This is a genomic window from Aeromonas oralensis (assembly GCF_049665575.1).
GTDB classification, from domain to species: Bacteria; Pseudomonadota; Gammaproteobacteria; order Enterobacterales; family Aeromonadaceae; genus Aeromonas; species Aeromonas hydrophila.
Map to the genome: position 1 here is coordinate 2,924,282 of NZ_CP187186.1, position 229,249 is coordinate 3,153,530.

Consider the following 229,249-nt stretch of genomic DNA (forward strand, 5'->3'; position numbering starts at 1 on the left):
GCACACCACGGGGCACCTGGTGTCAGCTGATGTGATTACTTGAGGCCGAGCACGTCCTGCATGTCATAGAGGCCGGCGCCCTGCCCCTTGAGCCACTTGCCGGCGCGCACCGCACCGTTGGCGAAGGTGAGGCGGCTGGAGGCCTTGTGGCTGATCTCCACCCGCTCGCCGATGTCGGCGAACATGACGGTGTGCTCCCCCACCAGATCGCCGGCGCGAATGGTGGCAAAGCCGATGGTGTTGCGATCCCGCTCGCCGGTGATCCCCTCGCGGCCGTAGACGGCGCACTCTTTCAAGTCACGTCCGAGCGTCTTGGCCACCACCTCGCCCATGGAGAGCGCGGTGCCGGACGGTGCATCCACCTTGTGTCTGTGGTGCCCCTCGATGATCTCGATGTCGGTGTAATCCCCCATCACCTTGGCGGCCTGCTCCAGCAGCTTGAACACCAGGTTGACGCCGACCGAGTAGTTGGAGGCGAAGACGATGCCGATCTCGCCGGCGGCAGCCTTGAGCGCCGCTTTGCCCGCGTCGTCAAAGCCGGTGGTACCGATCACCATCTGCTTGTGGTGGGCCCGGGCGAAGGCCAGGTTGGCCAGGGTCACCTCGGGGCGGGTGAAGTCGATGATGAGATCAAACTCGTCCCGTACCTTGTCCAGGCTGTCGCTGATGATGACGCCGAGCCGACCCAGCCCGTTGAGTTCGCCGGCATCCAGCCCGATCACGGCGGAGCCCGGTCGCTCCAGCGCCGCCCCGACCACCACGCCCTCGGCATGGCTGATCGCCTCCAGCAGCACCTTGCCCATACGACCATTACAGCCCATCACGGCCACACGGATCGGATTGTCCATCTCCACCCTCTCATCTCTATTAAGGAAAGAGACCGTTTTACCAGCCTGCGCCCGCTTTGAAAAGCCCGCCGTGGCCGCCGTCAGTCACCCGAAAATTCAACGACATATCTAATTAAATCCGAATATTTGACGGATTTAATCAATTAAGCAAAATCATCAGACAAAAAGCAGCATCCATCTGGACGGCTATCTTGACCCGGCGGGCATGACTCACTACTGTAGACGCCCCATAGCGGCAGGATGCCCGCCACGCTCACCCCACTGCGGGCTGGCTGAGACAGGGAGGTCATGTTCAACCATCGAGGAACACATGATCCAGACTCAACCCAGCGCCAGAGCCCTGCTGCCTCTGCTGGTCTTTCTTGCTCTCTTTATCGGTACCGGCACCTGGCTGACCCTGCAGGGGGTCGAGTTCGCCTTCTATCAGCTGCCCGCCCCCGTCGCAGCCCTCCCCGCCGTCATGCTGGCGCTGGTGCTGGGCAAGGAGGGGTTCAACAAGAACCTCGAGACCTTCTTCAAGGGGGTCGGTGACAGCAACATCATGGCGATGTGCCTCATCTATCTGCTGGCGGGTGCCTTCGCCACCGTGGCCAAGGCCACCGGCGGGGTGGATGCCACTGTCGCGCTCGGCCTCTCCCTCATCCCCGGCTGGTTCCTGCTGCCGGGGCTGTTCCTCATCTCCGCCTTCATCGCCACCGCCATGGGTACCTCCATGGGCACCATTGGCGCCGTGGCACCGGTGGCGCTAGGCGTGGCCCAGGCCGCCGACATCGATCCTGTGCTGATGGCGGGCACCATCCTCTCCGGCGCCATGTTTGGCGACAACCTCTCCATCATCTCCGACACCACCATTGCGGCCACCCGCAGCCAGGGCTGCGAGATGAAGGACAAGTTTCGCGAGAACTTCAAGATTGCCGCCCCGGCCGCCATCGGGGTGATCCTGCTCTATCTGACCCTGGGGTCGGTCGGGGATGCCCCCGCCACCGAGGCCCATGTCGAGCTGCTCAAGGTGATGCCCTACCTGCTGATCCTGGTGCTGGCCCTCCTTGGCATGAACGTCTTCATGGTGCTGGGGCTCGGCATTCTGGCAGCCGGCGGAGTCGGTCTGCTGGGGGATTACCCCCTCGGCCAGTTCAGCAAGGATATCTATCAGGGCTTCACCGGCATGCAGGAGATCTTCCTGCTCTCCATGCTGATCGGCGGCCTCGGCGCCCTGATGGAGCGCCAGGGGGGACTGGCCTGGATAAGCGCCCGCATCAGCGCCCTTATCGCCCGCTTCACCCGTCAGCACGACGGCGAGCAGAACGAGAAGGCGGCCGAGCTCGGCATCGCCGGAGTGGTGAGCCTCACCAACCTCTGCACCGCCAACAACACGGTGGCCATCATAGTCGCCAGCAAGGTGGCCAAGGAGCTGGCGGATCATCACGGGGTCACCCCGCGCCGCGCCGCTTCCATGCTCGACATCTTCTCCTGCGTGGTGCAGGGGCTCATCCCCTGGGGTGCTCAGGCACTGCTGCTGGGCTCCATCTTCGCCCTCTCGCCGCTGGCGGTGGTAAGCATGAGCTTCTACCCCATGGCGCTGGCACTGGCCGCCCTGGTGGCGGTGTTCGTCAAGCACCAGATGCGCAAAGCCGCCCACGCCTGATAGTGCGGCCGCCTATCCCCGAGGATCCGGCGGCCGAGCCGCGCTGTTCAACCCGGCGCGGCCTTGTTAAGGTGATCGCCTGTCAGCGCGATCCGCTCGTCGCCCCCCGCCCGTTCATCAGAGGAGCCCCCATGCCGGATACCCAGCCTGAAAGACAATCCCTGCGCCAGCTCATCCGCCAGCGCAGAAAGAGCCTGACCCAGGCCGAGCAGCAGCAGGCTGCCCAGCAGCTGGTTGCCCAGTTCAAGCAGCATCCCGAGATCCTGGCGGCCAAACGCATCGCCCTCTATCTGGCCAACGATGGCGAGCTCAACCCCCTGCCCGCCATCCACTGGCTGTGGGCCCAGCAAAAAGAGGTCTACCTGCCGGTGCTGCACCCCTTCACCCCGGGCCACCTGCTCTTCTTGCGCTACACCGCCACCAGCCCCATGACCCGCAACCGTTACGGCATCGCCGAGCCGGAGCTCGACATGCAGCAGGTGGTGCCCCACAGCACCCTCGATCTGATTTGCACCCCGCTGGTGGCGTTCGATGCGGCGGGCAACCGGCTCGGCATGGGCGGTGGCTACTACGATCGCACCCTTGCCTGCTGGCATGAACATCGGCTCGGCCCCAAGCCGCTGGGGCTCGCCCACGACTGCCAGCAGGTGGACGCGGTACCGCAGGAAGAGTGGGACGTACCGCTGCCCCAGATCATCACTCCCAGCCGCTGCTGGCACTTTCCCGGCTAGGACCATCCGCCCCCTCTGCCGCACTCGTCACTCCCTGCTGACGCAGCCATGGCGCAATAAACAGGCAAACGATTTACATTTTGCGAGTTTTTGGCCCGGAACGTGAGCTGGGTGGTCGCTCTGGGGGGGCGGCTTGGATATAATGCGGCCGCTTTTTTCCAAAGGATCGATCATGACTCAAGATGAAATGAAGAAGGCGGCCGGTTGGGCTGCGCTCAAGTATGTGGTTCCCGGCACCATCGTCGGGGTAGGCACCGGCTCTACCGTCAACCACTTCATCGATGCACTGGCGACCATGAAGGACGAGATCAAGGGGGCTGTATCCAGCTCCGTGGCCTCCACCGAACGCCTCAAGGGCTTCGGCATCACAGTGTATGACCTCAACGAGATCGACGCCCTCTCCGTCTACGTGGACGGTGCCGACGAGATCAACGGCACCCGCGACATGATCAAGGGCGGTGGCGCAGCCCTCACCCGCGAGAAGATCGTCGCCGCCGTGGCCGACAAATTCATCTGCATCATCGACAACACCAAGACGGTCGACGTGCTCGGCACCTTCCCGCTGCCGGTGGAAGTGATCCCCATGGCCCGCGAATACGTGGCCCGCGAGATCAGAAAGCTGGGCGGCAACCCGGTCTGGCGTGAGGGGGTGGTCACCGACAACGGCAACCACATCCTGGACGTGAAAGGCATGGCCATCACCGATGCAAAGGGGCTGGAAGTGCAGCTCAATGCCATCGTTGGCACCGTCACCAACGGTCTGTTCGCCCACCGCGGTGCGGACGTGGTGCTGATTGGTACTCCCGATGGGGTCGTCACCCAATAAGGTTGCCTGCCCAGAGGCAGCTCAACGGAGGTGGTCCCCGACCATCGCCCCTCAATGCAAGACGGCGCCCCATGGCGCCGTTTTTATTGGTTGCTCAATGAGTTGCAAACCCTCGTTTACAACTATCGTTGAAAACTTCAAAGAATTTGACTTTCGTCACAAATATTCCCTCTCCCAAACGTTTTTGCTACTTTACGGTTTTCTTCACACACCATATCTGCACTCACTTTTGCAAACATAGAGGGATCGTCATGACCGCCAAGTTTTCACTGGACAAGGATAAAATCAAGGTACTGCTGCTGGAGGGGGTTCACCCCAACACAGTGGAAACCTTTCGTGCCGCAGGTTACACCAGTGTGGAGTATCTGAAGACCTCTCTCTCCGAAGAAGATCTGATCGAGCGCATTCGTGACGTGCATTTCGTGGGGCTGCGCTCGCGCACCCAGATCACCGAGAAGGTGCTGGATGCCGCCAACAAGCTGGTAGCCATCGGCTGCTTCTGTATCGGCACCAATCAGGTCGAGCTCGACGCCGCCCATCTGCGCGGTATCCCGGTGTTCAACGCCCCCTTCTCCAATACCCGCTCGGTGGCCGAACTGGTGCTGGGTGAGATCCTGCTGCTGCTGCGCGGCATCCCGGAGAAGAACGCCAAGTGCCATCGTGGTGTGTGGGAAAAGCTGGCCAACCGCTCGGTGGAAGCCCGTGGCAAGAAGCTCGGCATCATCGGCTACGGCCACATCGGCACCCAGCTCGGCATCATCGCCGAGAGCATCGGCATGAAGGTCTACTACTACGACATCGAGAACAAGCTCTCACTCGGCAACGCCATCCAGGTGCCGAGCATGGTCGAGCTGCTCAACATGTCCGACGTCATCAGTCTGCACGTGCCGGAGACCGCCTCCACCAAGGATCTGATCGGTGCCGAACAGCTGCGCATGATGAAGCCGGGCGCCATCTTCATCAACGCCTCCCGCGGTACCGTGGTGGACATCGATGCCCTGGCAGACGTCATCAAGAGCGGCCACATCTCCGGCGCCGCCATCGACGTCTTCCCCAGCGAACCCAAATCCAATGACGAGGAGTTCCTCACCCCGCTGCGCGGGCTGGACAACGTGATCCTGACCCCTCACATCGGCGGCTCTACCCAGGAAGCCCAGGAGAACATCGGGCTGGAAGTGGCCAACAAGCTGGTCAAATACTCCGACAACGGCTCCACCCTCTCCGCCGTCAACTTCCCCGAGGTCTCCCTGCCCGGCCACAAGGGCTCCAGCCGCCTGCTGCACATTCACCGCAACCAGCCCGGCGTGATGAACCAGATCAACCAGATCTTCGCCGACGAGGGGATCAACATCGCCGGTCAATACCTGCAAACCAGCAGCCATATCGGCTACGTGGTGATCGACGTGGAGACAGAGCACAGCGAGAAGGCGCTGGCCAAGCTCAAGGAGATCAACGGCACCATCCGTGCCCGGATCCTGCACTGATTGGCCTGCAGAGCCGTCCAGCAAAAAGCCCGTCGTGATGACGGGCTTTTTTATGCTGCGATGCTAAGCGCACATCCGCGTCCTTGCTCCTTTGCCCTCTTCTCCTCTCGCCGGATAAGGGTTGGGGATGAGGGGGGAGAAGAGAGCTCTCTCACTCAGCCATTCCCCAAAGGGAGAGATCAATGACGCGAGAGAAAATACGGCCTGACTTACCACCAACCCAGCAGGTTGCGGCCAACCAAAGCGCCCCACACCAGGGCGTTCAGGGCCAGCGCGATAAACACGGCGGCGGAGCCCAGATCCTTGGCGCGACCGGAGAGCTCGTGATGTTCGGAGCCGATGCGATCCACCACCGCCTCGACCGCGGAGTTGAGCACCTCGACGATCACCACCAGCCAGCTGATGCAGATGAGCAGCAGGATTTGATCGAGGGTATCACCGATCCAGAACGCCAGCGGCATCAGCAGCAGGATCAGCATCAGCTCCTGCCGGAAGGCCGCCTCGTTGATCCAGGCTGACTTGAGCCCCTTCATGCTGTAACCGGTTGCATTGATGATGCGGGTGACCCCTGTTGCCCCTGGCTTTGCCACGCTATCTACCTCATTTGGAATCGTTTTGGGGCTCACATCCTATCAGAGCCCCTCGAGGTTTCCATCAGGGGTTTTTTGCTTTATTTTATCCCTTTGCCTCTTCGGCACTCAGTCATTGCTACTGCCCACGCCACCCATTTCGAGAATCGAGTCGTATGTCCATTCACACCGATGAATTGCGCACCCGTCGCCTGGAGTCCCTGATCACTCCCAGCGAACTGGCGCACGCCTTCCCGTTAAGCGACACCGTTGCCCAGAATCTGCTGGATGCCCGCCGTGAAGTGGAAGCGATCCTGGCCGGTGAGGATCAGCGCCTGCTGGTCATCGTCGGTCCCTGCTCCATTCACGATCCGGCCGCCGCCCACGAGTACGCCCTGCGCCTCAATACCCTGCGCGAGCAGTATAAAGAGAGCCTGTGCATCGTGATGCGCACCTACTTCGAGAAGCCGCGCACCATCGTCGGCTGGAAAGGCCTCATCAATGATCCGCGCCTCGATGGCAGCTTCGACGTCAATGAAGGGCTGAAACTGGCCCGCAAGCTGCTGGTGGACATCAACGCCCTCGGCATGCCCACCGCCACCGAGTTCCTCGACATGGTGACCGGCCAGTACATCAGCGACCTCATCACCTGGGGTGCCATCGGTGCGCGCACCACCGAATCCCAGGTGCACCGCGAGATGGCCTCCGCCCTCTCCTGCCCGGTCGGCTTCAAGAACGGCACCGACGGCAACACCCGCATCGCCATCGATGCGGTGCGCGCCGCCCGTCACAGCCACATCTTCTACTCCCCGGACAAGGACGGCAAGATGACCATCTACCGTACCGCCGGCAACCCCTATGGTCATGTGATCCTGCGTGGCGGCCACCGCCCCAACTACGACACCGCCAGCATCGATGAAGCCTGCGAAGCGCTGGCCGACGTCGGCCTGCCTGAGCGGCTGGTGGTGGATTTCAGCCACGGCAACAGCATGAAGGATCACCGTCGCCAGCTGCTGGTGGCGCAGGACATCTGCGATCAACTGCGCCGCGGCCGCACCGGCATCGCCGGCATCATGGCCGAGAGCTTCCTGGTGGAAGGGCGGCAGGATGTGGAGAACGGCTGCGCCGTCACCTTCGGCCAGAGCATCACCGATGCCTGCCTCTCCTGGAGCGACACCGAAACCCTACTGGCCATGCTGGCCGAGGCCGCCCAGGTGCGCCTTGCCAAGCAGCAGGGTTGAGTGCGGATGACGAACGCCGACTGGCGGATAGTGCCCCTCGACGAGACGCTGCTGGCGCAGTGGGCAACCCTGCGCCAGCAGCTGTGGCCGCACCACGGGATGGAGGCCCATCTGCAGGAAGGGGCCGAGCTGCTGGCCGCTGCCCATCTCAACGCCTTTCTGGTGCTGGATGCGCAGAGCCAGGCGATGGCCTTTGCCGATGCTGCCCTGCGCCACGATTACGTGAACGGCTGCGAGAGCAGCCCGGTGGTCTATCTGGAAGGGGTCTATGTGCAGCCGGCTTCACGCCGGCGCGGGTTGGCCCAGGCCTTGATCGCCCGGGTGGCACAGTGGGGCCGCGAGCTGGGTTGTCGCGAGCTGGCCTCCGATGCCGCCATCGACAACCTTGCCTCCCAGCAACTGCACCAGCGACTCGGCTTTGCCGAAACGGAGCGGGTCGTTTTCTTCAAAAAGGCTCTCGGCTGACGCCAGGGCCTTGTTTGTTTCTCACAGGCTCGGCATAAACCAGACCCGGCCGCCCGCCTCGATGCGATCGGTCTTTATCTGAAACACCTGCGCCAGCAGCGCCTCGTCCACCAGCTCGACGCCCCCCTCCCGCACCACCCGTCCCTGTTGCAGACAGAGCAGGCGATCGGCCCAGTCGATGGCCAGGTTGATGTCGTGGAGGGCGAGTACCACCAGCAACCCCTGCCCGGCTAGCTGCTTGAGCAGCCGCAGCAGCGCCAGTTGATGGTGCAGATCCAGCCCCGCCAACGGTTCGTCCAGCAGCAATACGCGCCCGCCCGGGTTGAGGCTCGGCCACACCTGCAGCAGGGTCCGGGCGATCAGCACCCGTTGCTGCTCCCCGCCAGACAGGCGGCTGAAGTCCCGCGCCAGCAAGGCTTCCAGCTCCAGCGCCTGGCACAGCGCCTGAATAGCCTCGTTCTGTCTGCTCGCAGGTTGAGCCTCATCGAGCCCCAGGCTCAGCACCTGGAACACCGGAATATGGAACAGCTGGGGCTGGCGCTGGGGCAGCATGGCGCGCCGCTGCGCCAGCGCCGGCCAACTCAAGTCCGCCAGCGACTCCCCGCCGATGCGTACCTCCCCTTGCCCCGGCAAGAGGCCGGCCAGGGCGCCGAGCAGGGTCGACTTGCCGCTGCCGTTGGGGCCGAGCAGAGCCACAAGCTTGCCCCCCTGCCAGGCAAGGTCGAGGGGGGCGAGCCGGTTGGCGACGGCCAGGGCGCGGGCCGCCAGCAAGGGGGGCTGACCCCCAAGGTGATCAGGTGCTGGCATGGGCATCTTGCCTCAACAACAGATAGATGAAGAGCGGGGCGCCGACCGAGGCGGTGATGACCCCGATGGGCAGCTCCCCCGCCTGCAGGGTGGAGCGGGCGATGAGATCGGCCGCCAGCAGCAGGGCGCCGCCCCCCAGCGCCGAGGCAGGCAGCAGGAAGCGCTGATCGCTGCCGCCACACAGGCGCAGCAGATGGGGCACCACCAGCCCGACAAAACCGATGACGCCACACAGCGCCACCGCCATCCCGGTGAGCAGGCACACCGCCAGCACCAGCCGCACCCGCATCTTGTCCACATCGAGCCCCATCAGGCGGGCCTGGGTCTCTCCCAGCAGCAGTTGCTGCAGCGCCTTGCCCTGCCAGCCGAGCCAGCCGAGGGCGAGCGGGAACAGCAGCCACCACCAGGCCAGTTGCTGGCTGCCGTAAGAGAGGCTCCCCATCATCCAGAACATGAATTCACGCAAGGAGCCATCATCGGCAAAGTACATCAGCCAGGTCATGGCGGCATTGGTGAGGATGCCGATGGCGACCCCGAACAGCAGCAGCCGGGCATGGCCGAGCCGGGCCCGGCGCGCCAGCCGAATGAGCAGCATGGTCACCAGCAGGGCGCCGCCGAAGGCCGCCAGCGACAACCCCCAGCCCGGCAGATAGACACCGAGGGCCTTGGCCACCGCCATCGCCACCATGGCGGCCAATCCCGCCCCGCTCGAGACGCCGAGCAGGCCGGGTTCGGCCACCGGGTTGTGCAGCATCACCTGCAGCACGGCGCCACCGCAGGCGAGCGCCGCCCCTGCCAGCAAGGCCAGCAGGGCGCGCGGCAGGCGCAGCTCCAGCAGGATGCGCTGCTCGAGATCCCCCAGTGGCTGCCAGGGCAGCAAGACGAATTCGCCCCAGGCGAGGGAGCAGAGGAACAGCGCCAGGGTCAGCAGCAGCAGGCCGAGCAACCAGCGCCGCTGCCAGCGCTGCTGGCGGGCGAGCAAAGAGAGATACACAGAGGCTCTCCGAAGGTGAGAAGGAGCCGGCACCAGAGCCTGTCGAGCAGCTGGCGCGAGTCATGAAAAACGCATGATAACAGCGTGTTACTACCCGAGGTCAAGGCTGGTAAGGCTTGGCGAGGGCGGCGATCTCGCCGCTTGCCACCAGCTCCTGCAGGGCCAGGGCCAGCGGTTGCTGCAGCGCCTGATGGGGGGAGTGCTTGCTCATGCCCAGATAGAGCACCACAGGTTGCGGCGGCTGATAGGCTGCCTTGAGCAGACCGGCCTCGTTGTCCTGGCTCAGGGCGTAGTCCACCTGGCAGTCGGTGCCGATCATCAGCGGCAGGTGACCGCGCTGCACCATGCGCAGCAGCTGATCCTCGGTGGGCACCCCGTGCTTGTCGAGCCGGTTGTCTGCATCAAAGGGGGCAAAATAGGCCGAATTGAGCACATAGCCCACCTTCTTGCCCTGCAGGTCGGCGTAGGTGCGCAGGGTCGATACCGCCGCCGCCTTGCCATAGAAGGCCGGCCGGCACTGATAGTAGGCCGGCTGCAGATAATCGATGAAGGCCGCCCGCTCCGCCGTCATCGCCAGCCCGATCATCAGGTCCACCTGGCCGGTCTGCATCTGCTTGAGCGCCCGCCCCCAGGGCACCCGTTTCACATCAAAGCGGATGCCGCTGCGGCGCTGCAACTGCTGCAAAATGTCCATGTCCAGCCCGCCGAAGCGGCCGTCAGGCTGCACTATCCGAAACGGCGGCCAGACATCGGTGGCCACCGTCAGGGTCGGCGCCCCATGCACCAGGCAGGCAAACAGCAGACCAAGCACACCCCAGCTTGTCTTGCCCATCCCGTACAACCCTCTGTGACTTCATCCTTGATGGATTAAAAATACCCTGCCGCCCCACTTATGAAAACCCGTGGTTCGGAGATAAAATGCGATTGATTTTAAAGGAGAACCTAATGAACCCTATCTTTACCAGCATCGGCTTGCTGCTGTGCAGCAACGTCTTCATGACCTTCGCTTGGTATGCCCACCTCAAGAGCATGAATCACAAACCCTGGATCATCGCCGCCCTGGTGAGCTGGGGCATAGCGCTGTTCGAATACCTGTTGCAGGTGCCTGCCAACCGCATCGGTCACACCGTGCTCTCCGTTGGCCAGCTCAAGATCCTGCAGGAGGTGATCACCCTCACCGTGTTCGTCCCCTTCTCCATCTTCTATCTGAAAGAGGATCTGAAATGGGATTACCTGTGGGCCGGCCTCTGCATCCTGGGCGCGGTGTTTTTTGTCTTTCGCGAGAAACTCACCGGCGCCTGACGCTGTACACTCAATGACATTCGATGTAATTGCATCTGCTTGATAGACGAGGCAAAACCAATGGAATTGCGAGACATGCTACAGATCCTGGCCAAGCAGGATGGCTCCGACCTCTATCTGTCGACCGGCGCCCCCCTTGCGCCAAGTTCAACGGCGGCCTGCGTCCGCTCAATGAAACGCCGCTCGAGCCCGGCGAGGTGGCCAGAATAGCCGACGCCATCATGGACGGCGAGCAAAAGCAGCAGTTCGAGCGGGAGCTGGAGATGAACCTCGCCATCTCGCTGCCCCAGATCGGCCGCTTTCGGATCAACATCTTCAAGCAGCGCAACGAAGTGTCGCTGGTGGCGCGCAACATCAAGACCGAGATCCCCCGCTTCGAGGATCTGAAACTGCCCCCCGTGCTGCTCGACACCATCATGGAGAAGCGCGGCCTGGTGCTGTTCGTCGGCGGTACCGGCTCTGGCAAATCCACCTCGCTCGCGGCCCTCATCGACCATCGCAACCGCAACAGCGGCGGCCACATCATCACCATCGAAGATCCGGTGGAGTTCGTGCACCGCCACCGCAAGAGCATCATCAACCAGCGCGAGGTGGGGGTAGATACCCGCAGCTTCCACGCAGCCCTGAAAAACACCCTGCGCCAGGCGCCGGACGTCATCCTCATCGGTGAAATTCGCGACCGCGAGACCATGGAGCATGCGCTGGCCTTCTCCGAGACCGGCCACCTCGCCATCTCCACCCTGCACGCCAACAACGCCAACCAGGCGCTGGACCGCATCATCAACTTCTTCCCGGAAGAGCGCCGGCCCCAGCTGCTCAACGACCTTGGCAACAACCTCAAGGCGTTCGTCTCCCAGCGGCTGGTTAAGACTACTGATGGCGGTCGCCGGGCGGCAGTGGAGATCATGCTGGGCACCCACACCATTCGCGACATGATCAAGCGCGGCGAATTTGGCGGCCTCAAGGAGGTTATGGAGAAATCCAAGGCCCTCGGCATGGTCACCTTCGACAGCGCCCTGTTCGATCTGGTGGTAGAGGGCGTGATCGACGAGGAGGAGGCAGTAAAGAACGCCGACTCGGCCAACAACCTGCGCCTCAAGATCAAGCTGTGGAAGGAGAAGGGCCAGATCGCCAGCAGCAGCGATGCCACCGGCTGGAGCCTCGAGCCCACCAAGGACGAAAAAGACGATCTGTTCTGACCTCGCCCGCCTCTGACAGCACTTGCAAACACCCGCTTCGGCGGGTGTTTGCACAAGAAACGCCCGCATCTGGCCGCCCTTCAAGGCCACCGCCCTCCCCCGCCAGCCCAGCGCCGCCGTGACATCTGGTGAACTATCGCGCCATCTGCGACAGATTTTGTCATCATAAATGACAAAACCATCACTTCACCGAAAAGCCGTGTGAGAAGTGTGAGTGAAAGCACTTTCATACTGGCTTCAAAGGAGGCAGTATCAAGGAGTTCTATCAATAAAGGGGTATTCAATGTTGTTACAACCTGCCAATACAGCACAGTCCAGACAGTTGCTGAACGAGACCATGGCCTTGGTTCTCGCAGGAGGGCGGGGCAGTCGCCTCAAACAGTTGACGGACAACAGGGCGAAACCGGCAGTGCATTTCGGCGGCAAGTTCCGCATCATCGACTTCGTACTCTCCAACTGCATCAACTCCGGCATTCGCCGGGTCGGGGTGGTGACCCAATACAAATCCCACAGCCTGCTGCGCCACCTGCAGTCCGGCTGGTCTTTTCTGCGCTACCAGATGAACGAGTTCATCGACCTGCTGCCCGCCCAGCAACGGGTGGACGAGGTCAACTGGTATCGCGGCACCGCCGATGCGGTCTATCAGAATCTGGACATCATTCGCGATCACGGCCCCAAGTATGTGGTGGTGCTGGCGGGGGATCACATCTACAAGATGGATTACGCCGCCATGCTGCTCGATCACGTCAACATGGGGGCCAGGGTGACGGTGGCCTGCATCGAGGTGCCGCGGGATGAGGCGAGCGCCTTCGGGGTGATGGCGGTGGATGGGGATCGCAAGATCAACGCCTTCGTCGAGAAACCCGCCAACCCGCCCGCCATGCCGGGCAAACCGGACACAGCGCTGGCCTCCATGGGGGTCTACATCTTCGAAGCCGACTACCTCTACCAGTTGCTGGAAGAGGATCTCGCCAACCCGGCCTCCCACCACGATTTCGGCATGGACGTGATCCCGCGGGTGGTGCAAGAGGGCACAGCCTACGCCCACCCGTTCAGCATGTCCTGCGTCGGCTGCTGCCCGCAAAAGCGCCCCTACTGGCGCGACGTGGGCACGGTGGATTCGTTCTGGGAAGCCAACATGGATCTTGCCTCCGTCACCCCGGAGCTCGACATCTACGATCAGGACTGGCCCATCTGGACCAGCCAGAACATGACCCCGCCCGCCAAGTTCGTGCAGGACAGAAACGGCCAGCACGGCATGACCATCAACTCCATGTTTGCCGGCGGCACCATCGTCAGCGGCTCCTTCATCGTGAGCTCGGTGCTGTTTACCAATGTGCGGGTCGACTCCTTCTGCACTCTGGATCAGGCGGTGATCTTCCCCGGGGTCGAGATAGGCCCGGGCTGCCGGCTGCGCCGGGTGGTGATCGACAAGGGCTGCAAGCTGCCGGAAGGGCTGGTGGTGGGGGAAAACGCCTGCGAGGATGCCCGCCGCTTCTACCGCTCCGAACAGGGCATAGTGCTGGTCACCAAGGAGATGCTGGCCAGATTGTGATGCCGAACAGTCATAGCAGAGGGAGTCATAATGGCTCCCTTTTTACATTTGCTTACCGCTCGCCCCTTGCCTGACAGGTTGCCGGGCATGCTACTCTGCGCTCGGCCCTGCCTTCGTCTCACCATGGAATCGCATATGAAAAAACTGGATGTTGCCCGCCTTGCCAGCCTCGCCGACGAGGCCGCCCACTCCCCGCGCCTGCGCATGAACCACAACCTGCATCAGGAGCTGGCCGACCCCATCCAGCGCCTGGCCATCGCCATGGAGCCGGGCACCTATATCCGCCCCCATCGCCACCTGCAGACCTGGGAGCTGCTCACCACGCTGCAAGGCCGCTTCGTGGTGCTCAACTTCGATGACGAAGGCACCGTCACTGCCCGCGCAGTGCTGGGGGAAGAGACCTCGGTGCTGGAGACCCCCGTCGCCAGCTGGCATGCGGTGCTCTCTCTGGATCCCGGCGCCGTCATCTTCGAGGTGAAACACGGCCCCTACGCCCCTTTCCGGGAAGAGGACTTCGCCCCCTGGTCACCGGCGGTGGACGACGTCGCCGGCCAGCAGGCGCTGATGGCCTGGTATCGCCATGCCGAGGTGGGTCAGCGCTGGCCGGGGCGCTGATCTGCCCCCGCCTACCCGAACACGGCGAACACGCGCCAATAAAAAGACCCGCCAGTGGCGGGTCTTTTTGATATCTGAATGCGAGGTATCGGGCGTGAGCTCAGCCCTTTTGCACCAGACCAATCTGGCCCAGCTCGCACCACTCGAACATCACCTCCTGGCTCTTGCCGCAGCAGGAGCCGCCGCATACCTGGGTCTCCCGCTTGGCGACCCGCCCCTTGCGCATCCAGACGCCGAGCATGGCCTCCACCGCATCTTCCGAGGTGTGGAAGTGGCGGGCCAGCTCGCGCCGGCTCACCTTCTGCTGCGCGGCGAGGTACTCACCCAGCTCGCGCAGGATCATAGGGTCACCACCTTGCGGGCGACGATGTCACCGTGGCGACGACCGGCCCACCAGAGCAGCAGCAGGGAGCCGCCGTAGCTCGCCACCCAGAACAGGCTCTGCTCGGGGTGCGCGGCAAAGGTGGCCAGCTGATAGAAGACGGTGGCGCACATGAAAGCCATGTAGTTGCACCAGGCGGCGGTCAGCAGGGCCCACTGGCGGCCTGTCTCCCGCACCAGGGCGCCCATGGCGGCGGCGCAGGGCATGTAGAGCAGCACGAACAACAGGTAGGCGAAGGCACCGGCCGCCCCGTCAAAGTGACTCTGCATGTTGCCGTAGGTGGAGACGTCTACCTCCTGCGCCTCGGCGGCAGCTTTCTGGTCATCCAGGTTGCCCACCGCCAGCCCCATGGGGTCGGTCGGGTCGATGTCGGCCAGATTGGTGGCGACCGCGGCGATCGCCTCCTGGAAGCTGCTTACCAGGGAGAACTCGCTCGCCTCCTCTTCCCCGTCGCCGCTGCCGGCGTAGAGGCTGTTGAGAGTACCGACCACCGCCTCTTTGGCGAAGATGCCGGTGACGATGCCGACCGTGGCCTGCCAGTTGTCATCGCGCACGCCGATGGGGTGCAGCACCGGGGTCACCGCCTGGCTGATTTTGCTCAGCACCGAGCTCTCCTGATCCTGGTGGCCGAAGCTGCCGTCGGTGCCGAGCGAGTTGAGCACGCTCAGCACGGCGACCACCAGCACGATGGTTTTACCGGCGCCGAACACAAAGGATTTGAGCTTCTGCCAGGTCTTGATGCCGACGTTGACCGGGCGCGGCCACTCGTAGTCCGGCATCTCCATCAGCATGGAGTCGCTCTTGCCCGGCAGCAGGGTGCTGCGCAGCAACAGGCCGGTGAGCACCGCCACCAGGATGCCGATGAGGTAGAGACCGAACACCAGGTTCTGGCCAGATTCGGGGAAGAAGGCCACCGCGAACAGGGCGTAGACAGGCAGACGGGCACCGCACGACATGAAGGGGGCCATGGCCGAGGTCATCAGCCGCTCACGCTCGGAGTTGAGGGTACGGGTCGCCATCACCGAGGGCACGGTACAGCCAAAGCCCATCAGCATGGGGACGAACGCCTTGCCCGGCAGGCCGAGGCGGCGCATCAGGGCATCCACCACGAAAGCCGCGCGGGCCAGGTAGCCGGAGCTCTCCAGCACCGCCAGGAACAGGTAGAGGCAGCCGATCACCGGGATAAAGGTGGCAACGGTCTGCAAGCCCACCCCGAAGCCGTCCGCCAGGATGGCCCCCAGCCAGTCCGGCGCATGGATCAACCCCAGCAGGTGGTGCACCCCGTCGACAAACAGGGCGCCGCCCATGATGTCGAAGAAGTCGATGAAGGCGCTGCCCACCTTGATGGCGAACATGAACATCAGGTACATCACCAGCAGGAAGAAGGGGATGCCGAACCAGCGGTTGAGCAGCACCCGATCGAGCCGCTCGCTCTGGGCCGCAGTGAGCTTGCCCTTCTGCTGACACGCCTGGGCGGCCCACTGGTGGATGTGACCGTAGCGGATGTCCGCCAGTTGCAGGTCCACATCCTGCCCGTGGTGAGCGCGGGCCACCACGTTGGCGGCGGCGGCCTGCTGGCCGGGCAGCAGGGTCTCCTGCATCACCGCATCCTCTTCCAGCAGGCGCAAGGCGCGGCCACGGGTGGTGAGGTGGTGTGGGGCGAGCAGGGTCTCAAGCTCCGCCAGATCTTTTTCAAGCTCGCTGCCGTAGTCCAGCAACAGCGCCGGCTGCGGCTGGCCGATGAACTGCTGGATCTGGTGCTTGAAGGCGGCGACCTGCTGGCGGTTGTGGGCCGAGAGGGCCACCACCGGGCAGCCGAGGGTGTTGGCGAGCTTGCTCTCGTCGATGGTGATGCGCCGCTTTTGCAGGATGTCCATCTTGTTGAGCACCACCACCATGGGCAGCCCCAGCTCGCGCAGTTGCAGCGTGAGGTAGAGGGAGCGCTCCAGGTTGGCGGCATCGATGACGTTGAGCAGCAGATCCGGCTGCTGGCCCTCCACGAAGCGGCTGGCGATCTGCTCGTCCAGGCTCCCCTCCTGGTTGGCCAGGCTGTAGATGCCGGGCAGGTCCATCAGTTTGTAGTCGTGGCCCTGGGCAGTGAATTCGCCCATCTTCTTGTCGACGGTGACGCCGCTCCAGTTGCCCACCTGCTGGCGGGCCCCGGTCAGGGCGTTGAACAGGGAGGTCTTGCCGCTATTGGGATTGCCGACGGTTACCAGGGAGTAGTTCATACCGGCTCGACCTCGATTTGCTGGGCAAGGCTTTTTTGCATGGAGAGGCAGATCCCTTGACACTGGATCTGCAGCGGATCCCCGAGCGGGGCCGCGCGCAAATAGATGACTTCAGTCTGGGGCAACAAGCCCATCACCATCAGCTTGCGCCGCAGGGGACGGGTCAATTGATTCATGTTCTTGATGCGAGCACTCTGTCCCGGTGACAACTGCGCGAGTACCATGACTGACTCCTGAAGTTAAACAATAATAATTCTCTTTTACTTGGGGGCATTATAATCCGTGTTTTCAACGCTTATTTGAGTAAAATCAAACTCCGCTTAGCTAACCCACAAATAACTGCCATGAGTCACGACAACAACAGCCGCCTGGTTTACAGCACGGACGGCGGCATCATCAAAGAACAGAGCCAGCCGCAAGCCGCCTCCCCCTTCCCCACCGACGGGGTGGTGCGAATTCGCCGCGAAACCAAGGGGCGCAAGGGCGCCGGGGTCATCACCATCCACGGCGTCCCGGCCGAACAGCAAAAGAGCCTCGCCACCCTGCTCAAGAAAAAGTGCGGCACCGGCGGCGGCCTGAAAGAGGGGGTGATCGAGATCCAGGGGGACAAACGGGATCTGATCAAGGCCGAGCTCGAGAAGGCCGGTTTCAGCGTCAAGCTGGTGGGCGGCTGATCCCCGCGCCGCCCGGCTTGCGTCACTTTCGCTTTTTCCCTAGAATGCCCGCTCCCATCGAGGGGGAGTAGTCTCGCCAGCCGGCCCCAAACCGGTTCGCGACCCTGATCAACATACTTGGTGCCAACTCACCATGGTCAGGGTGATCCACGCCAGCCGCGGATTTGACAAGACCTTTGACGGGCCAGTGCCAATACCGGGGACGGATGGCGCAGGCTTGTCTCAGGTATAACAATTCCGTCCCCCGGTCATTTTTATGGAAGCCTTGTTAACCTCAACCCTCAGCGTGGCCATCGCCGAAATCGGCGACAAGACCCAGCTGCTGGCGCTGTTGCTCATCTGTCGTTTTCGCAAGCCCTGGCCCATCATCGCCGGCATGCTGGCAGCCACCCTGCTCAACCACGCCGGCGCCGCCTGGCTTGGCGAGTTCATCAGCCGCTGGCTCGATCCCAAGGTGATGACCTACCTGGTGGCCGGTGCCTTCATCGCCATGGCCGCCTGGATCCTGGTGCCGGACAAGATGGACGACGAGGAGAGCCCGCTCGACAAATACGGTCCCTTCATGGCCACCTTCGTGCTGTTCTTCATCGCCGAGATCGGCGACAAGACCCAGATCGCCACCGTGCTGCTGGCGGCCAAGTACGACTCGCTGACCCAGGTCATCACCGGCACCACCCTCGGCATGATGCTGGCCAACGTACCGGTGGTGCTGCTTGGCAAGCTGGGTGCCGATCGCCTGCCGCTCAAGGGGATCCGCATCGCCTGCGCCATCCTGTTTGTGGGCCTCGGGGTAAGCACCCTGCTGTTCGCCTGACCCGGCAGGATCAGAAGGTGGCGAGGCAAGGGTGAGCACTTGCCGACGCCACTCCCGCGCCCATGTCGTGTCCTTGCAAGCAAGCCCCGCCCTTTGGCGGGGCTTTTTTGCACCCGCTTGCGGGCTGGTCGCGTCCGCAGACGGGGGCTGCCAATCGGCACCATGGCCGTGGCATAATGCGGCAAACCTGATGGAGCATCCCATGCACTTCACTTCAAGACAGACGCTGCTCGACTGGGTCAGGCGTGAACGCCTCGAGCGGACCAGTCTGCCCGCCGCCCTCGCCCTGTGCGAGCTGCCCCCCGGCCCTGCCCGCTGGCAGTGGCTGTTCGATCGGCTGCTGCTCTGGCTTGGCAGCCTGTGTCTGGGCGCCGGTCTGGTGTTCTTCGTCGCCTTCAACTGGCAGGAGCTGGGCCGCCTCTCGCGCCTCGCGCTGCTGGAGCTGCCGCTGCTCGCCATGCTGCTGTTGCTGTGGCGCAAGCCCCTCGCCGATAGTCAGCGCCAGGCGCTGCTGCTCGCCATCGCCCTCAACATCGGCGCCCTGCTGGCGCTGGTGGGGCAGACCTACCAGACCGGTGCCGATCCCTGGCAGCTGTTCGCCACCTGGGCGCTGATGCTGCTGCCGCTGGCGGCACTCGGTCAGAGCCCGCTGCTGTGGACCTTGAGCTGGCTGCTCGGCCAGCTGGCGCTGGTGCTCTACTGGCGGCTCGGGCTGTTCAACTTCTTCTTCGCCTTCAACGAGGAGGCCCTCGGCTGGTGCCTGACCCTGTTCAACGCCGCACTCTGGGGCATATTGCTGCTGGTGCCCGCCCGCTACCGGCTGATGCCCTCCTGGCTAGCGGGGCTGGCCGCCGGTTTCGGCGTCACCCTGCTCACCCTGCTGGCACTGTTCGATGTCGCCTCCCCCTGGGTCTGGCCGGCCTGGCTCGGCTGGCTGGCGGCCGCCTACCTGCGCTGGCACCACAGATTCATCGCCGGGCTCGCCATGGGTTGCCTGAGCCTCATCGTGGTGCTGCTGACCGCGCTCGGCAAATGGATGGAGCCGGACGTGGACGGCTTCCTGCTGCTCTGCCTCATCGCCATCGGCCTGTCGGTGGCGGCCAGCCGCTGGCTGCAACAACAACGGAGGCCCCATGAGTGATCTGACCCCCTGGCAGCGACTGCAACAGGCACAACTGGTGGAAGGGGATGCCCCCCGGGACGACCAGCCCCACTGGTCGAGCCGCTTTCTGCTCGGCATGGTGGGCTGGATTGCCGCCCTGTTCCTGCTGTTCTTCCTGTTCATGTCGTTCTCCCAGCTCACCCGGGATGCCGACAGCGCCCTGCTGATGGGCGTCGTGCTGATGGTCATCGCCTTTTGCCTCAACCGCTTCGCCACCCGCAGCGATCTGTGGGATCAGTTCGTGCTGGCGCTGGCGCTGGCCGGCGACGCCTGGCTGCTCTACGGCCTGCTCGATCGGCTGGATCTGCACTCGGCTCCGCTCTGGTTCGGCCTCGCCCTGCTGTCGCTGGCCATCGCCGCCCTGTTCGAGCACTGGCTGATCCGGCTGTTTCACAGCTTCGCCGCCGCCATCCTGCTGGCGCTTGCCCTCGCCTGCCTCGGCCTGCAACTGCTGGCCCTGCCGCTGGTGATGACGGCAGTTGCGCTCTGCTGGCTGCAGGCCGAGCGCGATCCACTGCGCCATCAGCTCTATGAATCCCTCACCCTGGGGCTGGCGCTCTCCCTGCTGGTGCTGGGGCGCCTGCACCACCCGCTGTGGGACGGCGGCGCCAGCATGCTCGACGAGCTGGGCCACTCCCGCCTGCCGCTCTGGCTCAACCCGCTGCTCTGCGCCGCCCTGCTGCTGGGGCTCATGATCAGGCTGAAACTGCCGCTGCTGTACGGGCTGCCGCTGGTGCTGATCAGCGCCCTCATCCCCGGCATGGGGGCCGGCGCCCTGGTGCTGGTGCTCGGCTTCTATGCCGGCAGCGTCGGTCTGATGACCCTGGCCGGCCTACTGCTGGTCGGCTTCGGCTCCCTCTATTACTACGATCTGGGGCTGACCCTGATGACCAAATCCTGGCTGCTGCTGGGCTCGGGCGCCCTGCTGCTCGGCGCCCGCCAGCTGCTCAAACGGCTGAGCCTACGGAGCCCCTCATGAGACGACTCGCCCTTCTGCTGACCGGCCTCGCCATCCTGGCGGCCATCAACGTCACCGTCTGGCGTTTTGAGCGCGCCATGAGCAGCGGCGAGGTGGTGCTGCTGCGCCTCGCCCCGGTCGACCCCCGCTCCCTGATGCAGGGGGATTACATGCGCCTCAACTACGAGCTGGCTCGCCAGCTTGGCAACCGGCAGCAGGATGAGGCTCCCGCCGACACCCTGGTGATCCGCCTCGACGAGCAACAGGTCGCCAGCTGGGTGGAAGGGGGCAAGCCGGATCAGCTGGCCCGCGATGAGCGGCGGCTGCAGGTGCGCCGCAGCGACGGCCAGTGGCTCATCGGCCCCGATGCCTATTTCTTTGAAGAGGGCACCGGCGAGCAGTACGAGGCGGCGCGCTACGGCGAATTTCGCCTGCAGGAGAGCGGCAAGGCGCTCTTGGTGGGGCTGCGCGATGAGCAGCTAAAACCGGTGGGAAATACCAGAGCGCGCTGGTAACTACTGGCAATATCAGGCTTTTTTGCCCACACTAGGGCAAGATGGATTGCCCGCGCTATACCAAGGAATACCCATGAGGATAAGGTTTTGCGGTTGCCTGCTGCTGTTGTCATGCCTTGGCACGGCGCAGGCCGAGCTCGGCAAGCTGGAGTACCTGAGCGAGGAGTATCCCCCCTACAACTTCACCGACCAGACCGGTCAGCCCGGCGGACTGGCGGTGGATCTGCTGCAACTGATCTGGCAGCGCACCCAGACCCCCGCCCAGCCCATTCGCATCCTGCCCTGGGCGCGGGGTTACTACCTGCTGACCCAGAAACCCAACGTGGTGCTCTTCTCCACCGCCCGCACCGACACCCGCGACCCCCTGTTCAAGTGGGTGTGCCCCATCGGCTACTCCGAGTACGTGCTGCTGGCCCACAAGCGCCGCCCCCTCACCCTCAGCGCCGTCGAGCAGATCAACGACTACCGCATCAGCGCCGTGCGCGCCGATGCCTCCGAACAATTGCTGCTCAACCGTGGCATGGACGAGAGCCGCATCATCTCCGCCAACCGGCTGAGCCAGGCGCTGAAGATGCTGGTGTCGGGCCGCGCCGATCTGCTGGCCACCGGCAAGCTGGCGGGTTATGACGCCATCAAGGCGCTGCATCTCGATGCCAATGATTTCACAGTCGCCTTCGTGCTGAATGCCGAGGAGCTCTGCTACGCCTTCAGTCGCCAGGTGGATGACGGCGTCATCAAGCAGTTCCAGCGCGCCCTCACCCAGGCGCTCGCCTCTTCGGAATATCAGCGGCTGCAGCTCAAATACCTGTCCGTACCCTGAGCAAGGCCAAGGTTACCTTCCACCGAAAGTACGCCGTGAGTGGCGATTTGACGGGCTTTGATAACACTTGAGAATGACGCTACACCCCACCAGGATGGCCAACATGAAAAAATGGATTGGATTCGCCGCGCTCGCGTTTGTCACCCTCGCCCAGGCCAGCCCGGAGCTTGGCAAGCTGCACTACCTCACCGAAGAGTACAAACCCTACAACTTCTCCAACGAATCCGGCGCCCCCACCGGGCTCGCCGTCGAGCTGCTGCAGCAGGTCTGGCAAAAGACCAACACCCCGCAGCAGCCCATCACCATCATGCCCTGGGCGCGGGGTTACTACCTGCTGACCCAGAAACCCAACGTGGTGCTCTTCTCCACCGCCCGCACCGAGGCGCGGGATCCGCTGTTCAAGTGGGCCTGCCCCATCGGCTATGCCGAAATCGTGCTGATGGGGCTGGCCAAGAGCCCGGTCAACATCGCCAAGCTGGAAGATGCCGAAAAGTACAACATAGGGGCGGTGCGGGCCGACGTGGGGGAGCAGCTGCTGCTCAACAACGGCTTTGACGAGCAGAAGATCATGACCGCCAACCGCCTGCCCCAGGCGCTCAAGATGCTCACCTCGGGCCGGGTCGATCTTATCTCCACCAACAAGACCACCATGCTGGATCTGATCGCCTCCCAGCAGCTGGATCCCGCCCAGTTCAAGGTGTTCTGGATGCTGAGCTCGGAGCAGTTCTGCTTCGCCTTCAGCCACCCGGTGAGCGACGAGCTGGTCAAGGAGTTCCAGAACGGCCTGACCCAGGTGCTGGCCAGCAGCGAGTTCCAGCAGATCCAGGCCAAGTACTTCCCCGCCCGCTGAGGAACGGCATGAAAAAGGGGCCCGCCGGGGCCCCTTTGTTTGCCTGATCCGCCTGCGCAGTCAGCTCGGCCGGCGGCGCTGGCGCTTGACCTCGTACATGCAGGCATCTGCCAGCCTCAGCGCCTCGTCCACCGTGCTGCTGGCCGGATCGATGGCCACCACCCCCACGCTGGCGCCGGGGTAGTGCAGCAGGCCGGCGGGCACCTCGAGCTGCACCAGGCTCGCCTCGAACAACCTGCGCTGAAAGCCCTGCACCGCCGCCTCCCGCGTCTCTTCGCCGCACTGCGGCCCCATCCCCACCGCCACGAACTCGTCGCCCCCCACTCGCGCCAGCAGATCGCTGCCGCGCAGCACGGTTGACAGCGCCCCGGCGACCCGTTGCAGCAACAGGTCGCCGGTGTCGTGACCGTGGGTGTCGTTGATGGCCTTGAAGCCGTCGAGATCGATAAAGCCGAGCAGCAGCGGATACTCGACCCGCTCCGCCAGTGAAAAGAGGCGGTTGAGCTCGTGCATCAGCGCCCGCCGGTTGGGCAGCCCGGTCAGCGGGTCGCTCAGCGCCTGGCGCGACAGCTCGTGGTTGGCCTGCTGCAACTGCTGAAGCAGCTGTTCGCGCTCCACCTGTTCGGCGATAAGCCGGGCAAAGAAGGCGAGCAGGTGATCCGCGCCGGCCGTCAGCGGCTTGTGTTCGGCACTGGCGGCGCACAGGGTGCCATAGAGGGAACCCGAAGGGGTGCGTACCGGGCAACTCAGGTAGGTGCGAATGCCAAGGGCCTGCGCCGCCTGGGAATCCCCCCAGCAGCTCGCGACATCTTCGGTGTAAAAACGCCCCTCTTCGAGGGCCCGTCGGCAGAGGGTATCGTCCCAGGCCACCGAGGCTCCTTCGGGGATCTGCAGGTCGGCGGCGTTGCGGGCAAAGCGGATATGTTGGGTGTCGTGACCGAGGTCGATTTCGGTCAGATAGGTGGACTCGAGCCCGGTGACCGTCTCGAGCATCTCCAGCAGCGGGCGGGTCAGGCTCTCCAGATCCCGCGCCCCGGTCACTTGCAGCGACAACGCCTGCAATATTCTGTCCATGCACACCTCCCTGCTTGCATGTCTATTGCTGAAACGATAGCCAACCCCGAAGGGTCTTCACAAGCTCCGCGCCCCCGCCGTGGCACAATGTTTGCGGTTTTTGCAGCCTTTGTCGTCGAACGACCCTCGATTGCCCGGCAACGCGATCCGTTTGCAACCAACGCGAGGCCGGCCCGATCTGAGCCATGGTGAGCACTCCCTATTGAAGGCAGCGGCACCTGTCGTGCGGCGTTATTGGCTGCGGCGCGAATGCTGTCGAAGGTTGGGCCCATGCTGGCGCCTGGCGCTCATCGCCTTTGTCGGTGGCGCGGTCCCGCTCTGCCTCCCACTCTGTCCGGTGCTCTGCTTATTTTGCTTATCAGCCAGACGCGGCGCTCATCTTTCATCACACCCCGGCCACGGGTCAACCGCCGGTTGCCACTTTGCAGCAAAGGAGAAAAACCATTTAATTCTGATAGTTGCATCACTAATTTCATGGATTTGGATGGCCCCGCCGAGGAGGGTTCCGTAAGATGACCATCGGCCCCTGTTGGCCCCGAATATTCATGGATGGTCAAGGGCGCAAGGTGGCGGCGACAGTCAGGGGCGGCAGCGTCTTTGGCAGATAGCGCGCGGTCTGTGAGTCCACCTCCCTGTTTGGCCGAACGCCCAATAGGGCTCGGCGCTATCCGGTTTATTTGACCCGCATCAGGCGATGGCGGATGTCACCCAGCTCGACCTGGATCACCTGGGAACGGTGCATGGCATCGACCCGCTGCAGCATGTCGGCGCTGTACTGCTTGCGCCGCATCCACTGCATGGGCTCCGCGAAGCTGCCTTCATTGACGATAAAGGTATCCGTGTAGGTGTCGTTCACTATGCTGACCACCCAGATGCGCTGCTGAAACTCCGAGAGTTCGGCAAAGAGCGCGGCGCCACGGGTTGCCAGCCAGCGCCCTGCCCGAGTGATCCTGTTTTTACTGCCAACGAGCCGGTTTGCCATAACTGATAAGGGTTGGATAAAGGACGGTTGGGCATCCTAGCATTCCAGAGGATGGGGCACCAAGCAGCGGGAGGGTCGCCTCTCCCACCACGGGATGAGGCGCAGGGTGCAATAAGCCTGTAGGGTCGATTAGCGCAGCGTAATCGTCCGCGGTAACCATCCCTTCCCCCCTTGCGGGAGCAAGGTAGGGTGCCAATAAGCGAAGCGCATTGCACCGGGGAACGATCCCCTCTCCCCCTGCGGGAGAGGGTTAGAGTGAGGGGGGCTAACGTCATTCCCCGACGGAATGTCGCCCTACGCCTGAATGGTATAGCTACGCCATGCGGGACACGAGGACTTCGTCCTCGACAGGGTTTCTCCCGCAGCTTTGTTTGCCCTCTTTCATCAGAAGCCCCGGCTCATCCGTTTGCCACACGGCCAGCATCGACTTGAATATATTTAAATCTAACAACAACGAGGTTTTATGAAGTATCTATTCACTTTTATCTTTTCATTATTTTTAAATGCAGCACTTGCTGAAGAACCGAGTCAAGAAAATATCACTGCGAAGGTGATTAGCGAGGCAGTTGGTGATTTGGATAAAGATGGTATCGATGAAAAAGTCATTGTTCTGGACACCGGGTTGGACGGTGAAATAGGAACACAAAGAGCACTTCTTATATATAAAAAGAAGCAAGATAAGTGGGCCTTATGGCACTCTTCGCAAGGCCCCCTACTAGATAGTGCCCATGGCGGCATGATGGGGGATCCATTCATGAGCATTGAAATACAACGAGGGGCTATCGTCATTGAGCATTTTGGTGGTAGCCGACAAAAATGGAGTTACATTCATAGATATCGCTTTAATAATAAATCATGGTATCTAATTGGTGCCACAATAAATTATGGAGCGCCATGCGAAGGGTTCTTTGAGTTCGACTTCAATGTAACGACTGGCAAAGCCACTTATAAAACATATCAAGATGGTTGTGAGAATGAAGATATTTCACCAAATTTTAAAACTGAACAGAGAGATATCTTCATCCCCGTTACTAAGCCTATTGAAATGGATGGGTTCTATCCAGGCTCAAACAAACTGGACATAAAAGAAATTGGGAAAGAAATTTATTACTAGCCTCGCACTTAAAACTACAGCGTTAATAACCGTCCCACAATCCGCGTAAAATATAAAATACTGGCATGAAAAATTAGTGACTAGCTACATCCTGTATGATTTGGTATGGAAACAGTGGTGTAATTCACTTCATTCATTATATCCTACGATGCCAATTGTCAGCTATCAAGAACCAATCATCTACTATGAAGAAAAGTTATGATTACATCCGTAATAATTAGAAACTATAAGAACTTCAAAAATATAAACTATATCAGCCTTAGTAATGGAAATAATTTCTCTGCACTCATTGGTGAAAATGGTGTTGGTAAAAGCAGTCTACTGTCAGCGATTAACGACTTTTTAAATAAACATGATATCGATGATATAGATGTAAATTTCGAAACAAGAAATAAAGGTTATGCCGGTAGAGAGCCATACATCACCTTACTTTTTATGATAAAGAAGTCTGAGCTACCAAGAGATTCTCAGCTTAAAAAATGCTTTAGTTTAATTAGTGATATAACAAACCAAATTGAAAGTGAAGATTTCAATTCATCTCAAATTAAATTCGCAACACAATTTTGCGAACATAGAGATATTCTATTTAAACACTTAAATAAAGATGAATATTACTTAATTCCAATTGGGTTAATAAAAAGAGAACCAAAAAGACAATCCGATTTATTCTTGGGGATCTTTGACAGCATTCCCGACTACGAACAGAGAATAAAGGATGAGTCAGGTTATGAAAGCAAAGAAAGTGCTCTTAAAGATGTCTATGAAAAGATAAAGAGCTCTTATGACTATCTTTACATACCATCTGATATTGAAATTAGTGAATATTCTAGATTAGAAAGTAACACGTTACAGTTTTTATTAGGTCAACAACTTGAAAATACTATCAAGGAGATTGTTGACGATGCATTCATAAGAAAAATAAATGAAGACTTGAATGCTTACCTTAATACTTTATCAGAACAACTTAACAAGTATAAGTTTAAACGTCCTTCGAAGCGGCAGAGTCAATTCAATCGAAGCCATTTAAGCCAAAAAATTATAGAAACGTATTTTTCAGACAAGACACTTAGCTATTGTGAGGATGGTGTAAATTTAGTGCCAGTATCCCATTTAAGCTCAGGAGAAAAAAGAAAAGCATTAATTGACGTAATCAAATCATTTCTAAACATGAATATAAACACATTATTTAAAACAACGATCATTGCTATAGACGAGCCTGAGATTTCGTTACATGCATAATTTTGTTTTGAGCAGTTTGAAAAACTGGAAAATATAGCCGAGCAAGGAATACAGACCATTATAACAACTCATTGGTATGGATTTATGCCTGTTGTTTCTAAAGGTTCTGCAACATACATTTCATCCTCTAATGAAACTGCATTATTAGATCTCAAGAGATTTAGAGAAGATATTCGAGCAATTAAAGTCAAAACTAAAGGAAAAATGCCAGACACTATTGAAGTAAAAGGCATCCACGATTTAGTTCAATCTATCTTACTATCTATCACAAATGGGAATAGCTACAAGTGGATAATATGTGAGGGTTCATCGGACAAGATTTATCTTGATAAGTATCTTGAAGAGCATGAAGTAAGAGTTTTAGCCGTTGGTGGTTCCCCACAAGTAAAAAAAATATACGAATATTTAAACCTAGCAATCGATAGTGATTTAAATAGTGTAAAGGGATCAGCTCTTTTTATCGTTGATACAGATGAAAGAACCTCTAACGATAGAGTCAACACCCCAAGGTCTAAAAATATAAACATAAAGCGGCTCATCAATACAAGTCATGAAACAGAATTGATAGATATCAATTCTGACATAACAAATCCACCCACAGAAATTGAAGACTGCCTTGATGCAAATCTTTTCATAGAGACTTTAATACAACAGTCAGTAGAAAGTGACGTGATCTATCATGTAATTCCAGATCTCCTTAAAAACATAGATCAAAGCAAGCCATCAGGTTTAGCATTTGACTATAGACAAACTCAAAGAAATGCAATGAATGAATTTTTTTCAATTCCAGGTAAAAAAGTAGACTTTGCGGTAAATTATATAAAGAGTGTTACTCCATCGAATAAATTACCATGGTTAAAACATGTTTTTAAACTACTAGATTTATAAATCAAAAATACATTCCCACCTATAAAAGAGAACTATATGAACCGCACTTTAATATTAAGCGTTAGCATTATTCTATCTGCATCAATTTTTAGCATTGACAAGATAAATAGCTATATCGACTCCAAGAATATTCTCCCGTTGGTGTCTGGTAAGGTCAGACTGGGAAAGGTTTATAGAGAAAATGTAACCTCCACATATGAAGTCACATTGGATGGTTCTAAAGAACCTATAATTTCTATAAATGCAAAAACTACAGATCTATACAACAGAGTGTATGATGACTTTACACAAACACTTGAACAAGTGAATGAAGATCGTAAAAGGGAGAAAAAGGAAGAACTTTCACATGATAATGCTTCATGGAACAAAAATGCACATATAAAAATCACCACGCAAGTTACTTACCAGTCTGAATTACAACCAAATTTCGTTCTTACAATTGATGAAACAAATATAGAACATATAGCAAATGACAAATCATCTAAGAACATCATAGGTTATATTGAAGATCTGAAAAATTACACATCCAGAATGGAATCAAAATATGAGTTACAAAACTCATTCATAAATTAAATCTTCTAAAAAACCGCAGCCTTGAGCTGCGGTTTTTATTTCTATTTCCCAAACATTTTTCACTCAATATCTCCCCCCTTGCACTGCTCTCCCCCTGCGGCGTAATAAACGGTCGACCAGAAAGATAAAGCCACGGGCGGGCACGGTATTGGTTCCCCCTGCAAACCGCCGAGTCGAGTTCAACGGGTCAGGTGCGCCATCAAGGATGATGGCGCAGCCGCAGTCGGCACAGGGATGTGCCGTCTGCGGCGCTCCGTCCGACCCGTTGGACGAGTCGAGGGAACCCGCGAAGCGGGCGGTTTGCCGGGGGAGAAGACTTTTGGTCTTTCAAAAGTCACTCGCCAAGCCGCGCAGCGGCGGCGAAACCCCTTCGAGGGTAGAGCCCTCGCCTCTTTTAGGCTGAAAGCCAAACCATCGGCTTGCCCGCCAGACAGGCGAGCCAAAGAGGTTAGCCCCCCTCACCCTAACCCTCTCCCGCAAGGGGCGAGGGGCGAGGGGATCAGACTGAAGGATGCCGAGACTTCACGACAGGCCACAAAAAAACCGCAGCCCCAGGGCTGCGGTTTTTTATTAGGTCAACCTGTTGGCATCAGGCACCAACAGGGCCACCGGCCTTAAGCACGGCGCCAGCTGGTCTTGCCGGCGCTGTCTTCCAGCACGATACCCATCTCGGTGAGACGGTTGCGGGCGGCATCGGCGGCAGCCCAGTTCTTGTCGGCACGGGCCTGATTGCGCTCGGCGATCAGGCGCTCGATTTCTGCAACCTCTTCGTCCGCTTCGTCACCCTTCAAGAAAGCCTCGGGGTCTTGCTGCAGGATGCCGAGCACGGCGCCCAGCTCGCGCAGACGGGCGCCCAGCGCGGCGGCAACGGCCATGTCTTCACCCTTCTGGCGGTTGATCTCGCGCACCAGATCGAACAGAGCGGAGTAGGCTTCCGGGGTGTTGAAGTCGTCGTCCATCGCTTCCTTGAAGCGAGCCACCTGCTCGTCACCACCGGCAGCAGCGGCGACCGGCAGATCGCGCAGGGCGGTGTACATGCGCTCCAGCGCGGCGCGGGCTTGCTTGAGGTTATCTTCCGAGTAGTTGAGCTGGCTGCGGTAGTGGCCAGACATCAGGAAGTAACGGACGGTTTCGGCGTCGTAGTGGGCCAGCACATCGCGGATGGTGAAGAAGTTGCCAAGGGATTTGGACATCTTCTCTTTATCCACCATCACCATGCCGCTGTGCATCCAGGTGTTGACGTAGTCGCCACCGTGGGCGCAGCAGGACTGGGCAATCTCGTTCTCGTGGTGCGGGAACTGCAGATCGGAGCCGCCGCCGTGGATGTCGAAGTGGTTGCCAAGGTGCTTGGAATTCATGGCGGAGCACTCGATGTGCCAGCCAGGACGGCCCGGGCCCCAGGGGCTGTCCCAGGTCGGTTCGCCCGGCTTGGACATCTTCCACAGCACGAAGTCGAGCGGGTTGCGCTTGGCATCCACCACGTCAACGCGAGCGCCGGCCTGCAGCTGCTCCAGATCCTGGCCGGAGAGCTTGCCGTAGTCGGCGTAGGAGTCGACGATGAACATCACATCGCCGTTGTCGGCCACGTAGGCGTGCTCTTTATCCAGCAGGGATTGCACCAGCTCGATGATCTCGCCGATGTGCTGGGTGGCGCGCGGCTCGACGTCCGGGCGCACCATGCCGAGGGCATCGAAGTCGGCGTGCATGTCGCCGATCAGGCGCTCGGTCAGATCGTCACAGGTGACGCCGGTCTCGGCGGCGCGCTTGATGATCTTGTCGTCCACGTCGGTGACGTTGCGCACGTAGTTGAGCTGATAGCCGCTGTAGCGCAGGTAACGGGCGACGACGTCGAAGGCGACGAAGGTGCGGCCGTGGCCGATATGACAGTGATCGTAGATAGTGACGCCACACACATACATGCCCACCTTGCCCGGGTGGATAGGTTTGAATTCTTCTTTTTGACGAGTGAGTGTGTTGTATATCTTCAGCATCTTATGACCACTGCCTGTGAGTAAAATGGCCTGCCATTCTACCCGCATCCCGCGTAGAAAACGAGGCAGAAAACGTGCCGGATCAGGTGCACCATCTATGCCGCAGGGCCCTGATGGGCTAGAATTGCCACCACTTTATGCCATACACCTGCGGGCACCTGGTCGCCCGCATCAAATGAAAGGACATATCATGGTCACTCTGCACACCAATCACGGCGACATCACCCTCACCCTGAACGCTGAAAAAGCCCCGGAAACCGTGGCCAACTTCCTGCAATACTGCCGTGACGGCCACTACGACAACACCATCTTCCACCGCGTCATCGACGGCTTCATGATCCAGGGCGGCGGCTATGCCCCTGGCTTCGAAGAGAAAGACACCCGCGCCCCCATCAAGAACGAAGCGGCCAACGGCCTGTCCAACAAGGTCGGCACCATCGCCATGGCCCGTACCATGGAGCCGCACTCTGCCAGCGCCCAGTTCTTCATCAACGTGAACAACAACGACTTCCTCGACTTCAAATCCGCCACCACCCAAGGCTTCGGCTACTGCGTGTTCGGTGAAGTGACCGCCGGCATGGACGTGGTCAACAAGATCAAGGGCGTCAAGACCGGCAACTACGGCCGCATCCACCAGGACGTGCCGACCGAAGACGTCGTGATCACCAAGGTGACCCTTGCCGAGTGATCTCTGCCTTCTGCGAGATGAACTGACTGCGGCCCCGGCCGCAGTTTTTCCATCTGCGAAGGCCGGCCCCATCGACTGGCGCCGTCTCGACTACCTGGCCCACGGCAACCCGCGCCAACGCTCGGCCCATGCCCTGCTCACGGCCGGGGTGCGGGATGCGCTGACAGCGCAGTGCAGCGACCTGGCGCTGGTGAGCACGGTCGCCATCGGGCTCGACCGCCCCGGCAGCGATCTCGACATCGTCTGTCGCCATCCGGACTCGGCCGCGTTTGCCGAGTCGCTGGCCGCCCAAGGCTGGCGGGTTGCACAAAAGGGTGCTGACATCTGGCTCGCCGAGCAGACCGTCACCGGCGCCGATGGCCACCCTTGGCCCCTTGAGCTCTACCTCACCCCGGACCCCCTCGAGCGCCTCAACGGCTGGCGCCACCTCAGCCTGATGGCTGCGCTGCTTGAGCAGTTCGGCGCGGCGTTTTATCACCAAGTGCTGCGCCTGCGTCTTGATGAAGGGCTCAAAGGGGAAGCGGCCATGTGCCACTTGCTGGGCCTTGCCGGCGACCCGTATGCCGCGCTGCTCACTCTGGAGGGCGGCGAGCTTGCCCGATTGACGTGGCAGCCGAGGGCGACGGGCACCCACTTCACTTCCAGCTCTAATACCAATACCAATACCAGTTCCACTTCCAGCCACCTCAACAGGGCCCAGCGCACTTTCTCATGAGCACCCTCTTTATCAGCGACATTCACCTGTGTGCCCAGCGGCCCGACATGACCGCCGCCCTGGTGCGCTTTCTGGCGCACGACGCCCCCGGCGCCGATGCCCTCTATGTGTTGGGCGATCTGTTTGAATTCTGGATTGGCGACGATGATCCCAATCCCCTCCACGGCGAGGTAGCCGACGCCTTTGCGGCCCTGAGCCAGCAGGGGGTGCCGCTCTACTTCATTCACGGCAACCGCGACTTCTTGCTGGGTCAGGCCTTTGCCCAACGCGCCGGCATGACATTGCTGGGGGATCCCTGCGTCATCGAGCTCTATGGCGAGCGGGTGGTGCTGAGCCACGGCGATCTGCTCTGCACCCTGGATGAGGGCTACCAGAAGTTTCGCCGCATCACCCAGCTCAAATGGTTGCGCTGGCTCTTTTTGCGCCTGCCGCTCGCGCGCCGCCAGGCCATCGCCTACAAGATGCGTGGCCAGAGCCAGATGGAGAACGCCCACAAGAGCCAGACCATCATGGACGTGACCCCGGCGGCGGTGGACGAGATGCTGCGCCAGCACGACTGCCGGATGATGATCCACGGCCACACCCACAGACCCGCCATCCACGACTTCAACCTCGACGGCGCGCCAGCCCGGCGCATCGTGCTGGGTGACTGGTTCGAGCAGGGCTCGGTGCTGGTCTGCCGCCCCGGCGAGCAGCGCCTCGAGCAGCGCGCGCTGATCTGAATTGGCTGGCTGGCGGCAATAAAAAAGGCGGGAAGATCCCGCCTTTTGTTTGCCTGCGATTTGCCCGCTATCTATCTGCGCAGTGGCTACACACTAGCTACATCACCGTCATCTGCCCTGCGTAGAGGATGAAGTAGCGCAGCAGCAATATCCCCACCAGGCTCAGGCTGCAGATAAGCGCCAGCCGGGCCGGTTGATGAGCCTTGGCCGGACTGCCCACCAGCCCCAGCAGTTGGGGCAGCAGGATCCCCAGCCCGATGACCCCGAACCAGAACACCTGGGACCAGAAACCGCCGCCGATGGCCGCCCACATGGCCGCTTCCCGCTGGCCGCCACCAAAGTAGAGGCCGGTGAAGAAGCAGAGCAGCAGGAACAGCTCGATGGCGACGATGGGCCGCTCGAAGCGGTGCACGAAGCTCACCCCCTGGCTGTGGCCATCCTCCCGAAACAGGGTGACCGCCAGCAAGATGGTGGAGGCCACCCCCGAGCTGATGCCGGAGACCAGAAACAGCGCCGGCAGGATCGGGTTGTTGAGCATGGGGTAGGTCTTGAGGGCTGAGAGCAGAAAGCCGGTGTAGGCCCCGAGCAGCACGGCCAGCAGCAACAACAGCGGCGCCAGCAGCCGCTCGAAGCGTGCAAGCCAGCCGATGAGGCCGTCAACAAAAGCGAGCTTGTCCACCAGCAGGCGTCGGCGCAGGGCCTCGATCTCGGCTCTGAACACCACCGCCAGCCAGGCGAACAGCACCGCCATGTAGATCTGGAACAGCATGACCCCCATCGACATCACGGAGTCGAACTGGTAGTGGAACATCAGCTTCCAGAAAGTCCAGGGACGGGCCAGGTGGAAGATGAGGATAAGTAGCCCCAGGATCACCGAGACCGGCGCCAGAATGGCGGTCGCCTTGATGATGCCGCTCTCGCTGCCGGCTCCCTGCCGGCGCAGCAGCACCGAGAGGGTGGCCGAGCCTGCCGAGATACCGAGCAGGAACAGGTAGATGGCGATGGGTCCATCCCACACCAGCGAGTCGAAGTGAAACGCATCATGCCACATGGTGCTTCCCTCCCGTCAGCCGGTCTGCGTCATACGGATGAGATGGGATCATGACTTCACCTCCCCTTTCGGCACCCGGTACATCTTGGGCGAGGTACCGAGAAACTGCTTGTAGCGATAGGTGGTCTCCTGCACCAGCCGCTGGCTGATAGGGCTGTTGGGATCGTCCAGATTGCCGAACACCAGCGCCTTGGTCGGGCAGGCTTCGACACAGGCGGGTTGCTTGCCCGCCGCCAGATTGGTCTTGCGGCAGAAGTCGCACTTGTCGGCAACCCGGGTGACCGGGTTGATGAAGCGCACCTGATAGGGGCAGGCAGCCAGGCAATAGCGACAGCCGACGCAGAGGTCGGGGTTGATGTCGACGATGCCATCCTCCGCCCGGATGTGGGAGGCGCCGGTCGGGCAGACGTGCACGCAGGGGGCGTTGTCGCAGTGCTGGCAGGATTTGCGAAAGAAGCGGTACTCCTGCGCCGGATACTCCCCCACCGGGCCGCTGCGCAGGATCTGCAAGCGGGCCACTCCTGCCGGCACCTGGTTCACCTCGCGGCAGGCGTCCATGCAGGCGGTGCAGCCAATGCAGGCCGTCTCGTCGTGGATCATGCCGTAGCGCACGTCCTTGATGGTCATGCTGTTGGCCAGGGCGCGCGGGGCCCCCGTCAGCAGGATCAGGGCGCCGGCGCTCATGCCCACCATGAAGTCGCGGCGGGTCGTGTTCATGAGCCCTCCTTGACGGCGCCGCCCAGATCGGCCTCGTGCTGCTTGCGGTGACAGTCGACGCACAGCTTGATGCGCGACTTCTCGGGGATCCCCACCATGGGCTCCTTGGCCGGGTGCAACTGGTGACAGCTGGTGCAGCTGATCCGGGTAGCGTGCACGTCATGGGCCCACAGGGCCTTGCGCAAATCGTCCGGTTCATGGCAGCTCATGCAGACGCCGTTCTGCTGGCTCAGCGGGAAGGCGTCATTGCCAAAGCGCATCACATCGACCATGCCGCCGCGCTGTTTACGGTGATCGGCCGACGCATTGCCGTGGCAGTTGGTGCAGGTGAGCTGCTCCCCCGTGTTGGGGTTGGTGACCTGACCATGCTTGCCGTGCATTCCCTCCTCCCCGTCGTGGCACTTCTCGCACTTGGCGAAACGGGCCGCGGCCTTCTTGGCGGCAGCTTTCTTCTTTTCCGCCTTGGCCTGCCGTTCGGCCAGGGTGGGTTGCGCTGCCTGATCGGCACTGGATGTGGCACTCGGCGCAGCTGGCGTGGCATCCGCTGCCTGCGCACTGGCCAGCATCAGCTGACCCGCCCCCAGGGCGAGGGAGGCGAGCAGCAGCCACTTGATGATCTTTTTCATAGGAAACTCCGAAACGGTGGCACCCGCCGGGTGCCGTCTGCCCGCCTGGCAACAAAAAGGAGCTGGTGACAGCTCCTTTGACGGTCATGAACACGAGACCACACCCCGCCAGAAGCGGGGTGGCTGCGTCAACGGGAGGGGCAGCGACGTTACTGCTGGCTGGCGTAGTACTCGGCCAGCGCCTTGAGGTCGGCATCGCTCATGGCGATGATGGCCTTGTTCATCTTCTCGTCGTTGCTGCGCTTGCCGGCCTTGAACTCCTGCAGGGAGGTCAGCAGGTAGCCCTTGGGCTGGCCGGCGAGGATGGAGGCCTCGTCTTCGGCCACCGATCCCCCTTCAGAGTGGCACTTCTTGCAGCCGGAGTCGTCGTGCAGTTTCTGCCCCGCCTTGGCCAGCGCCGCATCGAACGGCTGCTTCATCGGCTTGTAGGGCAGCTCGGCATAGTGCGCCGCCAACTCGTCGATCTGCTCGTCGCTAAGGCCCTTAACAATGTCGGTCATGTTCCCCTTCTTGCTGGTGTCACCGGTGACATGATTAACGGTCTTGGCCGGCCGTCCAGGTAGGTGCGCATCTGCTCGGCAAGATTTGATTCTGCCAGTCCTGCAATAGTCGGAATATCGTTCTGAGTGCTGATCCCCTGATTTCCATGACATGAGTTACATGTATCCACCAATGAGTCCAGGCTGGCATGTGCGGTGCCAATAGAACCCAAAAGCAACGACAGTCCCAGTATTTCCAGCTTCACACTGCGTTTCATTTCTTATCCCTCTTCCAGAAAAGGTCTATAAACCCCAGTAAAAACAGACATTTTTATACTCAAGGTTAATTTTCGATCCGTTTTTGAGACTTAGATCAACGCCGTCTAATATATAAACCTTACAATTAAGATGGAAATGATTTATACCGTATTTAGTCCTCTTTTGACCCTTAAGTGGTATCTTTTTGGGAATTTTTTGAGCTGGCTCATATATGGAACAATAAGTCCGATAAAAAAGGATAAAACAATGAAATACTGGAAAGTATTGGTGGCTTCAGCAATGGTGTTCACCCTCTCCTCCTGTGGGGGCGGCGGTGATGGCAACGACAAGACGGATCCACCTCCTCCCCCTCCGGGAACCCCAGATTCGCTGGTGATCTCGGCCTCCACCCCACAACTTGGCGAGAGCGGTCAGCTCTCGGTGCAATTCAAAGTAACCGACAAGCAAGGCAAGGGTTATGAGCTGGGAACCACCCTTCCCTCCTTCACCCTGGCCAAGGTGATCCCCGGTCGCGACGCCAAACGGGAAGACCCTGTCATCTGGAAGAGCTTCATCTACAGCACCAAGAACAACCGGCCCACCGGCGAGAACGGCGGCAAGCTGGAAACCCTTGGCAATGGCCAGTACCGCTACACCTTCTCCTTCAATGCCACCACGGTGCGCGACCCTTATCCGAGCGATTCGCAGGACAACAACGGCTTGATCCGCTGGGATGAGGCAGCGACCCACCGCCTCGGCATCTACTTTGGCGGCAGCAACGGCATTCCTGTCACCGACTACGTGCTGGACTGGGTACCGGCCGGCACGCCGCCGCTGCTGACCCGCGACATCCTGGAGCAGCAGAGCTGCGACAGCTGCCACATGAAGCAGCCTATTCACCACAGCAACCGGGCCGATCCCAAGCTCTGCGTCACCTGCCACAACGAGAGCGTGCCCGGCAGCGGACGAGGCGATCTGACCACCCTGGTGCACAAGCTGCACGGCAACCTGGATGCCACCGCCACCAAGCTGGTGAGCCACTTCCCGCAGGATCCGCGCAACTGCGACACCTGCCACAAGGGCGTCACTCCGACCACCCCGGATGCCAACAACTGGCAGCACGCCCAGGAGAAACCCTGCGGCGCCTGCCACGCGGACTCCACCACGGCGACCGGCTACGTCAGCCACATCAACGGCAAGATCAACAGCGGCACCCTCTGCACCCAGTGCCACGCCGAGACCGCCGGCAACACCAAGTCCCCCAGCAGCGTGCACATGGGCTACCTCGCCAACGAGGCCGCCGGTCGCGACAAGCTGGTGTTCAAGTTTGACGACGTGCGCTACGCCGCGCCCAACATCGAGGTCGAGCTGACCGTGACCGCCAACGGCACGCCGGTCGAGACCATGGATGGGGTGCTCAAGTACATCAAGTACGGCGATCTGGCCAAGGCTCCCTACGTGCTGGTCAACTGGGATCAGGGCAGCGGCTTCGAGCTGGGCTACACCAACCCGCAGACCTTCGTCGCCGGCAACAAGATTGACTTCACCAAGTGCGAAAGCCAGGGCGGCGGCAGTTTCCTGTGCCGCAAAGAGGTGGGTAACGAGGTGACCGGCACCCTGGCGGCCACTATCGCTGAACTGCAGGTGTGCGTGGCCCGCAAGGCGGATCGCAACGGTGCCTTCGCCGCCGGGGATCTGCTCCCCTGCAGCAGCACCGCCAGCGCCCTCTCCTACGTGGCCATCAACCCGGTCAAGGCCTATTTCCGGGTCGAAGGCGGGGTCGACGGCAGCTATGTGCTCAAGGCAGGGGCGGATTTGGCCTCCTGCAACGGCTGTCACAAGGATCTGGCTGTCCACACCGAGGGCAACGCGGGCTCGGCCCACGCCTCCAAGGACTTCGCCCAGTGCACCAGCTGTCACAACGCCACCCGCACCTCCTTCTATGCGGGGGTACCGGGGGATCTGAAGTACCACGTGCACTCCTTCCACGCCTTCGGCTCCCATCGCAGCGGTGATGCCACCTTCCCGGGCAAGCTGAACAACTGCGAGTCCTGCCACACCAAGGGTCAGTACAATCTGCCCAATCAGCAGAATGAACGACCCTCGCTGGTGGCGACCACGGCGGACAACAAGCAGCCCAAGTTCTTCAGTCCGACCCTGGTGGTCTGCGCCAGCTGCCACCTCAAGTCGCCGCTGGGGCTGGTCAAGCCGGACAACCCGGTCGCCGGGGATGAGTGGGCCACCCACATGAAGAACAACGGCGCCATCTTTGGTGCAGAGACGATAGAGGCCGCCACCGGGGTTGAACAGTGCGCGTCCTGCCATGCCGTCGGGCAGGAGCAGGGCGTCGACAAGGTTCACAAGGTGTATGACTTCCGTTGAGACCACCAGGCCGGGGGGATGCCTCCCCCCGGCCCTTTGCCGTTGAAGGACACGATATGAAAAGAATCACCCCGCAGTGGCTCCTGGCGGGTTTGCTGGCACTCGGTTGCCTGCCGGTCTGGGCCAAGAGCGATGCCCAGCCGGCGGCCGATGCCGATCCGCGCCTGCAGGTCGAGGCCACCCTCGACCAGAAATTCGACCAGGGAAAATACTCCCCCAAGGGGGCCGATACCTGCCTCAAGTGCCACGATGCCGACTCGCGCAAGCCCGCCACCGGCATCTTCCACAATGTGCACGGCAACCTTGGCAACCAGAACGGCCCCATGGCCGACAAGCAGTGTGAAGCCTGCCACGGCCCCGCTGGCAACCACCCGCGCAATCCCCGCAAGGGGCAGAAGCGGGAACCCATGATCACCTTCGGCCCCGACTCGCCGGTTCCGGTGGAGAAGCAGAACAGCGTCTGTCTCTCCTGCCACACCGATACCCAGCGGATGGGCTGGCATGCCAGTGCTCACGCGGTGGAGGATGTCTCCTGCACCAGCTGCCACAGCCTGCACCAGGCCAAGGATCCGGTGATGGACAGCAAGCTGCAGGTGGAGACCTGTACCAGCTGCCACGCCCAGCAAAAGGCCGATCTGCACAAGCGCACCAGCCACCCCATTCTCAATGGCGAGCTGCCCTGCTCCAGCTGTCACAACCCGCACCAGTCGCAGAACGAGGCCAGCCTCAAGCAGCCCAGCCTCAACGAGAGCTGCTACGAGTGCCACGCCGAGAAACGGGGCCCCTTCCTGTGGGAACACGAACCGGTGACCGAGGATTGCTCCCTCTGCCACAGCCCGCACGGCTCCATCAACCAGGCGCTGCTCAACAAGCGGGTGCCCCAGCTGTGCCAGGAGTGCCACAGCGTGCCCCATGCCAACGTCTCCATCCCCGAGGGGGATCTCAAGGTGCGTGGCGGCAGTTGCCTGAACTGTCATAACCAGATCCACGGGACCAACCATCCCAACGGTCAATCACTGCGGCGCTGAGGAGAGAAGTCATGAAATACTCAACACTTTGGCTCTCCCTGCTGGCGGTCTGCTCGGCCCAGGCGGCCGAGGAGCCGCTGGCAGTCGGGGATTACGCCCTGCAGCAGAGCAAACCGGCCAAGACCGAACGCTGGAGCTGCAAGTCCTGCGAACGCGATGAGGGCTGGTTTGGCGAGGTGGGGCTGGGTGCAGGCTATGCCAACGACGATGGCGCCACCCGCTTTCGCAACTGGGTTCCCAGCCAGCAGGACAGCGGCATGCTCGGCATCTTCAACGCCGACCTGCAATACCGGGGAGAAGGCTCCCGCTACGGCAGCCTGGCGGTGAAAAACCTCGGCATGGAGCGCTTCAGCCTGGCGACCGAACAGGGCCACTACGACGGTATGCGTGCCCGGCTGGGCTACTCGGAATCCCCCTTCTTCTGGAACAACCACGGCCGCAGCGTCTATCAGCCGGGCGAAAGCCCGCTGACCCAGGGATCGCTGGCGGAGTTCGACAAGGAGGTGGTGCGCAAGAAGCTGACCGCCGGGCTCGCCTATACCCCGAAGAGCCCGTGGCGCCCCTATGCCGATTTTTCTCATGAGAAAAAAGAGGCCACCCTCGCCTACTACCAGTCGAGCGTGCCCGGTATCGGCAACGGGCCAGGCCTCTTGCCCAAGCCCGTCGACGGCAGCTCGACCACCCTGGTCAAGAGCGGCGTCAGCTACCTGGGAGAAGGCTGGCTGGTCGATCTCGCCTACAACGGCTCCCTCTACCGTACCGATGACACGGCGCTCTACTATGGCAGCGTCGCCGATCCTTACGCCAACGAGCGTGCCTACGAGCCGGACAACAACTTCCACCAGCTGAGCCTATCCGGCCAGTACAACTGGGACCGGCAGAGCCTGACCGGCCGCGTGCTCACCAGCCAGGCCACCTCCAACGGCAGCCTGACCGCGTTTCGCAACGCCCCCATCAGCCAGGATGACTTCCACGGCGAGGTAAGCACCCTGCAGGCCGACGCCAAGTGGGTAGGCCGCTTTGGCCGGGATCTCACCCTGCGCGCCGGCGGCGAGTATCGGGACCGCAAGGACAAGTCCGATGAATACGCGGTGGTCGGCAAGCAGCGCGGCAAGAGCGATCGCACCCGCAGCAAGGCGGACCTGGCGGCCGACTACCGGCTCAGCCGCTCGGTCAAGCTCACCACCGGCTATCAGTACAAGGCCGATCAGCGCGAGCAGGCCGACCGGCAGGACACCGACGAGCACACCCTGTTCCTCAAGGGGCGCTACCGCCCGGCCGGGGCGCTGCAACTGGGCGGCAAGCTCGCCTGGAGCACCCGCGACGGCTCGGACTGGCGCCACGACAGCGCCGGTGGCAACGGCAGCCCGACCCTGCGCCAGTTCTATCTGGCGGACAGGGACAGGGTCGAACTCAGGGGGGATCTCGGCTATCAGTTCAGCGAGGGGATGGATGCCCGCCTCGAAGGGTGGTGGGCCAGAGATGATTACAAGGAGCCGGACATAGGGCGCAGCGAGGGCAAGGATTATGGCATCGACCTGACCCTCAACCAGCAGTTCGACGACAACCTGAGCGGCCACCTGTTCAGCAACCTGCAGTGGATCACCTCCAGCCAGAACCACGCCTACACTGGTGCACCGGACTGGGATCCCTACAGCACGGCGGTGCGCGACGAGATCACCACCCTCGGGCTCGGGCTCACCCAGAAGAAGGCGTTTGACCGGGATCTCGAGCTCGGGCTCGATTACAGCTTCGCCTATGGCCGCGGCAAGACCGACGCCAGCAAGGGCTATGACTACCCGGATCTCACCAGCAAGCAGCACCGGCTGGGAGGCTACGCCCTCTATCAGCTGACCAAGCAGCATTCGCTGCGCTGGGATGTGCGCTACGAATACTTCCAGGACGTGGATTACCTCTACACCGGCGAAGAGCGCAACCTCGGCAACCTGAACCAGGACTACAACGGCTACTTCACCGCCGTCTCCTGGCTCTACAAGTTCTAAAGGTACGATTGCGCGCCGGATAAGGGCTGACACCCTGGGTTGTCAGCCCAACAATAAAGAGGGGAGCCCAGGCTCCCCTCTTTCATCATCTCGTCTTGGTTCTCTAAAGTGCACTCGGCACCCTGTCGCCATCCACCTGTCGGGCTCGACACGGCATCAGCCGGTATAGGTCGGCTCCAGCGCATAGTGCTTGAAGCAGGCCTCCAGCTGGCTGCGCGCCTGCGGTGCCACCTCGATGAACTCCAGCCCGTATACCTCGCCCTCTTCCGCCTGACGGGACCACATCACCCTGGCCTTGATCGCCAACGGCGTCTGGTTGCGATACAGATCGATGGAGGGCTTGGGGGTGTAGATCTTGAGCTCCACCTCGGCGAGCTTGTCCAGAGCCAGGGGCTGCACCGTGCGCAGCCGCAGGCCGGTGACGCTGAAATCCTCGGTGATCGACTCGTGGAACCCGCCCCCGGCCAGCACCTTCACCATCATGTGCTGGTACATGCGCGGCGCCCGGCGCAGCTCGTGCTCGGTGCGATCGGCCCCGCTCTCGGCCTCGAAGCGGAACTGCTCCATGATGTCGCGCAGCTGGCTCGACTCCTCATAGAGGGTGCGGCTGATGATCCCGGTGGTCTGCACCTTCTCGGTGTTCTCCGAGAGCGCATGCAGCAGGTCGTGCAGATGGGCATTGAGCGAGGAGAGCTTGCCCATCTGCTCGTCGCTGGTGCCGCGGATCTGATCTGCCGCGCCGACGCTGCGCTCGATCTCCGTCATCAGGCCGTTGATGGACTGGCTCGCCTCGTGTGCCTTGTCCATGGTCAGGTGAGTACGGGCGATGACGCTCTTCACCGAGCTCTCGTTCTCGCCGATGAGCCGGCTCAGGGTCGTGACGATCTCGTTGATCTCCTTGGTGGCCTGACCGGCATTGTTGGCCAGCTTGCGCACCTCGTCGGCCACCACCGCAAAGCCGCGGCCATACTCCCCGGCCCGGGCCGCCTCGATGGCGGCGTTGAGGGCCAGCAGGTTGGTCTGCTCGGTGATGGCGGTGATGGACTGGGTGATCACCTGAATGCGCTGGCTCGCCTCGCTCAGCTGGCGGGTCTTCTGCTCCGCCTGCTGCGCCTCGGTCACGGCGTGGCGCATCTCCTCGATGTTTTCACTCATCACCCGGGTGCTGCGATGGGCGCTCTGATAGGCAAGCTCCGCCTGCTGCCCCACCTGGCTTGCCAGGCCGGAAACCGCCTCGGCCGCACAGGAGAGATCGTTGCTGGCGCGGGTCACTTCCGCCGAGTGGTGCTGCTCCAGGTGAGACGCGTCGGTGATGGTTCTCGAGATATCGGAAATCTGATAGGAAGACTGGGCCAGCTGCCGGGTCCGCAGGTCTATCTGGCGCATGTGGCGGCTGAGCTGCGCCGCCATCAACCGCATGGCCCCGAGCACGCTGTGATTGTCTGCCGAACGGGTCTGGATGGTCACGGTGAGGTTGCCTGCCGCAATCTCGGCGGCCACCCGCGCAGCATAATCCGGCTCGCCGCCCAGGGTGCGCATCAGGTGACGGTACTGAATGAAATAGGCCAGCGCCACGAACAGCAGGGAGACCAGCCCGGCCACCAGCCCCATCAGCAGGGCCAGTTCCTTGGCCTCATCACGGCTGGCAACAGCACTGCTAAGCTGGCTGTCCAGCTGATGATCGATACGCTCAAGCCGCTCGTTGATGCTTATCACCATCTGATCAAAGCCACCCTGGCTGCTCATCATCAGGTTACCCGCCGCCTGGCCCTGGCGACTGTAGGTATCCACCATGGCCATCCCTTTGTCATACAGCCCCTTGATCGTCTCCTGCAACGGCAGCAGTTCGTCGCTCAAGTCCGGCAGGCTGCGCATCAGGGTATTGATGTTCTGCAAGGCGGTGTCACGGAACGTGGCCGCCTCGGCGAGGCCCGCTTCCGTGTTGCCGGTCACCGCCGCATCTGTGATGAATTGCTGAATATTCACCAGGTCATAGCGCGTCTCCTTGAAGATGAGGTGAGCCTGATTGAAGCGCTCGACCTTTTCCTGTGCGCGCAGCTGTGCCTGGCTGCTCCACAAGGAGACGATGGATGCCACGACCAGCGGCACCGCCACCAGGATCCCCCCAGGATCATCATCCGTTTGACCGAATGCCTTCCTCGGGGCGCATGCGACACCGCATGTGCCTCGGTCTGGTCGAAGGCGGTGTCCTGCAAGAGTCCTTGTGCAGTAGCCATGGCATCACCTCATCCTGGTAGCAGAGCGTCATTGGGCCATCGCAGCAAGGCATGAGCTGCAGAGAGCCGATCCGTTTTGTCGACTCAAGCAAAACCCAAGCCAGGAAAAACGACCTGGTTTTCCCCCTCTCCCGCCCCCCAAAGCGAGCAACTTGCCACAAGGTCCGCTCAAGGCGCGCAAAATGCGATGCAAACTGCACAAAAAGGCCCCAGCTACCCCCTCAAACCACCATACCTTACCCTCATCGGTGCTACCACTTTTACCATGCCGGGCTTGGAGGGGCAGCTTTAAGCTTGGTGTGAGTCGCCGCCAACGCCCAATCATATTGACTATCAGCACAGTATCGGCAGGTGCCCAGCCCAGGGGGCAACACCATCCGCTGGCGTACCATGGTGTATTAGGCCTGATTTTTGTATGGAGTAACCTGAGTCAGTTGTCGGCGTCTGTTACACTCACAAATGAAGCCTTATACCTACTAAGGTGTAAAAAGTGGATTGAAGGCTCATGGCACATGCACAATTACTACCTGGCTGGGGAGTAAATACTTATGTTTAACACGAAACTGAAACAAGAGCTGGTTGCAGAGAGAGCAAGAGCCTTGCAGAGCGAGGCGCTGAACCACGCCATGCACGCCCATCTCCCCATGATCGAATTCACTCCCGATGGCCATATCCTCGATGCCAGCCCGCTTTTTCTGAGTACCGTCGGCTACAGCCTCAAGGAGATCGTGGGGCAGCACCATGCCATCTTCTGTCGAAAAGAGGACTCGGACTCCCCCTCCTACCGGGAATTCTGGAGAAATCTGGCCAATGGTCACAACCAGCACGGCACCTTCCAGCGAGTCGGCAAGCACGGCCAGGAAATCTGGCTGGAAGCAACCTACTTCCCGGTCAGCCAGGATGGCAAGGTCATCAAAGTCGTTAAAATCGCCTCCGATGTGACCTTGCAACATGATCAGCTCATGACGCAGAAAGCGATATTCGAAGCGCTGGATCGCTCCCTTGCGGTCATCGAGTTTGAGCCAACTGGCGTCATCATCAACGCCAACCGCAATTTTCTCGACACCATGGGCTATCGACTCGATGAAATAAGAGGTCGTCAGCATCGCATGTTCTGTGATGAGTTGTTTTACCGGGAACACCCAGATTTCTGGCAGGAACTGGCTCAGGGAAGCTTCAAATCGGGGCGCTTTCAGCGCTTTGACAAACAGGGTCATGAAATCTGGCTGGAAGCGACCTACAACGCAGTGCGGGGCAGCCATGGCAAGGTGATCAAGGTCATCAAGTTCGCCTCCGACATCACCTCGCAAATCAAAAAAGATCAGGCCGTGCAAAATGTGGCCAAAGTGGCCAACGAAACCTCCGTCACCACCAAGGCTTCAGCCATCAAGGGTGAGGACATGCTGACCACAGTCGTCTCCACCTCGGACAACATCGTCACCCAGATGGAAAATGCCAGTACGCTGATGAGCAAGCTGCATGCCCAATCTCAAAATATCACCGCCATCGTTTCAACCATCAGCAGCATTGCAGATCAGACCAACCTGCTGGCGCTCAACGCCGCCATCGAAGCCGCGCGAGCCGGTGAACAAGGCAGAGGCTTTGCCGTCGTGGCGGATGAAGTTCGTCAACTGGCGGCAAGAACTTCTCAATCCACTAACGAGATCGCAAGCGTGGTCAGCCAGAATCAGCAGCTCACCCATCAGGTCAGCGAACAGATCCAGTCCGCGGCAGATGGCGCCATCCATGGACAAAGGCAGATCGACGATGTCGCGAAAGTGATGCAAGAGATAAGAAATGGCGCCGAAGAAGTGTCGACCATCATCTCGGAACTCTAGAGAAAGCAACGAGGGTCACCTTAGTAGCTCAACCCTCTAGTAGACGAGAAACAGGCAGCTCATCCCGGTGGTGCACGACCTCACCAACCAAGGATACACCGACTGTAGTGGTCAACTAAATCCGGACACTTGGTCAGGCGGAGCCTCGGCTTTTGCTGGCGGCATCCCGTCATTGTGTTGATGTGGACGCTGTCAGTTGTAGTAATCCATCAGGTATTAGCTGATATCTCGCTTCACCTCCCACAGGTTCATATATCCCGTTGTCGAGAGCTACTCTGACTTCAGGCTCCTGAACAGCCGTTCCATCGGGGCGCTATCCCAACAATGACCACGCCGACTCATGCTCTGGGTCATGTGATAGCGCCACAGTGGTTGCCGAAATGCCCGGCTGCCATATTGGCTGCCTGGTCGGAGTGAAACAGCACGTCTGATGGGCAACCCCGCTGCTGATAGGCCATCTCCAGTGCTTTGATGGCCAGCTCTGCATCAGACTTATCAGACATCACCCAGCCCACGACCCGCCGGGTGTACAGGTCAAGCACCGCTGCCAGGTAATGCCAACGACCACCTGCCCAGACGTAGGTGATATCGCCACACCACATATGATTGGGTTGTGGAACATCAGATTCTCGTGTCAGCAGATTGGGAATGTCCGGTCGTTCAGACCGTACAACCTTTTAACGGTGTGCGCCGGGGTGTTTGGATGCCAGTGCGGCTTCTTTCATCAGGTTACGGACTTTGAATCGGTCAATCTGATACCCCAACACCTGCTTCGGGAAGAGAATATCCCTGGTCGAGCACCAGGGATGCGGTTTCGAGTTTGAATTGGGCAGTAAATGAGCGACCTAATCTCGTCATTGAACACATCAGATCATGGTTGCGACGGTACCACCTAAAAGGCTGTCCGGGATGATTAGGCCACTACACATCGAGTTTACGGACTGTCATTACTTAGGTAACCCGTTTTATATCAGGTCTATGTTTATATTCAAAAAAATAGGGCGATTTAAATCGACTACTTCAGCATTGTTATCAAATGTCATTACATCCCCAGCTTTAATTGGGGCTTGAATGATATCTAAAACATCATTTTTAAACATTTCAGAATCTACTTTAAGCAGTACGTATTCGCCTGATTTAAATTGACTTTTTTTGATTTTTTCTGATAATGGGAATACTGCATCAAGGGCCCCCATACAGGTATCATACTGAAAGGATATAAATACACTTTTGTACGGTTTTTTATCTAAACTAATTTTCTTGATATCATTGCAGTTAGAGTGATTTTTTATTTCATGGCTGCCATCAAAATTATTGTTAATTATGTTAACACCTGCGCCAATTGTTTTGTAATCACCGTCAATATAGATTGAATCAACAGATACCCCATTAGACGAATTGAACGAATAGATGCCTTCAAAGGAAACTGGAGACGTTATCAACTTCATTTTTTGTTTTTCAAAAAAGTCATCTTTTATTGATGCTGTATTTTTGAAAAATTGTATTGATACTGCTTTGTTTTTTTCACCAAAGACAAAACAACCCCCATCACCTTTTATGCCCAACTCGTTACATGAGTTAACGATAACAAATGATGTACCATTATCTAAAGATAAATAATGCTTGTTAAACTCATCAAAATACACATTATCTATATCAGCCTCATCCTTCAAGACAAATAATGCGGGGAGTGAATAATATTTATCCCCTGCTAGAAATACTTTGTTATCTTTTATTTTCGCACCATGCGAGAATGTAGAGAAAGACCAAGTGCTTTTTGAGAAGTTTGAATAGGACGAAAGAGTTTTATCACCTTTATTAAATTTGGTGTAGGCCATACCGCTATAATAATCCTCAAGTAGATTTCGGCCGAAACCTAACCCATCGTTATTACCAAGAAATGAAAGTATAGTTGCACCCACATCAATCAATAAGCCAGGTCTATCAACCTTCTTTTTTTCCAAGTTAGCACCAAGCACAACGAATAAATTCTTTCTACTTCTCGGATCTTTATTCAGAATAGATAGTGCATCATTACTCATAGCCAAATGGTCTGATTGCAATATGATTATTGTATCTTTATATGCCTCAGAAGACTGAATCTTACTGATGAATTCAGCCAACAACTTGTCTGAACATTGAACTGCATTAAGTATGTTCACTGTTCCATCGCCATACGGCTTATCATTAATGCATCTCGATGGAATATGCCCCCATGGATGGTGCGTATCTAGAGTCAACAGCGATAAAACAAACGGCTTCTTATTTTTACTAAGCTCAACAAATGACTCATATGCATAATCAAGAAGATGGTCATCATGAATACCCCAGTCAGAGTAATTAATACTATCAGGTGGGATTGTTTTTTCAAAGTAATCTCGATCAACTGATGTGTAACCATGTTGCTTTATAAACGTTCCTTTTCCAGCGAAATCAGACTTTGCGCCACCAATAAATTTAAGCTCATATCCATTATCCTTTAAAATGTCACCTAAACAATAAGCATCAGGCATAAACTGAGATATTGACCCCATGTTATTCCCTTGCCCACTAGGTAATGATAGTGGCAATCCACACTGGCTATTTACCAAGCCTGCAATAGTCCAACCGCCCCCATCATTATCAATATTAGTAAAATCTATACCTTCATTGATGATAGGAACGAGCTTAGATATGAGCCCTGGAAATTCACTCTCACTTAAATATGTTCTCTCAAGACTTTCAGCGTAAATCAGAACTATATTTTTCTTGTTTTTAATTTTTGACTTATTTACAACATATTCATCGCCAACGTCTTGTTTATCGAACACGCCAGATACATACAGCCTAGCTTGCTCGTAATAATTGTTTACCCATGGAGAAATCAAAAACAATAAAGATGAAAGAGAAAATGATATGAATGGACTAACTTTCATCAACCCTTTCTTACTTTTTTTGATAAAAACCTGAGAAAGTATAAATATGATTGCACAAAAAACAAATCCAGCACCATATGCGATTTCTTTAACATACTCACTGAACCCAGCGCCTTGCACACCAGTATATAAGTGATACATTACTGAAGTATTAAACCCTGCACCAGTAAACATATCGCTTACAACATAAAGCCCACTTAAGGCTATGTACAAAACAGCAACTGAAATAAGCAAACCACGACATCTAGTTGTACTTATGCACAAAATAAAAAAAACTAAAATCGAGACAACGATGATAATCAATTAGCCCACCTTTACAGTAAATCTAAAAAGATATTGTTGCATGTTATTATTAACGCTGAATTTGCATATTCCTATAAATAGTAAAAGCAGCATTAAGCCTATCAAAAACATGTTCAGCTATCGTTTCCTAAAAATTCGTTGCTCAACCATCACACCGATGATCTGAATGTGCTGTCGGTCGGAGTACATGGTGGGGTAATCATCGTTGAGGGGGATAAGTTCAAATACCTCTTGCCCGTTCTCGTCGATGCCACGGGGACGGTACTTTTTGAAAGTTGCCTCGTTGCTGCCGTTCTTGACCACAACGAAATCTCCAGGTTGCGGCGCTTCGTCGGGGTCAACGATGATCAAATCCCCTTCTTTGAACTGCGGCAACATGGAATCGCCACGTAGCCAGAGGCCAAAGCCACAGGACCCAATATCGACACTGGCTGTCACATACTCAACATTGCCATCGAAGGTAGTGGCCTGCTCGCACATCTCACGCCAGTTCCCCGCCTGGACATAGCTGATCACAGGGATCCGCTTACGCTGTGATACCACCGCCGGTTCGACGTTGTGATAACCAAGAATTAGGTGTTCTGCAGGTAGCTGAGGGGAATCCCCGCTCCCAGTTAAAAGCCAGTCAACAGTAACCCCGAGAGCCGCTGCTAACTCATTGAGATAGCGCCCATTAGGTGTGTTCTCACCTCGCTCCCATTGGCTAATGGATACGCGTGATACACCGACTCTTGAGCCAAGAGTTTCTTGGCTATACCCGAGCCTCTTACGTGTCTCTTTGATGCGGTCATTTATTTTCATGTAAGCAATCTTACAATTTGCTTTCGTAGATTTTCTTGTCTTTTTTGTAAATTTTTCCTTTCATCCCGTATTCACCTAACGTTATATTTTATTTCGTAAATAAACCTTACAAAGTGAGCCCGTGTAATGGTCTAATCATCCCGGACACCGTTTTAGGTGGTACAGTCACCACCATTACCAGAAGTGTTCAATGACAAGATTACGCCGCTCATTCACTGCCGAGTTCAAACTGGAAGCCGCATCCCTGGTGCTCGACCAAGGCTATTCAGTCCCCGAAGCCAGCCGTTCACTGGATGTCGGCGAAACCGTGCTGCGTCGATGGGTTCAGCAACTTCAATCAGAACGAAGTGGCGCTACACCTGCTAACCGGGCGCTGACCCCTGAGCAGCAGAAAATTCAGGAGTTGGAAGCCCGCATCAACCGGTTTGAACGCGAAAAGGCCATTCTAAAAAAGGCTACTGCTCTCTTGATGGCGGACGAACTCGAACGTACGCGCTGATAGACCGATTAAGGGAGCAAGCCCCCACCACCCTGGTCTGTTGCGCTTTCGGTATATCAACCGCCTGTTTTTACGACTATCTGGCTCGCAGGCGCACAATTAACCGTGAACGGGTGCAGCAGAGAAGTGAGTTACTGTGTCTGTTCAAAGAGAGCAGAGGCTCAGCTGGCAGCCGGGCCTTGATGTCAATGATGCGGGCACTGGGGCATCAGATTGGCCGGTTCAAGGTGCGTCGTCTGATGAAGGAGGCCGGGCTGGTCTCTAAACAACCGGGAGCTCATCGTTATCAGGTCGCGCGGTCTGAACGACCGGATATTCCCAATCATCTGGCGCGTGAATTTGCTGCCCCGCAACCCAATTAGGTGTGGTGCGGCGACATCACTTACGTATGGGCAGGTGGCCGCTGGCATTACCTGGCGGCGGTGCTCGACCTCCACACCCGACGGGTCGTGGGCTGGGCGATGTCCGGCAGGCCTGATGCTGACTTGGCCGTGAAAGCGCTCGACATGGCGTATCAGCAACGGGGCTGCCCGTCTGGCGTGCTGTTTCACTCCGACCAGGGCAGCCAATACGGCAGCCGGGTATTTCGGCAACGGCTGTGGCGCTATCGCATGACCCAGAGCATGAGTCGGCGTGGCAACTGCTGGGATAACGCGCCGATGGAGCGGCTGTTCAGGAGCCTCAAGACGGAATGGCTTCCGACCACGGGGTACATGAGCCTGCGGGAAGCCAAGCAGGATATCAGCTATTACCTGATGGATTACTACAACTGGCGGCGCCCGCATCAACACAATGATGGGATACCGCCAGCAGAGGCCGAAAATCGGCTTAACTGTGTGTCCGGATTTAGTTGACCACTACATACCAGTGAACTTGGCTTGTCGAGCTGCGGTATCAGATAGCGGTATGGGGGTATCTCCCGATTCAATTGGGGGTACATGACAGACGCTGGGGGTATAAGCCTCCACCTCACAGGCCAGGAATGGCGCGGGATTGCGGGCATGTGGGGGTACTTTTTATCCCAGTGGGAACATGTCCCCCCAAAAGTACCCCCAAACTCGGGGGGGGATGTCATGAGGCCTTATGATACGACGAGATACAACAAAAAACCCGCAAAGCCTTTAGCTATGCGGGTTTATGGTATGTCTTGAGACTGTATGAAACTATAGTTTGGTGCCCGAGGCCGGAATCGAACCGGCACGACGCGAACGTCGAGGGATTTTAAATCCCTTGTGTCTACCGATTTCACCACTCGGGCACCGTAATCGGTATCAAGCTCGCGCCGCGGGCTTGTCAATATGGAGGCACGTTCCGGAGTCGAACCGGACTAAACGGATTTGCAATCCGCTGCATAACCGCTTTGCTAACGCGCCATGCAAAAGAGAGAAACTCTCTATTGTCTGAATTTGGAGCGGGAAACGAGACTCGAACTCGCGACCCCGACCTTGGCAAGGTCGTGCTCTACCAACTGAGCTATTCCCGCATTGGTCTGGCTGACTGCCTGACTACGAGGACGCATTCTAGCGATGTTCCTCGCCCAGTCAACCAAAAATGTTTAATACCCTGATCGTTCGGGTGTTTTTTGCCCTTTTCCTGCATTTTCAACGTTCACGACCGTTTCCCTGCCCCAAGTGCGGGGAAACAGCGCTTAGTACAAACGCTGACTAGAAGCGGGAGTGGTAGGTCAGATCGCCCCAGGCGGCCTTCATGTACTGGAACATGGACCAGAAGGTGAGCACGGTGGCCACATAGAGCAGCACATAGGCCAGCCACACCATCCAGATGTCGTACTGCCAGATGAGGCCGGTGAGCGACACCATCTGGATCATGGTCTTCCATTTGCCAATCCAGCTGACCGCCACCGAGGAGCGCTTGCCAAGCTCGGCCATCCACTCGCGCAGGGCGGAGATGATGATCTCGCGGCCAATCATGGTCATGGCAGGAATGGTCACCCAGATGGTGTTGTAGTGCTCGACGATCACCACCAGCGCCGCCGCCACCATGATCTTGTCGGCCACCGGATCGAGGAAAGCGCCGAAGGCGGTGGACTGGTTCAGCTTGCGGGCAAGGTAGCCGTCAAACCAGTCGGTCGCCGCAGCCAGGATGAAGACGATGGCCGCCGCCAGATAGGACCACTGATAGGGAAGGTAGAACAGGATGACGAAGACGGGGATGAGCAAGATCCGAAAAAACGTCAGCAGATTAGGAATATTTGTCATTATTTTCAGCCACTTCTTGTATGCCGCTACATGGTAGCCCCAAGCCGATCACGGATGCAACCGGACAGGCGCCCGCCTTGGTCTATGAATCCATCAACAACCTCAGGATGCGGGCCATTATGGCATTTACGGCCCCCCTGCGTCACGGCTCTTGTGTGCCGGGATCCCCGAAGTGAATGAACCCAGAGTGAATGATGTGACTCAACTCGCCCCTTGCCGATACCCCAGGCGACAGCCCCTGTTCGCCGTCAGGGCAGACAGGAGGGCGCATGCACCCCGTCTCAGCTACCAATGGCTAGAGCGAGTGCAGGGCGTCATGGATGGACTGGGCCAGCTCCTGGCTGATGCCGGGCACCTTGGCGAGCTCCTCCACCCCGGCTTTTTTCACCTCCTGCAGCCCGCCCAGGTACTTGAGCAGCGCCTGCCGCCGTTTCGGCCCCACCCCCGGAATGTCCTCCAGGGTACTGGTGGTGCGGGCTTTCGCCCGTCTGGCGCGGTGGCCGGTGATGGCAAAACGGTGGGATTCGTCGCGAATGTGCTGAATCAGGTGCAAAGCGGGCATATCTGCCGGCAAATGCAGCTCTTCGTGACTCTCTCCCAGGATCAGGGTCTCCAGCCCCGCCTTGCGGGTCACCCCCTTGGCGATGCCCACCAGCAGCGGATATTTGCCCCCCAGAAACTCCAGCTGACGGGCCAGGATCTCCTCGGCGCGGCGCAGCTGACCGAGACCGCCGTCGATAAACAGCACGTCCGGCACCTTGTCCGGCTCCTGCTGCTTGCCAAAACGCCGCTCCAGCGCCTGCTCCATGGCGGCGTAGTCATCGCCGCCGGTGATGCCGTCAATGTTGAAGCGGCGATATTCCGATGAGAGCGGCCCCTCCCGGTTGAACACCACGCAAGAGGCCACGGTGCGCTCCCCCATGGTGTGGGAGATATCGAAGCACTCCATGCGGCCGATGGGACGCTCCAGCTCCAGCAGCTCCTCCAGCTGGTCGTAGCGAGCGGTGGTGGTGCTCTTGTGGGCGAGGCGCGAGCGCAGCGCGGTCTGGGCGTTGATGGAGGCAAGCTTGATGAAGCGGGCTCGCTCGGCGCGGGTACGGCTCACCACCCGCACCTTGTAGCCGACGGTCTGGCTCAGGGTCTCGGCGATGACGTTCTCGTCTTCGAGCGCCACATCGAGCAGCACCTCGCTCGGGATCTGCCGCCCCCCTGCCCCGACAGATAGAATTGCAGCAGGAAGGATTGCACCACCTCGTCAAGCTGGGTATCGGCCGGCACTTTCGGGAAGTAGCTGCGCGAGCCCAGCACCTTGCCCTGGCGGATGAAGAGCACGTGGATACAGGCGGTCCCCTGCTCGAAGGCCACCCCCACCACGTCGAGCTCGTCCAGCACGTTGCCGCTCACCGACTGCTGTTCGGTGACCCGGCGCAGCGCCTGGATCTGATCCCGGTAGCGGGCCGCCTCCTCGAAGCGCAGATCGCCGCTGGCGGACTCCATCTTGCCCACCAGCTCGCCTATCACCTGCTGGTTCTTGCCCGCCAGAAACAGCTTGGCCAGCTCCACCTGCTGGGCATACTCGGCCTCGCTCACCAGCCCGGCCACGCAGGGGCCGGCACAGCGCTTGAGCTGGTAGAGCAGGCACGGGCGGCTGCGGTTGGCATAGACCGCATCCTCGCACTGGCGCACCGGGAAGATCTTCTGCATCAGGTGCAGGCTCTCGCGCACCGCACCGCCGGAGGGATACGGGCCGAAGTACTCCCCCTTAACCTTGCGGGCACCGCGATGAACGCCGATGCGCGGATGCTGGTGCGCGGTGATGATGATCCAGGGGTAGGACTTGTCGTCGCGCAGCAGCACGTTGTAGCGGGGCTGGTACTGCTTGATGAGGTTGTGCTCGAGGATCAGCGCCTCGGTCTCGGTGTGGGTGACCGTCACCTGCACGTCGGCGATCTGGCGCACCAGGGTGCGGGTCTTGATGCTGTCGACGTTGGCCCGAAAATAGGAGGCGAGCCGTTTTTTCAGATCCTTGGCCTTGCCCACGTAGATGACGGTGCCGCCGCTGTCATACATGCGGTAGACGCCGCTCTGGTGGGTGACGGCACTGAGAAACGCCTTGCTGTCGAAGAGAGGTTCAGACGAGGTCATGCTGGCTCCGGCAACGGGGATCGAGGTGCTGGATCTGGGGGATCACGGCAAACGGAAGATCGAAAGAGAGGCTCATCGGCAACTCGGCTCAACGGATGAAAGCAGAAGACGGCACAGAGCATACTGCGCCAGGCCGGCAAAAAGCAAAAAGGCGGCACAGGCCGCCTTTGATGGCTACACGCCGCCCGTTACAGGGTATCGGCATCCAGCATGCCATAGCGAATGGCCAGATGGGTCAGCTCCACATCGCCATTGATGTTGAGCTTGCTGAACAGCCGGTAGCGGTAGCTGTTGACCGTCTTCGGGCTCAGGTTGAGCTGTTCGGAGATGTCGGTCACCTTCTGCCCCTTGGTGATCATCATCATGATCTGCAGCTCGCGCTCGGAGAGGGACTTGAAGGGGTTCTCGTCGGGCCGAGGCAAACTGGCTCAGGGCCATCTGCTGGGCGATCTCCGGGGAGATGTAACGCTGACCGGAGTGGACCAGGCGAATGGCGTGGATCATCTCGTCCGGCGCGGCTCCCTTGGTGAGATAGCCGGCGGCACCCGCCTGCATCACCTTGGTCGGGAACGGATTTTCTGAATGAATGGTCAGCACTATGATGCGCACATCGGGCCGGATCCGCAGGATCTTGCGGGTCGCCTCCAGGCCGCCGATGCCCGGCATGTTCATGTCCATCAGGATCACGTCGGGATGGTGCTGACGACAGAAAGTGACTGCGGTTTCCCCGCTCTGCGCCTCGCCCACCACCTTGATCCCGCGGACATCTTCCAGAATGCGTCTTATCCCTGTACGCACCAACTCATGATCATCGACCAGGAATACATTAATCACCCAAACACCCCGTTTTTTATCTCGTTATATGCCAGTTAGGGTTAACACGGCGTCTTGCATCATAACCAAACTCACTGATTTGGCAAACCATGGCCGGGAAAAGTTTGAAAGTGCTCATAAATGGTGTTTTTAATCAAATAATTATATAAAAATTAAACACAAAAAACGGCGCCCGCAGGCACCGTTCAGAGTCATTTTTGCTGTTGTTGGCATCAGTTCGCCAGCAGCGCGCACACCTTGTCCAAATCGGCCTGGGTATCTACCCCGACCGGTGGTGCCTCGAGCGCCTGGGCCACGTGGATTTTCTCCCCATACCAGAGCACCCGCAACTGCTCCAGCGCCTCGATCTGTTCGAGCAGGCTCGGCGCCCAGTCCACGTAACGCTGGATGAAGCCGGCGCGATAGGCGTAGATACCGATGTGGCGCTGGTAGTGGTCACCAATCTGCTCGCGATTCGCGGCAAAGCGATCCCGGTCCCACGGAATGGAGGCGCGACTGAAGTAGAGGGCGTAGCCATCCTTGTCAGTCACCACTTTCACTGCGTTCGGGTTGAACGCCTCTTCGGCGTCCTGGATCGGCACCGACAGGGTCGCCATCGGCGCTGTGGCGGCAGCCAGATTGTCTGCCACCTGACGAATGATGGCGGGCGGAATGAGCGGCTCATCCCCCTGCACATTGACGATGATGGTATCGGCGGCAAAGCCGTAGTGACGGCACACCTCGGCCAAACGCTCGGTACCGGACTGGTGATCCTTCGAGGTCATGCACACCTCGAAACCCGCCTGCCCGGCGCAGGCGGCCAGCGCCTGCTGCACCCGCTCGTCATCGGTGGCGACGATCACCCGATCGGCGCCCGACTGCAGGGCCTTTTCCACCACGTGCTGCACCATGGGCTTGCCGTGGATGTCGGCCAGCGGTTTGCCCGGCAGCCGGGTGGAGGCGTAGCGGGCCGGAATGACGACGACGAAGCTCATGACGACAGCTCGTCGCTACTGAGCGGACGGGCGCGGTTCTCCAGCAGCACCGGGATCCCCTCCTCCAGCGGATAGGCCAGCTTGTCGAAGCGGCAGACCAGCTCATGCACGGCCTTGTTGTAGTGCAGCTTGCCCTTGCAGACCGGGCAGGCAATGATGTCGAGCAACTTGATGTCCAAAGCCAAAACGATACTCCTTCAACGATGTCGCGCCGGCGGATTCATCACGCCGGCGATGGATGTCGAGCAACCAGATATTGCATGCGGGGCATGATAAGCCCCTTCTCCCCCACGTTGGCGAGAGAGATTAACCTTGTGCCTTGGTTGCGCCTTGCCCCTTCCCGCTCGCGCCCAGCTTGTGCAGCAGGGTATCGAGCAGGGAGGCGGGCAACTCGGCGCTGACCGGCAGATACCACCAGTTGTCGAGGGCAAAGGCGCGGCACTTGACCGCATCCTTCTCGGTCATCAGCAGCGGCTTGCCGGCAAAGCGACCCACCAGCTCGTCCCGATCGAAGGGGTGGTGATCCCCGTAGGCCACCCGCTGATCCAGCTGGTAACCGAGCCCCTCGAGAGTGGCGAAGAAACGGGGCGGATGACCAATGCCCGCCAGCGCGTCTACCGGACCGGCCAGCGGTGTGGCCAACGGGGCCTCGTCGCGTACCCGACGGGGGGAATCGGCCACCAACCTCATGGGATACTCTCCCCGCCCCGGCTCGCCGCCGTTGCAGATGATGGCGTCCACCCGCTTGAGCCGGGTAACCGGCTCGCGCAGCGGCCCCATGGGCAGCAGGCAGGCGTTGCCGAAACGGCGCGCCCCGTCCACCACCACCAGCTCGATGTCACGGGCCAGCGCATAGTGCTGCAGGCCATCGTCGGTGATGATGATGTCCACCTCGCCGCTCTGCTCCAGCAAACGCACCGCCTCGGCCCGCCTGGGCGCCACCACCACAGGGCAGCCACAGCGCCGGGCAATCAGTACCGGTTCATCCCCCGCCTGCGCCGTGGTGCTGGCGGCATCGAGCCGATACGGGTAATAGGGCGCCTTGCCGCCATAGCCGCGGCTCACCACCCCGGGGCGATAGCCGCGGGCCTGCAACTGCTCCACCAGCCAGACCACTACCGGGGTCTTGCCGTTACCCCCCACCGAGATATTGCCCACGACGATGACCGGCAAAGAGGCACGATAGCCCTTGCGCCAGCCGTGCCGATAGGCGTAGCGGCGGGTGCCGCTGACAACGGCAAACAGCAGGGCAAAGGGGGCCAGCAACCAACGCCAGCCACTCTTTGCATACCAGAGCCGCTCCAGCATCAGGCGTTGCCAGCTGCGGCATGGCCGAACTGGATGGCGCGCAGCTGGGCATAGGTGCCCTGCTGGGCCATCAGGGCCGCGTGGTTGCCGCGCTCGACGATATGGCCTTCATCGATCACCAGGATCTCGTCTGCCTTCTCGATGGTGGAGAGGCGGTGAGCGATCACCAGCGAGGTGCGCGCCTTGCACAGCTCGTCGATGGCCGCCTGGATGTGGCGCTCTGACTCGGTATCCAGCGCCGAGGTGGCCTCGTCCAGCAGCAGCACGGGCGCATCGCGCAGCAGGGCGCGGGCGATGGCGATGCGCTGACGCTGACCGCCGGAGAGCGACGCACCGTTTTCGCCAACCACGGTGTCATACCCGTTGCTCATCTTGCTGACGAACTCGTCGGCGTGGGCGATGCGGGCCGCCTGCTTGATCTCGTCGAGGCTGTATTGCTCTTCCGCGGCGTAGGCGATGTTGCTCGCCACCGTGTCGTTGAACAGGTGCACGTGCTGGGAGACCAGGGCGTACTGCTTGCGCAGCTCGCTCAGGCGGTAATCACGGATATTGACGCCATCCAGCAGGATCTCCCCCTGCTCGATGTCGTAGAAGCGGGTCAGCAGGCTGGCGATGGTGCTCTTGCCAGAGCCTGAGCGCCCCACCAGCGCCACCGATTTGCCCGCCTCCACCTTGAAGCTGACGTTGTGCAGCGCCGGGGTGTCCTTGGTCGGGTAGGTGAAGGTGACGTTGCGAAACTCGATCTCGCCGCGGGCGCGCTCCAGGGTACGGGTACCGGTATCCTGCTCCGGCTCGGTATCGAGCAGGCCGAACAGGCTGTGGCAGGCGGTGATGGCGCGCTGGAACTGGTTGTTGACGTCGGTCAGGCTTTTCAGCGGCTTGAGCAGCATCATCATGGAGGTGATCATGACGGTGAAGGTACCGGCGGTCAGCTCGCTGCGCACACTGTCGATGGTGGCCACATAGAGGAAGGCCGCCAGCGCGATGGAGGCAACCATCTGTACCACAGGGCTGCCGATGGCATCGGCGGCAACCATCTTCATGGTCTGCTGGCGCATGTTGTTGCTGACCTTGAAGAAGCGCTTCTCCTCCACCTTCTGGCCGCCGAACATCAGCACCTCTTTGTGCCCCTTGAGCATCTGCTCGGTGGAGGTGGTGATGTCACCCACCGCCTGCTGGATGTGGCGGCTGATCTGACGGAAACGGCGGCTGATGAGACCGATGATGATGCCCACCACGGGCCCCACCACCAGGAAGATCACCGACAGCTGCCAGGAGTGCCAGAACATCAGGCCGAGCAGACCGATGACCGTCGCCCCTTCCCGCACCAAGGTGACCAGAGTGGTACTGGCGGCCGAGGAGACCTGACTCGCGTCATAGGTCACCTTGGAGAGCAGGTGACCGGTATTTTGGCGGTCGAAGAAGCTCATCGGCATCGCCACCATGTGGTTGAATACCTGCTGCTGCAGGCGCATCACCACGTGGTTGCCGACCCAGGCCATGCAGTAGTTGGAGAGGAAGTTGGCGACGCCACGCAGGGCTACGATACCCAGCACGAAGAAGGGCATCCACTTGAGCACGGTCGGATCGTTGCCGTTGATCCCCTTGTCGATCAGCGGCTTGATGGAATAGACGAAGGTGGTATCCACGGCGGCGTAGCCCAGCATGCCGATGATGCCGCCAATCAGGCCAAGCTTGCGGTCACGGACATAGCCGAGCAGACGCTTGAAGACAGGCCAGCTGTCTTGTGAGGTTTCTTGTTGCATGAATAGCCGTTAATAAGGGAAATGACGGGCTATTCTAGCCAAAGCGCAGGATTACACCAAGCAGTGCCCATCGCCAAGACGGCAAATGACGGCCGTTATCCCAGCCAAAGCGCAGGATTACACCAAACAGTGCCCATCACCAGAGCGGGAAATGACTGTCGTTATGTCGGCCAAAGCGCAGGATTACACCAAGTATCGCCAGCGCATGCCCATCGCCAAGACGGCAAATGACGGTCGTTATGCCAGCCACAGCCGGGTTTACGCTCAGCGCTCAGGCCAGAATGCAGGGCGCCACCAGTCGCCATTGCGACGAAACCAGGGGCCCTGCTTCCGCTCGGCACTGATCCGCAGCCCGTCCGCCGCAGGCTCGACCAGGATCTCCCCGTCCAGCCCGGTGACCCATTGCTGCGCCTCCCGGTAGCGAGCCACCACCTCGGGGCGGGGAAAGCCCCACTGGTTCATGAAGCCGGCGCTGTGCACCACATAGCGGGGAGCCACCGCCGCCACGAAGGGGGCCGTGGAGGAGGTGCGGCTGCCGTGATGGGGGCTTACCAGCAGGGTGCTGGCAAGCCCCTCCCCTTCCAGCGCCAGCAGCCGCTGCTCCGCCTGCCGTTCGATGTCGGCACTGAGCAGGATGCGCCGCTCCCCGTCGCGGATCTGCAGCACACAGCCGTCGTTGTTGTGGCCTGGCCCCGGTTGCTGTGGCCAGAGCACCGCCATCTCGAGCCCCTGCCAGCGCCACTGCTGGCCACGCCGGCACAGGGTCGTGAAGCGGCCGAAGTCGAAGGAAGAGAGCTCGTGGCGCACCGGCAGAGCCTGCAGGATGGCACGCCGGTTGCCGGCGTGATCCCGATCCTTGTGGCTGATGACCAGATAATCCAGCATCCTCACATCGAGCCGGTTGAGCAGCGGCAGGATCACGGCATCCGCCATGTTGTAGCCGCCTGGGTAGCGATCGCCGGTGTCAAAGAGGATGCCGCGCTCGCCCCGGGTGATCAGCACCGCCAGCCCCTGCCCTACGTCCAGTACCCTCAGTTGCCAGTGGGACGGTGCCGGCCAGGCCGCCAGCAGCAGGGCTACGCCCCCCGGCAATAGCAAGGGACGACCACCCGGCACATGCCAGGCGCACCAGAGCAGGGTCAGCAGGGCGGTAAGCGGCAGCATCCAGCCCGGCACCGGCCACCAGAGCTGCCACTGGCTGGCCAAGCTCTCCAGCGCCCACAATACCCACTGCAGGCCGACATCGGCCAGCCAGAACAGCAGGTGGGCCAGCTCCCCCGAGAGCGGCGCCAGCAGCACCCCGATGAGCGCCAGCGGTATGATGCCGATGCAAAAGAGCGGCAATGCCAGCAGATTGAGCAGCAGCGACAGCGGCGCTATCCCCTCGAACAGCGCCAGTTGCAGCGGCAGCAGCCCCAGCAGCAACAAGCCCTGCAGACGAACGAGCCCGGGCTTGGCCTCCAGCAGGCTCGCCACCAGCAGCAGGGCCACTGCCAGGAAGGAGAGCCAGAATCCGGCCGAATAGAGGGCGAAGGGATCCCAGAGCGTGAGTACCACGAAGGCCCACAACCAGACGCGATGGGCCGGCCACTCCCGCCGTCGCCAGCGCAGCAGGCTCCACACCAGCACCATGATGAGGGCCCGTTCGGTGGCCACCGCAAAACCCGCCAGCCAGCTGTAGAGGGCGGCAAACAGCAGGGCGACCAGAATCGCCCCCCGCAGCCCGAACAGTCGCCCCAGCCACCAGCCAAGCACCGCCACCAGCGCGATATGCTGTCCCGAGATGGCGATGATGTGGGTCAGCCCGCTGCCGCGAAACAGGCTCCACTGCTCATCCGTGATGCCGCCCTGCTCGCCGAAGGTGAGCGCCGCCAGCAGCGGGCCCTGGCTCAGATCCTGCCAACTGGCGGCAGCGCGGGCCAGCCAGCGCTCACGCAGCCCCGTCTGCACCGGCTCAATCTGGATCACCCGGCGCAGGTTGCCGGTGACGGTGATCCCCTTGCCGAGCAGCAGGCGCCGCCCATCCATCCCCGCCTCGTTGGCCAGGCCGTGGGCCGGTTTGAGAGAGACCACTAGCGTGAGGCGACTGCCTGCCGTCATGGCGGGCAGCGCCTGGTAGGCATTGATGCGCACCAGCGGCGCCGGAGTGAGCGCCTGCTCGTCGAGCCTGTTCACCCGCAGCACCAGCCGGATAAATTTATCGCCCTCGGGTTCTGCACTTTGCAGCTGTGCGGTTATGATGTGGCTCGTTTTTTTGCCAAGCTGATCCAGCCAGGCAAGTCGGTAGTGCAAACTCCCCTGCATCCAGAGGATGCCGCACAGCAAAAATAACAGCCGCCAGCAGCGGTAACCGGCCAGGGGGAACGCGAGCAGCAGCATCAGGCCACCCCATTCCCATGAAGGCAACCATGGCCAAAGCAGTGAGGAGCTTGCCCCGAGGGCAAACGACAACAGACGCAGATCCATGGTGCAAGTATTTAGCAAGGTTTCAATATGCCCAAACGACTCATACAACGCTGGCTGCCTGATCCGGCGACACTCAAGGAACACAAGCACTTGCGGCTGTTTGGCAAGCTGCTGCTGGATGCCAACCTGTGGCACCTCAATCGGCGCTCGGCAGCCGGAGCCTTCGCGGTGGGGCTGTTCATGGCATGGGTGCCGCTTCCCTGCCAGATGTTGCTGGCGGCCGGTGGCGCCATCGCCTGCCGGGTCAACCTACCGCTCTCGGTGGCCCTGGTCTGGCTCTCCAACCCCTTCACCATGCCGCCGCTGTTCTACGGCGCCTATCTGACCGGCTGCCAGCTGCTGGGGCAACCCTCCCAGCACATCGAGATCGAGTTCACCTGGGCCTGGCTGGTGTCGGTGTTCGAGACCGTAGCCCCGCCGCTGCTGCTGGGTTCGCTGGTGCTCGCCCTGCTCAGCTCCCTCATCGGCTACGCCCTCATTCGTACCTGCTGGCGCATCAGCACCGTGCGTCAGTGGCAGAAACGCAAGGTGGCCCGCACATGCTGAATCGCTGGTTTGCCCGCTTCAAGATTGACCCCGATACCCTGCGCCAGCAGAAGTGGTTCTCCCTGTTTGGCGAGCGTCTGCTCGCACCCGCCCTCTGGCAAGGGGGGCCGCGCGCCCTGAGCGGGGCGGTGGCGGCCGGCATCTTCGCCTGCTGGTTTCCCATCCCCATGCATTCACTCATCGCAGTCGGGCTGGCGCTGGCGTTCAGCCTCAACCTGCCGCTGGCACTGCTGGCGGTCTGGTTCAACAACCCGCTGACCCTGCCCTTCATGTACCTCTACGCCTATCGCACCGGTTGTCTGGTGCTGCACAAGACGCCGGAACCGTTTCACCTCAGCTGGACCCTGCACTGGCTGGAGCACGAGGCGGCTACCCTGGTGCCCCCCTTCCTGCTCGGCAGCCTGCTGCTGGCGGTGCTGACCGCCGCCACCGGCGGCCTCCTCACCTTGCTGCTGTTGCGCCTCGGCAAGCTGGTCCGCCCCCGCTGATCCTGCCCGCCTTGTCAGCCTCTGGCGCGCTGACGAGGCACTCCCTTGCCATCCCCGGATCCTGCCACCACACTCCTTGTAACCCGTTGTTTTTCGTCCCCCATTTGCCACAAGGAGCCCACCATGGCCGAACCGCTCACGCTGGCCCATGCCAATGGTCATCCCCTCGCCCTGCTGCCAGCCATGGCCAATCGCCACGGCCTCATCACCGGTGCCACCGGTACTGGCAAGACCGTCACCCTGCAGGTGCTGGCGGAGGGGTTCTCCCGCCTCGGTGTACCGGTCTTTCTGGCCGACGTGAAGGGGGATCTGAGCGGACTGGGCGCCGCCGGAACTGGCTCGGCCAAGCTGGACGCCAGGCTGGCCCAGCTCGGCATTCCGGCACCCGTCTTTGCCGCCAGTCCCACCCTGTTCTGGGATCTGTTTGCCGAACAGGGCCACCCGGTGCGGGCCACCGTCTCTGACATGGGGCCCCTGCTGCTCGCCCGCCTGCTCGGCCTCAACGATACCCAGAGCGGGGTACTGGAGCTGGTGTTCAAGGTGGCGGACGACGAAGGGCTGCTGCTGCTCGATCTCAAAGACCTGCGCGCCATGGTGCAGTTTGCCGGTGACAACGCCAAATCCCTCACCACCCGTTACGGCAACGTCTCCACCGCCTCCATCGGCGCCATCCTGCGCAACCTGCTCACACTGGAGAGTGCAGGCGGCGATCATTTCTTCGGCGAACCCATGCTGGACATTCAAGATCTGCTGCAGACCGATGAGGCTGGCCACGGCCATATCAATGTGCTGGCCGCCAGCAAGCTGACCCAATCCAGCCGGCTCTATGCATGCTTCCTGCTCTGGCTGCTCTCCGAACTGTTCGAGCAGTTGCCAGAGGTGGGGGATCCGGACAAGCCGGTGCTGGTGTTCTTCTTCGACGAGGCGCACCTGCTGTTCAACGATGCCCCCAAGGCTCTGCTGGAGAAGATCGAACTGGTGGTGCGGCTCATCCGCTCAAAGGGAGTGGGTGTCTACTTCGTGACCCAGAGCCCGGCCGACATCCCCGACAGCGTATTGGGGCAGCTTGGCAACCGGGTGCAGCACGCCCTGCGCGCCTTTACCCCGAGTGATCAGAAAGCGGTGCGGATCGCCGCCAATACCCTGCGGGCCAACCCCGCCTTCGATGCCGCCGGCGTCATCACCGAACTCGGTGTCGGCGAGGCGCTGGTCTCTCTGCTCGACGAGAAGGGACGGCCCAGCATGGTGGAGCGCGCCTTCATCGCCCCGCCCGCCAGCCGCATCGGCCCCTTGAGCGACGCCGAGCGGCAGACGCTCATTCAGGGCTCATTGCTGCACGGCCGCTACGAGACGCCGGAGGATCGCGAGTCGGCTTTCGAGCGGCTCAACGGCGCCAAGGTGACAACCACTGGCGAGAAAGGCAGTGAGCCGTCATCCAGCGGGGAAGGCGGCCTGCTCGATGCCCTCAATGGCATCCTGTTTGGCCGCACCGGCCCCCGTGGCGGCCAGCACGACGGCGTGGTGCAGACCGCCGCCAAGAGCGTGGCCCGCACCATCGGCAGCGAGGTGGGTCGCCAGCTGGTACGCGGCGTCCTCGGCTCCCTGCTGGGGGGTGGTAAGCGCCGTCGTTGACGCAGCCGTAATATACCCAACAAAAAAGCCGACCCTTGGGTCGGCTTTTTGCAGCATGCGTACGGCAGGGATTAACCAGCGCAGTAAACACGTGCCTCGCGCGGGGTGTAAACACCGAAGGTCACTGCGCCCAGCAGGCCATTGAGGAAGGTATGCTGCGCTTCAACACGCACTACCTTATCGGCACCGTTGCAAACGGCAGCGGCATCGATGGTTTTGCTCTGGCCCAGGCCGGAAATGAAGAAGTGGTGGGTTACTTCCTTGGTGGGTTTTACTGCATTACCGGAATGCACGGTAAAACCTTGCTGAGCACAGCCCGCCATCATCATTGCAACGGCTGCAGTCAATACCATTTTTTTCATTTTATTATCCCTGACAACATTATTTTTTCCGGTTATACCGGTGCCACACAAAGAAACATTTCTATTAATTATCAATTACATAAATAAAGAAACACTCCTGAGTGCGCGCACATTATCAAAATCCAGAAAGGGCAACAAGGCTTTATTTGAGACTTTATACTGTCGGTACAGAAATCACAGACTGCAATAAACCCGAGCCGTCCTCGGGGTATATATTCCCAACGTCAAGACGGTCATCAAGGTATCCTGCGGGCTCTGTTGCATTTCTACTCGTACCACTTTCTGCGGATCACCATGGCAGGCCAGAGCAGCATCAACCATCTCACTCTGGCCAATCCCCGCCAGTACGAAATCATGGCTCACTTCTCGGGTTGGCTGACCCGGATTACCTTCGTGTACGAAAAAGGTTTGCTGGGCACACCCAGATAACAGCAAGGCGCCGCACGCCATCCATACTATTTTTTTCATCTCTCTTACTCTGGCGATGGTCATTAGAAAGCCTTAGAAAAGGCTATGTCCCAATTACGTGTTGCATGGGGCGCCCCAGCGCCTCATGCAAGCAACATGAGATATTCACTTCCCGCCCATAGCGCTCCAACATCCTTCGCCAACCCAGATAATTCCTCAGATAGTGGGTCGCGACCCCATGGAACCGTTCCATCCACTCCTTCAATCGCCTGTGGTACCCGTTCACATGTTGGATGTGATATGCACCTACCACTCGCTCTCCCGCACGGTTGTGCACCACTTGGTGGGTCATGCCCTGCGACTTGCTGAAACTGGCATACACCCCAGCGCCATCGCTGCACAGGACGGCATCCGGGGCGATAAGCGGCTCAAGCACCGCCTTAACTGCCCTGGCATTCAGCTGCTCCAACTGGAAGTCAGCCAGGTGACCTGCTCTGTCTTGCACCACCATCACCGGGATGTAATCCGGCCCTGTGCCTCGGGTACAGCCTTTGCCTCCACGATGGCGGGCCGGGCGGGGTAATCCGCGCTGGCCTTTGCAGGATTCTAAGAGGAAGGTCTCATCAACCTCGACGATGCCCTCCTCCCGTACTGCCTGATGGCTAGCCATGGCCTTCAGGAAGCGGTGGCGCCATAAAAAGGCGGTGTTTTTACCGACCCCACAGCGGAGCGCCGCCTGCCGGACGGTCAGACCTTCGATGAGGGCCTGAGCATAGTCTTCCCAGCATTGTGGCTTGCGAAGTCGGGCGAGAGGCGTGTTGGTGAGAACGGAACTGGTGCGCAAACACTGCTTGCAGCGATAACGGCGCAGCCCGCGAGACCAGCCCCAGGGAGCCAACTGTGTGGCCTCGGCCTGACAGTGAGGGCAGCATTGGCATGCGGGCAGTTGAGTGGCCAACGAGGTGATGGGGTGAGGGGTGGTGAGTTCATGTTGCGCGAGACGACGCTGACGCAAAGTGAGTAATGGGAAGAGGGACAGTAGGTGTTGAAAGGCTTGGGTATCCATGGTGGAGGCCCTCAAGGTGATGACCTACTTCAAGATTAGCCTTTCAACACATAACTGGGACAGAGCCTTAGAAAATCCCTTTGGCCTTGACCTTTTTCATGTTGGCCACCTGGTTGGAGAGATCTTCCACCAGCGGTTCGGTGTCCCCCACCGCCGTCATTTGGCGACCAGGGACACTGGCCAGACGCTGGATCAGCCGATGCTGCTCACGAATAAGCCGCGACTGCTCTTCCAGTTGACGAGAGAGCTGTTGAATGCTGCTTTGCAGCGGCGCTAGGTCCTGCTCGCCGGCAGCAGATGGCAGCTTGCCCGCGATCGCCTCGGCCAGCTGTTCATGGTCAAGAGGAGCCGGCATTCCCTGCCGCAACTCATCCCACAGCTCGGTTGGTTGCTGCTCCCCAAGTCGGCTGACGATCTCTTCCACCAGACTGTCCGAAGAGGGCACGGCGGCTTGCTGACCCAAACGCTGAACGATTTCATCCACCAGCCCGCCGGTATCACCCTGGCCAAGCCGGGGGGACAATCTAGCCACTATCTGCTCGATCATGAGATCGGCAGCAGGCTGCGCCGACGCACTCCCCTCTCCCAGGTTGAAGCCACAACTGGCAAAGGCATGACGCAAGGTGGTCATGCTTACCTGCTCGGGACCCAGCGCATTGGCAATGGCCTTGCAGAGGTTGGGCGCCAGCACATACATGAACATGCCGGAGAGATAGATATCCTTGTGGAAACGACTCTTGGAGAAGTCGAACTCCTCGCTGCCATCCTGGATCTTGCGGGCCCGTTGGTACCAGTTCTGCAATACCCCGACCGCGTAACGATCAGACTCCAGCGCACCCGGGTCCATATAGATGGAGAAGGTCATGCGCTTGAGTTGACTACTCATCACCAACCTCGGCCATCACGGCTGCTTCGCGGTACACTTCCTCTTCTTCCGTGGTGTAGAGGCAGATCTCGCGAGCCAGCGCTGACTGGGCATCGTCCAGCAGTTCGACCCTGTCACCCAGAGTCGGGTAAGCGTTCTTGATTGCTTCGTGGATAAGCGACGCCCCGCCCCCGACCAGATAAACACGGTTCGGGTTCTTGGCAAACTTCTTCGCTTCATGCGCTACCTGGGAGCCCAATTCGTCGATCTTGTTCTGCATCTTCTCGAGGATCTTGGGGATCTGGCTCTCGTCGTTCACCACATCGCGCACGAAGCTCATGTCGTGGCGACGCTTGATGAACTCGTTGGCCACCAGATAACTGGAATCGCTGTCCGCCGCCGCCAGGGCCTTGCGCACGGCATCGGTCACCATGGACACACCGATCTCGTTGTTGCCATAAACATCGGAGACGTCATCAAACTCGCCGACGATGATCCCCATGTCGAGGGTGGTGCCACCACAGTCGATCACCAGGGTCTTGGTGAACTCGTTGCAGCCCGAACCGATCAGACGGGAGAGCGCCGCAGGCAGGCTCTCTGGCATCACTTCGACGCTGACAATGTTGAACAGTTCCCCCTTGTTGAGGGAGATGGCCCGCATCAGGTTGCGACGCTTCTTCTCGATCTTCTCTTCATTACGCTGACAATCGTCCGGGTTGTAGAACTCGGTGATGGGCAGGGTCACGGTAATAGCCACATCACAGGGGGTCACCCCGGTCTGCAGCAGGGCATGATGCACGGAGAGCAGGTTCAAATCGTCGTACTGATACTCCACGTGGGTGGTCGCCAGCGACTTGTCGGAAGTGGCGTCATAGGTGTACTTGGTGTTGCCTATCTCGTAGTTGTAGATCTTCTTGTCCTTGCGCAAGGCGGCGCTCTTCCAGTCCTTGCGAAAGGAGTTGGGAGAGATGATGGTCTTGAGCACCTTGTTCTCAATCCAGCTCACCTTGACGTTGGTTGAACCATCATCAATAGCCATTTTCATTACTTCAGACATGAGGAAATACCTGTTGATAGAGCAAAATGGGTCCGATTGCCTTGCCTTTTGGTGTGGCACGGCGATCGGACCAATACATACACGGGATAAAAGGGCGACCAGTTTAATGAGTTTCTAAAATCCGGTGAAGCAAATGATTAAAGCCGGAGGGATCTTCCGCCGGCCAGGCGTGGTGGCCGTTGGGGGTGTGGATGGTGGCATTGGGCAGGGAGGCGAACTGCTCCACCCGCTTGGCGAGCGGCAGATAGTCGTGGCTGGTGGAGATGATGGCCACCGGCTGCCAGATATTGCCAAGCCGGGCGCGCACCGACCAGCCGGGCAGCGCCTCCAGCAGTGCCTTGTAGGTTTTCTTTTTATTGCGCACGAAACGCAGCCGGAAGGTGTGACGCACCTGGGCAAGGTCGGGGCCGGGAAAGAGCTCGCGGCCGAGCCACCAGGCGAGCGGTCGCAGGCCGAACCAGCGCAGCCACTTGAGGCGCTGGGCAAAGCGCTCCTGCTCTTTTGGCGTCTCCAGCAAAAATTCGCTGAAGCCGTTGACCAGCACCAGCCCCTGCACCTTGTGCGGCAGTTGCAGCGCCAGCTCCAGCGCCACCATGGCCCCGAGCGACAACCCTACCACCCAAGCGGGCTCAGGCTGTTCGTCCAGCCAGTTCACCACGTCTGCCGCCAGGGTCGCCACGTCGAACGGCCCCTCCTGCATGCTCTGGCCGTGACCGCGCAGATCCAGCGCCACCACCCGGTAGTGCTCGGAAAAGCGTTCAATCTGCGCCTGCCAGTCGAGGCTGGAGGAACCCAGCCCGTGCAGCAGCAACAACAAGGGGCCCTCCCCCGCGCTGCGCAGGGCAAGACCGTTGGATTTCATCACCTGATTGCGGCGCATCAGTTCATTGCCTCTCGACTCATCCGCTGAACCATCCTGATTTTCTGCCTCTTCTACAATCCGCTCAACCTTCGCTGACCAGGCTCACCGCCTTGATGTAGGCGTAGATCTGCTGGTTCGGGGCAAGCGCCAGCCGTCTGGCGGAGCGGCTGGTGATCCGGGCCAGCAGTATCTGCTGACCCAGCGCCAACTGCAACAGGGTCTGGCCGGGGCGCACTTCGCGTTCGGCCAGCAGTCGGGTAGTGAGACAGTTGGAGAGGCTGGAGTGTTCGATGGGGGCGGTGGCAATCACCACGTCCCGCCCGGCCACCTTGATCTGCAAGGGGCCACCATCGTCCGGCACCTGGGTCATGGTGACCCGCAACAGCTGCTCGCCGAGCAGCAGGGTTGCCATCTGCTCCTCTTCATCGTAGTGAGAGAGGGTCGCCGTCAGCATCACCCCGGCGTCGTCGCGACTGGCAAGCGAAAGGTCGGTACGGGCGAAGATCTCGCTCGGTCGACCTTGCGCCTCCACCCGGCCATCCGCCAGCAGCACCAGCTGATCGCAGAGCAGGCTCACCTCCTCCATGGCGTGGCTGACGAAGATCATCGGGATGCCGCTCTCCTGCTGCAAGCCCTTGAGCACGTGGGCCTGATGGATTCGGCTCCGTCTGTCCAGCGCGGAAAAAGGTTCATCCAGCAGCAGCAAATCCGGTTCGGCCAACAGAGCCCGGGCCAGTGCCACCCGCTGGCGCTGGCCGCCGGAGAGGCCGTGAGCCGGCTGGGGCAGCAGTTCGGCAAAGCCGAGCCGCGTTGCCAGCGTCTCGGGCTGCCAGCGACCTCGCCCCTTGCGAGCAGCCAGTTGCAGGTTGCCGAGCACGCTCAGATGGGGAAAGAGGCGCGAATCCTGAAACACCAACCCGATGCGGCGCGCCTCGGGCAGCAGATCGCTCAGCGCCCAGCCCTGCCAGTTCAGCTTGTCGCCCGGCGCCCTGTCCAGCCCGGCGATGATGCGCAGCAGGCTGCTCTTGCCGCAGCCGGAGGGGCCGAACAGACCGAGGATGCCCCCAAGCTCCAGTGCCAGTTCACAGTCGAGGGTAAAGGCGCCAAACGCCCGCCTCGCCTTGAGTTGCAGCGGTTGCGCCTTGCGGGTGTCGCTCATCCGAACAGCCTCCGTTGCCGGCGCTGCAGCACCCCGTACACCAGTACCAGCATCACCAGCGAGAAGCCCATCAGGCCGCCCGCCAGCAGGTGGGCATTTTGATAATCCATCGCCTCCACGTGATCAAACAGGGCGATGGAGAGCACCTGGGTTTCACCCGGGATATTGCCGCCAATCATCAGCACCACCCCGAACTCCCCCAGGGTGTGGGCAAAACCGAGCGCCGCCGCCATCACGAAGCTGGGCAGCGTCATCGGCAAGATGATGTGAAAGAAGCGCTCCACCGGCCCGAGCCCCAGAGTGGCGGCGGCCTCCAGCTCCTTGTTGCCCATGTTGACGAAGGCGGAGGTGAGCGGCTGCACCACGAAGGGAAGCGAGTAGAGGATGGAGGCGAGCAGCAGGCCAGTAAAGCTGAACGCCAGCGGCGCCCCGAAGGTGTCGCGCCACCAGGCGCCCAATCCGTAGGAGGGGGAGAAGGCCAGCAGCAGATAGAAACCGAGCACAGTTGGCGGCAGCACCAGCGGCAACGCCACCAGAGCTTCTACCAAGGGTCTGAGCCGGTGCTGGCTGCGCGACAGCCACCAGGCTAGCGGCGGCGAGAGCAGCAACAAGATGACGGTGGTGCTGGCGGCCAGTCTCAGGGTGAGCCAGACCGCCAGCAGATCCCCTTCACTCATCGCCTTCCTCCCGGGTAGATGCCGACAACCATGGAGAGTATGACTTCATCGCACAGGCGGGCCGACCCGAAGGCCAGCCCGCCGTTAGCAGATCGGCCATGTCATCACTGCGGCAGCGCATAACCAGCCGCCTTGATCTGTGCCTGACCAGGCCCCTTGAGCCAGGCCACCAGCGCCTCGACTGCGGCCCCTTTCTTCAATACCAGCCCCTGCTGTTCGATGGGCGGATAGAAGTCCGCCGGCACGGCCCAGGCTTCGCCGGTCTTGCCCGCTTCCACCAGGTTGGCCCAGGCGACGAAGCCCAGCTCGGCGTTGCCGGTGTCGACGAACTGCCAGGTCTGGCCGATGTTGGTGCCGGTCAGCAGGCGGTACTGCTTGGGATCGATCTTGAGATGGTCGAGGGTCGCCATGGCGGCGGTGCCGTAGGGTGCGGTTTTCGGGTTGGCGATGGCGAGGTTGCCCTTCCAGCTGCGCAGGGTTGCCTCGTCAGGCGCCGGCCCCCCTTCTGCCACAACCCCAGCTGGCCGATGGCGTAGGTGAAACGCTCGCTGCCCTTGCCTTCCTGCTCCAGCTTCTGCGGGGTTTTCACGTCGGCGGAGAGGAAGAGATCGAACGGGGCGCCGTGGCTGATCTGGGTGTAGAGTACCCCGGTCGCGGCGGAGGAGATGGCCAGGGTGTGGCCGGTCTTGGCGGTGAACTCCTTGCCGATGCGCTCTATGGTGCCCTTGAAGTTGGCGGCCACGGCCACCTTGACCTCGTCGGCCTGCACGGCACCTGCCTGCAGCGCACTGGCGCAGACCCCTGCGATGACAACGGATAACAGCGGTTTCATTCCTTTACCTCCTGAGTGGGGCCGCTTTTATCGGTCCCCGTAGGAGGAGGCGGCCCCGAAAACAGGGGCCGCGGCTCCCGATGAGCCAGCCCCTTGAACAGATCAAGCTTGCCAGCGGGCGGCGGCAGTGTTGTCGCTCTCCTTGGCCTCGACCCAGCGTTGTACCCCTTCGGCGGTCAGCTCTTTTTTCCAGAACGGCGCCTGGGTTTTCAAGAAATCCATGATGAAGTGGCAAGCCTCGAAGGCCGCCTCGCGGTGGGCACTGCTCACCACCACCAGCACGATCTGATCGCCAAGCAGCAGCTCGCCGATGCGGTGGATCAGGGTGCACTCCTGCAGGGGCCAGCGGCTGCGGGCCTCGGCCACTATGTTCGTCAGTGCCTTCTCGGTCATGCCGGGGTAGTGCTCGAGGGCCAGCCCCTTCACCTGCTCCCCCTGATTGAAGTCGCGCACCTTGCCGACAAAGCTGACCACGGCGCCGGTGTCCTGCCGGGCGGCGAGGCGGGCATATTCGTCGGCCAGCGAGAAGTCATCCCGCTGCACCAGAATGCGATCGGTCATGGTCAGCCTCCGGTCGTCACTGGAAGGAGAGGGAAGAAGGCGGCCTCACCACAGTCCCACATCTCAGTGGTGCGATCCACGGTCATTATCTCGTTCATCCTTAACCTCCGGTCACCGGCGGGAAGAAGGCGACCTCATCGCCATCGTTGATAGGCGTATCCAGCGGCACCAGGGTCTGGTTGACCGCCACCAGCAGCTTGCCCGCTTCCAGCGCCAGCGCCCACTTGTCGCCGCGCTCGCTTAAGGTGCTACGCAGTTGCTCGACACTAGCGTAGTCGCACGGCAGGCTCAGCTCGTCGCAGGCCACCAGCTCTCTCACCTGGGCAAAAAAGAGTACCTTGATCATGCTTGTTCTCCTTCAGTCACACCCAGCTGAAAATGGCCGGACTTGCCGCCCTTTTTCTCCACCAGCCGCACCTGTTCGATCACCATGTCCTTTTGCACCGCCTTACACATGTCGTAGATGGTCAGCGCTGCCACCGAGGCGGCGGTCAATGCCTCCATCTCGACCCCGGTCTTGCCAGCCAGCTTGCAGAGGGTGCGAATGTGGACCCTATTTTGCTCCGCCTGGGGTTCTATCTCTACCTCCACCCGGGTAAGGGCCAGTGGATGGCAGAGGGGAATGAGATCCGAGGTCTTCTTGGCCGCCATGATGCCGGCGATGCGGGCGGTGGCGAACACGTCCCCCTTGTGGTGCTGACCTCTCAGGATCAGGGCCAGGGTCGCGGGGGCCATGGTGACAAACGCCTCGGCGCGGGCCTCACGCTCGCTCACCTGCTTGTCGGTCACATCCACCATGTGGGCTTCGCCGCTCTGGTTGAGATGGGTCAGGTGGGGCTGAGTCTGCTTGGGTTCAGTCGGGTTCATCAAAGGCCCTCAAAGATGGGAGACAAAGTTGCACGGCTTGGTGCGGGCATCGAGCTGGTCTTGAACAAGCTTCTCCCAACCCAGCTGGCAAGCGCTAGGGGAGCCTGGCAGACAGCAGATCAGGGTACGATTGGCCAGCCCGGCCAGCGCGCGGCTCTGCATGGCGGAGCCCTTGATTTCGGCAAAGGAGAGCTGGCGGAACAGTTCGCCAAAGCCCTGCACGGTGCGCTCGAACAATACCCCGACCGCCTCCGGCACCCGGTTCTGTTCGTTGAAGCCGGTGCCGCCGTTGATGAGCACTACCTGCACTCCTTCATCGGCGATCCAGTCGCTCACCTGAGCACGAATGCGAAACAGATTGTCGGGGCAGAGCGCCCGATCGGCCAGCACGTGGCCGGCATCAGTCAGGGCAGAAACCAGATAGTCGCCCGCGCTGTCATCGGCGGCGGTACGGCTGTCGGAGACCGTCAGCACGGCGATCTTGAGGGGAATGAATGCGTTGTTTTTCTGTCCCATGGGCAGCTCCTGATGGCAAAGGACCGTGAGCAAAGAGAAGAAAAGTGGCCAGGATCCCGGCTGGCAGCGCTCGATTGCGAGGAGAGGCTCATGTCCGTCAGGACCAAACCTTGACCAGTTGGTCACGCGCTGCGACTCACGGCGGGCCGATTCTACCAAAACTCGCGCCAGAGGGGGGATTAAAAGGGCGCACGGCGGCGCTTTTGCCCTGACCGGGCGGAATATGAACAGGCCGGGCGAACCCGGCCTGCATCAGGTGGGCTTAGAAGCCCTTCACGCCCGTCATGTCGGGCAGCTGGTGAGCAATACCCTTGTGACAGTCGATACAGGTGCTCTCGCCGCTGGCCAGACTGGTGGAGTGCATCTGGGCACCCCGTTTGCCTTGCAGGGAGAAGTCCATGTACTCGAAGTTATGGCAGTTGCGACACTCCCTCGAATCCGTGTCCTTCATCCGCTTCCACTCCCGCTCGGCCATCTCGCGCCGGTGCGACTCGAACTTCTCGCGGGTATCCACCTTGCCGGTCAGCATGCCCCACAGCTCCTTGGACGCCTGCACCTTGCGAATGATCTTGTAGGTCCATTCATGCGGCACGTGGCAGTCCGGGCAGCTGGCGCGCACGCCGGAACGGTTGGCGTAGTGGATGGTGTCGCGGTACTCCACGAACACGTTGTCCTTCATCTCGTGGCAACCGGTACAGAACTTCTCGGTGTTGGAGGCTTCCATGGCGGTGTTGAAACCGCCCCAGAAGATGACCCCGCCGAAGAATCCCATCAACAGCAGCACCCAGAGGGCGGCCTTCGAGGGAGACTTGAAGGTGGTCCACAAACGCTGCACAAAACCGGGTAATTTCATCTATGGGCTCCTCAGTTCAGCGCTTCAACTGGTTTAAACGTATTTTCCACCAGCGGCTTGGCATCCGCTTGCGGCACGTGGCACTGCAGGCAGAAGTAGCGACGCGGCGAGACCTCGCCCAGGGTCATGCCGTCACGGGTCTCGAAGTGAGTCGGGCTGATCTTGGGGGCCTTCATGGCGCTGGCGTTCTTGAAGCTGTGACAGGCCAGGCACTTGTTGACCTTGTTGTCCACTTCATAGTTGCGGGTGTCGTGGGGGATCAGCGGGGGTTGATGCATGTACTGGCGATCGTAGAGGTCACCATCCTTGCGAAAGTTCTTCATGGGGGCCGCATCGGCATCCGTCACCAGATCCGTGCTCCCCCGCTCCGATTTGATGCCCCCCGTGCTGTTGGTGATCTCGGGGACTGCCGCCATCAAGGAACCTGCCATCAGACAGGCCAGCATTGCTCCAATCAGCTTCTTCATTATGTGTTCTCCGACGTTTTCTCTGCCTTGACGGCAAAACCTACAGTGATTTCAAAAACTTGCTCCGCGCAGACATCGATGCAACGGCTGCAGTTGGTACACTCCTGAGCCACAATCAAGGGCCCGTGACCACGCTTGGCACCGTGAACGGGGCCGCGCAGGATGGGACGTTCCGGGCAGACCGCATAACAATCCATGCAGTTGCTGCACCGCTCGCGCCCCTTGGCAGAAATCTTGATGAACCCGACCCGGTTGACCAGGGCATAGAAGGCCCCCACCGGACAAAGGTGACCGCACCAGCCCCGCTCCACCACGAAGAGGTCGAACAGGAACAGGGCCGCCAGCAAGGCCCAACCCGCCCCCATGCCGAACAACAGGCCGCGCAGGGTGAGCGACACCGGATTGACCAGCTCCCACACCAGCACGCCAGCGATGGCCGGTGCCACCAGCACCATGGCCAGCAGCCAGTAGCGGGTGGTGCGGCTGAACTGACCGTTGCCCTTGAGGCCAAGTCGCCCCCTGAGCCAGGCCGCAGCATCGGTGACCAGGTTGACCGGACAGACCCAGGAGCAGAACATTCGCCCCCCGACCAGCCAGTAACCCAGCAGCACGATGACGGCCCCCAGCCAGAGGGTGGGGATGGGCCAATGGCCCGCCGCCACCGACTGCAGCAAGGTCAGCGGATCCGTGAGCGGCACCGTCTCCAGCAGCAGCGAGCTGGAGAGGTTGCCCTTGAGGATCCAGATGCCCGCCAGCGGCCCCAGCAGGAACAGCGTGAGCACACCGAACTGGCAGAGCCGGCGCAGCAGCAGGAAACGGTGGGAACGCCACCATCCCAGCCTGGCCGTGGCTTCGGCTCCCGGATAACGACTCATAGCCCCTCCGGTTTGCGGGTCGGCAGGGTGAGCCTGTCGCCGATGAGCGATTTGCCCGCCTTCGCCTTCTCTTCCCAGCCAAGCCGGTAGTGGTGGCCCAGCTCCCCCTTGGCGAGCTGGCGAGGCACCACCTTGATGGCCGCCTCCTCCAGCACGCAGGCATGCTCGCACTTGCCGCAACCGGTGCAGACATCGCTGTGCACCGTCGGCAGGAACATGGCGTGCTTGCCGGTGCGCTGGTTGTGCTGCAGCTCCAGGGTGATCGCCTTGTCGATGAGCGGGCAGACCCGGTAGCAGACGTCGCAGCGCAGCCCCAGGTAGTTGAGGCAGGTCTCGTGATCGATTAGTACTGCCACTCCCATCCGTGCCTGATCGATGTCGGTCATGCCCTGATCCAGCGCCCCGCTCGGGCAGGCCACCACGCAGGGGATGTCTTCACACATCTCGCACGGGACGGCGCGCGCCTTGAAGTAGGGGGTGCCGGTGGTCACGGGTTCAAACAGCCGGGCGAGCTTGAGAGTGTCGTAGGGACATGCCTCGACGCAGAGCCCGCAGCGCACGCAGGCGCCGAGAAACTCGGCCTCGTCGAGGGCCGCCGGCGGGCGCAGCGCCTGGGCAGGCACGGCCTGCACCTGCTGGCGCGCCATGCCGCCGAGCCCCACGCCAAGCAGGCCGACACCGCAGGCCCCCTTGGCCATGTCGGCCAGAAACTGGCGCCGACTACGACTCATCTCGCACTCCCCCGCCTTATGCCTTGACGACCTTGACGGCGCACTTCTTGTAATCCGTCTCTTTGGAGAGCGGATCGGTGGCGTCCAGGGTCAGCTTGTTGACCAGCTGGCTCGCGTCGAAGAAGGGCATGAACACCAATCCCTTGGGCGGACGGTTGCGGCCGCGGGTCTCGACCCGGGTCTTCACCTCGCCCCGGCGGGAGGAGACGATCACCTCTTCACCACGGCGCACGCCACGGGCCTTGGCATCTTCCGGGTGCATGAACAGCACCGCATCCGGGAAGGCGCGATAGAGCTCGGGGACCCGACGGGTCATGGTGCCGGTGTGCCAATGCTCCAGCACGCGACCGGTGGAGAGCCACATGTCGTACTCTTTGTCCGGTGCCTCGGCGGCCGGCTCATAGGGCAGCGCGAAGATCACCGCCTTGCCATCCGGCTTGCCGTAGAAACGCACCCCTTCGCCCGCTTTCACATAAGGGTCGAACCCTTCGCGATAGCGCCACAGAGTCTCCTTGCCGTCCACCACCGGCCAGCGCAGGCCTCGGGCTTCGTGATACTGATCGAACGGCGCCAGATCGTGGCCATGGCCGCGACCGAAGGTGGCGTACTCTTCGAACAGACCCTTCTGGACATAGAAACCAAAGTGCTCGGCCTCGTCGTTCAGCGCCCCCTTGCTCTGCTCTTTCGGGAACTGGTTGACCTGGCCGTTGGCATAGAGCACGTCGAACAGGGTCTTGCCCTTCACTTCCGGCATCTTGGCGATGAGTTCGGCCGGCCACACCTCTTCCACCTTGAAGCGCTTGGAGAACTCCATCAGCTGCCACAGGTCGGACTTGGCCCCTTCCGGCGGCTTGACCTGCTGGTGCCAGAACTGGGTACGGCGCTCGGCGTTGCCGTAGGCCCCCTCTTTCTCCACCCACATGGCGGTCGGCAGGATGAGGTCGGCCGCCTGGGCGGTTACGGTCGGATAAGGGTCGGACACCACGATGAAGTTGGCCGGGTTGCGATAACCGGGCAGCCCCTCTTCGTTCATGTTCGGGCCGGCTTGCATGTTGTTGTTGCACATCACCCAGTAGGCGTTGAGCTTGCCGTCCTTGAGCATGCGATTTTGCAGCACGGCGTGATAACCCACCTGCTCCGGGATGGTGCCTTCCGGCAGCTTCCAGATCTTCTCGGCGATGGCGCGGTGCTTGGGTTCGGTCACCACCATGTCGGGCCGGCAGACGGTGGGCGAAGGTACCCACTTCACGGGCGGTACCACAGGCGGAAGGCTGGCCGGTCAGGGAGAACGGACCCGAGCCCGGGGTGGAGATCTTGCCGGTCAGCAGGTGGATGTTGTAGCAGAGGTTGTTGGCCCAGACACCGCGGGTATGCTGGTTGAAGCCCATGGTCCAGTAGGAGACCACCTTCTTGCTCGGATCGGCATAGAGCTGGGCCAGCTTCTCGAGCTTGTCCTTCGGCACGCCGGAGAGCTTGGAAACGGACTCCAGATCATAATCCGCCACGAACTTGGCGAAGTCGTCGAAGCTCATCGGGATAGAGTCACCGCTGTCCGGGTTCTTGGCCTTCTGCTGCAGCGGGTTGGTGGGACGCAGGCCGTAGCCGATGTCGGTCACCCCTTTGCGGAACTGGGTGTGCTTGTTGACGAACTCCCAGTTCACCTTGTCGTTCTGGATGATGTAGTTGGCGATGTAGTTGAGGATCGCCAAATCGGTCTGCGGGGTGAACACCATGCCGTTGTCTGCCAGCTCGAAGCTGCGGTGCTCGAAGGTGGAGAGCACGTGCACCTGCACATCCTGATGAGACAGACGGCGATCGGAGATGCGCGACCAGAGGATGGGGTGCATCTCGGCCATGTTGGAGCCCCACAGCACGAAGGCGTCGGCCTGCTCGATGTCGTCGTAGCAGCCCATGGGTTCATCCATGCCGAAGGTACGCATGAAGCCCACGACCGCGGAAGCCATGCAGTGACGGGCATTGGGATCCAGGTTGTTGGTACGCAGACCCGCCTTCATCAGCTTGGCGGCGGCATAGCCTTCCCATACGGTCCACTGGCCGGAGCCGAACATGCCGACGGCGGTCGGTCCCTTCTCTTTCAGGGTGGCCTTGAACTTCTCGGCCATGATGTCGAAGGCCTGATCCCAGCTGATGGGTGCGAAGTTGCCGTTCTTGTCGAACTTGCCGTCCGTCATGCGCAGCATGGGCTGGGTCAGCCTGTCCTGGCCGTACATGATCTTGGACAGGAAGTAACCCTTGATGCAGTTAAGACCGCGGTTGACCGGTGCATCGGGATCGCCTTGGGTCGCCACGACGCGCCCATTCTGGGAACCCACCAGCACGGAACAGCCGGTACCGCAGAAACGGCACGGTGCCTTGTCCCAGGTGATGGCGGTCTTGTCGGTACTGGTGATCAGATTGGCCGCCAGCGTGGGGGCACTGACACCAGCAACGGCAGCGGCTGCCGCCACCGCGTTGGCCTTCATAAAGTCGCGTCGACTCAGCTTCATGGCATATCCTCACATTGCTTATCGCGTAAGTTGTCGAGTGTATCGAACTGGTTTTGGCTCAGGGCGGCGAACTCGTACCCCGGCATCGCTTTATCTTTGCATCCATGGCGGCCATTACGATGAGTCACGCAGGCTCGGCCTCATGGCGTTACTCCTTTCACTGGGCCTCGAGCTCATCAAACTGGTGGTAAATCAGGGCGGCGGACAATACGCCCGGCATCGCATTGATGGCGTCGATGGCCGCCATGATGGGACGCTGACTCGGACCTTCCAGAGTCACCACCAACTTGCCCTCATCACTGACGGCATGGATCTCGGCCCCCTCGAGGGTCGCGATCTCGTCTGCGAGCTGGTGACGCAAGGAGGGCTGGGTCAGCACCACCAGGCTCGATACATGGAACTCTTGTTTCATTGTGACTCCTGCTTCACACAGATCCTGCTTCATCTGGACTCCTCGCCAGCGGGTGCCCCCACCCGGATGCTGCCCACCGGGCAATCCATCACGCAGGCACCGCAACCGGTGCAGGCTGCCGCATCAATGCTGGGGGTCGGCACCCGGCCCAGCACGGGGGAGAAACGAATCGCCCTGGGTTCGCAGCTGTCCTGGCAGCGCTGGCAGAATACCTGGCCATGGGCCAGACAGTTGGCTTCAATATGGGCGATGTATTGCCAGGGGGCCTCCGTGGTCGGGCGAAATATCGGCACTTTGCAAGCGGCGACACATTCCCCGCAAAAAGTGCACTCGCCACGCAGAAAATCCACGCTCGGAAAACCACCATCACCCTTGATCAGGATCTGCTCCGGGCAAGCCGTGAGGCAGTCACCACAGCGGGTGCAATCGGCGGCAAAATCGGGCCAGGCGACGGACCAGGGCAGTTGCACCCGAGGCTCATTCGATGTCAGACGACCCCGAAACAGACTGCGACGCGACAGGTTGACCCTATCCGGCATAACGGCTCCTTGCTGCTGGTAGTGGCGCACGAGTGAGTCCCATGACAGGTATTTTCAATACCTATTATAAGAGTGGGTGTATATTGCGACCCTGACAAGTTCAGGGATATACCACCAGGGAGATAATCAGGGGGGATTCTTGCGCTGGATCAAACCCTTGGCGCAATAAAGAACAATGGGGGCAAGGCAAAATACCCCCATTTGAGGATTGCTTATTAATCGATGGCTATTTTTGTCGGCTGCCGTGGATCAGCCGCCGATGGAGGCCAGATGCGGGGTCATGCCGGCATTGCCTTCGTGCAGTCGATGGGTCGCCGCCTTGCCGGCAAGGGCGCTGCGGATCCGCTGCTGCAATTCATCCTGCTGGCCATCGGCCGTCAACAGATCCCGCAGCTCCACTCCATGGTCGCCGAACAGACAGAGGTGCAGCTTGCCGAGGGAAGAGACCCGCAGCCGGTTGCAACCGGCACAGAAATCCTTGCTGTAGGGCATGATGAGCCCTACCCCGCCCATCGACTCCGGGTGCATGAACACCTGGGCGGGGCCATCGTCGGCACCGCGCAGCTGCTGCAGCCAACCGGCATCGAGCAGACGCTGCTTGATGAGCGCCCCGCTGGCGTGATGATCCCGAAACAGGGTGTCCATCTCGCCGGTCTGCATCAGCTCGATGAAGCGCAGTTCGATGGGCTTGTGCCGGATCCAGGCCAAAAACGCATCCAGCTGATGATCGTTGAGTCCCTTGAGCAGCACGGCATTGATCTTGACCGACTTGAAGCCGGCGGCCAGCGCCGCTTCGATGCCATCCATCACCTCCGCCAGCTTGTTCTCACCGGTGATCTGATGAAACTGGCGCGGATCTAGGCTGTCGACGCTGACATTGAGGGCAGTCAAACCCGCATCGAACCACTCCCTGGCCCGCTCTTTCAAACGATAACCATTGGTGGTCATGGCCACCTTCTCGATGCCGGGGGTATTGGCCACCGTCTCTATGATGGCGGTGAAGTCCCGGCGCAGGGAGGGCTCCCCGCCGGTCAGGCGCACCTTGCGGGTGCCCATGGCGGCAAACCCGGAGACGACGCGGCCGATCTCTTCCAGAGAGAGAAAGGGCTGACGCCCCGCCTTGTCACCGGCCGGTGGCCGATAGCCATCCGGCAAACAGTAGGTACAGCGAAAATTGCACACATCGGTGATCGACAGGCGCAAATAGTAGAAACGACGGGAAAAACCATCTTGCAGTGGGGACATAAACACCTTTCCAAATACGGGAGGCCAGGGCATTTCTTTCCTGACCCTTACAGCTCGAACATCGGCTGACGGCGGTTTCCCCCTATCATGAGGACTTAGGCAAAACCGCTCGGAGTTCATCTAGTTTTTCGATGCTAGCACAAGTTGGAGTACACTCCCATGCTACTTTGTGGGGTTATTGTCTGAAGTGAAGGAAGAGAGCCGGCATGGGAAAGTGGTTCAAGGTACATTCTGTCAGCAGCGCCATCGGGCGCTCCATGGTGCTCATCCTGTTCATGGCAAGCCTGATCGCCGTGGTGGCCATGGTGACCCTGTTTTATTCGGTGCCCGATGCCAAGGCAATCAACCTCTCCGGTTCCCTGCGGATGCAGGCCTACCGGATGGCCTACGAGATTGAACAGGGCCAGCAGGTGCTGAGCCGGCTCGATCAGTTCGAGCATACCCTGCATGCCGCCGAGCTGCAGGAGACCCAGCGCTGGATCACCCCCGCCTCCCTGCGCCGCACCTATGGCGAGGTGCTGCAACAGTGGCAGGTGATGCGCGAGCACATCGAGAACGCCACCCCGCAGCGCTACACCGACAACACCGAGCAGTTCGTCGCGGCCATCGACGACTTCGTCAACCAGATGCAGTACCACGTGGAATTCAAGGTGCGCATGCTGGCCCTGGCCGAAGGGCTAGGGCTGCTCTCCATCATCACCATTGCCTGGTTCACGGTGCGCTTTACCCGCCAGCAGGTGGTGGCTCCGCTCAACCAGCTGGTCTATTGCGCCCGCCAGATCCAGCGCCAGGAGTTCGACCTGACCCTGCCCCCCCACTGCGAAAACGAGCTGGGGGAGCTGTCGGGGGCTTTCGTCACCATGGCCGACGAACTCGGCAAGCTCTACCGGGAGCTAGAGAGCAAGGTCGAAGAGAAGACCGCCAAGCTGCAGCAGGCCAACGACACCCTCTCTTTCCTCTACAGTACCGCCCAGAAGCTGCACGCGGCGCCGCTGAGCCGGCGTACCCTGCTCAAGCTGCTGGAGCGGGCGGCAGCCCACCAGCACATCGACTACATCCGGCTGACCCGCTTCGAGCACAATGCCATGCCGGACTACATCACCGGCCGCAAGGGCTGGCCCGGCGATCTGGATGCCGTGGTCAGCTTCTATCTGCAGATGGACGAGCAGGAGTATGGCCGGCTCGACGTCATCAGCAGCCACCCCATCGACGAGCGGCTGATGAAGAACTTCTCCATGCTGCTGGCCCAGGTGCTGCACAAGGATCAGACCCTGCTGCAACAGCAGCGCCTGCTGCTGATGGAAGAGCGGGCCGTCATCGCCCGCGAGCTGCACGACTCGCTGGCCCAGGCCCTCTCCTATCTCAAAATCCAGTCCACCCTGCTCAAGCGCTCCTTCGCCAAGGGGGATACGGTCAAAGCCGAAGCCGCCATGCAGCAGATCGACGAGGGGCTTGGCAGCGCCTATACCCAGTTGCGCGAGCTGCTCGGCACCTTCCGTCTCAGCATTGGCGACGCCAATCTCGGTGAAGCCATCAAGGTGATGCTGGAGCAGCTCAAGCCGCAGACCCAGGCCGACATCAGGCTCCATTACGGTCTGGCCGATACCGATCTCGAAGCCGGTCAGCATATCCACATCTTGCAGCTGATCCGTGAGGCAGTGCTCAATGCCATCAAACATGCCAGTGCGCAAGTGATTGATGTTAGCTGTGAGACCCTCGCCGATGGTAACATCCAGGTTCAGATTTCAGATGATGGTGTCGGAATAGGGATCGCAAGCTCGGCGGTCAACCACTATGGCCTGAGCATCATGAACGAGCGTGCCAGCAAGCTGCATGGTCTGCTGACCATCAGCGAAAGGCCGCCCAGAGGCACCTGCGTACATCTGACCTTTCCCACCAGCCTAACAAGAGATGCCTGATGGACGAGATGAAATATAGTGTTCTGGTCGTGGATGACCATCCCCTCATGCGCAAAGGGATTGTGCAGCTGCTGGCCCTGGAGGAGAACATCGAAGTCGTCGGTGAAGCTTCCAATGGTACCGATGCCGTCGCCATGGCCAAGGAGTCCGAACCGGATCTGATCCTGCTCGACCTCAACATGAAAGGCCTCTCCGGTCTGGACACCCTCAAGGCGCTGCGCACCGAGGAAGTGACCTCCCGGGTGGTGATCCTGACCGTGTCCGACGCCCGTCAGGACGTGGTGGCGCTGCTCAAGGCCGGCGCCGATGGCTACCTGCTCAAGGATACCGAGCCAGAGATGCTGCTGGCCCAGCTGGCGGACGTGATGACCGGCAAACAGATCCTGAGCGAGCCGCTGCGTCCCTACCTCGAGAACATCTACGAGCTGGATCACCTGCAGCAGAAGCTGGAGAGCTTAACGCGTCGCGAAATGCAAATCCTGCGCGAAATTGCAAAGGGCCTCTCCAACAAACAGGTCGCCTCCGTGCTCCATATTTCCGAAGGCACGGTCAAGGTACACGTCAAGAGCCTGCTCAAGAAGCTCGAGGCGCAAAGCCGCGTGGAAGCTGCTGTCATGTACCTGGAGCAGCGCAACTAAACGCCCTTCCATCCAGCAAAAAGCCACCTTCCGGTGGCTTTTTTCATTCTCTGGCACAGTCGCTGCATTGTCCTATTCAGCAACTACTCAATGGAGGATGGAACATGAAACTTCAACCCTTGGCACTGTTCCCCTTGCCTTCCCACATACTGCCTGGTGGCAAGCTTCCTCTGCGTTTGTTTGAACCGCGCCACCTGCAGATGCTCAAAGAGTCATTCATCGATGACCAGGGCTTCGGCATCGTGATGGAAGAGGCGACGACAACTGGCAAGTCAGGGCGGATCCTGCCGGTCGGCACCCGGGTCAAAGTCACCGACTTTTATACCCTGAATGACGGCCTGCTCGGCGTCACTGTACTCGGCATGGAACGTTTCTGCATCCACGAGATGGAAACGGACGAGCTGGGTCTGCGCCGGGCCAGAGTCGAAGCGCTGCCCAACTGGCCGAGCACCCATTCAGACTTCAGCGACAAGCCGCTGGTGACCCGGCTACGGGAAGTGTTTGAACAGTATCCGGAACTGGATGAACTTTACCCGGACAAGCAGTTTGACGATGCGGCCTGGCTCTGCCAACGCTGGCTCGAAATCCTGCCGATGCCGATCTATGAAAAGCAGATGTTGATTGCCAAACAAAATAGCGAAGCGGCCCGTCAATTCTTGCGCCGACTGATCGCACAGTGAGTCAGAAGTGTATTGCAAAATGCGAATATTCCGATAATGAAAACAAGAATTTCGCATTTTGCAAATGAAGCGCCCAATAGAAATCAATAACCGCGCTGCAAGCCGCATAAACTGGTTCTGAAAAGTTGGCACGACTTTTTCATATAGAATCTTACAACCCGATTTATCCCGTGCTCTCTTCAGTATTTGCTGAAGAATTGGTCAACCACCCAGGTTGACCATTTTTTTTAGCTGCGATCCGGCGCTGCGGGTTGAAAATGGCGTTGCAGACACTCCCGCAGCCGCATCAGGCTTATCGGTTTGGCCAGAAAATCATCCATTCCCTGGGCCAGGCAACGAGCCCTGTCTTCCGCCATGGCGTTGGCCGTCAGCGCCACGATGGGCACGCTACAACCCAGTTCTCGCAGACGCCGGGTCGCCTCCAGTCCATCCATCTGCGGCATCCGCATGTCCATTAGGATGAGATCCGGCCGTTGTTCCGCCACCTGGGCCAGTGCCTCCAGCCCGTTGGCCGCGACTCTGACCCGGCTCACCAGCTTTTGCAGCATGAGCGATACCACCAGCTGATTGACCGGACTGTCTTCCACCACCAGCACATCCAGATCCTGAATGGGCTGTTGATCCGGCTCGGGCCGGCTGCTGCATTCGCATGGCAGCGCCATACCCGGCAAATCGAACCAGAAGCAGCTCCCCTCACCGGGGGCACTGCGCAGCTGAATGCTGCCGCCCATCAACTCCACCAGCCGCTTGCTGATGGCCAGCCCCAGCCCGGTGCCCGAGAAGCGGCGCGTGGCCGAACTGTCGACCTGAGAGAAGGGTTCGAACAGCAGCGCCTGATCCTCGGCCGAGATACCGATCCCGCTGTCGGTCACCGATACCCTCAACTGCTGCTCATGCCAGCTCAGTTGCAGCAATACGCTGCCACGACTGGTGAACTTCACCGCATTGCCGAGCAGGTTGCTGATCACCTGGGAGAGGCGCACCGGGTCCCCCTGCAGCTGGGCGGGTACGGCGTCATCCACCCGCCAACGCAGGTCGATACCCTTGCTGCCCGCCCGCGCCAGCAGCGGCTCGATGAGGGACTGACAAAGCTGGGCCGGCTGCAACGTTTCGCAGTGAAACTCCAGGGTATGGGATTCAATCTTCGAGAAATCGAGCACGTCGTCGATGATGGTCTGCAAGAGACGCGCGGCATGGGTGGCATGGCCCAGCAGCGTCTGTTGCTGGGGTTCGAGCTGGGCGTGTTGCAGCAGATCCAGCATGCCCAGCACCGCATTCATGGGAGAGCGGATCTCGTGGGTCATCATGGCCAGAAACTGCGACTTGGCACGGTTGGCCGCTTCCGCTTCGTCCCGCGCCCTGGCCAGCTCTTGCTCACGGCGGATCTGGTTGCCCACATCCCGTGCCGTACCGCGATAACCGATGAAGACGCCGGCCGAATCGAAACAGGGCTCAGCGTTGATCTCCATCCAGCGCGGCCCATTGGCCAGGCTGACCTGTGCCCGCACCGCCCGCACCGGCAGGTGCAGACCGATGAGCCGGCGATACTTGCCCCATTCGGGGTCACGCCTGTCATGAGCGTAATCGTAGAGGCTCTGGCCGGGTTGATGCACCAGCATATCCCCCTGCTGGCCGGGGGCCGATACATAGCTCAGCCGGTGCTCGGTATCCGTCTCCCAGAACCAGTCGGACGCCATGCCGGCAAAGCTGCGAAAACGCTGTTCGCCCGCTTGCAGGGCCAGCGTTTTCAGCTCGACCTGTTCTTGCAGACGGGCTCGATAGGCGATGTTGACCAGCGCCTGGGAGATAAGCGGACGGCAGCGCTGCATGGCCGCCTTGCTCTTGAGATCGAAGGTCCCCATCACGGCGTGACGGCAGATGAGCACGCCGGAAAAACCGGGAGCGCGCAAGCCCGTCATCATGACGCTGGCCCAGCCCGCCACATCGGCCAGCGGCGCCAGTTCCGGCAACTGGGTCGGATCATAGATGACCAGGGTCTCCCCCTCGATGGCACGAGAGAAGAGCGGGGTCAGCTGCCAGCTGCGCCCCACTTCGCCATCCTGGGTGCTGAGGTGGGTGATGCCGCCCTCTCCCTCCCAGGCCACCACATCCGCGTGTTCGAAGCCGATGAAGGGCTTGAGCACCTGAATGAGGCTGTCCAGCACCTGCTCCAGCGTCTGGGCATCGGCCAGCGTCGCGACCCCGCACAACAGGGTTTGCGACTCCTGGCGGTATTTGGCCTCCCGTTCCCGGCAACGCACCAGCTCCACCAGGGTGGTCTGCAGTTTGTCGCCGAGGGCTTCCAGTTCCGTGTTACCTATCATCTTGTTTCCAGCGCAATGTCAGCTGTCGAGGAAAATCACGCTCGAGACCATCAGGTTGCCGTGCGCCAGCTCACCATGGGGCAGGCGGCCCTGCTCGCCGAAGGTGAACGGGGTGATGAAGGGGATGTCCCCCAGCCGGGTATGAAATTGATCGACAAATTGGCATAAGCTATCACCAAGAGCCAAGCGACAACCAGCACAAAAAATCACAAGGGCGCCAAACGGCTGCATCTCGGTAGCCATGCCGTACTCGGGTTCGATGCGGGTTGCATTCAGACTGCGTTGCAGCAAGCCTTCCTGGCTGCTGTACATCAGCAGCAACCGCTCCCCGACCTGAGTATCGGTAAAGAGGCGCAATCCGCCACCTTCTGTCACGGCCTCCGGATGGGAAAGCTTGTAATACGGCATGTCATCCAGGGTGCCAACCTGTCTGGCCAGCGGCGACAGGGTGGTCTCCCGCAGGATGGGGCCAACCGGCCAGGGGGTTGTCCGTCCGCTCCAGCGAGCGTAGACCTCGGCCGCGGGCTCATGATCAATGGTGAGGATCTCCCGTCCCGACAGGGCCGTGATGGTGCCGCGATATTCGGTGGGGACATAGCCGGAATGAAACTGGAACGCAAGCTGGCAATCGGGATAGAGCACGGCCAGCGCGACGCCTTCGCGGGTACTGCCCTCATCCCAGCACAGCTGCCAGTCACCGCTGACGCTGTTGTCGGCAGCGGAGCCCCCGACGACCGGGACCGTCGTGCCCAGCTCGGCTTCGATGCTCTCCAGCATCGCCTCCTCCTGGCCCGGGCTTGCATGCAGCAAGATGAGTTGTGGCAGCTCGCCGGGGCGCCCCCCATCGGCGATGGCACTGCGCAGCAGCTGGCGCACATCCACCGCATCCCCCGCCTGGCCCGCCACGCCGTAGGCCCCCTTCTCGTCGTAAATGGCCGCCACTGCCAGACCGATCCCCTGGCGGGCATGATGGCCGGTCTGGGTCATGACCCCGCCACAGGAGCTGCAACCGATCATCCGAGACGACGGGAACTGCTGTTTGAAGTGATGGCGCAGTTCCTCGGCATCGTGAGCCTGAGTAAAATAGACCAGTAACAGCGAAGGGGAATGAGGTGATTGAGCGAGCAGCCGCTCACAGACCTGCCGGGCAGCCAGCAGGGAGGTCTCTTCAAGAGAGTGAGCCGTCAGGAAGTTCAACACCATCTCCTAGTTGTTCATGATGCTGGGGGTAAGCAAAAATCATACCTTAATCAAACAATTATCCCGTCTTATCGATTAGAATCACGCTCAATTGAACCCAACCACAGGAAAACGGCATGTGGCAGAAGAACATCAATGATTTTGACCGGGTCGTCGCCATCGGTGGCGGCCACGGCATGGGCCGCGTGCTCTCTTCACTCTCGTTTCTGGGATCGCGCCTGACCGGCATCGTCACCACCACCGATGATGGCGGCTCTACCGGACGGTTGCGCAAAAGCCAGGAGTGTATCGCCTGGGGGGATCTGCGCAACTGCCTTAATCAACTGGTGACCGATCCCAGTATCGGCAGCCTGTTGTTCGAATATCGGTTCGCCGGTCGTGGCGAACTGGCGGGCCACAACCTCGGCAATCTGATGCTGCTGGCGCTCGACAACCTCTGCGTGCGCCCTCTTGATGCTATCAAGCTCATCAGCGACATGCTGAAAATAGAGTCACAATTGTTACCCATGTCTGAATTTCCCACCGACCTGTGCGCCCACACGGCCTGTGGCAACCAGATCCTGGGGGAAGTCTCCATCGATCAGCTCGACACCCCGCCGCTCTCCCTCAGCCTGAGCCCGGAGGTACCGGCCACCCGCGAGGCGGTGCAGGCATTGGCGCAAGCCGACATGATCATCCTCGGCCCCGGCAGCTTTCTTACCTCCATCATGCCCCCCCTGCTGCTGGCTGAGGTGGCCCAGGCCATCAACGAGAGCGATGCCATGCTGGTGTTCATCTGCAATCTGGTCGCCGAAAACGGTCCTGCCAGCCAGCTCAGCCTGCACAATCAATGGCGCTGGCTGGAATCACGGGTCGGAGCGGGGCGGGTCGATGCCATTCTGGCCCCGGCGGGGGCATATCCGGCAGAGCTGGCTGGCCGATTGATCCTGGCCGAGCTGGGTGAGGCCGCCCTCCCCCATCGGCACGATCGCCTGAAATTGAAACTGGCACTGGACAGGGTTATCCAGCAACTGGTCAATCAACGCTAACGGGCGGGTAGAGGATGGCAAGTCCGGCGCCAATGCGCCGGCTGCAGGGGCTCAGTGATAGTTGGCGAGGTGGGAGAGCACCTGGGGTAGGGATTGCTCCAGCTCGGTCAGCAAACGGGCGACTTGCTCGCCGTCTTCATGTTTGCAGGCTTGTTCCAGCGCCATCACCTGCTGGTAGCTGAGCTGGGCACCATAGCTGCCGCAGGAGGACTTCATGCTGTGAGCAAGCCGGGCCAGTGCGGGCCAGTCCTGTTGTTCATAGAGCGGACGCAGCTGGGCAAGCTGTTCCCCCACCTCTTCGATGAAGACCGAGATCACCACCGGCATCATCTCCTGGCCGATGTCTTCCGCCAGCTGTCGCAACACCTTCTGATCCAGCCACTCCATTTCGTCATTCTCCTGATGGTATTCAAACAGACCATACTATAGATGCCCGGCACGGCTCAGTCACGTTTCATCGCCGTCAGAAAATCGCACTCAAACGGGACGTGAATGAGAAAAGCGTGATCAGGATCGCCTAACCAGACAATAGATGGCCGAGTTGCAACATAAATGATGGCATTAAATTAACAATTAAATAACAATGGCAGCCGTGAGAATGATGCGACTCAGCAACACCTCTCTCATCCCTTTTGCCTGTATGGCTGCTGCGAAGAACCAGGGTAGGATTCTACCCTGGTATTTTTTTATCTCTGGATCAGCCGAGGATCACAGCTGATTGGCACCAACCCGCTCGCCCAGTCGAAACAGACTGAACTCGCCCGGCGCCATTTTTACCCAGTTTTCATTACCGGTCAGCGGCCTAGTCGCAATCAGGGTCACCACATCGTCCGGTGTCGTCTCGCTCTGAAAGTCGATGGCGACATCTTCATCCAGCAGACGGGCCTCCCCGAACGGAGCTCGCCGGGTCAACCAGTAGAGGTTGTTGCTGCAGTAGGTCATCACGAATTCCCCATCCGACAGCAACATGTTGAATACTCCCAGGCCGCGCAGCTCGTCGCACAGGGTCGCCAGGTAGCGAAACATGGCGGGGAAGTTGGCAGGGCGTCGGGGATATTTCTGTTCCAGCCGATCGAGCAGCCAGCAGAAGGCATGTTCGCTGTCGGTGTCGCCCACCGGTCGATGGCGGCCAGTGGCCAACCCTTTGTAACCTGTCAACTGGCCATTGTGGGCAAAAGTCCAGTAACGACCCCACAGCTCGCGGGTAAAGGGGTGGGTATTCTCCAGCGAGACGCAGCCGCGGTTGGCCTGCCGAATATGGCTGACCACGGCGCGGCTCTTGATGGGCAGCGCCTGCACCAGCCTGGCAATCGGCGACTGGGCGCTGGGCTCGGGATCCTTGAAGGTACGAAAGCCTTTCCCTTCGTAAAAAGTGATGCCCCAGCCATCCTTGTGAGGCCCGGTCTTGCCGCCGCGCAGCATCAGGCCGGTGAAGCTGAAGCAGATATCGGTCGGCACATTGGCACTCATGCCGAGCAGTTCGCACATAGGCTGCGGGCTCCTTGCTTACTTGACCATCTCATTGCCAATCGGCCGGCTCAGCCTGCGCTGACACCGGCCGCTTGCGCAAGCTCCCGCCGGGATACGGCCAGACAAGGCACGACTATCCCGGCTCGAGATCCCTGCCTTACTTGGCCATCTCTTTTTCGACCAGCTGGATCAGGATGTGGATCACCTTGATGTGCACTTCCTGAATGCGGTCGGCGTAACCAAAGTGCGGCACCCGGATCTCGACATCGGCCAGGCCGGCCATCTTGCCGCCATCTTTACCGGTCAGCGCAATCACCTTCATGCCTTTGGCATGGGCAGCCTCGATGGCTTTCAGGATATTGCCGGAGTTGCCGCTGGTGGAGATGCCGAGCAGCACGTCACCGCGACGGCCGACTGCCTCTACGTAGCGAGAGAAGACATAGTCATAGCCAAAGTCGTTGGACACACAGGAGAGGTGGCTGGGATCGGAGATGGCGATACCGGCATAACCGGGGCGGTTCTCGCGATAACGGCCGGTCAGCTCTTCGGCAAAGTGCATGGCGTCGCAGTGGGAGCCACCGTTGCCACAGGAGAGTACCTTGCCTTCCTGCTTGAAGGAGTCAGCGAGCAGCTTGGCGGCCGCTTCGATGTCCTTGAGATTTTGCTCATCTGCCAGGAACGCCTGGAGCACGCTGGCAGCTTCGGTCAATTCATTGCGGATCAGTTCTTGGTACATGATGTCTCTTCCAAAATATGGGCCGCGCCATTGTCGCACAAGCCAATCCCGGAGTCGCCCCCTGCCCGTCAAGAGCCCTCTGCAGGACGTTATGCCGATCACAGAGCCAAGGTAACAAGCTTGTAAACAGCTTGATAAGTTTGTGCGTATCAATTACAACAGGGACCATATCCAACAGGTCAGACCTCTGGATCAGTTCAACCATATTCACCCAACTTCGGCAACTCATGCAAGGAGCGAAAAATGACGACGACCCTCACTCTGCTCGGAGTGATCCTGGTGATCGGCGCCATGGCTTATCGCCGGGCGTCTCTGTTCACCTCCACGCTTGCCACGGCGGCAGCCCTGATTGTCGGCACCCTCTATGGCCACGTCCCCCTGCTGGTCTGGGCGCTGTTTGCCGTGATCGCCATCCCCCTGAACCTGGTGGATTTTCGTCGCAACCAGCTGACCAAACCGCTGTTCAAACTCTACAAATCCATCATGCCGGAGATGTCCCGCACCGAAAAAGAGGCCATTGAAGCGGGCACCACCTGGTGGGAAGCAGACCTGTTTGCCGGCAACCCGAACTGGAAGAAGCTGCACGCCATTCCGGTCAGCACGCTGTCTGCCGAAGAGCAGGCGTTTATGGATGGTCCGGTTGAAGAAGTGTGCCGCATGGTCAACGACTGGGAAGTGACCCACGAGCGGGCCGACCTTTCTCCCGAAGTGTGGCAATACCTGAAGGACCACAAGTTCTTCGCCATGATCATCAAAAAGAAATATGGCGGGCTGGAATTCTCCGCCTATGCCCAATCCTGCGTGCTGCAAAAGCTGTGTGGCGCCAGCGCCGTGCTGGCCTCCACCGTCGGCGTACCCAACTCGCTGGGCCCGGGTGAGCTGCTGCAACACTATGGCACCGACGAGCAGAAGGATTACTACCTGCCCCGTCTGGCGGTCGGCAAGGAGATCCCCTGCTTCGCCCTCACCAGTCCGGAAGCGGGTTCCGACGCCGGCTCCATCCCCGACTTCGGCATCATCGCCAAGGGGGAATGGGAAGGGGAAGAGGTGCTCGGCATGCGCCTCACCTGGAACAAGCGCTACATCACCCTCGCCCCGATTGCCACCGTTCTCGGTCTGGCCTTCAAACTGCGCGACCCGGATCACCTGCTGGGTGACGAAGAAGAGCTCGGCATCACCTGCGCCCTCATTCCGACCCACATCAAGGGAGTCGAAATCGGTCGCCGCCACTTCCCGCTCAACGTACCGTTCCAGAACGGCCCGACCCGCGGCAAGGACGTGTTCGTCCCGCTCGACTTCATCATCGGCGGCCCGGCCATGGCCGGTCAGGGCTGGCGCATGCTGGTGGAGTGCCTCTCGGTCGGACGCGGCATCACCCTGCCCTCCAACAGCACCGGCGGTGTCAAGATGCTGGCCTTGGCGACCGGCGCCTACAGCCGGATCCGTCGCCAGTTCAAGCTGCCCATCGGCAAGATGGAAGGGATTGAAGAGCCGCTGGCCCGTCTCGGTGGCAACGCCTACATCATGGGGGCCGCCGCCAACCTGACCGTGACCGGCATAGACCTGGGCGAGAAACCCTCGGTCATCTCCGCCATCGTCAAATACCACCTCACCGACCGCGCCCAGAAGTGCATCATCGATGCCATGGACATCCACGGCGGCAAGGCGATCTGCATGGGCCCCAACAACTATCTGGCCCGCGGCTATCAGGGTGCCCCCATCGCCGTCACGGTGGAAGGGGCCAACATCCTGACCCGCAGCATGATCATCTACGGTCAGGGCGCCATCCGCTGCCACCCATACGTGCTGCCGGAGATGCTGGCCGCCAGCCATCCGGATCAGGAACAGGCCCTCAAGGACTTCGACAAGGCGATGTTCAGCCACGTCGGCTTTGCCATCAGCAATCTGGTGCGCAGCTTCTGGCTGGGGCTGACCGGTGCCCGCTTCGCCGCCGCGCCCTACAAGGATCAGACCAAGGGCTACTACCAGCAGCTCTCCCGCCTCTCTGCCAACCTGGCCTTCCTGTCAGACATGGCGATGGGCACCCTGGGTGGCGAGCTCAAGCGCAAGGAGCGGGTCTCCGCCCGTCTTGGCGACGTGCTGAGCCAGCTCTATCTGGCCTCCAGCGCCCTCAAGCGCTATCAGGATGAGGGTCGTCAACACGCCGACCTGCCGCTGCTGCACTGGGCGCTGCAAGATGCCCTGTTCAAGGCGCAGGAAGCCATCGACGAGTTGCTGCGCAACTTCCCGAATCGCTGGATTGGCTTGGCCCTGCGCGTCATCGTGCTGCCGCTGGGTCGCGACCTGAAGCGCCCGAGCGACAAGCTGGACAGCCAGGTCGCCCGCCTGTTGCAGACCCCGAGCGAAACCCGCAGCCGTCTGGCCCAGGGGCAGTATCTCACCCGCGAAGAGGGCAACCCCTTCGGCCTACTGGAGCAGGCGCTGGACGACGTACTCTCTGCCGAACCGCTGTTTGAGAAAGTATGCAAGGCTGACGGCATCAAGCGTCCGTTTATGCAACTGGACAAGGTGGCAGAGATCGGCCTGGCGCAGGGAGTACTCAACCAGACCGAAGCGGACCTGCTGCGCCGCGCCGAAGAGAGTCGCCTGCGCACCATCAACGTCGATGATTTTGATCCCATCGACCTGGTTGCCAACAAGGCGCTGTTCGAGCCATCGGCCTATCACAGAGCCGCCTGACAGACACGCTAATAGTCAAACGCCTCCCATGTGGAGGCGTTTTTTATGGGGCTGGAGCAGGATGACGACAAAGAGATTTCACAGATCAAATTTTATTTCTCAATAAGTTTCCTATCCTTAGTGAAGCAGTTAATGTAAGCACAGGATCCCAAACAGGATTGCATGATGGATGACCAAATCCTGATTATTGACGATGACGATCTGCCCCTTCTCGATGACCAGCAGGCTGGATGGAAGGTGATGATTGTGGACGATGAACCCGAGGTTCATCGCATCACCAAGATCACCCTGAGCAAATTTGAATTCGATAACAGACCCATTGAATTTTTGCATGCTTATTCAGCCGCACAGGCCAGGGAGTTGCTCGCCAAGACCCCGGACGTAGCACTGCTGCTGCTGGACGTAGTCATGGAGGTCGATCACGCCGGCCTCGATGTGGTCAAATTCGTGCGCGAGGATCTGCAAAACAAGATGGTGCGCATCGTGCTGCGCACCGGCCAACCCGGTCAGGCCCCGGAAGATGACGTGGTCACCAACTACGACATCAATGACTACAAGGACAAGACCGAGCTCACCTCCCAGAAGCTGCGCACCCTGCTGCGGGCCAGCCTGCGTTCATACCGCGACATCCGTACGCTGGAGAGCAATCGCCAGGGGCTGGAGAAAGTCATCGAGGCCTCCAAGGGGATCTTCGAGAAACGGGCGCTGCGCCAGTTTGTCGAAGGCGCTCAGGAACAGCTCGGGGCCCTGCTCAGTCTGGAAGAGTCGCAAATCTACGATGTGAAGCAGTTCGCCTACGAAGTGCGGGATCAAATTCTGGAACCCCTGCTGCCGGGCCACCCGTCACTGCGACTGGCGGACGCTCCCTCCATTCTGCGCCAGGCCATGGCTAATCGAGCCAACGTCTATGATGGCAACCAGATGGTGCTCTACTGCCAGAACCCCCGTCATCACCTGCTGTTTCATATCGAGACCACTCGCCAGCTCAGCCAGATGGACATGGGGCTGCTCAGCCTGTTTACCGAAAACATCATAGTGGCGCTGGAGAACATCCGGCTCAACGAGGTCATTGCCGACAACCAGCGCGAGATCATCTATCGGATCGGCGAACTGGTGGAGACCCGCTCCAAGGAGTCCGGCCTGCACGTGAAACGGGTCGCCCTCTACACCGAGCTGTTCTGCCAGCTGCTCGGCATGAGCGAGGAGCAGAGCGAACTCATCAAGCGCGCCTCCCCGCTGCACGACATCGGCAAGGTGGGCATCCCGGATGCCATCCTCCACAAACCGGGCAAGTTGACCCCCGAGGAGTGGGAGATCATGAAAACCCACGCCCAGCTGGGGCAAGACATGCTCTCCGGCAGCGATTTGGCGCTGTTCCAGATTGGCGCGACCATCGCTGGTAACCACCATGAAAAGTGGAATGGCAGCGGCTATCCCCGTGGCCTCAAGGGTGATGCCATTCCGTTGGAAGGGCGGGTGGTGGCGCTGGCCGACGTATTTGATGCGCTCGGCTCGGATCGCTGCTACAAGAAAGCCTGGCCGCTGGACAAGGTACTGGCACTGATCCAGGAGGAGAAAGGTCAGCACTTCGATCCCCAGTTGGTAGAACTGATGCTGGCCAACCTCGACAAGTTCCTCGAGATCCGCGATCTACACAAGGACATCTACGTCGGGGAACATTGATGTTGAAGATTAATACTCACTACCAAGTCCTAAAATAGGGGGAACATTCTCTGATAACCTCTCATGGCACAGCGCCTCCGATGCACTGCATCGGAGGCGCTGTATTGCAATACCCGATGCGCACGCCCCTACGACTACCTTATGCGCCAAGCCCTGCTAGCCCTACATCAGAAACTTACCCTTCAATGTACCACTCACTCATTTCGCAAACACATTTTCAAAACTGAATAAACCAAAATAAAAAAGGCAGCCCACGGGCTGCCTTTTTTATTTTTGGGACGGCGGCTTACTGCAGCTCGGGCAACAGCAGCTTGGCAATTTCGAAGTAGATGATGAGACCAGTGCCATCCACCAGAGTGGCGATGAAGGGGGCGGATACCACGGCCGGGTCGATGCGGAAACGACGCAGCACCATGGGGATCACAGAAGCGACAGTGGCGCTCCACAGTACGATGGCGATGATGGTCAGGGTGACGACCATGCCGATCTGGGGGCCAACCCCCAGGCTCCAGGCCCGTACCCAGGCGGCCAGTGCGATGGCGGCCGAGATGAGCAGACCGGTGGAGATCTCCTTTTTCAGCACGGTGCCGAGGTTGCGCAGGCTCACCTCCCCGACCGCCATGGCTCGCACTATGGTGGTGGTGATCTGGGTACCGCTGTTGCCGCCGGTGCCGATCAGGAGCGGAATGAAGAAGGCCAGTGCGATGGCCGCTTCCAGCTGCTCTTCAAACGCCCGCAGCACGGTACCGGTATAGGCTTCGGCCACGAACAGGATCAGCAGCCAGCCCACCCGCTTGCGCCACAGTTGCCAGGGAGTCGCCTGCAGATAGGGAGTGTCGAGCGGCGAGGAGCCACCCTGCATCTCCGCATCCTCGGTGGATTCGAGCTCCAGGATGTCGGCGGCATCGTCCACGTGGAAGATCCCCACCAACTTGCCCTGATCCTCGACCGGCAGGGTCGAGATGTCACGGTCGATCAGCAGGCGGGCGGCCAGTTCCTGATCCGCCCGGGCGTTGATGCGCACCGTCTCCCGGTCCATCAACTCGCTCACCGGCAGTTGCGGGTCGGCAATCAGCAGGGATTTGAGCGAGATGCTGCCAAGCAGACGGTGGTCGTTGTTGACCACATAGAGGTTCTGGAACAGCTGGGCGTTGTCCCAGGCATCGTGGATCAGCTGCTTGGCGCTGCCCACCGTCTCCTGATCGCCGATGGCCAGGAATTCGTGGCGCATATTGGCGCCCACCGATTCGGTCGGCCAGTCAAGCAGGGAGTAGAAGGTGGACTGCACCTGCTCCGGGAAGCGGGCAAGCAGCATGGTACGATCACTGCTGCCCAGCCGGCGCAGAATGGCCAGCATGTCGCGGCGGGGCATGGCCCCCTGCAACACGCTGACGATGCTGGCATGCAGCCGCATCAGCAGGCGCCCGGCACAGTCTGCCGAGAGCGAACTGAGCAGTGCCGCCCCCTCGGCAGTGGGCAGGGTATCGAAGATGCAGTTGAGCTCTTCCGGACGCAGGGTCAGCAGCTGATCGGCACGCTGAACCGGATCCAGGTTGTGCTCCAGCCAGCCCTGCAGGGCAGCCAGATCGAGCAGTTGATGACGATTGAGTAGAGTCTGTGTTTTCTTCATCACAAATGACCTCATGTGATTTCAGGCAAGCCTGAGCGCGAACGGTGATCCGTCGCCGTCTGAAAGAAAACAGCAATTTGATTGACGAGTAATAGGCAGGAAATGACGCCGTTCGGCGTGTCATCATCCCCACGTACCAGCTTTAGCACTGCATAACGTATCCGGCATGCCGGAAGCCACTTGGGTTTACACCTTAATCCGATGAAAACTGTCCTGATCTTGGGCGTCTCTGGACGTCGTGAGATCAGTGGCCTGTGTTTATACAGGAGCCTCGCCTAACGAGATGCTGCAAATATGCGCACAACCCTCTGTTGTGCGGGCTGCATGATTATCGAATGCTCAATTGGAGTCAACCCGTCGCAATGCGCTAAATAGCCTGTGGCAACAGCTTGTTACAATTGGCCGGCATGGGGAGTTGAATGAGGATAAACGAGCGGAAAAACAGGCGCCAAGCGGGTAGCCATCGCTCGCAGTCATCAGGGCCGCGAGCGATGGGTGACCGGTCAGCGAATGTAGTCGAACAGGGTCAGCTTGCTGATCTTGCTGAAGGAGAGCTGAGTGGCGCTCAGTGCCGCATCCTCTTTTGACAGGGTGGCAATCACCTCATAGAGATCCGCTTCGGAGACCTTGGCCCTCGCTTGCTGGTTCAAGGTGCTCAACCCTTCGTTCGAGCCCATCACCTGCTCCAGCCCGTTCATTCTGCCGCCAATCTCCCCCAGCCCCTGATCCACGTTCAGCCGGGCATTCTTCATGTGGGCGGTAGCATCTGCCACCTTCAGCTGGAAGGTATCCGGCGTGATGTTGGGATCCCGCAGCGCCGTGATGAAGTCGGACATGCCATCGAGGATGTTGTTGTTCTGGGGCGGATCCAGCACGAAGTTTTGTGCCGATCCCCCCGCCGGCAGTGACAGGGTCAGCTCCAGCCCGTTGAAGGGGATCTTGTTGCCTGCCACATAGTCGCCACTTTGCAGCAAGGCACCGCCGCCATCCCTGATCTCGTAGGTATCCGGCGTGCCAGCGATGGTGTTCACCGTATACTGGTTGCTGGCGAGCGAAGGGTCGTAGTTGTTGCGGTAGAAGCTGTCAAAGTGGCCCTGATCGGCCACCCCGACCTGAATATTGGCGCTCCCCGCGCTGCTGGTTCTGCGGGTTGGCACTATCTCGAACAGGTTGAAGCCGGAATCGTTGGCGGCAATCTGCACCGTCGGCGACACCTGAATGTTGCGCTGGCCGGTATCCCCCTGAAAGACATAATTGCCGCTGGCATCCTGAGTGAAGGGCTGGGTCTTGCTCTGGTTGCCGCCGAAAATGTATTCGCCCTGGGAGTTCTTGCTGTTCATCAGGTCGAACATCTGCTTTTGCAGCCCCTCCAGCTCGCTGGCAATCGCCTGACGATCCTCGTACCCCACCGCCGAGTCGTTCGCCTTCTGGATCAGGGTCTGGGCACTGGTCATGGCGGTGTTGAGGGCGGTCAGCACCGTCTCCTCATGGCCCAGGCTGTTTTCCAGCAGGCTGCCGTTGACCCCGTACTGCTTGAAGAGATCGATCTCCTTGGTCAGCGCCAGCTTCTGGCTCATGCCGGAGGGATCTTCCCCCGCCGTCTTGAACTTGTTGCCGGTCATCAGCTGCTCATACGCCGTGCTCAGCCGCTCATTGGCGCCGTTCAGCGAGGAGATATTGCGGTCATAGACCATGTTGGTGGTAATACGCATCGATTTACCTCACTGATGACAACAGGGTATCGAAGATGGTCTTGGCGGTGCTGACGATCTGGGCGGAAGCGGCATAGGACTGCTGATAACGGATCAGGTTGGCCGCCTCTTCCTCCAGACTGACGCCGGAGACACTCTCGAAAATCCCCCTGCTCTGGGTCAATTTCGTTTCATCTGCCTTGAGCTGGCTCTTGGCCTGGCTGGCGGTGTTGCCCACCCCGGTCACCAGGCTGGAGTAAGCCTCGTTGAAGGTCATCTTGTCGTTGCTGGTGCCGGCGTTGCTGCTCTTGCGCACCAGATCCTTGTTCTGCAGATCCGCCAGAGCCAACCCGTTGGCGTTGTCGGCAAAGCCGTCGGTGTTGTAGCTGAGGGTAAAGCTGTCCTTGGCCTCCACCTTGCCGGTGATACTGAACTCGTAACCAGGCATCTGTTTAGGATCACTGTAAACAGGCGTACCCACCGGGAAGGGGTTGATAATAGAGCCCATCAGGTTCTGCCCCTTGCTGGAAGCAGGAGCCACCCCAATCAACGTGGTACCGTCCGCCGCATAGACCTGGTAGTTGCCGCTGCCGTCTATCTTCACCACCTGTGGTGAGGCCGGATTCAGGCTGTTGGTGCCAAAACCGGAGCCGGTACCGGTATTGGTGATGCCGTTGAGCTTGATCTCTCCCGAACCGAAGTTGTTCTTGCCTTTGTCGGCCTTGAGTGGCGATGCCAGCGCCAGATCTTCGGCCCGGGTTGCCAGCTGACCCAAGCCGGCTGCCGCCCGCTTGGTCGGTTGCAGCAGGATCTTATCCCCCGCCGCCGGGGTGCCGGAGAGATCGATCTGGATGCCGTGACCGGCCACCTGTACCGTGGCGGGCGGCGTGGTACCTGTGGTCAGCGAGGTGCGGTTGCCATCCTTGTCCACCGAGAACACCTCGTAACCGGTGGCGCTGCTGAACTGCACTTCGTAATCAAAGGTGGTCACTTCCGTGCCCTTGCCGGGCACGAAGCTCACCTTGGCGGCGCCACTGCCGGTGTTCTGGCTGTAGGCCAGACCATCGCTCGAGCCAAGAGAGAAGAGATCCCCCCCAGCTCGTTGTCCAGATCCATCCCCAGCCGGTTCTGCTGGTTCATGGCATCGGCCATGGCGGCGGCCAATTGACCCAGCTCGCGCTTGGACGGTTCCAGATCGTTGCGGGCGGAGAAGAGGCCGCCAATACCGCCACCAATATCCTTGTTGTTCAGGATGTTCTGGTTGGACCCCATATTCAGCTGCAACTCGGGCTCACGGGCATCGGGATTACCCGGCACCACGCTGAACTGGGCAACGCTGCCATTGAGCACCAGGGAGTGGCCGGTACTCATGTTGACCAGCATGCTGCCGTTGTCCTGCGGCACGGTGCGGATCTCCATCTTCTCGGAGAGCTGGCGAATGGCCTCATCGCGCTGGTCGAACAGCATCAGGTTCTCTTCCGGCGTGCCCTGGGTGCGAATGATGGCCTGATTCAGATCGTTGATGCTGTTGATCAGGCTGTTCACCCGCTTGGCCTCATCACCGATGGTGGTGTTGATGGTGTCGGTCTGCTTGTCCAGTTGCGCTGACAGGGTATGAAAGCGGTTTACCATGCCGCTGAGCTGGCTCAGGGTGGTCTTGCGGCCGGAGATATCGGCGGGGGCTTCGTTGGCGGTATGGAAGCCCTCGAAATAGGAGCTGATGGCGGCGCCGACGCTGTTGCTGGTGTCTCCCAGCAGGCTGTCGGTGTTGGCGAGCTGCTGATAACGGGTGGACGAGGCATAGAAGGCGGACGTGTCACGCCTGACCTCCCCCTGGGCATAGGCGTTGATGACCCGTTCGGTCAGCATGTCGCCGGTGCCGAGTCCGTTGGCATTGGTATAGATCAGGGTCCGTTCACGCACATAGCCCTGGCTATTGACGTTGACGATGTTGTTACTGGTGGTCTGCAGCAGTCGCTGCTGGGCCATCACACCCGAGGTACCAATTCCAAGCAGATCGCTTGCCATGACTTACAGCTCCATTTCTGTATTGTTGGTCGCGGAGTAGCCAGCAATGGCATCACTGCGCAATACCTGTTTCAGTTTCCTGGCGTAGTGCGGGTCGGTGGCATATCCAGCCTGTTGCAAGGCTTCGAAATAACGGTCCGGACTGTCCACCTTGGCCAGAGCCCCCTTGTAGCGGGAACCCGAAGTCAGGAAATCGACATAGTCGTTGAAGCTCTCCTCGAACGACTCGTAGGAGCGAAACGCCGCCTTCTGGCGCGATGCCACTCCTTTCTCATATTCCAGGGTGCTGACCACCGTCTTGGGTCCTTCCCAGCGCGGATCGGCCTTGATGCCAAACAGGTTGTGGGTCACCTGCCCCTCCCCGTTCTTGATCACCCGCTTGCCCCAGCCGCTTTCCAGCGCCGCCTGGGCCACCAGCACTGCCGGGCTCAATCCCAGCTTGTCGGCCGCCTTCTTGGCCAGCGGCATCAGCCGGTTGACAAACTCTTCAGGGGTGTCAAACACCTGTGTCGTTTCATCGAGCGCCTTGGTGCTGCGAATGCCATGCACCACTTGCGCAGGCCCCATCGGCGGTATGGTGCGGCGACTGCGGTGAGCCGTTGCCAAAGGCTGCACATCGCCACTCATCTCCTTGTCAGCAAAATCTTTGCCAACTTTTGAGGCTGAGATGAGATCGTTGGCGGCCGAGGTGGGGGGTTGATAGGGTTTATAGACCCGCTCCGTACGCTGCGGCATCTTGAGCACCCGCCCGTCGTGATGGGTAAAGGTCTCCGGCGAGAGCTGCTTGGCCACCATGGCAGCCAGGCCGATGCCACCCTTGCTCGACATGTCGGCGACCCGCTGTTCGTCCAGCATCCCCTCGTAGAACTGGGTGTAGCTGCTGTTGAAAGGGCTGTCCTGGGTCAATACCTGGTTGGCCTGGCGCATGCTTTGAAACAGGGTCTGGGTAAAAATGGACTCAAACTGGCGAGACGCCGCCATGAGCGCATCCGCCTTGCCCTCCTTGCTCTGACTCAGCTGGCGCAGGCGATCCAGGTTCTGGATATCCTGCACCATGCCCAGATTCACGCCGCTGTTGGTGTCTAACTCTGCCATTTTGCTTACCTCATTGCCGCCCGTGGCAACCCCTTGCCGCTTTATTACAGTATGACCAGCTGGCCTTCGATGGCGCCGGCTTGTTGCAGCGCCTCCAGGATCGCCATCAGATCGCCAGGGGCCACCCCGACCTGATTCACTGCCCGCACCAGATCATCCAGGGTAGCCCCGGTATCCAGCTTGAACATGCGTCCCTGCTCCTGCTGCACGTTGATGGTGGAGTTGTTGGTAACCGCCGTCTGCCCGCCGGAGAGCGGGTTGGGCTGGGACACCTGCTGATTTTCCGCGATGGTGACCGTCAAGCCGCCATGGCTGATGGCCGCCGGCTTGAGCCGCACCTGGCTGCCGATGACGATGGTGCCGGTACGGGAGTTGACGATAATCTTGGCTGCCTCGCTGGCCGGATCCACCTCCAGGTTCTCGATGGTGGCGAGGTAGGAGACCCGCTGACCCGGGTCCCGCGGTGCGTAGACCTTGACCGAGGTGGCATCGAGCGCCTGCGCCGTATTGGGGCCAACCAGGTCGTTGACCACGTCAGCCAGCCGGCGCGCCGTGGTGAAATCGGGGCGGTTAAGGTTGAAGGTGATGGTATCCCCCTGGCTGAAGGAGTTCGGGACTTCCCGCTCCACGGTGGCACCGTTGGCGATGCGGCCCACGGTCGGGGTATTGATCACCACCTTGGAGCCGTCAGCCCCCTCGGCACCCAGCCCGCCAACCACCAGGCTACCCTGCGCCACCGCATAGACCCGACCATCCAGCCCCTTGAGGAAGCTTTGCAGCAAAGTGCCGCCGCGCAGGCTCTTGGCCTCGCCGATGGCTGACACCGTCACGTCGATAGTCTGGCCCGGCTTGGCAAAGGGCGGCAGATCCGCATGAATAGCCACCGGCGCCACGTCCTTGATCTTCGGCTTGATGTTGTCCGGCACCTTGATGCCGAAATTGTTCAGCATGGTGCGAAAGGTCTGCTCGGTGAAGGCGTTGCTCTTCTCACCCGTGCCCGGCAGACCGACCACCAGACCGTAGCCGATCAGCTGGTTGCTACGTACCCCTTCCACCGAGCTGATGTCCTTGATCCGGGAGGCATGGGCCATCCCCAGGGGCAACAGGCAGCAAAACAGGGCAACAAGACGGAGCGACTTCATAACACCTCCTAGAGCGGCCACCAGGGGCCATTGAAAAAGCTGGTGAGCCACCCCTGTTCCTGGGTGTTGGCCAGATCGCCGGTGCCACCGTAATGGATGCGCGCATTGGCCACCTTCTGGGATGAAACGCTGTTGTCAGTGGTCACATCCTCGGGGCGGATCATGCCGGTGATCCGGATATATTCGTTGCCATTGTTGAGCATGATCCACTTCTCGCCGCGCACCAGCAGGTTGCCGTTGGGCAGGACCTTGGCCACGCTGACGGAGATGTTGCCCTGCAGGCTGTTGCTCTGATCCGCCTTGGCCTGCCCCTTGAAGGCACCGTTCTGGCTGAGGGAGGCCGACAGATCATAGGGGCCAGCCGTCACCGGTACACCGCCCAGCACAGCCGGATTCATGGTGAATTTATTATCCTTGCCGCTCTGGGTATTGGCCTTCTTGGAGGCGGAAGTGGACTCGGCCAGCTCGATGGTGATGATGTCGCCCACCTTGTGCGCCTTGATGTCCGAATAGATGCCGTTGACCTGATCGGGCTGGAAGATGGCACCGGTCGGCCTGACCGAGACCGGCTCCGACTCCCCGTAGACGGGGGCAAACTCGGGATCATCAGGCTTGGCGGTATTGGGCGTGCTGCTGCAGCCCCCCAACGCCAGCAGCCCCAGCATCCATATGGCTTTCATCATGCGCCTCCTACTTATGTGCGCTGGATCAGGAAGGACATCATGCCATCCACCGCCGAGAGAACCTTGGAGTTCATCTCGTACACCCGCTGGGCCTGGATCAGGTTCACCAGCTCTTCGGTCACGTTGACGTTGGAGGTCTCCAGCATGCCCTGCTTGATCACGCCCAGTCCGTCCGTCCCGGCGACACCCTGCACCGGCGCACCGCTGGACTGGGTCTCGACAAACATGTTCTCGCCCATGGGCTGCAGGCCCGAAGCGTTGACGAAGTCAGTGGTGTTGATCTGGCCCACCACCTGGGAGGCGCCATCCCCTTTGAGCTGTACCGACACCTGGCCATCCTCGCCAATCGTCACGCTCTGGGCGTTCTCCGGGATCTGGATCTCCGGCTGCAGCGGATAACCGTTGCCCGGTGTGACGATGGTCCCTTCGCTGTTGAGGGTGAACTGGCCGTTGCGGGTATAGGCCGCGCTGCCATCGGGCAGCTGGATCTCGAAGTAGCCGCGGCCGCTTATCATCAGATCCAGCGAGTTGTCCGTGGTTTGCACGTTGCCCTGGCTGTGGTTCTTCTGGGTGGCCACCACCTTGGCACCCGCCCCCAGCATCAGGCCGGAAGGGCGCTCGGTATCGGCCGATGAACGACCACCGGGCTGGTTGATGTTTTGATAGAGCAAGTCCTCGAAGATGGCCCGGGATTTTTTGTAACCCACGGTGCTGGCGTTCGCCAGGTTGTTCGAGGTAACCGAGATGTTGGTCTGCTGTGCATCCAAGCCGGTCTTGCTGATCCAGAGTGCAGGGTTCATGTAAAACTCCTTGGTTAGCTGATACGCAGCAGCTGGGTTTGAGCCTCGTCATTCTCTTCCGCGGTCTTCATTATTTTGACCTGGGTTTCAAACTGACGTTGCAACCGAATAAGGTTGGTCATTTCATCGACCACGTTGACGTTGCTCCCCTCGAGGGAGCCGGCAATCAGGCCGACAGTGGCCGATGCCGCTTCATTCTGGCCATCCTTGCGACGGAACAGGCCGTCCTGCCCCTTCTCCACCGCATCCACCGCCGGATTGACCAGCTTGATACGCTGGAAATTCTCCGGCAGGTTGGCGGCGGCCCCTTCCGGACGGCCACTGATGGTGCCGTCCCGGTTGATTTCAATTTTCTCCATCGGCAGCGGCAGCACGATGGGCTGACCGCCGTCGTCCACCACGTTCAACCCGGTGGAGGTTTGCAGGTTGCCGGTCGCGCTCAGCTGCAGATTGCCCATGCGGGTATAGGCTTCGCCGCCCTTGGGATCCTGCACCGCAATCCAGCCCTGGCCGTCGACGGCAACGTCAAGATCCCGACCCGTGGTCATCAGCATGCCATGCTGCAGGTTCTGGCCTGGCCGCTCCGCCATGGCGAACACCCGGGTGGGCAGCCCCTCGCCAAACGCCTGCATGCTGCGCGCCTGCTCGAAGTCGGACTTGAAGCCGGTGGTATTGGCGTTGGCCAGGTTGTTGCTTCGAACAGCCAGGCTGTTCATGCTCTCCTTGGCGCCCGACATGGCGATGTATAGCAGGTGATCCATGGGATCCTCCGTCAAACTGATGACTCTGACAGAGGAACTGCAATTTGAATGCCAATCCCCATTACCTCGGGTCGCCAAGGCGGCAAATACCCATGAAAAAGGCTATGTCCCAATTACGTGTTGCATGGGGCGCCCCAGCGCCTCATGCAAGCAACATGAGATATTCACTTCCCGCCCATAGCGCTCCAACATCCTTCGCCAACCCAGATAATTCCTCAGATAGTGGGTCGCGACCCCATGGAACCGTTCCATCCACTCCTTCAATCGCCTGTGGTACCCGTTCACATGTTGGATGTGATATGCACCTACCACTCGCTCTCCCGCACGGTTGTGCACCACTTGGTGGGTCATGCCCTGCGACTTGCTGAAACTGGCATACACCCCAGCGCCATCGCTGCACAGGACGGCATCCGGGGCGATAAGCGGCTCAAGCACCGCCTTAACTGCCCTGGCATTCAGCTGCTCCAACTGGAAGTCAGCCAGGTGACCTGCTCTGTCTTGCACCACCATCACCGGGATGTAATCCGGCCCTGTGCCTCGGGTACAGCCTTTGCCTCCACGATGGCGGGCCGGGCGGGGCAATCCGCGCTGTCCTTTGAACGACGCTAAGAAGAAGGTCTCATCGACCTCGACGATACCCTCTTCCCGTACTGCCTGGTGGCTAGCCATGGCCTTCAGGAAGCGGTGGCGCCATAAAAAGGCGGTGTTTTTACCGACCCCACAGCGGAGCGCCGCCTGCCGGACGGTCAGACCTTCGATGAGGGCCTGAGCATAGTCTTCCCAGCATTGTGGCTTGCGAAGTCGGGCGAGAGGCGTGTTGGTGAGAACGGAACTGGTGCGCAAACACTGCTTGCAGCGATAACGGCGCAGCCCGCGAGACCAGCCCCAGGGAGCCAACTGTGTGGCCTCGGCCTGACAGTGAGGGCAGCATTGGCGTGCGGGCAGTTGAGTGGCCAACGAGGTGATGGGGTGAGGGGTGGTGAGTTCATGTTGCGCGAGACGACGCTGACGCAAAGTGAGTAATGGGAAGAGGGACAGTAGGTGTTGAAAGGCTTGGGTATCCATGGTGGAGGCCCTCAAGGTGATGACCTACTTCAAGATTAGCCTTTCAACACATAACTGGGACAGAGCCATGAAAAAGGGCGCCGAAGCGCCCTTTGTTAACAAGATGGTGATTAGCGGATCTGCAGTATGGTCTGCTGCAGAGAGCTGTTCACTTCCAGCGAACGGGAGTTGGCCTGGAAGTTGCGCTGCGCGGTGATCAGGTTGACCAGCTGGGAGGTCAAATCCACGTTGGATTGCTCCAGCGCAGAGGACTTGATGCTGCCCAAGGTGCCCGAGTTGGGGGTGCCGGGCAACGCATCACCAGACAGCAGAGACTGGCGCCAGGAGGTATCACCGACCTGGGTCAATCCTTGCGAGTTGGCGAATTTGGCAAGTGCCACCATGGCAACCTTCAACGTCGTCGCATTGCTGTAGGTCGCAGACACAATGCCGTCCGGCGTAATCTCAACCTTGGTCAAATTACCAACGGTGGCACCATCCTGGGTCAGTTTGGTGACGTTGAAAGGTGAGCTGTATTGAGTCACATCACCGAGGCGGATCTCCAATGTCTGAGTAGGATCTGCACCGTTGTTGATGATCCCGGCCGCCGTGCCAAGGGCGACGGTTTTGATCGGGTCAACAGGAACCGTCAGCGTGGGATCCAATTTACCGCCGGAGGTAAACGTCATCTTCACGCCAGTGGGGATACCTGCGGCTGGGCTGGGTGAACCACCAGCGATATCAATGGGCTTGTTCCCTTCATACATGTACATGCTCCAGGTACCCGGTGTCAGCGGTGTGCCCGGGGCAGCCGGATCCTCATGGCGGACAAAATATTTGGTGATCACATGGGGGGCACCAAGCGAATCATAAATCGTCACCGAGGTTGAATGGGCAAAGGTGGCCGAGTTGGTGGGGTCAAACGCAGCCGGTGACGTTGGTTTGGTTTTCGACTCGATACTCAGGTTGAAGCTGGCTTCCACCAGCTCGGTCATTTTTGGCTCACCCGCCCGATCCGGTATTTGAATCGGTTTGGTGGCGTTGATGCTGACCGCCTTGGGCGTCCCATCCGTGTTGATTTCATAGCCTTGCAGATAGTTGCCCTGATTGTTGACCATATAGCTGTTTTCATTCAGCTTGAAGGCACCGGCTCGGGTAAAGGTACGATCCAGGTTGGTCAGACCGTCAGACGTCACGAAGAAGCCGTTGCCCTGAATGGACAAATCAAGGGCGTTGTTGGTGAACTGCAGCGCCCCCTGGTGAAATTGCTGTGCCACCGCCCCCGTTGCCACACCATTGCCGACCTGGGTCTTGGCATTGACGAAGATGGAGTTGGCGTATACGTCCGCAAACTCGGCACGAGACTCTTTAAAGCCCGTGGTATTGACGTTGGCAATGTTGTTGGCGGTAACGTTCAGATCTTTTTGTGCCGCGTTGACACCGCTCAAGGCATTGTTAAATGACATATCCAGCTCCTTAGATCGATGCTGTTGGCGTGGGGGTTGATGGTGTTTTCACCGTACCTGCAATCTGCAAGATACTGTTCAGACTTGTTGTACCGAGGCCTTTCAAATTGAGCTGAGTCGGGCTGCTTGCCGTACCCAGGATCACGCTGTCGACCTTGCCATAGGCAAAGATCGAGACACTTTCCGACTTTCCGTCCACGGTACCGTTTGCCTTGAGGGTGTATTTGCCCTCTTTGGCCGGGTTTCCGTCCTTGTCCTTGCCATCCCATACGATCTCGACGTTGCCCTTCTGGTCACCTTCCAGGGGGAGCTCCTTGATGACCTGCCCGCTCTCGTCTTCGATGGTGATCTTGACGTTCGAATACTTGTTTTCTGTACCCACGGCGACCACGCCTTGCAAAGAGCCGTCTTTTTCCAGGTAACCGACATTGCTCTGCAGCAAGACGTTTTGTCCCACCAGCGCCGAGGCTTGCAGCGCCTGGCTGGAGGTCATCAGGTTATTGAGGCTGCCAATCTGGTTGGAGAGGCTGCTGATCCCCTGTGACGTCGACATGGAGGTCATCTGGGAAAGCATCTGGGCGTTGTCCACCGGCTTGAACGGATCCTGATAGGAGAGCTGCATGGTCAGCAGCTTCAGGAACGACTCCTGATCCAGCTCCTTCTTGGGCGTAGACGTCGTGCCCGTGGTCTGGGTGGTCGTGCGGCCGATGCCGTTCACGCCACTGGTTGTATCTGCCATCTATGCGTCCCCCTGTCAGGACTTGCCGAGGTTGAGCGTCTGCTGCAGCATCTTTTTGGCAGAGTCTGCAACCTGCACATTGGTTTGATAGCTGCGCGAGGCGTTGATCATGTCCGCCATCTCTTCCACCATGTTGACGTTGGGTTTGAAGATGAAGCCGTCTTTATCCGCCATGGGATGATTGGGGTTGTACTCCTTGAGCAAGGGAGCCTCGCTCTCGACAATCCCCTTTACTTCAACCCCGGCCGACGCCTGTTTGTCCGACATGGCCTGATCCAGCTGGGCGGCAAAAATTGGCCGCCTGGCATGGTAAGTTTTTTCCACGCTGGAGCTGACGCTGTCGGCGTTGGCCATGTTGCTGGCTACCGTGTTGAGGCGAACAGACTGTGCACTCATGGCCGAGCCTGCAATGTCAAAGACCTTGAACAAACTCATCACTGTTCTCCTTTCAAGGCCTTCAGCAGGCCGCTGATCTTGCTGTTCATAAATTCAAGGGAGGTCTGGTATTCAAGGCTGTTGCGCAAAAACTCGCTGCGCTCCTGTTGCACGTCGACCGTGTTGCCATCACCGGTATCGGGCTGCAGAGGATTGCGATATTGCGTAACGCCTGGCGCATCCATCTGCAGGGCGAAATGCTTCTCACTGGTCGTGGCAAGGCCAAAGCCCTGTTGTTGCTGGGCTTCTTCCAATGCTTGCGAGAAGTTGATATCCCGAGCCTTGAAGCCCGGCGTGTCCGCGTTGGCAATGTTGCTGGACAACACCTCTGCACGCTTGGAGCGAACGCTCAGCGTGTATTGATGAATACCAAATGCCTTGTCGAATGAAATTGCCATAGCACACCTCCTGCTTAAGAAATTATTAGCAAGAGGTGTGCCAAAGAGGGATTTAAGCGGAGATCATTTAACCTTGTAGACGATGCCGGGGTTGCACCGGATCATCTCGAACCTGTCGGTCAACCCGGCCAGCGACTCGGAAGCCCCCAGCATCAGATAGCCGCCGGGATTGAGGCTGGCAGCAAACTGGTTGAGGATCTTCGACTTCACTTCCGGTGCAAAATAGATGAGCACGTTGCGACAGAAGATGATGTCGAACTTGCCAAGCAGGCTGTAGCTTTCCAGCAGGTTCAATGGCCGGAAGGTGGTCAATTTTCTGACACGCTCCACCACCCGCATCTTGTTGTCACCGTAAGGTTCGAAGAACAGCTTCTTGCGCTCGGGCGACAGACCGCGAGCCAGCGCCAGACTATCGTACACCCCTTCCTTGCACTGATTGAGCATGGTGCTGGAAATATCCGTCCCGACGATCTGTACCCCACCTGGCAAGGTGCCCGGTTTCTTGACCTGCTGTTCCAGTGCCGTCATGGCAATGGAGTACGGCTCCTGCCCAGAAGAGGAGGCCGCGGACCAGATCTTGATCGGTCTGCCACTCTTGCCGAGCTCGGGGAATATCTTGTCCGTCAGCAGCTGGAAGGGGTAGGTATCGCGAAACCACAGGGTTTCGTTGGTAGTCATGGCATCAACCACTGCCATTTTCAGGTCACGCTCACGCACACTCATCGCTCGAGTAACCAGATCAGACAGACTCTCAATACCAAACTGAGTCATCAAGGGTGAAAGCCGACTCTTGACCAGATACTGTTTGTTGTCACCCAGCACGATTCCGCTCTGTACCGCCAGAAAGTTGCTGAATTGTTTGTATAAGTCGTCCGAAAGTGTCTTCATGCAGTTTGTTCTTCTTGATTAGAGTGCGCCTTGTACGGCCTTGGCCAATTCATCCGGCTGGAATTTGGCAATGAAATTGTTCGCACCAACTTTCTGCACCATGGCCTGATTGAACACCCCACTGAGGGATGTGTGCAGAATAACATGTAAGTCCTTGAGGTTGGGATTGTTGCGGATCTCGGCGGTAAAAGTATAACCATCCATTTCCGGCATCTCGATGTCCGAAATCACCAAGGCGATCTGATCCTTGATAGGACCGTTTTTGGACATCTCCAGCAACATGTTGAGCGCTTCACGCCCATCCTTGGCCAGTACGCACTGCACGCCGATAGCTTCGAGCGCACGCTGTACCTGCTTACGAGCCACGGAAGAGTCATCAGCCACCAGCACCGGACGTCCCAGAGTCGGATGTTCCACGCTGGCTTCCACCAGCTCTTTGCTGACTTCGGTCGATACAGGCGAGATTTCGTTGAGAATGCGTTCCACGTCCAGGATCTCGACCAACTCACCGTCGACCTCGGTTACTGCCGTCATGTAGTTGATGCGCCCGGCCCCTTTCGGCGGCGGCAGGATGGATTCCCAGTTCATGTTGATGATGCGCTCGACCGAGTGCACCAGAAAGCCCTGAATGGAGCGGTTGTATTCGGAAATGATGATGAAGCACTTGGTCAGATCTTCGATCGGACGCTTGCCCATCGCCATGCTGAGGTCGATAACCGAGATGGTCTGACCGCGAATATGGGCTACCCCGCGAATGCAGGAGTTCAGCTTGGGCATGACAGTCAAGGGAGGACACTGCAACACTTCACGTACCTTGAATACGTTGATGCCAAATCTTTGACGTCCGTTGAGACGAAACAACAATAACTCCAGCCGGTTTTGCCCAACTAGCTGGGTACGTTGGTTGACCGAGTCCAGGATACTGGCCATAAACACTCCCTAAAAACGCTTGGCATTAATCATGCATGCGTGTTGGCTTGCGTCAGACTATCGATGTCACTGCGAACGAATTCTGAAGCAAGCATAGTTAAATATGGTGATATACGTGAACAACTTATCGGCCAGCGAGCGAAAATGATTAGTAGACTTTTCCTCACCTTACTGCTGTTTTGCGGCATTTCTCACGCCAAGGCATCCGAGGTGACCAGTTACTTGCAAGAAAAGGCGCAGGATTTTGTGCTCGGCCAGCTCGATGTCCCTCTCGATGCCCAGGTACAGGTGCAGGCAGCTTCCATCGATGAGCGCCTGCCTTTGAGCCGCTGTGACGAACATCTTGCCATCACGCTGCCCGCCAAGATGGAGATCCGCCGCAATACCACCGTCTATCTCAAATGCGAGGAAGAGAAGCCCTGGGATCTCTACCTGCCGGTACGAGTCAGCATACAGAAGCCTTATGTAACCGTCTCCACCCCGGTGGCCAAGGGCGATATTCTGAGTGAAAGCGTGCTGACACAGGCCTATCAGGATCAGACCCTGATCCGCGGCGACTATCTCGGCGATACCACGGCGCTCATTGGCGTACGCAGCAAGCGCGAACTCAAGCCAGGCCAGCCTATCAGACTCAGTCAGGTTTGCGTGGTCTGCAAGGGCGATCAGGTGACCCTCAGCGCAGAAAATAGCAGCATGCAAATCAAAACCATGGCCCGAGCCTTGCAAGATGGCAGCTTCGGAGACATGATCAGGCTCGTCAATATCCGCTCAGGCAAAACGGTGCAGGGTAAAGTCAACGCTGTTGGCTCCGTGGTGGTCACCTTCTGAGTGTTTTTCAGATCACTTTTTTCTAAAGTTATGGCGATGACCACCGATAAACAGGTAAGCGAACAGTAAAGCAGACGAAGGTAAACACTATGGCTATTAACAATATCAACAACTTGGCGAACAACCGGTTGCAAAATACCGGGAGCAGCCAGGGTGCCAATACCAAACCAGCGACCTCGTCCTCCGATAACCGTGCGGCGACCGTCAAGACCGACTCCGTCTCCTTGACCAGCGAGGCGCAGCAATTGCAACAGATGCAGAAGAACCTCAACTCAGCTTCCACCGGCAATGAAAGCCGGGTCGAGAGCCTGAAGAAAGCCGTGGCCAATGGTGAATATCAGGTCAACAGCGAAGCTGTGGCCAAGAAGATGTTCAGCTTCGAATCCAACCTCGACAAGTTGCTGGGATAATGGATTTACCTTCGCTGCTGCACACTCAAGATAACTACCTCTCCCAGATGCAAGGCTTGCTGGAGGAGGAGTTCAACCTGCTCAAGCAGCACCAGGCGCTGGCGCTGCCCGAGCTGGCAGAGCGCAAGCAGAAGCTGCTTGCCGATATTGAAGAGCTGGACAAGGCCATGGCGCTGCTGCCAGACCTGAAACAGCAACTGAACGCCTACCCCGAGCAGATGCACACCCTGCGTGAGAAACTCGATGCCTGCCAGGAACAGAACGATCTGAACGGGCGCCTGCTCGAGCTCAGCATCGTCTCCAACCGCCGGCTGGCAAGCTACCTGAGCAAGCTGCGGGATCGCAACTCCCTGACCTATGACGCCAAGGGCAATACCCGCTCCGGTACCCGCTCCATCGGCATCAAGGCCTGATCCCCCCGTTATGACGACTGGCTGCTCCGCAGCACGTTTCTCTCAACCCCCTCTCTTTTACAGTTCCAGCCGCATCAGCACTTCGCTGTCCGCACAGGCGTGGATCCCGAGTACCCCATCCTCGTAGCGGCCATAACTTGCCGCCAGATTGCCGCGTGGAAAACAGATGGATCCCGGGTTCATCAGCACCAGCTCCCCTTCGCGCTGCAACACGGGCAAATGGGAGTGACCGCTGATGAACAGGCTGCCGACAGGTAGCGGTACCTCTGCTGGCCGATAGAGATGGCCGTGGCTGACAAACCAGCGCCGACCATCCACCAGCATCTGGTTGTAAGGGGCCGTGATGGGGAAATCCAGCAGCATCTGATCAACTTCCGAATCACAGTTGCCCCGTACCGCCATGATGCGGGAAGCCAGCGTATTGAGTCGCTCGGCCACGGCCGCAGGGGCATAGCCCGGTGGCACCGGGTTGCGCGGGCCGTGGTTGAGCAGATCGCCGAGCAGCAGGTAGTGATCTGGCTGCCAGGGGGCAAGCTGGTCCAGCACCCGCTCCAGCGCACTCAGGCTGCCGTGCAGGTCGGAAAGAATGGCAATTTTCATGGCAAGCTCCTTACTGCTGGCTGAAGTAGAGATCCTTGGTGGCGATCGCTCCCTTGAGGTTCTGCACCGGCAGGCCGCGCAGGGTGGGATCCACCAGCCGCATCTGGTTGTAGTGATAGACGGGAATGGCCGGCATCTCGTCCATCAGCAGCTGCTCGGCCTGGTGGTAGAGCCCGGTCCGGGCATTGCCATCCAGGGTATCAGCCGCCTGCTGCAGCAAGCCGTCGAAGGTCGGGTTGCAGTAACCGCTCTCGTTCTGGGGATCCTGGCAGCGGAAACTGTTGAGCATGGCGGAGGGCTCCACGTAATCCCCGAACAGGAAGGATCTGGCCAGCATAAAATCGCCGCTGTCTTTGGCCACCTGATAGGCATTCCACTCCATGTTGTTGAGCGTCACTTCAACTCCCAGCGGCTTCCACATGGACGCGACGGCCAGCGCCAGCTTCTTGTGATTCTCCGAGGTGTTGTAGGTGAGCGTCAGCTTGAGAGGATGCTGACTGTCATAGCCCGCCTGGGCCAGCAGCGCCGCCGCCTTGGCCAACCGGGTCGGCTGATCCTGCAGGGCCAAGGGGGAGCTCAGCGCCTCGTAGCCCGGCATGCCGGGCAGCAGCGACCAGGCGGCCTGCTCTCCCTGCCCGCTGACCTTCTCGGTCAACAGGTGCCGATCGATGGTCATGGCCAGCGCCTGGCGCACCCGTACATCCTGCAGCTCGGGGCGGCGCAGGTTGAAGGTGTAAAGGTAGGTGCCCAATAGCGGCAATCCCCAGATCCGCTCGGGGGTCGCCGCCTTGGTCTTCTGGTAATACTCCAGCGCCACCTTGTTGGTGAGCTGGATCTCCCCCGCCTCGTAGCGCAGCCGTTCGGCATGCTGGGAGGCGAGCGGCAGGTAGGTCACCCGCTGGATCCGGGTGTGGGCATCATCCCAGTACTGGACGTTGCGCTCGGCCTCGATGCGCTCATTGGGCACCCAGTTCACCAGCTTGTAGGCGCCATTGCTGACCAGCTTGCCAGGCTGGGTCCACTGCTTGCCGAACTGGCTGACCGCTTTCTGGTTGACCGGCACGAAGGGGCGCTGGCTTATCAGCTGCAGGAAGTAGGGCACCGGCCGCTCCAGCGTCACTTTGAGGATCTGCTCGCTTTCCGCCTCCACCCCCAGGGTGTTGAGATCGAGCGCGCCGGCGTAGATGGACTGGGCATTGTTGATGCCGGTCGCCAGCAGCAGGCCGGCTGAGGGCGAGGCCTGGGCCGGATCCAGCAGACGGCGCCAGGCATAGACGAAATCAGTGGCGGTGAGCGCGTCACCATTGGACCACTTGAGCTGGGGGCGCAGGAAGAAACGCCAGACCAGCCCGTCCTCGCTGGTCTCCCAGCGCTGGGCCTGGGCCGGCACGATCCGCCCCTGCCCATCTTCGCTCACCAGCCCCTCGAACAGATCCACCAACACCACTTCACCGGGAAAACCGGAGCGGATCTGGGCCGGGTCGAGGGACTCGGGTTCGGCGCCATTGCCCTTGACCAGGGTCTGGCGATCAGACAGCGCAGGCTCCTGGGATACCGTGGTCGCCGGCAGCGGCGGCGCCAGCAGCAGACCCAGCAGCAAGGGAGAGAGCCAGCGACGGGCTGGCCGGGAAGCGGGGCACAAAACCATGACATAAACCTCGTTCAAAACACTTATTTCAAGAAGGGGGAAGGCCGGCGGCGCGCCTGAATACGAATGCATGATGCCGCGCTTGTTATCCCCGAAGACGCCCCGTATTGTATCGGGCTTGCCCAAGAGATGGAGTCTCTCGGGCTATTTTTTTCCGTAGTTTTTTATGAGGTGCGAGCGGTTGTCGCCTGCGTCCTTCATCTGGCTACATTTTCAGGAGTTTTTATGGGGTACGAGTGGCTGGCACTGGCAGCAGCCAGTTTATGGGCGGTAGCTGCCCTCATCTCCGTCAAACCGGCGCGCCACCTGGGGGCATTTGCCTATAGCCGCTGGCGTATGTTGCTGGTCAGCCTGATGCTGGGTTCGGCCAGTCTGGCTACCGGCGGCTGGCAGACCCTGACCCAGAGCGCCCTGCCCCTGCTGGCACTGTCGGGGCTAATAGGCATCTTCGTCGGCGACACCGCCCTGTTTGCCTGCATGAACCGGCTGGGGCCAAGACGCAGCGGCCTGCTGTTCTCATGCCATGCCCTCTTCTCCGCCCTGCTCGGCCTCTGGTTGTTTGGTGAGCAGCTCGGTGGCTGGCGACTGGTGGGGGCCATGCTGGTCTTTGCCGGCGTCATGCTGGCCATCCTGTTCGGCCGCCGTGGCAATGCTCAGCAGAATGAATGGGAACAGGTACGCGGCCATCTCGTCATCGGCATCGGTCTAGGCCTGACCGCCGCCTTCTGCCAAAGTTTGGGTGCCATCATCGCCAAACCGGTGATGATGAGTGGCACCGTGGATGCGATCAGCGCCTCCGGCATCCGCATGGGCAGCGCCCTGCTGGCTCACTGCACCCTGCGGGCGCTGAGAGTACCGCTGTCATTGCCGCACAACCCCATCAACCGCCAGGTATTGGGGATGATCGGCATCAACGGTTTTCTGGCGATGGCCATGGGCATGACGCTGATCCTGGTCGCCTTGCGCCAGGGGGACGTCGGCATGGTGGCGATCCTCTCCTCCACCACGCCGGTCATCCTGTTGCCACTGCTGTGGTGGCACTCGGGTCAGCGCCCTTCCCTGGCAGCCTGGGCCGGCGCCCTGCTGGCGACCCTGGGCACCACGCTAGTGCTGGGAGCCAGCGGACACTGACTCCCGAAGGGTCAGAACCGGGCGATCTCGTCGGCGGTCAGCTCGCGATATTCGCCCGGTGCCAGCTCGTCATCCAGCGTCAGGTCGCCCACCCGCTCCCGGTGCAGTCCCACCACCTTGTTGCCAATGGCGGCAAACATCCGCTTCACCTGATGGTACTTGCCCTCGTGGATGGTCAGACGCGCCTCGCACTCTCCCAGGATCTCCAGCTGGGCCGGCCGGGTCTTCTCGGTCTCGCTGCGCAGCAGCACCCCTTCAGCAAACAATGCGATGGCATCCGGGCTGACCGGGTCTGCCAGCCAGACGTGGTAGGTCTTGGCACACTCGTGACGGGGGGAGGTGATGCGATGAGACCACTGACCATCGTCGGTCACCAGCACCAGACCGGTGGTGTCGAGATCGAGCCGCCCCACCACGTGCAGCTTGCCCATGGCCGGCTCGTCCATCAGGAAGAACACGGTGGGGTGATCCGGGTCTTCGTTGGAGCAGACATACCCTTCCGGCTTGTGCAGCATGAAGTAGCGGTTGCGCTGATCCAGGGTCAGGGTGACACCGTCAAATTCCACCTGGCTCTGCTCGTTGATGTGGAAGGCAGGCTGCTTGACTACGATACCGTCCACCATCACCTCTCCCTGCCGGATCAGTTTGCCCGCCAGCGAGCGGGTCAAGTCGGAACAATCGCAAAGAAATTTATCGAGCCGCATGCACAACCTCAGAGTCCATCAAGAAAGGGGCGTCATTATATCGGCCGGGGCCGACAACTCCAGCACTAAGCGCCGCAGCCACCACGCATGTCGCCATGACGAACCGGGGAGCCGGTGTTAGACTGCCAACAGAGGGCCTAACGTTACGCATAATAATAAAGTTCAGGAAGCCGTATGAAGTCGCAAACACCTCATCCCGTTATTCCCGTCAACCAGCTGCAACCCGGCATGTACGTGATCGCCATCATCAGCCAGACCGGCGGCATGGAGATTGCCCAGATGGGGCTGGTGACCACCCGCCAGCAGATCAATGATCTGGTCAAGCGCGGCGTGCTCACGGTGCGGGTCGATCTCGCCCGCAGCAAGCTGCCTGGTATCGAGCAGGTCATCTCCCCCGATCCGGCCATCTCCCCGACCAGCACCCAGCGTCCCTCCGGCAGCGGTAACGGTGAGGGGCGCGAGCTGAAGATCCGCCGGCTTTATCAGGAGGCCCGCGAGCTACAGGGCAAGTTCATCCGCCACCTCAAGGCGGGGGAGCCCATCGACATCACACCGCTGGCGGCGGTCGCCGAGGAGATGGTGGACACCATGTTCACCCACGGTGACGCCATGCTCTGTCTGGCCCGCATTCGCGCCAAGGATGCCTACCTGATGGAGCACTCGATGAACGTCGCCATCCTGCTGGCGAACTTCGGCCGCTATCTGGACCTGGACCGAAGCGTGCTCAAGGAGCTGACCCTGGGCGGCCTGCTGCACGACGTGGGCAAGATCATGACCCCGGACGAAGTGCTCAACAAACCGGGCAAGCTCACCGACGAGGAGTTCGCCGTCATGCGCCAGCACGTGGTGCACAGCTACGAGATCCTGAGCAACACTCCCGGCATCACCGCCACCATGCTGGAGGTGGCCGCCAACCATCACGAACGGCTCGACGGCACCGGTTACCCGCAGCGACTCAAAGGCGAGCAGCTCTCGCTCTATACTCGCATGAGCGGCATTGTCGATGTCTATGACGCCGTTACGGCGGATCGGGTCTACAAGCAGGGGATGCAGCCGACCCAGGCCTTTCGCATTCTGCTCAAGGGGATCAACCACCACTTCGATGCCGAACTGGTTACCAAGTTCATCAAGTGCATGGGGGTCTATCCAGTGGGGACGCTGGTGCAGCTTTCCAACCAGCGGCTGGCCATCGTCATGCAGCGCAATCCCCATGAGCCGCTCAAACCGGTGGTGAAGGTGATTTATCACGGGACCCAGCGCCACTACCTCGAGGTGCAGTGGCTGGATCTTGCCAAGAACGGGGTGCAGGAAACCATCGAGAGCACGGTCGATCCCAAGGAGTTCGGCATCAACCTCGCCAACTTCGTCTAGTCGGCATCCCCCTCCCGCAGCCGCTCGGCGCAGTGCTGGATGAGAAACTCCTCATCCAGCGGCGACAGATCAAAGCGGATGCAGGCCTCTTCGATGGCCCGGATGTCGTGTTGATGGTGCTCGCTGAGCCAGCGCACGGCGCGGCGCAGATCTTCACCATGGGGCAGCAGGGTATGGTCGCTCATGGGGCACCTCCGATCAGCCATCGATAGTGGCCCGTCACAGCGGGCTCTCTCTTCTAGCTTAGCCCGCCTGCCGCCCCTTCATCCTGCCTTCAAGCAGCCTCAGGCAAACGCCCGCTGCCAATCCTGATCAAACTTCGCCAGCGCCGCATCCACCGCCGGCACTCTCAGCAGCTGTTCGGCCACATCGAGCGGCAGCGTGATGGACCGGCAACCTGCCAGCAGGCAGTCGAGCGCCTGGCGCGGGGTGCGAAACGATGCCGCCAGCACCTTGCTGTGCGGCGCGTGCAGCGCCAGCAGCTGTTGCAACTCCTGTACGGTGGCGATGCCATCGCCCCCCTGGGCATCCAGCCGGTTGACGTAGGGCGCCACGTATTCGGCCCCTGCCACCGCCGCCAGCCAGCCCTGCAGCGGGGTATAGACCGCCGTGCCCAGGGTCGGTACCCCGTTGGCCGTCAGAGTCTTGATGGCCGCCAGCCCCTCTTCACATACCGGGATCTTGATCACCAGGTCCCGATCCAGCTCACGCAGGGCAAATGCCTCGCGCACCATCTCGGTCTCGGTCTTGGCCATCACCTGGGCAAACAGGCGTGCCTTGGGCCCTAGCACCTCCCGCAGGGCGGGCAGCAGCTCGGCCAGTGGCATGCCGCCTGCCGCGGTAATGGACGGGTTGGTGGTGACGCCAGCCAGCGGCAGGATCCGTGACCAGCGGCGCACCGCAGCCACATCGGCAGTATCGAGATAAAGCTCCATCTCTGACTCCTTAATGGGATGTTCAATCTGTCGCCATTTTAGCCAGATAACATCCGCAATTTAGTTGATCAAAATCAAATCAACTTTCGAACGAAAGCAAATAGAATGCAAATACAAAAGGAGACGGTATGATTTTCGACCTGCAACGCTATTCAACTCACGATGGCCCCGGCATTCGCACCCTGGTGTTTCTCAAGGGGTGCTCGCTGGCCTGTCGCTGGTGTCAAAACCCGGAAAGCCGCTCTCCCAAGCCGGACATACTACTCGACCGGCGCCAATGCATCGAGGGATGCCGGCTCTGCAGCGACGCCTGCCCGGCAATCTTGCGTGACAGCCAGGGTGTCCAGCTCACTCGCTCAACCCTGCGCAATCAGGATGTGGAACGGCTGCGCGGCCTCTGCCCCAGCGAAGCGCTGCAGGTGTGCGGCCGGGAGGAGAGCCTGGACACCCTGATGGCCACCATCCTGCGGGATCGCCCCTTCTTTGAGCGCAGCGGCGGCGGAGTGACCCTCTCCGGCGGCGAGCCCTTCATGCAGCCCGAATTTGCCGCCGACCTGCTGGCCCGCTGCAAGGCCGAGGGGCTGCATACCGCGGTGGAAAGCTGCCTGCACGTACCCTGGCACCAGATTGAACCAAGCCTCCCCTATCTCGACCTGCTGCTGGCGGATCTCAAGCATGTGGATGAGGAGCGCTTCTTCAACTGGACCCGTGGCAAGGTCGCCCTGCCCCTGGCCAACCTCAGACGTCTGGCCGAGCGCGGCGTGGCCATGCAGATCCGGGTGCCGCTCATCCCCGGCTTCAATGCCGACCGAGCATCCATAGAGGCCATCACCCAAGCTGCCGCCAACCTCGGCACCGTGCAGGAGATCCACTTTCTCCCCTACCACACCCTGGGCGCGGGCAAGTACGCCTTGCTCGACCAACCCTATCAAGCACCACCGCAACCGCTCGATGACCCGGCACTGCTCGCCTTTGCCCATGAGTGTGCCAGTGCGCAGGGGCTGACCCCGCTCACCCGGGGCTAGCAACACCCCATGACATCCGCCACTGACCGTCCACTTACCGTCAACTCACCGCCCAATGACCAGAGGATAAGACCATGACCCAGCTCGACCTCACCACCCTGCCCCCGCGGATCCGTGCCCACAAGGAGAGCCTGATCCACATCGTCCAGCCGCCGGTCTGCACCGAGCGGGCCCGCCACTACACGCAAGCCTATCAGGCCCACCTGGCCCGGCCGCTGCCGGTGCGCCGTGCCCTGGCGCTGGCCCACCACCTCAAGGAGCGCACCATCTGGATCAAGCACGACGAGCTCATCGTCGGCAACCAGGCCAGCCAAGTGCGGGCGGCGCCGCTCTTTCCCGAATACACGGTGAGCTGGATCGAGAAGGAGATCGATGAGCTGGCGGATCGCCCCGGCGCCGGTTTTGCGGTGAGCGAGGCTGACAAGCTGGCCATCCACGCACTCACCCCCTTCTGGCGTGGCCAGACGGTGCAGGATCGCTGCTACGGCCTCTTTACCGACGAGCAGAAGGGGCTGCTGGAGAGTGGCATCATCAAGGCCGAGGGCAACATGACCTCGGGGGATGCGCACCTCGCGGTCAACTATGAGCAGCTGCTTGCTCTCGGTCTCGACGGCCTCAAGGTCAAGGTGGCCGAGCGGCGCGGCCGGCTCGATCTGGCGGACTGGGCTGATCTGCAGCGCGAGCAGTTCCTGCAGGCCGTCGCCATCACCTTCGATGCCGTCAGCCAGCACATCGAGCGTTACGCCGCACTGGCCCGTGAACTGGCGCAGCAGGAGCCGCGCCCCGAGCGCCGCTGTGAGCTTGAGACCATAGCCCTCAACTGCGCCCACATCGCCCACCGGCCTCCCGAGACCTTCTGGCAGGCGCTGCAGCTTTGCTACTTCATCCAGCTCATCCTGCAGATCGAGTCCAACGGCCACTCGGTGTCGTTTGGCCGGATGGACCAGTACCTCTACCCCTGGTATCGCCGCGAAGTAGAGCTGTCGGAATCCCTGCCGCGCACACGCGCCATCGAGCTGCTGCAAGGGTGCTGGCTCAAGTTGCTGGAGGTGAACAAGATCCGCTCCGGCACCCACTCCAAGGCATCCGCCGGCAGCCCGCTCTATCAGAACGTCACCATCGGCGGCCAGAACTGGCAGGGGGGCAAGGCCCATGACGCAGTCAACGGCCTCTCCTACGCGATTCTGGAGTCCTGCGGCCAGTTGCGCTCGACCCAGCCCAACCTCTCGGTGCGCTACCACGCCGGCATGAGCGAGGATTTCCTCGACGCCTGCATTCAGGTGATCCGCTGCGGCTTTGGCATGCCCGCTTTCAACAACGATGAGGTGGTGATCCCCGAGTTCATCAAGCTCGGCGTAAGTGAGGAGGATACCCACCACTACGCTGCCATCGGCTGCATCGAAACCGCAGTGCCCGGCAAGTGGGGCTATCGCTGCACCGGCATGAGCTTCATCAACTTCGCCCGCATCCTGCTGGCGGCGCTCGATGGCGGCCGCGACGCCACCACTGGCAAGGTCTTCCTGCCCCAGCCCCAGTCACTGCGGCAAGGCACGTTCGGCCACTTCGACGAGGTGATGGCCCGCTGGGACGAGCAGGTACGCTACTTCACCCGAAAATCCATCGAGATCGATTGCGTGGTCGACAGCGTGCTGGAGGCTCAGGCCCACGACATCCTCTGCAGCGCCCTGGTGGATGACTGCATCGAGCGCGGCAAGACCATCAAGCAGGGGGGCGCCGTCTATGACTGGGTCTCCGGCCTGCAGGTGGGGATCGCCAACCTGGGCAACAGCCTGGCGGCGCTGAAGAAACTGGTGTTCGAACAGGGAGTGGTGGATCAGCGCGAGCTGGCCGAAGCGCTCGAGCAGGATTTTGCCGGTGTCAAAGGCGAGCAACTTCGCATGCGCCTCACCAATGCCGCCCCCAAATATGGCAACGATCTGGACGAGGTAGACATGCTGCTGGTACAGGCCTACCAGAGCTACATCGACGAGCTCAAGGGGCTGCACAACACCCGCTTCGGCCGCGGCCCCATCGGCGGCACCTACTATGCGGGCACCTCCTCCATCTCGGCCAACGTGCCGTTCGGTGCGGCCACCATGGCTACGCCGGATGGTCGCCACGCCCGCACCCCGCTGGCAGAAGGGGCCAGCCCAGCGTCGGGGTCGGATCGTCTCGGCCCCACGGCGGTGTTCAACTCGCTCGGCAAGCTGCCCACCCCGGCCATCCTCGGCGGGGTGCTGCTCAATCAGAAGCTGAGCCCGGCCAGCCTTGAAAACGAGCGGGACAAGGCCAAGCTGATGAGCCTGCTGCGCACCTTCTTCGAGGTGCACAAGGGGTGGCACGTGCAGTACAACATCGTCTCGCGCGAAACCCTGCTGGCCGCCAAGGCCCATCCCGACCAGTATCGGGATCTGGTGGTGCGGGTGGCGGGCTATTCGGCCTTCTTCACCGCCTTATCCCCCGATGCGCAAGATGATATCATCGCCCGCACCGAGCACAGTCTCTGACGGGCCCCACCAGGGGCAGCTGTGCCCCATTATGACCGGCAAGCCACCCGCGCGGTGGCTTGCCGCTATCCACTGCCAGCCAGCGAGGCCCCATGAACCCACGCCACCAACTGATCCTCACCCTGGTCCATCAGGCCCGCAAGATGAGCGTGAGCGAGCTCTCCCAACGTACTGGGGTATCGGAAGTGACGGTGCGCAACGACCTGACTGCCCTTGAAAAACAGGGACTGCTCAAGCGGGTGCACGGCTCGGCCATGGCGCTGGAGAGCGACGATCCCGACGCCCGGATGAACATCAACTATCTGCTCAAGGAGCGCCTCGCCGAGCGGGCCGCCCAGCTGGTGGAGGATGGCGAGACGGTCTTTATCGAAGGGGGCAGCGCCAACGCCCTGCTTGCCCGCCATCTGGCCCTGCACAAGCGGGTCACCATCATCACCATCAGCAGCTACATCGCCCACCTGCTGCGCGATACCCAGGCCCAGGTGGTGCTGCTCGGTGGCCTGTTCCAGCATCAGAGCGAGAGCGTGGTGGGGCCGCTGACGCGCCTCTGCATCGAGCAGGTGCACTTCTCCAAGGCTTTCATCGGGGTAGACGGTTTTCACCCCGAGATGGGCTTCACCGGCCGCGACATGATGCGGGCCGACGTGGTCAACAGCGTGCTGGCCAAGGGGGTGACCAATGTGGTCATCACCGACAGCAGCAAGTTCGGCGCCATCCACCCGAGTCCGCTCGGCACGCCGGGCCAGATCGGCGTGCTGGTCACCGACGACGCCCTGCCCGCCCCCATGCGGGCCACCCTGACTGCACGCGGCATCACAGTGCACTGCGTCGCAGCCTGATCCACCCGTTGCAGGGTTGTCCCCCGCCTGGCGGCTTGACGGCGCCCACCGAGGCTGAGGTATGCTCGTCCTCTTTTGGCCTCTCCTGCCAGAGGCCACACACCGAAGGACGCCGCATGCACACCAAGGACAAGTTTCTGGCCGCTCTGGTCATCCTCTGCTGGGGGCTCAACTTCGTCGCCATCAAGTGGGGGCTGGAGGGGATTCCCCCGCTGCTGCTGGGGGCGCTGCGCTTCGTCGGGGTGGTCTTTCCCGCCATCTTGCTGGTCCCCAGACCCGCCATGCCGTGGCGCTGGCTGCTGGCCTATGGCGGTGCCATCAGTCTGGGCCAGTTCTCCTTTCTGTTCTGCGCCATGAAGTTCGGCATGCCGGCGGGCATGGCCTCGCTGGTGCTGCAATCCCAGGTGGTGTTCACCCTGCTGTTCGCCATGATCTGGCTGGGTGAGCGCTGGCAACCCCATCACTGGGTGGCCCTGCCGCTGGCGGGGGCCGGGCTCTATCTCATCGCCACCCATGGCGAAGGTAATCTCACTCTGCTCGGCTTTGTGCTGACCCTCTGCGCGGCCGCCTGCTGGGGCCTTGGCAACGTCATCAATCGCCAGATTGGGCTGCTCTACCAGACCACGCTGCCGAGCCTTATCGCCTGGGGCGGACTGGTGCCCATCCTTCCCTTCCTTGCGCTCTCCTGGTTGTTCGAGGGGCCCGAGCTGATGGCCAGCAGCCTGCTCAACATCAGCTGGCAGGGTTTCCTGTGCGTGCTCTATCTCTCCTTTGTCGCCACCTGGCTCGGCTACGGCCTGTGGGGGCGACTGCTGATGCGCTATCCGGTAGCGCAGGTGGCTCCCCTCTCCCTGCTGGTACCCTGCGTCGGCATGGTGGCGGCAGCCCTGCTGCTGGACGAGCACCCCACCCACTTGCAATGGCTGGGCTCGGCCCTGGTGCTGCTGGGATTCGTGGTGCATCTGCTGGGCGGCCGGCTGCGCTGGTTCAAGCCGCAGGCCGTCTGATCCTTATTTGCCCGCCGCCATTGACCAGGGCGGGGAAACTTTCCATGATGAGCCAGCCCCCATCGGGGCTGGAGCCACCAGCGAGTGGCCTGCAGGACGCAGCCATCAGGAGAGCAAGGACATGCCATCGACCTTCACCGCCAACCCCCGCATCATCATCCCGCGCCTTCTGCGCACCAGCGCCATTGCCCTGACCCTCTGTCTGAGCCACTACGGCTGGAGCGCCACCCTGCCAGCCGATCTGACGTGGGAGAGCAACAACGCGGATCCCGCTTTCGCGGATCCGGGCCGCCAAGCGGGGCGGTACCTTTCGCGGTTTCATGACCAGTTTTCCGCTGACCCTGCGGGTATACGGCCCGGACTCCAACGGCGGCTTCGCCGGCTATATGCGGGAGACCAACCTGCCGCTCTTGAGCACCCATCCCGTCACCGGCAAGCCCATGCCGATGCTGGCCAACGAATGGGCCTTCGGGCCTGACCACAAGACCCTCTATCTGCGCATCAATCCCAAGGCGCGTTGGTCGGACGGCCAACCGGTCACCGCCGATGACTGGCTGTTCACCCTCAAGCTGCTGCGCAGCAAGGAGATCAACGATCCCTGGTACAACAACTACTACAGCACCCAGATAAGCGAGGTGACCAAGTTTGATGACCACACCCTGGCCATCTCCAGCGGCAGTGCCAAGAGTCGCCAGGATCTGCTGGAATCCCTGCCCTTCAGCCCAGCCCCCAGCCACGCCATCAAGATCACCGCCGACTGGGTCAAGGCGTACAACTGGAAGCTGCTGCCGGTGACCGGCCCCTATCAGCTTGGCGAGGTGAAAAAGGGCAAGTCGGTCACCTTCGAGCGGGTCAAGGATTGGTGGGGCAATGACGAGCGCTACTTCCAGCACCGTTTCAATCCGGACAGGATCGAGCTCAAGGTGCTCAGGGATCAGAACATCGCCTGGCAGCACTTCCTGCGCGGCGAACTCGATACCTTCCCACTGGTGATGCCCAACTGGTGGCACGACAAGAGCAAAACGCCGGAGTTCGCCAAGGGCTATATCGAGCGACTCTGGTTCTACAACCAGACGCCCCAGCCCCCAACGGGGCTCTATCTCAACACCGCCGACCCGCTGCTGAGCAATCTCGATGTGCGGCTCGGCATCCAGCACGCCCTCAATCTCGACAAGATGCTCACCACCCTGCTGCGGGGGGATTACCAGCGCCTCAACAGCTACGGCTCCGGCCAGGGGGAGTTCACCAACACCGATCTCAAGGCCCGTCCGTTTGATCCTGAGCTGGCGCGCCACTACTTCGCCAAGGCCGGTTTCACCAAGCCCGGCCCCGACGGTACCCTGCAAAACAGCCAGGGCCAGCCGCTGACCCTGGCCATCACCTACACCACGGCGGAGCACGCCCAGCGCCTCACCCTGCTGCGCGAAGAGGCCAAGAAGGCGGGGCTCAACCTCGAGCTCAACCTGATGGATGCCTCGGCCGGCTTCAAGTCGATGCTGGAGAAAAAACACCAGAGCGCCTGGATGGCCTGGTCAGGCAGCCGTTATCCCGCCTATTGGGAGTTCTTCCACAAGATCAACGCCAACAAGCCGCAGACCAACAACATCATGAACATCGATGATGACGCCATCACGGCTCTGGTGGAGCAGTACGACAAGGAGTTCGACTTCGCCAAAAAAGCGGCGCTGTCGCGCCAGATCCAGCAGCGGCTCTATGAGCTGGCCAGCTTTGTGCCCGCCTACCAGGTGCCCTACACCCGGGAAGGGGCCTGGCGCTGGATAAAACTGCCCAAGCTGCCGGCGACGCCCAAGAGCGAGGTGCTCTACTGGCCGCTGGATGGCAGCAACAGCGGCTACAGCTATGGCGGCCTGTTCTGGATTGATGAAGAGGCCAAGACGCAGACCCAGGCCGCCATCAAGGCGGGCCAGGCCTTCTCGGCCGTCACCCGGGTTGATACCACCTATCAGCAAAAATAGGGGGCCTGCGCAGCCTGCCTCTTTGCCAAGGTTTGCCTAGGCCACCAACAAAAAGACCCCGCACATTGGCGGGGTCTTTTTTGCAACCGGGGTTGCCAGCCGGCAGCAGAAGCGATTAACCGCGCTTGGCCTGCTTCTGGGCGATGGCGTCGGCCACGTCGGCCGGCTCCAGCACGATACCTTCCTGATCCGGGGTCGGGAACACGGCAACGCACAGTTCATCCTGCTCCATGCCGTCGATCCAGCGCTCCAGCCACACCTTGAGGGTAATGGACTGCGGCTTGCAGTCAGCCCACTCCCCTTCGGCCCACGCCTTGGCGTATTCCGGGTGCGGCCATACCGGGATGCAGTCTTCATCGTCGGTGGTCAGCATCATGACGCCGTGCTCGTCGGTCAGAACGAACAGCTCTTCGTGCTCGACCAGCTTGCTGATGAAGTGATCAAAGCGGTAGTCCGCGTTCAGTTGCAGCGCTGCATTGCGCTCGGTGTCGCTCAGTTCATAGCTCATCGGTCAAGTCTCTTGTGCAATAAAGGGCGCCATGTTCACATCTTGCCGGCGCCTTGTCCAGTATGAGAGATCGGTCACCGATTTTTCGCGATCTCATCCCAGCTCGGGGGTCACCAGGGTGATCTCCGCCATCTCGCTGAAACGCTGGCGCAGCCAGTAGGCGGACTCCACCTCGACGAAGCAGAGCTGCTCTTGTCCAGCCAGGGCAGCGGCCATGATCTGCTCGAAACGGGCCTGTTGCTGCGCTTGCCAGGCGGCGGCCAGCTTGCCGCCATGGGCCTCATCCACCACCTCACGGCGCAACTCGAACAGGTTGTCGGTGATTGGGCTGTTGATCTTGGCCGGGCTGTGCCAGTACATCAGCAAATTGTCCATCATCTCGCTGTCGTAATTGGCCAGCGCATCCAGTTCAGGCGTCGCCCCCTCTTCACCGGTAGCAAAATCACACCAGGCTACCGTCAGCGGAGCCAAGGTCTGGGCGGCTGCCCCCTTGCCATGCTGACGCAGGGCGGCGACATCCGCTCCCTTGCAGGCTGGCAGCCAGACATCGCCCTGATGCTGCTCGAGCAGGGGCAACAACAGGGAGGCGGGATAGACGGGGAAACGCGTCCCCAGTGTGTGCAGCAGTGATACCAGTGTGATCTTGACCATGGAATACGCCTTGAACCGGAGGCCGATACGCAGCGTTCGGCCAGAAAGACAAAGGAGGCTCCTATCCTATCATGTTTGGCATGGCAGGGGCGGACTCAACTACGCCTCCTGCAAGCACTGGCAGGACGACCAAAAAAGCAGCGTTTGAGCACGTATGGAAAGGAGAAAGCCCAATAGTTTGAGCCAGCGCCCACTAAAGTGGATCCGGGAATGCTAGTTTGCATACATCTTTAGCGTAAGGAGTGCATTCATGATCGGGATCGACCAGGTTTCTAACGAGTTTGTAAACGATTTGAAAATACTGGCATGTTTTGATCCGGCCAACATGAGCCTAGGGATCAAGTTGCGCAGCGACATGTCCGATGAACTCTGCCAGGCAGCGTCACGCCTGCATCAACAGGGGCTCATCAGCGCGGAAGATGGTGGCTATCTGACGCCATTCGGCATGACCATGGTAGAGCACCTGCAGCACCTGCTGGTCGCACTCAAACCGCTTTGATCGCTTTGGGAGCCCACAGCGAAAAGTTGAGCAGTTCCCAGCGTTTCCCCTGACGCAGCAGACAGGCAAACAACAAAGGACCTTCGGGTCCTTTTACTTTGCCATCGACCATCCACTCCCCCACCCGTTTTGGCAATGGTTGAGCCTTGATCTCGTCAGGCAAGGAGCCACCGCCCACACGCACCTCGACAAGCTGCTGGCATACGGCTTTTGCCTCGGCCTCGACAGTATCCTGCCCCTGTACATCGGCGGAGGTGATCAGCGTGGCGGCAAACAGAAGAGATGGCAGCATAGTGGAGGCAACGAGAGAGTAGGAAGTGGCACCGTTCACTCTCTGTAGATGGGAGTGAAACGTCCATAAACAAAAAGCCGTGGAACCAGAGGCACCACGGCTTTCTTAAATTCTGTAAGAATTACAGAGCAGTTACGTTCTCAGCCTGCGGGCCTTTCTGACCTTGGGTCACAGAGAACTGTACGCGCTGACCTTCAGCCAGGGTACGGAAACCGTTACCGCTGATAGCGCTGAAGTGAACGAAAACGTCCGGGCCGTTTTCTTGCTGGATGAAGCCAAAACCTTTGGTTTCGTTGAAAAACTTAACGGTACCGGTGATCATGTTAGACATATCTTTAAACCTGTATTCAAAATAATTACTTATGCTTTTCAGCGGATAAAGCTCAAAAAACGGGATTAACTTATGAACAACAGGAAAAGATGTAAAACATCATATTCATTGACATAACTATCGCCCTTTCAAGCTGGTTTAGATTATACGTGGCTTTGGGGATTACGCAAACAATTTGTGCCCTGCCACGGCAGGGCACACCTGTCACAATGCGGGGGCTTCCAGCGCCTGTACCAGAGCCTTGAGGAAGCGTGCCGCTTCACCGCCGGTGCAGGCTCTGTGGTCAAACGTCATCGACAACGGCAGTGCTCTGACCGGGCGTGCCTCCCCATGAATGAACACGACTTTCTCGAACAATTTGCCCGCCCCTATGATGGCCACCTGAGGCGGCGTCACGATCGGGCTGGCATAACGCCCCGCGATGGCGCCGAAGTTGGTGAGAGTGATGGTCGCCCCCTGCAACATCTCGCGCGGCACGGCGCGCGCCTTCACGTCGGCAATCATGCGATCCAGCCCTTGGCGCAGATCGGCCCCTTCCCGCTCGGCCACGTTTTCCATGACCGGCACGTAGAGCCCATGCTTGGAATCCACCGCAATGGCCACGTTGACCTCTCTGAACAGCCGCCTTGACAAGGTGTCGCCGTCAAACCAGGCGTTCATGGAGGGTTCCGCCCGACAAGCCACGCCGATGGCCTTGATGAGGCGTACTGTGACGTCCTCATCAGGGCGCCAGTGACGCAAGTCCACCTCATCGGTGATGCTGACCGGCACTACCGTTTTATGGGACAGCTCCATCGCCTTGGCCATGGCCCGGCGCGAGCCCTTGAGGAACTCGTTGCCACTGCTCTGCTGGGCCTCGAATGCCTGCTGCACGTCCTGCTCGGTCACCATGCCGGCACTGCCGCTCCCCTTGAGCCGCTCGATATCCAGCCCCAGTTTCTGGGCCAGCAGGCGCACGGCCGGCATGGCCTGCACCAGAGCACCGCCGGGAGCAATGACTCCCACCACGAAGTGATCCTCGATGTGCTGCTGATGGGCATTGACCTTGCCGACGACGGTGCCGTCATCCTCGCCGCCTTCAAACTCCACCAGCGGTGCGCCGATGTGCAGAATGTCCCCCTCGGCACCACACAGCCTGGCGATGACCCCCGCCACTGGCGAAGGTACATCCACCAGCGCCTTGGCCGTCTCTACTGACAGCAACACCTGGTCGACACTCACGGTATCGCCGGCGCTGACCTTCCATTCGACGATCTCGGCTGCGGCCAAGCCTTCACCCAGATCCGGTAATTTGAAAAATTTCATAGCCACTGGTTCTCCATCAGCTGATGAGCCGCATCGGCAATGTCCTGCTCGGTGATGAGGTAGTACTCTTCGTTGCGGTAATAGGGGACGGCAGCATCCACCCCGGTGAGCCGTCTGGGCGGAGCCTTGAGGGAAGTCAGCGCCTCCTCGGTGACCCGCGCCACGATCTCGGCGCCGACCCCGAAGCTGCCGCACGCTTCGTGCACTACCAACAGGCGACCGGTCTTGCGAACCGACGCCAGAATGCTCTCCATGTCCAGCGGCTTGATGGTGGCGAGATCCAGCACTTCGCATTGAATGTCCTGCTCCGCCAACAGGTTCGCTGCCCGCATTACCTCCTGGATGCAGGCTCCCCAAGCAACGACCGTGATGTCGCGGCCGGGACGCAGGGTAAAGCAGACATCGAGCGGCAGACCGATGCCGTCATCCACTACGTCGGATTTCATCGAGCGATAGATGCGATCTGGCTCGAAGAACATCACGGGATCCGGATCGCGAATGGCCGACAACAGCAGGCCATATGCCCGCTTCGGGCTGGAGGGGATCACCACCCGCAGTCCGGGAATGTGGGCGAACAGGGCTTCCACGCTCTCGCTGTGGTGTTCGGGGGAGTGAATGCCGGCGCCGTAGGGGGAGCGGTAGACGATGGGGCAGGTGATGCGGCCCCGGGTGCGATTGCGCATCCGCGCCGCCTGGCAGATGATCTGCTCCATGCCTGGGAAGATGAAGCCCTGAAACTGGAATTCAGCCACGGGCTTGAGCCCCTGGGTGGCCATCCCGACCGCCACCCCGGCGATCAGCCCCTCGGCCAGCGGGGTATCGATCACCCGCTTGAAGCCGAACTTGTCGCGCAGGCCCACGGTGGCACGAAACACCCCGCCGTTGACCCCCACATCCTCGCCGAGTACCACCACGTCCGGGTCCCGCTCCATCTCGTGATGCAACGCCAGATTGACGGCCTCGAGCAACGTCATATCACTCATGCTTCCTCCCCGCTGTGCTGCTGCATGCCCTTGGCGATGATGCGCTGGCGCTGCGTGCGGTAATCCTTCGGCAACTCGGCAAACTGATAGTCGAGCAGGGTTTCCGGGGCCTGCGCCGCCGTGTTTTCATACACGGCAACCGCGCGCTCGACCTCGCGGGCCGCCTCGGCCAGCAATGCCTGCTCCTGCTGCTCGTCCCACCAGCCCTGCTCAAACATGAACTGGCGCAGCCGCTTGACCGGCTCCTTGGCCCAGGCGGCTTCCACCTCGGCCGCTTCCCGATAACGGGTCGCATCGTCGGCCGTGGTGTGATCCCCCAGCCGATAGCTGACCGCCTCGATCAGGGTCGGCCCCTTGCCGCTGCGGGCGCGCTCGACGGCGCTGCGGGTGGCCTCATAGACGGCGACCACGTCGTTGCCATCCACCTGAATGCTGCGCACGCCGGCCCCTATCCCTTTCTGGGCCAGGGTGGGCGCGCTCGACTGCAGCTTGCGCGGTACCGAAATGGCCCACTGGTTGTTGTTGATGATCATCACCATGGGCAGGTGCCAGACGCCTGCACAGTTGAGCCCCTCCAGAAAGTCACCCTTGGAGGTGCCGCCATCGCCGATGGTGACCACGGCGACCCTGGCTTGATTGCGCAGTTTGAAGGCCGCGGCGATACCGGCGGCATGGGTGATCTGGGTGGCGATGGGTACGCAGATGGGCAGGTCCTCGGAGAGTTCGCCATCCGCCTTGTAAAAGACGCTGCCACGCTCGTCCCCGCCCCAGTACTGCAGGTTTTTCTCCATGGGCACGCCCCGTACATAGAGGGTGGGCATATCCCGGTAGTAGGGCACGTAGACATCCTGCGGCTGCATGGCGAGCCCGACCCCAATCCCGACCGCCTCGGCGCCCAGGTGGGAGGGAAACGTACCAAGCTTGCCGGTTCGCTGCAGCGCGATCGCTTTCTTGTCATAGCTGCGCACCATCACCATGTTGCGGTAGAAGGTGTGCAGTATCGCCTTGTCCAGCCAGGTCGGTAGTGTAGCGACCGGACGCCCTTCCTCATCGAGGTAACGAAGGAAAGGGATGTCGACATGGGTCATAACTGGCTCCTTGCCGTTGTCAACGTCACCACCATGAGGTGACCCTTTGAATGTAAATAGATTGTTAATCAAAGGGCAATGGGATTTAGCCAGGTAAGACCAGTAGAAACTTCTTTAATTTCAGAAAGAAGCTGGATTTTTCGGCTAAGAGGAAATGAAACAGGGAGCCGCATCGGGCTCCCTGTCAGGCCGGGGGCGGGATCGCTCAAGGCTCCCGAAAAGGGCTGCACGCCCGGCAATGCCGGTGGCAGCCTGCCATTGCCATCAGAGGTGGCGCCGGGTTACTCCCACAGCCGGGTCGGCACCACCAGCAACACGGTACGCTGGCCGATGGCCACGTTGGCGTTGGGGAACACCACCGCCTCCCGCGGTTTCTCTACCGTGTAGCGCAGCTCGCCATCCTCGGCCAGCACGAAACCCTGGGGAAATTCGGTGAAATTGTCCACATCGCTGGCAAACAGGAAACGAAACTGCTCCGAGCGCTTGTTGATCACCCGGTCGATGGCAAAGATGGTGAAGTCATCCGCCCGCCAGGGCTCCAGCACCACCTCGTCCCGGGTCACCAGATCCTGCAGCGCCTGCCGGGTTTCGATGAAACGGGTCATGTCGTTCTCGCCAAACGGGCGCACCTTGCCCAGCTCCACCGTGAAGGCGTGAGCTCCGTGGCGTTGGGAGCTGTAATAGCTGAAGGTGGTGGTGGGGCCGCTGGAGAGCAGAATGGTGCGCACGCCGCAGGCGCCGAGAAACTGCACCTGCTCCTTGCAATGAGGCCGCTCGTGGGGGAAGGGATAGACGGCAAACTTCTCGTGGCGCGAGCCGCGAATGGCGGTGTGCAGGTCGTAGTGGTAGCGCGGTCTGGCCGGGTCGGCAAAGAAGCGGCTCACATACTGCTCGAGGCGCATGGCACGGATCCGCTCCTGGTTGCACAGCCCCTCCCCCTTGCTGTGAGCGCCGGAGAAGAGCCGGTTCATGTTCTCCTCCACTTCGCGCACGCCCAGGTTCATGGCCGCCGGGTTGCCGAACAGGAACAGCACCCGGTGACGGGCCCTGAGCTCGCCACTGAGCAGACGGCTCAGCAGCTGGTTGCAGATCTCGATGGGGGCCGTCTCGTTGCCGTGGATGCCGCAGGAGAGCACGATATCCTTGCGCCCGCCCGGCAGGTCGCCGGCACCGCTGGCAGGCTCCAGGCAGAGCACCCCCGTATCCCACACACTCGCGCGAGCACCATCCGGCAGATCAAACGAGAACGGCTCAAGCTGCCACTCGTGGCGGCGAGTCAGGGCCAAAAAGTCATGCTGGGGAATCATCCATCTCACCCTTATTGTCAGGAACGCTTGGCCGGATTATACGCAAGGCCCTCGGGCTTAAAATCAATTTTTAAACAAATTCAAACAGTAATGTTACAAGTGTGGGAGGGAGAACATCACGGGGGAACAAAAGGGGGCGACGACAGGGCGTGAGAGAGGGAAACGGGTACAACGAAGAGAACGGGCCCAGGCAAACGGGGCTGTAGTCACGCCATGGCGGCGCTGGCTGGCAACAGTGAGTCAGCAGTAAAACGAGGCATCCTTGCCAGGCAGATCAACCACGCCAGAATGGCTTGGTGGTCTCTTGATAACGATCGGCTTCGTTCAGACCGATGTCCTTGAGCAGGTACTCGGGCAGCTCGGAGAGCTGGCGACGGCTGCGGCTGCGTTCCAGCCAGGTCAGTACGGTCATTTTGACGCGAGCAGCCAGATTCAGTTGGCTGGAATGCTGGTAACCGGCTTCGGTATAAGTCATGTTGGCCATGATGTGGCTCCTCTTTACGATGTCTGCGCGGGGTGCGAATTTGTTGCGCAAAGCTTAGTCAGGGGGGGTAGCCGACTCAATTGACGAATTTTGATAGCAGACATTATTAAAACTAATGGTTGATATCGTCATGGGCATGAAACTAACGCATTGATTAATAACAATTTAATCATTTTTCCTTCTGTGCAGGATAGCCTGCAGCATATTCTCCTGCATGGATCCCTTCTAACTATGCAGTTTCCTCTACTGGCTATGCATTCACTGTGGGCACAAGCAAGACGGGCAACCTGACTTTTACATTCAGTTGTTAACAAAGAGATCTTTTATTGATCCTTTATTAACAGTTAGATACAAAGTCGTCACCTTCGAATGGCTCCTATCTTTTGTCCCTCTCCAACCCCCAGGAACGCAGGCACTTGGCACCCATACCGCAGGCTGATATGGTTATTTATACAGTGCTTTCACTGCCCTACGATCAACCCGTTCACCAGGGCTGACAGAGGCAAACACAGGACATGCCGATGGAGACATTTACCCCCACAGCCGCCTTGCGCCAGCAGATGGAGCGGCTTGAACAGGCGCTGGACAGCCTGGCCGCGCAGCTGGAACAGCTTGAGTTGCTGGAGGCCCACGTCTATCCCCTGCCCGCCGTACCGCAAGGGCAGGAGCATGAGCCCATCGAGCAGATCAAGGTGGGCTATCTGGGCGAGAAGGCCGCACTGGCCGCGACCCTCAGCGCCTATCGGGATCACAGCGCCCGCCCCGGTTGCTCCACCAAGGCCACCCACCGCCTGCCGGGCTGGCTGCGCTTTCCTGCCGCCAGTGCCCCACTGCTGCGGCCGCTGATCGACGAGGTCAACGGGTGCAAGCTCACCTTCAAGGCGCTGGTACAGCAGGCAGGCGGGCGGGATGAGAAGTTCGAGCTGGTGCACAGGGCGCTGCCCGGGGTCATTACTCTGCAGGTCTATCGCAAGCTGACTTGGCTTCAGGGAGAGCTGCACTCGCTCGGCTTCACCTGGGCTGACAAGCAGAGCATCAGCCGGCTCAGCCGGGAACAGGTACTGGAGATGCTGGAGCGCAGCCGCCGCTATATCCCGGCGCTATCGAACAACGAGGAGTGGAGCAAGATGGTGGATCAGGAGGTGTACGACATCCGCCGCCTGCCTGCGGACGCAGAGCTCAGGATCCGCCGGCCGGTCAAGACCCACCCGATGATCAACCTGCTCTGGCAGGACCGGGAGCCTCGCAAGCAGCAGCTCAAGGCGAGCCTGCCCCTGCTGCTCTGCTCGGACACCCAGCCCGCCGTGACCCACCTTGGCCACTACCCGCCCAAGCTGCGTCAAGCTCGGCGGGATCGCAAGATTGGCGGCGAGCCCATCATAGAGCGGCTGCATCTCTACCTCTATCAGGGATAACACAGCGGTGCGACCTAGCCCAGGCGTCACGTGCGCCACACGGCACGAGCCAAACAACACATACCAAACAACAAGGGGAGCATCATTGGATGCTCCCCTTGTATGTTGCCCGAGCCAGCTGATCGCGGTCAGCTCATCAGCAGGGCCCGCAGGCTCTCCACATCCAGCCCACGCACTTCCGACTGGCCGCTCAGCAGGCCGTCGGCCAGCGCCCGCTTCTCATCGTGCAGGGCGACGATCTTCTCCTCCACCGTCTGCTCGCACACCAGCCGATAAACGGTCACCGGCTGGGTCTGCCCCATGCGGTGGGCCCGATCGCTCGCCTGATCTTCCACCGCCGGGTTCCACCAGGGATCCAGGTGCAAGACGGTATCGGCCTGGGTCAGGTTGAGGCCAGTGCCCCCCGCCTTGAGACTGATCAGAAACAGCGGCACCGCCTCGTGGCGAAAACGCAGGATGGACTCCTGCCGCGCCTTGGCGGAACAGCCCCCGTCCAGATAGCAGTAGTCCCACTGCTGCTGCTCGATGCGGGCCCGCAACAGGCTCAGCAGATCGACGAACTGACTAAACACCAGCACCCGATGACCATTGCCGATGGCCTCCTCCAGCAGCGCCATCGCCTCGTCCAGCTTGCTGCTGGCCTGGGACCACTCGGGCATCACCAGCTGGGGCGAGCAGCAGAGCCGGCGCAGCCGGGTCAGCCCGCTCAGCACGTGCATCAAGGCGCGGCCATCGGCACTCTGCACCTGCTGCACCACTTCGCGCCGGGTCGCCTCGTAGAGCTGACGCTCCTCGGGAGAGAGGCTGATGTGGTGAATGATCTCGGTCTTGTCCGGCAGCTCGGTCAACACCTCCTGCTTGAGACGGCGCAGGATGAAGGGGCTGATCACCGCCCGCAGCAGCGCCATATGCTGGGGATCTTTCACCGCCTTGCCGAAGCGGCGCTTGAACTCGCCCAGGCTACCGAGCAGGCCGGGGTTGATGAAGGTGAACAGGCTCCACAGCTCCCCCAGGTGGTTCTCGATAGGCGTGCCGGAGAGAGCGAGCCGAAAATCGCCGTCCAGCTGGAACAGCAGCTTGGCCCGTTGGGTACCGGCATTTTTGATCTGCTGCGCCTCATCCAGCACCATGGAGGACCAGCGGCGGGCCTTGAGCGCCTCCGCCAGACTGCCGAGCATGCCGTAGTTGAGCAGGATGATCTGGCCCGCCTTGGCTTCGCGGATCATCCCTTCCCGCTCGGACGGGTTGTCAAACACCACCACCTCCAGCTCGGGAGCGAAGCGCGCGACCTCCTCCTGCCAGTTGGTGACCACTGACTTGGGTACCACCACCAGGGCCGGGCCCAGATGCTGGCGCATGCGCAGCACGATTAGCGCCTGCAGCGTCTTGCCAAGGCCCATGTCATCGGCCAGACAGGCGCCAAAGCCGTGGTGGGCCAGGGTCGCCAGCCAGCGTACCCCCTCCTTCTGATAATCCCGCAGCGGCCCCATCAGCTCGGCCGGACACTCCACCTCTTGCTGCCACTCCTGTTGCAGGGAGTGCCAGGCGGCATCCCCCTCGGTGGTGATGACGGAGAGCAGGCGGGTCAGCGGGTAGGCCAGCTTGTGATTGATGCGCTGCTCTTCGTCGAGCATGGCGCCCAGCATGGTGAGCCGCTCCACCAGCTTGTCGCTCAACATCAGGCTGGTCTTCTCATCCAGCTGAACTGTGCGTTGACCCGGGGTCAGCTGGCGCAGGATGAGGCGCAGGTCGAGGATCTGGTGCTCATCAAGCGAGAGCGCCCCCTCCACCTGGAACCAATCCTGGCGCCGCTCGATCCGCAGGCTCAGGGCGGCTTCATCGAGGCTCTTCAACCGCGCGCTGTCCTGATGCCAGTGAATGACCACGCCGGCATCCACCAGCTCCGGCAGGGCATTGACCAGCGCGAGTGCCTGCTCTCCTTCGAGGCGCCACTCGCTGCCGGGCAACTCGATGGGCAACTGGTTGCGCAGCCGCTGGGCCTCGCCCTTCTCGGCCGCCAAGTCCCGCAGCCAGTAGTGATAATCCTTGATCCCCTGGCGCACGATGGCTTCGCCCTTGCCAAGGGGCTGCGGCGGCAAGTCGTCGAACCGGGTCACCAGCCGGACCGCCAGCTGGCCATCCTGCCAGTCGAGCTGAACCGAGGCCACGCCGGGCCAGGGAGCCAGCTCGGCATTGCCGTGCAGGCCCGCCACCTGGCTGTGCCAGGGCAGCCCCGCAATGGCGTCCAGGGTATGCTGCAGTTCCGCCAGCCCCTCGGCCGGCAGCAGCGGAATGGCCTCCAGCGCAGGCAGCCGGTCGAGCAGCGGCTGCGGGGTGAGGATGAGTTGCCACAGATCCTGCGCCAGCGGCAGTATGTGAGCCCCTCGCGCCGCGGCAGCCGGGCTCAGTACGGCACTCATGCCCTGCTCGGTGGCCACTATCTGCAGCAAGGGAGCCGTGATGGCCAGCTGCAGCTTCTGTCCTCTGGCATTGAACAGGCGGGAATGGTTGGCAAGCGGTGCCCACACCTCGCGCGGCAATCGCCCAAGCGTGCGCGGCAGCGTGCGGACCAGCGCCCAGTCCTCCTCGTCGAGCAGGTTGGCGTACTGGGTGGAGAGCAGGGTGGGATCGACCCGGCGACCGGCTGTCCACTCCCCCTTGGTGCTCTGTTTCTGGATCTTGCACTCGAGCTCGGGCCCTTCCGCATGCAGCAGCCAGACCAGCCGCTCCTGCGGCTTGCGCACGCCGCTGGCGCGTCCCAGCCCCTGCAGCCAGTTAAGCCAGCTGGCGGAGGCGGGTGTCTTGTCCTCCCCATCCTGCTCATCGGCCTCCTGCTCGCCGCTGGCGGCGCGCAGTTGCTGCAGCGGTGGCTGCTGCGCCCCCTGCCCCAGCAACAGCCGCAGCAGATCCTGACAGAAGGCCATCAACCTGTGGCGGGGGGCAGCCTCCAGCACGTGGGAGAGATCCCATTTGTGCAGGATGGCCACCTGGGGGCTCTGCTCCCCGTGCCGGGCAAGGGCGCAGAGATCGAGCCAGAGGTAGCCCCAGTGCAGCTCTTCCGGCGGTAATTGCAGGGTATCGAACAGCCCGACCGCCTGACCGTGGCGATCACCCGCCCACTGCCCCAGCAGATCCGCCAGCAGCGGAAACTGGTTGGCCAGGCTGCGCTGCCACTTCTTGCGCTGTTCGCTGGCGAGCACGGGATCGGCCTGCTGCAACCAGCCAAGCCAAAGCAAGGCACTGAAGGTCTGTGGCCACTTACCCTGCCCATCCTCTTGCCCTTCCTGCGCCTGCGCCTGCCACTGTCCAAGCGCTGCCAGCAGGCGCTCGGCAAGGGGCTGCTCTCCCCCCTGCTCCGCCAGTTGTTGCAGGGCGGGCCAGTGAGTGTTTGCTTTCCCGCTCAGCTCGCCACAGAGCCACTGCCACTCGGCAGCAAAGCCGTCGCTCAGCTTGGCCAGCTCGGCGGCACACTCTCCGGCCGCCTGGGCCAGCGGCCACTGCCCATGGGGCTCGGCATCCAATAGCGTTTGCAGGGCGAAGTGCTGCAGCATCAGCCGCTGCCACTGGGGGCTCGAGCCTGCCAGCAAGCGGTGGGCATCGGGCAGATCGAGCAGGCTCAGCAGATCGGCCGCCAGATAGTAAGCGGGCACTTGCCCGGCCTCCCCCAGACAGAGCTCACGCACCAGCGCCTGTGCCATCTCCTGGCCGGTGACCGACGGCACCCGTGCCCAGTTGGGCATGGGACAATCACCGCGACGCACCGCCAGGATCAACGCCAGGGTTCCCTCTGCCGTCAGACTCCACTGTTGTTCCCCACGCAGCCGTACCAACCCCAGCAGTTGCAACTGACTCAACTTGTCGAGCAGGTCCTGCCCAAACGGCAGCTGTTCTTGCAAATAGCGGGTACTGGCGGTGCGCTGCAACTGCAGCTCACCGAGCAGGGCATAACAATCTGAAGAGAGAGTGGACGCAGACATCGAGACTCACGGGCAGGTGCAAAAGCGGAATTTTAACGGGAAAGCGACGGCGGCTCGACCCTTAACGACGAAATAACGCAAAAAAGCTGCGGCATCCCCGTCAGGGGCGGGCTTGGGGCAAGGTGAGGCTATGGGGTTCACCGGATGGAGATGACAGAAAAGGCGCACAAAAAAAGGCGCCTCGGCGCCTCTTGATGGACATATTGCCAGCACATCAGCCTTCCAGCTGCGCCAGGCGCTCGGCCAGCAGCTGCAGCTGCGCCTTGAGGTTCTCGACCTCTTCCTCCAGCGCCGTCAGTCGATCCGCTGCGGGCGAGGCATAACTGCTGGCGGGGGCCGCCTCGGCCAGCGCCTGCAGATCCACCTCGCCACTGAACAGGTGGGCATACCGGGACTCGCGCTTGCCCGGCTCGCGCGGCAGCTTGACCACGTAGGGCCCCTGCTCGGCGAGCTTGGCCAACACGGCATCGACCTGGGTCACGTCATCGAAGCTGCACAGGCGGTTGGTGCGCGAGCGCAGTTCCCCCGGCGTCTGCGGGCCACGCAGCAAGAGTTCGCAGATAATGCCGAGCTCCTGGGCGGTGAATTTCAGCTCGCCGAACTCGGTGTTGCAGAAGCGGTGCTGGTAACGGGGAACCCGGGCATTGAAGCCGGCGGTATTGACCACCAGCCGCTTGCGGATCAGCTCATCCACCACGGCCCGGATGTCGAGCTCTGACAGCTCCAGCACCGGTTCGCGGTTGCTCTTCTGGTTGCAGGCATTGACCAGCGCATTGAGAGAGAGGGGGTATTGATCCGGGGTGCAGATCTCTTTTTCGATCAGACAGCCGATCACGCGGGCCTCCAACGGGCCAAGCACTAACTCCATTTCATACTCCCTACTGAACAAGACGTTGAGGCCACTATCTTAGCCATGGCGCCTCTGCCGTCCAGCGGCGGCCGCCATTTTTGCGAGGCGATGGGGCAGTTGATGAAACATCGCGCAGCCTGCCGGCCCCACATGGCCTCGACAGCCGCTATCAGGCCGAGGGTTTGCGTTCCAGCGCCGTGGCTACGGATGTGACGGCCGAGCCGGTCAGCAAGGGATCTCCCGGGTAGAGCGCCAGTGCCTCGCGGCGCAGTGCCCGGGCCTCCTCTTTTCGTCCCAGCGCATCCAGCGCGATCACCATGTTGGCGTAGATGTTGGCTCTCGGCGTGTGGCGCACAAACGCCTGACCCCAGTCGAGATACGCCTCCAGCTCTGCGTGATTGTTGGCCTGCAAGCCGACCATCAACCGCACCGAGTTGACGTCAAACTCGACCCGGGTCAACCAGGCCATGGGATTGATGACGTCGAGCAGCAAGGTCGGTTCCTTGTAGCCGCCGCGCTCGTACTTGGTCACCACCCAGGCGGTATGAATGGCGGTCAGCATGAAGGGTACCACCAAAAGGGGAATGATGATGGCCACGAAGCGCAGCAACAACCAGGGACGATAGACATACTCGCGCCAGCTGGCATGGCCCGAGGCTTGCTGCCCCTCCTCCACTTCCGCATCCAGCACATACACCAGCAGCAGCAGGGCCCACCACAGGGCGATGGCGTGATAAAGCGGATACTCGGTCTGGGTGTGCAGCAGGATGGGGGTCACCAGCGCCAGCAGCGCCCCCCTTGACCCAACCGGCCTTGCTCACGCGCCACAACAGAGCGCCGCCCATCAGCACCATGCCGATCATGGGAGCCAGCCCCCCTTCCACCGCCCAGTAGAGGAACTCGTTGTGGGGGTGATCGAGGTTGTATTCAATCTGTACCATGGCCGGGTTCAGCGCCTTGTCGGCCATGTAGTGGTGCAAAAAGGTGGTTTCAAAGCTGCCATAACCCCAGCCAACCCAGGGAGACTGGGCAATCAGCTTGGCGGCATAGGGCCAATAGATGGAACGCATGCCGCCGGACTGATAAGCCTCCAGCCCACGTTTGACACCACTGATCCCGTACTGGGAGGCGATCCCCAGCCCGACACCGAGTGCAACCAGTCCCAGTACCTGCGCCAGCCGACGCTGACGATGCAATGCGGGCACGAGCAGGATCAACGCCAGCAGGCCCCCCAACTGCCCCACTCGGGATTGCAGCGCCACCAGCAGCAGGCTGGCCGCCAGGATCACCCCATAGCGCAGCCCCTTCAGCCAGGGGTTGGCATTACCGCGCAGCTCCAGCCAGCCGGCCAGGGCAAGCCCGGTCGCCATGAAGGTCGCCATCACATTGGGTTGTTGAAAGATACCGTAGGGGCGGTTGGCGTGGGTGTCGTACCCCAGCCAATTACCCGGGATCAGCAGGTAGTACTGCACCAGGCCGAGCAGCGCCTCGATGGCCACCGCCCCCAGCAGCAGATAGAGCAGCCGATCACGAGATGCCCGCACCAGCTGCCACTGGTAGAGACAGAACAGAAACAGCAGACCGGCAAACAGCCCCAGCAAACGGGGAATGGCATAGTCTTTCAGGTCAAAGCCGGGATAGGCCATAGGCAGCAGCAGCAGCAGCGCCCCCAACCAAAGCCAGCCCTGTAAAGCGGAGAATACCAGCCGCTGCTGCAGCGTCACCTGCCACAGCCCCAGACCGATGACCAGGCTGGCGAAGATCCAGCCCCAGGCATTGAACGGCAGATAGAGCCCGGCCCCACCGGGGTTGTGCATGAAAAAATGCATGCCCAGCAGCCAGTACAGAGCGCAGACGGCAGCAAAGAGACCCTTATTGCTCATCTTCCTTGACCCCCTTTATGTTGTAAAGCCGAGCTCATAGATCAGCGGCGCGACGAAAATACCGAAAAAAGGGGGGCCATAGCCCCCCGTTCCTTATTTCATTTGGTCATCATACCTGCTCTGACCGGCGAAAAGCATGCCTCACCAGAACCACACCGACCCCCAACATGCCCCCAAGCAGGGTAGCCAGCACGACCACCAGAGGACGCTTGGGCTTGTCGCGGCTAAGGGGCTCGCTTGGGGAGGCGGAGTAGGTAAAAGACTGGAATGATTGCTGCCCAAGCTTGACGGCCTTCAGACTGTTGAGTTGCAGACGTAAACCGCTCAAGACAGGATTCAGAAGTTCGAGATTCTTGATCTCCTTCAATACAATGAGTTTCTCGGCAAGGGCACGGGAACCCCATTCGATATTGAATCCATCACGCACATTGAGGTTCTCGACCGGGGTATCAATACCGGCTGCACGGCTGATGCGCAGACTATATTCTGTACGCTCAACGTCATCCTGCAACTGTGTCAGGGTATCGCTCTTGATGCTGTCATACTGGGACAACAGGATCTTGATCCGGTTTTGCCAGATGGTCTCCAGCGCCTTGCTCTTCGCTGCAATCTCCTGTTGCTGGATGAAAGCAATGTACTGTTCCAGCCGTTGTAGCGCATCAGCGGCCGTAGCAGCCCCAAAAGCAAGGGTGATATTGCCACTCGATGCATCCAACGCGGTCGCACTGATCCCGTCAACCATTTTCCTGAGCAGGGCACGTTTCCCTTTATCGTCAGCTATGCCGGATGCGGCTGCATCCATATCCAGATAGCCCTTTTCTATCAGAAACTGGCGTTTGTTGTTAAAACTGTTGAAATTGCTAACGAAATCGCCATAAAGAGCACCTTTGTCAAAGGGTCCAAACACGGCGGCAGGTATCTGAGCGTTAATCAGTTGATTGACACTGAGTTCAAGCGATTCCACTTCTTGCAGTGAAGGGGGTTTTATCTGGGCTTGGCTGACCCAGACCTGCGGGGCCAACAAGGCATAACCGATCCCAGCCACAGCAAATACTGCGGTGATCAGCAGGATCTGTATCTTCTGACGCCACAACACCAGAAACAATTCATGTAAATCAATCTCATTACTAGAAGTGGCCTGCCAACCCTGCGGCAACTTCCTATCCAAGTCATCTAATTGCTGTTTGTTCATGTTGAGCTCTGAATATGAAAGACTTCCAGTAAAGACACATTACGATCACGGTCCTCCAGATCGCTAGTGTATTTTCTATCAGTTATGAAGTTATAGCCAGTCTTGGATCAAACTGGTTGGAGACATTTTTTTCAAGTGGAAGATATGACAGCCAGTCTGCGCTCCTGTGCGCAGCGCTGCTCACTTTTAGAACAAAGACAATGTAAAATCAGGGGACATTATCGTTATCTTTAGCTTTTATATCAATAAAACAGGTAGTTAGTCATGGTCAGTCAAAAGGCGAGATGCTGTTGATGGTAAACATGCACCTGCGGCAATATCTGGCGCCACCAATAATACGCGACGTAACCTGTCTTGAGTGAAGTAAACATCACCACCAACCTGTCCCAGATAGAATATATAAGAAAATATATGTAAACCTATATTGCAGAGACAATCTTATAAATAAGTGTTATTGCATAGACTTAACACATCAATAAATAGATTAATCTCAATACTTCATCATGTATTATCCATGTCTGACATATTGAGTTCCGTCAGCCACGTATTCATATGCTCTTGCCACGACGGTAACTCAAGGCCAAACACTCTTGAGAAGCGATGGCTATCAAGCCTCGAATTCAAAGGACGAAGAGCCTGTTGCGGCCATTCATCTGAGCAAATTGCACCAATACTCACTTGATCTTTCAACTTGCCTAACCGATAGGCTTCGCTCACCAGAGCCGACGCAAAACCATGCCAGCTTGTCTCACCCCGGCACACCAGATGGTATAGCCCAGCCTTATTAGGTGAATTCAACACTTGCGACAGCGCCAATACAGATGCTCTCGCCAGCCAATCAACCCGGGTCGGAGCCCCCCACTGATCATCAACCACAGCAAGTACCTGTCCCTGCATGGCACGTGCCAAAATGGTACGAGCAAAGTGCCTGCCTTCCCCACCGTACAACCAGCCAGTACGAATAATCAGATGGTGTGAGCACTGGCGTTGTATGGCCAGTTCACCAGCATACTTGCTCATTCCATAGACATTCAGAGGTCTGGGTTGATCAGTTTCAAGCCAAGGTCGAGTCCCTGTCCCGTCAAATACATAATCCGTCGAGAAGTGCACCAGCAACGCCCCCGCATTCCTGGCTTCCCTCGCCATACACAACAAGGCCTGGTGATTTGCCATGTCGGCCAGTTTCTGCTCACTTTCCGCCTCATCGACTGCCGTATAGGCAGCACAATTGATGATGACATCGGGACGGCAAGCACCAATCCAGCTACACAAGACATCCGGAATCGTGATATCGCACTCTTCCTTTCCAAGCGCATTTACTTGCCAATGAGGAAACGTCCGGCGCAGTGCAGAAAAAAGGGCTCGTCCCAACTGGCCACGAGCCCCCAACAACAAGATCCTCATCCGGGATCACCGAGCCCCAAAACCGGTCAGGATAGTCCGAATCGTTTTGAACACGATGAGAACATCCAGCCAGAGGGAGAAATGCTTGATGTAGTAAAAATCATGTTCGATCTTGATACGGGTGTCATCGGCATCGGCTGCATAGCCATGCACGACCTGGGCCCAACCACTGATACCGGGTCGTACGATGTGACGATACATGTAGAAGGGTATTTCCCGTTCAAATTGGTCCACGAAAGTGCGCTGTTCCGGTCTCGGGCCTATCAGGCTCATGTCTCCCTTGAGCACATTGAAGAACTGAGGCAGTTCATCAATGCGTAACTTGCGGATCACCTTGCCCACCCGAGTGACACGCATGTCCCCATCTTGCGCAAATTGAGCACCGTGCTGCTCGGAGTTCTGACACATGCTGCGGAATTTATAAATCCTGAAATCCCGGTTGCCCTTGCCTACTCGGTTTTGCAAAAACATCACCGGCCCCGGACTTTCAAGCTTGATCAACACGGCAGTGACCAGCATCAATGGTGAAAACAGTGGTATGGCAATCACAGCAGCCAGTATGTCAAGGCCCCGTTTGACACAGGCATAGACCGGAGAAGGCAGCAGAGAACCGAGCTGGTTTTCATGCAGATGATCAATCTTCACCCTGCCCGTCAGGGTCTCACTGATCTGCTTGATGTGGTAAACAGGAATGTGGGCCAATGCACATCGGGCCAGGAAACGTTCCCATTCACCTGCCAGGTTGTCATCGCGCAAATCAGCCACGACGGCATCATAACGTATGGCCCCCAGATCAGGTTTGTCCAACAGACGCCACTCAACCCCGGCGTGATGCATGAGCGCCTGGTAGTCACCGAACGGGAGCAATGCATATTTGGGAGTACGGTAACGACGGCCGATGAAGTAGACGACCCAGCAGCAGAGCAGTGCAACTACATAAGATTCGAAAAGAACCTGTCTGCTATAAGGCAGACGCAGGAAGAAAAGAACTCCTACGAGCGCCCCATAAAGAGTTGTCACCGTCGGGATCATATAGGCAACAGGGCTTGCTCCGGGATAACGCAGGAACCGATAAAGTACGATTCCGGTCAACAGGAAGGCGATGAAAGCCCCACCCAAGGTATTGACCCTGACGCCATCGAGATACTCCCAAAATCCCCACCCCCAACGCTCAAGGGCGGGCAAACACACAGCAAGCAAGGCTCCCAAGAAAAACAGAGAAGGAGGACTGAACAATACACGCTCATACCAGCGTGAGTGACGGCGTTGATAACTCAATGTATTACCCCATGAGCTTAAAGTTTGTGCACATTGCTTTCCAAAAGCGATTTTAAATCTATTTTTGCAAATAACCAAGACACTGATTCACAATAGACTTCGCTCCTTCCACACTATCAGACTCAGCATAACAGCGAAGCTCTGGTGCATTGCCTGAAGGTCGAAGATGCAATACATCTCCTCCGACAAATAAAATTCTCAAGCCATCGGTTTGATCAACCGACATTATTTCAAACTCATCAAAATGCAATTTCAGCATGAGCCTGGCAATATCAGTTTGCCCCAGCTCTATTATTTCTCTGCTTTTCTCTCTGGGAAAATCTTTGAGCCGGTCAGAGCAGGTAAATCTGTTGGGCAGCGCCTCAACCAATGCTGATATTCTAGAAGTCCGTGAACTGACAAACAATATCAAGGCTGGCAATACTGCATCCCGCGTTGGCAAAGGAGCTAAAGTTTGCCCATTGAACGTCACCTGACTACCAAGCAGGAATCCACCATTGGCTTCAAAACCAGCCACGGATCCATATTGAGCATTCAATATCGGAAACACTTCCAGAACATAGGGTGAACCAATTTTGGTATGGGTCACATTGGCAAATTTTCCGGATTCACTGACGGCAGTATTGCAACTGACAGGAATAGCCACTGCTTCAATACCCAGATTGGCGGCACAGAGCAGGCCCAATATGTCACCTCTCAACCAGTTGCCTGACTCGTCAGCCACCAAGGGCCTGTCACCATCACCATCTGTCGAGAAAATCGCATCGAGATTATATTCATGGGACCATTGTCTGGCCTTCTCTTGATCAGCTTCGGAAACGGCTTCTGTATCGATGGGAACAAAAGTCTCGGTTCGCTCAAGAGAAATGACCTCGGCCCCCAATGCTGCAAAGAGCACAGCATAGAGGTCACGTCCCGCACTCGAGTGCTCATAGATACCAAGGCGCATACCAGTGAGTGGTGCATGCTGGAACAGCGATGTATAGCGCGCGATGTAGGCTTCGGCTGCATCATTTTTTGCACCCAGGCTCACCAGATTGTCTGCAACGCAAAAGGTTTCTTCTGCCGAGATAATGGCCAGTTCGTCGCCCTTGGTTATCTCGCCATCGGGACGATAAAATTTAAGCCCGTTGCGATCAAATGGAATATGGCTGCCGGTCACCATGATACAGGGGATACCGTCATTCATGGCTTTGTAAGCCAATGCCGGTGTCGGGACAACGCCGTAATAGACAGGCTCCAATCCCATTGCCTCAAGGGCCGTCGCACAGGCCATTGCCATATCATAACTGCTTGGTCTGTTATCGATGGCGAGCGCGACCTGATTGAAGCGATAAGAAGTCCTCATCACAGCAACGAAGGCACAGGTAAATGCAAAACACACGGGTACTGTAAAATCGGTCACAAGACCTCGTGCACCACTGGTACCAAATTCAATACCACTGTGCTTGATCACATCACGGCTCAAAAGATAGTCTTGCTTCATCATTTTTCTCCCCCATCAACTCGGCCATATTTATCACTAAAGCGAATGATATCATCCTCATCGAGATATTTTCCGGAGCGGATCTCGATCAACTCCAGGTCAACCTTGCCCGGGTTTTCAAGGGAGTGTATTGCACCTATTGGAATAAATGTGGATTCGTTTTCGGTGATCAGAAACTCACGTTCAGCATTGGTCACCTTCGCAGTACCTGAAACCACGATCCAGTGCTCTGCTCTGTGGTGATGCATTTGTGTTGATAGACGCTCGCCGGGCCTTATCAATATTTTTTTGACCTGATAGCCATTGCCGTCATCAATTGAGTCGTACTGCCCCCATGGTCTATATACCTCGCGATGAGTGCTATATTCCTTGCGGTCACAGCGTTTCAATTCTTCGACTATCGACTTGACGTCCTGCACCTTGTCCTTGCTTGAAACGAGGATGGCATCCTTTGTTTGAATGATGACCAGATTATCCACGCCAATAGTGGAGACGAGGATGGACTCAGCAGAAACATAGTTATTATGGCTTTCGGTCAAGATAACATCGCCACGGCTAACATTACCGCATGCATCTTTATCCGATATTTCCCACAAGGATGACCATGAACCTACATCATTCCAGCCAGCATCCATTGGGATGACAACCGCATCCGAGGTTTTCTCCATAATGGCATAATCAATAGAGTCACTGGGACATTGCTTGAATTCATCGTTATTGATCCGGATAAAATCAAGATCACTTCTGACATCATTCATCGAGGCCATGCATGCATCGTATATATCAGGACGCGACTGTTTCAACTCGGCAAGATAACGGCGAGCACTGAACATAAACATGCCACTGTTCCAGTAATACTCTCCACTCACCAGATAGCTCTTGGCAACATCCAGATTGGGCTTTTCGACGAATTGATTGACACAATATGCCTTTGCTTCATCCCGAGAAGCATCCAGTTCACTACCGCGATGAATGTAACCATAACCCGTCTCCGGTGCGTTCGGAACAATTCCGAACGTGACCAGCTTGCCCGACGTGGCAAACGGAACGGCACTATTGATTGCATTGGTAAATGCCTGTTGATCCTTGATCAAGTGATCTGCAGCCAACACCAGCAATATCGGGTCATGCGCATCATCAACATTTCTCAGGCTTTGTATTGCAGCCAACGCGATTGCCGGAGCAGTATTTCGTCCTGCCGGTTCCAGAATGATGTTATTGGCAAGGATATCGAGCTGACGAAGTTGCTCAGCCACGATAAAGCGATGCTTTTCATTACACAGGATCAGGGGAGCAGTACATTCAATATCAGCAAGCCTGTTTACTGTCTCTTGCAGCATTGAATTATTGCCATACAAATTAAGGAACTGTTTTGGGAAATGCTCACGAGACATGGGCCAAAGCCTGGAGCCAGAGCCCCCAGCCATGATTACGGGAATAACAGCCATATTAATTTTCACTTCTTGCCAACAAGTTATCAAGCCATGTAGATATGGACAACGCATCTACACTCAGCGCGGAATTCGACATCGCATCCAGGTACCGAGCACACTGTGAATCAGACCATCGTTTTCCTGTATTCCTGTCAATGACAACAATCTCTCTCATGTCTGCATGACAGAGTACTGCCGCATTCGTCGTTACTAATTGATGACCATCGCCCAAGGTTTCCCAAGTACGCATAGTGAGGCCGGTTTGATTGGCATTATGTATGTCGATGACATACTCACTGTGCTCAGCCACATCAGTAATTGCTGCCCTTGTCAGTGACTTGAATGTGAGCCACTCCTTGGGTGCAGTGCGCAAGGCAGGATCGAAAAGATAGTAAAATGCAAATTGTAATTTGCTCTGGAAAAATATTTTTACATATACACTGACATCATGTTCGTGGGAGAAGATGCGTTGCAAGACGCTTACACGATCACCATGATAACTACCGATGAAACTATATTTATATTTCTTGGCAACAGTATGACTGTGGGATTTTTTATCCGAATAGAACAATGGCAAATAGCCATAGCCATACTTTTTGCAATCGGCGATATCAAATGTATATGCCGCATCGGCTTTGACTGCCAATAAAGGAAACGTCTTTATATTTGAAATGGAATCCCAGCTGTAACAGATCACTCTTGTTTTTGGATTGAGTTTTTTAATTTTCTCGATCAGACAAGGAGAGACACAAGTTCCCTTGACAATAATAACTTCAGCGATGCCAGAAAGCTTGTCAGAAATAGAGTTGAAAATTTCATTACTATATTTTTTGGCAGCAAAATGGGCATATCCAAGAATATTGAATTTTATCAATGCCTTTGCTAAAGAGGTGCATTTCGGCCGGTCAGAAAAAGAGAGCACCGATGTGTAACGGTGTTCAAGCTCTGCCGTAAGCAAATTTTTATAATCAAAAAAATCCGGGCATATCAAAACGGCACCAGCATTACTTCGCATCAACAGCCACCCATTGCCCACGTTGGAAATCAAACTGCTTAATCACTCTTGCCGGATTACCTACCGCAATGGAATTTGCCGGTATGTCTCTGGACACAACTGAATTTGCACCGATGATGGAAGACTTGCCAATTGTGACGCCAGGCAACACGACTACACCCTCGCCAAGCCACACATTTGACTCAATCACAACCGGTTTGGTATGCAGCGTCCGCTCCCTGCTGATGGAATCAGGATGAGAGTGTTCTTGCCCGCTGTAGTTACCATGATTGAGGTCTGTGATAAACACCCGGCTAGCGATCAACACATCATCACCGATCACAATACTGTCGGCAGCAGCAATATGAACCGCATCATTGAGCTGGCAATTCAACCCTATGTCCAGGTTGATACCATCTGAGCCATGAGCCTCCAGCCGGCAATATCTTCCGGTGGTAAATCCTCTCCCCAAGCGGATCCTTGATGCTCCCCTGATCTCAAAAGGCCGCCGGATCAGACGAGCATTTCGAAAACACACTCTGGTGATGATGTATTCTACCATCAATCGAATACATCCCCAGAGACCATAGTGCTGGATATATTTTTTCATGATCTAGACAATCCCGTCTTTTATTATATTTTCTACACAATACTTGTTGATACCGGCCTGATTATAGTGCGCAATAACCTCTTCCCGAGAGCCGGTCAGTTTTCCGGCCACTCTCTCTTGCAGCAGCACATACAGGGACTGTTCATTGAGAATATATCCATTACAGCCATGTTTTATTTTTTTGTTAAAAAATGGAAGATCCGTCACCAGCACAGGAACACCAAATGCATTTGCGATGTCTATTTGTGATGTCGCCGTAACGGAACTATACATCGAATACATATAGTCAGATACATGCAACTGAGCCACGACCTCTTCAGCATCAACAAATTTATTAATCCAGGTGACATTTCGCCCCTGTGTAGCCCGTAGATAAAGACCCTCAGAATATTTCTCCAGCGCCCCTCTCCCCATGATGGTCAAGTGAATATCATCATCGTTGAATTTATCGAGAACCCGCCCTAAAATGTCCAACCCCTTGTAGGATGTGATGGCACCAAAGAAAAGGATCTCCAACTTGGCATGAGTGCGCTCACCTTTAGTGTCGGTTTTGTTAACCAGGCACGCAAAATCTCCCGACATGGGTAAACAGGTTTTGGTTATTTTCTTCTTTGGGTAGCAAGCGACCGCTATCGATTCCAGCTCATCAGAAGCGACTATCATTCTGGCAGTTCTCAATGCCATGACGCGATCTGACAGAAAGTAATTCATGCCCCGTAACAAACCAGCTCTCTCGACATGCTTTATGAGTTCATGACCCCAAGCGACGACTTCAATCCTCCTATTCAGCAACATGGTCAGATAGGCAGAGAAAATACCTTGTGAGAAGATAACCACACGATCATATTTTTCATTGATCACTCTCGCCAACGCTAATACTGAACGAGCGGTCTTGATGGGACTCCGCAAGTTGTAATAAAAAAGATGTTCTGTATATTCAGTTTCTGCTGCTGGATTAGACGATGGAAATGCAAAAGAAACATCGTATTCTTCAAGCGCATGGGCCAGCCCGGTAAACGAAAACCACATGGCAGAGTCGCGACCCGACATGGAAACAAATATGACTTTTTTATTTTGTGTAACCATGCTGATAGGTGCCCTCCTGAATGGCATGCTGGTCGGCTTGCAACAGCAAATATGTCTTTCCTATAGTCATGAAGAAAGAAATACAAACGAATAAACAGAGTGTTGTCATCTTCTTGTTTCCTTTTGCCATGGCAATTGATGGCAACAGGATCAACAAAGCAATCGGATACAGTCTGATCAAAACAGGGATAAATGTCATGAAGCAAAGAGCCGCATAGAGCAGGGTCGGGAGCAAGCCACCTTGAGTTTTGAAGAACACGAACGGCAAGATCATGAGCACTATCAACTGCAGCGTCGCTACGTCCAGACGGATATTCAACGCGCCCAAGGCCTGATAATCATTGACTTTGCTTATGATCGCCGGCAAGGCAAGCATCAATATCATCAATCCCGCCATACCTAACAAAACCAGTACTTTGGCCTTTATCTTGTTCAAATAAATCAAGGTCATCACGATTGCAGAGAGGTGTGACATGACAGCCAGTATCATGAACGCATAAGAGGTTTTGTCTCTGTTCTTGAGATAAAGACAGACGGCTACCAGACCAAAGTGCAAAGATAAAGATTGGCGCAACAAATTCAATTCAAACGTGATGAACGAAATCGGAATGTACAGTCCCATCAGAAATATGAATTTGGTTTTGTCCAGTTTGAGACACGCATACGCAAACAAAATAAAACCAATCAGTCTCAAAGCGACTAAAAACTCTATATAGTCGAGCCCCAACAGCTTGGCAGTAGCCAACAGCAAACCAAAGACTGGCTCAAAGGGAATGGAGAATGGTGGCTCATAATAGGCCCACTGATATACATGATGATCCGGTCCGGCATCTATATGGAAAAAGATGAAGAACAGGAGAATATATAAAAATGCTCCTTTCAACATTCCTTCATCTTTTTCAGAGCAGATAGAGAGAAGTATCAGAGGAATATAAAGTAGCAGAACCAGATATAGTGTCATACATGCATACTACATTTTGAAGCCGTCAACCAGCCCCTTGATGAATCCCAGTCTTACTGCGCCAGCAGAAAGCAATATACGTCCCAACCGAGTGATGGCGGTATAGGAAATACTTATTTCTCTTTTTGGGAAAGGCAGATTCTTTTTAGCAAAATAAATTCTGTTTCGGGTCAGATGATACGCTCCAAAGAAACTCAAATCCCCCCCTGTTGATACGCTGACTTTATGTGATATCACTACATCCTGCTCGAGCTTTACTTTATAACCTGCAATATAAGCACGATACAGGAAGTCGGTATCATCATAATAAGCAAAATAGCGCTCATCCATCATGCCGACTTGCTTGAACACATCACTGTTTACGATCAGAAAGCAGGTGGGTGCATAAGCATGATATTCACCAAATTTTGCTACTGCCGCTTTATCCATCCCTGCGTAATCATGAGGAGCCAACGCCCGATACTCATCGAAATGTCCGCCGGCATACCAAAGCTTGCCTTCCGGATAATTCAATATCAGCGGGCTGACGAGGCTTTCCCCATTGATGGCCACCTGCATCAACTTTTCAAAGACATCTGGCGCCTCAAAAAGAAGATCATTGTTGATGATCAAAACATATTCGCAACCATCCACCAAAGCGGCTTTAATTCCCTGATTATTACCGGCCGCCACGCCGACATTGTTGCCCTGATTGTCGATGAAAGTAGTTTCAATACCGTACTGAGAGGCCAACTCTCGCGCCAGACGAAGTGACTCGGGTTTAGAGCTGTTATCTATTACATAGAGGATAAAATTTTTATAATTTTGACATACAATGCTTTTAAAAAAATCGGGTAAAACTTCAGGTGTATTATAAAGGACAGTAACAAGACCTAACTTTGGTGAATACACTATATTTTCTCCCATACATTCTTATCAAAATTATATTTCTTAATTGTTCTTGCAGGGTTTCCAGCGACTACACTGTAATCATCTACATTTTTAGTGACAACAGATCTAGCTCCTACAATGCAGTTACGGCCTATTGTCACGCCAGGATTTATATGTGAACCGAAGCCAATAAAACTTCCATCACCTATCAGAACTGGCATACATGTATCTTCTATTCGATCACCTATTTTATTGGCTGCGAACACATCATTATATGGATGGACAACGTCTACAATAGAACATCCGCCAGTAATAGATACATTATCACCTATTGATATATTGCATCGAGCAACAATATGAACATATTGCTCTATATTAACATTGTTCCCAATTTTTATTACAATCTCATTCTGTGGGTCAACAACCTCTAACCTAACTCCATTTCTTATAATAACATTATCGCCTACAGAAATATGCTTATGGTTGGAGATTAGCATAGGTTTGATAATTCTACTCTTATGGCCAAAACTATACATAAGAATTTTGTACTTTAGCTGACTGTATATCAAAAGTATGCCATTGATGATTTTTCCAAAAATCATAATTAACTCACCCATTTATTAGATTGGGAATCATATTTTTTAATTATTTTAGCTGGATTTCCTGCAATCATTACATAACCAGGAAACGATTTTGTCACAACCGCACCAGCACCGACAATACACCAATCTCCTAGTGTGACATTAGGCATAATTTTACAGCCAAAGCCAATGAATACATTTTCACCTAAAATTATTGGTCCTTTATCATAAGACTCTTGCTGCATTATTGGTCCTACTTGCGGATCCAGGCCATGTGAGAGAGTGCTTAAATACACATAGTCACTTAAAACAGCTCCCTCCCCAATTATAATTTGAGAGCCAGTATGTATATTTGCATATCTCCCCACATACACATTTTTATTTATTTTTATCTTAGAGTTTGAATTACCAGTAACTATAAATGTCGCAGCATTATGGATGAAAACATTATCAGGTGAAATCTCAACTCTCTTATCAAGGAAGAATTTATATTTTATTTTATATATAAAGTTGATCAATCGTCCGATCATGAATCACACCTCGAGTATTTTTTGAATATTTTTTGTTTTTCTCAACACCAAATATCCACCGATTGTTAGAGCTAGAATTGATAAAACATTTAGCATATAACTTACGATATCTATGTTTTCTTTTCTCGCTTCTACTAAACCAATAATAAAAACAAACATTGATAGTGGATATATTAAGAAAATCAATTTATATCTGATAAAATAACTATGATCATCTAGTATATTTAATAGTTTAAATGAATATATAAATAGTATTAGAAAAGCTGAAATAGCTAGCCCTATAGGTACCGCATACATTCCATAGGAGTGAATCAGAATAATTGTCAATACAACACTAATGACACTTTCCATTAACGGATAATGCATTATTTTATTCTGCTTAGCTTGAGCAATATATAATAGACCAAGTGGAGCGCCGACTAACCTAACAAGATTAACAGCCATCAGAGATACAAATATATTCTCTACATGAGTAGAAATCGAATCTCCTACCCATAAACTCAAAATGTATGGTCCAACATAAAATGCTATTATTATAGAAATGATAGACAACAACATGACAATAAAAGTCAAGTTGTATAATAATTTATTTAAATTTTCTAAAGAATCATTTCTATTGGAGAGCTTCACCAACGGCTGTATTATCGGTGACATTGCGGCATTAATAAACCCTACAGCAGCTGTTACCAAACTCATTCCCAGTGAATAGTATGCAAACTCATCAAAAGCATATTTCCCTACTAGTATCCCATTTAATCCAACCAACATAAAAGAGGCTAAATTGAAGACGCTTATACCAATGAAATATGAAAAAAATTTGCCAAATTTATACTCAGAACCATCTTTTGATGGTTGATTATCTAGAGGATTTCTGAAAAATGAATATGATATATATATCGTCAAGTAAGATATAATATTAACCACTAGATAAACATATGACATTACTTTAATGCCATATTGCGCCGACATTACAATTAGGATACCTAATATAACTCTCGACAATAAATTTATCATTGCTGGGATGTCATTCCTCTCTATCCCAGTGAAAAAACCACTAAATACAGATGATATTAGACCAATAACAAATGATATAGCTACAACAAAAAAAGTTACCTTATCCTCAGATGCTTCAATCCCTTCCACTTTACTAAATAAAGAATAAAAGTTGTTATAAATTAAAGTTAATAATAGACAACTAAGAATAATCCCTAGAGAGCTTAAAAAAATACCATTTTTTATTATATGGCGCTCCATTATGGAGTCTTTTTTCTCTCTCGCAATTGTAATGTTTCTCGCAACAGTTAACTGGCATCCAAAACCAATGAGAGCAAAGAACGCTCCAACTTGAATACTCAAATTCCATATCGAGAAACTATCAATTGGTAAACGTTGCAATAAGAAAGGGGATATAACTATCCCCAAGATTACATTTGAAAAACCATTAATTATATTTGCTACTGAGTTCTTCAGCAGTCTATTAAACCCACTCATCAGTGTGCAGCCAAATGAGTTTTAAATTCTGCTATCATCAGCTCAATGTCTTCGAGTACATTTCTTGGTTGATAATCAGGAATCAGAGACATGATCTTAGTGATAGCTGTCTGAGGGAAGTTTTCATTCGGGAAAGCAATCTTATGCCACACGATTTCACATTCTGTGAATTTATGTAAGACATCCGCTATTTGCTTAGCCGTAATATTATATCCCGCAGCGATATTGATGATTTGTCCCACACTCTCAGGATGAGTGGCCAAGGTTATACAGGCGCGGGCAACATCCGTTACCGAAACGTAATCTTTTGCATAATCCTGGTCAATATACATATCGACCTTGCCGTGATTGATTGCATTACGGGTGATCGCCGGCAGGAAGAGCGGACTGTGCAGAGCAACACCATAGACATTGCTTGGTCTGACAATAGTGATATCGCGCCCACTTTTCAGGCACAGTTCTTCTGATACCAGCTTGGTCAGGTTGAACAACCGGCGCTGATCATCGGAACATACTTTCAGGTCGTCTCCTTCTGCCGCCGAGTCCTGATTCATGTATACACGGGTGGAAGAGACATAAAGGAGACGTTCAAATTTGCCTCGTGCCAGCAGATCGGCCAGCAAACGACAATTGGCATCAAACACCCCCAGCGGAGCATTCTTGCAGTCACCCTGTCCCGCACTGTAGATCACAGTCCCCAGATCGGTGTCGAATACACTTTCATCATCGCGCGGCGGCACCCAGACATTCTGGCCAGCAGCTTCCAGCATGCTGACGATCTCGCTGCCGATAAAGCCCCGCCCGCCAAACACTGTGTAACGTTTCATGCTCACCACCCATTCACCAAGTTGTCACGGATCTGGGCCAGCGTGGGTTGCACACTGTCTTTCGGTGACAACAGCGGCGCTGTCAACGGCCACGCTATCCCCAGCGCGGGATCATTCCACAGCAACCCGCTTTCATCGGTCGGGTCATAGTAATCGGTACATTTGTATTGGAAATCGGCCGTTTCACTCAGTACGCAGAAACCATGGGCAAATCCAGGCGGAATGTAAAACTGAACCTTGTTTTCTCCTGTCAGCAAGACAGATTCATGCTGACCAAAGGTAGGAGAGTCTGGCCTTAAATCAACAGCAACATCAAATACACGGCCCTGGGTCACAGTGACCAGTTTTCCCTGTGGCTTGGTTTTCTGGAAATGCAGACCACGCAGTACATTTTGTGTAGAACGCGAGCGGTTGTCCTGGACAAAATCCGCCGTGATTCCGGCGGCCTTGTAACGCGCGTCCTGGTAAGTTTCATAAAAGAAACCGCGCTCATCGCCAAACACTTTCGGCTCAATAATCAGCAGGTCTGCAATTTTTGTTTTGATTACATTCATGTCGACATCTCTTATTTGATCAGACTCAACAAATACTTGCCATAACCAGTTTTCACCATGCTGCTGCCAATAGCCTTGATTTGGTCACGGTTCAACCAGCCATTGTTAAGCGCAATCTCTTCAAGACATGCGATCTTGAATCCCTGGCGCTTTTCAACGGTTTGCACGAACTGAGAAGCTTCAATCAGAGAGTCATGGGTACCGGTATCAAGCCATGCGAAGCCACGGCCCAACTGTTCTACCTTCAGCTGGCCACGATCCAGATATGCCTGGTTGACGCTGGTGATTTCGAGCTCACCACGCTCGGACGGCTTGATGCTCTTGGCGATCTCGATGACGGAGTTGTCATAGAAATACAAACCGGTGACAGCCCAGTTCGATTTCGGTTTTACCGGTTTTTCCTCAATGGACTTGGCACGGAATTCTTCATCAAATTCAACGACGCCAAAACGCTCGGGATCCATAACCTTGTAACCGAATACGGTGGCCCCTTCCTGATTGGCTATCGCCTTTTGCAACTGCTTGCCAAAGGCCTGACCAAAAAAGATATTGTCGCCAAGCACCAGGCAAACGCTGTCCTGGCCAATGAACTCCTCACCCAGAATAAAGGCCTGGGCCAGTCCGTCCGGTGACGGTTGAACCGTGTATTGCAGATTGATGCCGAACTGCTCACCGTTGCCAAGCAGGCGCTGGAAACTTTCCGAATCCTCGGGCGTCGTGATGATCAAGATATCCTTGATACCTGCCAACATGAGCACCGAGAGGGGATAGTAAATCATCGGCTTGTCATAAATCGGCAGCAGTTGCTTGGAAATGCCACGCGTGATGGGGTGAAGACGAGAGCCTGAACCACCTGCCAGAATAATACCTTTCATTACTTCTTCTCCCCGTACTGCTGATCGATCCAGGACTGATAGGATCCACTCTTCACGTTGTTGACCCACTGCTGGTTATCCAGATACCACTGCACTGTCTTGCGGATACCGGATTCAAAGGTTTCTTGCGGTTGCCAGGCGAGCTCGGCGCTCATCTTGCTGGCATCAATGGCATAACGGCGGTCATGGCCAGGGCGGTCGGCCACATAGGTGATTTGATCGCGGTAAGAGCCGGCCTTGGGCACCATTTCATCCAGCAGATCGCAGATGGTATGCACGACTTCCAGATTCTGTTTCTCGTTATGACCGCCGATGTTGTAGGTCTCGCCGATGACACCTGTGGTAACCACGGTATAAAGCGCGCGGGCGTGATCTTCCACATAGAGCCAGTCACGGATCTGGTCACCCTTGCCGTACACCGGCAGCGGTTTGCCATCCAGGGCGTTGAGGATCACTAGCGGGATCAGCTTCTCGGGGAAGTGGTACGGGCCGTAGTTGTTGGAGCAGTTGGTGACGACGGTCGGCAGGCCGTAAGTACGACGCCAGGCGCGCACCAGATGGTCACTGGAAGCCTTGGAGGCAGAATAGGGGCTGCTGGGGGCATAAGGGGTGGTTTCGGTGAAAAGCGGCAGTGCCACACCGGGGGCCACTTCATCCGGATGGGGCAGGTCACCATACACCTCGTCGGTGGAGATATGGTGGAAACGGAAAGCCGCCTTGTGTACCTCGTCCAGACCGTTCCAGTAGGCACGAGCCGCTTCCAGCAGCATGTAGGTGCCGACGATATTGGTCTCGATGAAGTCGGCGGGGCCGGTGATGGAACGATCAACATGGCTCTCGGCTGCCAGGTGCATCACGGCATCCGGCTGGTGCTGGGCAAACACCCGGTCCAGCTCGGCGCGGTTGCAGATATCCACCTGTTCAAAGGCATAACGTTCACTGTTTGCGACACTGGCCAAGGATTCCAGATTGCCCGCATAGGTGAGTTTGTCGAGGTTGATAACTGAGTCGTTGGTATCCCGGATGATATGACGAACAACCGCCGAGCCGATAAAGCCAGCGCCACCAGTGACAAGAATTTTCATAGGTATGCTCTTGAAAATTAATAGAAATTTGGTTCTTTCTTGAACCTGTTACGAATAGTTCATGGCAGTGGAAACGCTCGCTCAAGCGGCAAATTTCTGGCACCAACCAAGAAAAAGACAATAGCTACCGCCCCTGAGTTACAGCCCCCAGATTGCTGCTTTAACCGGATTGTGTGCGTTGCTGGCCATGATGCCCTCCAGCTTGGGATAGTCCTGTCACCGTCCATGATGACAAAATGTTGGTATGTACGAGAGATGCTGGCCGCCTGACAAGGAACAACGAAGAAAGTTCCATGCCCCTCAACGGCAAAGTGTGGATTCTAGCGTCTTTCCTAGTGGCTTGAACAGCCAAAACAACCGCATTCGCCGTGGTAGCTCTGCTGCTTGTTCATTAATTCTCCAGGCTCGGCCCCTGTAAAAAACATGTTGTTTTACCATGACAAAAGAGGCCGATTGACACTCGGTTGAGCAACGCTCAGTGAGACGCCATGACAAGGGGCAACAGCGGATAGCAGGCAAGGCATGGTATCACTCCTCCCCCACTTGCTCCCCTCTGTTGATACAGTGCCCATTACCCGAACGACGTATTATGTCACTCAGGTTTCATATGTATATGTTTTTGCTCAAAAGAAACGGGGCGAACCCGATGGTTCGCCCCGTATTGGCCTGCTGATGGAAGGTATGAGTGTGCCTACTGCTGACGCTCGCCCTTGTCACCCTCAGCATCGGCGGCCTGCCAGCCGCCACCGACAGCCTTGTAGAGTGCAACCTGGTTGCTGAGCTGCGCCAGACGGGTACTGATCAGCCCCTGTTTGGCACTGAACAGCGAGCGCTGGGCATCGAGTCGGGTGAGATAGCTGTCCACCCCCTTCTCGTAGCGCACCTCCGCCAGCTTGAAGTAGGTCTGGTTTGCCTCCACCAGTGCCTGCTGCGCCTGCAGTTGCTGCTGATAGTCGGCCTGGGCGCCGAGCGTATCTGCCACTTCCTTGAACGCGGTCTGGATGCTTTTCTCGTAGCTCGCCACCGCCTGCTTGGTGCTCACCTCGGCCACGTCCAGATCCGCGATGCGCTTGCCGCCGTCAAAAATCGGCAGGTTGATCTGCGGCATAAAGGTCCAGGTGCCGGTGCCGCCATCAAACAGCCCGCTCAACTGGTTGCTGGCGGTGCCCGCCGTCGCGGTCAGCGAGATGGTCGGGAAGAAGGCCGCACGGGCGGCGCCGATATTGGCATTGGCCGCCTTCAGGCTGTGCTCGGCCGCCAGGATGTCCGGGCGCTGTTGCAGCAGACTGGATGGAGCACCCACCGGGATGGTCGCCAGCTGCACCTTAGCCAGGGTCGCTGGCTCGGTCATCAGCGCGGGGACGCCGGTCCCGAGCAGCAGTGCCAGGCCATTGCGATCCTGCTTCACCTGCCGTTGATACTGGGCCAGGCTCACCTTGGCGCTCTCCAACGCGGTACGGCCCTGGGCCAGCTCCATTTCGGAGGCAGCCCCCAGCCGGTACTTGTGCTCGGTCAGACCATAGCTCTCCTGCTCGGTGGCCAGGGTCGCCTCGCTCAGCGCGAGCAACTCCTGATCCGCCAGCAGGGTGAGATAGGCGTTGGCCACCGAGGCGATCAGCGCGATCTGGGTGCTGCGCTGGGTCTCAACCTGCGCCAGATAGTTTTCCAGCGCCTGATCTTTGAGGCTCTGGATCCGACCGAACAGGTCCAGCTCGTAGGAGGTGATGCCGATGTTGGCGCCGTACTGGCTGCTGATGGTGCCCTGCCCCGTGCTGCTGAGATCGTCCGATCCCTGCTGGCGGGTACCCGAGCCATTGGCCGCCAGGGTCGGCAGCTGGGCCGCCCGCTGGATCCGGTATCTGGCCTCGTAGGCCTCCACGTTGAGGGCCGCGATGCGCAGATCCCGGTTGTTCTCAAGAGCCGTGGCGATCAGCTGCTGCAGGGCGGGATCCAGGAACTGCTGGCGCCAGGAGGAGACGACCGCCTCCCCCGTCTGGTTGCTCTGCCAGGTGGCACCTTGCGGCAGCGCCGGGCGCTGGTAATCGGGGGCCATGGAACAGCCCCCCAGCAGCAGCATCACGCTCAGGGCGATCAGGGTCTTAGTCATGTTTGATCTCCTCGGCATGGGCCAGACGCGCTTGCTTGGTGCTGTGCTTGGTGAAATAGCGCATCACCAGCACGAAGAACAACGGCACGAAGAAGATGGCCAGCACGGTGGCACTGATCATCCCCCCATCACGCCGGTACCGATGGCGTTACGGCTGCTGGCACCGGCCCCGGTACTGATCACCAGCGGCAATACGCCGAGGATGAAGGCGAGCGAGGTCATCAGGATCGGACGCAGACGCAGACGCGCCGCCTCCACCACGGCTTCGCTCAGCCCCATGCCCCTGTCATAGAGCTCCTTGGCGAACTCGACGATGAGGATCGCGTTCTTGGCCGACAAACCGATGGTGGTCAGCAAACCCACCTGGAAGTAGACGTCGTTCTCCAGCCCCCGCAGGGTGGCGGCCACAATGGCCCCCAGCACCCCAAGCGGCACCACCAGCATCACCGAGAACGGAATGCTCCAGCTCTCGTAGAGGGCGGCCAGACAGAGGAACACCACCAGCAGCGAGATGGCGTACAGGGCCGGTGCCTGAGAGCCTGCCTGCCGCTCCTGATAGGAGAGACCGGTCCACTCGATACCGATGCCTTCCGGCAGCTGCTTCACCATCTGCTCGATGGCGGCCATGGCGTCACCGGTACTCTTGCCCGGCGCCGCTTCCCCGACGATTTCCATCGCCGGCACGCCGTTGTAACGCTCCAGCCGTGGCGAGCCGAAGCTCCAGTCGGTACTGGCAAAGGCGGAGAAGGGCACCATCTGACCGGCGCTGTTGCGCACGTACCAGAGCTTGAGATCTTCCGGATTCATCCGGAAGGGGGCATCCGCCTGCAGGTAGACCTTCTTGACCCGGCCTCTGTCGACAAAGTCGTTCACATAGGCAGAACCCCAGGCACTGGAGAGCGTGCTGTTGATGTCGCTGATGGAGAGCCCCTGCGCCAGCGCCTTCTCGTAGTCGATCTTGATGTCGAGCTGGGGGGTGTCTTCCATCCCGTTCGGGCGCACCCGCACCAGGTTCGGGTCCTGCGCCGCCATGCCGAGCAGCTGGTTGCGCGCCGCCATCAGCTTGTCGTGGCCCACGCCGGCCCGATCCTGCAGGAAGAAGTCAAAGCCGGTCGCCGTCCCGAGCTCCGGGATCGGAGGCAGGTTGAAAGCGAACACCTGAGCTTCCTTGATGCTGAACAGGTAGCCCATGGCACGGCCGATGATGGCATTGGCACTGCGATCCGGTGTGTTGCGCTCCTTCCAGTCTTTCAGCTTGATGAACGCCATGCCGCTGTTCTGACCGCTACCGGCGAAGCTGAAGCCCGCCACCGTCAGCACGGAGTCGACGTTATCCTTCTCGTTTTTCATGAAGTAGTCGCGCATGTCGGCCAGCACCACCTCGGTGCGCTGCTTGGTCGCCCCGACCGGCAGTTGTACCATGGACATGATGACCCCCTGATCCTCTTCCGGCAGGAAGGAGGTGGGCATGCGCATGAACAGGATGGCCAGTACCGCCAGCATGGCGGCGTAGATGATGCCGTAGCGCACCCCTTGCTTGACCACCTTGCGCACGCCGCTCTGGTAGCGGTTGGCGCTGGCGTCGAAGGCCCGGTTGAACCAGCCGAAGAAACCGCGCTTGGCACCGAACTCGCCATGCTTGATGGGCTTGAGCAGGGTGGCGCACAGGGCCGGGGTCAGGATCAGCGCCACCAGCACCGACAGCACCATGGCCGAGACGATGGTGAGCGAGAACTGGCGATAGATGGCACCGGTCGAACCGCCGAAGAAGGCCATCGGCACGAACACCGCCGAGAGCACCAGGGCAATCCCCACCAGGGCGCCGGTGATCTGGGTCATCGATTTGCGGGTCGCCTCGAGTGGAGAGAGATCCTCTTCGCTCATCAGACGCTCCACGTTCTCCACCACCACGATGGCGTCATCCACCAACAGGCCGATAGCCAGCACCAGACCGAACATGGTCAGGGTGTTGATGGAGAAGCCGAACGCCGACATGACCCCGAAGGTCCCCAGCAGCACCACGGGCACCGCAATGGTCGGGATCAGGGTGGCGCGGAAGTTCTGCAGAAACAGATACATCACGCAGAACACCAGGAAGATCGCCTCCACCAGGGTCTGTACCACCTCCTCGATGGAGATCTTCACGAACGGCGTGGTGTCGTACGGGTAGACGATCTCCATGTTGGCCGGGAAGTAGGTGGAGAGCTCATTGAGCTTGCCACGCACCTTCTCGGCGGTATCCAGCGCGTTGGCACCGGTCGCCAGCTTGATGGCCACCGCCGCGGTGGACTGACCGTTGTAGAGCGCCTCGGCATCATAGCTTTCGCCGGCCAGTTCGACCCGGGCCACGTCTTTGAGCCGCACCTTGGAACCGTCCTGGTTCACCCGCAGCAGGATGTCGTTGAACTCCTCCACGGTGGAGAGCCGGGTCTGCCCCATGATGGTGGCGGTGAACTGCTGATCGGTCACCGCCGGGGTGCCCCCCAGCTTGCCGAAGGCCACCTGGGTATTTTGCGCCTTGATGGCGGCCTGTACGTCACCTGGAGTCATCTGAACCCGATTGAGCTTGTTGGGATCGAGCCAGATCCGCATGGAGTACTGGCTGCCGAACAGAGTGATGTCCCCTACCCCGTCCAGACGACTGAGCGGCTCCTTGATGTTGGCCACCACGTAGTCGGCCAGGTCATCGTTGGTCATGGCGCCATCTTTGGAGATAAAGGCGGCCACCATCAGGAAGCTGCTGGAGGTCTTCTGGACCCGGATCCCCTGCTGCTGCACCTCTTGCGGCAACAGCGACATGGCTTGCTGCAACTTGTTCTGCACCTGCACCTGGGCGATGTCGGGATCGGTCCCCGGCTGGAAGGTGAGGGTGACTGATACCCGGCCGGAGGAGTCCGACTGGGAGGACATGTAGAGCAGGTGATCCAGGCCGGTCATGTTCTGCTCGATGATCTGGGTCACCGAGTCTTCCACCGTCTTGGCGGAGGCCCCGGGGTAGCTGGCGGAAATGCCCACCGCTGGCGGCGCAATGCTCGGGTACTGGGCGACCGGCAGCTTGATGATGGCCAGGCTCCCCGCCAGCATGATCACCAGGGCGATCACCCAGGCGAAAATGGGTCTGTCTATGAAAAATCGTGCCATGAGGCGACTACTCCATCCTACTTGTTGGCCGGGGCATTGGCCGGCGCCTGGGCAGACTGCGCAGCGGCACTCTGTTCAGCAGGTGCCACGACGACCCCGGGTTTTACCTTTTGCAGGCCGGCGACGATCACCCGTTCGCCCGCCTTGAGACCGGATTCCACCACCCAGTCACTGCCGACGATGCGGCCCAGCTGCACTTCACGCAGCTCCACCTTGTTGTCCGCCGTCACCACCATCACGGTGGCGCCGCCTTTCGGGGTACGGGTCACCGCGGTCTGCGGCACCAACAACCCTTCGGCGCGCTCGCCCTCCTGCAGGGTGGCACGCATGAACATGCCCGGCAGCAGCAGCTGATGAGGGTTGGGGACGATCACTCGCAGGGTCACCATGCCGGTGGTCTCATCCACGGTCACGTCGGAGAACTGCAGCGAGCCCTCTTCACCGTAGGTGGAGCCATCTTCCAGCTGGAAGCTCACCCGGGCGCCTTTCTGCTCGTCCTGGGTCAGCTTGCCGGCCGCCACCTGGCGCTTGAGGCGCAGCAGATCAGCGGTGGACTGGCGCACGTCCACATACATGGGATCGAGCTGCTGGATGGAGGTGAGACTGTCGGCCTGCTGGGCCGTCACCAGTGCACCTTCGGTCACCGCAGACTTGCCGATGCGGCCGCTGATGGGGGCCGTGATGCGGGTGTAGGCCAGGTTGATGTTGGCAGTCTGCAGCGCCGCCTTGGCGGCACCGATTTCGGCCAGCTGTTGCTTCCAGGCCGCATCGGCGTCGTCATACTCCTGGCTGCTGATGGCCTTCACCTTCACCAGCTCGGCATAGCGCTTGGCCTTGAGGCGGGCGCTCTGCTCGTTGGCCTGCGCCTTGGCCAGGTTGGCCTTGGCACTGGCCACCGCAGCCTGATAGACGGCGGGGTCGATCTGGTACAGCAGCTGGCCGGCCTTGACGTCGCTGCCCTCGGTAAAGAGACGCTTGAGAATGATGCCGCTCACCTGGGGACGCACCTCGGCGACCCGCAGCGGGGCGCTGCGACCGGTCAGCTCGGTGGTGAGCTGCAGCGGCGCCGTGTGCAGGGTGACGACATCCACCGCGGCCGGCGGCATCGCACCGGGCCCCTGCTGGGCACTGCCCTGTTCGCCGCAAGCGGTCAGCAGACCGCTCGCCAGCAGCGCAAGGCCGACTGAACGTGCGAGAATATGTTTATGCATGGAGAACCTGAGCCTCTGTCTATCAATGAATAACCACAGGGTTTATAGGACCCGGTTGGTAAAATCGGAAAGATGAGGCAATATACATACATTCATAAATGTATGTAAGTGACTTTTTTTACTTTTACAAGGTGCGCGCAGAGATGGCCAGAAGAACCAAAGAAGAGGCGCAGCAGACCCGCTGCCACATCATGAGTACGGCCCTGGATCTGTTCTGCTCACAAGGCCTGGCCAAGACCAGCCTGACCGACATCGCCAGGGCCGCCGAGCTGACCCGGGGCGCCATTTACTGGCATTTCAAAAACAAGGAAGAGCTGTTCGTCTCCCTCTGGGAGGAGCTGTGCCAACCCCTCTCCCACCAGCTCGATGCCTGCGTCTCCGAGCTGGAACCCGATCCCCTCGGCAAGCTGCGCACCTTCCTCAAGGGAGTGATCATCAAGATAAGCAGCGAGCCAGCCCATCAGCAGATGTTCACCATACTGTTCAACCTGGAGTCGCTGGAAGGGGAAGCCATCTCCTTGCGCGAGCACATGCGCAGCCAGTCCAACAACTTCTTCCGGGATCTGGAAGCCACCCTGGCCAATGCGGTGCGCCTCGGCCAGCTGCCGCAGGGGCTGGATCTGCAGCGAGCCGCCACCCTGCTGCACTGCACCCTGGATGGCTACATCATCAACTGGCTGCACTTTCCGGAGCGCATCGATCTGCGCCAGGAGGCCGACTTCCTGCTGGACAGCCTGTTCGCCCTGATCGCCCAGCCAACCGGCCCGGCCGCCCGTCGCCCCTGAACCAGCAAGGCCAAACACTGGCAGCCCTTGCCCAGCCTCACTCCCTTCCATCTCCTTCCATCCCTTTGGCGCCCCGGCGCCAAATTGGCTCAAGTTTGCTATAGTCACGCCCCCTAAATTGAGTTGCGCCCCAGAGCAAAGGTGCCCACCATGTCCCGTTCGTCTCCCTCTTGCCCTCCAGTCTCCGTTGCCACGCCCTCAGCCGACCCATGGTCAGCGGCGCGCCTATCGTTTCTGGCTCTACTCCCACCGGGCGCCCACCTGCTGGAGGCGGGCTGCGGTGAAGGCGACGATCTCTGTTTCTTTCGCCAGCAGGGGCTGGTGGTGACGGCCTTCGATGCCCGCCTGGCACAGGCCAGGATCGCCTCGCGGCGCAGCGGCCAGCCGGTGCGGGTCTGCCGCATCGAGCAGCTGTGCAGCGTGGTGCCCTATGACGGCATCTGGGCGCGCGGTGCCTTGCCCGCTATCGCGCCAGACGAGCTCAGCGACGCGCTGGCCCATCTGGCCGGCCTGCTCAAGCCTACCGGGCCGCTCTACTGCGCCTTTCCCCACCCCAGTGGCCAGCCCGTTGCCACCGGCAGCACTCCTGCCGAGGAGCACCTCTCCCAGACCCGGCTCAATGAAGACGGCCTGCGCCAGCTCATCGCCCCGCTGCCGCTGCAACTGCAGCAGTGCTGGAAGAGCGAGCAGACGGATAGCCGCTGGCTGCACGCCCTGCTGATCCGCACCTGAAAGGGCGCGCCAAATTAATCACCCACCGCACCTCGCGATCAGGTCGCCAGTGGCTATCACCACCATGATCACATTTAACAATATTTAACTCGACATTAACGCACGTACGACAGACATGATGCGGATTTTGTGTTAAAAAGCGGCATTAAAAACAAAATTAAATAACAAATCAGACACTAACACCTGGATTTACTTATGAAACTTGTCCTCAAACTGGTTGCCGGCATCCTCGCCGGTCTCTTGCTCGGTCTCTACGCCCCTGAATGGGTCGCACGCGTGCTGTTTACGGCCAAGACAGTCATAGGTCAGCTGATCACCTTTACCATTCCGCTCATCATCCTGTTCTTCATCATGAGCGGCATCGCCAGCCTGCCGAAGAACTCCGGCAAGCTGCTGGGCAAGACGGTCGCCCTCTCCTACTGCTCCACCATACTGGCGGGCCTGTTCGCCTTTACCGTGGCCAGCAACCTGATCCCGCGTCTGACCAGCGCCGCCGAGTCCACCGCCGAGAGCGCCATCAAGCTCGCCTCCTACATCAACCTGGAGATCCCGCCGCTGTTCGGGGTGATGTCGGCACTGGCCGCCGCCTTCGTGTTCGGCATCGGCATCAGCGCCACCCAGGCCACCGATCTGCGCCGGGTCGCCGATCAGGGCCGTGACATCATCGACCGCCTGCTGGCCAAGGTGATCATTCCGCTGCTGCCCTTCTACATCGCCGGCGTCTTCGTCGAGATGACGGTGGAAGGTACCGTATTCGCCACCCTGAAGACCTTCGGCGTGGTACTGGTGATGGCCATCGTCATGCACTGGCTCTGGCTCTCCGTGCTGTTCGTCGGCACCGGTCTGGCCCTGGGCCGCTCCCCGGCCCAGCTCATCAAGAACATGCTGCCGGCCTACTTCACCGCGCTGGGTACCATGTCCAGCGCCGCCACCATCCCGGTCGCCCTGCAGGCCAGCAAGAACAACGGCGTGAGCGATGGCATCGCCAACTTCACCGTGCCGCTGTGTGCCACCATTCACCTGTGTGGCTCCACCATCACCTTGGTGACCTGCGCCACCGCAGTGATGTTCCTCTCCGAGCATCTGGCCATTCCGGGCATAGGCACCATGCTGCCCTTCATCATGATGCTGGGTGTTATCATGATTGCCGCCCCGGGTGCTCCGGGTGGTGGCGTCATGTCCGCACTGGGCCTGCTCACCTCCATGCTGGGGTTCGGTGAGGCCTCCATCGCCCTGATGATCGCCCTCTACCTGGCCCAGGACAGCTTCGGCACCGCCTGCAACGTCACCGGCGACGGCGTGATTGCCCTGTGGGCCGACCGTTTCGCCCAGAGCGGAGAGCCAGCACTCAGCGCCGAGCAAGACGCCGCCTGATAGCGCAAGCGCATAAAAAAACGGGAGCTATCGGCTCCCGTTTTTGTTGGCGCTCAGCGCCAATCAACCGCGACGGCGGATCACCCCTTCCTGCGCCGTGCTCGCCACCAGCACCCCATCGCGGGTGAAGAACTGGCCGCGCACCAGGCCACGACCGGCGCTGGCGCTCGGGCTGTCCACCACGTAGAGCAGCCAGTCGTCCAGCCGGAAGTCCCGGTGGAACCACATGGAGTGATCGATGGTGGCCACCTGCATGTCCGGCTCCCAGTACGACACGCCATGGGGCTGCAGGGCGGTGAACAGGAAGTGGAAGTCGGAGGCATAGGCCAGCAGGTACTTGTGCACCCGCTGATCGTCCGGCATCTGGCCATTGGCCTTGAACCAGACGTGGCGCAGCGGCTCGTGCACGTCGGGGCGGATCGGATCGACCAGGGTCACCGGGCGAATCTCGATGGGCTTCTCGCACATGATCTTGTCGCGCAGGGCGGGCGGGATCTGCTGTTCGTAGGGGCGCACCAGCTCCAGCTCGCTCTTGAGCTGCTCGGGGGGCGTGATCCCCGCCGGCATGGCGATCTGGTGTTCAAAGCCGTCCGCCTCGACCTGGAAGGAGGCGTTGAGATAGAAGATGGGCTTGCCGCCCTGAATGGCCTTGACCCGGCGGGTGGAGACGGTCTGACCGTCGCGGATGTTCTCCACGTCGTAGACGATGGGACGGTTGGCATCGCCGGGGCGCAGGAAGTAGGAGTGGAAGCTGTGCACCTGGCGATCGCTTGCCACCGTCTGCTTGGCGGCTGACAAGGCCTGCCCCATTACCTGTCCGCCAAACACGGCCCGCAGACCGAGATCCTGGCTCTGGCCCCGAAACAGGCCCTCCTCGATTTTTTCGAGCGCCAGCAACGCCAGCAGCTCATCAAGTACCTTGCTCATTATTATCTCCTGTGTCAGTGCGGGAAGGCTAACAAGCCCGCCCGGGCCGAGCAACCACCCCCGCCCCTGCCAGTCGCCTGCCCGGCCCCATTAATTCAGCTTTACGTGAATTTGAACAATAACGAACTCAAAAGGCGCCAACAAAAAGGCCCGCCGAAGAGGCGGGCCTTTTGCAGTGCGGCCATGCAGCGCTTACTTGCTGCCGGTACCCGAGTTGCGGGTGGAGGAGGTCGGCTTGCGACGGGCCGTGGTGGCGCGGGCACGCGGCTCCTTGCCCTGCATCTCCTTGTGGCGCTTGACGGCGCGACGGATCTGGGCAGCCTGCTTGTGACGACTGGTTTTGCCATCCTGCTGCAGATCGACCTTGGACTCGGTCTCGTTGGGCAGGTTGACCAGGCCACGCAGGTAGTTCACCTCGGGCAGTTTCAGCTCCTGCCAGCCACCGCGCGGAATGCCGCGATCCAGCTGCACGTCGCCGTAGCGAATCCGCATCAGGCGGCTCACCTGCACTTCCTGGGATTCCCACAGGCGGCGCACTTCACGGTTGCGACCTTCGGTCAGGGTGACGTTGAACCACTGGTTCAGACCCTCGCCGCCGGCAGGCTTGATCTTGTTGAACTTGGCCATGCCGTCTTCCAGCTGCACACCCTTGCGCAGGCGTTGCAGCATGGCTTCGGTGATCTCGCCAAACACCCGCACCGCGTATTCCCGCTCCACTTCGTGGCTCGGGTGCATCAGCCGGTTGGCCAGCTCACCGTCGGTGGTGAACAGCAAGAGACCTGAGGTGTTGACGTCGAGGCGGCCGACCGCAATCCAGCGGGCCCCTTCCATCTTGGGCAGACGATCAAACACGGTGGGACGACCTTCCGGATCGTGACGGGTACACATCTCCCCTTCCGGCTTGTGGTAAGCCAGCACGCGGCAGATCACTTCCTCTGCGGCACGGGTCTTGACCTGGTGACCATCCACCCGGATCACGGCGTTCACTTCGACGCGATCCCCCAGTGTGGCGACCTTGCCATCCACACTGACCCGACCTGCGGTGATCAGGGCCTCCATCTCACGACGGGAGCCGTGACCCGCGCGGGCCAACACTTTTTGCAGTTTTTCACTCATCGGGGTTACCTGATTGTTGATCGCTGCCCGCTGCTGCCAATGTCAGCGTGGACAACGAGGGTTGCAGTTCGGGGTCAAGCTCGGGGAGCTGCTCCAGACTCTGCAGATTAAAATAATCCAGAAATTCTCGGGTGGTGGCGAGCAGCTCGGGGCGACCCGCCACCTCTTTGTGGCCTATGCTGCGCACCCAGCCACGATCTTTCAAGGTATTCACTATCTGGCTCGAGACCGCGACCCCGCGGATCGCTTCGATCTCGGCCCGGGTGATGGGTTGACGATAGGCGATCAGCGTCAGCGTCTCCATCACGGCGCGCGAGTAGCGGGGCGCCCGCTCGCTCCAGAGCCGCGAGAGCTCTTCGGCATAATCCTGACGAGCCTGAAAGCGCCAGCCGGAGGCGACTTCCTTGAGCTCGACGCCCCGTTCGCTGTAATCCTGTTTGAGCTCCGCCAGCAGCAGTTGCACGTAGCGGGTCGTGACCGGATAGTCGGCCAGCACGCTGCCTTTGAGCTCGCTGACGTTGAGCGGACGCCCGGCGACAAAGAGGGCCGCCTCGATCAGCGTCTTTAATCGTTCAGCTGGCAGCGCCATTGGGCGTTCCTCGCAAAAGCCATCTCAATGGGCAAGACCACGCTCCCCCTCCTCGCTCTGGCTGGCCAGGGCAAAATGGATCGGACCCAGAGGCTCGGCCTGCAAAATCCAGATCAGCTGCTCCTTGCACAGCTCCAGCAGCGCCAGAAAGGTCACCAGCACGCCCATGCGCCCCTCTTCGGCACGCAGCACCTGCTCAAGACGCAGGGTCTGGCCAAGCGAGAGCATGGCGAGGATCTCCGCCATGCGCACCCGGGTCGGGATCTGTTCGCGGCGGATCTGGTGATGCTCAAAATGAGTCGCGCGTTTTACCACACTTTGCATGTAAAGGGCGAGCTCAACCAGCGAAACATCGGGCGCCAGTGGCTTGAGATCGCCAAAATCGGGCGGCAGGGCGGCGGCGATAAAGATCTCCCGCTCCACCCGTGGCAGCTCGCTGACCCGCTCCGCTCCTACCTTGTAGCGCTCGTACTCCTGCAGCCGGCGAATAAGGGTGACGCGGGGGTCTTCCCCCTCCTCCTCATCTTCCAGCTCGGGCGCCTTGGGCAGCAACAGACGGGATTTGATCTCGGCCAGCCAGGCTGCCATCAGCAGATATTCAGCCGCGAGCTCCAGATTGAGCCCCTGCATCAGCTCCACGTACTCCATGTACTGGGCGGTGATCTGCAGGATCGGCAGATTGAGGATATCGAGCTGCTGGCGCCGGATGAGGTAGAGCAGCAGATCGAGCGGCCCCTCGAAGGTATCGAGGAACACCTCCAGCGCATCGGGCGGGATGAACAAGTCCTGGGGCAGCTCGTGGTAGGGCTGCCCCAGGACTTTCGCGATGGGAGGTGTGACGCCCGCGCCGTTATCGCCGGTGCTGGTCGTCACAGGATCTGCGGTATCACTCAAACGGGGTCGGGTCTCCGGCACCGCGACGACGCACTACCGGGTCATCGTCGGAGAAGTCCACGACAGTAGTGGGCTGCTCGCCCAGATAACCACCGTTGACCACCAGATCGATCTGCTTGCCCAGCTTGTCGTAGATCTCCTCCGGGTCAAATTCTGCCATCTCGGAATCCGGCAGGATCAGCGAGGTCGAGAGCAGCGGCTCGCCGAGGGCTTCCAGCAGCGCCTGGGCAATCTTGTTGTCCGGTACCCGGATACCGATGCTCTTCTTCTTCTCGTTCATCAGGCGGCGCGGCACCTCTTTGGTCGCCTTGAAGATGAAGGTGTAGGCGCCCGGGGTGTTGTTCTTGATCAGGCGAAACGCACCGTTATCGACCTTGGCGTAGGTGGCGATCTCGGAAAGATCGCGGCACACCAGGGTGAAGTCGTGGTTGGCGTCGAGACGACGGATGCGGCAGATGCGCTCCAGCGCCCCCTTGTCACCCATGTGGCAACCCAGCGCATAGCCGGAGTCGGTCGGATAGACGATAACGCCGCCGTTCTGGATGATCTGCACAGCCTGGCTGATCAGACGCGCCTGCGGGTTTTCCGGATGTACGTAAAAGTGCTGACTCATACCTTGTTCTCGCAATGGGGGCAGCAACATCTGCCCGCTTGATGGCCATGGAGCCGGGCTCCACGGCACTCACTTACTATTCTGCTTTAAAATTCGTCTCTTGCCGCCGGTCAGCGGCTGGCCACCAGAGCCGCATGCTCTTCCTGACTCAGCCCGAAGTGATCGGGAGAGACCAGCCAGAGCGGCGTCCCCTCTTTGGGCAGCCAGAGGTGGCGACCCAGCTCGGTCCAGCTGGAGGGGAAGTGAAAATCGGACCCCACCGAAATGGCCAGACCATATTCGTTCGCCCACTGGCCCAGATTGGCCCGCTCCTGCGGGCTCTGTTGGGGCAGCGAGACCTCCATGGCATCGCCGCCTGCCGCCTTGAAGGCCACCAGCAACCGCTTGATCCACTTGGCGGTGAGATCGTAACGGCTGGGATGGGCCAGCACCGCCAGCCCGCCCGCGGCGTGAATCGCAGTGATCGCCTCTCCCATCTCGGGCCACTGGGCAGGAGCATACCCCTTGTTGCCCCGGCTCAGGTACCTCTTGAATACCTTTTGCATGTTGTCGGCCACCCCGCGCGCCACCAGCACCCGGGCAAAGTGGGCCCGGGTCACGGCTGCATCACCGGCAAGCGCTTTGGCCTCTTCATAGGTGCCGGGGATGAGGCACTTCTCCAGACGGCGCCCGATCTCCTGCGCGCGCTCTTCGCGGCGGGCCTGCTGGCCGGTCAGAAAGTCGGTCAGCTGCGGATTTTTTTCATCCACTCCCAGCGCCACGATATGGATCTCGTGATGCTCCCAGCCGGTGGAGATCTCGACCCCGCTCACCAGTCGCAGCGGCAGCTGCTCGGCGGCGATGGTGCTGCGTGCTTCATCAAGGCCGGCAAGGGTGTCGTGGTCAGTGATTGCTAACACCTCGACCTCTTTCTCGGCAGCGCGGCGCACCAGTTCGGCGGGGCTCAGCACGCCATCCGAAGCGGTAGTATGACAGTGAAGATCGAATCTCATCGGGTTATTCCGCTCTCGTGGTCAGGTCACCATTCATGAAAAATCGGTGAAAGAAGGCTAAAAAGCGACTTGACTTGGCCGCGGCTTTATCGTTTTCTGTAGGCACTTCATTGCAAACATCTTTTTACAGGACTTTATCATGCAAACGACTTCCATCCTGACCATTTGGTGGTGGCACACTCCCTGACATGCGGGCGTGTGGTCGTTGCTGTACCTGTAAACTGACAGCAAATTAAGAACCCAAAGAAAAAGCCCGCTGACCCCAGCGGGCTTTTTTATTATCCGGCAAATGGAGCTGTGATGAAACCGAGAATTCAGACAAGCGTAATGACCAGGCGATGGCGCCCCTGCTGAAACCGCCAGAACCCACCTCATTTTCAAGGCACTTTTTCAAGGTATTAGACGTCATGAACATCGGTAACACGCATCACACGCAAGGGAACGCACTATGACAGCCACGCACCGCCTTCCTCTGGGTGAATTCGATACCCTCAAACTCAACGCCCCCTATGTGGCCGATCCGCTGGCACTCTACAGCGAGTTTTGTCAGGAGCGCCCCAACACCCTGCTGCTGGAATCGGTCGAGATCGACTCCAAAGCGGGCAAACAGAGCCTGCTGCTGGTCGATGCCTGCCTGCGCATCGAGTGCCGCGGCCGCACCGTGCGGGTGCGCAGCCTCAATGACAACGGCGCCCAGTTGCAGAGCCTGCTGACCGAGCGCCTGCCCGCCGCCGTAATCCAGAGCCTGGTGGCCGGCGAGCTGCAGCTCGACTTCCCGGCCTCCGATCGGGAGCAGGATGAAGATAGCCGCCTCAAGGGGATCAGCGTGCTGGACGTGCTGCGCACCCTGCAGCGGGAGCTCGATTGCCAGCTCGGCAAAGAGGCGCTGTTTATGGCGGGCAGCTTTGCCTACGACCTCATCGCCTCTTTTGAAGAGCTGCCCGAGGTGCCACAGGGGAGCAACGACTGCCCCGACTACTGCTTCTACGTGGCCGAAACCCTGATCACCATCGACCATATCGCGCGCACCACCCAGCTGATTGCCTGCATCTTTGGCGGCGACAGCGACGAGAGCCGGGTAGAGGACAGATACCACCGCCTGAGCGAGCGTCTCGCCCGGTTCAAGCAAGCCTGCCAGCAGGCACCGCAACAGGAGCCGGTCACGCCAGCCCTGAGTGGCGGCATCAGCGTGGACAAGAGCGACAAGCAGTTCTGCGCCGAGGTGGAGAAGCTCAAGGGCTTCATTCGCCGCGGTGACATCTTCCAGGTGGTGCCGTCCCGCTGCTTCTCCCTGCCCTGCCCCAGCCCCGTCGCCGCCTATCGCCGCCTCAAACAGACCAACCCCAGCCCCTACATGTTCTATGTGCAGGATGAGGGCTTCACCCTGTTTGGAGCCTCGCCGGAGAGCGCGGTGAAATTCTGCGCCACCAGCCGCGACGTGGAGATGTACCCCATCGCCGGCACCCGCCGCCGCGGCTTCAACCCCGATGGCAGCATCAACCGGGATCTCGACGGCCGCATCGAGCTGGAACTGCGTCAAGACGAAAAAGAGGTGGCCGAACACCTGATGCTGGTGGATCTGGGCCGCAACGATATCGCCCGCATCTCGGAGCCCGGTACCCGCTACGTCAAGGAGCTGCTGAAAGTGGATCGCTACAGCCACGTGATGCACCTGGTCTCCAAGGTGGTCGGCACCTTGCGCGCCGACCTTGACGCCCTGCACGCCTATCAGGCCTGCATGAACATGGGCACCCTCACCGGCGCCCCCAAGATCCGCGCCAGCGAGCTGATTCGCATGGTGGAAGGCAAGCGCCGCGGCAGCTACGGCGGCGCGGTCGGCTACATCAACGGCGCCGGCGAGATGGATACCTGCATCGTGATCCGCTCCGCTTTTGTCAAAGAGGGCGTGGCCCACGTGCAGGCCGGCGCCGGGGTGGTCTATGACTCCAAACCCCAGGCCGAGGCGGACGAAACCCGCGCCAAGGCGGCCGCCGTGCTGGCCGCCATCGCAGCCAGCCATGGCACCTCCCTGCAAGCCCTGAGCGCCCAGCAGGAGCAACATAAGGACGTGAGCCATGACTAACATCTTTCTGCTCGACAACTTCGATTCGTTTACCTACAACCTCGTCGATCAGTTCCGCTCCCTCGGCTATCCGGTGCGGATCTACCGCAACAGCCTGCCGGCGAGCCGCATCATGAGCGAAATCGCCGCCTGCGAAGGGGATGCCGTGCTGGTGCTCTCGCCGGGGCCGGGCGCCCCCCACGAGGCGGGTTGCCTCATCGACCTCATCAAGCTGGCCCGTGGTCAGGTGCCCATCCTCGGTATCTGTCTAGGCCATCAGGCCCTGTGCGAAGCCTACGGCGGCACCGTCGGCGCCGCGGGCGAGATCGTCCACGGCAAACGCTCCCTGATTGAGCACAACGGCCACGGCGCCTTCGCGGGGCTGCAAAGCCCCTTGCCGGTGGCCCGCTACCACTCGCTGGTCGCCACTTATGTACCGGAAGAGCTGACGGTGATTGCCCACTATCAGGGCATGCCCATGGCCATCGAGCAGCAGGATGAGCGGGTGCTGGGTTTCCAGTTCCACCCGGAATCCATCATGACTTCGGAAGGGGCCCGTCTGCTGACTCAGGCGCTCGCCCATATCACCCGTCCAGAAAGCAGTGTGCGGTAAGGAGACCAACATGCATCATCATCTCAACACCCTCTATCAGGGTCAGTCTCTGAGCCGTGAAAGTACCCGCGACGCCTTCGGCCAGGTGGTACGTGGCGAAGTGGATCCCATCGTGCTCGCCAGTCTCTTGACCGCTCTCAAGATCAAGGGGGAGACCCCGGAGGAGATCGCCGGCGCCGCCGAGGCCCTCTTGGCGGAAGCGCGCGACTTCCCGCGTCCGGACTATGAGTTCTGCGACATCGTCGGCACCGGTGGCGATGGCCTCAACACCATCAACGTCTCCACCACCTCGGCGCTGGTCGCTGCCGCCTGCGGCCTGAAAGTGGCCAAGCACGGCAACCGCTCGGTCTCGAGCAAGTCGGGTTCGAGCGATCTGCTGGACAAAATGGGCATCAAGCTCGACATGAGCCCGGCGCAGGCGCGCCGCTGCCTGGACGAGCTCGGCATCTGCTTCCTGTTCGCCCCCCAGTACCACGCCGGGGTGCGCCACGCCATGCCGGTGCGCCAAGCCCTCAAGACCCGCACCCTGTTCAACGTGCTGGGGCCGCTTATCAACCCCGCTCGCCCCACCTATCAGCTGATGGGGGTCTATGCCCCCGAGCTGGTGCGCCCCATCGCAGAAACCCTGCTGGCACTGGGGCTGAAAACCGGTATGGTGGTGCACGGCGCCGGGCTCGACGAGATTGCCATCCACGGCCCGACCCAGGTGGCCCAGATCCGTGACGGCGAGATCCGCGAATTTCTGCTCACCCCGGCTGACTTTGGCCTCGATACCTATCCGGTCAGCGCCATTCAGGGCGGGGAACCGGAAGAGAACAGCGCCATCACCGCCGCCATTCTGGAAGGGCGTGGCACCCCGGCCCACAACGCCGCCATTGCCGCCAATGTGGCGCCACTGCTGCTGATGGCGGGCAAGGCGAAGGATCTCAAGAGCGCGGCGGCCCAGGTGCTGGCGGTGCTGGCGAGCGGCAAGGCAGCGGATCTGGCCGCCCGGCTCGCCACTTTGAGCCATCAGGAAGCGGGCCATCAGGAGGCATGATGTCAGCCACCACATTGCACAGCAGTCATTCAGAACGCCCACAGGGCAAGAGCCAGTTTCGCAAGGATAACGAGATGTCAGACCTTATTGCCCCCCATGCTTTTCTGAACATGGCCTCCATCAGCCAGACCATTCTCGGCAAGATCGTGGCGGCCAAGCAGGAGTGGGTTGCCGCCCGCAAGCTGGCCCAGCCGCTGGAGAGCTTCCAGAGCGCGCTTACCCCCAGCGATCGGGATTTTGTCGGGGCGCTCAAGGCGGGCTCCACCCGCTTTATTCTGGAGTGCAAGAAGGCCTCCCCCTCCAAGGGCTTGATCCGCGACGATTTCAGCCCGGAGGCGATCGCCGATATCTATGGCAAATACGCCACCGCCATCTCGGTGCTGACCGACGAGAAGTTCTTTCAGGGGGATTTCGCCTTCCTGCCGCGGGTGCGCGGTCGCGTCAGCCAGCCGGTGCTCTGCAAGGATTTCATGATTGACCCCTATCAGATCTATCTGGCCCGCCACTATCAGGCGGACGCCATCCTGCTGATGCTCTCGGTGCTCACCGACGAGGGCTATCGCGCCCTGTTCGCGGTGGCCAAGGAGCTGGGCCTTGGCGTGCTGACCGAGGTGAGCAACGAAGAAGAGCTGACCCGCGCCATCGCGCTGGGCGCGCCGGTGATTGGCATCAACAACCGGGATCTGCGCGATTTGAGCGTCGATCTGAACCGCACCAAACAGCTGGCCAAAGATATCCCGAGCGATCGGGTGGTGATCAGCGAATCCGGCATCAACCACCGCGCTCAGGTGGCGGATCTGCGCCACCACGCCAAGGGCTTTCTGGTGGGCTCATCCCTGATGGCCGAGCCGGATCTGGAGGCTGCGGTGCGCAAGCTGGTACTGGGCCAGAACAAGGTGTGCGGCCTCACCCGCGCCGAGGATGCCGCCGCCGCCCATCAGGCGGGTGCGGTGTTCGGGGGTCTTATCTTTGTGGCCAAAAGCCCGCGCTATGTGGACATTCCCGCCGCCCGCGCCGTGATGGCGGGCGCGCCGCTCTCTTACGTCGGGGTATTTCGCAACGCCCAGCCCGCCACCCTCGTCAAGACGGTGGAGGCGCTGGGGCTCGCCGCAGTACAGCTACACGGGGATGAAGATGCTGCCTATATCGAGGGACTGCGCGCGCTGCTGCCGGCTGGCTGCCAGATCTGGAAGGCAGTTGGAGTCACAAGTGGCGAGCCGCTGCCCGCCCTCGACTACCCGGCCGATCGGCTGCTGCTCGATACTGTCGTGAAAACTGCGGTCGGCAGCCAGAGCGGCGGTACCGGTCAGGCATTTGACTGGGCCATGCTGGCCAATCTCGATAAAGCCAAGCTGATGCTGGCGGGCGGCCTTAATCCCGACAACGCCCTGCAGGCGGCGCAAGTGGGCTGCCTCGGCCTTGATTTCAACTCCGGGGTAGAGAGTGCCCCGGGCCAGAAGGATGCGCACAAGATTGCAGCCGCCTTCGGCGCACTGCGCCAACTGTGAAAAAGCGCTGCGAACCCGCTCAACGCATGCACCAAATGAATGAATCGCTTAAGCCTATAAATACAAGGAATAGTCTATGACCCTGCTCAACCCGTTTTTCGGTGAATTTGGTGGCATGTATGTGCCCCAAATCCTTATCCCGGCCCTGCTCCAGCTGGAGAAAGCCTTTGTCGATGCCAAGGATGATCCGGCCTTTATCGCCGAATTTCAGTCCCTGCTGACCGAGTATGCCGGTCGCCCGACCCCGCTCACCCTGACTCGCAATCTGACCAAGGGCACCAAAACTCGTCTCTATCTGAAGCGTGAAGATCTGCTGCACGGCGGCGCCCACAAGACCAACCAGGTGCTGGGGCAGGCGCTGCTGGCCAAGCGGATGGGCAAGAACGAGATCATCGCCGAGACCGGCGCCGGTCAGCATGGCGTGGCGACTGCGCTGGCCTGTGCCCTGCTCGGCCTCAAGTGCCGGGTCTATATGGGGGCCAAGGATTGCGAACGCCAGAAACCGAACGTCTTTCGCATGAAGCTGATGGGCGCCACCGTCATTCCGGTGCACTCCGGCTCCAGCACCCTCAAAGATGCCTGCAACGAGGCGCTGCGCGACTGGGCCGCCAACTACGAATCGGCCCACTACCTGCTCGGCACCGCCGCTGGCCCGCACCCCTTCCCCACCATCGTGCGGGAGTTCCAGAAGATGATCGGCGAAGAGGCCAAGGCCCAGTGCTTCGAGAAGGAAGAGCGGCTGCCCGATGCGGTGATCGCCTGCGTCGGCGGCGGCTCGAACGCCATCGGCATGTTTGCCGACTTTATCGATGAGCCGTCGGTGCGTCTCATCGGCGTCGAGCCGGGTGGTCACGGTATCGAGAGCGGCGAGCACGGTGCGCCGCTGGGTCACGGCAGCAAGGGGGTCTTCTTTGGCATGCACTCCTATCTGATGCAGGATAATCAGGGCCAAATTCAGGAGTCCTACTCCGTCTCGGCTGGGCTGGATTTCCCCTCCGTCGGCCCGCAGCACGCCCATCTGGCTGCCATCGGCCGCGCCGAGTACCCCTCGGTGACCGACAAGGAGGCGCTGGACGCCTTCCAGGAGCTGGCCAAATCCGAAGGCATCATACCAGCGCTGGAGTCCTCCCACGCGCTGGCCCACGCCCTCAAGATGGCCCGCAGTGAACCGGAGAAAGAGCAGGTGCTCATCGTCAACCTCTCCGGCCGTGGCGACAAAGATATCTTCACCGTCGCTGACATCTTTGAAAAAGAAGGAACCTTGTCATGAACCGTTACGCACAACTCTTCTCCCGTCTGGACGAGGCCAATCAGGGCGCCTTTGTGCCGTTCGTGATGCTGGGTGACCCCACCCCCGAATTGTCACTGGCCATCGTCGATGCGCTGGTGGAAGGGGGCGCCGATGCCCTCGAACTCGGCATTCCCTTCTCCGATCCGGTGGCGGACGGCCCCACCATTCAGGGGGCCGCCCTGCGGGCGTTTGCCAGCCACACCACCCCGGACGACTGTTTCGATCTGCTTGGCCGCATCCGCGCCAAGTACCCGCAGCTGCCCATTGGCCTGCTGGTCTACGCCAATCTGGTCTATGTGCGCAAAATTGACGGCTTCTACGAGAAGTGCCAGCAGGCGGGCGTGGACTCGGTGCTGGTCGCCGACGTGCCGGTGCAGATGTGCGCCCCCTACAAGGCGGCCGCCGACAGGTTCGGTATCGACAGCATCTTTATCGCCCCGCCCAATGGCGACGCCGAGACCCTGAAACAGGTGGCGGAGCTCGGCAATGGTTACACCTATCTGGTGAGCCGTGCCGGTGTGACCGGTGCCGAGACCAAGGCCGGCATGCCGGTGGAAGGTCTCATCAACACCCTGCGCGAGTTCAAGGCGCCCCCTGCCCTGCTCGGCTTTGGCATCAGCGAACCGGCTCAGGTGCGTGAGGCCATCGCCGCTGGCGCCGCCGGTGCCATCTCCGGCTCCGCCGTGGTGAAGATCATCGAGACCCACCACCAGAACCCGGAGCATATGCTCACTCGTCTGAAGGAGTTTGTGGAAGGGATGAAGGCCGCGACCCTGCGCTAAGCGTTCAGTCAAACGCCCACCCCCATGACAAGCAAGGGGGGGGCCAAACGCCCCCCTTTTGTTATCCACCATCCCTGGTTGGTGCCACCCTTGTAGGTCTGATTAGCGAAGCGTAATCAGACGTTCGCGGAATTGATGCTGATGCTATGGCGCGGCTTCGCCACGCAGGACATGAGGGCGCCGCCCTCGACGGGGTTTCGCCCGCCCTTCGGGCCTGGGCGAGTGACTTTGGAAAGACCCGCTCTCTTTAGCAAATCACACCAAAAGTCTTCTCCTCCGCTTATTCGCCCGACTGACGTCGGGTACCTTCGGCTCACCCTCTTGTCCAACGGCACGCGCCGATGGGCCGTCCATGGCCCAACGCTGCTCGCTCGGCGTCCTGCCTCGCGGCCTGGACAAGAGGTCTCGCCTTAATGACTAATTTATTGATCCAACACAGATTCCCGACAAAACACGCTTCTCAACACGCACCCGCCCCCTTAAGATACTCGAATGACAATCAACCTCTCGGAAGAACGCCATGACAGCGATTGTTGCTATCTCGCAGGTTAACAGCAGCAAACTGGGAGCTGTCACTCAGGGGCGGTAGCGTGGTTTTTTGTAAGTTGGCGCAGCGTGTAGCAAAGCCCAACAGGCGAGCATTATTGCGCCAACCAGTGCGGGATAAATATGGATGTGGCAGAACCGTAAAGCAGATTTTCAGATATATTCGCGGTAAATGTTTGGCTTCACTTCGTGAAGCACCAATCTACGATTTTTAGCCCAACATTCGAGATTGTCATTTACAGCATGAGAACAACTTTAATAACAAAACATAGAGAGCACCTAATGAAACTTAAGCTTATTATTTGTTCAACCCTCTTATCGGCATTTACTAATGCTTATGCCGACACCCCCAAACTACCATTTTCATTCACAACTGAATGTAGAAAGTATTTTAGCGTTAATGAAGTTAAACGAGCAGATAATAGATATTCTTGGAAAGCTGAGGATTGCCAGTTTCCCCCACAAGGAGAATGTGTAGGATACGTAAGTGCCCTGAGTATATGTGGGGGAACAGAAGATGGTTTAACTGTTATGAAACCATCACAAGATATGCCCAATGGTGGTGTACTGTTTTATACCACATATAATCGCGAACCCTGTGATTGGGGAACAGGGAAAAGTGCACATATTGCAGTTGTATACCAGTGCTTTACGTCGAGCAAAAAATGAAGTATGGCCACCCATCTTTTTGAGAAAGACGTTTCATAACCAAAACACAATAGATGGGTGTCCAAGTTTTTTATTCAGCTCCATAAAATGATGGTAGCGAAATGATTTAAAAATACTTTCTCACTGCTGCAATGATAATTTGGCGAAGCTATACAGAAGGCTTTGCTATCGGATTAGTAGATCACTCTAGCTAACTATTACTAGGCGAATAGAGTAAGTTAATAATGAATGATGTTTCTTTAGCTATTGCTAGAAATATGTTCCATCTGCAAATTCATGAAGCAGATGGTCAAAGATTTGAGGATCTTTTCTCAAAAATAATGAGCTATAAACACCGTGATTTTCAACCTGTAAGACCATACGGGAACATTGGTGACCGTAAAAATGATGGTTGGATAGAAAGTGAAAATACTTATTTCCAAGTTTATGCACCTTCAAATATTGAAAAAAACATCAACAATGCAGTAAATAAACTTGAAACTAATCTTGAGGGATTGATAAATAAATGGAATGAGTTATGCCCTGTTAAAAAATTTTACTTTGTATTAAACGATAAGTACAAAGGTGCTCCTCCTCAGTTGCAACAAAAAATGCTTTCCTTAAAATCAAAGTTTGGGTTGGAAAAAGCAGGTGTTTGGGTTGCTAAAGATCTTGAGTTTGACCTTTTTGATTTACGAAGTGACATGATTCACTCTGTTGTTGGTCATTTACCACAAATCAGCAACGAGGAATATATGTTTGTTTCTGGTTTTACTTGTTTTATTACAGCGTGGATAGATTTCGAGAAAGTTGGTCGGAAAAAGTTACAGCAATTAGCTACGACTACAAATAGAAGACCAATAGTAGGCAAATTTTTAATAAGAGAGCTTCACACGTTGGGCTTTATAAGTGCCAATGATGTAGATTTTCTGATGCAAACGGCGGATAAGCGAAATCATTTAGTTCATGGTAACACGTTAAAGATACCTAAAAAGGCTGATATTGATAACTTAGTTGCGATAACAGAGCGCTTATAAAAACCTCCTAACAAATCATTCAAGAGGAATGCGCAACGCATGATATTTTTCCTATGAGCTGATTTACGTAATTAAGGTTGTGTACGGTAGTTTTTGTATTCCATTCCTCATCTATTAATATGGCATTAACTGAAAAAATACTCCTAGAACACCCGAGAAAGCGAAAATTCAGGGCACCTATCTTTCTAAACAAAACTCTGCATAACCAGAACACCAGAGATGGTGTGTCCACGTTTTTATTTTTTCTCCGCCACAATATATCCAACAACTATTCCCAACCTCACCAATGTCCCCCCCTGCCCCACATCCGCCATCCCATCAACACCAGCATCAATACAACCCCCGGCAGCCAGACCCAGCAGAGCTCGGAGAGGATCACCGCCTCACCTCGGGCGGTGAGGTAGGCCTCCAGCTTGAAGGGGGCGACCCGGATCACCTGCCAGGGGGCGAAGAAACGCTCGTCACGCCACGGCCAGAGCCAGCCAACCCCCTTGCCGCCGGTGGTGAGGGAATCGAGCAGGCTGTGGGAGAGCAGAGAGACCAGCAGAAACGACCAGACGGTGGCGGCGCTGGCCCGAAATTGGCGGTGAAACAACATGGCCAAGGTAGGCAGGGCAAAGGCAAACAGCAATGAGTGGGTAAAGCCGCGGTGGCCAAAGACATGGCCGTAGGCGACCCCCAGTTTGAAGGCGAGCACATCGGCATCGGGCAGCATGGCGATGGCGACCCCAGCCAGCAGCAGGCGCGGCGGGATAATCCGGCTGCCAAGCCCGAGTCCAAGGCAGAGAGGGACGGCGGCGTGGGTAACTATGGTGGGCATAGGATAAAGCTCCAACTGAAAACGTGAGCCTACCCTAACCCCGCTCGGTGAAGTGAAGGTGAAGTTGCGTGCCACCAGCCTTGAGCCCATGACGGGCATTGCCTACAATGACCCACTTTTTATAACTCTCAGGTAAATAAAATGAGCGACAACAAACCGGCCCTGCCCGACCGCCTGGCGGCCAACCCGCGCAGCCCGCACCATGTGGCGGAGTGCTTCCAGCACGAGATCGGCATTCGCGTGAACGGCAAGGTGCGCACCAATGTCGAGGAGTACTGCATCAGCGAAGGTTGGGTGAAGATCCCCTCCCCCAAGGCCAAGGATCGCTACGGCAACCCCATGCTGATCACTGTCAAGGGCACCGTTGAGGCTTTCTACGCCTAAACGGCCCTGACCGCGCGCCCGTCGGGCCCGCCGCCATGCTGTTCAGAACACCGGCCTTGTGCCGGTGTTCTGCTTTGGACCCTGCATCTTTTCGTCGATGGCGGGCAAGGAGTGTCGCTGCGGGCGCCGCTCTCTCTTGCATCGAGGCTGCGTCTCGGCAATCCTTGCCGCCCCTTGAACTGGCAAGATCTCATCCATGAACAAGCTGTTTGTCCTGCTGGCGCTGTTGACCCTGAGCACAGCGGTCCGCGCCGATATCCTTATCAATCCCCAGATCGTGGTGAACGGCCAAAGCAATGGCGGCGGGCGTATCCACGTCTGTACCCTGACCCCCTTCAACAGCGTCTATGCCGATGCGGGGCGCAGCGAGTGGCTGGCGCGCCAGAAGGTGAGCCGCCGCTGCCAGCAGGGCCAAGGCAACAACAGCCTGTTTTGCGAGGCGGCCAAGGCGAGCTGCCTGACAACCCGATTGGACGAAGGGGACGACGCCGGCGTCCTGCTGGTGTTCGACGGCGCCCATCAGAGCGGCGAGTCCCTGCGCATCGACCGGGATATTGCGGATCTCGGTCGCTACGGCTTTGCCAACCGCATCTCCTCCTTCACCGTGCCGGCTGGCTGGGTGGTGCGCTTTTTCGAGGAGACCGACTTTCGCGGCGGCTACTACACCCGCAAGGGTGGCGAGCAGGAGGCGACCGACTTCAACAATCGCATCCGCTCGGTGCGGATCCTGAGCCGCTAGCACCTTGCCCCATCACTCCTTCGCCATAAAAAAACCTCTGCCTGGGCAGAGGTTTTTGCTTTTTGATGCTTACTGCCAGTTGGGGTCGGCCTCAACCTGCTTCATCAGGGCGGCCTGCATCCCCTTGTCCGGCTGGCCCAACCAGGTGTAGCGGGCAAACTTGGACGGGGTTTCGCGGGCGGCGTCGCTATCTGGCAGGTCGATCAGCACGCCCCACACCCGCTTGGCCTTGGCATCCACCAGCAGCTGCATGTAGTGGCTGGCGCAGTCGTGAGGTTTGCAGACCGAACCGCTCTGATAGGGGGTGCCGGCCACGGCTTCGAGCGGGGAGCTGGTGCCATTGCCGCTACGCACCCACTTGGGCAGGTTCTTGATGCCCTGAGTCGCCTTGGCCCAGGGGGCCTTGAAGTCCGCTGACAGCAGCAGATCCGAGGTATAGGTGGCGGCGGCAAACGCCGGCGCGGCGCCGGCCAGCAGCAGGGAGAGCGCCAATGCGCGCGAGAGACGGGTCATGGTGTGATTCCTTGTTATATGAATGCCTGAACGGGCGCGGACTGGCCGCGCGCCATCACGCTACCGCCTGAGCCCGCCCCTGTCGAGCCCACGCCGTGCCGAGGCGTCAGTGGCTGGCGCCAGATGGACGACACCCCGCCGCGCCAGTGGCGAGACGGGGTGTACATGGGGGCAAGGGTCGCTTAGCCGAGGGAGGCGAACAGCCCCGCCAGGGTCGCGCTCATCAGGTTGGCCAGGGTCGCCGCCAGCACCGCCTTGAAGCCGAGGCTCGCCACGTCGTGGCGGCGCTCAGGCGCCATGGTGCCGATGGAACCGAGCTGCACCGCGATGGAGCCCAGGTTGGCAAAACCGCAGAGGGCGAAGGTGATGATGATCTGGGTGTGGGCGCTGAGATCCTGCTTGATGTTGGCAAAGTCCAGGTAGGCGACGAACTCGTTCATGATCACCTTCTGACCAATCAAGGACCCTGCCGCCATCATCTCGCTGGCGGGCACGCCGATGAGCCAGGCCACCGGGGCAAACAGGTAACCCAGCACTTGCTGCAGGGAGAGATCAGCCCAGCCGAACCACTCGCCGACGGTGGTGAGACCGGCGTTGATCATGGTGATGACGCTGACAAAGGCCAGCAGTATGGTGCCAATGGCCACCGCGATCTTCATGCCGCCCATGGCGCCGCCCGCCAGTGCGTCGATGGCGTTGCTGTAGTCGCTCTTGTCGAGGGTGATCTCGGTCTGATCGCTCACCTGCTGCTGCTCCGGCACCAGCAGTTTGGCCATCAGCAGGCCACCCGGCGCCGCCATAAAGGAGGCGGCAATGAGGTACTTCAGATCCACACCCAGACCGGCGTAACCGCCCAGCACCGAGCCCGCCACCGAGGCCATGCCGCAGGTCATCACCGCAAACAGCTCGGAGCGGGTCATGCCGGCGAGGAAGGGGCGGATCAGCAGCGGCGATTCCCCCTGCGAGAGGAAGATGTTGCCGGTGGCCACCAGGGATTCGGCGCGGCTGGAGCCGAGCAGGCGGTGAATGCCGCCCCCCAGCACCCGGATCACCCACTGCATGATGCCGAAGTGATAGAGCACGGCGATCAGCGCGCTGATGAAGATCACCAGCGGCAGCACCCGCACGGCGAAGATGAAGCCGTTGCTGGCCAGATCGCCAAACACGAAGCGGATGCCGCTGTCGGCAAAGCCGAGCAGGGCGGAGACGCCGTTGCTCATGGCGCCGAGCATGATTTGACCGGGGGGGAAGTAGAGCACCAGGGCGGCAAAGCCGGTTTGCAGGGCGAGCGCCCCCAGCACGGTCCGCCAGCGGATGGCACGGCGGTTTTCACTGGCCAGCCAGGCGATAAACATCAGGGCCAGCATACCGACCAGACTCAATAACAGCGTCATCTTGCACCTATGAAGAGAGGAATTTCATACGGCAAGTCTGCAGACAGGCATCGCAGGGAGCGGGCGGGAGAGGTGCCGACCCCGCGACACGCAGACCACAAACCTACAGGTTAGTGGCGGGTCCCATCCTGGGGTCATTCACGTTCCGGGTGACGGCGAGTATCGGGTGACGCCAGCGCCGTCGCAGGGAAGCTGCGGCCGGGTGGCAGGTCGGGCGGCGATGGTACAGTGATCGCCGTCACAGAAAAAGCAGTAAAACGATTGGCCCCGCCAACTTTTTCACGGCAGCGCTGAGCTTTACCCAAAACGCGGCAGGATTGCGCCACAACTGAGCAAACCCACAGGGAAAGCACATTTCGCTCCCCCCGAATAGGGCAGGCGCCCCCCTTCCCCGGATAACCGAAGCGGTTCACGTTTTTTCACGCCACGACGCGGTACACTGACCAATCACCAAGTTTATGTTTTTATTGAAAAAGCCCCATGGTCCTGGAATGGCCTGGTGCCATCAACCTTCGGTGGAACGCCATCATGATGAAAAGAACCGCGATTGCCCTGACGCTGGCCAGCCTGTTGGCGCTGCCAGTGTGTGTCTCCAGCAATGCCTGGGCTGCCCCGGTACGCTCCCTGCAAAAGGAGCAGAATTACGACCAGTACATCAGCAAGCGCCAGGTGGTGGATCAGCTGCTGGCAGATGCCTGGCAGATCTTCAAATCCCCCGCCCGCATCTCCACCGCTGGCTTCACCGCCAAGATGCCGAGCAACATGGAGCAGGTGACCGAACTGCTGCTGCAGGCCTACCAGCTCGAGCCCTATCGCACCGACCTGCTCATCTCGGCGGCCAACGCCCAGATCTACAACGGCAACGTGGACAAGGCCATCGGCCTGTTCGAGCAGGCCCTCAGTACCGCGCCCGATGACATCGACCTGCTGAGCTACCTCGCCACCTGGCAGACCTTCAAGCACAACGAGGCCGCCGCCAAGGGCTATCAGAGCAAGCTGGCGACTCTCAATCCCGGCCGCGCCGCCGATCTGCAGCGCATCTTCGACACGGTCGATCGCGTCGTCGCCACCCCGCTCAAGGAGCAGGGTGAGCGCTCACCCAAGTCGGGCAACCGGGCCATCGTCACCCTGGGTTATGCCCTCAATCCCGACGGCTCCATGCACGACATCCTGCTGGGCCGGCTGGAAACCACCCGGGCGCTGGCCAAGGCCAACCCGGCGGCCCTCATCATCCTGACCGGCGGTGTGCCCCAACACCGTCAGACCGAGGGCAAGCTGATGGCGGACTGGCTGGTGAAAAAGGGGATCGACCGCTCCCGCATCATCGAGGAGAACTACGCCACCAGTACGGTGGAGAACGCCCTCTATAGCGGCTATGCCCTCGCCCGCCACCAGATCGAGTACGCCACCCTGGTGAGCTCCGCCAGCCATGTGCGCCGGGGCCAGACATTGATTGAGATCGCCTGCTGGCAGAGCGGGCCGGCCGGGATCCGGATAGACAGCGTCAGCTATCCCGACAAGCCGCTCTCCGAGCTTGCCAAGGTGAGCGACAGCGAGCTGCTCGGCATCTACCGCGATGCTCTGCGCACCTACGGGCTCTGGAGCTACCGCTCCGCCCCCTGCTGGAGCGTTGATTCCGGGTGGGCCGCTCTCGCCCGCCCATGGCCAGCGCGCCTCTTGCAGCACCGCCGTCACCTGACCCAAACCAACCCGCCCAACCGGCGGGTTTTATTTTATCCGCCCAATAAGCCAAACCGGTTCGATATTCAATAAATGGGCAAGCATTGCCATATCCGAATAGGCTTGCCGATATTTTCAGCACTCATTGCCAGCCACCAAATATCGACTTGCCATATTGAGATATATGAATAAACGGATTGGGTTGCCGTTCTTTTTCTAAGAACCATATCTCATCAACCATATATTTTCGGTCTTTCCTCAGCGCCCCGATAAATGGGAAAACTGCCGCTTCATTCCCCCGATGGAGCAATATCATGACAGGAAAAGGACATTCCCTCTGGCTGGCGGCGCTCGCCCTGCTCAGCCTGCAAGCCAAGGCCGTGGAAGTCACGGTGGCCTACCAGACCTCTGCCGAACCGGCCAAGGTGGCCCAGGCCGACGACACCTTTGCCCGCACCAGCGGCGCCACGGTGAAGTGGCTCAAGTTTGACAGCGGCGCCAGCGTGGTGCGGGCGCTCGCCTCCGGCGACGTGCAGATCGGCAACATCGGTTCCAGCCCGCTGGCGGTGGCCGCCAACCAGCAAGTGCCCATCGAGGTGTTCCTGCTCGCCTCCAAGCTCGGCAACTCGGAAGCGCTGGTGGTCAAGCCCGAGCTCACCTCCGCCACGGCGCTCAGCGGCAAGCGCATCGCCGTGCCCTTTACCTCCACCACCCACTACAGCCTGCTGGCCGCGCTGCGGCACTGGGGAGTGGATCCGGCCAGCCTGCAGATCGTCAACCTGCAGCCGCCGGCCATCATCGCCGCCTGGCAGCGGGGTGACATCGATGGCGCCTATGTCTGGGCGCCAGCCCTCAACGAGCTGACCAAGGGCGGCAAGGTACTGACCGACTCGGCCCAGGTGGGCGAGTGGGGAGCCCCCACCCTGGATGTCTGGGTGGTGCGCAAGGAGTTCGCCAAGGCCCATCCCGAGCTGGTGCAGGCCTTCGTCGACAGCACCCTGGCGGCCCAGCGCGACTACCTGGCCAACCCCGACGGCTGGCTGACCAAGCCGGACAACCTCGCCAAGCTGGCCAAACTAAGCGGCGAGCCTGCCAGCGACGTGCCCGCGCTGGTCAGGGGCAACACCTACCTGAGCGCCAGCCAGCAGAGCGCCGAGCTGGGGGAACTGGTGAACCAGACCCTGGTGGACACCAGCCGCTTTCTCAAGGAGCAAGGCAAGGTGCAGAGTGCCGGCAGCGATTATCGCGCCTACGTGACCGACCGCTTCGTCAAGGCTCACGCCCGCTGACCCCGCATCACAAGGAGGCATGCATGCTGCAGCTCACTCACCTTTGTGCCGATTACGCCGGGCGCAGAGTCCTCGACAACATCAACCTGACCCTGGATGCAGGCGAGCTGATGGTGGTGCTCGGCCCCTCCGGCTGCGGCAAGACCACCTTGCTCAACCTCATCGCCGGTTTTCAGAGCGCCCAGGAAGGCACCATCACTCTGCAGGGGCGGCCGGTGAGCGGCCCCGGCGCCGAGCGAGGGGTGGTGTTTCAGCACGATGGCCTGCTGCCCTGGCGCAACGTGCTGGACAACGTTGCCTTCGGCCTGCAGCTGGCCGGCGTGCCGCGCCGCGAACGCGAGGCCAGCGCGCTGGCCATGCTGCGCAAGGTGGGGCTGGAGGAGGCCCACGCCAAGCCGGTCTGGCAGCTCTCCGGCGGTCAACGCCAGCGGGTCGGCATCGCCCGGGCGCTGGCCACCCAGCCGCAACTGCTGCTGCTTGACGAGCCCTTCGGCGCCCTCGACGCCTTTACCCGCGAGCAGATGCAGACCCTGCTGCTGCGTCTGTGGCACGAGCTGCGCCGGCAGGTGCTGCTCATCACTCACGACATCGAGGAGGCGGTGTTCATGGCCACCGAGCTGGTGCTGCTCTCCCCGGCGCCGGGGCGAGTCATGGAGCGGCTGACCCTGGACTTCGGCCGCCGCTTCGCCGCCGGCGAGCCCTGCCGCAGCATCAAGTCAGATCCCGCCTTCATCGCGCGGCGCGAGTACGTGCTGGAGCGGGTCTTTGCCGAGCGGGAGGTGTTTGCATGAGCCTCACCCTCTCCCGCCCGCTCGACCCTGCCCGCCGGATACGCCTGCGCTGGCCGCTGCCACGCCGGCTTGGGGTGAGCCTGCTGACCCTCTGTGCCCTCCTGGCACTCTGGTGGCTGGTGGCCAGGCTCGGGCTGATAAGCCCGCTGTTTCTGCCCTCTCCCGCCCAGGTGCTGCAGCAATTTGCCACCCTCGCCGGGCCGCAGGGCTTCATGGATGCCACCCTGTGGCAGCATCTCGCGGCCAGCTTGCAGCGCATCCTGATAGCCCTGATAGCTGCGGCCTTTTTCGGGGTAACGGTGGGGATTGCCATGGGGCTCAGCCCCACCCTGCGCGGCATGCTCGACCCGCTGATCGAGCTCTACCGGCCGGTGCCGCCCCTTGCCTACCTGCCACTCATGGTGATCTGGTTTGGCATCGGCGAAACCTCCAAGGTGCTGCTCATCTATCTGGCCATCTTCGCGCCGGTCGCCATGGCCACCCTGGCGGGGGTGCAGGGCGCCAAGCAGGTGCGGCTGCGGGCCGCCCGGGCGCTCGGCGCCAACCGCTGGCAGGTACTGTGGTACGTCATCGTGCCCGGCGCCCTGCCGGACATTCTCACCGGGCTGCGCATCGGGCTCGGGGTCGGCTGGTCCACCCTGGTGGCGGCCGAGCTCATCGCCGCCACCCGCGGTGTGGGCTTCATGGTTCAAGCCGCCGGCGAATTTCTTGCCACCGACGTGGTGCTGGCGGGCATTCTGGTGATCGCCCTGATCGCCTTCACTCTGGAACTTGGTTTACGTGCGCTGCAGCGTCGCCTGACGCCGTGGCATGGAGAAGGACTATGAGCAATTCCCTGCAAATCACCCCCCTCGGCCCCCACATCGGCGCCGAGGTCAGCGGCATCAGCCTGGCCGGGCCGCTCGATGAGGGCCAGTTCGCGCAGTTGCAGCAGGCCCTGCTGACCCATCAGGTGCTGTTCTTTCGGGATCAGCCCATCAACCCCCGCCAGCAGCGGGCGCTGGCCAACCGCTTCGGCGATCTGCACATTCACCCCGTCTATCCCCACGCGCCGGAGGCCGAGGAGATCATCGTGCTCGACACCCACGACGACAACCCGCCGGACAACGACAACTGGCACACCGACGTCACCTTCATCGAGACGCCGCCGGCGCTGGCCATTCTGGCCGCCAAGCAGCTGCCGCCGGTGGGGGGCGATACCCTGTGGGCCAGCGGCATCGCCGCCTTCGAGGGACTCTCCCCCGTCTGCAGCAGTTGCTGACGGGGCTGGAAGCCGAGCACGACTTTACCAAATCGTTCCCGGCCCATCGCCACAATGCCAGCCCGGCCGAATACCAGCACTGGCAGGAGGCAGCGGCACGTCACCCGCCGCTGCGCCACCCTGTCATCCGCACCCACCCCTTGAGCGGTCGGCAGGCACTGTTCGTCAATGAAGGCTTCACCACCCGCCTGCCCGATTTGCCGGCGCAAGAGAGCGAGGCGCTGCTCACCTTCCTGTTTCGCCATGTCACCAAGCCCGAGTATCAGGTGCGCTGGCGCTGGCGGGAGCACGACATCGCCATCTGGGACAACCGGGTCACCCAGCATTACGCCAACGCCGACTATCTGCCGGCCAGGCGAGTGATGCACAGGGCCACCGTGCTGGGGGACAAGCCGTTCTGGCGCGCGCCCGCGTAACGCCAACATCTGCCCAGCAGCGACCGGTTGCGCCGCCGTTATTGATCCGAAATAAAATAACGGTGCGCGTTGCCGGTCATTATTTTCAAATAGATCAACGAGACCACCAAATATCACCAGAAATATGTAAATCGACACACCTTGCAATATTTCCATACAACTTCCGGCTGCCATCCGGTCGGCCCCTCCCCGTACTATTTCGGGGTTCAGGCTAGATAAATGGAAATAGACAATGAAATACTCGCTGCTCATGACCCTGCTGGCACCGGCATTGCTGGCAGGCTGCAATCTGGAAAAGAAAGAAGAGCCCTTCCAGGCTCGCCATATTCGCACCGGCTATGACGCCGGCCAGGTCTGCCAACAGCTGCGCCAGGGCTGGCAGGAGGACGGCATCGCCATTCCCGCCAGTCAGGTCAGTTGCCACTACCTGACGGTGCCGCTCGATTACGACAAGGAGTGGGTCCAGATCAAGGAGACCAAGTGGGAGAAGCGCTCCGCTGCACGCGCCGACAGTTCCCTCTTCGCCGACAACAGTCCCCGCTTCTCCTCCTGGTCGGATAAACCCGTCCGCCCCCATATCAAACAGGAGACCCGCACGGTCAAGGGCGACACCCTGGATATCTTCTATCTGCACTATCGCGCCACTGGCGACTATCGCGGCACCCTGTTCTACAACCCGGGCGGCCCCACCTCGGCCACCCCGGATCTTGGCCTTCTGCTCGACCTGCTGCGCAGCGCCAACCCCGCCATCCTTGAGCATTACGACATCGTCACCCTGGATCCCCGCGGGGCCGGTTACAGCGCCCTCGGCCACGAACTGCGCAGCTGCCTGCTGACCGACAAGCAAGGCGTGCGGCCAGACATGAGCCCGGCGCAGCTCGCCCAGCTGTTCGCCAGCCGGGACAAGGGCGCCTTGCCGGCGCTCCAGAGCAGTGCGGATCAGGGCAAGGCCTTCAGCACGGCCCTGCTGGAGCGCTGCGACGAGCCGCTGCGGCTGCATGCGCCGCACCTGGGCTCGCGGGCCGTGGTCGAGGACATGGAGCGCCTGCGCCAGCACCTGGGGCGCGAGCGGATCACCCCCATCACCTTCTCCTACGGCACTCGCCTGGCCGCCCTCTATACCGCCCGCTACCCGAGCCACGTGGCCAATCTGGTGGTCGACTCGCCGATGTCCCCCGCCGAGAACCGCTACCCGGCCATCTTCCGTGGCGACGCCGAGAATGCCAACCGCATCCTGGCCTGGCGCTTCGGGGATCAGGCGCTGCAGCGCAGCATGGCGGTGACCCGCCAGGTGCGTGACGACGGCCGCTATGTGGACAACCAGGGCAATGTGCTCGACCGCGACCACTGGGAAGCGGTGATGAGCGATGCCATCAGCGGCAGCCAGCGCGACGATCAGCTCGCCTTCTGGCAGCAGGACGATGCCGGCCCCCTGCTGGCCCGCCTCGCCAAGGAGCAGGCCGACGAAAACCCCTATTCAACGCTGCTGGAGATGCCCTTCTTCAGCGCCATCCACTGCACCGACAACAGCGAGCCCTATGGCTGGCAAACGCTGGACCCGGAAGATGCCGCCTTCCAGGGGGCCGGCGCCCTGCTGCTGGCCAACAGCTTCAACACCTGCGCCGACTGGCCTTATCCGCGCCAGCCCATCGCCAGCTACGGCGCCGGCGAGATAAAGCTGCCGGATGATGCCAGGGCCCTGGTGCTCGGCGCCGAGTACGATCCCAATACCCCCTTCGCCGGTGCCCGCCAGATGCAGGCCGCCTTTGGCAGCGCCGCGCGAATGGTGCAGGTGGCGCAGAGCAACCAGCATGGCCAGCTCAGCAGCTCCCGCTGCGCCCAGGCGGCCCTCAGCACCCTGCTGTTGGGGGATGCTGCAAGCCTGCCCGCCGAGCAGCGCTGCCTGGCTGACTGACGGAGCACGACCCAGCTGAGCACAATCCAGCTGAATACGGCCCAATAAAAAGCCCGCCGAATTGGCGGGCTTTTTCATGTAGGCAAGCGTCTTCAGGCGGCGACCAGCGACTCCAGATCGCGCCGGCTCAGGCGCTTGCTGTCCACCTTCACATAGACGGAGCGCTCCGAGGCGGCCAGCAGCACGTCGCTCACCCCGTCGCAGGCGCGGATCTTCTGCTCGAGCGCAGTGTCGGCCGCCACCCCTTCCGGCAGCACGATGCGCAGGCTGCTCACATAGGGGGCTCGGCCATGGTCAGGCTGACCCCGAGCCAGACCAGAGCCAGCGCGGCGCAACCGCCAAACACCAGGGCGCCGCCGCCCAGGCTGTAGAGCAGGCCGCCGAGGCTGCCACCGATGGCCACCCCGATGAACTGGCTGGTGGAGTAGATCCCCATGGCGGTGCCCTTGTAGCCGGGGGGCGACTCCTTGCTGATAAGAGAGGGCAGCAGCGCCTCCATCACGTTGAAACCGATGAAGAAGATCTGCAGGCCGGCGAGCAGGCCCCACAGCTGCAGGCCGCTTTGCCAGAGCACCAGCTCGGCGACGAGCATCACCAGCACGCAGATCTGGAACACCCGCTTCATCTTTCTGCGCTTCTCGGCATAGATGATGAACGGCACCACGCTGACGAAGGCGATCAGCATGGTGACCAGATAAGCCTGCCACTGGCTGTCGCGGGGCAAGCCGGCACGCTCCAGCAGCGGCGGCAGCGCCACGAAGCTCGACATCAGCAGGGTGTGCACGCAGAGGATGCCGAAGTTGAGCTTGAGCAGGCGCGGGTTGGTCAGCACGGTGCGCATTCCCCCCTTCACCATGCCGGACTCGCGATTGAGCAGGTGGCCGCTCGGAGTCGGCACCAGCCAGAGAGTGACGGCGATGCCTCCCAGCGCCAGCAGGGCGATCAGCCAGAACAGGCCGGAGAGCCCCAGCGCATGGGTGATGAGGGGGCCGGTCACCATGGCGATGGCGAAGGTGATGCCAAAGCTCACCCCGATGAAGGCCATCGCCTTGGTGCGGTTCTGCTCGCGGGTGAGATCCGACAAGAGCGCCATCACGGCGGCGGAGATGGCGCCGCTGCCCTGCAGGGCGCGGCCGAGGATCACCCCCCAGATGGAGTGGGTCAGCGCCGCGATCACGCTGCCGAGGGCAAACATCAGCAGTCCGCCGACGATGAGGGGCTTGCGGCCCACCTTGTCGGAGAGCAGGCCGAACGGGATCTGGAACAGCGCCTGGGTCATGCCGTAGATGCCGATGGCCAGGCCGATGAGCGCCTCGGAGGCCCCCGCCAGCGACATGCCGTAGGTGGTCAGCACCGGCAGCACCATAAACATGCCGAGCATGCGCAACGAGAAGACGGAGCCGAGCGCCCAGGTGGCACGGCGCTCGCCCCTCGTCATGGTGAAATCATTCATGATGGCCTCGATAGGTCAGGGAAAAGGAAGACTCAAGGGGTGGCCGACACACGCCATGCCACACCCGACACAAGGGAAAAGTGCCCGACGGGGCGGCCCCATAATAACAGAGCCGGGAAGGTTCCCGGCTCTGGATTCTACTGATTTTCCCGCGTCGCATCACAACACGGAGCATGACAGGTATGCACCTTAGGGCAGCATGCTCACCAGCACCGCAGGCTCGGCCTCCGGCTGGAAGTCCACCGACATCATCACGCTGAGGCAAGTGATGGTGACGATGGAGAACATGAACAGCTTGCGTGCCCAGAGGGAGTCATCCACCGCCGCCTTGTAGCCAGACAGCGCCATCCCCAGCCACCAGACGCTGACCGCGGTGGCCACTACCAGATACTTGTAGCCGGCGTAACCGCCGAGGAACAGCATCAGGGTCGGCACCATGAAGGCCAGGATGTAGAGGGTGATGTGCAGCTTGGCCACCGGGATCCCCTTCACCACCGGCAACACCGGGATGTTGGCCGCCTGGTAATCCTTGAAGCGGAAAATGGCGATCGCATAGGAGTGCGGCATCTGCCACAGGCTGAAGATCGCCAGCAGGATCAAGGCGCCCGAGTCGAACTGACCGCTCACCGCGCAGTAGCCGATGACCGGCGGCGCCGCGCCGGAGAGGCTGCCGACCAGGGTGCCGTAGACCGAGTGACGCTTCATGTAGAGGCTGTAGACCCCCACATAGACAATGAAGCCCAGCACCGCCAGCAAGGCGGCCAACGGATTGGCCGCAAAGTAGAGCAGTGCAATGCCCGCAATGCCGAGCGCGGTGGCGTACCAGAGCGATACGCCGGGGGCGATCAGACCCTTCACCAGAGCACGGTTCTTGGTGCGCTCCATGATGCAGTCGATGTCCCGGTCGATGTAGTTGTTGAACACGCAACCGGAGGCGACCACCAGTGATACACCAGCCATGGTCAGAATGAACAGGGGCACATCCAGGCTCCCCTTGGAGGCCAGCAGGAATCCTCCGATAACCGAGATGAGGTTACCGAAGATGATGCCCGGCTTGGTCACTTGCAGGTATTGCTTCATCATCATTGCCAACCTGCTCAGTGAACCATCATGTTGATGTTGAGGTTGTACATGATCCACAGGGAGCCCACGACCACGATGGCGATGATGAGCACGGTAAAGATCAGTGCCACCAGGTTCCAGCGCTCCTCGGACGAGGTGTTCATGTGCAGGAAGTAGACCAGGTGCACGAAGATCTGCACCACCGCCATGCCGACCACGGTGGCCAGCACGGTGGTGTGGGAGGCGGAACCGTCCATCACCATCCAGAACGGCACCGCGGTCAGGATCAGGGACAGCACGAAGCCGATCAGGTAGCTCTTGGCGCTGCCGTGGCTGGCGCCGTGATTGTCAACGGAATGACTCATTACATGACCCCCATCAGATAGACCACGGTGAAGACGCAGATCCACACCACGTCGAGGAAGTGCCAGAACAGGCTCAGGCACATCAGACGGGTACGGTTGCGGTCGGTCAGCCCCTTCTTGGCGACCAGCACCATCATCACGATGATCCAGATAAGACCGCTGGTCACGTGGATACCGTGGGTGCCCACCAGGGTGAAGAAGGCAGAGAGGAAGCCGCTGCGATCCGGACCATAGCCCTCGGCAATCAGGTGATGGAATTCATAGATCTCCATGGCGATGAAGCCGGCGCCGAACAGGAAGGTGATGAACAGCCAGGTGTTGACCGCCGCGACCTTGTTCTTGTTCATGGCCAGCATGCCGAAGCCGAAGGTGATGGAGCTCAGCAGCAGCAGCATGGTTTCGGCAAACACGAACGGCAGTTCGAAGATGTCCTTGCCGCTCGGACCGCCGGCAGTGCCGTTGACCAGGACCGCATAGGTCGCGAACAGGGTCGCGAACAGGATGCAGTCACTCATCAGGTAGATCCAGAAGCCGAATACCTTGTTGGCACCGGCATCGTGGTGCCCATCCTCATGGGCACCCTGGGTGTGATGTAGAACGTCAGTCGCCATGGAATTAAGCCACCTTGTTGATATTTTCAAAATGCTGACGCTCGATCCGCTCGATCTCGTCAACCTGCACGTAGTAGTCCACGTCGTCGTTGAAGCTGTGGATGATCCAGGTGGCGATCATGCCGACGAAGCCGGCGATGGCCATCCACCAGATGTGCCAGATCATGGCAAAGCCGAACACCACGCTGAAGGCGGCGATGATCACGCCGGCACCGGAGTTTTTCGGCATGTGGATCGGGTCATAGTGCTTGGGCTGCTGATAAGCGGAACCGTCCTGCTTGGCTTCCCAGAACGCATCCAGTCCCTTGATCTTCGGCTCGATGGCGAAGTTGTAGAAAGGAGGCGGTGAGGAAGTGGACCACTCCAGGGTACGACCGCCCCAGGGATCGCCAGTCAGGTCGCGGTTCTTCTCGCGGTCGCGGATGCTGACCACGATCTGGATCACCTGGCACAGTACGCCCAGCGCGATAAGGCCGGCGCCGCAGGCAGCCACCACCAGCCAGCCGTGGAACTCGGGATCGATGTTCTGGCTGACGCGACGGGTCATGCCCATGAAGCCCAGTACGTAGAGCGGCATGAAGGCAACGAAGAAGCCGGTGATCCAGCACCAGAAGGCACGCTTGCCCCAGGTGTCATCCAGCTTGAAGCCGAACGCTTTCGGGAACCAGTAGGTGATACCGGCGAAGCAACCGAACACCACACCGCCGATGATGACGTTGTGGAAGTGGGCGATCAGGAACAGGCTGTTGTGCAGCACGAAGTTGGCGGCCGGCACGGAGAGCAGTACCCCGGTCATGCCACCCACGGTGAAGGTGATGATGAAACCGACGGTCCACAGCATGGGTGAGGTGAACTCGATGCGACCGCGGTACATGGTGAACAGCCAGTTGAAGATCTTCACCCCGGTTGGGATGGAGATGATCATGGTGGTGATGCCGAAGAAGGCATTCACGTTGGCGCCCGACCCCATGGTAAAGAAGTGGTGCAGCCAGACGATGAAGGAGAGCACGGTAATGGCGATGGTCGCCCACACCAGCGAGGTGTAGCCGAACAGCTTCTTCTTGCAGAAGGTCGCCACCACTTCGGAGAAGATCCCGAATACCGGCAGCACCAGGATGTACACCTCCGGGTGACCCCAGGCCCAGATCAGGTTGATGTACATCATCATGTTGCCACCCATGTCATTGGTAAAGAAATGGGTACCCAGGTAACGGTCTGCGGTGAGCAGGGCGATGGTGACAGTCAGGATCGGGAAGGAGGCGATGATCAGCACGTTGGCGCACAGGGCGGTCCAGGTGAACACCGGCAGGCGCATCATGGTCATGCCAGGGGCGCGCATCTTGATGATGGTGGCGAAGAAGTTCACGCCGGTCAGCAGGGTCCCCAGACCCGAGATCTGCAGACTCCAGATCCAGTAATCGACCCCGACCCCCGGACTGAACTCCAGCCCCGACAAGGGCGGATAGGCCAGCCAGCCGGTCTGGGCGAATTCACCGACCCCGAGGGAGACGTTGATCAGCACCACGGCCGCGGCGGTGAACCAGAAGCTCAGGTTGTTCAGGAAGGGGAAGGCGACGTCACGGGCACCGATCTGCAGCGGCACCACTATGTTCATCAGACCGATCACCAGCGGCATGGCCACGAAGAAGATCATGATGACGCCGTGGGCGGTGAAGATCTGGTCGTAGTGGTGCGGTGGCAGTATGCCCTCGCCACCGGCCGAGGCCATGACCTGCTGGGTACGCATCATCACCGCATCGGCGAAGCCGCGCAGCAACATGACCATGCCGAGGATGAGATACATGATACCGAGGCGTTTGTGGTCCACCGAGGTGAGCCACTCTTTCCACAGATATTGCCACTTGCCGAAATAGGTGATGAGCCCGGCGACGGCCAGGCCCCCCAGAATGATACCGGCTATCGTGACCATGATGATGGGTTCATGGTACGGAATAGCGTCGAGTGTTAATTTTCCAAACATCAGTTAGTACCCGCTTTCACAGTCTTGTCGGCCGGCATGTGGCCGGCGTGGTCCATCTGCTCGCCCTGGGCCTCATGGTGCATGGCGTCGCCGTGCTCCATGCCTGCGTGGTTCATGGAGGCATCATGCTCCATGCCCTCGTGGCTCATGGATTCGTCATGGGACATCGCGGCCTGCTTTTCGCCGTGTTGCATGGCGGCGTGCTCGCCGTGCTTCATGTCGCCCATGAACTTGTTGATGGTATTGACGAACAGCTTGGGATCGGCGCTGGCGAAATACTCCACCGGGTGGTTTTCGCTCTTCTTGGCTAGGGCATTGAACTCATCCATGGTGTTGAGCGCCTTGGAGGAGGCCTTCACCTTGGCAACCCAGGCGTCGAAACCGGCTTGATCCTGCGTCGCGATGGCGTTGAACTTCATGCCGGAGAAACCGGCGCCGCTGTAGCCGCCCGAGATACCCTTGTACTGGCCTGCCTCGTTGGCGATCAGGTGCAGCTTGGTCTGCATGCCCGCCATGGCGTAGATCTGGCCGCCCAGCTGGGGAATGAAGAAGGAGTTCATCACGGTGTCGGACGTCACCCGGAAATTGACCGGGGTGTTGACCGGGAATGCCAGCTCGTTGACCGAGGCGATGCCCAGTTCCGGATAGACAAACAACCATTTCCAGTCAAGGGAGATGACATCGACCTGGATCGGTTTCACCTCGGATTCCAACGGTTTGTAGGGATCCAGAGAATGGGAGGTTCTCCAGGTGATCACCGCCAGGATGGCGATAATGATGACGGGTACGGTCCAGACGACCGCTTCAATCTTGTTGGAGTGGGCCCAGTCCGGTGCATAGGTGGCCTTGGTGTTGGACGCTCGGTATTTGTAAGCGAACGCCACCGCCATCACAATCACCGGTATCACCACAATCAGCATCAAGCCGAGTGCGGTCAGTATCAGTGACTTCTGCTCCAGACCAACTTGTCCCTTGGGGCTCATCAGAGCCATGTCGCAGCCGCTCAGCAAGCCGGCAGTCGCGAGCAACAGCAAAGCGCCCAAGCCCCTCTTTACATCAAAAGGTCTCATGCAATGTCCTCATCTTCGCAGGGCTAAAGTTGTAAGAAAAACGCAGCATTCTATTTCAACCGGGGGGTATGTGAACAACATGAAAAATTAATCCCTCACTTGTGTTTGGATTGCGATTTCTGTGTGTTGCATGTTAATGCCTTGACGTCATGCAATTTATCAAAACCGACTCGACACAAATCAATCACCAGCTGGTTTTATTTCGCCCTGCATCTGTTTATTAAACAGACAATCAGCAATTTAACCCTTTATTTGGCAAGGATAAATGACACCCTTTTGTGACTAGCCGGCGAAATTTCAGGCTGATATCCGTGCACATTGGTCGCTCATGACCGGACAACACAGGGACTCGAAATTAACCATAATTAATCAAATTAAGTTTCAATTAATTCCATGATGTTGGTGCGGCTTTGCCTGCAAACATGCATATTCTACGCATCTCATCATTCCCATCGATCACATGACCCATCATTTTGTTTAATAAGTTATTATCAAACCCATGGACTCCATCCGGATATGGCGGTAGGTTGCGCCCCTTCGTTACTCGCCAGTCACGAATTCAACCCTATCCCATTTCTCATTCAACTCTTCATACACAGGGATTGCCATGAGCATCACACGCAGAGACTTTCTCAACGGCGTTGCCATCACCATTGCGGCCGGGGTCGCCCCCATCAAGCTGCTGCAAGCGGCCGAAGGCGGCACGGCACTGGCTGAAAAAACGCTGGTCTACCCGCCCGCCCTCACCGGGCTGCGCGGCAACCACCCGGGCTCCTTCGAACCGGCCCACAGCATCGCCCGCGACGGCAAACAGTATGACTTCGCCAACATTCCCCTCGAGGGCGAATATGACCTGGTGATCGTCGGCGCCGGCATCAGCGGTCTGGCGGCCGCCTGCTTCTATCAACAACTGCTCGGCGCGGACAAAAAGATCCTGCTGCTCGACAACCACGACGACTTCGGTGGCCACGCCAAGCGCAACGAGTTCACCACCCCCGACGGCCTGCGGCTGGGTTACGGCGGCAGCGAATCCCTGCAATCGCCGCGCTCTGTCTACAGCCCGGTGGCACTGGGGCTGCTCAAGGCACTCGAGGTCAACATCGACGAGCTGGCAAAAGGCTTCCAGCAGACCTTCTACCCGGATCTGGGCCTGAGCCGCGGCGTCTACTTCGACGAGAAGCACTTTGGCGTCAACAAGGTGGTAAGCGGTGACCCGGGCCACAACGTGGCCGACGACATCCCGCGCGATCGCCTGAACGGCGGCCGCTGGCAGAGTTTATCGGCGACTTCCCGCTCGATGATGCCGACAAGGCGGCCCTGCTGGCGCTGCACGAGGAGAAGACCGACTACCTGAGCGGCATGACCCAGGCGGAAAAAGACCTCTGGATGACCCGCAACAGCTATACCACCTTCCTGCGCGACAAGGTGGGCCTGAGCGAGCGAGCCATCACCTACTTCCAGCAACGCACCAACGACTTCCAGGCGGTCGGCATCGACGCCACGGCCTGCGCCGATGCACGTCTGTGCGCCCTGCCCGGTTTTGGCGGCATGAACCTGACCCCGCTCGATGCCGAGGAGCAGGCGGAGCTGGACGATCCCTACATCTTCCACTTCCCGGACGGCAACGCCGGCCTGACCCGGTTGATGGTGCGCAAGCTCATCCCGCAGGTAGCCCCCGGCCACACCATGCAGGACGTAGTGCTGGCCAAGTTTGACTACAGCAAGCTCGACCTGCCCGAGCACAAGGTGCAACTGCGCCTTGGCAGCACGGCGCTGCAGGCCAAAAACGTGCCGCTCAAAGACGGCAAACAGGGAGTGGACGTCACTTACATCAAGGAGGGGAAACTGCACCGAGTGCGGGCCAAGCAGTCCATCATGGCCGGCTACAACATGATGATCCCCTACATGGTGCCCGAGATGCCGGAGCCCCAGAAGGAGGCACTGCGCCAGAACGTCAAGGCGCCGCTGGTCTACACCAAGGTGGTGATCAAGAACTGGCAGTCCTTCGTCAAGCTGGGGGTGCACGAGGTCTACTCTCCCGCTGCCCCCTACAGCCGGGTCAAGCTCGACTACCCGGTCAACCTTGGCGGCTACGAGCATCCCAAGAACCCGGATCAGCCCATGTGCCTGCACATGGTCTACGTGCCGACCTTGCCTGGCAGCGGCCTCTCGGCCCGCGAGCAGTCCCGCAAGGGGCGCGCCATGATCCTCGGCATGCCGTTCGAGCAGCACGAGCAGATGATCCGCGAACAGCTGCAGGGGATGCTGGGCAGCGCCGGTTTCAACCATGAGCAGGATATCCTCGCCATCACGGTCAACCGCTGGTCCCACGGCTACTCCTACATCACCAACACCCTGTTTGATGACGAGGAGCAATGCGACAAGTGGATCGAGCTGGGGCGTAAGCCGGTCGGCAACATCACCATCGCCAACTCTGACTCGGACTGGAGCCCCTACGCCCACTCCGCCATCGATCAAGCCTGGCGCGCCGTCAACGAGCTGGTTGCCATGCACAAGGGAGGTGCCAAATGATCCGTACCCTGACCCTGACCCTGACAGCCAGCGCCGTGCTGCTGGCCCTGCCCGCCTTCACCCTGCAGGCCGCGCCTGCCATGTCGGCCGGCGAATACGTGGCCAAGCTGGGGGACTGCACCGCCTGCCACACCAGCGAGGCGAGCAAGCCGCTGGCCGGCGGCAAGGGCTTCCCCACCCCCATCGGCACCGTCTATGCCACCAACATCACCCCCGACAAGACCCACGGCATCGGCAACTACAGCCTGCCCGAGTTCATCAAGGTGATGCGCGAAGGGATCACCCGCAGCGGCGATCCCCTCTACCCGGCCATGCCCTACACCGCCTACGCCAAGATGAGCGATGAGGATCTCACCGCCCTCTACCACTACCTGATGCAGGATGTGCAGCCGCAGGCTGTTGCCAACAAGGAGAGCGACATCCCCTGGCCGCTCGACATGCGCTGGCCCCTCAACGGTTGGAACTGGGTCTATCACGATGACAGTCGCTTTACCCCGGTGGCCGGCAAGAGCGAGGAGTGGAACCGCGGCGCCTATCTGGTGCAGGGGGCGGGCCACTGCGGCAGCTGCCACACCCCGCGCGGGCTCGGCATGCAGGAAAAAGCCCTGACCGAGGCGGATCCCCTCTATCTGAGCGGCGCCACCCTGGATGGCTGGTATGCCCCCAACATTCGTGGCACCCGCTACGACAAGCAGGCGCTGATCGACCTGCTGAAAACCGGCCGCAGCCAGCATCAGGCCGTCAGCGGCCCCATGGCGGAAGTGATCACGCACAGCAGCCAGTATTTCAGCGACGCGGATCTGGCCAGTATCGCCACCTACCTGACCGAACTCGACGACGACGCGGCGGTCAGCAAGGGCAACCGGGCCTACGCCAGTGCCGGTGGCAAGGCGGACTACGCCATGTACTGCTCCACCTGCCACGGGGTCAACGGTCAGGGCAATGACCACGTCATCCCCTCGCTGGTGGGCAACCAGACCGTGCTGGCCGAGGATCCGAGCAGCCTGCTCAACGTGCTGCTGCACGGCGCCGAGACCCCGGTCACCCAGGGCAACATCGGCTACCACATGCCGGGTTATGGCTGGACCCTCAACGATCAGCAGATCGCCGAGCTGGTCAACACCCTGCGCGCCTCCTGGGGCAATGAAGGGGTGGCCATCAAGCCGGAGACGGTCAAGGCCCAGCGCGCCCTGCACCAATAAGTCACGCCGACCATAACGAAACGGGCCTCCAGTGGAGGCCCGTTTGCTATGTGAGTGATGACTCACCCCTTGCGCGGTTTGGAGCCGGAGAGCGGCACCGCCCCCAGCCGGTAATCGCCATAGGGGAAGATGTTGCGAAAGCGCTGGGCCACCGGTTCGGGGATGGAGCGGGAGAAGACCAGCTTGACCCCGTCGCCATCGCGCTGACCCAGGATGCGCCCGCGCACCGTCTCGTGGCGCAGGATCTGCCTGGCATGCTCGATGAACGCCGGCGACACCTTGCCCCGCTTGACCTGCACCTTGCCGGGCGCAAGCCGGATCTCGAACAGGGCGCCACGCCCCAGCTTCATCAACCACCAGATGAGGGCGATCGCCACCAGCAACGACAACCAGGCCATCCTGTTTCTCCTTCTTCACACGGTTGCGGACAGTATAAGCCGCAACTGGCCCCCGATTGTTTGGCGCGGATCACAGCCGCGCCTCAATCCCGGCCGCAAGGCCCCCGCTCGCCGAGCCCACTAACGGCTGCGGCCCCAGGCCACCAGCGTCTCCCGATAGAGCGCCAGCAGCGCCTGATCCCGCACCGCCACCCCGACCTGCTGGGCACGGTAATCGGCCCAGCCGTCGTGGGGGTGGGACTTGCCGTCAAATTTCTGCAGGGTGTGACCGATGGCGGGCCCCTCGCTGATGACCCGTACCGGCCCCTCGCGCAGGGTGAACAGGGTTGGATCGATCACGTAGGCGATGGCAGATGGATCGTGTACGTGGCAGCCGTCGAGCCCGATCCGTTCCGAGTAGAAGCGCAGGTAGAAGCGGCTCACATCCCACAGGAAGCGCCCCGGCTCCCCCGCATCGTCGCGCAGTGCATCCAGATAGGCGCTGCTGAAGAAGCTCTGCTGGGTCACGTCCAGCCCGATGATCACCACCGGCCAGTCGGCGGTGAACACCCGGTCGGCGGCATCCGGATCGTCGTGGATGTTGGCCTCGGCATAGGGAGTCACGTTGCCGCGATGGCCGTTGACGCCAAAAGCGCCCCCCATCACCACCACCTGCTTCACCAGGCCGGTGATCTCGGGGGCCTCTTGCAGCGCCAGCGCCAGGTTGGTGAGCGGACCTATGGTGACCAGGGTGATCTCGCCGGGCGCGGCCTTCACCGCCTCGACGATATACTGCCAGGCCGGCCGGGGATCCGGCGCCAGGGTCACCTCCCCCGCCGTCACGTCACCAAATCCGCTCGGCCCGTGCACCACGGTCGTCGGGCCCACAGGTTCGCGCCGCAGCGGGGCCGCCGCCCCCTGCGCCACGTCCGCCTTCATGCCGTATTGCTGCTTGAGCCAGAGGGCGTTACGGGTGCCGTTCTCGATGGTGGCATTGCCAAATACGGTGGTGATGGCGAGCAGCTCGATGGCGGGGTGGGCTTCGGCAAACAGAATTGCCATGGCGTCATCGATACCGGGATCGGTATCCAGAATGATCTTGTGAGTCATGGGGCCTCCTTGGGCAACAGAGCAGCCAGTGTAGCGAGCCGCCGCCGCTTTAACAGCGCCGGGATCACAGCCTGAGGCTTTGCCCTTGCCCGCCTTGCCCAAGTGGCGGTATTTCATACAGGGCTGACGACGCGGCAGGGGACCAGGAGGGGCGAAGCGGGTGGCATCGGCGAAATAGTGGGCAAGCAGATGGCCGGTGAGTGCCGCAGCCTTGTGGCGGTATTTCATACAGGAATGACGACGCTGCAGGGGACAAGTAGGGGCGAAGCGGGTGGCGTCGGCGAAATAGTGGGCAAGCAGATGGCCGGGGACGGCGGCAACCTTGTGGAGCGGCGGGTTGGGTGGTATCACTGGCCACACGATTAACCCCGCTCACCACCTGCCGAGGCGCCATTGATCACCCTGATAAAAGAGTCCGACCAGCTGAAGATGCCCTGGAAGAACAAGCAGGGCACCACAGCCCAGATCCTCATCTCCCCTGCCGGCGCCAGCCTCGACAAGCTCGATTTTGCCTACCGGCTGAGCTCGGCGCCCATCAAGGGGGCCGGCCCCTTCTCGAAATTCCCCGGCTATCAGCGCATCCTGCTGCCCATCAGCGGGGCCGGCTTCGTGCTCAACGGCCACCCCTACGCTACCTTCGAGGCGGCCCACTTCTGCGGGGATGACGACACCCACTGCGAACTGCTGAAAAAAGAGGTGACGGATCTGGGGCTCATCTATGATCCGGCCCGCCTCAGCGCCAATGTGCGGGTGCTCAACTTGCCCTTCCCGCTCACCCTCACTCTGGAAGCGGACAAGACCTATCTCTGTTACCTGTTGAGCGGCCAGCTCGCGGCGGCGGGCCACCCCATGGCGGTCAACGAGACCCTGCTGATCAGCGGCGAGCAGAGCATCCACTTCGACTGCCAGAAGAAGAGCGCCATCGCCTTCTTTACCCTGCAGCCCAAGTAGGCGGCAGGAGCAGGCCTGACACCGGTCAGCGTTTGGGCGCCCGTCCGCCGCTGTCGAGGCAGGCCTGCATGGAGTTGTAGGGGGTGTAGTGCTTGGTACGGCTGTAATAGGTACCGCCCTGGGGATGGCAGATACCGTTTCTGCTCTTCTTGACCGGCGGCTCCGCTGCCAGCGCGATGGCGCACACCAGCAGCAGGCAACCGCTGATCACCCATTTCATGGTTTTCATGACGACCTGCTTCCTCTCGAGCGGGCCCAGCAGGCCCAAAAGGCGCCTATTTTACCCTCTCACTCCCCCGCTCACCCGGCGCCGGATCATAAAACGGCGCGCCATAGTGCACGCACCGGCATCCAACTGACGCCAAAATCGCCGCAAGCGAGCACAAAAAAGCCGGGCAGTGCCCGGCTTCTGGGTCGACAAGCGGTACTTAGCCGACCTTGAAGGTGCCCTTCATCATGGCGAAGTGGCCGGGGAAGGAGCAGAAGAAGGTGAGATCTTTGCCGGCCAGGCCGTCGGTCTTGAAGGTGACGCTGGTGCTCTCACCGCCGCCCACCAGTTTGGTGTGGGCCAGCACACGCGGGTCATCCTTGGGCAGGTAGTTGTTGTCGGCACCGGCACTCATGCCGGCAGTGGCCACGGCCTGATAGTCGGCGGTGTTGGCCAGCGCCCAGTTGTGGCCCATGGCGGTCACCGGCATCTTGCCGGTATGGTTCAGGGTCACGGTTACCTCTTTGCAGGTGGCCGGGACGCTCATCTCCTTGAGGTTGTACTGCATGGCATCATTGCCTTCGATGACCAACGCGCACTCATCGGCCAGAGCCGGGGCCGCCAGGGTGCTCAGAAACAGCAGGGTAATCGCCTTTTTCATCATCCTCTCCTTTGATTGGCAATAGATGGCAACACAATTGCCTGCGGGCTCGCACCATGGCTGGCAAACATGCTGTCAAAATCGACCTTATTCTACTCAAGTGTCGTCATTCGGCTATGTCTTTAGCGCAAAGCTGCGGGTCAGGTCACCAGATTATCCCCATTTTTTGTCTGGACGAACCGGCCGCGCCACGCACTAATCACTCTTTGTTTAATTATCCCCCGTACTTTTGTCCAGCCGCGACTCGCCCGCCGCCGCCCCCTTGGCTAAGCTGGCGACCCCGGCACGCTTGCGCCCCGTGCCATCCGTTTCAGCCAAAGAGATCCGTCATGTCGCTTTTTGCTCGCCCGGCCCACCGTGGCCTGTTGTTGACCCTGCTGCTGATGCTGACCGCCTGTCAGCCAGCCCCGACCCAGACCCGCATTGAGGGCAAGACCATGGGCACCTTTTACGCGGTGACCCTGAGCGACCCCTTCCCGGGCGGCGAGCCGGCGCTGCAGCAAGAGGTCGATGCCCTGCTGCTGCGCATGAATCACGAGATCTCCACCTACGACCCAAACTCCCTTATCTCCCGCTTCAATCAGGGCCGCGGCCAACCCCCCATGGTCATTCCCGCCACCATGGCCAACATCGTGCAGCAGGGCATCGACGCCGGCCATCTCACCGCAGGCAAGCTCGACGTCACCGTGGGGCCGCTGGTCAACCTGTGGGGATTCGGGCCGGACAAGCGGCCCGTCAAACGACCCAGCGCCGAGCAGATCGCCAGCGCCCGCCACAAGGTGGGCATCGACCGGCTGACATTGGTGCCCGAGGGGGATCACTTCCTGCTCGGCAAGCGCATCCCCGATCTATACCTCGATCTCTCCACCCTGGGCGAAGGGGCGGCCTCTGACGAGATTGCCGGCCTGCTGGAGCAAAAAGGGGTGCACAACTACCTCATCGAGGTGGCCGGCGCCGTGCGCAGCAAGGGCAACAACGCCAAGGGCAAGCCCTGGCGAGTGGCCATCGTCGAGCCGTCCGACCAGCCCGGCGCCTTCTCGGACGTGGTGATCCCCAACGGCATGGCCCTCAGCACCGCCGGCAGCTATCGCAACTACTACGAGCTCGACGGCAAGCGCTACTCCCACATCATCGACCCCGCCACCGGCCAGCCCATCAGCCACAAGCTGGTCTCCGCCAGCGTCATCACCCCGACCGCGCTCGAGGCCGACGCCCTCGACACCGCCCTCATGGTGATGGGGCCGGAGCAGGCGATGGCCTTTGCCAAAGCGCACGGTCTTGCGGTCTATCTCATCGTCAAGACCGAGCAGGGCTTCGCCGCCAGCCATACACCCCAGTTCGCCCCCTACCTGGTGGCCAAAAAACCATAAATCAGCAGCTATAAACCAGCTGTCATAAAAAAGAGGCCCCGCACTGCGGGGCCTCGTTGTCTTCACGTCTGTGTTAGTCGATGGGAGGGCTCCGGAGCCACCGGCAGCTTGGGTCATTCGGCCCGGTGCAGGCGCGCCCTCCCCGACATCAGGCCAGTGACCACAGCCAAGCTACTTCCGTATTACTCCCCGCAGCCGGCCGAGTCGGCAGACGGACGCGCCACCCGGTTGCCCGCCCCATAGAGGAAAAACACCAGCACGCAAATCGCGGTCATCACGGCGAACAGGGCCGGGCCGCCCCACATCTGTAACAGCCAGCCCCCCACCAGGGGCGAGAGCGCCCAGCCGAGCCCGGCCAGGGCGCTGGCCCCAAAGTAGCTCCCCTTGAGGTGGGCCGGTGCCATCTCGTCGATCAGCACGTTGAAGAGCGGGAACAGCACCGCCTCCCCCACGCTCAGCAAGAACACCGCCACCAGCCAGGGCCACAGCAGGGCCGGGCTCGACAGGGCAAACAGCACCTGGGCAGACGCCATCAGCAGGATGGAGAACTGCAGCCGCAGGCTCACCCGCCAGCGCCGGGTCAGGTGCAGCAGCGGAAACTGCAGGATGATGATGGTCAACGCATTGGTGGCCACCAGCAGGGCCACCAGGGTTTCCACCTCGGGGGCACCGGCGCGGGTCAGGTACTGGATCAGCGGCGACTCCACCTGGGCGTAGACCAGCATCATCAGCAGATTGGCGAGGATGAACAGCATGAAGGCCCGATCCCGCCCCACCACCCTGAGCATGGCCCCCAGGGTGAGACCCGCATCCGGCCGGCCAGCGCACTCGCGGCGAAAACCGAGCAGGAAGGCGATGCCGAGCAGGCCATAGCTGGCGGCCGTCACCACGAAGGTCTCCTGGCGCGCACCGAGCCCCACCATGACGCCGATGAGGGGCCCCACCCCCGCCCCCACGTTGAGCAGGAAGTAGCGCAGGTGCTGAGCCAGCTCCCGCTGCGCCTTCTCGGGCAGCAGGTCCCCCATCAACGCCTTGCCCGGCGTGTCGATGAAGGCGTAGGAGAGACCCGAGCCAAACACCCCGAGGGCGATGAGCCAGAGGGAGTGGCCAAACCCGAGCAGCAGGTAGGCGCCGCACGACAGGGCGCAGCCGAGCAGCAGTATGGTGCGCCGGCCAAGCCGGTCGGAGAGCCAGCCGACGTAGAAGCCGATGAGGCAGGACAGCACGGCCGCGCCACCCAGCAGCATCCCGATGCCGGACGCCGAGAGATCATACTCCCGGTAGAGCAGGATGGAGAGAAAGGGCCAGACCATGAAGAAACTGGTGCGCACCATGAAGGTGCCCAGGATCACGATCCAGACCAGCGGAGGAAAGGGGGGCAGGCGCATGGGAACTCCTTGTCGCGCAATGGCAGCTGATCCGCAGGGGAAAGCGTTCAGTGGTATCAAAAGACACCTGAGCGCACAATCCCCGTCCGGAAAAAAAACCACCCGAAGGGGCGATCTCAGCGCCGGGCGGTGGGCGGCTTCGCCGTTCAAGTCAGGCAGGCGTCCGCCGCCTCCCCTCCCCCAATCTGCCCCCTATTTGGTCCGGCAGAAGCCATGAATGGCGGGGCTTGGCGGAAAAACCACGGCTGCGCCCCATGTTCAATTGCCTGTCTGCGCGCTTTGGTGGCACACTTCTGTTATCCGCCCGTAGCGCCCTGACCAGACAGATGCAGACACCGGAATCCGAGCCAGAGAAAAAAGCCCCACCCAAACCGAAGCGCATCCTGCTGGTCAACGAACAGCGCTCCTTTCAGGTGATGATGAAGGCGATGCTGATCAACATCGGCATCAACCGCATCACCTATGTCAACTCGGCCGAAGAGGCGAGACGGCGCTGCCAGAAAGAGACCTTTGACATCTACCTGCTCGATTACGAGCTAGGGGTCGGCGAGAACGGCCGCCAGCTGCTGGAGAGCCTACGGGATCAGAAACTCATTCCGCCCCAGAGCGTGGTGATCATGGTAAGCGGTGACAGCTCCCGCGCCATGGTGCTGAGCGCGCTGGAGGCAGAGCCCGACGAATACCTGATGAAGCCCTTCTCCCAGGAGCAGTTTTCGTTTCGCCTCAAACGCGCCCTCGCCCGCCGTCAGGCGCTGGAGAGCGTGTTCAGCGCCCTTGCCAAAGAGGATCTGCCCGCCCTGCTCGCCGCGTGCGCCGAGCGGGCCGACGCGGTGCCGCGCTTTGCCAACTTCTGCCGCTGTCTGCAGGCCGACACCCAGCTCAAGCTGGGCCAGGCCAAAGAGGCCCGCAGCCTGATGCGCCAGCTGCTGGCCGGCCAGGAGAACAGCTGGGCCCGGCTCACCCTCGGCAAGGCGTGCCACACTCTGGGGCTGAACGAAGAGGCGGTGAGCCACCTGCAGGCCACCCTCAAGAACACCCCGCTGATGGTGGAGGCCCACCTCTGGCTGGCAGAGTCCCAGCTGGCGCTCGGCAATGACGAGCAGGCCCAGCAGGAGCTCAAGCGGGCGGTCGACATCTCGCCCCAGTCGGTGCAGCTCTCACGCCGACTGGCGGAGGTGTGCCTGCTGCGCCACGACTACGCCCAGGCCAAGGACGTGTTGCTTTCGCTGATCGACCTGTCGCGCAACTCCATCCATCGCACCCCCCACTACTTGGGGGCCTATATCCAGTCGCTGACCCTCTACGCCCTCAACAGCAACGACATCTACCACATCGCCAACCTGCAAAAGCAGGTCAACTCGGCCCTGTCGCGCATCCGCGATTCGCTGATGATGTCGGAGTTCAACTACCCGGTGTTCGAGCAGATCTGCCAGGCCCGGGTGCAGATCGCCCTGGGCGAGCTGCTCAAGGGCAAGAAGATGCTCTACCGCGCCAACCAGAACTGGCTCGATCAGCCGGCCACCATGCCCCCCAGCCTGCTGGGCGAGACCATCCTCGCCCTCTATCAGCTCGGTGAATTCGAATATGCCGAAAGCCTGCAGGCGCTGTTGGCCGAAGACGAGGATCGGCTGCTCACCACCTGCATCCAGGCCACCCGCGACGACAAGACGGTGCTCGAGCGTCGCCAGCGCTACCAGCAGCTCAACGAGCTGGGCATCAAGGCCTATCAGAGCGGCGAGCTGGAGCAGGCGCTCGGCCACTTTCGCGAGGCGCTGCGCCGGGCCCCGGCCAATACCGGCGCCGCCCTCAACAAGATCCAGGTGCTGCTGCAGCTGATGCAAAAAAACCGCAAGAGCCCGGAGTTTGGCGCCGAGTGCAAGGAGACCCTGGAGGTGCTGGACGGCATCCCCCTCAATCCGGCCCAGCAGGATCGTTTTCGCAAGCTGCGTCAGGAGTTTACCCAGCTCAGCTGACCAGAGCCCGCTCGCCTATGCTGATACTGACTCGGCAAAGGGAGGAAAGTGGCGATGGCCATGTGTCGATATCTGGTGGCGGACGGTCGCCACTGCAGCGAAGAGGCGGGGGACCATGATCTGTGCCGCTGGCACGATCCCCATGCCAATCATCAGGATCCCCACACCGCCCGCGAGCTGGAGCACTACATCCAGCAGGGCGGGCTGTGTCACGGCCTGCAACTGGCCCGCGCCAATCTGGCGGGCCTCAACCTGGTGAAAAAAGGGGCCCCGCAGGGGTTCCTGCTGGAGCAGTGCAACCTCTACCGTGCCAATCTGCAGGGAGCCCACCTCTACGGCATTCGCATCAAGGGCGGCAGCCTGATGAAGGCGGATCTCAGCGAAGCGAACCTGCACTGCGCCACCCTCGACGACGTCAACCTGCTCGGCATTCGCTGGCACAACACCCGCCTCGACAACCTGGATACCGGCAAGCGGCTGATGCAGGAGCGGCGCGGCCGCAAGGAGCGCGACCCGGTACAGGCCCGCATCTGGCTGAAGGAGGCCGAAGAGACCTATCGCGATCTGCGCAAGGCCTCAGAGGCGCAGGGCATCTTCACCATGTCCGGCCGCTACATCCAGCAGGAGCTGACCATGCGCCGACTGCAGTTGCCGTTCTGGTCGACCCAGCGCTTCACCTCCTGGATCGTCGATCTGTTCTGCGGCTACGGCGAGGCCCCCATGCGGGTGGTGCTCTTCTCCCTGCTGCTCATCTTCATCTGCAGCATCTTCTACTTCTTCTTTGGCCTGAGCTTCAACGGCAACCACCTCATCTACCGGCCCGGTGCCCCCCTCGAGCAAAACGCCATCTTTCTGCTGGAGTGCCTCTACTACAGCGTGGTGACCTTCACCACCCTGGGTTATGGCGACTTCACCCCCATCGGCCTGTCACGGCTCTTCGCCGCCTTCGAGGCCTTCACCGGCAGCTTCACGCTGGCGCTGTTTGTGGTGGTGTTTGTCAAGAAGATGACCCGCTGACAACCTGCCCACGATCTTGCTGCGAGGCCGTGATCAAGGCTCATGTGCTGCTCGGAATCCTCACGTATATCTATACGCTCTGGTTCCTGCGCTGCGCTTCACCTTGCTGACAGCCTCTAGCGACAGTTCGTGAACAGGTTACCGAGCAGCTGCGCCAGTCACAGCCCTCGAACTTGCATCCACGGCGGATTCCTAGTCCAATAGCCACTTATAAAAATGACATGAGCATCCCGGACATGAAGATCATCTCTTTCAATATCAATGGCCTGCGCGCCCGCCTGCACCAGCTGCAAGCCATCATCGACAAGCATCAGCCGGATGTGATCGGCCTGCAGGAGATCAAGGTACACGACGAGGCCTTCCCGCTGGCCGACGTGGAGGCCATGGGCTATCACGTAGAGTTTCACGGCCAGAAGGCCCACTACGGGGTGGCCATCATGAGCAAGCAGAAGCCGGTCAAGGTGGAGAAAGGCTTCCCCACCGACGATGAAGAGGCCCAGCGCCGGATGATCATGGCCACCTTCGAGCGCGAAGACGGCTCCCTCATCAAGGTGATGAACGGCTACTTCCCGCAGGGTGAAAGTCAGGATCACGAGACCAAGTTCCCGGCCAAGCAGAAGTTCTACGAGGATCTGCAGCACTATCTGGAGACCCACCACACCCCGGGCGATCAGCTGGTGCTGATCGGGGATATGAATATCTCCCCCACCGATCTCGACATCGGCATCGGCGAGGCCAACCGCAAGCGCTGGCTGCGGGATGGCAAGTGCTCCTTCCTGCCCATTGAGCGCGAATGGATGGAGCGCCTGAAAGGGTTCGGCCTGACCGACACCTTCCGCGCCGCCAACCCCACCGAGTGCGAGCGCTTCTCCTGGTTTGACTACCGCTCCAGGGGCTTTGACGAGAACCGGGGCCTGCGCATCGACCTCATCATGGCCTCCGACGCCCTCAAGGACACCGTGACCGAGACCGGCATCGACTACGAGCTGCGCGGCATCGACAAGCCTTCGGATCACGCCCCCATCTGGGCCTGCTTCGCCTGATAACGACAACAGAGGGGGCATTTGAAGCCCCCTCTGTGACCAAGCCCCCACTTCCCCCGCTTTTTCCTTCTTATAATTCCCTCCGGGTCTCCTGCTCCCCAGCAAGGTCACGATGCAGGGTCTGCCTGCCTGACACAAATTGTCGCGGCCCCCTCCGCCACTGCGCGATCGACACCGACAACTTTCAGTATCGAGCAGCTTGGGTTCAATATTCGTGCTCTATCATTAGAAAACTGTCAGTAATCCAATGAGTTAAATTTGTAACCATGCAGTTAACCATGTTCATGAAGAAAAAGGCTGGGCGCGGCAATCGCGCACCATCCCACAGGAGTGTGATGATGAAGGTGCAATACGTCAGGGAAGAGATGTTCAAGCGCGGCTGTATCGCCCTGGCACTGGCCAGCGCACTGACCGCCTGTGGTGATGAACCGGCCACCGGGGCCCAAGCACTGCCGCCGGTGCCCGTGGTGGTAGCCGAGGTCAAGCTGACCGACGTGCCGATGACCACCGAAATGGTGGGCGAGACCGCCGGCTTTCGCGAAATTGACGTGCGTTCCCGGGTGAGCGGCATCCTGCTCAAGCGCACCTACATCGAGGGGCAGCCGGTCACCGCCGGTCAGGCGCTGTTCCTGATCGACCCCGAGCCCTACAAGGTGGCACTGGACCAGGCCAAGGGCACCCTGGCCCAGGAGCAGGCCCGCCTCAACAAGGCGCGCGCCGACCGGGATCGCATCATCCCGCTGTTCAAGCGCCAGGTGGTGAGCCGCAAGGACTATGACGACACCATCGCCAACTACGAGGCGGCCATCGCCAGCCATCAGGCCGCCCAGGCCAAGGTGAAAGAGGCCGAGCTCAACCTCAGTTACACCCAGGTCACCGCCCCCATCAACGGCATGGCGAGCAAGAGCTCCCAGTCCGAGGGCAGCCTCATCTCCACCAGCGGCGAAAACGGCCTGCTCACCACCATCACCCAGTTCGATCCCCTCTACGTCAACTTCTCCTACTCGGAGCAGGATCGCCTCAACTTCGAGAACTCGGTGAAAAAGGGATTGATTGAGGCCAAGGATGCCACCAACTGGCGCACCCACATCCGGCTGGCGGACGGCTCAGTCTACCCCGAAGCGGGCAAGCTCAACTTCTCCGACAGCCGGGTCGACCCGCAGACCGGCACCATCCGGGCCCGTGCCATCTTCGACAACAAGGACGGCGTGCTGCTGCCAGGCCAGTTCGTGCGCATGACCATCGATCTGGGCACCCGCAAAAATGCCATCCTGGTGCCGCCGCGCGCTATCGTCCAGTCCCAGGCCGACCGCATGGTGATGGTGGTGGACAAAGAGAACAAGGTGGTGCCCCGCCCGGTCAAGCTCGGTTCCGTGGTCGACAGCGGCGTGCTGATCGACAGCGGCCTCGAGCCCGGTGAGCACTACATCGTCGAGGGGCTGATGAAGGCCCGCCCCGGCGCCGTGGTCAAGCCCGTTTCCGCCGAAGAGATGAAAGCGATCACCGCCAAGATGGGCGGCCAGAACGCGGCCAAGTAAGGAGTTCGTATGTTTTCCAAGTTCTTCATCGAACGCCCCATCTTCGCCAGCGTGATTTCGATCATCATAGTGCTAGGCGGGTTGGCGGCGATGCGATCCCTGCCCATCGAGCAGTACCCGCAGATCACCCCGCCGGTGGTGTCGGTCACCGCCTTCTATCCGGGCGCCACCCCCGAGGTGATCTCCCAGACGGTGGCTGCACCGCTCGAGCAGCAGATCAACGGCGTGGAGCGGATGCTCTACATGCAGTCGGGGTCGGCCTCCAACGGCCAGATGAACCTCAACGTCTACTTCGAGATCGGCACCGATCCGGATCAGGCCACCATCAACGTCAACAACCGGGTCTCGGCCGCCATGGCCCAGCTGCCGGAAGAGGTGAAAAAGCAGGGGGTGACGGTCAAGAAGAAATCGACCTCGATCCTGCAGGTGGTCACCCTGCAATCGCCTGACGGCACCTTCGACACCACCTACCTGTCGAACTACGCCCTGCTCAACATCATCGACGAGCTCAAGCGGATTCCCGGGGTCGGTGACACCACCCTGTTCGGCGGCACCGACTACGCCATGCGCATCTGGCTGAGGCCAGATCGACTGGCCCAGCTCGAACTCACCCCGAGCGACGTGATCGGCGCCATCCGCGAGCAGAACACCCAGTTTGCGGCCGGCAAGATCGGCGCCCAGCCAACCACGGCTCCCATCGACTTCACCTACACGGTGCAGACCAAGGGACGGCTGGAGGATGTGCGCGAGTTCCAGAACATCATCATCCGCTCCATGCCGGACGGCTCGAAGATCCGGGTCAAGGACGTGGCCAGGGTCGAGCTCGGTGGCAAGGACTACGACCTGCTGGCCAAGGCCAACGGCAAGCCGGCCATCGGTATCGCCACCTATCTGCAACCGGGCGCCAACGCCGTGGCAGTGGCCGATCAGGTGCACGCCACCATGCTGCGCCTCAAGGAGCGCTTCCCGCAGGACATCGAGTACCAGATCCCCTACGACACCACCGAGTTCGTGAAGATCTCCATCGAGGAGGTGGTACACACCCTGTTCGAGGCGATCGTGCTGGTGTTCGTGGTGGTCTACCTGTTCCTGCAGAACTTCCGCGCCACCCTGATCCCCTGCATCGCGGTGCCGGTGTCGCTGATCGGGACCTTCGCCGGCATGCTGGTGCTGGGTTTCTCCATCAACCTGCTGACCCTGTTCGGTATGGTGCTCGCCATCGGTATCGTGGTGGATGACGCCATCGTGGTGCTGGAGAACGTCGAGCGGATCATGCAGGAGAAAAAGTGCTCGCCCAAAGAGGCGGCCATCCTCGCCATGCAGGAGGTCTCCGGCCCGGTGGTCGCCATCGTGCTGGTGCTGTGCGCCGTGTTCCTGCCAGTCGCCTTCATGGGCGGCATGACCGGGGTGATGTACAAGCAGTTCGCCATCACGGTGGCGGTGTCGGTAGCCATCTCCGGTCTGGTGGCGCTGACCCTGTCGCCGGCCCTTTGTGCCGTGCTGCTCAAAGAGGGCCACCACAAGCCGGCCCGCTTCTTCGTCTGGTTCAACAACGCCTTCGACGGCCTCACCCGCCGTTACGTGCGCGGTGTCGCCTTCCTCAACCGCCGGGTCGGGGTGGCGTTCACCATCATCGCCTTCATCCTGGTCTCCATCTACGGCCTGCTGATGAAGGTGCCAGGCGAGCTGGTGCCGAACGAAGATCAGGGCTACCTGCTCTCTGCAGTCATGCTGCCGGATGCGGCCTCCCTCACCCGCACCCAGGCGGTGGCGAACGACTTCGACCAGATGGCGATGGCCAACCCCAACGTGAAGGACGTCATCACCTTCTCGGGCTTTGACATCCTCTCCAACGCCATCATCAGCAACAGCGGCATCAGCTTCATCACCCTCAAGGACTGGAGCGAGCGGCAAGGTGCCGGGCAGGACTCCTTCTCCCTGGCCAAGACCTTCCAGGGCATGAGCCTGATGGGGCTGGCGGACGGCTTCGTCGCCTCCTTCAACCCGCCCCCCATCACCGGCATGTCCACCACCGGCGGGCTGGAGGCCTACCTGCAAAACCGCAGCACCGGCAATGCCCAGTCCTTCTCGGCCGAGGTGCAGCGCTTCCTCGAGGCGGCCAAGCAGCGCCCCGAGTTCGCCAGCGTGACCAGCACCTACCGCGCCAACGTACCCCAGGTCTATCTCGATCTGGATCGCGAGAAGGCCAAGGCGCTGGGGTTACCCATCAACGCCGTGTTCGACACCATGCAGGCCACCTTCGGCCAGGTCTATGTCAACGACTTCAACCAGTTCGGCCGTACCTACCGGGTGCAGTTGCAGTCCGAGGCGGACTACCGCGCCAAGAAGAGCGACATCCGCAACGTCTATGTGCGCTCCGACAAGGGGGAGATGATCCCGCTCAGCAGCCTGGTGACGGTGCGTGATGCCACCGGCCCCGAACTGGTGGAGCGCTTCAACATCTTCCAGGCGGCCAAGATCATGGCGCAGCCGGCGCCGGGCTACAGCTCCGGTCAAGCCATCGCCGCGCTGGAAGCCGTGGCCAACGAGTCCCTCGGCAACGACGCCAAGCTGGAGTGGACCGGCTCCGCCTATCAGGAAAAAGCGGCCGCCGGCAGTGCGGGCACCGCGTTCGGCTTCGGCATCGTGATGATCTTCCTCATCCTGGCGGCCCAGTACGAACGCTGGAGCCTGCCGTTTGCGGTGATCACCGCAGTGCCGTTCGCCCTGTTCGGCGCCCTGCTGGCCACCTGGCTGGTGGGTCTCACCAACAACGTCTACTTCCAGATAGGGTTGGTGACGCTGGTCGGGCTGGCGGCCAAGAACGCCATTCTGATCGTGGAGTTCGCGGTGATGAAGCACGAAGAGGGGATGAGCCTCATCGAGTCGGCGCTGGAGGCGGCACGCCTGCGTTTTCGCCCCATCGTCATGACCTCCCTCGCCTTCATCCTCGGCTGTGTGCCGCTGGTCACCTCCAGCGGCGCCGGGGCGGCGAGCCGTCATGCCCTCGGCTGGCCGGTCATCGGCGGCATGCTGGCGGCGACCTTCATCGCCATCTTCTTCATCCCGCTGTTCTTCCGCCTCATCATGCGGCGCTCGGAACGCGCCGGCGGCAAGACGGCGCAGCCCAAGTCGTAAGTCGTGAGTCACAGCCCCCGCCATGCGGGGGCTTTTTTTATCCGCCAGGCGGGACAACACCTCGCAGCCGGACCCGAGCAGCGAGCGGGATCACGCGGCCGCCATCCCGCTGCCCACATACCTTGACCTTGCTCTCAAGGTAAGGTTTACAGTGCCCCCAGTCATTGTCAGGATTTTCCCCATGCTCGTAGCGAGATTGCCCATCGAACGCATTGCCCGGCTGTTGCTGGGGCTGATGCTCGTCTGCAATCTCACCCTCTGCATCGGCTGGCACGGGGTGGATGCCCTCAACGCCGCCATGACTCACGGCAATCAGGCCATGAGCGACAACGCCATGCAGGGGCTCTCCTGCCACGGGGCCAGCCCGGATGCGGGAGCGCAAGATGCCGCCAGCCAGGAGTGCCAGATGCATGGCGGGCTCACCTCGACCGGCACTCCCGGCCTGCCGCTGCTGGCCGCCCTGCTGACCCTGCTCGCTCTGCCGCTGTTGCTGCTGCCCCTCGGGACGGCGAGCAGCGTGCTGGACAACTGGTTGCGGGATCCCTTCCTGCGATCCCGTGGTACCCATCCCCCCTCCTGGCCGCGCCGACACCTGATGCTGTCGGTGCTGCGCCACTAGAAAGCGCTTCTCTTGCGGCAGCGGCAAGCCTCGGCTTGCCCGTTTCCTGCCGCCTTGCCTGACCCTGTGCCCCGGCCCAACCGGCCCGCTCGCAGGGAGCCGTGCGCGCTGATGCAGCTGCGCCCCGTTTGCCGCCTCGTGGTGATGCCCTGTCCGCGCACACAGGCGGCCTGACAGAAGAGAAGAGATACCATGTCATCCACCCCCGTTACCCGGTCTGCCTGCGCGCGGCCGTGCCAGCCGCCCCTTCGCCTCCCGCGCGCCGGAGGCTTGTCATGAACAAGACGCTGTTGATGTCCACCCTGCTGCTCGCCCTCGGCGCCGGTGGCGGCTACTGGGCCGCCAAACAGACCACAACTGGCGCTGCGGCCAAGGAGAAGACACCGCTCTACTGGGTCAACCCCATGGATCCGCGCGACAAGCGCAATGCTCCTGCCAAGGACAACATGGGGATGGACTTCATCCCCGTCTATGAGGAAAAACAGGGCGGCTCGCCGGGCACCGTCACCATCAGCCCCGAGATCCAGCAGAACCTGGGGGTACGGCTCACCAAGGTGGAGAAGCTCCCCATCCACCAGCAGATCGAAACGGTGGGCTATGTCGGCTATGACGAGGGCCGGCTGGAGGCGGTCAACGCCCGCATGGCAGGCTGGATCCGCACCCTCGCCATCAAGAGCGAGGGGCAGCAGGTGAGCAAGGGGAACCTGATCTACGAGCTCTACGCCCCGGATCTGGTCAACGCCCAGCACGAATACCTGCTCGCCCTCAATACCGCCAACCCGCTGCTGCTGCGCGCCGCCGAGGGCAAACTCAAGTCCCTGCAGGTGCCGGCGGATCAGATTGCGGCCCTCAAGCGCACCCGTCAGGTGCAGGAGACGGTGCGTATCTATGCCCCCAGCAGCGGTTATGTCTCCGAGCTGAAGGTGCGCGAAGGCCAGTATGTGGAGCCCGCCGCGGCCCTGTTCAACATCAGCACCCTCAAACAGGTGTGGGTGAGTGCCGAGGTATTCGAGCGTCAGGCCGCCCAACTGAAAGTGGGCGATCCGGTCACCATGACCCTCGACTATGCCCCCGGTCGCAGTTGGCAAGGTAAGGTGGATTACCTCTACCCGACCCTGGATGCCGCCACCCGCACCCTCAAGGTACGGCTGCGCTTCGCCAACCCGGACGAGTTCCTGAAACCCAATATGTTCGCCAAGGTGAGCATTCGCACCGGGCAGGGCGAACCCCGGCTGGTGGTACCGAGCGAAGCGGTGATCCGCACCGGCAGTCAGGATCGGCTGGTGCTGGCGCTGGGGGATGGCAGCTTCAAATCGGTGGCCGTCACTCTGGGCCCCCAGTTTGGCGACAAGGTGGCCATCAAGGCTGGGGTAGAGGCTGGGGATAACATCGTCAGCTCGGCCCAGTTCCTGCTCGACTCCGAATCGGCCATCGATTCGGACTTTCAGCGCATGACGGCGGTACGCCCCGCCCAGGTGTGGACCCAGGGCGAGGTTGAAAGCATCGATATGGCCAACCGCACCCTGATGGTTTCCCACCAGCCCATCCCCGAGTGGCAGTGGCCCGCCATGGAGATGGAGTTCAGCGTTGCCGAGGGGGTCGACATCAGCCAGCTGGCCGAGGGGCAGACCCTGCACCTGCAGGTAATGCAGGAGGGGGATGAGTACCGCATCACCAGCATCCATCAGGAGAAGGCACCCGCTACTGACGGCGACGCCACCAAGCCTGCATCGGATGAGATGGGCAAGATGGAAGGCATGGACCATAGCCAGCATCAGATGGCGATGCCCGAGATGGAGAAGAAGTCATGATCCCGTCGATTATTCGCTGGTCCATCGGCAACCGCTTTCTGGTGCTGCTATTGACCCTCATGCTCACCGCCTGGGGGCTCTGGTCAGTCAAACAGACCCCGGTGGATGCCCTGCCGGATCTCTCCGACGTGCAGGTGATCATCAAGACGGCCTATCCGGGCCAGGCTCCGCAGGTGGTGGAGGATCAGGTCACCTACCCGCTCACCACCGCCATGCTGGCGGTGCCGGGGGCCACCACGGTGCGTGGCTACTCCTTCTTCGGCGACTCCTTCGTCTATGTGCTGTTTGACGACAACACCGACCTCTACTGGGCCCGCGCCCGGGTGCTGGAGTATTTGAGCCAGGTTGCCCCCAACCTGCCCGCCTCCGCCCGTCCCCAGCTCGGCCCCGATGCCACCGGGGTGGGCTGGGTCTACCAGTACGCGCTGGTGGACAGAACCGGCAAGCACGACCTCAGCCAGCTCACCTCGCTGCAGAACTGGTTCCTCAAGTACGAGTTGCAGACGGTGGAGGGGGTCTCAGAGGTCGCCACCGTCGGCGGCATGGTGCGCCAGTATCAGGTGCGGGTCGACCCGGACAAGCTGCGCGCCTACGGCATCCCGCTCTCCCTTATCGAGACCGCCATCAAGCAGGGCAACCAGGAGACCGGCGCCTCCGTCATCGAGATGGCGGAAGCGGAGTATATGGTGCGCTCCAACGGCTATCTGAAAAGCGTCGAGGATCTGAAGCAGATCCCGCTCGGTACCAATGTGCGCGGCGCCCCGCTGCTGCTGGGTGACGTGGCGGATGTGGTCACCGGGCCCCAGAGCCGGCGTGGTCTGGCCGAGCTCAACGGTGAAGGGGAAGTGGTGGGCGGCATCATCGTCATGCGCTATGGCGAGAATGCCCAGCACACCATCGACGGGGTCAAGGCGCGGCTCGCCCAGCTGAAAAGCAGCCTGCCCGAGGGGGTGGAGGTGGTCACCGTCTACGACCGCTCCGACCTTATCCAGCGCGCCATCGACAACCTCTCCGGCAAGCTGGTGGAGGAGTTCGCAGTGGTGGTGCTGGTCTGCCTCGCCTTCCTGTTCCACCTGCGCTCGTCGCTGGTGGTGGTCATCTCCTTGCCCATCGCCATCCTGACCGCCTTTATCGTGATGCACCTGCAGGGGATCAACGCCAACATCATGTCGCTGGGGGGCATCGCCATCGCCATCGGCGCCATGGTGGATGGCGCCATCGTGATGATCGAGAACGTCCACAAACACATGGAGCGGGAGGCGCTCACCGACAAGAACCGCTGGCGCATCATCACCGAGGCGAGCATCGAGGTGGGGCCCGCCATCTTCTTCTCCCTGCTGATCATCACCATCAGCTTCCTGCCAGTGTTTGCGCTGGAGGCGCAGGAGGGGCGGATGTTCCACCCCCTTGCCTACACCAAGACCTACGCCATGGCCGCCGCGGCCGGTCTCGCCATCACGCTCGTTCCAGTAATGATGGGGTACTTCATCCGTGGCAAGGTGCTGGCGGAGCAGGCCAACCCGCTCAACCGCTGGCTAAGCCAGGGCTATGTGCCACTGCTCAAGGCCGTGCTGGCCCGTCCGAAAACCACGCTGGCCATCGCCGCCGTGGTGACGGTGGCGGGCTTCTGGCCGCTCAAGTACCTCGGCTCAGAGTTCATTCCGCCGCTCGATGAGGGGGACATCATGTACATGCCCACCACCGCGGCCAATATCTCGGTGGGCAAGGCGCGGGAGATTTTGCAGCAGACCGACAAGCTCATTCGCACCGTGCCCGAGGTGCAGAACGTGTTCGGCAAGGCAGGGCGCGCCGAATCGGCCACCGACCCCGCCGATCTGGTGATGATGGAGACCAGCATCCAGCTCAAGCCACGCGACCAGTGGCGTCCAGGCATGACCCCGGAGAAGCTCAAAGAGGAGCTGGATTCCCTCATCCGCTTCCCCGGCCTCACCAACGCCTGGGTGCCCCCCATCAAGACCCGCATCGACATGCTGGCCACCGGCATCAAGACCCCGGTGGGCATCAAGATAGCGGGGCCGGATCTCAAGGTGATCCAGCAGCTCGGCCAGCAGCTTGAGCAGATCGTTGGCAAGGTGGAGGGCGCCTCATCGGTCTACGCCGAGCGGGTAGCCGGTGGCCGCTACGTGAAAGTGGATATCGACCGGCTGAAAGCTGCGCGCTATGGCCTCAACATCGCAGACGTGCAGGCGGTGCTCGCCACTGCGGTGGGCGGCATGGAGGTGGGCCAGACCATCGAGGGGCGCGAGCGCTACCCCATCAACCTGCGCTACCCCCAGAGCTATCGCGACTCGGTAGCCAGCCTCGAGCTGCTGCCAGTGGTCACACCGAGCGGCGCCCGCATCGCGCTGGCGGACGTGGCGCGGGTCTACATCAGCGATGAGGCCCCCATGATGCGCAGTGAAAACGCGCGCCTCAACGGCTGGGTCTACGTCGATATTCGCGGCCGCGACATCGGCTCTTTCGTGGCAGAGGCCAAGGCCGAAGTGGGCAAGCAGCTGGTGCTGCCGGCGGGCTACGCCCTCACCTGGTCCGGCCAATACGAATACATGGAGCGGGCCAAGGCGCGCCTCGCCTACGTGGTGCCGCTCACGGTCGCCATTATCGTGCTGCTGCTCTATCTGGCGTTTCGCCGCGTTCAGGAGGTGCTGCTCATTCTCACCACCTTGCCGCTGGCGGTGGTGGGCGGGATCTGGACCCTCTGGCTGCTGGATTTCAACCTCTCGGTGGCGGTGGGAGTAGGCTTTATCGCTCTGGCCGGGGTGGCGGTGGAGACCGGCGTCCTGATGCTGGTCTACCTCAACCATGCCTGGGATGACCTGGTGGCCAGTGGCAAGCCGGACAAGGGGGGTCTGCACCGGGCGGTGATCCACGGCGCCGCCCTGCGCCTTCGCCCCAAGATGATGACGGTAGTCACCATCATCGTGGGCCTGTTGCCCATCATGTGGAGCCACGGCACCGGCTCCGAGGTGATGCAGCGCATCGCCGCCCCCATGATTGGCGGCATGGTGAGCGCGCTGGTGCTGACCCTCTTGGTGCTGCCTGCCGCCTACTACCTGTGGCGCAGCCGAAGCGTGCAGCAGCTGACCACCGCGGAACAGCAGGAGTCATCACTCTGATGAACAAACCATTTTCAAGCGGACAAACAGCAACCCCGTTGCAACTCCATAAGCCAAACAAGGAAACCAAGATGAACTACAAGATGCTGACACTGACCCTGCTGATGGGCCTCGCTACCCACACCAGCCTGCAGGCTACCGAGATGATGAACCATCAGGGCCACGATATGAGCCAGATGGGGAAAATGGCGGGCATGGGCGACATGATGATGACCCAGGGGGTCATCAGCCGCATCGACGCGGCCAACGGCAAGGTCGGCATCAAGCACGAGGCGATCGACAACCTCAAGATGCCGGCGATGACCATGGTCTTTCGGGTGGCCGATCCGGCCCTGCTCCAAGATCTGAAGGTGGGGGATGCGGTGCGCTTTCACGCCGAGAACCCGGCCGGCAAGCTCACCGTGACCGCCATCCAGAAACAGTAAGCAGGGTTATTTCAATAAAAGACGGCGGGATCATCCCGCCGTTTTCTTTTACTGCGCCATCCGCTACTGCACTATCCGCTACTGCACCATCCGCCGAGCGGCGTCCTCAGCCGTTCGGATAAGCCTGAGCGATATTCGCCTGAGCTATCCCGAGCAGCTGAACAGACATGTCCTGCAATACATAGAGGTCGCGGCGACGGGTCCAGGGTTGATCGGATTGCTCGTCATACCAGACGGGCAGTTCGATCCCCTCCGGGGCATGGCTCGTCACCTTGCGGGCACGGCAGGTGATGATGCAGCGTTTGACGTGGTCGCGGTGACCGATGACGGCCGCCGTGCCGAGGGCGGCGGCCTCTCCGCCGGCGTAATCCCTGACGATGGCCTCCACCACCCCGTCCGTGCTGAGGTAGACCAGCTTGCCCGCATCATCCCAATAAGGCTCGATGGAGATGACATCCCGGGCCGGGATATCGGGATAGCGGGCCGAGTCGAGGAAGCGGGCGATCTCCCACTGTACGTACATGGGCACCGGCTTTTGCCGATAGAGGGCCGCGCAGCAGGCGGCCAGCGCCTCGTTCATGGGGCCGGGCTCGGCCAGTTCATCCGGGTTGCCCGAGGCGTTGGGGCGGTTGCCAAAGGCAAAGGCGATGACGCAGTGGGCCTGGTCGATGGCGACCCGGGACGGGGTCATGTTGAAGCAGGCCTCCTCGATGAAGGGGGCCAGCTGGCGGGCCGTCTGCTCGTCGTGCAGCTCGGCGCTCAGCCGGTCGGTCAGGGTGGTGCGAAAATCCGCCGCACTCCCCTGGCTGTCATTGCTGCTGTTGCAGCCGGCGAGGGTGGCGACCAGGGGGGTACTCAACAGCCCCAGGGTGACTCTGCGTCTGTGCTTGTCCATAACGACTCCTTTGTTGATGTCCACGGCTGAAAATCAACCCGTTGGAGTCCATACCGTACGGAAAAAACAGGGGGATAAAAGTCAGAAAGGGAGGCAGAGGGGAGGAACGTGCAGCGCCTCACACTTCCCGGGCCATTCGCAAGCAAGCCCTTTTGATTCAATTGCTTGGTGTATAAAAAAGCAGGGCGCAGGGGGAAACCCGCCTGCGCCCCGTCACTGCTGCACCATCAGCCGCGGATATGGTCGATAAAGGCGTCGATCTGTTCGCGGCCGCAGGCCGGGTTCATGAAGACCGCCTTCTCCCCGGCGATATAGGAGTACTTGCCACGGGCGTCATAGTCGGAGTGAGCGATGGCCTCCACCCAGTTGGTGTAGAGCCCCACCTTGCCGCGCCCGGTAAACAGGCTGCGGTGGTAGTCGGTGTTGCACTGCAAGCGCGCCTTGTAGGCTGCATCCGGGCTGCGCGCCAGCTCGAAGGCGAACTCGGCGTCGGGGTCCTGCACCCACTCGGGGTTGTAGATCTTGAAGCCCACGCTCGGCCCCTGGTTCTCCTGCGCCACCAGCTTGACGTTGCCGAGCTGGCTTAACCGGAAGCGGAAGTAGTTGGCGTTTTGCAGGCAGTGGGCCAGCACGGTGCGATAGCCCTCCACCCCTAGATAGTTGAGCGCCGCATAGGCGCCGAACAGGCCGCTCGCCCCGCGGGAGCACTCGATGGTGGACTGCAGGTGGGTCTGGCCCTGAATATCCCGCTCAAAGTAAGAGAAGTTCTCCGGGTCGTTCTCCATCGCCTTGAGGTCGTCCTGCTCCTTGATCATCACCAGGCTGGAGGTGTAGGGCACATAGCCCCACTTCTGGAAGTCGACGGTGAAGGAGTCGGCGTATTTGAGCTCGGCGAAGCGGCTCACGTTGCGCTCGATCCCCGCCAGGGTGGCGCTGTTGATGGCGAGCGGGTTGGCGGCAAAGTCGTAGTCCAGGAAGAAGATCATCGACCAGCCGATGGCGGCGTCGACGTGGATGTGCGGCTTGACCGCCACCTCGAACCGCTCGCAGAGCCGATCCCGCAGCTCGACCACGGGTTTCACCTGGTCCACCCCGAAGGTGTCGGTGGTGCCCATGGTAAGCATGATGGTAGGCACCACGTGCTTGAGAGCGAAGCAGGCGGTCAGGGTGCGCTCTAGGTGGTCGAGATCGATGTCGTTGTTCTCGCCAACCTGGATGCGGATGGTCTTGTTCTCGATGTCGACCCCGAGCAGGGAGAGGTTGGTGATGTTGGAGTAGTGACCGCCCTGGGAGTTGATGATGCGGTAATCCTGATAGTGGCCGAGCCCCTTGTGCTTGGCCTGTGGCAGGCTCTTGCGGATGCCGAGCAGGTAGCCATAGAGGTTACAGAAGGTGCCGCCTTGGGTGAAGATGCCGGTAGCGCGGGCCGGATCGTAACCTGCCAGCAGCGCTATCTGGCGCACCACCTTCTTCTCCAGCTCCTCGGCCACCCCGGCATACTCGGAGTAGACCAGGTTGGGGTTGGCCAGAATGCCCATCTGGGCGCCGTAGATGGCGGGATCCGCCGACATGGTGATGACGTTCTCGACGCTGGAGGGGTTCTCCCAGTCTTTGGACAATGCGCCGGCAAACAGCAGCTCGGCCATGGGCTCGCCCGGAGTACGCATGGCTTGCGGCACCGGCATGGTCTCGCACAAATCGGCCAGGCGGGCGCGGCCATCGGGCCAGGCATTGAGCCGCGCCGCCGGGGCCAGACCGCGGGCGCGAAACTCGTTGAGGGTGGCAAAACCGGGTTCACGAAAGACCGGCCAGAGATCGGGGTTACGCGAGAAGAAATTGGCTTTGACTGTGGCAAAACGACGTTTGAATTCGGGGTGGATGGCGTTGACGCCTTCATCTTTCAAATAGACCAAGTCACTCATTTTTATACCATTAGTACAGCAAATGTGCAGTCCTTATACGCCCGGGTCACCGTTTGAAACAGCGACAATATCTAATGGCCTCCCCTACTTTTTGTCATGCATGAGGGCGGACGGCGGCTGGCAAAAAGGCGCCTTTCGGGCGCCTCTTTTGATTTTGTGATCCACCCACCCCATCGGCGAGAAAAGCATCAGCGCAGCGCCGCCAGCAACCAGCGAGAGAGCTCCTCCAGCTCGCTCTGGCGGGCCGCAAACTCGCTGCGCCACTGGCCCAGCAGGTCGTCGAGGGCATCGGCGCGGTAGGCCGTGCCTGGCAGCCGCGCGGCCAGCGCATCGAGCGGCGCCGGATCCAGGCTGTCGCTGAAGATCTGCGCCCGCCCTATCACCCCCTTCTCCACGTCAAAGTGCAGCTCCACCCCGCCCCAGCCGAAGCGCTCGTCCAGCTGATGGCTGAACGCAGGCGCATGGCCGAAGTTCCACTCCCAGCTGCGCTGGCGGGCGAAGGTGTCGGCAAAGCCCGGCAGATCGGGCATCTGCTCAGGGGAGATATGCTCGGGCTGCACACGCTCGCCATAGTGGCTGAAGAAGGCCTCCTGCAGCGCCTCGCTCACCTGTTGGTGATCGAGCCCCGGCAGCAGCTCGCAGAGGTTGGCCACCCGGCTGCGCACCGAGCTGATACCCTTGGCCGCCAGCTTCTTGGGGTCGGGATTGAGGTAGTTGGCGAGCCGGCCGAGGTCGGCGTCCAGCAGCAAGGTACCGTGGTGAAAACCGCGATCATGGGTCTCCCGATAAGCCGAGCCCGA

Annotated in this window: 193 protein-coding genes, 3 tRNA genes, 18 pseudogenes and 2 riboswitches (1 of these 216 only partly in view); of the genes and pseudogenes, 83 read left to right on the forward strand and 131 right to left on the reverse strand. The window is 59.8% G+C overall.

All coding sequences use genetic code 11. The features are described 5' to 3' along the window. Positions 1 to 35 precede the first annotated feature (35 nt). Positions 36 to 848, reverse strand: a complete 813-nt coding sequence (dapB, locus tag ACPDZI_RS13540; RefSeq protein ID WP_011706537.1) for a 4-hydroxy-tetrahydrodipicolinate reductase — start codon at positions 846 to 848, stop codon at positions 36 to 38. Positions 849 to 1,158: 310 nt separating this feature from the next. On the opposite strand from dapB, the gene ACPDZI_RS13545 reads away from it, so the two are divergent. From ACPDZI_RS13545 to serA, 4 genes are all read left to right on the forward strand, one after another. Further along, positions 1,159 to 2,493, forward strand: a complete 1,335-nt coding sequence (locus ACPDZI_RS13545) for a Na+/H+ antiporter NhaC family protein (RefSeq protein WP_268030486.1) — start codon at positions 1,159 to 1,161, stop codon at positions 2,491 to 2,493. A 131-nt stretch (positions 2,494 to 2,624) separates the two neighbouring features. After that, entirely contained in the window at positions 2,625 to 3,224 is a 600-nt protein-coding gene (locus ACPDZI_RS13550) for a 5-formyltetrahydrofolate cyclo-ligase (protein WP_011706539.1), read from the forward strand. Positions 3,225 to 3,396: 172 nt separating this feature from the next. Then, a complete protein-coding gene (rpiA, locus tag ACPDZI_RS13555; RefSeq protein WP_024946388.1) occupies positions 3,397 to 4,050 on the forward strand; it encodes a ribose-5-phosphate isomerase RpiA in 654 nt (217 codons plus the stop codon). Between the two features lie 251 nt (positions 4,051 to 4,301). After that, positions 4,302 to 5,534, forward strand: coding sequence for a phosphoglycerate dehydrogenase (gene serA / locus ACPDZI_RS13560; RefSeq protein WP_202011410.1), 1,233 nt, complete (start codon positions 4,302 to 4,304; stop codon positions 5,532 to 5,534). Positions 5,535 to 5,743: 209 nt separating this feature from the next. Here the strand turns inward: serA and ACPDZI_RS13565 are convergent, their stop codons facing one another. Continuing rightward, complete coding sequence (locus tag ACPDZI_RS13565) at positions 5,744 to 6,124, reverse strand: diacylglycerol kinase (RefSeq protein ID WP_005302618.1); 381 nt, start codon at positions 6,122 to 6,124, stop codon at positions 5,744 to 5,746. A 155-nt stretch (positions 6,125 to 6,279) separates the two neighbouring features. Here ACPDZI_RS13565 and ACPDZI_RS13570 point away from each other — a divergent pair, with 155 nt between their 5' ends. Together ACPDZI_RS13570 and aac(6') are read left to right on the forward strand one after the other, a co-directional pair. Continuing rightward, a complete protein-coding gene (locus tag ACPDZI_RS13570; protein WP_378008401.1) occupies positions 6,280 to 7,344 on the forward strand; it encodes a 3-deoxy-7-phosphoheptulonate synthase in 1,065 nt (354 codons plus the stop codon). A gap of 6 nt (positions 7,345 to 7,350) precedes the next feature. Next, positions 7,351 to 7,809, forward strand: coding sequence for an aminoglycoside 6'-N-acetyltransferase (aac(6'), locus tag ACPDZI_RS13575; protein WP_076361398.1), 459 nt, complete (start codon positions 7,351 to 7,353; stop codon positions 7,807 to 7,809). Positions 7,810 to 7,830: 21 nt separating this feature from the next. Here aac(6') and ACPDZI_RS13580 read toward each other — a convergent pair whose 3' ends face one another. The 3 genes from ACPDZI_RS13580 to ACPDZI_RS13590 all read right to left on the reverse strand — a co-directional run bounded on the left by ACPDZI_RS13580 (position 7,831) and on the right by ACPDZI_RS13590 (position 10,442). Further along, a complete protein-coding gene (locus ACPDZI_RS13580) occupies positions 7,831 to 8,616 on the reverse strand; it encodes an ATP-binding cassette domain-containing protein (protein ID WP_438833303.1) in 786 nt (261 codons plus the stop codon). Then, a complete protein-coding gene (gene btuC / locus ACPDZI_RS13585; RefSeq protein WP_207137830.1) occupies positions 8,603 to 9,610 on the reverse strand; it encodes a vitamin B12 ABC transporter permease BtuC in 1,008 nt (335 codons plus the stop codon). Before btuC ends, ACPDZI_RS13580 begins: the two co-directional genes overlap by 14 nt. Before the next feature lie 100 nt (positions 9,611 to 9,710). Next, complete coding sequence (locus ACPDZI_RS13590; protein ID WP_117403060.1) at positions 9,711 to 10,442, reverse strand: substrate-binding periplasmic protein; 732 nt, start codon at positions 10,440 to 10,442, stop codon at positions 9,711 to 9,713. 113 nt (positions 10,443 to 10,555) lie between these two features. Between ACPDZI_RS13590 and ACPDZI_RS13595 the strand changes: the two genes are divergently transcribed. The 4 genes and pseudogenes from ACPDZI_RS13595 (at position 10,556) to ACPDZI_RS13610 (ending at position 14,281) form a co-directional block, all read left to right on the forward strand. Further along, the gene (locus ACPDZI_RS13595; RefSeq protein ID WP_005302630.1) at positions 10,556 to 10,912 is read left to right on the forward strand and encodes a DMT family protein; all 357 of its coding nucleotides are present in this window, start codon (positions 10,556 to 10,558) and stop codon (positions 10,910 to 10,912) included. Between the two features lie 60 nt (positions 10,913 to 10,972). After that, positions 10,973 to 12,111: pseudogene (gene tapW / locus ACPDZI_RS13600) on the forward strand (type IVa pilus ATPase TapW). Positions 12,112 to 12,394: 283 nt separating this feature from the next. Next, positions 12,395 to 13,666, forward strand: coding sequence for a glucose-1-phosphate adenylyltransferase (glgC, locus tag ACPDZI_RS13605; RefSeq protein WP_011706551.1), 1,272 nt, complete (start codon positions 12,395 to 12,397; stop codon positions 13,664 to 13,666). A 135-nt stretch (positions 13,667 to 13,801) separates the two neighbouring features. Beyond that, complete coding sequence (locus ACPDZI_RS13610) at positions 13,802 to 14,281, forward strand: WbuC family cupin fold metalloprotein (protein ID WP_438833304.1); 480 nt, start codon at positions 13,802 to 13,804, stop codon at positions 14,279 to 14,281. 100 nt (positions 14,282 to 14,381) lie between these two features. Here the strand turns inward: ACPDZI_RS13610 and ACPDZI_RS13615 are convergent, their stop codons facing one another. Genes ACPDZI_RS13615 through ACPDZI_RS13625 form a run of 3 tightly spaced genes read right to left on the reverse strand, consistent with a single transcriptional unit; the run spans position 14,382 to position 17,118 of the window. Next, on the reverse strand, positions 14,382 to 14,624 hold the full coding sequence (locus ACPDZI_RS13615; RefSeq protein ID WP_276845852.1) for a FeoC-like transcriptional regulator: 243 nt from the start codon (positions 14,622 to 14,624) through the stop codon (positions 14,382 to 14,384). Then, positions 14,621 to 16,894 (reverse strand): Fe(2+) transporter permease subunit FeoB, encoded by a 2,274-nt coding sequence (gene feoB, locus ACPDZI_RS13620; protein ID WP_438833305.1) that lies wholly within the window; start codon positions 16,892 to 16,894, stop codon positions 14,621 to 14,623. The genes ACPDZI_RS13615 and feoB overlap by 4 nt, the downstream gene beginning before the upstream one ends. Then, on the reverse strand, positions 16,891 to 17,118 hold the full coding sequence (locus tag ACPDZI_RS13625) for a FeoA family protein (RefSeq protein ID WP_005302641.1): 228 nt from the start codon (positions 17,116 to 17,118) through the stop codon (positions 16,891 to 16,893). Before ACPDZI_RS13625 ends, feoB begins: the two co-directional genes overlap by 4 nt. Positions 17,119 to 17,238: 120 nt before the next feature. Here ACPDZI_RS13625 and ACPDZI_RS13630 point away from each other — a divergent pair, with 120 nt between their 5' ends. The 7 genes from ACPDZI_RS13630 (at position 17,239) to ACPDZI_RS13660 (ending at position 22,687) form a co-directional block, all read left to right on the forward strand. Next, complete coding sequence (locus ACPDZI_RS13630; protein WP_168967125.1) at positions 17,239 to 17,568, forward strand: translation initiation factor; 330 nt, start codon at positions 17,239 to 17,241, stop codon at positions 17,566 to 17,568. Between the two features lie 256 nt (positions 17,569 to 17,824). After that, positions 17,825 to 18,382, forward strand: a complete 558-nt coding sequence (locus tag ACPDZI_RS13635) for a TMEM165/GDT1 family protein (RefSeq protein ID WP_010633534.1) — start codon at positions 17,825 to 17,827, stop codon at positions 18,380 to 18,382. A 202-nt stretch (positions 18,383 to 18,584) separates the two neighbouring features. Then, positions 18,585 to 19,523: a DUF2157 domain-containing protein gene (locus tag ACPDZI_RS13640; protein WP_438833307.1), complete on the forward strand. Its 939-nt coding sequence runs from the start codon at positions 18,585 to 18,587 to the stop codon at positions 19,521 to 19,523. Next, positions 19,516 to 20,523 carry a DUF4401 domain-containing protein gene (locus tag ACPDZI_RS13645; protein ID WP_268030478.1) on the forward strand — a complete coding sequence of 336 codons (1,008 nt, stop codon included), beginning with the start codon at positions 19,516 to 19,518 and terminating at the stop codon, positions 20,521 to 20,523. Before ACPDZI_RS13640 ends, ACPDZI_RS13645 begins: the two co-directional genes overlap by 8 nt. Continuing rightward, positions 20,520 to 21,017: a GDYXXLXY domain-containing protein gene (locus ACPDZI_RS13650; RefSeq protein WP_187268404.1), complete on the forward strand. Its 498-nt coding sequence runs from the start codon at positions 20,520 to 20,522 to the stop codon at positions 21,015 to 21,017. The genes ACPDZI_RS13645 and ACPDZI_RS13650 overlap by 4 nt, the downstream gene beginning before the upstream one ends. A gap of 73 nt (positions 21,018 to 21,090) precedes the next feature. Beyond that, positions 21,091 to 21,837, forward strand: coding sequence for a substrate-binding periplasmic protein (locus ACPDZI_RS13655; RefSeq protein WP_438833308.1), 747 nt, complete (start codon positions 21,091 to 21,093; stop codon positions 21,835 to 21,837). Positions 21,838 to 21,940: 103 nt separating this feature from the next. After that, positions 21,941 to 22,687, forward strand: coding sequence for a substrate-binding periplasmic protein (locus ACPDZI_RS13660; RefSeq protein WP_268015259.1), 747 nt, complete (start codon positions 21,941 to 21,943; stop codon positions 22,685 to 22,687). A gap of 60 nt (positions 22,688 to 22,747) precedes the next feature. Here the strand turns inward: ACPDZI_RS13660 and ACPDZI_RS13665 are convergent, their stop codons facing one another. Continuing rightward, complete coding sequence (locus tag ACPDZI_RS13665) at positions 22,748 to 23,761, reverse strand: diguanylate cyclase (protein ID WP_438833309.1); 1,014 nt, start codon at positions 23,759 to 23,761, stop codon at positions 22,748 to 22,750. A 673-nt stretch (positions 23,762 to 24,434) separates the two neighbouring features. Continuing rightward, positions 24,435 to 24,743, reverse strand: a complete 309-nt coding sequence (locus tag ACPDZI_RS13670; protein WP_438833310.1) for a hypothetical protein — start codon at positions 24,741 to 24,743, stop codon at positions 24,435 to 24,437. A 463-nt stretch (positions 24,744 to 25,206) separates the two neighbouring features. On the opposite strand from ACPDZI_RS13670, the gene ACPDZI_RS13675 reads away from it, so the two are divergent. The 4 genes from ACPDZI_RS13675 (at position 25,207) to ACPDZI_RS13690 (ending at position 28,557) form a co-directional block, all read left to right on the forward strand. After that, positions 25,207 to 25,857, forward strand: coding sequence for a hypothetical protein (locus ACPDZI_RS13675; protein ID WP_438833311.1), 651 nt, complete (start codon positions 25,207 to 25,209; stop codon positions 25,855 to 25,857). Positions 25,858 to 26,055: 198 nt separating this feature from the next. After that, a complete protein-coding gene (locus tag ACPDZI_RS13680) occupies positions 26,056 to 27,096 on the forward strand; it encodes an AAA family ATPase (RefSeq protein WP_438833312.1) in 1,041 nt (346 codons plus the stop codon). Between the two features lie 84 nt (positions 27,097 to 27,180). After that, positions 27,181 to 27,984 carry a hypothetical protein gene (locus ACPDZI_RS13685; protein ID WP_438833313.1) on the forward strand — a complete coding sequence of 268 codons (804 nt, stop codon included), beginning with the start codon at positions 27,181 to 27,183 and terminating at the stop codon, positions 27,982 to 27,984. Between the two features lie 36 nt (positions 27,985 to 28,020). Continuing rightward, the gene (locus tag ACPDZI_RS13690) at positions 28,021 to 28,557 is read left to right on the forward strand and encodes a hypothetical protein (RefSeq protein ID WP_421215060.1); all 537 of its coding nucleotides are present in this window, start codon (positions 28,021 to 28,023) and stop codon (positions 28,555 to 28,557) included. A 614-nt stretch (positions 28,558 to 29,171) separates the two neighbouring features. Here ACPDZI_RS13690 and cysS read toward each other — a convergent pair. After that, the gene (gene cysS, locus ACPDZI_RS13695; RefSeq protein ID WP_323932201.1) at positions 29,172 to 30,548 is read right to left on the reverse strand and encodes a cysteine--tRNA ligase; all 1,377 of its coding nucleotides are present in this window, start codon (positions 30,546 to 30,548) and stop codon (positions 29,172 to 29,174) included. A 190-nt stretch (positions 30,549 to 30,738) separates the two neighbouring features. Here cysS and ACPDZI_RS13700 point away from each other — a divergent pair, with 190 nt between their 5' ends. The 3 genes from ACPDZI_RS13700 to lpxH are packed head-to-tail and all read left to right on the forward strand — an operon-like array spanning position 30,739 to position 32,673. Then, positions 30,739 to 31,236, forward strand: a complete 498-nt coding sequence (locus tag ACPDZI_RS13700; protein ID WP_005302674.1) for a peptidylprolyl isomerase — start codon at positions 30,739 to 30,741, stop codon at positions 31,234 to 31,236. Continuing rightward, on the forward strand, positions 31,226 to 31,951 hold the full coding sequence (locus ACPDZI_RS13705) for a DUF4269 domain-containing protein (RefSeq protein WP_438833314.1): 726 nt from the start codon (positions 31,226 to 31,228) through the stop codon (positions 31,949 to 31,951). Before ACPDZI_RS13700 ends, ACPDZI_RS13705 begins: the two co-directional genes overlap by 11 nt. Next, a complete protein-coding gene (gene lpxH, locus ACPDZI_RS13710) occupies positions 31,948 to 32,673 on the forward strand; it encodes a UDP-2,3-diacylglucosamine diphosphatase (protein ID WP_263677180.1) in 726 nt (241 codons plus the stop codon). Before ACPDZI_RS13705 ends, lpxH begins: the two co-directional genes overlap by 4 nt. Positions 32,674 to 32,770: 97 nt before the next feature. Here lpxH and netD read toward each other — a convergent pair whose 3' ends face one another. From netD to pdsA, 4 genes and pseudogenes are all read right to left on the reverse strand, one after another. Continuing rightward, positions 32,771 to 33,724 carry an Nrf-like electron transfer protein NetD gene (gene netD / locus ACPDZI_RS13715; RefSeq protein WP_263677182.1) on the reverse strand — a complete coding sequence of 318 codons (954 nt, stop codon included), beginning with the start codon at positions 33,722 to 33,724 and terminating at the stop codon, positions 32,771 to 32,773. A gap of 48 nt (positions 33,725 to 33,772) precedes the next feature. Then, positions 33,773 to 34,441 (reverse strand): Nrf-like electron transfer protein NetC, encoded by a 669-nt coding sequence (netC, locus tag ACPDZI_RS13720; RefSeq protein ID WP_263677184.1) that lies wholly within the window; start codon positions 34,439 to 34,441, stop codon positions 33,773 to 33,775. Continuing rightward, positions 34,438 to 35,067: an Nrf-like electron transfer protein NetB gene (gene netB / locus ACPDZI_RS13725; RefSeq protein WP_263677186.1), complete on the reverse strand. Its 630-nt coding sequence runs from the start codon at positions 35,065 to 35,067 to the stop codon at positions 34,438 to 34,440. The genes netC and netB overlap by 4 nt, the downstream gene beginning before the upstream one ends. A 149-nt stretch (positions 35,068 to 35,216) precedes the next feature. Next, positions 35,217 to 35,824 (reverse strand): annotated as a pseudogene (pdsA, locus tag ACPDZI_RS13730) (periplasmic diheme shuttle PdsA). Positions 35,825 to 36,071: 247 nt separating this feature from the next. Between pdsA and ACPDZI_RS13735 the strand changes: the two are divergent. Genes ACPDZI_RS13735 through ACPDZI_RS13745 form a run of 3 tightly spaced genes read left to right on the forward strand, consistent with a single transcriptional unit; the run spans position 36,072 to position 41,217 of the window. Next, complete coding sequence (locus tag ACPDZI_RS13735; protein ID WP_438833315.1) at positions 36,072 to 38,186, forward strand: OmcA/MtrC family decaheme c-type cytochrome; 2,115 nt, start codon at positions 36,072 to 36,074, stop codon at positions 38,184 to 38,186. 56 nt (positions 38,187 to 38,242) lie between these two features. After that, on the forward strand, positions 38,243 to 39,214 hold the full coding sequence (locus tag ACPDZI_RS13740; RefSeq protein ID WP_016351216.1) for a DmsE family decaheme c-type cytochrome: 972 nt from the start codon (positions 38,243 to 38,245) through the stop codon (positions 39,212 to 39,214). Between the two features lie 11 nt (positions 39,215 to 39,225). Continuing rightward, complete coding sequence (locus tag ACPDZI_RS13745) at positions 39,226 to 41,217, forward strand: MtrB/PioB family decaheme-associated outer membrane protein (protein ID WP_438833316.1); 1,992 nt, start codon at positions 39,226 to 39,228, stop codon at positions 41,215 to 41,217. Positions 41,218 to 41,373: 156 nt separating this feature from the next. Here the strand turns inward: ACPDZI_RS13745 and ACPDZI_RS13750 are convergent, their stop codons facing one another. Continuing rightward, on the reverse strand, positions 41,374 to 43,332 hold the full coding sequence (locus ACPDZI_RS13750) for a methyl-accepting chemotaxis protein (RefSeq protein WP_438833317.1): 1,959 nt from the start codon (positions 43,330 to 43,332) through the stop codon (positions 41,374 to 41,376). A 748-nt stretch (positions 43,333 to 44,080) separates the two neighbouring features. On the opposite strand from ACPDZI_RS13750, the pseudogene ACPDZI_RS13755 reads away from it, so the two are divergent. After that, a pseudogene (locus ACPDZI_RS13755) lies at positions 44,081 to 44,767 on the forward strand (PAS domain-containing protein); the annotation flags it as partial. A 132-nt stretch (positions 44,768 to 44,899) separates the two neighbouring features. Continuing rightward, a complete protein-coding gene (locus tag ACPDZI_RS13760; protein WP_370511043.1) occupies positions 44,900 to 45,292 on the forward strand; it encodes a methyl-accepting chemotaxis protein in 393 nt (130 codons plus the stop codon). Positions 45,293 to 45,403: 111 nt separating this feature from the next. Here ACPDZI_RS13760 and ACPDZI_RS13765 read toward each other — a convergent pair. The 3 genes and pseudogenes from ACPDZI_RS13765 to ACPDZI_RS13775 form a co-directional block, all read right to left on the reverse strand. After that, positions 45,404 to 46,059 (reverse strand): annotated as a pseudogene (locus ACPDZI_RS13765) (IS3 family transposase); the annotation flags it as partial. Between the two features lie 198 nt (positions 46,060 to 46,257). Further along, on the reverse strand, positions 46,258 to 48,510 hold the full coding sequence (locus tag ACPDZI_RS13770) for a sulfatase-like hydrolase/transferase (RefSeq protein ID WP_438833318.1): 2,253 nt from the start codon (positions 48,508 to 48,510) through the stop codon (positions 46,258 to 46,260). Between the two features lie 117 nt (positions 48,511 to 48,627). Beyond that, complete coding sequence (locus tag ACPDZI_RS13775; protein WP_146060900.1) at positions 48,628 to 49,311, reverse strand: LexA family protein; 684 nt, start codon at positions 49,309 to 49,311, stop codon at positions 48,628 to 48,630. A 190-nt stretch (positions 49,312 to 49,501) separates the two neighbouring features. Here ACPDZI_RS13775 and ACPDZI_RS13780 point away from each other — a divergent pair. Beyond that, positions 49,502 to 50,664: pseudogene (locus ACPDZI_RS13780) on the forward strand (IS3 family transposase). A gap of 317 nt (positions 50,665 to 50,981) precedes the next feature. On the opposite strand, the gene ACPDZI_RS13785 reads toward ACPDZI_RS13780, so the two are convergent. From ACPDZI_RS13785 to ACPDZI_RS13835, 11 genes and pseudogenes are all read right to left on the reverse strand, one after another. Next, positions 50,982 to 51,068: transfer RNA gene (locus ACPDZI_RS13785), tRNA-Leu, on the reverse strand. Positions 51,069 to 51,109: 41 nt separating this feature from the next. Continuing rightward, positions 51,110 to 51,183 (reverse strand) — tRNA-Cys (locus tag ACPDZI_RS13790). A gap of 34 nt (positions 51,184 to 51,217) precedes the next feature. Next, positions 51,218 to 51,293: transfer RNA gene (locus ACPDZI_RS13795), tRNA-Gly, on the reverse strand. Between the two features lie 181 nt (positions 51,294 to 51,474). After that, on the reverse strand, positions 51,475 to 52,029 hold the full coding sequence (pgsA, locus tag ACPDZI_RS13800; protein WP_011706577.1) for a CDP-diacylglycerol--glycerol-3-phosphate 3-phosphatidyltransferase: 555 nt from the start codon (positions 52,027 to 52,029) through the stop codon (positions 51,475 to 51,477). A gap of 295 nt (positions 52,030 to 52,324) precedes the next feature. Continuing rightward, a pseudogene (gene uvrC / locus ACPDZI_RS13805) lies at positions 52,325 to 54,174 on the reverse strand (excinuclease ABC subunit UvrC). A gap of 188 nt (positions 54,175 to 54,362) precedes the next feature. Next, a pseudogene (uvrY, locus tag ACPDZI_RS13810) lies at positions 54,363 to 55,008 on the reverse strand (UvrY/SirA/GacA family response regulator transcription factor). Between the two features lie 212 nt (positions 55,009 to 55,220). Further along, positions 55,221 to 55,982, reverse strand: coding sequence for a 3-deoxy-manno-octulosonate cytidylyltransferase (gene kdsB, locus ACPDZI_RS13815; RefSeq protein ID WP_438833319.1), 762 nt, complete (start codon positions 55,980 to 55,982; stop codon positions 55,221 to 55,223). Beyond that, positions 55,979 to 56,167, reverse strand: a complete 189-nt coding sequence (locus ACPDZI_RS13820; protein ID WP_011706581.1) for a Trm112 family protein — start codon at positions 56,165 to 56,167, stop codon at positions 55,979 to 55,981. The genes kdsB and ACPDZI_RS13820 overlap by 4 nt, the downstream gene beginning before the upstream one ends. Positions 56,168 to 56,288: 121 nt before the next feature. Beyond that, the gene (gene lpxK, locus ACPDZI_RS13825) at positions 56,289 to 57,290 is read right to left on the reverse strand and encodes a tetraacyldisaccharide 4'-kinase (RefSeq protein WP_438833320.1); all 1,002 of its coding nucleotides are present in this window, start codon (positions 57,288 to 57,290) and stop codon (positions 56,289 to 56,291) included. Next, positions 57,290 to 59,056 carry a lipid A ABC transporter ATP-binding protein/permease MsbA gene (msbA, locus tag ACPDZI_RS13830; protein ID WP_438833321.1) on the reverse strand — a complete coding sequence of 589 codons (1,767 nt, stop codon included), beginning with the start codon at positions 59,054 to 59,056 and terminating at the stop codon, positions 57,290 to 57,292. The genes lpxK and msbA overlap by 1 nt, the downstream gene beginning before the upstream one ends. A gap of 264 nt (positions 59,057 to 59,320) precedes the next feature. Then, the gene (locus tag ACPDZI_RS13835) at positions 59,321 to 61,612 is read right to left on the reverse strand and encodes a DNA internalization-related competence protein ComEC/Rec2 (protein ID WP_438833322.1); all 2,292 of its coding nucleotides are present in this window, start codon (positions 61,610 to 61,612) and stop codon (positions 59,321 to 59,323) included. On the opposite strand from ACPDZI_RS13835, the gene ACPDZI_RS13840 reads away from it, so the two are divergent. From ACPDZI_RS13840 to ACPDZI_RS13850, 3 genes are all read left to right on the forward strand, one after another. Then, positions 61,550 to 62,068, forward strand: a complete 519-nt coding sequence (locus tag ACPDZI_RS13840; RefSeq protein WP_076361373.1) for a DUF2062 domain-containing protein — start codon at positions 61,550 to 61,552, stop codon at positions 62,066 to 62,068. The two genes, ACPDZI_RS13835 and ACPDZI_RS13840, sit on opposite strands and share 63 nt — an antisense overlap. Continuing rightward, positions 62,062 to 62,556: a DUF2062 domain-containing protein gene (locus tag ACPDZI_RS13845; RefSeq protein ID WP_076361372.1), complete on the forward strand. Its 495-nt coding sequence runs from the start codon at positions 62,062 to 62,064 to the stop codon at positions 62,554 to 62,556. Before ACPDZI_RS13840 ends, ACPDZI_RS13845 begins: the two co-directional genes overlap by 7 nt. A gap of 123 nt (positions 62,557 to 62,679) precedes the next feature. Further along, positions 62,680 to 64,188, forward strand: coding sequence for a helicase HerA-like domain-containing protein (locus tag ACPDZI_RS13850; protein ID WP_438833323.1), 1,509 nt, complete (start codon positions 62,680 to 62,682; stop codon positions 64,186 to 64,188). A gap of 71 nt (positions 64,189 to 64,259) precedes the next feature. Here the strand turns inward: ACPDZI_RS13850 and ACPDZI_RS13855 are convergent, their stop codons facing one another. The 21 genes and pseudogenes from ACPDZI_RS13855 to moaA all read right to left on the reverse strand — a co-directional run bounded on the left by ACPDZI_RS13855 (position 64,260) and on the right by moaA (position 81,049). Continuing rightward, a complete protein-coding gene (locus ACPDZI_RS13855; RefSeq protein ID WP_017410450.1) occupies positions 64,260 to 64,550 on the reverse strand; it encodes a Bor family protein in 291 nt (96 codons plus the stop codon). A gap of 174 nt (positions 64,551 to 64,724) precedes the next feature. Further along, complete coding sequence (locus tag ACPDZI_RS13860) at positions 64,725 to 65,018, reverse strand: Bor family protein (RefSeq protein ID WP_207138201.1); 294 nt, start codon at positions 65,016 to 65,018, stop codon at positions 64,725 to 64,727. Between the two features lie 43 nt (positions 65,019 to 65,061). Next, positions 65,062 to 66,024 (reverse strand): IS1595 family transposase, encoded by a 963-nt coding sequence (locus tag ACPDZI_RS13865; protein WP_438833324.1) that lies wholly within the window; start codon positions 66,022 to 66,024, stop codon positions 65,062 to 65,064. 67 nt (positions 66,025 to 66,091) lie between these two features. Further along, positions 66,092 to 66,910 carry a hypothetical protein gene (locus ACPDZI_RS13870; protein ID WP_411636472.1) on the reverse strand — a complete coding sequence of 273 codons (819 nt, stop codon included), beginning with the start codon at positions 66,908 to 66,910 and terminating at the stop codon, positions 66,092 to 66,094. Beyond that, on the reverse strand, positions 66,903 to 67,928 hold the full coding sequence (gene parM / locus ACPDZI_RS13875; RefSeq protein ID WP_042067730.1) for a plasmid segregation protein ParM domain-containing protein: 1,026 nt from the start codon (positions 67,926 to 67,928) through the stop codon (positions 66,903 to 66,905). The genes ACPDZI_RS13870 and parM overlap by 8 nt, the downstream gene beginning before the upstream one ends. Before the next feature lie 121 nt (positions 67,929 to 68,049). Next, entirely contained in the window at positions 68,050 to 68,826 is a 777-nt protein-coding gene (locus ACPDZI_RS13880; protein ID WP_017781785.1) for an alpha/beta fold hydrolase, read from the reverse strand. Positions 68,827 to 68,890: 64 nt separating this feature from the next. Next, positions 68,891 to 69,967, reverse strand: coding sequence for a molybdenum ABC transporter ATP-binding protein (gene modC, locus ACPDZI_RS13885; protein WP_268014718.1), 1,077 nt, complete (start codon positions 69,965 to 69,967; stop codon positions 68,891 to 68,893). Beyond that, positions 69,964 to 70,644 (reverse strand): molybdate ABC transporter permease subunit, encoded by a 681-nt coding sequence (gene modB, locus ACPDZI_RS13890; RefSeq protein WP_268014717.1) that lies wholly within the window; start codon positions 70,642 to 70,644, stop codon positions 69,964 to 69,966. The genes modC and modB overlap by 4 nt, the downstream gene beginning before the upstream one ends. A gap of 104 nt (positions 70,645 to 70,748) precedes the next feature. After that, a pseudogene (gene modA, locus ACPDZI_RS13895) lies at positions 70,749 to 71,476 on the reverse strand (molybdate ABC transporter substrate-binding protein). Positions 71,477 to 71,578: 102 nt separating this feature from the next. Beyond that, positions 71,579 to 72,037 (reverse strand): molybdopterin synthase catalytic subunit MoaE, encoded by a 459-nt coding sequence (gene moaE / locus ACPDZI_RS13900; RefSeq protein ID WP_438833325.1) that lies wholly within the window; start codon positions 72,035 to 72,037, stop codon positions 71,579 to 71,581. Between the two features lie 100 nt (positions 72,038 to 72,137). After that, entirely contained in the window at positions 72,138 to 72,383 is a 246-nt protein-coding gene (gene moaD, locus ACPDZI_RS13905) for a molybdopterin synthase sulfur carrier subunit (RefSeq protein ID WP_408754038.1), read from the reverse strand. Further along, entirely contained in the window at positions 72,380 to 72,904 is a 525-nt protein-coding gene (moaC, locus tag ACPDZI_RS13910) for a cyclic pyranopterin monophosphate synthase MoaC (protein ID WP_408754036.1), read from the reverse strand. Before moaC ends, moaD begins: the two co-directional genes overlap by 4 nt. 9 nt (positions 72,905 to 72,913) lie before the next feature. Then, on the reverse strand, positions 72,914 to 73,420 hold the full coding sequence (moaB, locus tag ACPDZI_RS13915; RefSeq protein WP_201903156.1) for a molybdenum cofactor biosynthesis protein B: 507 nt from the start codon (positions 73,418 to 73,420) through the stop codon (positions 72,914 to 72,916). A gap of 262 nt (positions 73,421 to 73,682) precedes the next feature. Continuing rightward, positions 73,683 to 74,273, reverse strand: a complete 591-nt coding sequence (locus ACPDZI_RS13920; RefSeq protein ID WP_011705485.1) for a cytochrome c3 family protein — start codon at positions 74,271 to 74,273, stop codon at positions 73,683 to 73,685. Positions 74,274 to 74,284: 11 nt separating this feature from the next. Continuing rightward, positions 74,285 to 74,740, reverse strand: coding sequence for a nitrate reductase cytochrome c-type subunit (locus ACPDZI_RS13925; protein WP_005299342.1), 456 nt, complete (start codon positions 74,738 to 74,740; stop codon positions 74,285 to 74,287). After that, entirely contained in the window at positions 74,740 to 75,615 is an 876-nt protein-coding gene (gene napH / locus ACPDZI_RS13930) for a quinol dehydrogenase ferredoxin subunit NapH (RefSeq protein ID WP_438833326.1), read from the reverse strand. The genes ACPDZI_RS13925 and napH overlap by 1 nt, the downstream gene beginning before the upstream one ends. Continuing rightward, the gene (gene napG, locus ACPDZI_RS13935) at positions 75,612 to 76,346 is read right to left on the reverse strand and encodes a ferredoxin-type protein NapG (RefSeq protein WP_438833327.1); all 735 of its coding nucleotides are present in this window, start codon (positions 76,344 to 76,346) and stop codon (positions 75,612 to 75,614) included. Before napG ends, napH begins: the two co-directional genes overlap by 4 nt. A gap of 16 nt (positions 76,347 to 76,362) precedes the next feature. After that, positions 76,363 to 78,853 (reverse strand): annotated as a pseudogene (gene napA / locus ACPDZI_RS13940) (nitrate reductase catalytic subunit NapA). A gap of 157 nt (positions 78,854 to 79,010) precedes the next feature. Then, positions 79,011 to 79,265, reverse strand: a complete 255-nt coding sequence (locus ACPDZI_RS13945) for a chaperone NapD (RefSeq protein ID WP_268029280.1) — start codon at positions 79,263 to 79,265, stop codon at positions 79,011 to 79,013. 29 nt (positions 79,266 to 79,294) lie between these two features. Then, entirely contained in the window at positions 79,295 to 79,804 is a 510-nt protein-coding gene (napF, locus tag ACPDZI_RS13950; protein ID WP_076359933.1) for a ferredoxin-type protein NapF, read from the reverse strand. A 249-nt stretch (positions 79,805 to 80,053) separates the two neighbouring features. Next, entirely contained in the window at positions 80,054 to 81,049 is a 996-nt protein-coding gene (moaA, locus tag ACPDZI_RS13955; RefSeq protein WP_168965723.1) for a GTP 3',8-cyclase MoaA, read from the reverse strand. Continuing rightward, a riboswitch (molybdenum cofactor riboswitch) is annotated at positions 81,037 to 81,176 on the reverse strand. Its footprint overlaps the gene before it by 13 nt. Before the next feature lie 79 nt (positions 81,177 to 81,255). On the opposite strand from moaA, the gene narQ reads away from it, so the two are divergent. From narQ to ACPDZI_RS13970, 3 genes are all read left to right on the forward strand, one after another. Further along, positions 81,256 to 82,968 (forward strand): nitrate/nitrite two-component system sensor histidine kinase NarQ, encoded by a 1,713-nt coding sequence (gene narQ, locus ACPDZI_RS13960; protein ID WP_168965725.1) that lies wholly within the window; start codon positions 81,256 to 81,258, stop codon positions 82,966 to 82,968. After that, the gene (narL, locus tag ACPDZI_RS13965) at positions 82,968 to 83,606 is read left to right on the forward strand and encodes a two-component system response regulator NarL (protein WP_011705476.1); all 639 of its coding nucleotides are present in this window, start codon (positions 82,968 to 82,970) and stop codon (positions 83,604 to 83,606) included. The genes narQ and narL overlap by 1 nt, the downstream gene beginning before the upstream one ends. 104 nt (positions 83,607 to 83,710) lie before the next feature. Continuing rightward, positions 83,711 to 84,286 carry an LON peptidase substrate-binding domain-containing protein gene (locus ACPDZI_RS13970; RefSeq protein WP_011705475.1) on the forward strand — a complete coding sequence of 192 codons (576 nt, stop codon included), beginning with the start codon at positions 83,711 to 83,713 and terminating at the stop codon, positions 84,284 to 84,286. 227 nt (positions 84,287 to 84,513) lie between these two features. Here the strand turns inward: ACPDZI_RS13970 and ACPDZI_RS13975 are convergent, their stop codons facing one another. Together ACPDZI_RS13975 and ACPDZI_RS13980 are read right to left on the reverse strand one after the other, a co-directional pair. Then, on the reverse strand, positions 84,514 to 86,610 hold the full coding sequence (locus ACPDZI_RS13975) for an ATP-binding protein (protein ID WP_438833328.1): 2,097 nt from the start codon (positions 86,608 to 86,610) through the stop codon (positions 84,514 to 84,516). 18 nt (positions 86,611 to 86,628) lie between these two features. Further along, on the reverse strand, positions 86,629 to 87,813 hold the full coding sequence (locus ACPDZI_RS13980; RefSeq protein ID WP_168965729.1) for an FIST signal transduction protein: 1,185 nt from the start codon (positions 87,811 to 87,813) through the stop codon (positions 86,629 to 86,631). 113 nt (positions 87,814 to 87,926) lie between these two features. On the opposite strand from ACPDZI_RS13980, the gene ACPDZI_RS13985 reads away from it, so the two are divergent. Further along, positions 87,927 to 88,838 (forward strand): gluconeogenesis factor YvcK family protein, encoded by a 912-nt coding sequence (locus ACPDZI_RS13985; RefSeq protein WP_224480230.1) that lies wholly within the window; start codon positions 87,927 to 87,929, stop codon positions 88,836 to 88,838. 51 nt (positions 88,839 to 88,889) lie between these two features. On the opposite strand, the gene ACPDZI_RS13990 is transcribed toward ACPDZI_RS13985, so the two are convergent. The 3 genes from ACPDZI_RS13990 to lpcA form a co-directional block, all read right to left on the reverse strand. Beyond that, positions 88,890 to 89,225, reverse strand: coding sequence for an Hpt domain-containing protein (locus ACPDZI_RS13990; protein WP_168965731.1), 336 nt, complete (start codon positions 89,223 to 89,225; stop codon positions 88,890 to 88,892). 321 nt (positions 89,226 to 89,546) lie between these two features. After that, positions 89,547 to 90,326 (reverse strand): class II glutamine amidotransferase, encoded by a 780-nt coding sequence (locus ACPDZI_RS13995; protein WP_146061384.1) that lies wholly within the window; start codon positions 90,324 to 90,326, stop codon positions 89,547 to 89,549. Between the two features lie 139 nt (positions 90,327 to 90,465). Continuing rightward, positions 90,466 to 91,044, reverse strand: a complete 579-nt coding sequence (gene lpcA / locus ACPDZI_RS14000; RefSeq protein ID WP_011705469.1) for a D-sedoheptulose 7-phosphate isomerase — start codon at positions 91,042 to 91,044, stop codon at positions 90,466 to 90,468. Between the two features lie 243 nt (positions 91,045 to 91,287). Here lpcA and fadE point away from each other — a divergent pair, with 243 nt between their 5' ends. Continuing rightward, complete coding sequence (fadE, locus tag ACPDZI_RS14005) at positions 91,288 to 93,744, forward strand: acyl-CoA dehydrogenase FadE (protein WP_438833329.1); 2,457 nt, start codon at positions 91,288 to 91,290, stop codon at positions 93,742 to 93,744. Positions 93,745 to 93,909: 165 nt separating this feature from the next. Then, the gene (locus tag ACPDZI_RS14010) at positions 93,910 to 95,427 is read left to right on the forward strand and encodes an HD domain-containing phosphohydrolase (protein WP_336989047.1); all 1,518 of its coding nucleotides are present in this window, start codon (positions 93,910 to 93,912) and stop codon (positions 95,425 to 95,427) included. Positions 95,428 to 95,713: 286 nt separating this feature from the next. Here the strand turns inward: ACPDZI_RS14010 and mgtE are convergent, their stop codons facing one another. The 15 genes and pseudogenes from mgtE to ACPDZI_RS14085 all read right to left on the reverse strand — a co-directional run bounded on the left by mgtE (position 95,714) and on the right by ACPDZI_RS14085 (position 111,157). Further along, positions 95,714 to 97,057 carry a magnesium transporter gene (gene mgtE / locus ACPDZI_RS14015; RefSeq protein WP_043167491.1) on the reverse strand — a complete coding sequence of 448 codons (1,344 nt, stop codon included), beginning with the start codon at positions 97,055 to 97,057 and terminating at the stop codon, positions 95,714 to 95,716. Positions 97,058 to 97,177: 120 nt separating this feature from the next. After that, positions 97,178 to 97,347: riboswitch (M-box (ykoK) riboswitch) on the reverse strand. Positions 97,348 to 97,560: 213 nt separating this feature from the next. After that, positions 97,561 to 98,769 (reverse strand): flagellar hook-associated protein FlgL, encoded by a 1,209-nt coding sequence (gene flgL, locus ACPDZI_RS14020; RefSeq protein ID WP_438833330.1) that lies wholly within the window; start codon positions 98,767 to 98,769, stop codon positions 97,561 to 97,563. 4 nt (positions 98,770 to 98,773) lie between these two features. Further along, positions 98,774 to 100,776, reverse strand: a pseudogene (locus ACPDZI_RS14025) (FlgK family flagellar hook-associated protein). A 3-nt stretch (positions 100,777 to 100,779) separates the two neighbouring features. Beyond that, positions 100,780 to 101,871 (reverse strand): flagellar assembly peptidoglycan hydrolase FlgJ, encoded by a 1,092-nt coding sequence (flgJ, locus tag ACPDZI_RS14030; protein ID WP_438833331.1) that lies wholly within the window; start codon positions 101,869 to 101,871, stop codon positions 100,780 to 100,782. A 44-nt stretch (positions 101,872 to 101,915) separates the two neighbouring features. Next, positions 101,916 to 103,013, reverse strand: coding sequence for a flagellar basal body P-ring protein FlgI (locus tag ACPDZI_RS14035; protein WP_011706637.1), 1,098 nt, complete (start codon positions 103,011 to 103,013; stop codon positions 101,916 to 101,918). Between the two features lie 8 nt (positions 103,014 to 103,021). Then, positions 103,022 to 103,693 (reverse strand): flagellar basal body L-ring protein FlgH, encoded by a 672-nt coding sequence (gene flgH, locus ACPDZI_RS14040; RefSeq protein WP_011706638.1) that lies wholly within the window; start codon positions 103,691 to 103,693, stop codon positions 103,022 to 103,024. 14 nt (positions 103,694 to 103,707) lie between these two features. After that, positions 103,708 to 104,496 (reverse strand): flagellar basal-body rod protein FlgG, encoded by a 789-nt coding sequence (gene flgG, locus ACPDZI_RS14045; protein WP_011706639.1) that lies wholly within the window; start codon positions 104,494 to 104,496, stop codon positions 103,708 to 103,710. Between the two features lie 14 nt (positions 104,497 to 104,510). Beyond that, positions 104,511 to 105,257, reverse strand: a complete 747-nt coding sequence (gene flgF / locus ACPDZI_RS14050; protein WP_011706640.1) for a flagellar basal-body rod protein FlgF — start codon at positions 105,255 to 105,257, stop codon at positions 104,511 to 104,513. A 102-nt stretch (positions 105,258 to 105,359) separates the two neighbouring features. Beyond that, complete coding sequence (locus ACPDZI_RS14055) at positions 105,360 to 106,322, reverse strand: IS1595 family transposase (RefSeq protein WP_438833332.1); 963 nt, start codon at positions 106,320 to 106,322, stop codon at positions 105,360 to 105,362. 110 nt (positions 106,323 to 106,432) lie between these two features. Continuing rightward, positions 106,433 to 107,767: a flagellar hook protein FlgE gene (gene flgE / locus ACPDZI_RS14060; RefSeq protein WP_076361340.1), complete on the reverse strand. Its 1,335-nt coding sequence runs from the start codon at positions 107,765 to 107,767 to the stop codon at positions 106,433 to 106,435. 10 nt (positions 107,768 to 107,777) lie between these two features. Then, positions 107,778 to 108,506: a flagellar hook assembly protein FlgD gene (locus ACPDZI_RS14065; RefSeq protein ID WP_041217322.1), complete on the reverse strand. Its 729-nt coding sequence runs from the start codon at positions 108,504 to 108,506 to the stop codon at positions 107,778 to 107,780. Positions 108,507 to 108,521: 15 nt separating this feature from the next. Beyond that, on the reverse strand, positions 108,522 to 108,941 hold the full coding sequence (gene flgC / locus ACPDZI_RS14070; RefSeq protein ID WP_011706643.1) for a flagellar basal body rod protein FlgC: 420 nt from the start codon (positions 108,939 to 108,941) through the stop codon (positions 108,522 to 108,524). Further along, positions 108,941 to 109,339 (reverse strand): flagellar basal body rod protein FlgB, encoded by a 399-nt coding sequence (gene flgB / locus ACPDZI_RS14075; protein ID WP_011706644.1) that lies wholly within the window; start codon positions 109,337 to 109,339, stop codon positions 108,941 to 108,943. The genes flgC and flgB overlap by 1 nt, the downstream gene beginning before the upstream one ends. Before the next feature lie 63 nt (positions 109,340 to 109,402). Then, positions 109,403 to 110,227: a CheR family methyltransferase gene (locus tag ACPDZI_RS14080; protein WP_011706645.1), complete on the reverse strand. Its 825-nt coding sequence runs from the start codon at positions 110,225 to 110,227 to the stop codon at positions 109,403 to 109,405. A gap of 18 nt (positions 110,228 to 110,245) precedes the next feature. Then, positions 110,246 to 111,157 carry a chemotaxis protein CheV gene (locus tag ACPDZI_RS14085; protein WP_011706646.1) on the reverse strand — a complete coding sequence of 304 codons (912 nt, stop codon included), beginning with the start codon at positions 111,155 to 111,157 and terminating at the stop codon, positions 110,246 to 110,248. A 222-nt stretch (positions 111,158 to 111,379) separates the two neighbouring features. On the opposite strand from ACPDZI_RS14085, the gene flgA reads away from it, so the two are divergent. The 3 genes from flgA (at position 111,380) to ACPDZI_RS14100 (ending at position 112,808) form a co-directional block, all read left to right on the forward strand. Further along, complete coding sequence (flgA, locus tag ACPDZI_RS14090; RefSeq protein ID WP_438834579.1) at positions 111,380 to 111,985, forward strand: flagellar basal body P-ring formation chaperone FlgA; 606 nt, start codon at positions 111,380 to 111,382, stop codon at positions 111,983 to 111,985. Positions 111,986 to 112,074: 89 nt separating this feature from the next. After that, entirely contained in the window at positions 112,075 to 112,395 is a 321-nt protein-coding gene (flgM, locus tag ACPDZI_RS14095) for a flagellar biosynthesis anti-sigma factor FlgM (RefSeq protein WP_323932132.1), read from the forward strand. After that, positions 112,395 to 112,808, forward strand: a complete 414-nt coding sequence (locus ACPDZI_RS14100) for a flagella synthesis protein FlgN (RefSeq protein ID WP_438833333.1) — start codon at positions 112,395 to 112,397, stop codon at positions 112,806 to 112,808. Before flgM ends, ACPDZI_RS14100 begins: the two co-directional genes overlap by 1 nt. A 57-nt stretch (positions 112,809 to 112,865) precedes the next feature. On the opposite strand, the gene yfcE is transcribed toward ACPDZI_RS14100, so the two are convergent. Further along, on the reverse strand, positions 112,866 to 113,408 hold the full coding sequence (yfcE, locus tag ACPDZI_RS14105) for a phosphodiesterase (RefSeq protein ID WP_438833334.1): 543 nt from the start codon (positions 113,406 to 113,408) through the stop codon (positions 112,866 to 112,868). A 10-nt stretch (positions 113,409 to 113,418) separates the two neighbouring features. Then, a complete protein-coding gene (locus ACPDZI_RS14110; RefSeq protein ID WP_438833335.1) occupies positions 113,419 to 115,056 on the reverse strand; it encodes a peptide ABC transporter substrate-binding protein in 1,638 nt (545 codons plus the stop codon). Between the two features lie 225 nt (positions 115,057 to 115,281). Between ACPDZI_RS14110 and ACPDZI_RS14115 the strand changes: the two genes are divergently transcribed. Further along, positions 115,282 to 116,187: a DMT family transporter gene (locus ACPDZI_RS14115; protein ID WP_011706652.1), complete on the forward strand. Its 906-nt coding sequence runs from the start codon at positions 115,282 to 115,284 to the stop codon at positions 116,185 to 116,187. Positions 116,188 to 116,198: 11 nt separating this feature from the next. On the opposite strand, the gene rsuA is transcribed toward ACPDZI_RS14115, so the two are convergent. Then, a complete protein-coding gene (gene rsuA / locus ACPDZI_RS14120) occupies positions 116,199 to 116,891 on the reverse strand; it encodes a 16S rRNA pseudouridine(516) synthase RsuA (RefSeq protein WP_076361335.1) in 693 nt (230 codons plus the stop codon). A 174-nt stretch (positions 116,892 to 117,065) separates the two neighbouring features. Here rsuA and ACPDZI_RS14125 point away from each other — a divergent pair, with 174 nt between their 5' ends. After that, the gene (locus tag ACPDZI_RS14125; RefSeq protein WP_017410410.1) at positions 117,066 to 118,262 is read left to right on the forward strand and encodes an HD-GYP domain-containing protein; all 1,197 of its coding nucleotides are present in this window, start codon (positions 117,066 to 117,068) and stop codon (positions 118,260 to 118,262) included. On the opposite strand, the gene ACPDZI_RS14130 is transcribed toward ACPDZI_RS14125, so the two are convergent. Then, positions 118,259 to 118,447: a hypothetical protein gene (locus ACPDZI_RS14130; RefSeq protein WP_024942451.1), complete on the reverse strand. Its 189-nt coding sequence runs from the start codon at positions 118,445 to 118,447 to the stop codon at positions 118,259 to 118,261. The genes ACPDZI_RS14125 and ACPDZI_RS14130 overlap by 4 nt on opposite strands. 99 nt (positions 118,448 to 118,546) lie before the next feature. After that, positions 118,547 to 119,197 (reverse strand): fructose-6-phosphate aldolase, encoded by a 651-nt coding sequence (fsa, locus tag ACPDZI_RS14135; protein WP_187268355.1) that lies wholly within the window; start codon positions 119,195 to 119,197, stop codon positions 118,547 to 118,549. Between the two features lie 128 nt (positions 119,198 to 119,325). Here fsa and ACPDZI_RS14140 point away from each other — a divergent pair, with 128 nt between their 5' ends. From ACPDZI_RS14140 to ACPDZI_RS14160, 5 genes and pseudogenes are all read left to right on the forward strand, one after another. After that, positions 119,326 to 120,222: a glycyl-radical enzyme activating protein gene (locus tag ACPDZI_RS14140; protein WP_438833336.1), complete on the forward strand. Its 897-nt coding sequence runs from the start codon at positions 119,326 to 119,328 to the stop codon at positions 120,220 to 120,222. Between the two features lie 74 nt (positions 120,223 to 120,296). Next, positions 120,297 to 122,729 (forward strand): formate C-acetyltransferase/glycerol dehydratase family glycyl radical enzyme, encoded by a 2,433-nt coding sequence (locus ACPDZI_RS14145; RefSeq protein ID WP_438833337.1) that lies wholly within the window; start codon positions 120,297 to 120,299, stop codon positions 122,727 to 122,729. A 92-nt stretch (positions 122,730 to 122,821) separates the two neighbouring features. Beyond that, positions 122,822 to 123,568: a DeoR/GlpR family DNA-binding transcription regulator gene (locus ACPDZI_RS14150; RefSeq protein WP_029303991.1), complete on the forward strand. Its 747-nt coding sequence runs from the start codon at positions 122,822 to 122,824 to the stop codon at positions 123,566 to 123,568. A 116-nt stretch (positions 123,569 to 123,684) separates the two neighbouring features. Next, the gene (locus tag ACPDZI_RS14155) at positions 123,685 to 124,575 is read left to right on the forward strand and encodes an EamA family transporter (RefSeq protein WP_438833338.1); all 891 of its coding nucleotides are present in this window, start codon (positions 123,685 to 123,687) and stop codon (positions 124,573 to 124,575) included. A gap of 121 nt (positions 124,576 to 124,696) precedes the next feature. Then, positions 124,697 to 126,551: pseudogene (locus ACPDZI_RS14160) on the forward strand (extracellular solute-binding protein). Between the two features lie 115 nt (positions 126,552 to 126,666). On the opposite strand, the gene ACPDZI_RS14165 reads toward ACPDZI_RS14160, so the two are convergent. Continuing rightward, positions 126,667 to 127,059 carry a DUF2750 domain-containing protein gene (locus tag ACPDZI_RS14165; RefSeq protein ID WP_005302792.1) on the reverse strand — a complete coding sequence of 131 codons (393 nt, stop codon included), beginning with the start codon at positions 127,057 to 127,059 and terminating at the stop codon, positions 126,667 to 126,669. Positions 127,060 to 127,152: 93 nt separating this feature from the next. Then, positions 127,153 to 127,710 (reverse strand): hypothetical protein, encoded by a 558-nt coding sequence (locus ACPDZI_RS14170; protein WP_438833339.1) that lies wholly within the window; start codon positions 127,708 to 127,710, stop codon positions 127,153 to 127,155. Positions 127,711 to 127,960: 250 nt separating this feature from the next. On the opposite strand from ACPDZI_RS14170, the gene ACPDZI_RS14175 reads away from it, so the two are divergent. After that, positions 127,961 to 128,209, forward strand: coding sequence for a TIGR02647 family protein (locus ACPDZI_RS14175; protein ID WP_011706664.1), 249 nt, complete (start codon positions 127,961 to 127,963; stop codon positions 128,207 to 128,209). Here the strand turns inward: ACPDZI_RS14175 and ACPDZI_RS14180 are convergent. From ACPDZI_RS14180 to ACPDZI_RS14210, 7 genes are all read right to left on the reverse strand, one after another. Beyond that, entirely contained in the window at positions 128,196 to 128,501 is a 306-nt protein-coding gene (locus tag ACPDZI_RS14180) for a hypothetical protein (RefSeq protein ID WP_438833340.1), read from the reverse strand. The two genes, ACPDZI_RS14175 and ACPDZI_RS14180, sit on opposite strands and share 14 nt — an antisense overlap. A gap of 121 nt (positions 128,502 to 128,622) precedes the next feature. Then, entirely contained in the window at positions 128,623 to 128,832 is a 210-nt protein-coding gene (locus tag ACPDZI_RS14185; protein ID WP_005331438.1) for a cold-shock protein, read from the reverse strand. Between the two features lie 204 nt (positions 128,833 to 129,036). Beyond that, positions 129,037 to 130,137, reverse strand: coding sequence for a dihydrolipoamide acetyltransferase family protein (locus ACPDZI_RS14190; RefSeq protein ID WP_438834580.1), 1,101 nt, complete (start codon positions 130,135 to 130,137; stop codon positions 129,037 to 129,039). Continuing rightward, positions 130,134 to 131,120, reverse strand: a complete 987-nt coding sequence (locus tag ACPDZI_RS14195) for an alpha-ketoacid dehydrogenase subunit beta (RefSeq protein ID WP_011706667.1) — start codon at positions 131,118 to 131,120, stop codon at positions 130,134 to 130,136. The genes ACPDZI_RS14190 and ACPDZI_RS14195 overlap by 4 nt, the downstream gene beginning before the upstream one ends. After that, entirely contained in the window at positions 131,117 to 132,208 is a 1,092-nt protein-coding gene (gene pdhA / locus ACPDZI_RS14200; protein WP_016351338.1) for a pyruvate dehydrogenase (acetyl-transferring) E1 component subunit alpha, read from the reverse strand. Before pdhA ends, ACPDZI_RS14195 begins: the two co-directional genes overlap by 4 nt. A gap of 281 nt (positions 132,209 to 132,489) precedes the next feature. Then, positions 132,490 to 133,515: a succinylglutamate desuccinylase gene (astE, locus tag ACPDZI_RS14205; RefSeq protein WP_146061371.1), complete on the reverse strand. Its 1,026-nt coding sequence runs from the start codon at positions 133,513 to 133,515 to the stop codon at positions 132,490 to 132,492. A 274-nt stretch (positions 133,516 to 133,789) separates the two neighbouring features. Further along, positions 133,790 to 133,999, reverse strand: a complete 210-nt coding sequence (locus tag ACPDZI_RS14210; protein WP_011706670.1) for a DUF1127 domain-containing protein — start codon at positions 133,997 to 133,999, stop codon at positions 133,790 to 133,792. Between the two features lie 521 nt (positions 134,000 to 134,520). Here ACPDZI_RS14210 and ACPDZI_RS14215 point away from each other — a divergent pair. Next, positions 134,521 to 135,414 carry a DNA replication terminus site-binding protein gene (locus ACPDZI_RS14215; protein ID WP_268031280.1) on the forward strand — a complete coding sequence of 298 codons (894 nt, stop codon included), beginning with the start codon at positions 134,521 to 134,523 and terminating at the stop codon, positions 135,412 to 135,414. A gap of 128 nt (positions 135,415 to 135,542) precedes the next feature. Here ACPDZI_RS14215 and ACPDZI_RS14220 read toward each other — a convergent pair whose 3' ends face one another. The 23 genes and pseudogenes from ACPDZI_RS14220 to ACPDZI_RS14330 form a co-directional block, all read right to left on the reverse strand. After that, positions 135,543 to 139,391: a DEAD/DEAH box helicase gene (locus ACPDZI_RS14220; RefSeq protein WP_438833341.1), complete on the reverse strand. Its 3,849-nt coding sequence runs from the start codon at positions 139,389 to 139,391 to the stop codon at positions 135,543 to 135,545. Between the two features lie 214 nt (positions 139,392 to 139,605). Continuing rightward, the gene (locus tag ACPDZI_RS14225; RefSeq protein ID WP_202000541.1) at positions 139,606 to 140,259 is read right to left on the reverse strand and encodes a YceH family protein; all 654 of its coding nucleotides are present in this window, start codon (positions 140,257 to 140,259) and stop codon (positions 139,606 to 139,608) included. A 151-nt stretch (positions 140,260 to 140,410) separates the two neighbouring features. Further along, positions 140,411 to 142,124 (reverse strand): annotated as a pseudogene (locus tag ACPDZI_RS14230) (Wzy polymerase domain-containing protein). A gap of 109 nt (positions 142,125 to 142,233) precedes the next feature. Continuing rightward, positions 142,234 to 143,316 carry an LPS O-antigen chain length determinant protein WzzB gene (locus tag ACPDZI_RS14235; RefSeq protein ID WP_429044376.1) on the reverse strand — a complete coding sequence of 361 codons (1,083 nt, stop codon included), beginning with the start codon at positions 143,314 to 143,316 and terminating at the stop codon, positions 142,234 to 142,236. Positions 143,317 to 143,817: 501 nt separating this feature from the next. Further along, a complete protein-coding gene (rfbD, locus tag ACPDZI_RS14240; protein ID WP_438833342.1) occupies positions 143,818 to 144,720 on the reverse strand; it encodes a dTDP-4-dehydrorhamnose reductase in 903 nt (300 codons plus the stop codon). Between the two features lie 6 nt (positions 144,721 to 144,726). Beyond that, complete coding sequence (locus tag ACPDZI_RS14245) at positions 144,727 to 145,998, reverse strand: sugar transferase (RefSeq protein WP_438833343.1); 1,272 nt, start codon at positions 145,996 to 145,998, stop codon at positions 144,727 to 144,729. 58 nt (positions 145,999 to 146,056) lie between these two features. After that, entirely contained in the window at positions 146,057 to 147,484 is a 1,428-nt protein-coding gene (locus ACPDZI_RS14250) for a phosphomannomutase (RefSeq protein ID WP_045527561.1), read from the reverse strand. Further along, positions 147,484 to 148,932, reverse strand: coding sequence for a mannose-1-phosphate guanylyltransferase/mannose-6-phosphate isomerase (locus ACPDZI_RS14255; protein ID WP_438833344.1), 1,449 nt, complete (start codon positions 148,930 to 148,932; stop codon positions 147,484 to 147,486). The genes ACPDZI_RS14250 and ACPDZI_RS14255 overlap by 1 nt, the downstream gene beginning before the upstream one ends. A 1-nt stretch (position 148,933) precedes the next feature. After that, positions 148,934 to 149,932 carry a hypothetical protein gene (locus ACPDZI_RS14260; protein ID WP_438833345.1) on the reverse strand — a complete coding sequence of 333 codons (999 nt, stop codon included), beginning with the start codon at positions 149,930 to 149,932 and terminating at the stop codon, positions 148,934 to 148,936. Beyond that, positions 149,922 to 150,521, reverse strand: coding sequence for a DapH/DapD/GlmU-related protein (locus tag ACPDZI_RS14265; protein WP_135354540.1), 600 nt, complete (start codon positions 150,519 to 150,521; stop codon positions 149,922 to 149,924). The genes ACPDZI_RS14260 and ACPDZI_RS14265 overlap by 11 nt, the downstream gene beginning before the upstream one ends. A gap of 3 nt (positions 150,522 to 150,524) precedes the next feature. Then, positions 150,525 to 151,607 carry a glycosyltransferase gene (locus ACPDZI_RS14270; protein ID WP_232254328.1) on the reverse strand — a complete coding sequence of 361 codons (1,083 nt, stop codon included), beginning with the start codon at positions 151,605 to 151,607 and terminating at the stop codon, positions 150,525 to 150,527. Beyond that, positions 151,591 to 152,493: an EpsG family protein gene (locus tag ACPDZI_RS14275; protein WP_438833346.1), complete on the reverse strand. Its 903-nt coding sequence runs from the start codon at positions 152,491 to 152,493 to the stop codon at positions 151,591 to 151,593. The genes ACPDZI_RS14270 and ACPDZI_RS14275 overlap by 17 nt, the downstream gene beginning before the upstream one ends. Positions 152,494 to 152,577: 84 nt before the next feature. Then, positions 152,578 to 153,459: a glycosyltransferase family 2 protein gene (locus tag ACPDZI_RS14280; protein WP_438833347.1), complete on the reverse strand. Its 882-nt coding sequence runs from the start codon at positions 153,457 to 153,459 to the stop codon at positions 152,578 to 152,580. A 38-nt stretch (positions 153,460 to 153,497) separates the two neighbouring features. Further along, positions 153,498 to 153,647: pseudogene (locus ACPDZI_RS14285) on the reverse strand (acyltransferase); the annotation flags it as partial. 395 nt (positions 153,648 to 154,042) lie between these two features. Beyond that, positions 154,043 to 154,549, reverse strand: a complete 507-nt coding sequence (locus tag ACPDZI_RS14290; RefSeq protein ID WP_319882658.1) for an acyltransferase — start codon at positions 154,547 to 154,549, stop codon at positions 154,043 to 154,045. 3 nt (positions 154,550 to 154,552) lie between these two features. Continuing rightward, positions 154,553 to 156,040, reverse strand: a complete 1,488-nt coding sequence (locus ACPDZI_RS14295) for a lipopolysaccharide biosynthesis protein (RefSeq protein ID WP_438833348.1) — start codon at positions 156,038 to 156,040, stop codon at positions 154,553 to 154,555. After that, positions 156,040 to 156,867, reverse strand: coding sequence for an NAD-dependent epimerase/dehydratase family protein (locus ACPDZI_RS14300; protein ID WP_026080406.1), 828 nt, complete (start codon positions 156,865 to 156,867; stop codon positions 156,040 to 156,042). Before ACPDZI_RS14300 ends, ACPDZI_RS14295 begins: the two co-directional genes overlap by 1 nt. Positions 156,868 to 156,869: 2 nt before the next feature. Beyond that, positions 156,870 to 157,421: a dTDP-4-dehydrorhamnose 3,5-epimerase gene (rfbC, locus tag ACPDZI_RS14305; RefSeq protein WP_319882656.1), complete on the reverse strand. Its 552-nt coding sequence runs from the start codon at positions 157,419 to 157,421 to the stop codon at positions 156,870 to 156,872. An 11-nt stretch (positions 157,422 to 157,432) separates the two neighbouring features. Beyond that, positions 157,433 to 158,296: a glucose-1-phosphate thymidylyltransferase RfbA gene (gene rfbA / locus ACPDZI_RS14310; RefSeq protein WP_017410381.1), complete on the reverse strand. Its 864-nt coding sequence runs from the start codon at positions 158,294 to 158,296 to the stop codon at positions 157,433 to 157,435. Next, the gene (rfbB, locus tag ACPDZI_RS14315; RefSeq protein ID WP_438833349.1) at positions 158,296 to 159,381 is read right to left on the reverse strand and encodes a dTDP-glucose 4,6-dehydratase; all 1,086 of its coding nucleotides are present in this window, start codon (positions 159,379 to 159,381) and stop codon (positions 158,296 to 158,298) included. Before rfbB ends, rfbA begins: the two co-directional genes overlap by 1 nt. A gap of 691 nt (positions 159,382 to 160,072) precedes the next feature. Beyond that, a complete protein-coding gene (locus ACPDZI_RS14320) occupies positions 160,073 to 161,488 on the reverse strand; it encodes an efflux transporter outer membrane subunit (RefSeq protein ID WP_438833350.1) in 1,416 nt (471 codons plus the stop codon). Further along, positions 161,481 to 164,629 (reverse strand): annotated as a pseudogene (locus ACPDZI_RS14325) (efflux RND transporter permease subunit). Before ACPDZI_RS14325 ends, ACPDZI_RS14320 begins: the two are co-directional and overlap by 8 nt. 17 nt (positions 164,630 to 164,646) lie before the next feature. Then, positions 164,647 to 165,840: an efflux RND transporter periplasmic adaptor subunit gene (locus ACPDZI_RS14330; protein WP_029299706.1), complete on the reverse strand. Its 1,194-nt coding sequence runs from the start codon at positions 165,838 to 165,840 to the stop codon at positions 164,647 to 164,649. Positions 165,841 to 165,983: 143 nt separating this feature from the next. On the opposite strand from ACPDZI_RS14330, the gene ACPDZI_RS14335 reads away from it, so the two are divergent. From ACPDZI_RS14335 to ACPDZI_RS14345, 3 genes are all read left to right on the forward strand, one after another. Beyond that, positions 165,984 to 166,625: a TetR family transcriptional regulator gene (locus ACPDZI_RS14335; RefSeq protein WP_146061361.1), complete on the forward strand. Its 642-nt coding sequence runs from the start codon at positions 165,984 to 165,986 to the stop codon at positions 166,623 to 166,625. 150 nt (positions 166,626 to 166,775) lie between these two features. Then, entirely contained in the window at positions 166,776 to 167,357 is a 582-nt protein-coding gene (locus tag ACPDZI_RS14340; protein ID WP_438833351.1) for a class I SAM-dependent methyltransferase, read from the forward strand. A 195-nt stretch (positions 167,358 to 167,552) separates the two neighbouring features. Continuing rightward, on the forward strand, positions 167,553 to 168,731 hold the full coding sequence (locus ACPDZI_RS14345; RefSeq protein ID WP_194759326.1) for a dicarboxylate/amino acid:cation symporter: 1,179 nt from the start codon (positions 167,553 to 167,555) through the stop codon (positions 168,729 to 168,731). Between the two features lie 63 nt (positions 168,732 to 168,794). Here the strand turns inward: ACPDZI_RS14345 and tesB are convergent, their stop codons facing one another. From tesB to rnm, 6 genes are all read right to left on the reverse strand, one after another. Beyond that, positions 168,795 to 169,658, reverse strand: a complete 864-nt coding sequence (gene tesB, locus ACPDZI_RS14350) for an acyl-CoA thioesterase II (RefSeq protein WP_016351376.1) — start codon at positions 169,656 to 169,658, stop codon at positions 168,795 to 168,797. Positions 169,659 to 169,850: 192 nt separating this feature from the next. Then, on the reverse strand, positions 169,851 to 170,774 hold the full coding sequence (gene rluB / locus ACPDZI_RS14355; RefSeq protein WP_076360029.1) for a 23S rRNA pseudouridine(2605) synthase RluB: 924 nt from the start codon (positions 170,772 to 170,774) through the stop codon (positions 169,851 to 169,853). Then, positions 170,767 to 171,363, reverse strand: coding sequence for an SMC-Scp complex subunit ScpB (gene scpB / locus ACPDZI_RS14360; protein WP_438833352.1), 597 nt, complete (start codon positions 171,361 to 171,363; stop codon positions 170,767 to 170,769). Before scpB ends, rluB begins: the two co-directional genes overlap by 8 nt. Before the next feature lie 24 nt (positions 171,364 to 171,387). Further along, positions 171,388 to 172,257, reverse strand: coding sequence for a segregation and condensation protein A (locus ACPDZI_RS14365; RefSeq protein ID WP_041208297.1), 870 nt, complete (start codon positions 172,255 to 172,257; stop codon positions 171,388 to 171,390). Further along, a complete protein-coding gene (locus ACPDZI_RS14370; protein ID WP_041208296.1) occupies positions 172,250 to 172,870 on the reverse strand; it encodes an L-threonylcarbamoyladenylate synthase in 621 nt (206 codons plus the stop codon). Before ACPDZI_RS14370 ends, ACPDZI_RS14365 begins: the two co-directional genes overlap by 8 nt. A 110-nt stretch (positions 172,871 to 172,980) precedes the next feature. Next, on the reverse strand, positions 172,981 to 173,862 hold the full coding sequence (gene rnm, locus ACPDZI_RS14375) for an RNase RNM (RefSeq protein ID WP_438833353.1): 882 nt from the start codon (positions 173,860 to 173,862) through the stop codon (positions 172,981 to 172,983). A gap of 448 nt (positions 173,863 to 174,310) precedes the next feature. On the opposite strand from rnm, the gene ACPDZI_RS14380 reads away from it, so the two are divergent. The 8 genes from ACPDZI_RS14380 to ACPDZI_RS14415 all read left to right on the forward strand — a co-directional run bounded on the left by ACPDZI_RS14380 (position 174,311) and on the right by ACPDZI_RS14415 (position 183,388). Then, on the forward strand, positions 174,311 to 175,945 hold the full coding sequence (locus tag ACPDZI_RS14380) for an anthranilate synthase component 1 (RefSeq protein ID WP_438833354.1): 1,635 nt from the start codon (positions 174,311 to 174,313) through the stop codon (positions 175,943 to 175,945). Continuing rightward, on the forward strand, positions 175,938 to 176,537 hold the full coding sequence (locus ACPDZI_RS14385) for an aminodeoxychorismate/anthranilate synthase component II (RefSeq protein ID WP_016351382.1): 600 nt from the start codon (positions 175,938 to 175,940) through the stop codon (positions 176,535 to 176,537). Before ACPDZI_RS14380 ends, ACPDZI_RS14385 begins: the two co-directional genes overlap by 8 nt. Before the next feature lie 10 nt (positions 176,538 to 176,547). Further along, positions 176,548 to 177,576, forward strand: a complete 1,029-nt coding sequence (gene trpD / locus ACPDZI_RS14390; RefSeq protein ID WP_438833355.1) for an anthranilate phosphoribosyltransferase — start codon at positions 176,548 to 176,550, stop codon at positions 177,574 to 177,576. Then, positions 177,576 to 179,084, forward strand: coding sequence for a bifunctional indole-3-glycerol-phosphate synthase TrpC/phosphoribosylanthranilate isomerase TrpF (trpCF, locus tag ACPDZI_RS14395; protein WP_438833356.1), 1,509 nt, complete (start codon positions 177,576 to 177,578; stop codon positions 179,082 to 179,084). The genes trpD and trpCF overlap by 1 nt, the downstream gene beginning before the upstream one ends. Before the next feature lie 76 nt (positions 179,085 to 179,160). Then, complete coding sequence (gene trpB / locus ACPDZI_RS14400; RefSeq protein ID WP_005338139.1) at positions 179,161 to 180,354, forward strand: tryptophan synthase subunit beta; 1,194 nt, start codon at positions 179,161 to 179,163, stop codon at positions 180,352 to 180,354. Next, positions 180,351 to 181,157 carry a tryptophan synthase subunit alpha gene (gene trpA / locus ACPDZI_RS14405; RefSeq protein WP_438833357.1) on the forward strand — a complete coding sequence of 269 codons (807 nt, stop codon included), beginning with the start codon at positions 180,351 to 180,353 and terminating at the stop codon, positions 181,155 to 181,157. Before trpB ends, trpA begins: the two co-directional genes overlap by 4 nt. A gap of 828 nt (positions 181,158 to 181,985) precedes the next feature. After that, positions 181,986 to 182,372, forward strand: a complete 387-nt coding sequence (locus ACPDZI_RS14410) for a hypothetical protein (RefSeq protein WP_438833358.1) — start codon at positions 181,986 to 181,988, stop codon at positions 182,370 to 182,372. Positions 182,373 to 182,596: 224 nt separating this feature from the next. Beyond that, positions 182,597 to 183,388 (forward strand): hypothetical protein, encoded by a 792-nt coding sequence (locus ACPDZI_RS14415; RefSeq protein ID WP_438833359.1) that lies wholly within the window; start codon positions 182,597 to 182,599, stop codon positions 183,386 to 183,388. 280 nt (positions 183,389 to 183,668) lie between these two features. Here the strand turns inward: ACPDZI_RS14415 and ACPDZI_RS14420 are convergent, their stop codons facing one another. Further along, a complete protein-coding gene (locus ACPDZI_RS14420; RefSeq protein WP_438833360.1) occupies positions 183,669 to 184,208 on the reverse strand; it encodes a metal-dependent hydrolase in 540 nt (179 codons plus the stop codon). Between the two features lie 141 nt (positions 184,209 to 184,349). Between ACPDZI_RS14420 and ACPDZI_RS14425 the strand changes: the two genes are divergently transcribed. Both ACPDZI_RS14425 and ACPDZI_RS14430 read left to right on the forward strand, forming a co-directional pair. Then, positions 184,350 to 184,592, forward strand: a complete 243-nt coding sequence (locus tag ACPDZI_RS14425; RefSeq protein WP_411640407.1) for a DUF3297 family protein — start codon at positions 184,350 to 184,352, stop codon at positions 184,590 to 184,592. 196 nt (positions 184,593 to 184,788) lie between these two features. Then, positions 184,789 to 185,331: a beta/gamma crystallin-related protein gene (locus ACPDZI_RS14430; protein WP_438833361.1), complete on the forward strand. Its 543-nt coding sequence runs from the start codon at positions 184,789 to 184,791 to the stop codon at positions 185,329 to 185,331. A gap of 69 nt (positions 185,332 to 185,400) precedes the next feature. On the opposite strand, the gene ACPDZI_RS14435 is transcribed toward ACPDZI_RS14430, so the two are convergent. Both ACPDZI_RS14435 and ACPDZI_RS14440 read right to left on the reverse strand, forming a co-directional pair. Further along, positions 185,401 to 185,844 (reverse strand): inhibitor of vertebrate lysozyme family protein, encoded by a 444-nt coding sequence (locus ACPDZI_RS14435; RefSeq protein ID WP_043159737.1) that lies wholly within the window; start codon positions 185,842 to 185,844, stop codon positions 185,401 to 185,403. A gap of 182 nt (positions 185,845 to 186,026) precedes the next feature. Then, a complete protein-coding gene (locus ACPDZI_RS14440; protein ID WP_438833362.1) occupies positions 186,027 to 187,238 on the reverse strand; it encodes a NupC/NupG family nucleoside CNT transporter in 1,212 nt (403 codons plus the stop codon). Positions 187,239 to 187,718: 480 nt separating this feature from the next. Here ACPDZI_RS14440 and ACPDZI_RS14445 point away from each other — a divergent pair. The 6 genes and pseudogenes from ACPDZI_RS14445 to ACPDZI_RS14470 form a co-directional block, all read left to right on the forward strand. Continuing rightward, positions 187,719 to 188,858, forward strand: a pseudogene (locus ACPDZI_RS14445) (ElyC/SanA/YdcF family protein); the annotation flags it as partial. 374 nt (positions 188,859 to 189,232) lie between these two features. Next, complete coding sequence (gene tauA / locus ACPDZI_RS14450) at positions 189,233 to 190,207, forward strand: taurine ABC transporter substrate-binding protein (RefSeq protein WP_438833363.1); 975 nt, start codon at positions 189,233 to 189,235, stop codon at positions 190,205 to 190,207. Between the two features lie 23 nt (positions 190,208 to 190,230). Beyond that, positions 190,231 to 190,998: a taurine ABC transporter ATP-binding subunit gene (gene tauB, locus ACPDZI_RS14455; protein ID WP_438833364.1), complete on the forward strand. Its 768-nt coding sequence runs from the start codon at positions 190,231 to 190,233 to the stop codon at positions 190,996 to 190,998. Next, positions 190,995 to 191,825 carry a taurine ABC transporter permease TauC gene (tauC, locus tag ACPDZI_RS14460; protein ID WP_438833365.1) on the forward strand — a complete coding sequence of 277 codons (831 nt, stop codon included), beginning with the start codon at positions 190,995 to 190,997 and terminating at the stop codon, positions 191,823 to 191,825. The genes tauB and tauC overlap by 4 nt, the downstream gene beginning before the upstream one ends. Further along, positions 191,822 to 192,675: pseudogene (tauD, locus tag ACPDZI_RS14465) on the forward strand (taurine dioxygenase). Before tauC ends, tauD begins: the two are co-directional and overlap by 4 nt. A gap of 232 nt (positions 192,676 to 192,907) precedes the next feature. Next, positions 192,908 to 194,590 (forward strand): alpha/beta hydrolase, encoded by a 1,683-nt coding sequence (locus ACPDZI_RS14470; protein WP_438833366.1) that lies wholly within the window; start codon positions 192,908 to 192,910, stop codon positions 194,588 to 194,590. Positions 194,591 to 194,682: 92 nt separating this feature from the next. Here the strand turns inward: ACPDZI_RS14470 and ACPDZI_RS14475 are convergent. From ACPDZI_RS14475 to cyoA, 6 genes and pseudogenes are all read right to left on the reverse strand, one after another. Beyond that, a pseudogene (locus ACPDZI_RS14475) lies at positions 194,683 to 196,043 on the reverse strand (MFS transporter). A gap of 189 nt (positions 196,044 to 196,232) precedes the next feature. Continuing rightward, entirely contained in the window at positions 196,233 to 197,129 is an 897-nt protein-coding gene (gene cyoE / locus ACPDZI_RS14480) for a heme o synthase (RefSeq protein WP_005302932.1), read from the reverse strand. A gap of 11 nt (positions 197,130 to 197,140) precedes the next feature. Beyond that, the gene (locus ACPDZI_RS14485) at positions 197,141 to 197,470 is read right to left on the reverse strand and encodes a cytochrome o ubiquinol oxidase subunit IV (protein WP_005302933.1); all 330 of its coding nucleotides are present in this window, start codon (positions 197,468 to 197,470) and stop codon (positions 197,141 to 197,143) included. Next, positions 197,470 to 198,081 carry a cytochrome o ubiquinol oxidase subunit III gene (locus tag ACPDZI_RS14490; protein WP_011706742.1) on the reverse strand — a complete coding sequence of 204 codons (612 nt, stop codon included), beginning with the start codon at positions 198,079 to 198,081 and terminating at the stop codon, positions 197,470 to 197,472. The genes ACPDZI_RS14485 and ACPDZI_RS14490 overlap by 1 nt, the downstream gene beginning before the upstream one ends. A gap of 4 nt (positions 198,082 to 198,085) precedes the next feature. Continuing rightward, the gene (gene cyoB / locus ACPDZI_RS14495) at positions 198,086 to 200,062 is read right to left on the reverse strand and encodes a cytochrome o ubiquinol oxidase subunit I (protein ID WP_041217880.1); all 1,977 of its coding nucleotides are present in this window, start codon (positions 200,060 to 200,062) and stop codon (positions 198,086 to 198,088) included. Beyond that, the gene (cyoA, locus tag ACPDZI_RS14500) at positions 200,062 to 201,132 is read right to left on the reverse strand and encodes a cytochrome o ubiquinol oxidase subunit II (protein ID WP_146061590.1); all 1,071 of its coding nucleotides are present in this window, start codon (positions 201,130 to 201,132) and stop codon (positions 200,062 to 200,064) included. The genes cyoB and cyoA overlap by 1 nt, the downstream gene beginning before the upstream one ends. Positions 201,133 to 201,739: 607 nt before the next feature. On the opposite strand from cyoA, the pseudogene ACPDZI_RS14505 reads away from it, so the two are divergent. Both ACPDZI_RS14505 and ACPDZI_RS14510 read left to right on the forward strand, forming a co-directional pair. After that, positions 201,740 to 203,664 (forward strand): annotated as a pseudogene (locus ACPDZI_RS14505) (NAD(P)-binding protein). Further along, on the forward strand, positions 203,661 to 204,866 hold the full coding sequence (locus ACPDZI_RS14510) for a c-type cytochrome (RefSeq protein ID WP_438833367.1): 1,206 nt from the start codon (positions 203,661 to 203,663) through the stop codon (positions 204,864 to 204,866). The pseudogene ACPDZI_RS14505 and the gene ACPDZI_RS14510 overlap by 4 nt, the downstream one beginning before the upstream one ends. Positions 204,867 to 204,928: 62 nt before the next feature. On the opposite strand, the gene ACPDZI_RS14515 is transcribed toward ACPDZI_RS14510, so the two are convergent. Next, positions 204,929 to 205,264 carry a DUF3634 family protein gene (locus tag ACPDZI_RS14515; protein ID WP_017780689.1) on the reverse strand — a complete coding sequence of 112 codons (336 nt, stop codon included), beginning with the start codon at positions 205,262 to 205,264 and terminating at the stop codon, positions 204,929 to 204,931. A gap of 120 nt (positions 205,265 to 205,384) precedes the next feature. Then, a complete protein-coding gene (locus ACPDZI_RS14520) occupies positions 205,385 to 206,353 on the reverse strand; it encodes a nucleoside hydrolase (protein WP_201885683.1) in 969 nt (322 codons plus the stop codon). A gap of 393 nt (positions 206,354 to 206,746) precedes the next feature. Between ACPDZI_RS14520 and ACPDZI_RS14525 the strand changes: the two genes are divergently transcribed. Next, positions 206,747 to 207,304 (forward strand): HutD family protein, encoded by a 558-nt coding sequence (locus ACPDZI_RS14525; RefSeq protein ID WP_168966985.1) that lies wholly within the window; start codon positions 206,747 to 206,749, stop codon positions 207,302 to 207,304. Between the two features lie 25 nt (positions 207,305 to 207,329). Here ACPDZI_RS14525 and ACPDZI_RS14530 read toward each other — a convergent pair whose 3' ends face one another. After that, positions 207,330 to 207,533, reverse strand: coding sequence for a hypothetical protein (locus ACPDZI_RS14530; protein WP_168966984.1), 204 nt, complete (start codon positions 207,531 to 207,533; stop codon positions 207,330 to 207,332). A gap of 199 nt (positions 207,534 to 207,732) precedes the next feature. Further along, the gene (gene azu, locus ACPDZI_RS14535) at positions 207,733 to 208,173 is read right to left on the reverse strand and encodes an azurin (RefSeq protein ID WP_016351438.1); all 441 of its coding nucleotides are present in this window, start codon (positions 208,171 to 208,173) and stop codon (positions 207,733 to 207,735) included. 329 nt (positions 208,174 to 208,502) lie between these two features. Between azu and ACPDZI_RS14540 the strand changes: the two genes are divergently transcribed. Further along, positions 208,503 to 209,543 carry an FAD:protein FMN transferase gene (locus ACPDZI_RS14540; RefSeq protein WP_168966983.1) on the forward strand — a complete coding sequence of 347 codons (1,041 nt, stop codon included), beginning with the start codon at positions 208,503 to 208,505 and terminating at the stop codon, positions 209,541 to 209,543. A gap of 182 nt (positions 209,544 to 209,725) precedes the next feature. Here the strand turns inward: ACPDZI_RS14540 and ACPDZI_RS14545 are convergent, their stop codons facing one another. Further along, positions 209,726 to 210,931 carry an MDR family MFS transporter gene (locus ACPDZI_RS14545; protein ID WP_438833368.1) on the reverse strand — a complete coding sequence of 402 codons (1,206 nt, stop codon included), beginning with the start codon at positions 210,929 to 210,931 and terminating at the stop codon, positions 209,726 to 209,728. A 326-nt stretch (positions 210,932 to 211,257) separates the two neighbouring features. On the opposite strand from ACPDZI_RS14545, the gene ACPDZI_RS14550 reads away from it, so the two are divergent. The 9 genes from ACPDZI_RS14550 to ACPDZI_RS14590 all read left to right on the forward strand — a co-directional run bounded on the left by ACPDZI_RS14550 (position 211,258) and on the right by ACPDZI_RS14590 (position 225,632). Continuing rightward, positions 211,258 to 212,904 (forward strand): tetratricopeptide repeat-containing response regulator, encoded by a 1,647-nt coding sequence (locus ACPDZI_RS14550; protein WP_207138066.1) that lies wholly within the window; start codon positions 211,258 to 211,260, stop codon positions 212,902 to 212,904. 54 nt (positions 212,905 to 212,958) lie between these two features. Then, entirely contained in the window at positions 212,959 to 213,921 is a 963-nt protein-coding gene (locus tag ACPDZI_RS14555; protein ID WP_043158869.1) for an ion channel, read from the forward strand. Between the two features lie 236 nt (positions 213,922 to 214,157). Further along, positions 214,158 to 214,964 (forward strand): exodeoxyribonuclease III, encoded by an 807-nt coding sequence (gene xthA, locus ACPDZI_RS14560; protein ID WP_017410695.1) that lies wholly within the window; start codon positions 214,158 to 214,160, stop codon positions 214,962 to 214,964. A 338-nt stretch (positions 214,965 to 215,302) separates the two neighbouring features. Further along, positions 215,303 to 216,502, forward strand: a complete 1,200-nt coding sequence (locus ACPDZI_RS14565) for an efflux RND transporter periplasmic adaptor subunit (protein ID WP_438834581.1) — start codon at positions 215,303 to 215,305, stop codon at positions 216,500 to 216,502. A 9-nt stretch (positions 216,503 to 216,511) separates the two neighbouring features. Next, positions 216,512 to 219,640 (forward strand): efflux RND transporter permease subunit, encoded by a 3,129-nt coding sequence (locus ACPDZI_RS14570; protein ID WP_029299632.1) that lies wholly within the window; start codon positions 216,512 to 216,514, stop codon positions 219,638 to 219,640. A gap of 181 nt (positions 219,641 to 219,821) precedes the next feature. Beyond that, a complete protein-coding gene (locus ACPDZI_RS14575; protein WP_168966978.1) occupies positions 219,822 to 220,259 on the forward strand; it encodes a hypothetical protein in 438 nt (145 codons plus the stop codon). Positions 220,260 to 220,534: 275 nt separating this feature from the next. Further along, positions 220,535 to 222,070: an efflux RND transporter periplasmic adaptor subunit gene (locus ACPDZI_RS14580; protein ID WP_438833369.1), complete on the forward strand. Its 1,536-nt coding sequence runs from the start codon at positions 220,535 to 220,537 to the stop codon at positions 222,068 to 222,070. Further along, positions 222,067 to 225,207, forward strand: a complete 3,141-nt coding sequence (locus ACPDZI_RS14585; RefSeq protein ID WP_438833370.1) for an efflux RND transporter permease subunit — start codon at positions 222,067 to 222,069, stop codon at positions 225,205 to 225,207. Before ACPDZI_RS14580 ends, ACPDZI_RS14585 begins: the two co-directional genes overlap by 4 nt. 71 nt (positions 225,208 to 225,278) lie before the next feature. After that, on the forward strand, positions 225,279 to 225,632 hold the full coding sequence (locus ACPDZI_RS14590; RefSeq protein WP_438833371.1) for a copper-binding protein: 354 nt from the start codon (positions 225,279 to 225,281) through the stop codon (positions 225,630 to 225,632). A 106-nt stretch (positions 225,633 to 225,738) separates the two neighbouring features. Here the strand turns inward: ACPDZI_RS14590 and ACPDZI_RS14595 are convergent, their stop codons facing one another. The 3 genes from ACPDZI_RS14595 to ACPDZI_RS14605 form a co-directional block, all read right to left on the reverse strand. Further along, positions 225,739 to 226,527 (reverse strand): hypothetical protein, encoded by a 789-nt coding sequence (locus ACPDZI_RS14595; protein WP_438833372.1) that lies wholly within the window; start codon positions 226,525 to 226,527, stop codon positions 225,739 to 225,741. A 227-nt stretch (positions 226,528 to 226,754) separates the two neighbouring features. After that, positions 226,755 to 228,449, reverse strand: coding sequence for a pyridoxal phosphate-dependent decarboxylase family protein (locus ACPDZI_RS14600; protein ID WP_438833373.1), 1,695 nt, complete (start codon positions 228,447 to 228,449; stop codon positions 226,755 to 226,757). 188 nt (positions 228,450 to 228,637) lie between these two features. Then, positions 228,638 to 229,249, reverse strand: the 3' portion of a protein-coding gene (locus tag ACPDZI_RS14605) for a lipoate--protein ligase A (RefSeq protein WP_438833374.1). Its footprint extends 405 nt past the window's final position; the window shows 612 of its 1,017 coding nt (coding positions 406-1,017); its start codon lies beyond the right edge, outside the window; the stop codon is at positions 228,638 to 228,640.

What these genes read in the sequence shown, in the direction of transcription:
- dapB (WP_011706537.1), bottom strand. Translation starts at nt 848, where the DNA reads ATGGACAATCCGATCCGTGTGGCCGTGATGGGCTGTAATGGTCGTATG.
- ACPDZI_RS13545 (WP_268030486.1), top strand. Translation starts at nt 1,159, where the DNA reads ATGATCCAGACTCAACCCAGCGCCAGAGCCCTGCTGCCTCTGCTGGTC.
- ACPDZI_RS13550 (WP_011706539.1), top strand. Translation starts at nt 2,625, where the DNA reads ATGCCGGATACCCAGCCTGAAAGACAATCCCTGCGCCAGCTCATCCGC.
- rpiA (WP_024946388.1), top strand. Translation starts at nt 3,397, where the DNA reads ATGACTCAAGATGAAATGAAGAAGGCGGCCGGTTGGGCTGCGCTCAAG.
- serA (WP_202011410.1), top strand. Translation starts at nt 4,302, where the DNA reads ATGACCGCCAAGTTTTCACTGGACAAGGATAAAATCAAGGTACTGCTG.
- ACPDZI_RS13570 (WP_378008401.1), top strand. Translation starts at nt 6,280, where the DNA reads ATGTCCATTCACACCGATGAATTGCGCACCCGTCGCCTGGAGTCCCTG.
- ACPDZI_RS13580 (WP_438833303.1), bottom strand. Translation starts at nt 8,616, where the DNA reads ATGCCAGCACCTGATCACCTTGGGGGTCAGCCCCCCTTGCTGGCGGCC.
- ACPDZI_RS13590 (WP_117403060.1), bottom strand. Translation starts at nt 10,442, where the DNA reads ATGGGCAAGACAAGCTGGGGTGTGCTTGGTCTGCTGTTTGCCTGCCTG.
- ACPDZI_RS13595 (WP_005302630.1), top strand. Translation starts at nt 10,556, where the DNA reads ATGAACCCTATCTTTACCAGCATCGGCTTGCTGCTGTGCAGCAACGTC.
- glgC (WP_011706551.1), top strand. Translation starts at nt 12,395, where the DNA reads ATGTTGTTACAACCTGCCAATACAGCACAGTCCAGACAGTTGCTGAAC.
- ACPDZI_RS13610 (WP_438833304.1), top strand. Translation starts at nt 13,802, where the DNA reads ATGAAAAAACTGGATGTTGCCCGCCTTGCCAGCCTCGCCGACGAGGCC.
- ACPDZI_RS13615 (WP_276845852.1), bottom strand. Translation starts at nt 14,624, where the DNA reads ATGATCCTGCGCGAGCTGGGTGAGTACCTCGCCGCGCAGCAGAAGGTG.
- feoB (WP_438833305.1), bottom strand. Translation starts at nt 16,894, where the DNA reads ATGAACTACTCCCTGGTAACCGTCGGCAATCCCAATAGCGGCAAGACC.
- ACPDZI_RS13625 (WP_005302641.1), bottom strand. Translation starts at nt 17,118, where the DNA reads ATGGTACTCGCGCAGTTGTCACCGGGACAGAGTGCTCGCATCAAGAAC.
- ACPDZI_RS13630 (WP_168967125.1), top strand. Translation starts at nt 17,239, where the DNA reads ATGAGTCACGACAACAACAGCCGCCTGGTTTACAGCACGGACGGCGGC.
- ACPDZI_RS13635 (WP_010633534.1), top strand. Translation starts at nt 17,825, where the DNA reads ATGGAAGCCTTGTTAACCTCAACCCTCAGCGTGGCCATCGCCGAAATC.
- ACPDZI_RS13640 (WP_438833307.1), top strand. Translation starts at nt 18,585, where the DNA reads ATGCACTTCACTTCAAGACAGACGCTGCTCGACTGGGTCAGGCGTGAA.
- ACPDZI_RS13645 (WP_268030478.1), top strand. Translation starts at nt 19,516, where the DNA reads ATGAGTGATCTGACCCCCTGGCAGCGACTGCAACAGGCACAACTGGTG.
- ACPDZI_RS13650 (WP_187268404.1), top strand. Translation starts at nt 20,520, where the DNA reads ATGAGACGACTCGCCCTTCTGCTGACCGGCCTCGCCATCCTGGCGGCC.
- ACPDZI_RS13655 (WP_438833308.1), top strand. Translation starts at nt 21,091, where the DNA reads ATGAGGATAAGGTTTTGCGGTTGCCTGCTGCTGTTGTCATGCCTTGGC.
- ACPDZI_RS13660 (WP_268015259.1), top strand. Translation starts at nt 21,941, where the DNA reads ATGAAAAAATGGATTGGATTCGCCGCGCTCGCGTTTGTCACCCTCGCC.
- ACPDZI_RS13665 (WP_438833309.1), bottom strand. Translation starts at nt 23,761, where the DNA reads ATGGACAGAATATTGCAGGCGTTGTCGCTGCAAGTGACCGGGGCGCGG.
- ACPDZI_RS13670 (WP_438833310.1), bottom strand. Translation starts at nt 24,743, where the DNA reads ATGGCAAACCGGCTCGTTGGCAGTAAAAACAGGATCACTCGGGCAGGG.
- ACPDZI_RS13675 (WP_438833311.1), top strand. Translation starts at nt 25,207, where the DNA reads ATGAAGTATCTATTCACTTTTATCTTTTCATTATTTTTAAATGCAGCA.
- ACPDZI_RS13680 (WP_438833312.1), top strand. Translation starts at nt 26,056, where the DNA reads ATGATTACATCCGTAATAATTAGAAACTATAAGAACTTCAAAAATATA.
- ACPDZI_RS13685 (WP_438833313.1), top strand. Translation starts at nt 27,181, where the DNA reads ATGCCTGTTGTTTCTAAAGGTTCTGCAACATACATTTCATCCTCTAAT.
- ACPDZI_RS13690 (WP_421215060.1), top strand. Translation starts at nt 28,021, where the DNA reads ATGAACCGCACTTTAATATTAAGCGTTAGCATTATTCTATCTGCATCA.
- cysS (WP_323932201.1), bottom strand. Translation starts at nt 30,548, where the DNA reads ATGCTGAAGATATACAACACACTCACTCGTCAAAAAGAAGAATTCAAA.
- ACPDZI_RS13700 (WP_005302674.1), top strand. Translation starts at nt 30,739, where the DNA reads ATGGTCACTCTGCACACCAATCACGGCGACATCACCCTCACCCTGAAC.
- lpxH (WP_263677180.1), top strand. Translation starts at nt 31,948, where the DNA reads ATGAGCACCCTCTTTATCAGCGACATTCACCTGTGTGCCCAGCGGCCC.
- netD (WP_263677182.1), bottom strand. Translation starts at nt 33,724, where the DNA reads ATGTGGCATGATGCGTTTCACTTCGACTCGCTGGTGTGGGATGGACCC.
- netC (WP_263677184.1), bottom strand. Translation starts at nt 34,441, where the DNA reads ATGAACACGACCCGCCGCGACTTCATGGTGGGCATGAGCGCCGGCGCC.
- netB (WP_263677186.1), bottom strand. Translation starts at nt 35,067, where the DNA reads ATGAAAAAGATCATCAAGTGGCTGCTGCTCGCCTCCCTCGCCCTGGGG.
- ACPDZI_RS13735 (WP_438833315.1), top strand. Translation starts at nt 36,072, where the DNA reads ATGAAATACTGGAAAGTATTGGTGGCTTCAGCAATGGTGTTCACCCTC.
- ACPDZI_RS13740 (WP_016351216.1), top strand. Translation starts at nt 38,243, where the DNA reads ATGAAAAGAATCACCCCGCAGTGGCTCCTGGCGGGTTTGCTGGCACTC.
- ACPDZI_RS13745 (WP_438833316.1), top strand. Translation starts at nt 39,226, where the DNA reads ATGAAATACTCAACACTTTGGCTCTCCCTGCTGGCGGTCTGCTCGGCC.
- ACPDZI_RS13760 (WP_370511043.1), top strand. Translation starts at nt 44,900, where the DNA reads ATGGAAAATGCCAGTACGCTGATGAGCAAGCTGCATGCCCAATCTCAA.
- ACPDZI_RS13775 (WP_146060900.1), bottom strand. Translation starts at nt 49,311, where the DNA reads ATGAAAATAAATGACCGCATCAAAGAGACACGTAAGAGGCTCGGGTAT.
- pgsA (WP_011706577.1), bottom strand. Translation starts at nt 52,029, where the DNA reads ATGACAAATATTCCTAATCTGCTGACGTTTTTTCGGATCTTGCTCATC.
- kdsB (WP_438833319.1), bottom strand. Translation starts at nt 55,982, where the DNA reads ATGAGCTTCGTCGTCGTCATTCCGGCCCGCTACGCCTCCACCCGGCTG.
- lpxK (WP_438833320.1), bottom strand. Translation starts at nt 57,290, where the DNA reads ATGCTGGAGCGGCTCTGGTATGCAAAGAGTGGCTGGCGTTGGTTGCTG.
- msbA (WP_438833321.1), bottom strand. Translation starts at nt 59,056, where the DNA reads ATGCAACAAGAAACCTCACAAGACAGCTGGCCTGTCTTCAAGCGTCTG.
- ACPDZI_RS13840 (WP_076361373.1), top strand. Translation starts at nt 61,550, where the DNA reads ATGCCCAAACGACTCATACAACGCTGGCTGCCTGATCCGGCGACACTC.
- ACPDZI_RS13845 (WP_076361372.1), top strand. Translation starts at nt 62,062, where the DNA reads ATGCTGAATCGCTGGTTTGCCCGCTTCAAGATTGACCCCGATACCCTG.
- ACPDZI_RS13850 (WP_438833323.1), top strand. Translation starts at nt 62,680, where the DNA reads ATGGCCGAACCGCTCACGCTGGCCCATGCCAATGGTCATCCCCTCGCC.
- ACPDZI_RS13855 (WP_017410450.1), bottom strand. Translation starts at nt 64,550, where the DNA reads ATGAAAAAAATGGTATTGACTGCAGCCGTTGCAATGATGATGGCGGGC.
- ACPDZI_RS13860 (WP_207138201.1), bottom strand. Translation starts at nt 65,018, where the DNA reads ATGAAAAAAATAGTATGGATGGCGTGCGGCGCCTTGCTGTTATCTGGG.
- ACPDZI_RS13865 (WP_438833324.1), bottom strand. Translation starts at nt 66,024, where the DNA reads ATGGATACCCAAGCCTTTCAACACCTACTGTCCCTCTTCCCATTACTC.
- ACPDZI_RS13870 (WP_411636472.1), bottom strand. Translation starts at nt 66,910, where the DNA reads ATGAGTAGTCAACTCAAGCGCATGACCTTCTCCATCTATATGGACCCG.
- parM (WP_042067730.1), bottom strand. Translation starts at nt 67,928, where the DNA reads ATGGCTATTGATGATGGTTCAACCAACGTCAAGGTGAGCTGGATTGAG.
- ACPDZI_RS13880 (WP_017781785.1), bottom strand. Translation starts at nt 68,826, where the DNA reads ATGCGCCGCAATCAGGTGATGAAATCCAACGGTCTTGCCCTGCGCAGC.
- modC (WP_268014718.1), bottom strand. Translation starts at nt 69,967, where the DNA reads ATGAGCGACACCCGCAAGGCGCAACCGCTGCAACTCAAGGCGAGGCGG.
- modB (WP_268014717.1), bottom strand. Translation starts at nt 70,644, where the DNA reads ATGAGTGAAGGGGATCTGCTGGCGGTCTGGCTCACCCTGAGACTGGCC.
- moaE (WP_438833325.1), bottom strand. Translation starts at nt 72,037, where the DNA reads ATGACCGATCGCATTCTGGTGCAGCGGGATGACTTCTCGCTGGCCGAC.
- moaD (WP_408754038.1), bottom strand. Translation starts at nt 72,383, where the DNA reads ATGATCAAGGTACTCTTTTTTGCCCAGGTGAGAGAGCTGGTGGCCTGC.
- moaC (WP_408754036.1), bottom strand. Translation starts at nt 72,904, where the DNA reads ATGAACCCGACTGAACCCAAGCAGACTCAGCCCCACCTGACCCATCTC.
- moaB (WP_201903156.1), bottom strand. Translation starts at nt 73,420, where the DNA reads ATGGGACAGAAAAACAACGCATTCATTCCCCTCAAGATCGCCGTGCTG.
- ACPDZI_RS13920 (WP_011705485.1), bottom strand. Translation starts at nt 74,273, where the DNA reads ATGAAATTACCCGGTTTTGTGCAGCGTTTGTGGACCACCTTCAAGTCT.
- ACPDZI_RS13925 (WP_005299342.1), bottom strand. Translation starts at nt 74,740, where the DNA reads ATGAAGAAGCTGATTGGAGCAATGCTGGCCTGTCTGATGGCAGGTTCC.
- napH (WP_438833326.1), bottom strand. Translation starts at nt 75,615, where the DNA reads ATGAGTCGTTATCCGGGAGCCGAAGCCACGGCCAGGCTGGGATGGTGG.
- napG (WP_438833327.1), bottom strand. Translation starts at nt 76,346, where the DNA reads ATGAGTCGTAGTCGGCGCCAGTTTCTGGCCGACATGGCCAAGGGGGCC.
- ACPDZI_RS13945 (WP_268029280.1), bottom strand. Translation starts at nt 79,265, where the DNA reads ATGAAACAAGAGTTCCATGTATCGAGCCTGGTGGTGCTGACCCAGCCC.
- napF (WP_076359933.1), bottom strand. Translation starts at nt 79,804, where the DNA reads ATGCCGGATAGGGTCAACCTGTCGCGTCGCAGTCTGTTTCGGGGTCGT.
- moaA (WP_168965723.1), bottom strand. Translation starts at nt 81,049, where the DNA reads ATGTCCCCACTGCAAGATGGTTTTTCCCGTCGTTTCTACTATTTGCGC.
- narQ (WP_168965725.1), top strand. Translation starts at nt 81,256, where the DNA reads ATGGGAAAGTGGTTCAAGGTACATTCTGTCAGCAGCGCCATCGGGCGC.
- narL (WP_011705476.1), top strand. Translation starts at nt 82,968, where the DNA reads ATGGACGAGATGAAATATAGTGTTCTGGTCGTGGATGACCATCCCCTC.
- ACPDZI_RS13970 (WP_011705475.1), top strand. Translation starts at nt 83,711, where the DNA reads ATGAAACTTCAACCCTTGGCACTGTTCCCCTTGCCTTCCCACATACTG.
- ACPDZI_RS13975 (WP_438833328.1), bottom strand. Translation starts at nt 86,610, where the DNA reads ATGATAGGTAACACGGAACTGGAAGCCCTCGGCGACAAACTGCAGACC.
- ACPDZI_RS13980 (WP_168965729.1), bottom strand. Translation starts at nt 87,813, where the DNA reads ATGGTGTTGAACTTCCTGACGGCTCACTCTCTTGAAGAGACCTCCCTG.
- ACPDZI_RS13985 (WP_224480230.1), top strand. Translation starts at nt 87,927, where the DNA reads ATGTGGCAGAAGAACATCAATGATTTTGACCGGGTCGTCGCCATCGGT.
- ACPDZI_RS13990 (WP_168965731.1), bottom strand. Translation starts at nt 89,225, where the DNA reads ATGGAGTGGCTGGATCAGAAGGTGTTGCGACAGCTGGCGGAAGACATC.
- ACPDZI_RS13995 (WP_146061384.1), bottom strand. Translation starts at nt 90,326, where the DNA reads ATGTGCGAACTGCTCGGCATGAGTGCCAATGTGCCGACCGATATCTGC.
- lpcA (WP_011705469.1), bottom strand. Translation starts at nt 91,044, where the DNA reads ATGTACCAAGAACTGATCCGCAATGAATTGACCGAAGCTGCCAGCGTG.
- fadE (WP_438833329.1), top strand. Translation starts at nt 91,288, where the DNA reads ATGACGACGACCCTCACTCTGCTCGGAGTGATCCTGGTGATCGGCGCC.
- ACPDZI_RS14010 (WP_336989047.1), top strand. Translation starts at nt 93,910, where the DNA reads ATGGATGACCAAATCCTGATTATTGACGATGACGATCTGCCCCTTCTC.
- mgtE (WP_043167491.1), bottom strand. Translation starts at nt 97,057, where the DNA reads ATGAAGAAAACACAGACTCTACTCAATCGTCATCAACTGCTCGATCTG.
- flgL (WP_438833330.1), bottom strand. Translation starts at nt 98,769, where the DNA reads ATGCGTATTACCACCAACATGGTCTATGACCGCAATATCTCCTCGCTG.
- flgJ (WP_438833331.1), bottom strand. Translation starts at nt 101,871, where the DNA reads ATGGCAGAGTTAGACACCAACAGCGGCGTGAATCTGGGCATGGTGCAG.
- ACPDZI_RS14035 (WP_011706637.1), bottom strand. Translation starts at nt 103,013, where the DNA reads ATGAAGTCGCTCCGTCTTGTTGCCCTGTTTTGCTGCCTGTTGCCCCTG.
- flgH (WP_011706638.1), bottom strand. Translation starts at nt 103,693, where the DNA reads ATGAAAGCCATATGGATGCTGGGGCTGCTGGCGTTGGGGGGCTGCAGC.
- flgG (WP_011706639.1), bottom strand. Translation starts at nt 104,496, where the DNA reads ATGAACCCTGCACTCTGGATCAGCAAGACCGGCTTGGATGCACAGCAG.
- flgF (WP_011706640.1), bottom strand. Translation starts at nt 105,257, where the DNA reads ATGGATCACCTGCTATACATCGCCATGTCGGGCGCCAAGGAGAGCATG.
- ACPDZI_RS14055 (WP_438833332.1), bottom strand. Translation starts at nt 106,322, where the DNA reads ATGGATACCCAAGCCTTTCAACACCTACTGTCCCTCTTCCCATTACTC.
- flgE (WP_076361340.1), bottom strand. Translation starts at nt 107,767, where the DNA reads ATGTCATTTAACAATGCCTTGAGCGGTGTCAACGCGGCACAAAAAGAT.
- ACPDZI_RS14065 (WP_041217322.1), bottom strand. Translation starts at nt 108,506, where the DNA reads ATGGCAGATACAACCAGTGGCGTGAACGGCATCGGCCGCACGACCACC.
- flgC (WP_011706643.1), bottom strand. Translation starts at nt 108,941, where the DNA reads ATGAGTTTGTTCAAGGTCTTTGACATTGCAGGCTCGGCCATGAGTGCA.
- flgB (WP_011706644.1), bottom strand. Translation starts at nt 109,339, where the DNA reads ATGGCAATTTCATTCGACAAGGCATTTGGTATTCATCAATACACGCTG.
- ACPDZI_RS14080 (WP_011706645.1), bottom strand. Translation starts at nt 110,227, where the DNA reads ATGAAGACACTTTCGGACGACTTATACAAACAATTCAGCAACTTTCTG.
- ACPDZI_RS14085 (WP_011706646.1), bottom strand. Translation starts at nt 111,157, where the DNA reads ATGGCCAGTATCCTGGACTCGGTCAACCAACGTACCCAGCTAGTTGGG.
- flgM (WP_323932132.1), top strand. Translation starts at nt 112,075, where the DNA reads ATGGCTATTAACAATATCAACAACTTGGCGAACAACCGGTTGCAAAAT.
- ACPDZI_RS14100 (WP_438833333.1), top strand. Translation starts at nt 112,395, where the DNA reads ATGGATTTACCTTCGCTGCTGCACACTCAAGATAACTACCTCTCCCAG.
- yfcE (WP_438833334.1), bottom strand. Translation starts at nt 113,408, where the DNA reads ATGAAAATTGCCATTCTTTCCGACCTGCACGGCAGCCTGAGTGCGCTG.
- ACPDZI_RS14110 (WP_438833335.1), bottom strand. Translation starts at nt 115,056, where the DNA reads ATGGTTTTGTGCCCCGCTTCCCGGCCAGCCCGTCGCTGGCTCTCTCCC.
- ACPDZI_RS14115 (WP_011706652.1), top strand. Translation starts at nt 115,282, where the DNA reads ATGGGGTACGAGTGGCTGGCACTGGCAGCAGCCAGTTTATGGGCGGTA.
- rsuA (WP_076361335.1), bottom strand. Translation starts at nt 116,891, where the DNA reads ATGCGGCTCGATAAATTTCTTTGCGATTGTTCCGACTTGACCCGCTCG.
- ACPDZI_RS14125 (WP_017410410.1), top strand. Translation starts at nt 117,066, where the DNA reads ATGAAGTCGCAAACACCTCATCCCGTTATTCCCGTCAACCAGCTGCAA.
- ACPDZI_RS14130 (WP_024942451.1), bottom strand. Translation starts at nt 118,447, where the DNA reads ATGAGCGACCATACCCTGCTGCCCCATGGTGAAGATCTGCGCCGCGCC.
- fsa (WP_187268355.1), bottom strand. Translation starts at nt 119,197, where the DNA reads ATGGAGCTTTATCTCGATACTGCCGATGTGGCTGCGGTGCGCCGCTGG.
- ACPDZI_RS14140 (WP_438833336.1), top strand. Translation starts at nt 119,326, where the DNA reads ATGATTTTCGACCTGCAACGCTATTCAACTCACGATGGCCCCGGCATT.
- ACPDZI_RS14145 (WP_438833337.1), top strand. Translation starts at nt 120,297, where the DNA reads ATGACCCAGCTCGACCTCACCACCCTGCCCCCGCGGATCCGTGCCCAC.
- ACPDZI_RS14150 (WP_029303991.1), top strand. Translation starts at nt 122,822, where the DNA reads ATGAACCCACGCCACCAACTGATCCTCACCCTGGTCCATCAGGCCCGC.
- ACPDZI_RS14155 (WP_438833338.1), top strand. Translation starts at nt 123,685, where the DNA reads ATGCACACCAAGGACAAGTTTCTGGCCGCTCTGGTCATCCTCTGCTGG.
- ACPDZI_RS14165 (WP_005302792.1), bottom strand. Translation starts at nt 127,059, where the DNA reads ATGAGCTATGAACTGAGCGACACCGAGCGCAATGCAGCGCTGCAACTG.
- ACPDZI_RS14170 (WP_438833339.1), bottom strand. Translation starts at nt 127,710, where the DNA reads ATGGTCAAGATCACACTGGTATCACTGCTGCACACACTGGGGACGCGT.
- ACPDZI_RS14175 (WP_011706664.1), top strand. Translation starts at nt 127,961, where the DNA reads ATGATCGGGATCGACCAGGTTTCTAACGAGTTTGTAAACGATTTGAAA.
- ACPDZI_RS14180 (WP_438833340.1), bottom strand. Translation starts at nt 128,501, where the DNA reads ATGCTGCCATCTCTTCTGTTTGCCGCCACGCTGATCACCTCCGCCGAT.
- ACPDZI_RS14185 (WP_005331438.1), bottom strand. Translation starts at nt 128,832, where the DNA reads ATGTCTAACATGATCACCGGTACCGTTAAGTTTTTCAACGAAACCAAA.
- ACPDZI_RS14190 (WP_438834580.1), bottom strand. Translation starts at nt 130,137, where the DNA reads ATGAAATTTTTCAAATTACCGGATCTGGGTGAAGGCTTGGCCGCAGCC.
- ACPDZI_RS14195 (WP_011706667.1), bottom strand. Translation starts at nt 131,120, where the DNA reads ATGAGTGATATGACGTTGCTCGAGGCCGTCAATCTGGCGTTGCATCAC.
- pdhA (WP_016351338.1), bottom strand. Translation starts at nt 132,208, where the DNA reads ATGACCCATGTCGACATCCCTTTCCTTCGTTACCTCGATGAGGAAGGG.
- astE (WP_146061371.1), bottom strand. Translation starts at nt 133,515, where the DNA reads ATGATTCCCCAGCATGACTTTTTGGCCCTGACTCGCCGCCACGAGTGG.
- ACPDZI_RS14210 (WP_011706670.1), bottom strand. Translation starts at nt 133,999, where the DNA reads ATGGCCAACATGACTTATACCGAAGCCGGTTACCAGCATTCCAGCCAA.
- ACPDZI_RS14215 (WP_268031280.1), top strand. Translation starts at nt 134,521, where the DNA reads ATGGAGACATTTACCCCCACAGCCGCCTTGCGCCAGCAGATGGAGCGG.
- ACPDZI_RS14220 (WP_438833341.1), bottom strand. Translation starts at nt 139,391, where the DNA reads ATGTCTGCGTCCACTCTCTCTTCAGATTGTTATGCCCTGCTCGGTGAG.
- ACPDZI_RS14225 (WP_202000541.1), bottom strand. Translation starts at nt 140,259, where the DNA reads ATGGAGTTAGTGCTTGGCCCGTTGGAGGCCCGCGTGATCGGCTGTCTG.
- ACPDZI_RS14235 (WP_429044376.1), bottom strand. Translation starts at nt 143,316, where the DNA reads ATGAACAAACAGCAATTAGATGACTTGGATAGGAAGTTGCCGCAGGGT.
- rfbD (WP_438833342.1), bottom strand. Translation starts at nt 144,720, where the DNA reads ATGAGGATCTTGTTGTTGGGGGCTCGTGGCCAGTTGGGACGAGCCCTT.
- ACPDZI_RS14250 (WP_045527561.1), bottom strand. Translation starts at nt 147,484, where the DNA reads ATGAAGCAAGACTATCTTTTGAGCCGTGATGTGATCAAGCACAGTGGT.
- ACPDZI_RS14255 (WP_438833344.1), bottom strand. Translation starts at nt 148,932, where the DNA reads ATGGCTGTTATTCCCGTAATCATGGCTGGGGGCTCTGGCTCCAGGCTT.
- ACPDZI_RS14260 (WP_438833345.1), bottom strand. Translation starts at nt 149,932, where the DNA reads ATGCGAAGTAATGCTGGTGCCGTTTTGATATGCCCGGATTTTTTTGAT.
- ACPDZI_RS14265 (WP_135354540.1), bottom strand. Translation starts at nt 150,521, where the DNA reads ATGAAAAAATATATCCAGCACTATGGTCTCTGGGGATGTATTCGATTG.
- ACPDZI_RS14270 (WP_232254328.1), bottom strand. Translation starts at nt 151,607, where the DNA reads ATGGTTACACAAAATAAAAAAGTCATATTTGTTTCCATGTCGGGTCGC.
- ACPDZI_RS14275 (WP_438833346.1), bottom strand. Translation starts at nt 152,493, where the DNA reads ATGTTGAAAGGAGCATTTTTATATATTCTCCTGTTCTTCATCTTTTTC.
- ACPDZI_RS14290 (WP_319882658.1), bottom strand. Translation starts at nt 154,549, where the DNA reads ATGATCGGACGATTGATCAACTTTATATATAAAATAAAATATAAATTC.
- ACPDZI_RS14295 (WP_438833348.1), bottom strand. Translation starts at nt 156,040, where the DNA reads ATGAGTGGGTTTAATAGACTGCTGAAGAACTCAGTAGCAAATATAATT.
- ACPDZI_RS14300 (WP_026080406.1), bottom strand. Translation starts at nt 156,867, where the DNA reads ATGAAACGTTACACAGTGTTTGGCGGGCGGGGCTTTATCGGCAGCGAG.
- rfbC (WP_319882656.1), bottom strand. Translation starts at nt 157,421, where the DNA reads ATGAATGTAATCAAAACAAAAATTGCAGACCTGCTGATTATTGAGCCG.
- rfbA (WP_017410381.1), bottom strand. Translation starts at nt 158,296, where the DNA reads ATGAAAGGTATTATTCTGGCAGGTGGTTCAGGCTCTCGTCTTCACCCC.
- rfbB (WP_438833349.1), bottom strand. Translation starts at nt 159,381, where the DNA reads ATGAAAATTCTTGTCACTGGTGGCGCTGGCTTTATCGGCTCGGCGGTT.
- ACPDZI_RS14320 (WP_438833350.1), bottom strand. Translation starts at nt 161,488, where the DNA reads ATGACTAAGACCCTGATCGCCCTGAGCGTGATGCTGCTGCTGGGGGGC.
- ACPDZI_RS14330 (WP_029299706.1), bottom strand. Translation starts at nt 165,840, where the DNA reads ATGCATAAACATATTCTCGCACGTTCAGTCGGCCTTGCGCTGCTGGCG.
- ACPDZI_RS14335 (WP_146061361.1), top strand. Translation starts at nt 165,984, where the DNA reads ATGGCCAGAAGAACCAAAGAAGAGGCGCAGCAGACCCGCTGCCACATC.
- ACPDZI_RS14340 (WP_438833351.1), top strand. Translation starts at nt 166,776, where the DNA reads ATGTCCCGTTCGTCTCCCTCTTGCCCTCCAGTCTCCGTTGCCACGCCC.
- ACPDZI_RS14345 (WP_194759326.1), top strand. Translation starts at nt 167,553, where the DNA reads ATGAAACTTGTCCTCAAACTGGTTGCCGGCATCCTCGCCGGTCTCTTG.
- tesB (WP_016351376.1), bottom strand. Translation starts at nt 169,658, where the DNA reads ATGAGCAAGGTACTTGATGAGCTGCTGGCGTTGCTGGCGCTCGAAAAA.
- rluB (WP_076360029.1), bottom strand. Translation starts at nt 170,774, where the DNA reads ATGAGTGAAAAACTGCAAAAAGTGTTGGCCCGCGCGGGTCACGGCTCC.
- scpB (WP_438833352.1), bottom strand. Translation starts at nt 171,363, where the DNA reads ATGGCGCTGCCAGCTGAACGATTAAAGACGCTGATCGAGGCGGCCCTC.
- ACPDZI_RS14370 (WP_041208296.1), bottom strand. Translation starts at nt 172,870, where the DNA reads ATGAGTCAGCACTTTTACGTACATCCGGAAAACCCGCAGGCGCGTCTG.
- rnm (WP_438833353.1), bottom strand. Translation starts at nt 173,862, where the DNA reads ATGAGATTCGATCTTCACTGTCATACTACCGCTTCGGATGGCGTGCTG.
- ACPDZI_RS14380 (WP_438833354.1), top strand. Translation starts at nt 174,311, where the DNA reads ATGACAGCCACGCACCGCCTTCCTCTGGGTGAATTCGATACCCTCAAA.
- ACPDZI_RS14385 (WP_016351382.1), top strand. Translation starts at nt 175,938, where the DNA reads ATGACTAACATCTTTCTGCTCGACAACTTCGATTCGTTTACCTACAAC.
- trpD (WP_438833355.1), top strand. Translation starts at nt 176,548, where the DNA reads ATGCATCATCATCTCAACACCCTCTATCAGGGTCAGTCTCTGAGCCGT.
- trpCF (WP_438833356.1), top strand. Translation starts at nt 177,576, where the DNA reads ATGTCAGCCACCACATTGCACAGCAGTCATTCAGAACGCCCACAGGGC.
- trpB (WP_005338139.1), top strand. Translation starts at nt 179,161, where the DNA reads ATGACCCTGCTCAACCCGTTTTTCGGTGAATTTGGTGGCATGTATGTG.
- trpA (WP_438833357.1), top strand. Translation starts at nt 180,351, where the DNA reads ATGAACCGTTACGCACAACTCTTCTCCCGTCTGGACGAGGCCAATCAG.
- ACPDZI_RS14410 (WP_438833358.1), top strand. Translation starts at nt 181,986, where the DNA reads ATGAAACTTAAGCTTATTATTTGTTCAACCCTCTTATCGGCATTTACT.
- ACPDZI_RS14415 (WP_438833359.1), top strand. Translation starts at nt 182,597, where the DNA reads ATGAATGATGTTTCTTTAGCTATTGCTAGAAATATGTTCCATCTGCAA.
- ACPDZI_RS14420 (WP_438833360.1), bottom strand. Translation starts at nt 184,208, where the DNA reads ATGCCCACCATAGTTACCCACGCCGCCGTCCCTCTCTGCCTTGGACTC.
- ACPDZI_RS14425 (WP_411640407.1), top strand. Translation starts at nt 184,350, where the DNA reads ATGAGCGACAACAAACCGGCCCTGCCCGACCGCCTGGCGGCCAACCCG.
- ACPDZI_RS14430 (WP_438833361.1), top strand. Translation starts at nt 184,789, where the DNA reads ATGAACAAGCTGTTTGTCCTGCTGGCGCTGTTGACCCTGAGCACAGCG.
- ACPDZI_RS14435 (WP_043159737.1), bottom strand. Translation starts at nt 185,844, where the DNA reads ATGACCCGTCTCTCGCGCGCATTGGCGCTCTCCCTGCTGCTGGCCGGC.
- ACPDZI_RS14440 (WP_438833362.1), bottom strand. Translation starts at nt 187,238, where the DNA reads ATGACGCTGTTATTGAGTCTGGTCGGTATGCTGGCCCTGATGTTTATC.
- tauA (WP_438833363.1), top strand. Translation starts at nt 189,233, where the DNA reads ATGACAGGAAAAGGACATTCCCTCTGGCTGGCGGCGCTCGCCCTGCTC.
- tauB (WP_438833364.1), top strand. Translation starts at nt 190,231, where the DNA reads ATGCTGCAGCTCACTCACCTTTGTGCCGATTACGCCGGGCGCAGAGTC.
- tauC (WP_438833365.1), top strand. Translation starts at nt 190,995, where the DNA reads ATGAGCCTCACCCTCTCCCGCCCGCTCGACCCTGCCCGCCGGATACGC.
- ACPDZI_RS14470 (WP_438833366.1), top strand. Translation starts at nt 192,908, where the DNA reads ATGAAATACTCGCTGCTCATGACCCTGCTGGCACCGGCATTGCTGGCA.
- cyoE (WP_005302932.1), bottom strand. Translation starts at nt 197,129, where the DNA reads ATGATGATGAAGCAATACCTGCAAGTGACCAAGCCGGGCATCATCTTC.
- ACPDZI_RS14485 (WP_005302933.1), bottom strand. Translation starts at nt 197,470, where the DNA reads ATGAGTCATTCCGTTGACAATCACGGCGCCAGCCACGGCAGCGCCAAG.
- ACPDZI_RS14490 (WP_011706742.1), bottom strand. Translation starts at nt 198,081, where the DNA reads ATGGCGACTGACGTTCTACATCACACCCAGGGTGCCCATGAGGATGGG.
- cyoB (WP_041217880.1), bottom strand. Translation starts at nt 200,062, where the DNA reads ATGTTTGGAAAATTAACACTCGACGCTATTCCGTACCATGAACCCATC.
- cyoA (WP_146061590.1), bottom strand. Translation starts at nt 201,132, where the DNA reads ATGAGACCTTTTGATGTAAAGAGGGGCTTGGGCGCTTTGCTGTTGCTC.
- ACPDZI_RS14510 (WP_438833367.1), top strand. Translation starts at nt 203,661, where the DNA reads ATGATCCGTACCCTGACCCTGACCCTGACAGCCAGCGCCGTGCTGCTG.
- ACPDZI_RS14515 (WP_017780689.1), bottom strand. Translation starts at nt 205,264, where the DNA reads ATGGCCTGGTTGTCGTTGCTGGTGGCGATCGCCCTCATCTGGTGGTTG.
- ACPDZI_RS14520 (WP_201885683.1), bottom strand. Translation starts at nt 206,353, where the DNA reads ATGACTCACAAGATCATTCTGGATACCGATCCCGGTATCGATGACGCC.
- ACPDZI_RS14530 (WP_168966984.1), bottom strand. Translation starts at nt 207,533, where the DNA reads ATGAAAACCATGAAATGGGTGATCAGCGGTTGCCTGCTGCTGGTGTGC.
- azu (WP_016351438.1), bottom strand. Translation starts at nt 208,173, where the DNA reads ATGAAAAAGGCGATTACCCTGCTGTTTCTGAGCACCCTGGCGGCCCCG.
- ACPDZI_RS14540 (WP_168966983.1), top strand. Translation starts at nt 208,503, where the DNA reads ATGTCGCTTTTTGCTCGCCCGGCCCACCGTGGCCTGTTGTTGACCCTG.
- ACPDZI_RS14545 (WP_438833368.1), bottom strand. Translation starts at nt 210,931, where the DNA reads ATGCGCCTGCCCCCCTTTCCTCCGCTGGTCTGGATCGTGATCCTGGGC.
- ACPDZI_RS14550 (WP_207138066.1), top strand. Translation starts at nt 211,258, where the DNA reads ATGCAGACACCGGAATCCGAGCCAGAGAAAAAAGCCCCACCCAAACCG.
- ACPDZI_RS14555 (WP_043158869.1), top strand. Translation starts at nt 212,959, where the DNA reads ATGGCCATGTGTCGATATCTGGTGGCGGACGGTCGCCACTGCAGCGAA.
- xthA (WP_017410695.1), top strand. Translation starts at nt 214,158, where the DNA reads ATGAAGATCATCTCTTTCAATATCAATGGCCTGCGCGCCCGCCTGCAC.
- ACPDZI_RS14565 (WP_438834581.1), top strand. Translation starts at nt 215,303, where the DNA reads ATGAAGGTGCAATACGTCAGGGAAGAGATGTTCAAGCGCGGCTGTATC.
- ACPDZI_RS14570 (WP_029299632.1), top strand. Translation starts at nt 216,512, where the DNA reads ATGTTTTCCAAGTTCTTCATCGAACGCCCCATCTTCGCCAGCGTGATT.
- ACPDZI_RS14575 (WP_168966978.1), top strand. Translation starts at nt 219,822, where the DNA reads ATGCTCGTAGCGAGATTGCCCATCGAACGCATTGCCCGGCTGTTGCTG.
- ACPDZI_RS14580 (WP_438833369.1), top strand. Translation starts at nt 220,535, where the DNA reads ATGAACAAGACGCTGTTGATGTCCACCCTGCTGCTCGCCCTCGGCGCC.
- ACPDZI_RS14585 (WP_438833370.1), top strand. Translation starts at nt 222,067, where the DNA reads ATGATCCCGTCGATTATTCGCTGGTCCATCGGCAACCGCTTTCTGGTG.
- ACPDZI_RS14590 (WP_438833371.1), top strand. Translation starts at nt 225,279, where the DNA reads ATGAACTACAAGATGCTGACACTGACCCTGCTGATGGGCCTCGCTACC.
- ACPDZI_RS14595 (WP_438833372.1), bottom strand. Translation starts at nt 226,527, where the DNA reads ATGGACAAGCACAGACGCAGAGTCACCCTGGGGCTGTTGAGTACCCCC.
- ACPDZI_RS14600 (WP_438833373.1), bottom strand. Translation starts at nt 228,449, where the DNA reads ATGAGTGACTTGGTCTATTTGAAAGATGAAGGCGTCAACGCCATCCAC.